This is a genomic window from Burkholderia sp. AU16741, assembly GCF_002223345.1.
Lineage (GTDB): Bacteria > Pseudomonadota > Gammaproteobacteria > Burkholderiales > Burkholderiaceae > Burkholderia > Burkholderia sola.
Map to the genome: position 1 here is coordinate 55084 of NZ_NKEZ01000001.1, position 205510 is coordinate 260593.

General features: G+C 67.3%; 177 protein-coding genes, 2 tRNA genes, 2 pseudogenes and 3 riboswitches (1 of these 184 cut by a window edge). Of the genes and pseudogenes, 105 read left to right on the forward strand and 76 right to left on the reverse strand.

Annotated elements, in window-relative coordinates; genetic code table 11:
* Together CFB89_RS00305 and phhA are read right to left on the reverse strand one after the other, a co-directional pair.
* On the reverse strand, positions 1 to 244 hold the 5' portion of the coding sequence (locus CFB89_RS00305; RefSeq protein WP_089466442.1) for a 4a-hydroxytetrahydrobiopterin dehydratase. It extends 65 nt beyond the left edge of the window; 244 of the gene's 309 nt are visible here — the first part of the coding sequence; it begins with the start codon at positions 242 to 244; the stop codon falls past the left edge of the window.
* Positions 245 to 381: 137 nt separating this feature from the next.
* A complete protein-coding gene (phhA, locus tag CFB89_RS00310; RefSeq protein WP_218828338.1) occupies positions 382 to 1275 on the reverse strand; it encodes a phenylalanine 4-monooxygenase in 894 nt (297 codons plus the stop codon).
* A 138-nt stretch (positions 1276 to 1413) separates the two neighbouring features.
* On the opposite strand from phhA, the gene CFB89_RS00315 reads away from it, so the two are divergent.
* Positions 1414 to 1899: an Lrp/AsnC family transcriptional regulator gene (locus CFB89_RS00315; protein ID WP_006408082.1), complete on the forward strand. Its 486-nt coding sequence runs from the start codon at positions 1414 to 1416 to the stop codon at positions 1897 to 1899.
* A gap of 63 nt (positions 1900 to 1962) precedes the next feature.
* Here CFB89_RS00315 and CFB89_RS00320 read toward each other — a convergent pair whose 3' ends face one another.
* The gene (locus CFB89_RS00320) at positions 1963 to 2496 is read right to left on the reverse strand and encodes a class IV adenylate cyclase (protein ID WP_089466301.1); all 534 of its coding nucleotides are present in this window, start codon (positions 2494 to 2496) and stop codon (positions 1963 to 1965) included.
* A 195-nt stretch (positions 2497 to 2691) separates the two neighbouring features.
* Positions 2692 to 3591, reverse strand: coding sequence for a LysR family transcriptional regulator (locus CFB89_RS00325; protein ID WP_089466302.1), 900 nt, complete (start codon positions 3589 to 3591; stop codon positions 2692 to 2694).
* 286 nt (positions 3592 to 3877) lie between these two features.
* Between CFB89_RS00325 and CFB89_RS00330 the strand changes: the two genes are divergently transcribed.
* The 25 genes from CFB89_RS00330 (at position 3878) to CFB89_RS00460 (ending at position 32909) form a co-directional block, all read left to right on the forward strand.
* Entirely contained in the window at positions 3878 to 5563 is a 1686-nt protein-coding gene (locus CFB89_RS00330) for a GMC family oxidoreductase (RefSeq protein WP_089466303.1), read from the forward strand.
* A gap of 431 nt (positions 5564 to 5994) precedes the next feature.
* A complete protein-coding gene (locus CFB89_RS00335) occupies positions 5995 to 6774 on the forward strand; it encodes an ABC transporter ATP-binding protein (RefSeq protein ID WP_089466304.1) in 780 nt (259 codons plus the stop codon).
* Positions 6771 to 7526: an ABC transporter ATP-binding protein gene (locus CFB89_RS00340; RefSeq protein ID WP_089466305.1), complete on the forward strand. Its 756-nt coding sequence runs from the start codon at positions 6771 to 6773 to the stop codon at positions 7524 to 7526. Before CFB89_RS00335 ends, CFB89_RS00340 begins: the two co-directional genes overlap by 4 nt.
* A 77-nt stretch (positions 7527 to 7603) precedes the next feature.
* The gene (locus CFB89_RS00345; protein ID WP_089466306.1) at positions 7604 to 8803 is read left to right on the forward strand and encodes an ABC transporter substrate-binding protein; all 1200 of its coding nucleotides are present in this window, start codon (positions 7604 to 7606) and stop codon (positions 8801 to 8803) included.
* Between the two features lie 128 nt (positions 8804 to 8931).
* Complete coding sequence (locus CFB89_RS00350; protein WP_034188182.1) at positions 8932 to 9816, forward strand: branched-chain amino acid ABC transporter permease; 885 nt, start codon at positions 8932 to 8934, stop codon at positions 9814 to 9816.
* Complete coding sequence (locus CFB89_RS00355; RefSeq protein WP_179233354.1) at positions 9816 to 10793, forward strand: branched-chain amino acid ABC transporter permease; 978 nt, start codon at positions 9816 to 9818, stop codon at positions 10791 to 10793. The genes CFB89_RS00350 and CFB89_RS00355 overlap by 1 nt, the downstream gene beginning before the upstream one ends.
* A 1025-nt stretch (positions 10794 to 11818) precedes the next feature.
* Positions 11819 to 12976: an ABC transporter substrate-binding protein gene (locus CFB89_RS00365; RefSeq protein WP_089466308.1), complete on the forward strand. Its 1158-nt coding sequence runs from the start codon at positions 11819 to 11821 to the stop codon at positions 12974 to 12976.
* A 169-nt stretch (positions 12977 to 13145) separates the two neighbouring features.
* Complete coding sequence (locus CFB89_RS00370; RefSeq protein ID WP_089466309.1) at positions 13146 to 14201, forward strand: branched-chain amino acid ABC transporter permease; 1056 nt, start codon at positions 13146 to 13148, stop codon at positions 14199 to 14201.
* A 4-nt stretch (positions 14202 to 14205) separates the two neighbouring features.
* A complete protein-coding gene (locus CFB89_RS00375) occupies positions 14206 to 15990 on the forward strand; it encodes an ATP-binding cassette domain-containing protein (protein WP_089466310.1) in 1785 nt (594 codons plus the stop codon).
* Complete coding sequence (locus CFB89_RS00380; RefSeq protein ID WP_089466311.1) at positions 15990 to 16745, forward strand: ABC transporter ATP-binding protein; 756 nt, start codon at positions 15990 to 15992, stop codon at positions 16743 to 16745. Before CFB89_RS00375 ends, CFB89_RS00380 begins: the two co-directional genes overlap by 1 nt.
* Before the next feature lie 497 nt (positions 16746 to 17242).
* Positions 17243 to 19213: a tRNA uridine-5-carboxymethylaminomethyl(34) synthesis enzyme MnmG gene (gene mnmG / locus CFB89_RS00385; RefSeq protein WP_089466312.1), complete on the forward strand. Its 1971-nt coding sequence runs from the start codon at positions 17243 to 17245 to the stop codon at positions 19211 to 19213.
* Positions 19210 to 19896 (forward strand): 16S rRNA (guanine(527)-N(7))-methyltransferase RsmG, encoded by a 687-nt coding sequence (rsmG, locus tag CFB89_RS00390; RefSeq protein WP_089466313.1) that lies wholly within the window; start codon positions 19210 to 19212, stop codon positions 19894 to 19896. Before mnmG ends, rsmG begins: the two co-directional genes overlap by 4 nt.
* 51 nt (positions 19897 to 19947) lie before the next feature.
* Positions 19948 to 20727, forward strand: a complete 780-nt coding sequence (locus CFB89_RS00395) for a ParA family protein (RefSeq protein WP_089466314.1) — start codon at positions 19948 to 19950, stop codon at positions 20725 to 20727.
* 31 nt (positions 20728 to 20758) lie between these two features.
* Positions 20759 to 21652 carry a ParB/RepB/Spo0J family partition protein gene (locus CFB89_RS00400; protein WP_011546803.1) on the forward strand — a complete coding sequence of 298 codons (894 nt, stop codon included), beginning with the start codon at positions 20759 to 20761 and terminating at the stop codon, positions 21650 to 21652.
* Positions 21653 to 21662: 10 nt separating this feature from the next.
* Positions 21663 to 22793 carry an SLC13 family permease gene (locus CFB89_RS00405; RefSeq protein ID WP_089466315.1) on the forward strand — a complete coding sequence of 377 codons (1131 nt, stop codon included), beginning with the start codon at positions 21663 to 21665 and terminating at the stop codon, positions 22791 to 22793.
* A 568-nt stretch (positions 22794 to 23361) separates the two neighbouring features.
* Positions 23362 to 23886: an ATP synthase subunit I gene (locus tag CFB89_RS00415; RefSeq protein WP_089466316.1), complete on the forward strand. Its 525-nt coding sequence runs from the start codon at positions 23362 to 23364 to the stop codon at positions 23884 to 23886.
* Between the two features lie 110 nt (positions 23887 to 23996).
* Positions 23997 to 24848: a F0F1 ATP synthase subunit A gene (gene atpB, locus CFB89_RS00420; RefSeq protein WP_089466317.1), complete on the forward strand. Its 852-nt coding sequence runs from the start codon at positions 23997 to 23999 to the stop codon at positions 24846 to 24848.
* Positions 24849 to 24923: 75 nt separating this feature from the next.
* A complete protein-coding gene (gene atpE, locus CFB89_RS00425) occupies positions 24924 to 25193 on the forward strand; it encodes a F0F1 ATP synthase subunit C (RefSeq protein ID WP_006482730.1) in 270 nt (89 codons plus the stop codon).
* 129 nt (positions 25194 to 25322) lie between these two features.
* The gene (locus CFB89_RS00430) at positions 25323 to 25793 is read left to right on the forward strand and encodes a F0F1 ATP synthase subunit B (RefSeq protein ID WP_006477283.1); all 471 of its coding nucleotides are present in this window, start codon (positions 25323 to 25325) and stop codon (positions 25791 to 25793) included.
* Positions 25794 to 25795: 2 nt separating this feature from the next.
* Positions 25796 to 26335, forward strand: coding sequence for a F0F1 ATP synthase subunit delta (locus CFB89_RS00435; RefSeq protein ID WP_006477284.1), 540 nt, complete (start codon positions 25796 to 25798; stop codon positions 26333 to 26335).
* 44 nt (positions 26336 to 26379) lie between these two features.
* Entirely contained in the window at positions 26380 to 27921 is a 1542-nt protein-coding gene (atpA, locus tag CFB89_RS00440) for a F0F1 ATP synthase subunit alpha (protein ID WP_014895499.1), read from the forward strand.
* A gap of 119 nt (positions 27922 to 28040) precedes the next feature.
* Positions 28041 to 28916: a F0F1 ATP synthase subunit gamma gene (atpG, locus tag CFB89_RS00445; protein WP_034209645.1), complete on the forward strand. Its 876-nt coding sequence runs from the start codon at positions 28041 to 28043 to the stop codon at positions 28914 to 28916.
* A 66-nt stretch (positions 28917 to 28982) separates the two neighbouring features.
* Entirely contained in the window at positions 28983 to 30377 is a 1395-nt protein-coding gene (atpD, locus tag CFB89_RS00450; RefSeq protein ID WP_031397079.1) for a F0F1 ATP synthase subunit beta, read from the forward strand.
* Between the two features lie 120 nt (positions 30378 to 30497).
* Complete coding sequence (locus CFB89_RS00455) at positions 30498 to 30923, forward strand: F0F1 ATP synthase subunit epsilon (RefSeq protein WP_006477288.1); 426 nt, start codon at positions 30498 to 30500, stop codon at positions 30921 to 30923.
* A gap of 258 nt (positions 30924 to 31181) precedes the next feature.
* A complete protein-coding gene (locus CFB89_RS00460; RefSeq protein ID WP_089466444.1) occupies positions 31182 to 32909 on the forward strand; it encodes an AMP-binding protein in 1728 nt (575 codons plus the stop codon).
* Between the two features lie 733 nt (positions 32910 to 33642).
* On the opposite strand, the gene CFB89_RS00475 is transcribed toward CFB89_RS00460, so the two are convergent.
* A complete protein-coding gene (locus tag CFB89_RS00475) occupies positions 33643 to 34464 on the reverse strand; it encodes a transporter substrate-binding domain-containing protein (RefSeq protein WP_089466319.1) in 822 nt (273 codons plus the stop codon).
* 149 nt (positions 34465 to 34613) lie between these two features.
* Here CFB89_RS00475 and hemE point away from each other — a divergent pair, with 149 nt between their 5' ends.
* The 4 genes from hemE (at position 34614) to CFB89_RS00495 (ending at position 44008) form a co-directional block, all read left to right on the forward strand.
* On the forward strand, positions 34614 to 35708 hold the full coding sequence (gene hemE, locus CFB89_RS00480) for a uroporphyrinogen decarboxylase (protein WP_306427114.1): 1095 nt from the start codon (positions 34614 to 34616) through the stop codon (positions 35706 to 35708).
* Positions 35709 to 36159: 451 nt separating this feature from the next.
* Entirely contained in the window at positions 36160 to 38421 is a 2262-nt protein-coding gene (locus tag CFB89_RS00485) for a primosomal protein N' (RefSeq protein ID WP_089466321.1), read from the forward strand.
* Positions 38422 to 38850: 429 nt separating this feature from the next.
* Positions 38851 to 42783: a trifunctional transcriptional regulator/proline dehydrogenase/L-glutamate gamma-semialdehyde dehydrogenase gene (gene putA, locus CFB89_RS00490; protein ID WP_089466322.1), complete on the forward strand. Its 3933-nt coding sequence runs from the start codon at positions 38851 to 38853 to the stop codon at positions 42781 to 42783.
* An 85-nt stretch (positions 42784 to 42868) separates the two neighbouring features.
* Complete coding sequence (locus CFB89_RS00495; RefSeq protein WP_050015844.1) at positions 42869 to 44008, forward strand: branched-chain amino acid ABC transporter substrate-binding protein; 1140 nt, start codon at positions 42869 to 42871, stop codon at positions 44006 to 44008.
* A 129-nt stretch (positions 44009 to 44137) separates the two neighbouring features.
* Here the strand turns inward: CFB89_RS00495 and CFB89_RS00500 are convergent, their stop codons facing one another.
* Positions 44138 to 45646 carry a class I adenylate-forming enzyme family protein gene (locus CFB89_RS00500; RefSeq protein WP_089466323.1) on the reverse strand — a complete coding sequence of 503 codons (1509 nt, stop codon included), beginning with the start codon at positions 45644 to 45646 and terminating at the stop codon, positions 44138 to 44140.
* Between the two features lie 52 nt (positions 45647 to 45698).
* The gene (locus CFB89_RS00505; RefSeq protein WP_089466324.1) at positions 45699 to 47351 is read right to left on the reverse strand and encodes an acyl-CoA dehydrogenase family protein; all 1653 of its coding nucleotides are present in this window, start codon (positions 47349 to 47351) and stop codon (positions 45699 to 45701) included.
* A gap of 121 nt (positions 47352 to 47472) precedes the next feature.
* On the opposite strand from CFB89_RS00505, the gene CFB89_RS00510 reads away from it, so the two are divergent.
* The 4 genes from CFB89_RS00510 (at position 47473) to CFB89_RS00525 (ending at position 51783) form a co-directional block, all read left to right on the forward strand.
* Entirely contained in the window at positions 47473 to 48141 is a 669-nt protein-coding gene (locus CFB89_RS00510) for a TetR/AcrR family transcriptional regulator (RefSeq protein ID WP_089466325.1), read from the forward strand.
* A 204-nt stretch (positions 48142 to 48345) separates the two neighbouring features.
* Positions 48346 to 49500 carry a pyridoxal phosphate-dependent aminotransferase gene (locus tag CFB89_RS00515; protein ID WP_089466326.1) on the forward strand — a complete coding sequence of 385 codons (1155 nt, stop codon included), beginning with the start codon at positions 48346 to 48348 and terminating at the stop codon, positions 49498 to 49500.
* Positions 49501 to 49548: 48 nt separating this feature from the next.
* On the forward strand, positions 49549 to 50337 hold the full coding sequence (locus tag CFB89_RS00520) for an ABC transporter substrate-binding protein (RefSeq protein WP_089466327.1): 789 nt from the start codon (positions 49549 to 49551) through the stop codon (positions 50335 to 50337).
* A 15-nt stretch (positions 50338 to 50352) separates the two neighbouring features.
* Positions 50353 to 51783, forward strand: a complete 1431-nt coding sequence (locus CFB89_RS00525; protein WP_089466328.1) for an FAD-binding oxidoreductase — start codon at positions 50353 to 50355, stop codon at positions 51781 to 51783.
* A 45-nt stretch (positions 51784 to 51828) separates the two neighbouring features.
* On the opposite strand, the gene CFB89_RS00530 is transcribed toward CFB89_RS00525, so the two are convergent.
* Both CFB89_RS00530 and cadR read right to left on the reverse strand, forming a co-directional pair.
* Positions 51829 to 52401, reverse strand: a complete 573-nt coding sequence (locus tag CFB89_RS00530) for a PadR family transcriptional regulator (RefSeq protein WP_089466329.1) — start codon at positions 52399 to 52401, stop codon at positions 51829 to 51831.
* Between the two features lie 68 nt (positions 52402 to 52469).
* On the reverse strand, positions 52470 to 52901 hold the full coding sequence (gene cadR, locus CFB89_RS00535; RefSeq protein WP_089466330.1) for a Cd(II)/Pb(II)-responsive transcriptional regulator: 432 nt from the start codon (positions 52899 to 52901) through the stop codon (positions 52470 to 52472).
* 82 nt (positions 52902 to 52983) lie between these two features.
* Here cadR and CFB89_RS00540 point away from each other — a divergent pair, with 82 nt between their 5' ends.
* Positions 52984 to 55512, forward strand: a complete 2529-nt coding sequence (locus tag CFB89_RS00540; RefSeq protein WP_089466331.1) for a heavy metal translocating P-type ATPase — start codon at positions 52984 to 52986, stop codon at positions 55510 to 55512.
* Positions 55513 to 55522: 10 nt separating this feature from the next.
* A complete protein-coding gene (locus CFB89_RS00545) occupies positions 55523 to 55915 on the forward strand; it encodes a zinc ribbon domain-containing protein (RefSeq protein ID WP_089466332.1) in 393 nt (130 codons plus the stop codon).
* A 158-nt stretch (positions 55916 to 56073) separates the two neighbouring features.
* Here CFB89_RS00545 and CFB89_RS00550 read toward each other — a convergent pair whose 3' ends face one another.
* A complete protein-coding gene (locus CFB89_RS00550) occupies positions 56074 to 56955 on the reverse strand; it encodes a GyrI-like domain-containing protein (protein WP_089466333.1) in 882 nt (293 codons plus the stop codon).
* A 276-nt stretch (positions 56956 to 57231) separates the two neighbouring features.
* Between CFB89_RS00550 and CFB89_RS00555 the strand changes: the two genes are divergently transcribed.
* The 4 genes from CFB89_RS00555 to eutC all read left to right on the forward strand — a co-directional run bounded on the left by CFB89_RS00555 (position 57232) and on the right by eutC (position 62632).
* Positions 57232 to 58695: a mechanosensitive ion channel gene (locus CFB89_RS00555; RefSeq protein ID WP_089466334.1), complete on the forward strand. Its 1464-nt coding sequence runs from the start codon at positions 57232 to 57234 to the stop codon at positions 58693 to 58695.
* A 232-nt stretch (positions 58696 to 58927) separates the two neighbouring features.
* Positions 58928 to 60340: an ethanolamine permease gene (gene eat / locus CFB89_RS00560; RefSeq protein ID WP_089466335.1), complete on the forward strand. Its 1413-nt coding sequence runs from the start codon at positions 58928 to 58930 to the stop codon at positions 60338 to 60340.
* A 100-nt stretch (positions 60341 to 60440) separates the two neighbouring features.
* On the forward strand, positions 60441 to 61838 hold the full coding sequence (locus tag CFB89_RS00565; RefSeq protein WP_089466336.1) for an ethanolamine ammonia-lyase subunit EutB: 1398 nt from the start codon (positions 60441 to 60443) through the stop codon (positions 61836 to 61838).
* Positions 61835 to 62632: an ethanolamine ammonia-lyase subunit EutC gene (eutC, locus tag CFB89_RS00570; RefSeq protein ID WP_089466337.1), complete on the forward strand. Its 798-nt coding sequence runs from the start codon at positions 61835 to 61837 to the stop codon at positions 62630 to 62632. The genes CFB89_RS00565 and eutC overlap by 4 nt, the downstream gene beginning before the upstream one ends.
* Here the strand turns inward: eutC and CFB89_RS00575 are convergent.
* Positions 62625 to 63509: a LysR family transcriptional regulator gene (locus CFB89_RS00575; RefSeq protein ID WP_089466338.1), complete on the reverse strand. Its 885-nt coding sequence runs from the start codon at positions 63507 to 63509 to the stop codon at positions 62625 to 62627. The genes eutC and CFB89_RS00575 overlap by 8 nt on opposite strands.
* A gap of 159 nt (positions 63510 to 63668) precedes the next feature.
* On the opposite strand from CFB89_RS00575, the gene CFB89_RS00580 reads away from it, so the two are divergent.
* Positions 63669 to 65282: an MFS transporter gene (locus CFB89_RS00580; RefSeq protein WP_089466339.1), complete on the forward strand. Its 1614-nt coding sequence runs from the start codon at positions 63669 to 63671 to the stop codon at positions 65280 to 65282.
* 137 nt (positions 65283 to 65419) lie between these two features.
* Here the strand turns inward: CFB89_RS00580 and CFB89_RS00585 are convergent, their stop codons facing one another.
* Entirely contained in the window at positions 65420 to 65848 is a 429-nt protein-coding gene (locus CFB89_RS00585) for a pyridoxamine 5'-phosphate oxidase family protein (protein ID WP_089466445.1), read from the reverse strand.
* Between the two features lie 331 nt (positions 65849 to 66179).
* Between CFB89_RS00585 and CFB89_RS00590 the strand changes: the two genes are divergently transcribed.
* The 3 genes from CFB89_RS00590 (at position 66180) to CFB89_RS00600 (ending at position 69660) form a co-directional block, all read left to right on the forward strand.
* Positions 66180 to 67706, forward strand: a complete 1527-nt coding sequence (locus CFB89_RS00590) for an aldehyde dehydrogenase family protein (protein ID WP_089466340.1) — start codon at positions 66180 to 66182, stop codon at positions 67704 to 67706.
* A 183-nt stretch (positions 67707 to 67889) separates the two neighbouring features.
* Positions 67890 to 68438, forward strand: coding sequence for a hypothetical protein (locus CFB89_RS00595; protein ID WP_089466341.1), 549 nt, complete (start codon positions 67890 to 67892; stop codon positions 68436 to 68438).
* Positions 68439 to 68643: 205 nt separating this feature from the next.
* Complete coding sequence (locus tag CFB89_RS00600; RefSeq protein WP_089466342.1) at positions 68644 to 69660, forward strand: helix-turn-helix domain-containing protein; 1017 nt, start codon at positions 68644 to 68646, stop codon at positions 69658 to 69660.
* A 185-nt stretch (positions 69661 to 69845) separates the two neighbouring features.
* On the opposite strand, the gene CFB89_RS00605 is transcribed toward CFB89_RS00600, so the two are convergent.
* Positions 69846 to 70943 carry an ADP-heptose--LPS heptosyltransferase gene (locus CFB89_RS00605; protein ID WP_089466343.1) on the reverse strand — a complete coding sequence of 366 codons (1098 nt, stop codon included), beginning with the start codon at positions 70941 to 70943 and terminating at the stop codon, positions 69846 to 69848.
* Positions 70940 to 72643 carry a thiamine pyrophosphate-binding protein gene (locus tag CFB89_RS00610; RefSeq protein WP_089466344.1) on the reverse strand — a complete coding sequence of 568 codons (1704 nt, stop codon included), beginning with the start codon at positions 72641 to 72643 and terminating at the stop codon, positions 70940 to 70942. Before CFB89_RS00610 ends, CFB89_RS00605 begins: the two co-directional genes overlap by 4 nt.
* A gap of 335 nt (positions 72644 to 72978) precedes the next feature.
* Between CFB89_RS00610 and vapB the strand changes: the two genes are divergently transcribed.
* Positions 72979 to 73215 (forward strand): type II toxin-antitoxin system VapB family antitoxin, encoded by a 237-nt coding sequence (gene vapB / locus CFB89_RS00615; RefSeq protein WP_012327630.1) that lies wholly within the window; start codon positions 72979 to 72981, stop codon positions 73213 to 73215.
* A complete protein-coding gene (locus CFB89_RS00620) occupies positions 73215 to 73616 on the forward strand; it encodes a type II toxin-antitoxin system VapC family toxin (protein ID WP_089466345.1) in 402 nt (133 codons plus the stop codon). Before vapB ends, CFB89_RS00620 begins: the two co-directional genes overlap by 1 nt.
* A gap of 67 nt (positions 73617 to 73683) precedes the next feature.
* On the opposite strand, the gene CFB89_RS00625 is transcribed toward CFB89_RS00620, so the two are convergent.
* The 8 genes from CFB89_RS00625 to CFB89_RS00660 all read right to left on the reverse strand — a co-directional run bounded on the left by CFB89_RS00625 (position 73684) and on the right by CFB89_RS00660 (position 84065).
* Positions 73684 to 75072, reverse strand: a complete 1389-nt coding sequence (locus tag CFB89_RS00625) for an L-serine ammonia-lyase (protein ID WP_089466346.1) — start codon at positions 75070 to 75072, stop codon at positions 73684 to 73686.
* Between the two features lie 30 nt (positions 75073 to 75102).
* Complete coding sequence (locus CFB89_RS00630; protein WP_089466446.1) at positions 75103 to 76245, reverse strand: alginate lyase family protein; 1143 nt, start codon at positions 76243 to 76245, stop codon at positions 75103 to 75105.
* A gap of 151 nt (positions 76246 to 76396) precedes the next feature.
* Positions 76397 to 79324 carry an aminomethyl-transferring glycine dehydrogenase gene (gcvP, locus tag CFB89_RS00635; protein WP_089466347.1) on the reverse strand — a complete coding sequence of 976 codons (2928 nt, stop codon included), beginning with the start codon at positions 79322 to 79324 and terminating at the stop codon, positions 76397 to 76399.
* 58 nt (positions 79325 to 79382) lie between these two features.
* Positions 79383 to 79763 carry a glycine cleavage system protein GcvH gene (gene gcvH, locus CFB89_RS00640; protein ID WP_089466348.1) on the reverse strand — a complete coding sequence of 127 codons (381 nt, stop codon included), beginning with the start codon at positions 79761 to 79763 and terminating at the stop codon, positions 79383 to 79385.
* Between the two features lie 124 nt (positions 79764 to 79887).
* On the reverse strand, positions 79888 to 81006 hold the full coding sequence (gene gcvT, locus CFB89_RS00645; RefSeq protein ID WP_089466349.1) for a glycine cleavage system aminomethyltransferase GcvT: 1119 nt from the start codon (positions 81004 to 81006) through the stop codon (positions 79888 to 79890).
* 83 nt (positions 81007 to 81089) lie between these two features.
* Positions 81090 to 81223: riboswitch (glycine riboswitch) on the reverse strand.
* A gap of 11 nt (positions 81224 to 81234) precedes the next feature.
* A riboswitch (glycine riboswitch) is annotated at positions 81235 to 81338 on the reverse strand.
* Between the two features lie 113 nt (positions 81339 to 81451).
* Positions 81452 to 81817, reverse strand: coding sequence for a hypothetical protein (locus CFB89_RS00650; RefSeq protein ID WP_089466350.1), 366 nt, complete (start codon positions 81815 to 81817; stop codon positions 81452 to 81454).
* A 201-nt stretch (positions 81818 to 82018) separates the two neighbouring features.
* A complete protein-coding gene (locus CFB89_RS00655) occupies positions 82019 to 83071 on the reverse strand; it encodes an oxidoreductase (RefSeq protein ID WP_089466351.1) in 1053 nt (350 codons plus the stop codon).
* A 286-nt stretch (positions 83072 to 83357) separates the two neighbouring features.
* Entirely contained in the window at positions 83358 to 84065 is a 708-nt protein-coding gene (locus CFB89_RS00660) for an SGNH/GDSL hydrolase family protein (RefSeq protein ID WP_089466352.1), read from the reverse strand.
* A gap of 311 nt (positions 84066 to 84376) precedes the next feature.
* Here CFB89_RS00660 and CFB89_RS00665 point away from each other — a divergent pair, with 311 nt between their 5' ends.
* Positions 84377 to 86464, forward strand: coding sequence for a UvrD-helicase domain-containing protein (locus CFB89_RS00665; RefSeq protein ID WP_089466353.1), 2088 nt, complete (start codon positions 84377 to 84379; stop codon positions 86462 to 86464).
* Positions 86465 to 86575: 111 nt separating this feature from the next.
* Here CFB89_RS00665 and CFB89_RS00670 read toward each other — a convergent pair whose 3' ends face one another.
* Positions 86576 to 87463 (reverse strand): cytochrome c5 family protein, encoded by an 888-nt coding sequence (locus CFB89_RS00670; protein ID WP_089466354.1) that lies wholly within the window; start codon positions 87461 to 87463, stop codon positions 86576 to 86578.
* Positions 87464 to 87714: 251 nt separating this feature from the next.
* Between CFB89_RS00670 and CFB89_RS00675 the strand changes: the two genes are divergently transcribed.
* Positions 87715 to 87790 (forward strand) — tRNA-Arg (locus CFB89_RS00675).
* Positions 87791 to 87963: 173 nt separating this feature from the next.
* Here the strand turns inward: CFB89_RS00675 and CFB89_RS00680 are convergent.
* A pseudogene (locus CFB89_RS00680) lies at positions 87964 to 89238 on the reverse strand (IS256-like element ISBcen18 family transposase).
* A gap of 632 nt (positions 89239 to 89870) precedes the next feature.
* Here CFB89_RS00680 and CFB89_RS35195 point away from each other — a divergent pair.
* Both CFB89_RS35195 and CFB89_RS00690 read left to right on the forward strand, forming a co-directional pair.
* A complete protein-coding gene (locus CFB89_RS35195; protein WP_254213985.1) occupies positions 89871 to 90017 on the forward strand; it encodes a hypothetical protein in 147 nt (48 codons plus the stop codon).
* 14 nt (positions 90018 to 90031) lie between these two features.
* Positions 90032 to 90397, forward strand: a complete 366-nt coding sequence (locus CFB89_RS00690) for a DUF1911 domain-containing protein (RefSeq protein WP_256979543.1) — start codon at positions 90032 to 90034, stop codon at positions 90395 to 90397.
* Positions 90398 to 90466: 69 nt separating this feature from the next.
* Here the strand turns inward: CFB89_RS00690 and CFB89_RS00695 are convergent, their stop codons facing one another.
* The 5 genes from CFB89_RS00695 to CFB89_RS33905 form a co-directional block, all read right to left on the reverse strand.
* Positions 90467 to 91408, reverse strand: a complete 942-nt coding sequence (locus CFB89_RS00695; protein WP_089466357.1) for a hypothetical protein — start codon at positions 91406 to 91408, stop codon at positions 90467 to 90469.
* A 1-nt stretch (position 91409) separates the two neighbouring features.
* A complete protein-coding gene (locus tag CFB89_RS00700; RefSeq protein WP_089466358.1) occupies positions 91410 to 93281 on the reverse strand; it encodes a hypothetical protein in 1872 nt (623 codons plus the stop codon).
* Complete coding sequence (locus CFB89_RS00705) at positions 93278 to 94465, reverse strand: metallophosphoesterase (RefSeq protein ID WP_089466359.1); 1188 nt, start codon at positions 94463 to 94465, stop codon at positions 93278 to 93280. Before CFB89_RS00705 ends, CFB89_RS00700 begins: the two co-directional genes overlap by 4 nt.
* 10 nt (positions 94466 to 94475) lie before the next feature.
* Positions 94476 to 95285 carry a Dam family site-specific DNA-(adenine-N6)-methyltransferase gene (locus tag CFB89_RS00710; RefSeq protein ID WP_179233356.1) on the reverse strand — a complete coding sequence of 270 codons (810 nt, stop codon included), beginning with the start codon at positions 95283 to 95285 and terminating at the stop codon, positions 94476 to 94478.
* Positions 95286 to 95603: 318 nt separating this feature from the next.
* Positions 95604 to 97694, reverse strand: coding sequence for a hypothetical protein (locus CFB89_RS33905; RefSeq protein ID WP_144030049.1), 2091 nt, complete (start codon positions 97692 to 97694; stop codon positions 95604 to 95606).
* A 605-nt stretch (positions 97695 to 98299) separates the two neighbouring features.
* Between CFB89_RS33905 and CFB89_RS00715 the strand changes: the two genes are divergently transcribed.
* Positions 98300 to 99850, forward strand: coding sequence for a TIGR04222 domain-containing membrane protein (locus CFB89_RS00715; RefSeq protein ID WP_089466361.1), 1551 nt, complete (start codon positions 98300 to 98302; stop codon positions 99848 to 99850).
* Between the two features lie 68 nt (positions 99851 to 99918).
* Here the strand turns inward: CFB89_RS00715 and CFB89_RS00720 are convergent, their stop codons facing one another.
* The 7 genes from CFB89_RS00720 to CFB89_RS33910 all read right to left on the reverse strand — a co-directional run bounded on the left by CFB89_RS00720 (position 99919) and on the right by CFB89_RS33910 (position 108456).
* Positions 99919 to 103287, reverse strand: a complete 3369-nt coding sequence (locus tag CFB89_RS00720; protein ID WP_089466362.1) for a glycosyltransferase — start codon at positions 103285 to 103287, stop codon at positions 99919 to 99921.
* Between the two features lie 2 nt (positions 103288 to 103289).
* On the reverse strand, positions 103290 to 104447 hold the full coding sequence (gene rffA / locus CFB89_RS00725) for a dTDP-4-amino-4,6-dideoxygalactose transaminase (protein WP_089466363.1): 1158 nt from the start codon (positions 104445 to 104447) through the stop codon (positions 103290 to 103292).
* Between the two features lie 56 nt (positions 104448 to 104503).
* Complete coding sequence (locus tag CFB89_RS00730; RefSeq protein ID WP_089466364.1) at positions 104504 to 105151, reverse strand: class I SAM-dependent methyltransferase; 648 nt, start codon at positions 105149 to 105151, stop codon at positions 104504 to 104506.
* A gap of 10 nt (positions 105152 to 105161) precedes the next feature.
* Entirely contained in the window at positions 105162 to 105884 is a 723-nt protein-coding gene (locus CFB89_RS00735; protein WP_089466365.1) for a WbqC family protein, read from the reverse strand.
* The gene (locus CFB89_RS00740) at positions 105881 to 107266 is read right to left on the reverse strand and encodes an FAD-binding oxidoreductase (RefSeq protein WP_089466366.1); all 1386 of its coding nucleotides are present in this window, start codon (positions 107264 to 107266) and stop codon (positions 105881 to 105883) included. The genes CFB89_RS00735 and CFB89_RS00740 overlap by 4 nt, the downstream gene beginning before the upstream one ends.
* Positions 107263 to 108048, reverse strand: coding sequence for a TylF/MycF/NovP-related O-methyltransferase (locus CFB89_RS00745; RefSeq protein WP_059561588.1), 786 nt, complete (start codon positions 108046 to 108048; stop codon positions 107263 to 107265). Before CFB89_RS00745 ends, CFB89_RS00740 begins: the two co-directional genes overlap by 4 nt.
* Before the next feature lie 144 nt (positions 108049 to 108192).
* Positions 108193 to 108456, reverse strand: coding sequence for a hypothetical protein (locus CFB89_RS33910; protein WP_144030050.1), 264 nt, complete (start codon positions 108454 to 108456; stop codon positions 108193 to 108195).
* On the opposite strand from CFB89_RS33910, the gene CFB89_RS00750 reads away from it, so the two are divergent.
* From CFB89_RS00750 to CFB89_RS00760, 4 genes are read left to right on the forward strand one after another with little or no spacing between them, the layout of a single operon-like run.
* Positions 108455 to 110242 carry a tetratricopeptide repeat protein gene (locus CFB89_RS00750; RefSeq protein ID WP_089466367.1) on the forward strand — a complete coding sequence of 596 codons (1788 nt, stop codon included), beginning with the start codon at positions 108455 to 108457 and terminating at the stop codon, positions 110240 to 110242. The two genes, CFB89_RS33910 and CFB89_RS00750, sit on opposite strands and share 2 nt — an antisense overlap.
* Before the next feature lie 22 nt (positions 110243 to 110264).
* Positions 110265 to 110468 (forward strand): hypothetical protein, encoded by a 204-nt coding sequence (locus tag CFB89_RS33915; protein WP_179233357.1) that lies wholly within the window; start codon positions 110265 to 110267, stop codon positions 110466 to 110468.
* 14 nt (positions 110469 to 110482) lie between these two features.
* Positions 110483 to 112681, forward strand: a complete 2199-nt coding sequence (locus CFB89_RS00755) for a tetratricopeptide repeat protein (RefSeq protein WP_089466368.1) — start codon at positions 110483 to 110485, stop codon at positions 112679 to 112681.
* On the forward strand, positions 112678 to 115164 hold the full coding sequence (locus CFB89_RS00760) for a tetratricopeptide repeat protein (protein WP_089466369.1): 2487 nt from the start codon (positions 112678 to 112680) through the stop codon (positions 115162 to 115164). Before CFB89_RS00755 ends, CFB89_RS00760 begins: the two co-directional genes overlap by 4 nt.
* A 240-nt stretch (positions 115165 to 115404) precedes the next feature.
* On the opposite strand, the gene CFB89_RS00765 is transcribed toward CFB89_RS00760, so the two are convergent.
* From CFB89_RS00765 to CFB89_RS00775, 3 genes are all read right to left on the reverse strand, one after another.
* The gene (locus CFB89_RS00765; protein WP_089466370.1) at positions 115405 to 115701 is read right to left on the reverse strand and encodes a flagellar protein FliT; all 297 of its coding nucleotides are present in this window, start codon (positions 115699 to 115701) and stop codon (positions 115405 to 115407) included.
* A 29-nt stretch (positions 115702 to 115730) separates the two neighbouring features.
* Positions 115731 to 117149: a flagellar filament capping protein FliD gene (gene fliD, locus CFB89_RS00770; RefSeq protein WP_089466371.1), complete on the reverse strand. Its 1419-nt coding sequence runs from the start codon at positions 117147 to 117149 to the stop codon at positions 115731 to 115733.
* A 193-nt stretch (positions 117150 to 117342) separates the two neighbouring features.
* The gene (locus CFB89_RS00775; protein WP_027783219.1) at positions 117343 to 118161 is read right to left on the reverse strand and encodes a flagellin domain-containing protein; all 819 of its coding nucleotides are present in this window, start codon (positions 118159 to 118161) and stop codon (positions 117343 to 117345) included.
* A 521-nt stretch (positions 118162 to 118682) separates the two neighbouring features.
* Here CFB89_RS00775 and rpsU point away from each other — a divergent pair.
* Entirely contained in the window at positions 118683 to 118895 is a 213-nt protein-coding gene (gene rpsU, locus CFB89_RS00780; RefSeq protein WP_006401410.1) for a 30S ribosomal protein S21, read from the forward strand.
* A 173-nt stretch (positions 118896 to 119068) separates the two neighbouring features.
* On the opposite strand, the gene CFB89_RS00785 is transcribed toward rpsU, so the two are convergent.
* Positions 119069 to 119671, reverse strand: a complete 603-nt coding sequence (locus tag CFB89_RS00785) for a DNA-3-methyladenine glycosylase I (protein WP_089466372.1) — start codon at positions 119669 to 119671, stop codon at positions 119069 to 119071.
* 142 nt (positions 119672 to 119813) lie between these two features.
* Here CFB89_RS00785 and CFB89_RS00790 point away from each other — a divergent pair, with 142 nt between their 5' ends.
* Positions 119814 to 120695 (forward strand): BadF/BadG/BcrA/BcrD ATPase family protein, encoded by an 882-nt coding sequence (locus tag CFB89_RS00790; RefSeq protein WP_089466373.1) that lies wholly within the window; start codon positions 119814 to 119816, stop codon positions 120693 to 120695.
* A 141-nt stretch (positions 120696 to 120836) separates the two neighbouring features.
* On the forward strand, positions 120837 to 121661 hold the full coding sequence (locus tag CFB89_RS00795; RefSeq protein ID WP_089466374.1) for a Cof-type HAD-IIB family hydrolase: 825 nt from the start codon (positions 120837 to 120839) through the stop codon (positions 121659 to 121661).
* A gap of 133 nt (positions 121662 to 121794) precedes the next feature.
* Here the strand turns inward: CFB89_RS00795 and aqpZ are convergent, their stop codons facing one another.
* The gene (aqpZ, locus tag CFB89_RS00800; protein WP_089466375.1) at positions 121795 to 122538 is read right to left on the reverse strand and encodes an aquaporin Z; all 744 of its coding nucleotides are present in this window, start codon (positions 122536 to 122538) and stop codon (positions 121795 to 121797) included.
* 298 nt (positions 122539 to 122836) lie between these two features.
* Here aqpZ and CFB89_RS00805 point away from each other — a divergent pair, with 298 nt between their 5' ends.
* A complete protein-coding gene (locus CFB89_RS00805) occupies positions 122837 to 123133 on the forward strand; it encodes an H-NS histone family protein (RefSeq protein WP_006489320.1) in 297 nt (98 codons plus the stop codon).
* A 102-nt stretch (positions 123134 to 123235) separates the two neighbouring features.
* Here the strand turns inward: CFB89_RS00805 and CFB89_RS00810 are convergent, their stop codons facing one another.
* Complete coding sequence (locus CFB89_RS00810; protein WP_089466376.1) at positions 123236 to 124300, reverse strand: glycosyltransferase family 4 protein; 1065 nt, start codon at positions 124298 to 124300, stop codon at positions 123236 to 123238.
* A gap of 664 nt (positions 124301 to 124964) precedes the next feature.
* On the opposite strand from CFB89_RS00810, the gene flhD reads away from it, so the two are divergent.
* The 25 genes from flhD to metF all read left to right on the forward strand — a co-directional run bounded on the left by flhD (position 124965) and on the right by metF (position 150851).
* Complete coding sequence (gene flhD, locus CFB89_RS00820) at positions 124965 to 125285, forward strand: flagellar transcriptional regulator FlhD (protein ID WP_011350590.1); 321 nt, start codon at positions 124965 to 124967, stop codon at positions 125283 to 125285.
* A 92-nt stretch (positions 125286 to 125377) separates the two neighbouring features.
* Positions 125378 to 125932, forward strand: coding sequence for a flagellar transcriptional regulator FlhC (gene flhC / locus CFB89_RS00825; protein WP_050015993.1), 555 nt, complete (start codon positions 125378 to 125380; stop codon positions 125930 to 125932).
* A gap of 191 nt (positions 125933 to 126123) precedes the next feature.
* Positions 126124 to 126984: a flagellar motor stator protein MotA gene (motA, locus tag CFB89_RS00830; RefSeq protein ID WP_089466379.1), complete on the forward strand. Its 861-nt coding sequence runs from the start codon at positions 126124 to 126126 to the stop codon at positions 126982 to 126984.
* 13 nt (positions 126985 to 126997) lie between these two features.
* Positions 126998 to 128017: a flagellar motor protein MotB gene (motB, locus tag CFB89_RS00835; protein ID WP_089466380.1), complete on the forward strand. Its 1020-nt coding sequence runs from the start codon at positions 126998 to 127000 to the stop codon at positions 128015 to 128017.
* 16 nt (positions 128018 to 128033) lie between these two features.
* Positions 128034 to 128411, forward strand: a complete 378-nt coding sequence (locus CFB89_RS00840; protein WP_089466381.1) for a response regulator — start codon at positions 128034 to 128036, stop codon at positions 128409 to 128411.
* Positions 128412 to 128444: 33 nt separating this feature from the next.
* Positions 128445 to 130766 carry a chemotaxis protein CheA gene (gene cheA / locus CFB89_RS00845; RefSeq protein ID WP_089466382.1) on the forward strand — a complete coding sequence of 774 codons (2322 nt, stop codon included), beginning with the start codon at positions 128445 to 128447 and terminating at the stop codon, positions 130764 to 130766.
* Between the two features lie 48 nt (positions 130767 to 130814).
* Positions 130815 to 131333: a chemotaxis protein CheW gene (gene cheW, locus CFB89_RS00850; RefSeq protein ID WP_050016005.1), complete on the forward strand. Its 519-nt coding sequence runs from the start codon at positions 130815 to 130817 to the stop codon at positions 131331 to 131333.
* A gap of 37 nt (positions 131334 to 131370) precedes the next feature.
* Positions 131371 to 133362, forward strand: coding sequence for a methyl-accepting chemotaxis protein (locus CFB89_RS00855; protein WP_089466383.1), 1992 nt, complete (start codon positions 131371 to 131373; stop codon positions 133360 to 133362).
* 3 nt (positions 133363 to 133365) lie between these two features.
* Complete coding sequence (locus tag CFB89_RS00860; protein ID WP_089466384.1) at positions 133366 to 134352, forward strand: CheR family methyltransferase; 987 nt, start codon at positions 133366 to 133368, stop codon at positions 134350 to 134352.
* Complete coding sequence (cheD, locus tag CFB89_RS00865; RefSeq protein WP_089466385.1) at positions 134349 to 135086, forward strand: chemoreceptor glutamine deamidase CheD; 738 nt, start codon at positions 134349 to 134351, stop codon at positions 135084 to 135086. Before CFB89_RS00860 ends, cheD begins: the two co-directional genes overlap by 4 nt.
* Positions 135083 to 136174: a chemotaxis response regulator protein-glutamate methylesterase gene (locus CFB89_RS00870; protein WP_089466386.1), complete on the forward strand. Its 1092-nt coding sequence runs from the start codon at positions 135083 to 135085 to the stop codon at positions 136172 to 136174. The genes cheD and CFB89_RS00870 overlap by 4 nt, the downstream gene beginning before the upstream one ends.
* Positions 136175 to 136241: 67 nt before the next feature.
* Positions 136242 to 136637 (forward strand): chemotaxis response regulator CheY, encoded by a 396-nt coding sequence (cheY, locus tag CFB89_RS00875; RefSeq protein WP_006754880.1) that lies wholly within the window; start codon positions 136242 to 136244, stop codon positions 136635 to 136637.
* A gap of 2 nt (positions 136638 to 136639) precedes the next feature.
* Positions 136640 to 137371 carry a protein phosphatase CheZ gene (gene cheZ / locus CFB89_RS00880; protein WP_069618698.1) on the forward strand — a complete coding sequence of 244 codons (732 nt, stop codon included), beginning with the start codon at positions 136640 to 136642 and terminating at the stop codon, positions 137369 to 137371.
* A gap of 269 nt (positions 137372 to 137640) precedes the next feature.
* On the forward strand, positions 137641 to 138144 hold the full coding sequence (locus CFB89_RS00885; RefSeq protein WP_089466447.1) for a DUF2844 domain-containing protein: 504 nt from the start codon (positions 137641 to 137643) through the stop codon (positions 138142 to 138144).
* 16 nt (positions 138145 to 138160) lie between these two features.
* Complete coding sequence (locus CFB89_RS00890; RefSeq protein ID WP_089466387.1) at positions 138161 to 139411, forward strand: DUF3443 family protein; 1251 nt, start codon at positions 138161 to 138163, stop codon at positions 139409 to 139411.
* Between the two features lie 163 nt (positions 139412 to 139574).
* The gene (locus CFB89_RS00895; protein WP_089466388.1) at positions 139575 to 140072 is read left to right on the forward strand and encodes a VOC family protein; all 498 of its coding nucleotides are present in this window, start codon (positions 139575 to 139577) and stop codon (positions 140070 to 140072) included.
* A gap of 420 nt (positions 140073 to 140492) precedes the next feature.
* The gene (locus CFB89_RS00900; RefSeq protein ID WP_089466389.1) at positions 140493 to 140873 is read left to right on the forward strand and encodes a DUF805 domain-containing protein; all 381 of its coding nucleotides are present in this window, start codon (positions 140493 to 140495) and stop codon (positions 140871 to 140873) included.
* Positions 140874 to 141214: 341 nt separating this feature from the next.
* Positions 141215 to 142414 carry a flagellar biosynthesis protein FlhB gene (gene flhB / locus CFB89_RS00905; RefSeq protein ID WP_089466390.1) on the forward strand — a complete coding sequence of 400 codons (1200 nt, stop codon included), beginning with the start codon at positions 141215 to 141217 and terminating at the stop codon, positions 142412 to 142414.
* On the forward strand, positions 142411 to 144513 hold the full coding sequence (gene flhA, locus CFB89_RS00910; RefSeq protein WP_089466391.1) for a flagellar biosynthesis protein FlhA: 2103 nt from the start codon (positions 142411 to 142413) through the stop codon (positions 144511 to 144513). The genes flhB and flhA overlap by 4 nt, the downstream gene beginning before the upstream one ends.
* Positions 144510 to 146282, forward strand: coding sequence for a flagellar biosynthesis protein FlhF (flhF, locus tag CFB89_RS00915; RefSeq protein WP_089466392.1), 1773 nt, complete (start codon positions 144510 to 144512; stop codon positions 146280 to 146282). Before flhA ends, flhF begins: the two co-directional genes overlap by 4 nt.
* Positions 146275 to 147093: a flagellar biosynthesis protein FlhG gene (locus tag CFB89_RS00920; protein ID WP_089466393.1), complete on the forward strand. Its 819-nt coding sequence runs from the start codon at positions 146275 to 146277 to the stop codon at positions 147091 to 147093. Before flhF ends, CFB89_RS00920 begins: the two co-directional genes overlap by 8 nt.
* Positions 147094 to 147115: 22 nt before the next feature.
* Positions 147116 to 147850: an RNA polymerase sigma factor FliA gene (locus tag CFB89_RS00925; protein ID WP_089466394.1), complete on the forward strand. Its 735-nt coding sequence runs from the start codon at positions 147116 to 147118 to the stop codon at positions 147848 to 147850.
* Between the two features lie 112 nt (positions 147851 to 147962).
* Positions 147963 to 148078, forward strand: a riboswitch (S-adenosyl-L-homocysteine riboswitch).
* Between the two features lie 32 nt (positions 148079 to 148110).
* Positions 148111 to 149529 carry an adenosylhomocysteinase gene (ahcY, locus tag CFB89_RS00930; protein WP_089466395.1) on the forward strand — a complete coding sequence of 473 codons (1419 nt, stop codon included), beginning with the start codon at positions 148111 to 148113 and terminating at the stop codon, positions 149527 to 149529.
* 103 nt (positions 149530 to 149632) lie between these two features.
* Positions 149633 to 149986, forward strand: coding sequence for a phage holin family protein (locus tag CFB89_RS00935; protein WP_089466396.1), 354 nt, complete (start codon positions 149633 to 149635; stop codon positions 149984 to 149986).
* 34 nt (positions 149987 to 150020) lie between these two features.
* A complete protein-coding gene (gene metF / locus CFB89_RS00940) occupies positions 150021 to 150851 on the forward strand; it encodes a methylenetetrahydrofolate reductase [NAD(P)H] (RefSeq protein WP_089466397.1) in 831 nt (276 codons plus the stop codon).
* A 105-nt stretch (positions 150852 to 150956) separates the two neighbouring features.
* On the opposite strand, the gene CFB89_RS00945 is transcribed toward metF, so the two are convergent.
* Together CFB89_RS00945 and CFB89_RS00950 are read right to left on the reverse strand one after the other, a co-directional pair.
* On the reverse strand, positions 150957 to 152435 hold the full coding sequence (locus CFB89_RS00945; RefSeq protein WP_089466448.1) for an amidase: 1479 nt from the start codon (positions 152433 to 152435) through the stop codon (positions 150957 to 150959).
* A gap of 81 nt (positions 152436 to 152516) precedes the next feature.
* Positions 152517 to 153209 (reverse strand): dienelactone hydrolase family protein, encoded by a 693-nt coding sequence (locus CFB89_RS00950; protein WP_089466398.1) that lies wholly within the window; start codon positions 153207 to 153209, stop codon positions 152517 to 152519.
* 223 nt (positions 153210 to 153432) lie between these two features.
* Between CFB89_RS00950 and CFB89_RS00955 the strand changes: the two genes are divergently transcribed.
* Complete coding sequence (locus CFB89_RS00955; RefSeq protein WP_089466399.1) at positions 153433 to 154515, forward strand: nitronate monooxygenase family protein; 1083 nt, start codon at positions 153433 to 153435, stop codon at positions 154513 to 154515.
* Between the two features lie 436 nt (positions 154516 to 154951).
* Positions 154952 to 156094: a branched-chain amino acid ABC transporter substrate-binding protein gene (locus tag CFB89_RS00960; protein ID WP_089466449.1), complete on the forward strand. Its 1143-nt coding sequence runs from the start codon at positions 154952 to 154954 to the stop codon at positions 156092 to 156094.
* A gap of 86 nt (positions 156095 to 156180) precedes the next feature.
* Here the strand turns inward: CFB89_RS00960 and CFB89_RS00965 are convergent, their stop codons facing one another.
* Entirely contained in the window at positions 156181 to 157293 is a 1113-nt protein-coding gene (locus tag CFB89_RS00965) for an MFS transporter (protein ID WP_373559850.1), read from the reverse strand.
* 346 nt (positions 157294 to 157639) lie between these two features.
* Between CFB89_RS00965 and CFB89_RS00970 the strand changes: the two genes are divergently transcribed.
* The 3 genes from CFB89_RS00970 (at position 157640) to CFB89_RS00980 (ending at position 160353) form a co-directional block, all read left to right on the forward strand.
* Positions 157640 to 158299 carry a HugZ family protein gene (locus CFB89_RS00970; protein WP_089466401.1) on the forward strand — a complete coding sequence of 220 codons (660 nt, stop codon included), beginning with the start codon at positions 157640 to 157642 and terminating at the stop codon, positions 158297 to 158299.
* 359 nt (positions 158300 to 158658) lie between these two features.
* Positions 158659 to 158952, forward strand: a complete 294-nt coding sequence (locus tag CFB89_RS00975) for an H-NS family nucleoid-associated regulatory protein (protein ID WP_006491875.1) — start codon at positions 158659 to 158661, stop codon at positions 158950 to 158952.
* Positions 158953 to 159195: 243 nt separating this feature from the next.
* Positions 159196 to 160353, forward strand: coding sequence for a cation diffusion facilitator family transporter (locus CFB89_RS00980; RefSeq protein ID WP_089466402.1), 1158 nt, complete (start codon positions 159196 to 159198; stop codon positions 160351 to 160353).
* Positions 160354 to 160402: 49 nt separating this feature from the next.
* On the opposite strand, the gene CFB89_RS00985 is transcribed toward CFB89_RS00980, so the two are convergent.
* The 4 genes from CFB89_RS00985 to CFB89_RS34730 all read right to left on the reverse strand — a co-directional run bounded on the left by CFB89_RS00985 (position 160403) and on the right by CFB89_RS34730 (position 163029).
* Positions 160403 to 160873, reverse strand: a complete 471-nt coding sequence (locus CFB89_RS00985; protein ID WP_006477376.1) for an Lrp/AsnC family transcriptional regulator — start codon at positions 160871 to 160873, stop codon at positions 160403 to 160405.
* 79 nt (positions 160874 to 160952) lie between these two features.
* Complete coding sequence (locus CFB89_RS00990) at positions 160953 to 161612, reverse strand: exonuclease (RefSeq protein ID WP_089466403.1); 660 nt, start codon at positions 161610 to 161612, stop codon at positions 160953 to 160955.
* Positions 161609 to 162253: an MBL fold metallo-hydrolase gene (locus CFB89_RS00995; RefSeq protein ID WP_089466404.1), complete on the reverse strand. Its 645-nt coding sequence runs from the start codon at positions 162251 to 162253 to the stop codon at positions 161609 to 161611. Before CFB89_RS00995 ends, CFB89_RS00990 begins: the two co-directional genes overlap by 4 nt.
* 518 nt (positions 162254 to 162771) lie before the next feature.
* On the reverse strand, positions 162772 to 163029 hold the full coding sequence (locus CFB89_RS34730; protein ID WP_179233352.1) for a hypothetical protein: 258 nt from the start codon (positions 163027 to 163029) through the stop codon (positions 162772 to 162774).
* Here CFB89_RS34730 and CFB89_RS01000 point away from each other — a divergent pair.
* Positions 162911 to 163522 (forward strand): septal ring lytic transglycosylase RlpA family protein, encoded by a 612-nt coding sequence (locus CFB89_RS01000; RefSeq protein WP_089466405.1) that lies wholly within the window; start codon positions 162911 to 162913, stop codon positions 163520 to 163522. The two genes, CFB89_RS34730 and CFB89_RS01000, sit on opposite strands and share 119 nt — an antisense overlap.
* Before the next feature lie 104 nt (positions 163523 to 163626).
* Here the strand turns inward: CFB89_RS01000 and rsmI are convergent, their stop codons facing one another.
* Entirely contained in the window at positions 163627 to 164514 is an 888-nt protein-coding gene (rsmI, locus tag CFB89_RS01005) for a 16S rRNA (cytidine(1402)-2'-O)-methyltransferase (RefSeq protein WP_089466406.1), read from the reverse strand.
* Positions 164515 to 164560: 46 nt separating this feature from the next.
* Between rsmI and CFB89_RS01010 the strand changes: the two genes are divergently transcribed.
* The 5 genes from CFB89_RS01010 (at position 164561) to CFB89_RS01030 (ending at position 167019) form a co-directional block, all read left to right on the forward strand.
* Entirely contained in the window at positions 164561 to 164989 is a 429-nt protein-coding gene (locus CFB89_RS01010; protein WP_179233358.1) for a YraN family protein, read from the forward strand.
* Between the two features lie 126 nt (positions 164990 to 165115).
* Positions 165116 to 165700: an SIS domain-containing protein gene (locus tag CFB89_RS01015; protein WP_089466408.1), complete on the forward strand. Its 585-nt coding sequence runs from the start codon at positions 165116 to 165118 to the stop codon at positions 165698 to 165700.
* A 17-nt stretch (positions 165701 to 165717) separates the two neighbouring features.
* Positions 165718 to 166518, forward strand: coding sequence for a BON domain-containing protein (locus CFB89_RS01020; protein ID WP_089466450.1), 801 nt, complete (start codon positions 165718 to 165720; stop codon positions 166516 to 166518).
* The gene (locus tag CFB89_RS01025) at positions 166515 to 166877 is read left to right on the forward strand and encodes a c-type cytochrome (RefSeq protein ID WP_089466409.1); all 363 of its coding nucleotides are present in this window, start codon (positions 166515 to 166517) and stop codon (positions 166875 to 166877) included. Before CFB89_RS01020 ends, CFB89_RS01025 begins: the two co-directional genes overlap by 4 nt.
* A 66-nt stretch (positions 166878 to 166943) precedes the next feature.
* Positions 166944 to 167019, forward strand: a tRNA-Ala gene (locus CFB89_RS01030).
* A 68-nt stretch (positions 167020 to 167087) separates the two neighbouring features.
* Here the strand turns inward: CFB89_RS01030 and CFB89_RS01035 are convergent.
* The 4 genes from CFB89_RS01035 to CFB89_RS33920 all read right to left on the reverse strand — a co-directional run bounded on the left by CFB89_RS01035 (position 167088) and on the right by CFB89_RS33920 (position 170785).
* A complete protein-coding gene (locus CFB89_RS01035; protein WP_089466410.1) occupies positions 167088 to 167399 on the reverse strand; it encodes a hypothetical protein in 312 nt (103 codons plus the stop codon).
* A 141-nt stretch (positions 167400 to 167540) separates the two neighbouring features.
* Positions 167541 to 168938, reverse strand: coding sequence for an enolase C-terminal domain-like protein (locus CFB89_RS01040; protein ID WP_089466451.1), 1398 nt, complete (start codon positions 168936 to 168938; stop codon positions 167541 to 167543).
* Between the two features lie 62 nt (positions 168939 to 169000).
* A complete protein-coding gene (locus CFB89_RS01045) occupies positions 169001 to 170341 on the reverse strand; it encodes an MFS transporter (RefSeq protein ID WP_089466411.1) in 1341 nt (446 codons plus the stop codon).
* Between the two features lie 132 nt (positions 170342 to 170473).
* Positions 170474 to 170785, reverse strand: a complete 312-nt coding sequence (locus tag CFB89_RS33920) for a hypothetical protein (protein ID WP_144030051.1) — start codon at positions 170783 to 170785, stop codon at positions 170474 to 170476.
* 54 nt (positions 170786 to 170839) lie between these two features.
* Here CFB89_RS33920 and CFB89_RS01050 point away from each other — a divergent pair, with 54 nt between their 5' ends.
* Complete coding sequence (locus CFB89_RS01050) at positions 170840 to 171484, forward strand: DUF2239 family protein (protein WP_089466412.1); 645 nt, start codon at positions 170840 to 170842, stop codon at positions 171482 to 171484.
* Positions 171485 to 171499: 15 nt separating this feature from the next.
* Positions 171500 to 172831, forward strand: coding sequence for a carotenoid oxygenase family protein (locus CFB89_RS01055; RefSeq protein WP_089466413.1), 1332 nt, complete (start codon positions 171500 to 171502; stop codon positions 172829 to 172831).
* Positions 172832 to 172853: 22 nt separating this feature from the next.
* On the opposite strand, the gene CFB89_RS01060 is transcribed toward CFB89_RS01055, so the two are convergent.
* Genes CFB89_RS01060 through CFB89_RS01075 form a run of 4 tightly spaced genes read right to left on the reverse strand, consistent with a single transcriptional unit; the run spans position 172854 to position 177111 of the window.
* Positions 172854 to 174020, reverse strand: a complete 1167-nt coding sequence (locus CFB89_RS01060; protein ID WP_089466414.1) for an ABC transporter permease — start codon at positions 174018 to 174020, stop codon at positions 172854 to 172856.
* Between the two features lie 8 nt (positions 174021 to 174028).
* Complete coding sequence (locus CFB89_RS01065; protein ID WP_089466415.1) at positions 174029 to 175183, reverse strand: ABC transporter permease; 1155 nt, start codon at positions 175181 to 175183, stop codon at positions 174029 to 174031.
* Positions 175184 to 175201: 18 nt separating this feature from the next.
* Positions 175202 to 175900: an ABC transporter ATP-binding protein gene (locus CFB89_RS01070; protein ID WP_089466416.1), complete on the reverse strand. Its 699-nt coding sequence runs from the start codon at positions 175898 to 175900 to the stop codon at positions 175202 to 175204.
* A 5-nt stretch (positions 175901 to 175905) separates the two neighbouring features.
* Entirely contained in the window at positions 175906 to 177111 is a 1206-nt protein-coding gene (locus tag CFB89_RS01075) for an efflux RND transporter periplasmic adaptor subunit (protein ID WP_089466417.1), read from the reverse strand.
* A gap of 348 nt (positions 177112 to 177459) precedes the next feature.
* Between CFB89_RS01075 and CFB89_RS01080 the strand changes: the two genes are divergently transcribed.
* From CFB89_RS01080 to CFB89_RS01090, 3 genes are all read left to right on the forward strand, one after another.
* Positions 177460 to 177696 carry a hypothetical protein gene (locus CFB89_RS01080; protein WP_089466418.1) on the forward strand — a complete coding sequence of 79 codons (237 nt, stop codon included), beginning with the start codon at positions 177460 to 177462 and terminating at the stop codon, positions 177694 to 177696.
* Positions 177697 to 177881: 185 nt separating this feature from the next.
* Positions 177882 to 178751 (forward strand): NAD(P)-dependent oxidoreductase, encoded by an 870-nt coding sequence (locus tag CFB89_RS01085; RefSeq protein WP_089466419.1) that lies wholly within the window; start codon positions 177882 to 177884, stop codon positions 178749 to 178751.
* A 69-nt stretch (positions 178752 to 178820) separates the two neighbouring features.
* Positions 178821 to 179456 (forward strand): LysE family translocator, encoded by a 636-nt coding sequence (locus CFB89_RS01090; protein ID WP_089466420.1) that lies wholly within the window; start codon positions 178821 to 178823, stop codon positions 179454 to 179456.
* Between the two features lie 88 nt (positions 179457 to 179544).
* Here the strand turns inward: CFB89_RS01090 and CFB89_RS01095 are convergent, their stop codons facing one another.
* The gene (locus tag CFB89_RS01095; protein ID WP_089466421.1) at positions 179545 to 180282 is read right to left on the reverse strand and encodes a hypothetical protein; all 738 of its coding nucleotides are present in this window, start codon (positions 180280 to 180282) and stop codon (positions 179545 to 179547) included.
* Positions 180283 to 180340: 58 nt separating this feature from the next.
* Here CFB89_RS01095 and CFB89_RS33925 point away from each other — a divergent pair.
* A pseudogene (locus tag CFB89_RS33925) lies at positions 180341 to 180460 on the forward strand (LysR family transcriptional regulator); the annotation flags it as partial.
* 193 nt (positions 180461 to 180653) lie between these two features.
* Here CFB89_RS33925 and CFB89_RS01100 read toward each other — a convergent pair.
* The 7 genes from CFB89_RS01100 to CFB89_RS01130 form a co-directional block, all read right to left on the reverse strand.
* Complete coding sequence (locus CFB89_RS01100) at positions 180654 to 181487, reverse strand: OmpW family protein (RefSeq protein WP_089466422.1); 834 nt, start codon at positions 181485 to 181487, stop codon at positions 180654 to 180656.
* A gap of 18 nt (positions 181488 to 181505) precedes the next feature.
* Entirely contained in the window at positions 181506 to 182747 is a 1242-nt protein-coding gene (locus tag CFB89_RS01105; protein ID WP_089466423.1) for a DUF2957 domain-containing protein, read from the reverse strand.
* 147 nt (positions 182748 to 182894) lie between these two features.
* Positions 182895 to 184316: a DUF2957 domain-containing protein gene (locus CFB89_RS01110; RefSeq protein ID WP_089466424.1), complete on the reverse strand. Its 1422-nt coding sequence runs from the start codon at positions 184314 to 184316 to the stop codon at positions 182895 to 182897.
* 434 nt (positions 184317 to 184750) lie between these two features.
* Positions 184751 to 185701 (reverse strand): N-acetyl-gamma-glutamyl-phosphate reductase, encoded by a 951-nt coding sequence (argC, locus tag CFB89_RS01115; RefSeq protein ID WP_089466425.1) that lies wholly within the window; start codon positions 185699 to 185701, stop codon positions 184751 to 184753.
* 178 nt (positions 185702 to 185879) lie between these two features.
* A complete protein-coding gene (locus tag CFB89_RS01120; protein WP_011546661.1) occupies positions 185880 to 186452 on the reverse strand; it encodes a flavodoxin family protein in 573 nt (190 codons plus the stop codon).
* Positions 186453 to 186650: 198 nt separating this feature from the next.
* Positions 186651 to 187247, reverse strand: a complete 597-nt coding sequence (locus CFB89_RS01125; protein ID WP_089466426.1) for a YbhB/YbcL family Raf kinase inhibitor-like protein — start codon at positions 187245 to 187247, stop codon at positions 186651 to 186653.
* 239 nt (positions 187248 to 187486) lie between these two features.
* Complete coding sequence (locus tag CFB89_RS01130; RefSeq protein ID WP_011546659.1) at positions 187487 to 188173, reverse strand: orotate phosphoribosyltransferase; 687 nt, start codon at positions 188171 to 188173, stop codon at positions 187487 to 187489.
* A 457-nt stretch (positions 188174 to 188630) separates the two neighbouring features.
* Between CFB89_RS01130 and CFB89_RS01135 the strand changes: the two genes are divergently transcribed.
* The gene (locus CFB89_RS01135; protein WP_089466427.1) at positions 188631 to 190901 is read left to right on the forward strand and encodes an NADP-dependent malic enzyme; all 2271 of its coding nucleotides are present in this window, start codon (positions 188631 to 188633) and stop codon (positions 190899 to 190901) included.
* Between the two features lie 148 nt (positions 190902 to 191049).
* On the opposite strand, the gene CFB89_RS01145 is transcribed toward CFB89_RS01135, so the two are convergent.
* On the reverse strand, positions 191050 to 194640 hold the full coding sequence (locus tag CFB89_RS01145) for an indolepyruvate ferredoxin oxidoreductase family protein (RefSeq protein ID WP_089466428.1): 3591 nt from the start codon (positions 194638 to 194640) through the stop codon (positions 191050 to 191052).
* A 330-nt stretch (positions 194641 to 194970) separates the two neighbouring features.
* On the opposite strand from CFB89_RS01145, the gene CFB89_RS01150 reads away from it, so the two are divergent.
* Complete coding sequence (locus CFB89_RS01150) at positions 194971 to 195165, forward strand: hypothetical protein (protein WP_089466429.1); 195 nt, start codon at positions 194971 to 194973, stop codon at positions 195163 to 195165.
* Positions 195166 to 195297: 132 nt separating this feature from the next.
* On the opposite strand, the gene hppD is transcribed toward CFB89_RS01150, so the two are convergent.
* Entirely contained in the window at positions 195298 to 196395 is a 1098-nt protein-coding gene (gene hppD, locus CFB89_RS01155; RefSeq protein WP_069619239.1) for a 4-hydroxyphenylpyruvate dioxygenase, read from the reverse strand.
* 214 nt (positions 196396 to 196609) lie between these two features.
* On the opposite strand from hppD, the gene CFB89_RS01160 reads away from it, so the two are divergent.
* Positions 196610 to 197134 carry an Lrp/AsnC family transcriptional regulator gene (locus CFB89_RS01160; protein ID WP_059790400.1) on the forward strand — a complete coding sequence of 175 codons (525 nt, stop codon included), beginning with the start codon at positions 196610 to 196612 and terminating at the stop codon, positions 197132 to 197134.
* A 71-nt stretch (positions 197135 to 197205) separates the two neighbouring features.
* Here CFB89_RS01160 and CFB89_RS01165 read toward each other — a convergent pair whose 3' ends face one another.
* The 8 genes from CFB89_RS01165 to paaA form a co-directional block, all read right to left on the reverse strand.
* Entirely contained in the window at positions 197206 to 197853 is a 648-nt protein-coding gene (locus tag CFB89_RS01165) for a GNAT family N-acetyltransferase (RefSeq protein ID WP_089466430.1), read from the reverse strand.
* Positions 197854 to 198085: 232 nt separating this feature from the next.
* On the reverse strand, positions 198086 to 198691 hold the full coding sequence (locus CFB89_RS01170; RefSeq protein WP_006482923.1) for a TetR/AcrR family transcriptional regulator: 606 nt from the start codon (positions 198689 to 198691) through the stop codon (positions 198086 to 198088).
* Between the two features lie 16 nt (positions 198692 to 198707).
* Entirely contained in the window at positions 198708 to 199520 is an 813-nt protein-coding gene (locus CFB89_RS01175) for a DUF1835 domain-containing protein (protein WP_089466431.1), read from the reverse strand.
* Positions 199521 to 199649: 129 nt separating this feature from the next.
* Positions 199650 to 200789, reverse strand: a complete 1140-nt coding sequence (paaE, locus tag CFB89_RS01180) for a 1,2-phenylacetyl-CoA epoxidase subunit PaaE (RefSeq protein WP_089466452.1) — start codon at positions 200787 to 200789, stop codon at positions 199650 to 199652.
* A 31-nt stretch (positions 200790 to 200820) separates the two neighbouring features.
* On the reverse strand, positions 200821 to 201384 hold the full coding sequence (gene paaD, locus CFB89_RS01185; protein ID WP_089466432.1) for a 1,2-phenylacetyl-CoA epoxidase subunit PaaD: 564 nt from the start codon (positions 201382 to 201384) through the stop codon (positions 200821 to 200823).
* 25 nt (positions 201385 to 201409) lie between these two features.
* Positions 201410 to 202213 carry a 1,2-phenylacetyl-CoA epoxidase subunit PaaC gene (gene paaC / locus CFB89_RS01190; protein WP_089466433.1) on the reverse strand — a complete coding sequence of 268 codons (804 nt, stop codon included), beginning with the start codon at positions 202211 to 202213 and terminating at the stop codon, positions 201410 to 201412.
* Between the two features lie 10 nt (positions 202214 to 202223).
* Positions 202224 to 202508 (reverse strand): 1,2-phenylacetyl-CoA epoxidase subunit PaaB, encoded by a 285-nt coding sequence (gene paaB / locus CFB89_RS01195; protein ID WP_006482881.1) that lies wholly within the window; start codon positions 202506 to 202508, stop codon positions 202224 to 202226.
* A gap of 34 nt (positions 202509 to 202542) precedes the next feature.
* On the reverse strand, positions 202543 to 203541 hold the full coding sequence (paaA, locus tag CFB89_RS01200; RefSeq protein ID WP_089466434.1) for a 1,2-phenylacetyl-CoA epoxidase subunit PaaA: 999 nt from the start codon (positions 203539 to 203541) through the stop codon (positions 202543 to 202545).
* 201 nt (positions 203542 to 203742) lie between these two features.
* Between paaA and CFB89_RS01205 the strand changes: the two genes are divergently transcribed.
* Positions 203743 to 205017 carry an SGNH/GDSL hydrolase family protein gene (locus CFB89_RS01205; RefSeq protein ID WP_089466435.1) on the forward strand — a complete coding sequence of 425 codons (1275 nt, stop codon included), beginning with the start codon at positions 203743 to 203745 and terminating at the stop codon, positions 205015 to 205017.
* Positions 205018 to 205510: the final 493 nt, after the last annotated feature.

Consider the following 205510-nt stretch of genomic DNA (forward strand, 5'->3'; position numbering starts at 1 on the left):
CGGTCAAGCCGTCGGCGTCGTGGGTCGACAGCGTGACGTCGACGCGGTTGTACACGTTGAACCATTCCGGATGATGGTTCATCTCCTGCGCCTTGATCGCGACACGCGTCATGAAGCCGAATGCCTCGTTGAAATCGGCGAAGCGCAGGCGGCGCTGGATCGCGTCGCGGCCCGGCACGGCGGTCCAGTGCGGCAGGTTTTCGAGCCGGGTCTTGCGTTCTTCGGATGTGAGCTTGTGGATCATCTTGCACCTCTCGTTCGGTAACGGCGCCCGCGCGCGGTTGCGCCGCGCGGCGAAGCCCGCATCGTTCATTGTTTCATAGTTGCGGAAAGGGCGACGGGCGACGGGCAGCCGGCAGCCGGCGGGGGGCGCCCGACGTGTCACGCGTCGGCGTCGTCGGGCCAGCCTTCGCCCGTGCCGCGATGCAGCACGCGGTCGGTGTCGAGCACCGCGCCGGCCGCGAATTCGGGCAACGCCGCGAGCCGGTCGGCCAGCGCGCGGCCATCGACGTCGGCGAGCGCGAACAGTTGCGCGAAATCGTCGATCACGAAGTAGGTCTTCTGGAACGTGTCGATCCGGTACTTCGTGCGCATCACGCGCTCGAGGTCGAACCCGAGCCGGTTCGGCGCCGCGCTTTCGAGGCTGTACAGGCTTTCGCCCTTGCTCGACACGATCCCGGCGCCGTAGATCGACAGCCCGTTCGTGCCGCGCGGGTCGCGGATCAGCCCGAATTCCACCGTATACCAATAGAGGCGCGCGAGCCGCGCCAGCGCCGCTTCGTCGTCGGCGACCGCGAGCGCGGTGCGGCCGTACGCCTGCATGTAGTCGGCGAACACCGGGTCGATCAGCAGCGGCACGTGGCCGAACAGGTCGTGGAAGCAGTCGGGTTCCTGCAGGTAGTCGAGCTGGTCGGGGCGGCGCATCCACCAGGTGACCGGGAAACGCCGGTTCGCGAGGTGCGCGAAGAACACGCGGTCGGGCACGAGGCCGGGCACCGCGACGATTTCCCAGCCGGTCGCGGGCTTCAACTGGCGGTTCACGTCGGCGAACGACGGCATGCGATCGGCCGGCAGCGCGATCTTGCCGAGCCCGGCCACGAACGCGTCGCACGCGCGGCCGCGCAGCAGCGCCGACTGGCGCGCATAGAGCTGCTTCCACACCGCGTGGTCGACCTGGCCGTAGCGATGCAGCGGCTGGTCGATGGTGAAATCGGCGCGGGTTTCGAGGCCCGCGTCGAACTGTTCCTGCAGTTTCGCGGTGACGACGGTGGACATGATCAGGCTCTGCACGCTGTAGTGGGGACCATGCAAGTGTAGAGCGGGCTGTGCGCGGATTGGGCGCATAGTTGGCGTTTATTCGTCGGAAGATGCGATAATCGCGCATCAAATTACGAATCAATGCGGAGAATGCTCATGCTGGAACTCGACCACTTCGATCTCGCGCTGCTGGACGTGCTGCAGCGCTTCGGTCGCGCGACGCATCAGCAGCTGGGCGAGGAAGTGCCGCTGTCGCCGTCGCAGATCGGCCGGCGGCTGCAGCGGCTGGAGGCGGCCGGCGTGATCGAAGGCTATCGCGTGATGCTGCGGCCCGAGAAACTCGGGCTCGGCGTGACCGCGTTCACGAGCCTGAAGCTCAAGCATCACGGCGATTCGATCATCGAGCAGTTCCAGCAGCAGATCGACGTGCTGCCCGAGGTGCTCGAATGCCATGCGGTGGTGGGCGATGCCGACTACCTGCTGCGAATCGTCGCGCCGGATCTCAACGCGCTGTCGCAGTTCGTGATGAAGAAGCTGATGCGGGTGCCGGGCGTCGACAGCGTGCGCTCGAACATCGTACTGACGACCTTCAAGCGAAACGGTGCGCTGCCGCTCGCGCATCTGGCGCCGGGTGCCGCGTGACGGGGAGGCAGCCGCGGCATCGGCGCTGAAGGCGGCGCGACGTACCGCCTTCGATGGGCTCGATCAGACCGTTTCGGGCTGCGCGTCGGCGTTCAACAGATCGACGTACGCAACCGCGACGAGATCGTCCTGCGCCACGCCGAGTTTCCCGAACACCTCGTGCGCTTCGGCTTCGCCGCCCGCTTCGTCGTCGTCGGGGCCGAGCACGACTTCGAGCTCGATGAAATCGCCGAGACCGTCGACGCGGTCGAGGTGGATGCGCGTGCGGCCGGCGAGGTACACGTGCCGCTCCTTCGTCACGATTCCGCGCGTGGTCAGCGCGGTCGCGAGCAGCGAATGCATCGCGTCGGGGTTCGTCACCGGGCTGCGCGTGTAGTACGACGCCTTCGGGCCGTCGCGATCGTCGCGCTGGTAGAAGATCAGCTCGGCCGGCGTGCCGTCCTCGAAGCGGCGCAGCTTGAGCCGGCCGCGCGGCACGTCATAGAAGAAATCCTGCTGGCGGTAGAAGAGCGGCGCTTCGGTCGCGAGCTGCGCCGCCCGTTCGCGCAGCCGGTCGAATTCGCGGGCGCGGGCTTTGATCTCGATGTTGCGGGCCATGCGGGTCTCCTTCAATCGGGGTCTCGCGGTGTGCGAACGCACAATCTAGCAAAAAGCCTGCGATGGTGGCGTGACGAGCGGACGGGGCGCGGCGACACGACGCGGGGCGCGCGATTCGGCTCGCGACGGCGAGCCGCGGCATGCGTCAGGTGCCGAAACCCGCTGCGTCACCGGCCGCATCGTCATCAGCAACCCTCATATCGCCCACTGCGCTTCGATCAGCCGGAGCGCGGCCGCGATCGCCGGCTCGTCGCGTCGCTCGGCGAGCGTCACGAACGTCAGCTCGGTCGGCACCGTCACGCGTTCGACGATCGTCAGCGCATGCGCGTGCGCCTCGGCCAGCGCGGTCGAATCGCGCGCGAGCGTCAACCCGATCCCCGATTTGACGAGATCGAGCATCGACTGCTCCTGGTCGACCTCGGCGACCTTCGCCGGCTGCGCGCCGGCCGCGGCGAACAGGCGCGACAGCAGCCGGTGGTGGGCGGACGCCGGCGGCGTCCAGATCCACGGCAGCGCGGCGAGCGCGCGCCAGTCGTGCGCGCGCTGCACGCGCTCCTTCCAGCCGGCCGGCGCGAGCACGCGGTATTCGAAACGCGTGAGCGTGACGGTGTGGAACAGCGCACCGTCGCGCGGCGAATCGTCCTCGGGCCGGCCGATGTAGTAGCCGACGTCGAGCGCCTGCGCGCGCACCTGTTCGAGCACCCAGCCCGACATCCCGTGGCGCAGCGCCGTTTCGATCTGCGGATGGGTCTCGACCAGCGCGCGCAGGAAGCCGCCGAGCCGCAGGAAACCGGGATCGAGGATCGTGCCGATCCGCAGCCGGCCGCGCACCTCGTGACGCAGCGCGGCAGCGGCGCGCTGTACGTCGGCGGCCGCGGCGAGCGCGCGCTCCGCGTGCGGCAGCAGCGTCTGCCCGTCGCGCGTGAGCGCGAGCCCGCGCGACGTGCGCGTGAACAGCACGACGCCGAGCGTTTCCTGCAGATGCTTGATCTGCAGGCTGACGGCCGGCTGCGTCAGATGCAGCTGCACGGCGGCGCGCGTGAGGTTGCCTTCGCGGGCGACCGTCGCGAACGCGCGAAGCAGGGTGAGATCCATCGTCGTGATATGAGCGCGGCTTATAACGCAGTTCAGCATAACTCATTGGATCGGTGGCCGCGCGCGGGAGTACGCTTCATCGGGTCGGGCGCGCGGGGCCGCAGGCGCGGCGCGCGATGCGACGCACTATGCTGGAAATGACGCGCGGCACCGCGCCGCGCGGTACACAACAACGAGCTTCGCACGGGGGGCCGGAGTCAGCGCTGAAGCGCTCATTCGGGCCGACCGCGAAGCATGCGGCTCAGGTAAGCGCGAAGCGTTGACCCGAGCCGACAGGAGACACGCCGTGAGTACTCAACGCACGCTCGAGGGCGAATTCGACTATGTGATCGTCGGCGCGGGCACCGCGGGCTGCGTGCTCGCGAACCGCCTGACCGAGGATCCCGACATCAGCGTGCTGCTGCTCGAAGCGGGCGGCAAGGACGACTATCACTGGATTCATATCCCGGTCGGCTATCTGTATTGCATCGGCAACCCGCGCACCGACTGGCTGTACAAGACGCAGCCGGAGGCGGCGCTCAACGGCCGCGCGCTGTCGTATCCGCGCGGCCGCGTGCTCGGCGGCTGCTCGTCGATCAACGGGATGATCTACATGCGCGGCCAGCGCGAGGACTACGACAACTGGGCGCAGGAAACCGGCGACGCCGGCTGGTCGTGGGACAGCGTGCTGCCGATCTTCAAGCGCAGCGAGGATCACCATGCGGGCGCGAGCGACGCGCACGGCACGGGCGGCTACTGGCGCGTCGAGAAGCAGCGGCTGCGCTGGGAGATCCTCGAATCGTTCGCGCAGGCCGCGCAGCAGACCGGCATTCCCGCCACCGACGATTTCAACCGCGGCGACAATGCCGGGGTCGGCTACTTCGAAGTGAACCAGAAGCGCGGCGTGCGCTGGAATACGTCGAAGGCGTTCCTGCGGCCCGCGATGGCGCGCCCGAACCTGACCGTGATCACCGGCGCGCATGCGCAGCGCGTGATCTTCGACGGGCGGCGCGCGGTCGGCGTCGAGTACCACGGCGGCGGCACCGACTACGTCGCGCGGGCGCGCTCGGAAGTGCTGCTGACGTCCGGCGCGGTGAATTCGCCGCAACTGCTCGAACTGTCGGGTGTCGGCGATGGCCGGCGGCTGCAGGCGCTCGGCATCGACATCGTGCAGGATCTGCCGGGCGTCGGCGAAAACCTGCAGGATCACCTGCAATTGCGGATGGCGTTTCGCGTCGATGGCGTGCGCACGCTCAACACGCTGTCCGCACGCTGGTGGGGCAAGCTGATGATCGGCGCCGAATATGCGCTGCTGCAGCGTGGGCCGATGTCGATGGCGCCGTCGCAACTGGGCGCGTTCGCGAAATCGGATCCGGACGATCCCGCGCTCACGCGCCCCGATCTCCAGTATCACGTGCAGCCGCTGTCGCTCGAACGCTTCGGCGAGCCGCTGCACGGCTTCAACGCGTTTACGGCGTCGGTCTGCCATTTGCGTCCGACCTCGCGCGGCAGCGTGCACGTCACGAGCGCCGATCCGGGCAGCGCACCGGCGATCGCGCCGAACTATCTGTCGACCGATCACGATCGTCATGTTGCCGCGAACGCGCTGCGCCTCACGCGCCGGATCGCATCCGCGCCGGCGCTCGCGCGCTATCGCCCCGAGGAAATCCTGCCGGGCATACGGTACCGGACCGAGGCCGAACTGATCGACGCGGCCGGCGTCGTCGGCACGACGATCTTCCATCCGGTAGGCACCTGCCGGATGGGGCGCGCCGACGACGCGCGCGCGGTGGTCGACGGCCGGCTGCGCGTGCGCGGCATCGCGGGGTTGCGGATCGTCGACGCATCGGTGATGCCGTTCATCACGTCGGGCAACACCAATTCGCCGACGCTGATGATCGCCGAGCGCGCGAGCGACATGATTCGTGCCGACCGCCGTGCGGCGCGCGAAACGACGTCGGTCCGAACCGAGGCCGCGGCGACGGCGGCATGACGGCTCGCTGATCCGCGCGCCAGCGGGCCGTCATGCGAACGCCCGCTGATTCGCTATGCGAAACAAGCCGCCGGCGCCTGCGCGCGAACGGCGAGATCCGTGCAAGCCGCGCCGTCGCGCGGTTTTTTTCGTCGCGTGCGTGCCGGGTCCTGCCGCAGTTCAACGCGTGATGATGCACGTATCAAAAAAGCACGGTGAATAACCGCGCGCCGTCGCGCCCGATATGGCGGCGACCCCTATAAGTGCAAATCCCGATGATTGCACTGCACCAACGGCGCGACAATGTCCCGCAATGTGCATACGCGTCGGCGCGGGAGACCACCCTCGAGGCGTACCACGGCGCCCGGGGCAGCCGGCTGATCCGCTGACCTGTTCGCGGCCGCTTGCGCCAGGCTTCCCGGTGCTTCGCCTGACTTCGTACGGAAGGGAACATGATTCTCGGCGACACGATTCTGGAAACACGCGGACTGACGAAGGAATTCAGGGGCTTCACCGCCGTGAACGGCGTCAACCTGCGTGTGCGGCGCGGTGCGATCCATGCATTGATCGGGCCGAACGGCGCGGGCAAGACCACCTGTTTCAACCTCCTCACCAAATTTCTGACGCCGACGGCCGGCCAGATCGTCTTCAACGGCATCGACATCACCGACGAGCGCCCCGCGCAGGTCGCGCGGCGCGGCATCATCCGCTCGTTCCAGATCTCGGCCGTGTTTCCGCACCTGACCGCGCTGCAGAACGTGCGCATCGGCCTGCAACGCGCGCTCGGCACCGAATTCCATTTCTGGCGCAGCGAACGCACGCTGAAGCGGCTCGACGATCGCGCGATGGACCTGCTCACGCAGGTCGGCCTCACCGATTTCGCGCACGTGCCGACCGTCGAGCTGGCCTATGGCCGCAAGCGCGCGCTCGAGATCGCGACGACGCTCGCGATGGAGCCCGAACTGATGCTGCTCGACGAGCCCACGCAGGGGATGGGCCACGAGGACGTCGACCGCGTGACCGCGCTGATCAAGAAGGTCGCGAACGGCCGCACGATCCTGATGGTCGAGCACAACATGAACGTGATCGCGGGAATCTCCGACACGATCACCGTCCTGCAACGCGGCGAGGTGCTGGCCGAAGGCTCGTATGCGGAAGTGTCGAAGAATCCGCTCGTCATCGAAGCCTACATGGGCAGCGCCGACGCGGCGCTCGCGGGGGCGCACGCATGAAGCACAGCGAACGGGAGGAACGCGAATTGAGCGGCGTCGAGAGCGGTACGCCTGCGCTGGAAATCACGGGCCTGGAGGCCTGGTACGGGGAATCCCACATATTGCACGGCGTCGACCTGACCGTGCATCGCGGCGAGGTCGTCACGCTGCTCGGCCGCAACGGCGCGGGCCGCACGACGACGCTGCGCGCGATCATGGGCCTCACGGGCCGCCGCAGCGGGTCGATCAAGGTTGCCGGCCACGAGACGATCGGCCTCGCGACGCATCGCATCCCGCATTACGGCATCGGCTATTGCCCGGAGGAGCGCGGGATCTTCTCGAGCCTGTCGTGCGAGGAGAACCTGATGCTGCCGCCGCTGATCGGGCCGCGCGAGCACGCGATGTCGCTCGACGAGATCTACGCGATGTTTCCGAACCTCGCGTCGCGCCGGCAGAGCCAGGGCACGCGGCTGTCCGGCGGCGAGCAGCAGATGCTCGCGGTCGCGCGGATTTTGCGCACCGGCGCGAACCTGCTGCTGCTCGACGAGATCTCCGAGGGCCTCGCGCCGGTGATCGTGCAGGCGCTCGCACGGATGATCGTCGCGCTGAAGGCGCGCGGCTACACGATCGTGATGGTCGAACAGAATTTCCGCTTCGCCGCGCCGCTCGCCGACCGCTTCTACGTGATGGAGCACGGCAGCATCGTCGAGCATTTCCGCGCATCCGAACTGGAAGGCAAGATGCCGACCCTGCACGACCTGCTCGGCGTGTGATGCCGCCTCGTTCCCCTTGCCGCTAGCCGTGGCGGCCCTCGAACAACCACAACGCATCAGAACAACAGGAGACGTCAATGAAAATGAAGACCCTCGCACAGGCCTGTCTCGCGCTCGCGGCCGCCGCGTTCACAGCCGGCGCCGCCCACGCGGCGGATACCGTGAAGATCGGCTTCATCACCGACATGTCGGGGCTTTACGCGGATATCGACGGGCAGGGCGGTCTCGAGGCGATCCGCATGGCGGTCGCGGACTTCGGCGGCAAGGTGCTCGGCAAGCCGATCGAGGTCGTCTATGCCGATCACCAGAACAAGGCCGACATCGCCGCATCGAAGGCGCGCGAATGGATGGACCGCGGCGGCCTCGACCTGCTGGTCGGCGGCACGAACTCGGCCACCGCGCTGTCGATGAACCAGGTCGCGGCCGAGAAGAAGAAGGTCTACATCAACATCGGCGCGGGCGCCGACACGCTGACCAACGAGCAGTGCACGCCGTACACGGTCCACTACGCATACGACACGATGGCGCTCGCGAAGGGCACCGGTTCGGCGGTGGTGAAGCAGGGCGGCAAGACGTGGTTCTTCCTGACGGCCGACTACGCGTTCGGCAAGGCGCTCGAGAAGAACACGTCGGACGTCGTGAAGGCGAACGGCGGGCAGGTGCTCGGCACGGTGCGCCACCCGCTGTCCGCGTCGGATTTCTCGTCGTTCCTGCTGCAGGCGCAAGCGTCGAAGGCGCAGATCCTCGGCCTCGCGAACGCGGGCGGCGACACGATCAACTCGATCAAGGCCGCGAAGGAATTCGGCATCACGAAGACGATGAAGCTCGCCGCGCTGCTGATGTTCATCGACGACGTGCACAGCCTCGGCCTCGAAACGACGCAGGGCCTCGTGCTGACCGACAGCTGGTACTGGAATCGCGATGCGGCGTCGCGCCAGTGGGCGCAGCGCTACTTCGGCAAGATGAAGAAGATGCCGTCGAGCCTGCAGGCGGCCGACTACTCGTCGGTGACGACGTACCTGAAGGCCGTGCAGGCCGCCGGCACGACCGACTCCGACAAGGTGATGGCCGAGCTGAAGAATATGAAGATCAACGACTTCTACGCGAAGGGCTACATCCGTCAGGACGGCAGCATGATCCACGACATGTACCTGATGGAAGTGAAGAAGCCGTCCGAATCGAAGGAGCCGTGGGACTACTACAAGGTGCTCGCGACGATTCCGGGCGAACAGGCGTTCGGCACCAAGCAGGAGACGCGCTGCGCGTTGTGGAAGTAGGCATCGCATGGCGGCGCGCACGGGCGCGCCGCACGGTGGCGGCCGCAGCGACGTGCCCGCTGCGCCGTCCGCATGCGCGTCGCAAGGAAGTTGCGCGCGCAACGAAACTCATTCTGACGGCTAAGTCGATGGAAATCTTTGGCATTCCGTTGCCGGCGATGCTGAGCCAGTTGCTGCTCGGGCTCGTCAACGGCTCGTTCTACGCGATCCTGAGCCTTGGGCTCGCGGTGATCTTCGGGCTGCTCAACGTGATCAACTTCGCGCACGGCGCGCTGTTCATGCTGGGCGCGATGCTCGCGTGGATGGGGCTGTCGTATTTCGGGCTGCCGTACTGGGCGATGCTCGTGCTGGCGCCGCTGGTGGTCGGCGCATTCGGGATCGCGATCGAGCGCTCGATGCTGCGCTGGCTGTACAAGCTCGATCACTTGTACGGGCTGCTGCTCACGTTCGGCCTCACGCTGGTCGTCGAAGGCGTGTTCCGCTCGATCTACGGATCGTCGGGGCAGCCGTACGACGTGCCGTCGCAGCTGTCCGGCGCGACCAACCTCGGCTTCATGTTCCTGCCGAACTATCGCGCGTGGGTGGTCGTCGCGTCGCTCGCGGTGTGCCTCGCGACGTGGTTCGTGATCGAGAAGACGCGCCTCGGCGCGTACCTGCGCGCGGGCACCGAAAACCCGAAGCTCGTCGAGGCGTTCGGCGTGAACGTGCCGATGATGATCACGCTCACCTACGGCTTCGGCGTCGCGCTCGCCGCGTTCGCGGGCGTGCTGGCCGCGCCGGTGATCCAGGTGTCGCCGCTGATGGGCCAGCCGATGATCATCACCGTGTTCGCGGTGGTCGTGATCGGCGGGATGGGCTCGATCCTCGGCTCGATCGTCACGGGCCTGCTGCTCGGCGTGATCGAAGGCTTCACGCGCGTGTTCTATCCCGAAGCGTCGGCCACCGTCGTGTTCGTGATCATGGCGATCGTGCTGCTGTTCCGCCCGGCGGGCCTCTTCGGCAAGGAAAAATGATGCAGAGAAAAGTGCTCTACGGCGTCCTGCTCGCCGCACTGCTCGCCGCGCCGTTCATCGGCGCGTATCCGGTGTTCGTGATGAAGGTGCTCGCGTTCGCGCTGTTCGCGGCCGCGTTCAACCTGCTGATCGGCTATACGGGGCTGCTGTCGTTCGGCCATGCGATGTTCCTCGCGACGGCAGGCTATGCGACCGGCTACTCGATGCAGACGCTCGGCTTCACGCCGGAGCTCGGCGTGCTGGCCGGCACCGTCGCCGCGACGCTGCTCGGGCTCGTCGTCGGGCTGTTCGCGATCCGCCGGCAGGGCATCTACTTCGCGATGATCACGCTCGCGTTCGCGCAGATGGTCTACTTCATCTATCTGCAGGCGCCGTTCACGCACGGCGAGGACGGCCTGCAGGGCGTGCCGCGCGGCCGGCTGTTCGGGCTGCTCGACCTGTCGAACGACGTCACGCTGTACTACGTCGTGCTGGCGGTGGTCGTGGCCGCGTGCGCGTTCATCGTGCGGGTCGTCCATTCGCCGTTCGGCCAGGTGCTCGTCGCGATCAAGGAGAACGAAGCGCGCGCGATCTCGCTCGGCTACGACACCGACCGCTTCAAGCTGCTCGCGTTCATCCTGTCGGCCGCGCTCGCGGGCCTGGCCGGCTCGCTGAAGGTGCTCGTGCTCGGCTTCGAGACGCTGTCGGACGCGTACTGGACGATGTCGGGCCTCGTCGTGCTGATGACGCTCGTCGGCGGAATGGGCACGCTGTTCGGGCCGCTGCTCGGCGCCGCGCTGATCGTCGCGCTGGAAGACCGGCTCGGCGACATCGGCGAATGGCTCGCGTCGACGACGGGCATCGGCTGGTTCCATTCGCTCGGTGAATCGGCGACGATCGTCACCGGACTGATCTTCATCGCGTGCGTGCTGGCTTTCCGGCGCGGGATCGTCGGCGAGATGGTCGCGCGGATCAAGCCGCTCAGGGCATCGTCGTGAGCATGCCGTGTGCGTCGCCCGCGTTGATGCGAAGCACCATCCCGCTCGCTCGGGGAAGGGCGCCGCCGCAGGCGCGGGCCGTCGCCGCGCGGCAGATTGGTGCCCCATTTTCGTGCGGCGATGCACCATAGGGGTAAATGCTAAGTTGTCGTGGTGCTTAAGCCTCTTTAAGATTCACCTCAGTTCTGATGCACCGCGAAACGAATTTGCAGGTGGAGAACGAGGAGACAATCGAGGCACAAAGTGCCCGGACCCCAAAGCGCTGTTGGACGGAATCCAACAGCGCTTTTTCATTTGCGTGCACGGATTTCATCGGTGGTGCATCGGGCCGCCTTCCGCGTTTGCGTTCGCACCGCGTCTTTTCCCGTTTTCCCTTTCTTGCGATCCGTTCACCGACGATGTGCGATCCTGCACAGGCGCTTCGGGCTTACCCGGTTGGCGTGCGCGAAAGGCGTCCGTTACACTCGGCTTTCGCCGACCGTGCGGTCGGGAAAATCGGTCGGCAGTTCTCCTACAAGCACAATGCAGAAGAGGGAGTACGGTTGGATGAGCAGCGCAGCACGGTGGATCGGGGCAGGAGGCGCGGCGGGCGCCGTTCGTTCGTCATGGGGTGCGCGATGGGTCGTCGCGGCATTTCCGAGCCGTTCCAGGGCCGGTATGCGCGTCCCGGCGCCAGCGCGGGTCGTTGCGCTCGCATCCGTCTTCTTATCCGTTTGCGCAATCGCATGAGCGGCCGGCTTTCCGATGTGTCGTCGCTTGCCGTGCGTGCCGACCCTCGATGCGCGCGCAACGCGCTTCCCCGCGCTTCCTCATTTCTTCGCTTGCTTCATCCTGACGACACCGCTGCTGCGCATCGTGACGGTCGAACGGCCGTTTCAATCGGCGCGCGGCGCGTTGCGGTGTGTCGCGGGAAAACGAGCGTAGGCGCGGTCAGGCGAGATAGTTAAATTATTAACTTGTTTGGGGAACCGGGAGCCGCCCGAGCGACCCGTGGCTTTTTCGAGCAGCGTTTGGAGACAACGTAAATGAAGATGAATCGATGGATGGAGGCCCTGCTTGCCGCGGGCCTCGTGTGTGCGGCGGCCACGGCGTCGGCGCAGGTGAAGATCGGCGTGACGCTGTCGGCCACCGGGCCGGCCGCGTCGCTCGGCATTCCGGAAAAGAACACGATCGCGCTGCTGCCGAAGGAAATCGCGGGCAAGAGCGTGCAGTACATCGTGCTGGACGACGCGTCCGACACGAGCCGTGCAGTGCAGAACGTGCGCAAGCTGATCGACGAGGACCACGTCGACGCGATCATCGGTTCGTCCGTCACGCCGAACTCGCTCGCGATGCTCGATCCCGTGTCGCAGGGCAAGACGCCGACGATCTCGCTCGCGGCGAGCGCGCAGATCATCGCGCCGATGGACGCGAAGCGCGCATGGATGTTCAAGGTGCCGCAGAACGACCAGCTGATGGCGGACGCGATCGCCGGCTACATGGCGAAGCACGGCGTGAAGACGGTCGGTTTCATCGGCTTCGCCGATGCGTACGGCGACAGCTGGTACAAGACGTTCGACGCGGCGGCCGCGAAGAACGGGCTGAAGCTCGTGTCGAACGAGCGCTACAACCGGACCGACGCGTCGGTGATGGGGCAGGTGCTGAAGCTGCTGGGCTCGAACCCGGATGCGGTGCTGATCGCCGGCTCCGGCACGCCGGCGGCACTGCCGGCCAAGACGCTGAAGGAGCGCGGCTACAAGGGCAAGGTCTACCAGACGCACGGCGTCGCGAACAACGATTTCCTGCGCGTGTGCGGCAAGGATTGCGAAGGCGAGATCCTGCCGGCCGGCCCCGTCCTCGTGACCGACCAGCTGCCCGATTCGAATCCGGTGAAGAAGGCGGCGCTCGGCTACAAGGCCGCGTACGAGAAGGCCTACGGCGCCGGTTCGCTGTCGACGTTCGGCGGCCATGCGTGGGATGCGGGCCTGCTGCTGCAGCGGGCGATCCCGGATGCGCTGAAGAAGGGCCAGCCGGGCACCGAGGCATTCCGCGAAGCGCTGCGCGCGTCGCTCGAAAGCGTGAAGGACCTGCCCGTCTCGCACGGCGTGATCAACATGACGGCGACCGATCACAACGGCTTCGACACGCGTGCGCGCGTGATGGTGCAGATCGTCGACGGCAAGTGGAAGTTGCAGGCCGAGTAAGCGTCACGTGAAACCGGCGTGCGCGGCGCGAACGGCGCCGCGCACGCCGTCGGCGGGGTGGCGCGCGTCACGGCCCGTCCTTGCCGCCTGGAACGGCCGGAGCCCGCCGCGCGCCCCGGCCGTTTCCGCCTTTCGTTTCTCCGCAGCATTCTCTCGATACACGAAACGTATGGATCTCTCGATTGCGGCGATCCTCGCGCAAGACGGCATCACGACCGGCGCCATTTATGCATTGTTGTCGCTGGCGCTCGTGCTGGTATTTTCCGTCACGCGGGTGATCTTCATTCCCCAGGGCGAATTCGTCGCCTATGGTGCGCTGACGCTGGCCGCGTTGCAGGCGCAGAAATTTCCCGCCACCTGCTGGCTGCTGTTCGTGATGGGCATCGCGTGCTTCCTGCTCGAAGCCGGTGGCCTGATCCGGCATCGCGAACGCCGCCATCAGCTCGGCCGCACACTCGCGACGCTCGGCAGCCGCTACATCCTGCTGCCGCTCGCGGTGTTCGCGATCACGCGCAGCTTTGCCGCGCAGCCGATGCCGATGCTCGCGCAGATCGCGCTGACGCTCGCGATCGTCGTGCCGATGGGGCCGTTCGTCTACCGGCTCGTGTATCAGCCGATCGCCGAAGGCACGACGCTGCTGCTGCTCATCGTGTCGGTCGCCGTCCATTTCGCGATGGTCGGCCTCGGCCTCGTGATGTTCGGTGCCGAAGGCTCGCGCACCAACGGGTTCTCGGACGCGTCGCTCGCGATCGGCAGCATGACGGTATCGGTGCAGAGCATCCTCGTCGTCGTCACGGCGCTCGTGCTGATCGGTGCGCTTTACGTGTACTTCGGCCGCACGATCGCCGGCAAGGCGCTGCGCGCGACGTCGGTGAACCGGCTCGGTGCGCGGCTCGTCGGCATCGGCACGACCGAAGCCGGGCGGCTCGCGTTCACGTTCGCGGCGGGGCTCGGCGTGCTGTCCGGGATCCTCGTCGGTCCGCTGACGACGATCTACTACGACTCGGGCTTCTTGATCGGGCTGAAGGGTTTCGTCGGCGCGATCATCGGCGGGCTCGTCAGCTATCCGCTCGCGGCCGCCGGCTCGTTGCTCGTCGGCGTGCTCGAATCGTATTCGTCGTTCTGGGCGAGCGCCTACAAGGAGGTGATCGTGTTCACGCTGATCATTCCGGTGCTGCTGTGGCGGAGCTTCGCGACGCCGCATGCGGAAGAGGAAGAGGAGTGACGCGATGAAGACGATGGTACGCAACAAGACCTTCTGGCTGTTTCTCGTGGTGCTGTTCGCGTTGCCGGTGCTGCCCGGCGCGCTGCAGGTGCCCGAGTACTGGATCACGCTGCTCAACTACATCGGCCTGTATGCGATCGTCGCGATCGGGCTCGTGCTGCTGACGGGCGTCGGCGGGATGACGAGCTTCGGGCAGGCCGCGTTCGTCGGCATCGGCGCGTATGCGACCGCGTTCCTGACGACGCGCTACGGCGTGTCGCCGTGGCTCGCGCTGATCGTCGGCGTCGTGCTGACGGCGCTCGTCGCGTTCGTGCTCGGCGCGGTGACGATGCGGCTGTCCGGGCACTTCCTGCCGCTCGGCACGATCGCGTGGGGTCTCGCGCTGTTCTACCTGTTCGGCAACCTAGAACTGCTCGGCAAGTACGACGGAATCAACGGGATTCCGGCGCTGAACCTGTTCGGCATCGTGCTTGAAAGCGGCCGCAGCCTGTACTTCCTGATCTGGGCCGTGGTGCTGGCCGCGATCGTGTCGGTGCAGAACCTGCTCAACAGCCGGCCCGGCCGCGCGATCCGCGCGCTGCGCGGCGGCGGCGTGATGGCCGAGGCGATGGGCGTGAACACCGCGTGGATGCGCGTCGTGATCTTCGTCTACGCGGCCGTGCTCGCGGCGGTATCGGGCTTCCTGTACGCGCATCTGCAGCGCGCGGTGAACCCGACGCCGTTCGGCCTCAACCACGGGATCGAATTCCTGTTCATGGCCGTGGTGGGCGGCGTGTCGCACGTATGGGGCGCGGTGCTCGGCGCGGCGATCCTGACCGTGCTGCAGGATTACCTGCAGACGCTGCTGCCGAAGCTGCTCGGCTCGGAAGGCAACTTCGAGATCATCGTGTTCGGCGTGCTGATGGTGCTGCTGCTGCAGTACGCGCGCCAGGGCGTATGGCCGTTCGTCGCGAGGCTGTTCCCGCGCGGGCCGCGCGCGCATGTGCCCGAGCAGGCCGACCCGCTGCCGCAGCGCGCGAAGCCGGTGGCCGGCGAGCCGCTGCTCGTCGTCGACCACGCACGCAAGCAGTTCGGCGGGCTCGTGGCCGTGAACGATGTCAGCTTCGACGTGAAAGCGGGGCAGATCATCGGGCTGATCGGCCCGAACGGCGCGGGCAAGTCGACCACGTTCAACCTCGTGACCGGCGTGCTGAAGCCGACCGGTGGCGCGATCACGTTCCGCGGCGAGCGCATCGACGGACTGACGTCGCGTCAGATCGTCCGACGCGGCATCGGCCGCACGTTCCAGCACGTGAAGCTGTTGCCGACGATGACGGTGCTCGAGAACGTCGCGATCGGCGCCCATCTGCGCGGTCATACGGGTGTGTGGCGCAGCATTGCGCGGCTCAATGCGCACGAGGAAGCGCAGTTGCTGGCCGAGGCCGCGCGCCAGATCCGCCGCGTCGGGCTCGAGACGCATATGTACGACGAAGCGGGCAGTCTCGCGCTGGGTCAGCAGCGGATTCTCGAAATCGCGCGGGCGCTGTGCTGCGATCCGACGCTGCTGCTGCTCGACGAGCCGGCCGCGGGGCTGCGTTACCAGGAGAAGCAGCAACTCGCCGACCTGCTGCGGCGGTTGAAAGCCGAAGGGATGAGCGTATTGCTCGTGGAACATGATATGGATTTCGTGATGAATCTCACCGACCGGCTGGTGGTGATGGAGTTCGGCACGCGGATCGCGGAAGGGTTGCCGCAAGAGGTGCAGCAGGACCCGGCCGTACTCGAGGCGTATCTGGGCGGGGTGGAGTGATGACGGACACGACGATGCCGATTCTCGAAGTGCGCGGGTTGGCGGTGCGGTACGGGAAGGTGGAGGCGCTGCACGGTGCCGCAATCAAGGTCGGGGCGGGGCAGATCGTCAGCGTGATCGGCCCGAACGGCGCCGGTAAATCGACGCTGCTGAACGCGATCATGGGGGCGCTGCCGGTAACGGGGCATGCGTCGGGCGCCGTCGTGTATCGCGGCAACGACATCGGCGCGTTGCCGGTCGAGCAGCGCGTCGCGCGCGGGATGTGCCTCGTACCGGAAAAGCGCGAGCTGTTCAGCACGATGACGGTCGAGGACAACCTCGTGCTGGGCGCGTATCGACGCAAGCAGGCAGGAGAATCGAACTTCCTCGATCAGCTCGATCACGTGTTCGCGCTGTTTCCGCGGCTGAGGGAGCGCCGCAAACAGGCGGCCGGCACGCTGTCCGGCGGCGAGCGGCAGATGCTGGCGGTCGGCCGTGCGCTAATGGGGAAGCCCGACCTGCTGATGCTCGACGAGCCGAGCCTCGGCCTGGCGCCGCTGATCGTGAAGGAGATCTTTCATATCATCAGCGCGTTGCGCGGCACGGGCGTGGCGACGCTGCTGATCGAGCAGAATGCGCGAGCGGCGCTTCAGATATCCGACTACGGCTATGTGCTGGAGACGGGCGAGTTTGCGCTGGAAGGGCCGGCGGCCGAGCTTGCGCAGAATCCGCGTGTGATCGAGACGTATCTTGGGCTGGCGAAGAAGACGGCTTGATTGTGTGGGGTGGGTGGGAAACGGGCGGCGTGTTTCACGTGAAACACGCCGTTTTTGTTTGTGTGGTTGGGGCGGCGGACGATGCATCGCCGGTTCGGAACTGGGGATAAGCCGTGCCGGAATAGTTGGAAGTGCTGTGCGGTACTGCGCTCGGCTGGTTCCACAGGTCGGCGGACAAGCGGCCGGGACAACCGGCTGAAATGCTGTGTGGAGGGCACAGCGTGTCCGGGCCGGCGTGCGGGGGGCGACCCCCAGACGTCGGGCAGTTCGAGGTGCCGCCCATGCTTTGCACAGGCCCGAAGATGTGCGTGGAATCACGCATCGTCCATGCTGGAGCAGCCCCGGGCGCGGCAAATTTGCGCGTTTCCGACTAAAAATCGCCGGACTGCACAGACCCTACCATTCGGACGGCCTTCGGGCGAAAAGCGAACCCGCTATAATTCGGCCCATACATTTCTCAGATAGGTTCGTGCGCTGCTCTGCGTACGGAATCCACCATGCTTTTTCCCACAGAATTTGACGTCATCGTCGTCGGTGGCGGCCATGCCGGCACGGAAGCCGCGCTGGCATCCGCCCGTATGGGCGCAAAGACACTGCTGCTGACCCACAACATCGAAACGCTTGGGCAGATGAGCTGCAATCCGTCGATCGGCGGCATTGGCAAAGGCCATCTGGTCAAGGAAGTCGATGCGCTGGGCGGCGCAATGGCCGCCGCAACGGATGAAAGCGGTATTCAGTTCCGGATCCTCAATTCGTCGAAGGGCCCGGCCGTGCGCGCGACGCGTGCGCAGGCCGATCGCATCCTGTACAAGGCCGCGATCCGCCACCGGCTCGAAAATCAGCCGAACCTGTGGCTGTTCCAGCAGGCCGTCGACGATCTGATGGTCGAAGGCGACCGCGTGGTCGGCGCTGTCACGCAGATCGGCATCCGCTTCCGCGCTCGTGCAGTCGTGCTGACGGCCGGTACGTTCCTCGACGGCAAGATCCACGTCGGCCTGAACAACTACACGGGCGGCCGCGCGGGCGATCCGGCGGCCGTGTCGCTGTCGTCGCGCCTGAAGGAGCTGAAGCTGCCGCAGGGCCGGCTGAAGACCGGTACGCCGCCGCGTATCGACGGCCGGACGATCGACTTTTCGAAGCTCGACGAGCAGCCGGGCGACCTCGATCCGATTCCCGTGTTCTCGTTCCTGGGCCGCGCGGAGCAGCATCCACAGCAGCTGCCGTGCTGGGTCACGCATACGAACGAGCGCACGCACGACATCATTCGCGGCGGTCTCGACCGTTCGCCTATGTATACAGGGGTGATCGAAGGCGTCGGGCCGCGCTATTGTCCATCGATCGAGGACAAGATCCACCGGTTCGCATCGAAGGAATCGCACCAGATCTTCCTCGAGCCGGAAGGCCTGACGACCAACGAGTTCTACCCGAACGGGATCTCGACGAGTTTGCCGTTCGACGTGCAGCTCGAACTCGTGCATTCGATGCGCGGCCTCGAGAATGCGCACATCCTGCGCCCCGGTTACGCGATCGAGTACGATTACTTCGACCCGCGTGCGCTGAAGGCGTCGTTGGAGACGAAGGCGATCAACGGGTTGTTCTTTGCGGGCCAGATCAACGGCACGACTGGCTATGAGGAAGCGGCTGCGCAGGGTCTGCTGGCCGGCGTCAATGCGGGCCGCTACGTGCAGGAAAAGGATGCGTGGTGCCCGCGTCGCGACCAGGCGTATCTGGGCGTGCTGGTCGACGATCTCGTCACGCGCGGCGTGGCGGAGCCGTACCGGATGTTCACAAGCCGCGCCGAGTATCGCCTGAGCTTGCGCGAAGACAACGCCGACATGCGCCTGACCGAGGTCGGTCGCGAGCTTGGGCTGGTCGACGATGCGCGTTGGGACGCCTTCAGCCGGAAGCGCGACGCTGTTTCACGTGAAACCGAACGCCTGAAGTCGACGTGGGTTACGCCGAAGACGCTTGCTGCGGAAGAGGCGACCGCGTTGCTCGGCAAGGCGATCGACCACGAATACAGCCTCGCCGAGCTGCTGCGCCGCCCCGGTGTAAGCTACGACGGCGTGTGCGGGCTGAAGGGTGGCGAGTGCGGCCCGGCGGAGCCGCTGACCGACGATCCGGTGCTGCTCGAGCAGATCAAGGAGCAGGTCGAGATCGGCGTCAAGTACCAGGGCTATATCGAGCGCCAGGCATCCGAGATCGAGCGCAACGATGCGAACGAGAACACGCGCCTGCCGGACGGTATCGATTACCGCGAAGTCCGCGGCCTGTCGTTCGAGGTGAGCCAGAAGCTCAACGAGTTCCGGCCGGAAACGATCGGGCAGGCGTCGCGCATTTCGGGCGTCACGCCGGCGGCAATCTCGCTGCTGATGGTGCACCTGAAGCGTCGCGGCCTGGGCCGCCGCAACGGCACGGACGCAGCCGCCGCGGAGCAGGGGGACGGCACCGTCCCGACGCAACAATGACGGCGCGTCGCGCACCGGCGGTTAATCGGGACGTACTGGAGGGGATGCTCGTCGAAGGCACGGCGGCGCTCGACCTCACGCTGACGGATACACAACGCAACCAGTTGCTCGACTACGTCGCGCTGCTCGGCAAGTGGAACGCGGTCTACAACCTGACCGCGATCCGCGATCCGAAGCAGATGCTGATCCAGCACATCCTCGATTCACTTTCCATTGTCCCGCATCTGCGCGGCCGTGCGTCGGCGCGCGTACTCGACGTCGGCTCGGGCGGTGGGCTGCCCGGTATCGTGCTGGCGATCGTCGAGCCGAGCTGGCAGGTCACGCTGAACGACATCGTGCAGAAGAAGTCTGCGTTCCAGACGCAGATGCGCACGGAGCTGAAGCTCGCGAACCTGTGGGTCGTCACCGGGCGGGTCGAATCGCTGCAGCCGGGTGTCGAAGTCCCGGAAAAATTCGACATGATCGTATCCCGCGCTTTCGCGGACCTGTCCGACTTCGTTAAACTTGCTCGACATCTGGTCGCGCCGGGCGGATCGATCTGGGCGATGAAGGGCGTTCATCCGGACGACGAGATTGCGCGGTTGCCGGAAGGCAGCCGCGTGAAGCAGACGATCCGGCTGGCTGTGCCGATGCTCGATGCGGAGCGGCATCTGTTCGAAGTAGCCGTCGACGACGCGAATTGAAGGCGCGCGGTAGCGCGCCGTTTGTTTGAAGGTAAAGGGAACACACCAACGATGGCAAAGATCTTCTGCGTTGCGAACCAGAAGGGGGGCGTCGGCAAGACGACGACATCGGTCAATCTCGCCGCAAGCCTTGCAGCGCAGGAGCAACGAGTCCTGTTGATCGATCTCGACCCGCAGGGCAACGCGACGATGGGCAGCGGGATCGACAAGGCCGCCTGCGAAGCGACCGTGTACGAAGTGCTGGTCGACGGCGTGTCGGTCAGCGACGCGCGCGTGCGTCCGGAAGGCGTCACTTACGACGTGCTTCCCGCGAACCGCGAGCTGTCCGGCGCCGAGATCGAACTGATCAGCATCGACAACCGCGAGCGCCGCCTGAAGGCCGCGCTCGAGCGCGTGGCCGACGACTACGATTTCGTGCTGATCGATTGCCCGCCGACGCTGTCGCTGCTGACGCTGAATGGCCTGTGCGCGGCGCACGGCGTCGTGATCCCGATGCAGTGCGAGTACTTCGCACTGGAAGGGTTGTCGGACCTCGTCAACACGATCAAGCAGGTTCACGCGAACATGAACCGCGACCTGAAGATCATCGGCCTGCTGCGCGTGATGTTCGATCCGCGCATCACGCTGCAGCAGCAAGTCTCCGATCAGCTGAAAGCGCACTTCGGCGACAAGGTGTTCGACGCGGTGATTCCGCGCAACGTGCGCCTGGCGGAAGCGCCGAGTTACGGGTTGCCGGGCGTCGTGTTCGACCGCAGTTCGCGCGGCGCGCAAGCGTATATCCAGTTCGGCGCCGAGATGATCGAGCGCGTGCGCGCGTTCGAGGTGTCGTGATCCGGACATGAGCGAAGCGAGGAAGAAAGACATGAACGCGGTACCAAAGAAGAAGGGCTTGGGACGTGGCCTCGAAGCGCTGCTCGGCGGCAGTGCCGACATCACCGAAGCGGTGAAGATCGAAGGCGCACCGAACACGCTCGCGCTCGGCAAGCTGCAAGCCGGCAAGTACCAGCCGCGTACGCGGATGGACGAAGGCAGCCTGCAGGAACTCGCGGCAAGCATTCGCGCGCAGGGCGTGATGCAGCCGATCCTGGTGCGGCCCATTTCATCAGACAAATACGAGATCATCGCGGGCGAGCGGCGTTTCCGCGCGGCGCGTCTGGCCGGCCTCGATGAAGTACCGGTGCTCGTGAAAGACGTATCCGATCAGGCTGCCGCCGCGATGGCGCTGATCGAGAACATCCAGCGCGAGGACCTGAATCCGCTCGAAGAGGCGCACGGTATCCAGCGCCTGCTCGACGAGTTCGGTTTCACGCACGAACAGGCGGCCGAATCGGTCGGCCGTTCGCGCAGCGCGGTGTCGAACCTGCTGCGCCTGCTGAACCTCGCGTCGCCGGTGCAGACGATGCTGCTGGCCGGCGATCTCGACATGGGGCACGCACGCGCGCTGCTCGCGGTCGACGCGGCCACGCAGATCACGCTCGCGCATCAGGTGGTCAACAAGCGCATGTCGGTGCGCGAGACCGAGAAGCTCGTCTCGCACACGACGAAGGAAGCGCCGGCCGTGAAGGCGCGTGCGAAGGACGACGGCGGCCGTGATACGCGTCGCCTCGAAGAGGAGTTGTCCGATCTGCTCGCGTCGACGGTGAAGATCAAGCTCGGCCGCCGCGGGCGAGGGCAGGTGCTGATCGACTTCGGCAACCTCGATGCGCTCGAGGGCATTCTCGCGCGACTGCGCGGCAACGTCGCAACAGAAGAATAACGGGGCAGGTATGGAGGAAACGGGCGTACCGGCGCCGCGCCGGTGGCTCGGCTGGCTTGCGCAGGAACCGGTTCTGTCGGTCCTGGCGCTGGGCCTGATCGTGCTGCAATGGGTGCGTCCGCAACCATTTTCGGTACTCGCCGATCGCGTCGACTGGCAGACGGTCGCGACGCTCGCGGGCCTGTTGATGCTGACGAAGGCGCTCGAGTTGTCCGGCTGCCTGATGTGGCTCGCGCATCGCATCGTGCATCACGTGCATTCCGAACGCGGGCTTGCGATGCTGCTCGTCGGCTTCGCCGCGGTGTTGTCGATGTGGCTCACCAACGACGTCGCGCTGTTCGTCGTCGTGCCGTTGATGGTGTCGCTGCGCGCACTGACTCCGCTACCTTTCCGGCGGCTCGTGATCGTCGTCGCGCTGGCCGTCAATGCGGGCTCCGTCGCGACACCGCTCGGCAATCCGCAGAATCTTTTCCTGTGGCAATTGAGCGGCGTGTCGTTCGGCCGCTTCGTGGTCACGCTCGGGCCGCTCGCCGTCGCGCTGATGGCGCTGCTGCTCGTGCTGACCGCGGTGATGTTCCGCGCGAAGCCGCTCGACCTGTCCGGCGACGTCGCGGCCGTTCCCGTCCAACGCATGCACGCGCTGATCGCGGCGGGGCTGTTCGCCGCGTTCGTGCTGCTCGCCGATGCGCATCATCCGCTGCCGGGCCTCGTCGGGGTCGCGATCGTGCTGCTCGCCGTCAAACGCGACGCAGTCCTGAAGATCGACTGGCTGCTGCTGCTGATCTTCGTGCTGATGTTCGTCGTGTTGCGCAGCGCGGCCGCGCTGCCTGTCGTGCACGATGCGATCGCGCACGCACAACTCGATTCGCCGCTACGCGTCTATGCCGCCGGCGCCGTCCTGTCGCAGGTGATCAGCAACGTGCCGGCCGCGATCCTGCTGTCGGAGTTCACGCACGACTGGCGCGCGCTTGCATTCGGCGTATCGATCGGCGGCTTCGGTTTCGCGATCGGTTCGCTCGCGAACCTGATCGCGGTGCGTCTCGCGAAGGAGCCGCGCATGTGGCTACCGTTTCACCTCGTTTCGATTCCGTTCGCACTGTTGAGCACGGCGCTCGGCGCGTGGCTGCTCATGCACGGTTGAGCGAGGCCAGTGCGGGCGGCACAGGTGAGCCGTTCGAGTGGTGGCAGGGCGCACGGCGTTCGTAGTGATCGAGCATTGTGGATAAGCGTTGCATTCCACAGTCGAACGTCTGTGGCGCCGCGACAACTGATTGGATGAATCGATGCCTGAACATCCGGTCGAATTTCGCGCGTCGCGCGCGGTGGTTCGGTCATCGCGCGTTGCGGGTTCCACGGCGTCGCGCCGAGTCGTTTCCGATGGCTGCATGGCGGCGCATTCCCGGCGGCGATCGCACCGCTTCCGCGTGGCCCGCCTCGGGCATCGTTTCCCCGCCCTTTACCCCGTCACCGGACTTTTTCGCGCAAGAAGTACCGGTGCAAAAAATCGACCTTACAACTGTCATCGTACGTCGTCGAATCGGGCGTTTTTCCACATCATGAGGCGTCGTTTTACACAGGTTTTTGTCGCGTCTAAAGCCTTGAATCACTTGCAACTATCGCTTACAATCGCCCGGATTTGTTAGCTAGGCACCCCTGAAAGCTTTCGGAAAGCTTGGGGCCGGGTTCAAGGATTTCAGCGGAAGATTGCGATGGCGGGTCAGGCGCCGGACGACAGGCACGATGATCAGCGCACGCAACGCACCGCTTCGGCGGCCGGCGAGCGGCGTGAATCCGACGATGACTGGGATGTCGAGCAGCAAGATAACAACATCGTTCCGCTGACGCGGGCCGAGGCCGAAAGGCTGTTTGGCCCGAACGTGAGCAAGCCCTCGCGCGTGACCCCCTACAAGGTGGTGTTCGCGCAAGTGGTCCTGTCCCTGGTTGCAACGCTGGCGTGGTGGCTGTTTTCGAAGTCGCCGGGCGCCGCTGCGCAATCCGCGTTTCTGGGCGGAGCGATCGGCTGGGTGCCCAGTGCGGTATTCGTGGCGCGACTGAAGGCAGGTGGCTCGGCCACCGTGATGAGCTGGGTGATGGGCGAAGCCCTGAAGCTCGTTCTGACGATCGGGATGTTCACCGCGGTGGCGTTCGGCTGGGCCGGCGTGCACTGGGTGCCGTTCCTCGTCACGTACCTCGTCGTGCTGAAGACGTACTGGATCGCGCTGGCCTGGCGGTAAGGAACAAGCAGCGTGCGGTTTCGACAACGAACCGCACCGGCCCGTTCCCGCAATAGCGTGTTGCGGAACGGGGCAAAACGATTTTCGACAATTTGGGTGGCATTAACGATATGGCAGCTAGCGAAGGCACGCGCGGTCCGGATCCGTCCGAGTACATTGCGCACCACTTGCAGAATTTCTCCACCTCGCATCAGACGTCGATTTTCGACATTCACGTCTGGAATATCGACACGCTGTTCTGGTCGATCGTTTGCGGCATCGTGACGATCGTCCTGCTGCGTCTGGCCGCCCGCAAGGCGACGTCGGGCGTGCCGGGCCGTTTCCAGTGCGCGATCGAGATGCTCGTCGAAATGGTCGAAGACCAGTCGAAGGCCATCGTCCACGGCAATCGCACCTTCATCGCGCCGCTCGCCCTCACGGTATTCGTGTGGGTCGCGCTGATGAACTCCCTCGACTTTCTCCCGGTCGACCTGCCGGGCCGCGTGATCGGCCTGCTCGGTCTGTCGGACGTGATTTCCCACCATCGCATCGTCCCGACGGCCGACCTGAACGGCACGCTCGGCATCGCGCTCGGCGTGTTCGTCCTGATGATCTACTACAGCATCAAGATCAAGGGCGCGGGCGGCTTTGCGCATGAGCTGCTGTCGGCCCCGTTCGGCGGCCACCCGCTGCTGTGGATCCCGAACCTCGCGCTCAACATCGTCGAATACGTTGCAAAGACCGTTTCGCTCGGCATGCGGCTGTTCGGCAACATGTACGCGGGTGAGCTGTTGTTCCTGTTGATCGCCCTGCTCGGCAGCATGTGGAGCTTCGGTGGCGACGCAACGTTCCTCGGCTTCGTTGGTCATGTGATCGCGGGTAGCGTCTGGGCAATCTTCCACATTCTGATTGTTCTGTTGCAGGCATTCATTTTCATGATGCTGACGCTGGTGTATCTCGGCCAGGCGCACGACACGCACTAAGCGCGGCGTGCAACAAAGAGTCTTCGTTTTAGTTTTTTAAATCTCAGTTCCAAGTCTTTTCACAAAGGAGTGATCATGCAAGCTTACATCGCCAACATCCAGGGTCTGACCGCCATCGGTATCGGCATCATCATCGGCCTGGGTGCAATCGGCGCCTGTATCGGTATCGCGCTGATGGGTGGCAAGTACATCGAAGCCTGCGCACGTCAGCCGGAACTCATCAACCCGCTGCAAACGAAGATGTTCCTGCTGGCTGGTCTGATCGACGCTGCATTCCTGATCGGCGTTGGTGTCGCAATGCTGTTCGCGTTCGCGAACCCGCTCCTGTCGAAGCTCGCAGGCTAAGGTTCCTCGGAAATATGCGTCCGGCGTGAGCCGGCGCAGGGCGGAACGGAGACTTGGGGCGCTGATCGAATGCAACTCGATGAGCGCCTTACCGTTTCATTTTTCCGGAATAGCAGATAAGGAAACACCGTGAATCTCAACGCAACTCTGTTTGCGCAAATGGTCGTGTTCCTGGTCCTCGCGTGGTTCACGATGAAATTCGTGTGGCCGCCGTTGATCAACGCCCTCGACGAACGTTCGAAGAAGATCGCCGACGGCCTCGCCGCCGCGGAGAAGGGCAAGGCGGAACTCGACGCAGCGCACAAGCGCGTGGACCAGGAACTCGCGCAGGCCCGCAACGACGGCCAGCAGCGCATCGCCGACGCTGAAAAGCGTGCGCAGGCGGTCGCCGAGGAAATCAAGGCCAACGCCCAGGCTGAAGCCGCCCGCATCGTCGCCCAGGCGAAGGCGGAAGCAGAACAGCAAATCGTGAAGGCGCGCGAAGCGCTGCGTGGCGAAGTCGCCGCGCTGGCCGTGAAGGGCGCCGAGCAGATCCTGAAGCGCGAAGTCGATCAAACGGCCCACGCCCAACTGCTGAATCAACTGAAAGCCGAGCTCTGATCATGGCCGAACTTGCAACCATCGCCCGCCCTTACGCAGAAGCGCTGTTCCGCGTGGCCGAGGGCGGTGACATCGCCGCCTGGTCCACGCTCGTGCAAGAGCTGGCCCAGGTTGCGCGTCTGCCGGAAGTACTGTCGGTCGCGTCGAGCCCGAAGGTGACGCGCACGCAAGTAGCCGAGTTGCTGCTTGCTGCGGTGAAGTCGCCCGTCGCGGCCGGCGCCGAAGCGAAGAACTTCGTGCAGATGCTGGTCGACAATCATCGCATCGCGCTGCTGCCGGAAATTGCCGAGCAGTTCGAGGCGCTCAAGAACGAACGTGAAGGTGCAGCCGACGCCGAGATCGTGAGCGCGTTCCCGCTGAACGGCGCGGATCTCGACAGTCTCGTCTCGGGCCTCGAACGCAAGTTCAAGCGCAAGCTGAAACCGACGGTCGAAGTCGATTCGTCGCTGATCGGCGGCGTGCGCGTGACGGTCGGCGACGAAGTGCTCGACACCTCGGTTCGCGCGCGCCTCGCATCGATGCAGGCTGCCTTGACCGCCTGAGCGCCACGCCGGCACGCAACAGAATTGACTATCAGGAGCGAATAATGCAACTCAATCCCTCTGAGATCAGCGAGCTGATCAAGAGCCGGATCCAGGGCCTTGAAGCGAGCGCAGACGTTCGCAACCAGGGCACCGTGATCTCCGTGACCGACGGTATCGTGCGTATCCACGGCCTGTCGGACGTGATGCAGGGCGAAATGCTCGAGTTTCCGGGCAACACGTTCGGTCTCGCGCTGAACCTCGAGCGCGACTCGGTCGGCGCGGTGATTCTCGGCGAATACGAACACATCTCGGAAGGCGACATCGTCAAGACGACGGGCCGCATTCTCGAAGTCCCGGTTGGCCCGGAACTCGTCGGCCGCGTGGTCGACGCGCTCGGCAACCCGATCGACGGCAAGGGCCCGGTCAACGCGAAGCTGACCGACGCGATCGAAAAGATCGCCCCGGGCGTGATCTGGCGCAAGTCGGTGTCGCAGCCGGTGCAGACGGGCATCAAGTCGATCGACGCGATGGTGCCGATCGGCCGTGGCCAGCGTGAGCTGATCATCGGCGACCGTCAGTGCGGCAAGACTGCGGTGGCGCTCGACGCGATCATCAACCAGAAGGGCAAGGACCTGATCTGTATCTACGTCGCGATCGGCCAGAAGGCTTCGTCGATCATGAACGTGGTTCGCAAGCTCGAAGAAACGGGCGCGATGGAATACACGATCGTCGTCGCCGCTTCGGCATCGGATTCGGCTGCCATGCAGTACCTGGCACCGTACGCCGGCTGCACGATGGGCGAATACTTCCGCGACCGCGGCCAAGATGCGCTGATCATCTATGACGACTTGACCAAGCAGGCTTGGGCATACCGTCAGATCTCGCTGCTGCTGCGCCGCCCGCCGGGCCGTGAAGCGTACCCGGGCGACGTGTTCTATCTGCACTCGCGTCTGCTCGAGCGTGCGGCGCGCGTGTCGGAAGAGTACGTCGAGAAGTTCACGAACGGCGAAGTGAAGGGCAAGAGCGGCTCGCTGACGGCACTGCCGGTCATCGAAACGCAGGCTGGCGACGTGACCGCATTCGTTCCGACGAACGTGATCTCGATTACCGACGGCCAGATCTTCCTCGAAACCGACCTGTTCAACGCAGGCATCCGCCCGGCAATCAACGCCGGCGTGTCGGTGTCGCGCGTCGGTGGCGCCGCGCAGACGAAGGTCGTGAAGAAGCTGTCGGGCGGTATCCGTACCGACCTCGCGCAGTACCGTGAATTGGCCGCATTCGCGCAGTTCGCATCGGACCTCGACGAAGCGACCCGCAAGCAGCTCGAGCGCGGCCGCCGCGTGACGGAACTGCTGAAGCAGCCGCAGTACCAGCCGCTGCAGGTCTGGGAACTGGCCGTGTCGCTGTACGCCGCGAACAACGGCTACCTCGACGATCTCGACGTCAAGCAAGTGCTGTCGTTCGAGAAGGGCCTGCGCGACAACCTGAAGACCAGCCACGCTGACCTCATCAAGCGCATCGAAGACACCAAGGATCTCTCGAAGGACGACGAAGGCGCGCTGCGCTCGGCGATCGAATCCTTCAAGAAGTCCGGTGCCTATTGATCCGCGAGTGACACACCGAGGCCGCGCGGGGGCTGATGCACCCGCGCCGCTTCGGTGAGCGATGCATGAGTCCCGAGTAAAGCGCCAAAGCGCTAACTCGGGGCGCAAAGGAGCAAGCTATGGCTGGAATGAAGGAAATTCGCGGCAAGATCAAGAGCGTGCAGAACACGCGCAAGATCACGAAGGCGATGGAGATGGTGGCTGCATCGAAGATGCGTCGCGCGCAGGAACGCATGCGCGCCGCTCGTCCGTATGCAGACAAGGTCCGTGCCATCGCCGCGCACATGAGCCGTGCGAACCCCGAGTACCGCCACCCGTTCATGGTGGCGAACGACGGCGCGCAGACGGCCGGCATCATCCTCGTCACGACGGACAAGGGTCTGTGCGGTGGTCTGAACACCAACGTGCTGCGTGCGACGGTGCAGAAGTTCAAGGAGCTGGAAGAGAAGGGCCAGAAGGTCGAAGCCACCGCGATCGGCGGCAAGGGCCTCGGGTTCCTGAACCGCTTCGGCGCGAAGGTGATGTCGCAGGTCGTGCACCTGGGCGACACCCCGCACCTGGACAAGCTGATCGGCGCCGTGAAGACGCAGCTCGATCTGTACTCGGAAGGCAAGCTGTCGGCGGTTTATATCGCTTACACGCGCTTCGTCAACACGATGAAGCAGGAAGCCGTGATCGAGCAGCTGCTGCCGCTGTCGTCGGAACACTTCGAAGCCGATGACGGTACGCCGGCGACGTCGTGGGACTACATCTACGAGCCGGACGCGCAGGCCGTCGTCGACGAACTGCTCGTGCGTTACGTCGAGGCGCTGGTGTACCAGGCCGTCGCGGAAAACATGGCGTCCGAGCAATCGGCGCGCATGGTCGCGATGAAGGCCGCGTCCGACAACGCGAAGACGGTGATCAGCGAACTGCAGCTCGTATACAACAAGAGCCGTCAGGCCGCGATCACGAAAGAACTGTCGGAGATCGTCGGCGGCGCAGCCGCTGTTTAAGCGCGCGCCCGGGACGACAACTGCGCCTTTGCGCGAGTAAAGAATCAGGTATTTAAAGGAAAAGCGATGAGTACTGCTGCTTTGGTAGAAGGCAAGATCGTACAGTGCATCGGCGCCGTTATCGACGTGGAATTCCCGCGCGACAGCATGCCGAAGATCTACGACGCGCTCATTCTCGATGGCTCGGAACTGACGCTCGAAGTCCAGCAACAGCTGGGCGACGGCGTGGTCCGTACCATTTGTCTGGGTGCATCCGACGGCCTGCGCCGCGGCCTGACCGTGAAGAACACGGCAAAGCCGATCTCGGTGCCGGTCGGCAAGCCGACCCTCGGCCGTATCATGGACGTGCTCGGCCGTCCGATCGACGAAGCCGGCCCGATCGAAAGCGAAACGACGCGTTCGATCCACCAGAAGGCTCCGGCGTTCGACGAACTGTCGCCGTCGACCGAACTGCTCGAAACGGGTATCAAGGTCATCGACCTGATCTGCCCGTTCGCGAAGGGCGGCAAGGTCGGCCTGTTCGGCGGTGCTGGCGTGGGCAAGACCGTCAACATGATGGAGCTCATCAACAACATCGCGAAGGAACACGGCGGTTACTCCGTGTTCGCGGGCGTGGGCGAGCGTACCCGTGAAGGGAACGACTTCTACCACGAAATGAAGGACTCGAACGTTCTCGACAAGGTCGCGCTGGTGTACGGCCAGATGAACGAGCCGCCGGGCAACCGTCTGCGCGTCGCGCTGACCGGCCTGACGATGGCCGAGCACTTCCGTGACGAAGGCCTCGACGTGCTGTTCTTCGTCGACAACATCTACCGTTTCACGCTGGCCGGTACCGAAGTGTCGGCACTGCTCGGCCGTATGCCGTCGGCAGTGGGCTATCAGCCGACGCTGGCTGAAGAAATGGGCAAGCTGCAAGAGCGCATCACGTCGACCAAGAAGGGCTCGATTACGTCGGTCCAGGCCGTGTACGTCCCTGCGGACGACTTGACCGACCCGTCGCCGGCGACCACCTTCGGCCACCTGGACGCAACCGTCGTTCTGTCGCGTGACATCGCTTCGCTGGGTATCTACCCGGCGGTCGACCCGCTCGACTCGACGTCGCGCCAGATCGACCCGAACGTGATCGGTGAAGAGCACTACTCGATCACCCGTCGCGTTCAGCAGACGCTGCAGCGCTACAAGGAACTGCGCGACATCATCGCGATTCTGGGCATGGACGAACTGTCGCCGGAAGACAAGCTGTCGGTCGCACGTGCGCGTAAGATCCAGCGTTTCCTGTCGCAGCCGTTCCACGTCGCTGAAGTGTTCACGGGCTCGCCGGGCAAGTACGTGCCGCTGAAGGAAACGATCCGTGGCTTCAAGATGATCGTCGACGGCGAGTGCGACCACCTGCCGGAACAGGCGTTCTACATGGTCGGCACGATCGACGAAGCCTTCGAAAAGGCCAAGAAGATCCAGTAAGGGCTGAGTGAGTCGCAAGCCGGCGAGCGCCGGCCGGAGCAACGAGTCAGCAATGACTTGTATGCCGGCCGCCTGCGCCGGCCGCAATACGCTCAACCCGTGGATGAGATTGGAGTCGATATGGCAACCATCAAAGTAGACGTCGTCAGCGCGGAAGAGCAGATCTTCTCGGGCGAGGCGAAATTCGTCGCGCTGCCGGGCGAAACGGGTGAGCTGGGCATTCTGCCGGGTCACACGCCGCTCATTACCCGGATTCGTCCGGGTGCGGTGCGCATCGAAGTCGAGGGCGGCAACGACGAATTCGTGTTCGTCGCGGGCGGCATTCTCGAAGTGCAGCCGGGCGCCGTGACGGTGCTCGCCGATACCGCGATCCGCGGCAAGGACCTCGACGCGGCGAAAGCCGAGGAAGCGCGCAAGCGTGCCGAGGAAACGCTGCAGAACGCGAAGTCGGACCTCGACCTCGCAAAGGCGCAATCCGAGCTCGCGACCGCGATGGCGCAGCTCGAAGCGATCCAGCGTCTGGCGAAGATCCGCAGCCGGCACTGAGCCGCGCCGCGTATCCCGCGAAAGAAAGCAGCCTTCGGGCTGCTTTTTTTTCGGCCGTCGTTTTCGTCTGTTTTTTGCGGGCCGGATCGTGTCGCCCGATCGTGCTATTTCAGCCGCCCGTCGCGATTTGATGTCAGAGTGTCGTCAGCAGAGCGCGGCATCATGCGCTCGGAGGTTCGCCGCCGCGAGCACGGCGGCGCAGGCACGCACGTCAGCCGCGTGTCGCAGCCGATCAGACAAAAACGGACGGAGACATCGATGGCAGCAGACCTTGGCAAGGGGGCGCTGATCGCGCCCGAAAACGGCTTGTCCTACGTGCGCGGCGCCACCGACGTGCCGCTATCCGAAGCGACGATCAGCCGGTTCCTGCTCGACACGGCCGGCCGCTTTCCCGACCGTCCGGCCGTCGTGTTCTGCGAGCAGCAGGTGCGCTGGACGTGGCGCGCGTTCGCGAACGAGGTCGACGTGCTGGCCGCGGGGCTCGCCGCGCTCGGGATCGTGAAGGGCGACTGCGTCGGCATCTGGTCGCCGAACCGCAGCGAATGGCTGCTCACGCAGTTCGCGACCGCGCGGATCGGCGCGGTGCTCGTCAACATCAATCCGGCCTACCGGCTGTCGGAACTCGAATACGCGCTGAACAAGGTCGGCTGCAAGGCCGTGATCGCGGCCGAGCGCTTCAAAAGCTCTGCGTACGTCGAGATGCTGCAGACCATCGCGCCGGAGCTCGCGACCGCGACGCCGGGCGAGCTGCACGCGGCGCGCGTGCCGAACCTGCGCACGATCGTGTCGATGGGCGAGACGGCGCCGGCCGGCATGTTCCGCTTCGCGGACGTGATGGCGCGCGGCCGCCGGGCCGTCGATCCGGCGCTGTTCGATGCGATCGGCGCGACGCTCGACGCCAACGATCCGATCAACATCCAGTTCACGAGCGGCACGACCGGCAGCCCGAAGGGCGCGACGCTCACGCACCGCAACGTCGTCAACAACGCGCGCTCGATCGCGATGGCGATGCGTTTCACCGAACAGGATTCGCTGTGCATCCCGGTGCCGCTCTATCACTGCTTCGGGATGGTGCTGGCCGTGCTCGCCTGCGTGTCGACGGGCGCCGCGATGGTGTTTCCCGGCGAAGCGTTCGACCCGGTCGCGACGCTCGCGGCGGTGGCCGAAGAACGCTGCACCGCGCTGCACGGCGTGCCGACGATGTTCATCGCGGAGCTCGATCATCCGGCATTCGCGACATTCGACCTGTCGACGCTGCGCACCGGCATCATGGCCGGCTCGCCGTGCCCGATCGAGACGATGAAGCGCGTGGTGGCGCAGATGCATCTGTCTGAAATCACGATCGCGTACGGGATGACGGAGACGAGCCCCGTGTCGTTCCAGAGCTCGACCGACGATCCGCTGGAAAAGCGCACGACGACGGTCGGCCGCATCCAGCCGCATCTCGAAGTGAAGATCGTCGATCCGAGCGGGAACATCGTGCCGGTTGGCGCCACGGGCGAGCTGTGCACGAAGGGCTATTCGGTGATGCTCGGCTACTGGGACGACGACGCGAAGACGCGCGAAGTGCTGGTCGACGGCTGGATGCATACGGGCGACCTCGCGACGCTCGATGCGGACGGCTACTGCAACATCGTCGGCCGCCTGAAGGACATGGTGATTCGCGGCGGCGAAAACGTCTATCCGCGCGAGATCGAGGAATTCCTGTTCCGCCATCCGAAGATCCAGAGCGCGCAGGTATTCGGCGTGCCCGATGCGAAGTACGGCGAGGAGCTGTGCGCGTGGATCGTGCTGCGCGCGGACGAGCAGATGACCGAGGACGACGTGCGCGCGTTTTGCAACGGGCAGATCGCGCACTACAAGATTCCGCGCTATATCCGCTTCGTCGACGAGCTGCCGATGACGGTGACGGGCAAGGTGCAGAAGTTCGTGATGCGCGAGCGGATGATCGAGGGGCTGAAGCTCGACGTGCAGAAGACCGCTTGAAGCGGGACGGCGCGGGAAAATGCGGGAAAAACGGGGCGGCTCGCGGGTCGCTACGTTTTCGATGGACGAAAAAAAGCGGGCTTATTAGCCCGCTAAAAACCACACGCTACGGGGTTAGCGCGAGGAGACCAAAGATGAAACCGGATCCGGCGGGGAGCCGGAAACGACTCCAACAGGGATGCCCCTCGGAAGGGCTTCGGTACGTGACCGACTGGCTCGCAGCGCTTCGCGTCCGCTCACACTTGGCACACGAGACCGCATCCGTGTTGAAACCGTTGAGGCCCATTGTGGGCGAATTAATGACCCATGGCGGTAACAAAGTGTTTCAGGTTGTAACGCCCGCCAGATAAGGCTTTCCGGGATTTTTTGCTGTTTTCGGAATGCTGAAAAAGGTCATATTTACCCATCTTTTCCGCTGTGTTTTCGAGGTATGCGCGCGATGCGTTTTTCACGCGTATCGGGCGCGATGAATTGCCGATTTTCACGCGCGAACGGGCACGGCCCGACCGATACCGCGCATGTCGATTCATTCGTCAGAAAGATTTTGAAACGTGATCGGTATGCGTGGAAGTCGGCCGTTCGGCCAATTCGGCGGGTTTCGGGCCGCTGGAAGGCCGCGGCTCGCGACGGCAAGGTGTAACGGCGGCATGCCGGCCGCCGCCCCGCGCGGGACGTCGGCGCCCGGCGGCCGCGGGATCGACGCCCGCGATCGACCGCCGTGACGCGGGCCTGCTTATTTCAGCCACTTGTCGGCAATTGCCTGGTATTCACCGGTGGATAGCGCGAGATGCAGCCACTGGTCGACGTATTGCTGGAACACGACGTCGCCGCGCGGCACCATGTACGCCTTCTCGCCGAACTGGAACGGCTTGTCCGGATGCACCGAGCAGAGGCCCGGATTCAGCTTTTGCTGCAGCAGCGTCTCGGAGGCGTCCGTCACCATCACGTCGGCCTTGCCGGCGAGGATCTGCTTGAAGATCGTCACGTTGTCCGGATAGACGGTCAGGTTCGCATGCGTGAAGAACTGCTTCGCGAAGCGCTCGTTGGTGCCGCCCGGATTCACGATCACGCGCGTGTCGGGCCGGTCGATCTGCGCGACGGTCTGGTACTTGTCCACATCCGCGCAGCGCACGATCGGCGTCTTGCCGTCGACCACGTACGGCTGCGTGAAGAACACGCGCTTCTGGCGCTCGAGCGTCGTCGACACGCCGCCCACCGCGATGTCGCACTTCGCGACGAAATCGTGGGTGAGGTTCGGCCAGCTCGTCTTCACGTAGTCGGTCTTCACGCCGAGCGATTTCGCGAGCGATTCGGCCATGTCGATGTCGATGCCCTCGAAGCGGCCATCCGTGCGGTAGTACGAATACGGCTTGTAGTCGCCCGTCGTGCACACGCGCAGCGTGCCGCGCGCGAGCACGTCGTCGAGCCGCGAACCGGCCGCCGCGGCACTTGCTGGCGCCGCCGGGGCCGCCGGGGCCGCGCCCTGCGCGTGCGCGGCAGTGCAGCAAAACGCGGCGGCCGCGGCGAGTGCGGCGAGCGTGGCGAATGTCTTCATCGGTCTCCTCCTTCGTTTCGTTCGATATGAGCGTCCGATCATAACGGAGCCATCGCGCGCGTCATATGGCCGCCATCGCATCGGCGTGCGCAGCCCGATCGCGGCTGTCCGGTAAAATGCCGCTTTGCCTTCGCTTCGTCGCTCCTACCGTGGCCCATAACCTGCTCAACGACACCTTCCTGCGTGCGCTTCTGCGCGAGCCGACCGACTACACGCCGATCTGGCTGATGCGCCAGGCCGGCCGCTACCTGCCCGAATACAACGCGACGCGCGCGCGCGCGGGAAGCTTCCTCGGTCTCGCGAAGAACCCCGACTACGCGACCGAAGTGACGTTGCAGCCGCTCGAGCGCTTCCCGCTCGACGCCGCGATCCTGTTCTCGGACATCCTGACGATTCCCGACGCGATGGGGCTCGGCCTCGACTTCCAGGTCGGCGAAGGGCCGAAGTTCGCGCATCCGGTGCGCACCGAGGCCGACGTCGCGAAGCTCGCGGTGCCGGACATCGAGGAGACGCTCGGCTACGTGACGGGCGCCGTGCGCGAGATCCGCCGCGCGCTCACCGACGGCCAGGGCCGTCAGCGCGTGCCGCTGATCGGCTTCTCGGGCAGCCCGTGGACGCTCGCGTGCTACATGGTCGAAGGCGGCGGCTCGGACGATTTCCGCACGGTGAAGTCGATGGCGTATTCGCGCCCGGACCTGATGCACCGGATCCTCGACGTGAACGCGCAGGCGGTGGCCGCGTACTTGAACGCGCAGATCGAAGCGGGCGCGCAGGCCGTGATGATCTTCGATACGTGGGGCGGCGCGCTGGCCGACGGCGCGTACCAGCGCTTCTCGCTGGACTACATTCGCCGCGTGGTGTCGCAGCTCAAGCGCGAGCACGACGGCGAGCGCGTGCCGGTGATCACGTTCACGAAGGGCGGCGGGCTGTGGCTCGAGGAAATCGCGGCGACGGGCGTCGACGCGGTCGGGCTCGACTGGACGGTCAACCTCGGCGCCGCGCGCGAGCGCGTCGCGGGGGGCGTCGCGCTGCAGGGCAACCTCGACCCGACGATCCTGTTCGCGCCGCCGGCCGCGGTGCGCGAACAGGCGCGCGCGGTGCTCGACAGCTACGGCAACCATCCGGGCCACGTGTTCAACCTCGGGCACGGCATCTCGCAATTCACGTCGCCCGATCACGTCGCCGAACTCGTCGACGAAGTCCATACCCACAGCCGTGCGATCCGTAGCGGAGCGGCGGGCTGAACGCAAGCGCCGGCATGCTGCGCCGCGGGATGAAAATGTTTCGTTTTTGAAACTAAACAGGACGCAATCCCGCTCCCGATGCCGATTCGGTGCTTGTCAAGACTTGACTTATACACATTTTCCACGTTGCAGCGCGGTAGAGCCCCGTGTCGGTCAATTTGTCTCGCTATGGTGAGGTAATTTGAATAGCAGCCTTATGGAATAAGGCTTCGCGGGGCACCGCCGGAAGCGGCGAAAAACAGCGGAAAGCACGGCCCGGCGCGCGTTGCGGCCGTTGAGCGGCGAGTTCTCAACAAAGTTATCCACAGGCTGGGCAGGGTATACGGCGATTCCTAATGCGAATCCAAAACTTAGCGCCGAATCTGACGTTTTACTTTAAGTTCGCTGTCGCGATGCGAGCGTGGATGCAGGCCGTCCGTATGCCGCGTACCGCCGTTGCCGGAGCGCGCGGATGAGCGGCACCTACCTGCGCGTGGCGCTCGACCATCCGCTCGCGACCCTGTTCGACTATCGCTGCGACGCGCAGCCGACGCCCGTGCCCGGCACGCTCGTGCAGGTGCCGTTCGGCAAACGGCAGGCCGTCGGACTCGTCTGCGAAGTCACCACTCACACCGATGTCCCGCCGTCGCGGCTGCGCGCGGTCGATGCGATCTGCACGGAGCTGCCGCCGCTGTCGGCCGACTGGCTCGCGCTCGTGTCGTTCGCCGCCGACTACTATCAGCGCGGGCGCGGCGAAGTCGCGTTGCCGGCGCTGCCGCAGGCGCTGCGCGACGCCGGGCGCTGGGGGCGGCTGCTCGCGCCCGAAGTGCGCTACCGGCCGACCGAAGCCGGCCGCGCGGCGCTGCCCGACGCGTTGCCCGCGCGCGGCGCCGCGCTGCGCCGGCTCGCGCAGGCGCTGGTCGATACCGGTTCGCTGACGCTGCCCGACGCGCGCGCGCTGCATCCGAAGGCGGCTGCGACGCTCGACGACTGGGCGGCGCGCGGCTGGGTCGACGTCGAGGAGATCGGCTGGACCGATACGCCTGTGGCCAACCCTGTGGATAACCTGTCGACAAGCAGTGGACGGGCTGTGCCGCCGGCGTTGACGGACCAGCAGGCCGAGGCGCTCGACGCGATCCGCGCGGCGCAGGGCTTCGCGCCGTTCCTGCTGCACGGCGTGACGGGCAGCGGCAAGACCGAAGTCTATCTGCATGCGCTCGCGTCGCTGCTCGACGCGCGGCCGGATGCACAGGCGCTCGTGCTCGTGCCCGAAATCAACCTGACGCCGCAGTTCGAGGCCGCGTTTCGCGCGCGCTTCGCCGGCGCGCTCGCCGACGATGCGATCGTCACGCTGCACAGCGGGCTCGCCGAAGGCGAGCGGGCGCGCAACTGGCTCGCCGCGCACACGGGCCGCGCGCGGATCGTGCTCGGCACGCGCCTCGCGGTGCTCGCGTCGATGCCGACGCTCGCGCTGATCGTCGTCGACGAGGAGCACGAGCCCGCGTACAAGCAGCAGGAAGGATTGCGCTATTCGGCGCGCGACCTGGCCGTGTGGCGCGCGAAGCAGCTCGGCATCACGGTCGTGCTCGGCTCGGCCACGCCGTCGCTCGAGAGCTGGTGGCAGGCCGAGCAGGGGCGCTACACGCGACTCACGCTGTCGCGCCGCGCGGTGGCCGACGCGACGCTGCCGACCGTGCGGCTGATCGATCTCGAAGAGGAACGGCGGCGCGGGCGCGCGTCGATGGGCGGGCTGTCGGGGCCGCTCGTCGCGGCGCTGAAGGCGCGGCTCGAACGCGGCGAACAGAGCCTCGTGTTCCTGAACCGGCGCGGCTACGCGCCGCAGCTCGCGTGCGACGCATGCGGCTGGGTGGCCGGTTGCCCGCGTTGCAGCGCGTACGTCGTGCTGCACAAGCCCGAGCATGCGCTGCGCTGCCATCACTGCGGCTGGGAAGCGCGGATTCCGCGGTCGTGCCCCGAGTGCGGGAACGTCGACATCGCGCCGCTCGGGCGCGGCACGCAGCGCATCGAGGAGGCGCTCGCCGAAGCGGTGCCGGGCGCGCGGATCCTGCGGATCGACGCGGACAGCACGCGCCGCAAGGGCAGCGCGCAGGCGCTTTTTTCCGACGTGCACGCGGGCGAGGTCGACATCCTTGTCGGCACGCAGATGATCGCGAAGGGGCACGACTTCCAGCGCGTGTCGCTCGTCGGGGTCCTCAATGCCGATACCGCGCTGTTCTCGCACGATTTCCGCGCGAGCGAGCGGCTGTTCGCGCAGCTGATGCAGGTGAGCGGCCGCGCGGGGCGCGCCGGCCTGCCGGGCGAGGTGATGGTGCAGACGCGCTATCCGCGTCACGCGCTGTACCACGCGCTCGGGCGGCAGGACTACGTGGGCTTCGCGAATTCGACGCTCGGCGAGCGCCGCGACGCGCACCTGCCGCCGTTCGTCTACCAGGCGCTGCTGCGCGCCGAAGGGCGCACGCTCGACGCCGCGCTCGCGTTCCTGCTCCAGGCCGCGGCCGCATTGCCGGGGCTGCCGGGCGCCGATCGCGTGACCGTGTACGACGCGGTGCCGATGACGATCGTGAAGGTCGCGAACGTCCACCGCGCGCAGTTGCTGCTCGAAAGCGCGTCGCGGGCGGCGCTGCAGCACGCGCTGCGCGCGTGGCAGCCGGAACTGCGCGCGCTGAAGGGCGTGCTGCGGTGGAGCGTCGAGGTCGATCCGCTCGATATCTGAGCGGCGCCCGCGCGGCCGTCGCGCGGAGTCGCCCGATAGCGGACGCCCGGGCTGCCGGGTACCCGAACCGTCGTCGGTCGCATGCCTGGCCGCGACCCCCCGTGGGCTGTTGGTGCCCAACCCCTCCCTCGCCTATCCGATGCCGGCACCGTGTCGCGTGTCACACCTCCCAGTGCAACCCGTTTTCGGCTGCTTCCGCGCATGCCAGAGGTTGCACGCGCGCGTCGAGCCGGCCCGATCAGGGAAAACACCGAGCCTCCGACCACGGGCAACCCCTAGGTTGCAACCGCATAAGTGACTGATTATATTGGCTAACTTATGGGTGCAACCTTTGTCTCAATTTGGTTGCACCTTTTTATTGCGTGCCGTAGGATTTCGCGCATCCTCTTACACCACATTGCCGGGCTCGCACCGGCGCACGAACCCACCATGGCAAGCACCACTCTCGGCGTCAAAGTCGACGACCTTCTCCGCTCGCGCCTGAAAGAGGCGGCAGCGCGTCTCGAGCGCACTCCCCACTGGCTGATCAAGCAGGCGATCTTCGCGTATCTCGAACGGATCGAGCACGGCCAGTTGCCGCCCGAGCTGTCGGGCCACAGCGGCGTGACGGAGCTCGCCGACGGTCATGCTGGGGACGGCGACGACGACAACTCGCCGCATCCGTTCCTCGAGTTCGCGCAGAACGTGCAGCCGCAATCGGTGCTGCGCGCGGCGATCACGGCCGCGTACCGCCGGCCGGAACCGGAGTGCGTGCCGTTCCTGCTCGGCCAGGCGCGTCTGCCCGCGAACCTGCAGGCGGACGTGCAGGCGCTCGCGACGAAGCTGGTCGAGGCGCTGCGCGAGAAGAGCTCGGGCGGCGGCGTCGAAGGGCTGATCCACGAGTTCTCGCTGTCGAGCCAGGAAGGCGTCGCGCTGATGTGCCTCGCCGAAGCGCTGCTGCGCATTCCCGATCGCGCGACGCGTGACGCGTTGATCCGCGACAAGATCAGCAAGGGCGACTGGCGCTCGCACGTCGGCCACGCGCCGTCGCTGTTCGTGAACGCGGCGACCTGGGGGCTGATGATCACCGGCAAGCTCGTGACGACCAACAGCGAAGCGGGCCTGTCGTCGGCGCTCACGCGCCTGATCGGCCGCGGCGGCGAGCCGCTGATCCGCAAGGGCGTCGACATGGCGATGCGCCTGATGGGCGAGCAGTTCGTCACCGGCGAGACGATTTCCGAAGCGCTCGCGAACAGCCGCAAGTACGAAGCGCGCGGCTTCCGCTACTCGTACGACATGCTCGGCGAAGCGGCGACGACCGAAGAGGACGCGCAGCGCTACTACGCGTCGTACGAACAGGCGATCCACGCGATCGGCAAGGCGGCCGGCGGCCGCGGCATCTACGAAGGCCCGGGCATCTCGATCAAGCTGTCGGCGCTGCATGCGCGCTACTCGCGCTCGCAGCAGGACCGCACGATGAGCGAGCTGCTGCCGCGCGTGCGCGCGCTCGCGCTGCTCGCGCGCCGCTACGACATCGGCCTGAACATCGACGCGGAGGAAGCCGACCGTCTCGAACTGTCGCTCGATCTGCTCGAGGCGCTGTGCTTCGATCCGGATCTCGCGGGCTGGAACGGCATCGGCTTCGTCGTGCAGGGTTACCAGAAGCGCTGCCCGTTCGTGATCGACTACCTGATCGATCTCGCGCGCCGCAGCCGTCACCGCCTGATGATCCGGCTGGTGAAGGGCGCGTACTGGGACAGCGAAATCAAGCGGGCGCAGGTCGACGGCCTCGAAGGCTATCCGGTCTATACGCGCAAGATCTACACCGACGTGTCGTACCTCGCCTGCGCGAAGAAGCTGCTTGCGGCGCCGGACGCCGTGTACCCGCAGTTCGCGACGCACAACGCGTACACGCTGGCCGCGATCTATCAGCTCGCGGGCCAGAACTACTACCCGGGCCAGTACGAATTCCAGTGCCTGCACGGGATGGGCGAGCCGCTGTACGAGGAAGTCACGGGCCGCGACAAGCTGAACCGTCCGTGCCGCGTGTACGCGCCGGTCGGCACGCACGAGACGCTGCTCGCGTACCTCGTGCGTCGTCTGCTGGAAAACGGCGCGAACACGTCGTTCGTGAACCGCATCGCCGATAAGACCGTGTCGGTGAAGGAACTGGTCGCCGATCCGGTCGACGAGGCGTCGAAGGTCGTCCCGCTCGGCGCGCCGCACGCGAAGATTCCGCTGCCGCGCAACCTGTACGGCGACGAGCGCCCCAACTCGATGGGCCTCGACCTGTCGAACGAACACCGTCTCGCGTCGCTGTCGTCCGCGCTGCTCGCGAGTGCGCACCATCCGTGGCGCGCGGCGCCGATGCTCGCCGACGACGCGCTCGCCGACGCCCCGGCGCGCGACGTGCGCAACCCGGCCGACCAGCGCGACGTGGTCGGCACGGTCAGCGAAGCGACGTCCGAACACGTGAGCGCGGCGCTCGCGCACGCGGTGGCCGCCGCGCCGATCTGGCAGGCGACGCCGGTCGATGCGCGCGCCGATTGCCTGGTGCGCGCCGCCGACCTGCTCGAAGCGCAGATGCACACGCTGATGGGCCTGATCGTGCGCGAAGCCGGCAAGTCGCTGCCGAACGCGATCGCCGAGATCCGCGAAGCGGTCGACTTCCTGCGTTACTACGCGGCGCAGATCCGCGGCGAATTCTCGAACGACACGCACCGTCCGCTGGGCCCCGTGGTCTGTATCAGCCCGTGGAACTTCCCGCTCGCGATCTTCATGGGCCAGGTGGCCGCGGCGCTCGCCGCCGGCAACACGGTGCTCGCGAAGCCGGCCGAACAGACGCCGCTGATCGCCGCGCAAGCCGTGCGCCTCTTGCGCGAGGCCGGCGTGCCGGCCGGCGCGGTGCAGCTGCTGCCGGGCACGGGCGAGACCGTCGGCGCGGCGCTGGTCGCCGATCCGCGCACGCGTGCGGTGATGTTCACCGGTTCGACCGAAGTCGCGCGCCTGATCAACAAGACGCTCGCCGCGCGCCTCGACCCGGACGGCAAACCGATTCCGCTGATCGCCGAAACGGGCGGCCAGAACGCGATGATCGTCGACTCGTCGGCGCTCGCCGAGCAGGTCGTCGCGGACGTGATGCAGTCGTCGTTCGACTCGGCCGGTCAACGGTGTTCGGCGCTGCGCGTTCTGTGTCTGCAGGACGACGTCGCGGACCGCACGCTGACGATGCTCAAGGGCGCGATGCACGAGCTGGCGCTCGGCAACCCGGACCGGCTGTCGACCGACGTCGGCCCGGTGATCGACGCGGAAGCGAAGCAGACGATCGATACGCACGTCGCGGCGATGAAGGACAAGGGCCATGCGGTCACGCAACTGCCGATGCCGGACGCGTGCGCGCACGGCACGTTCGTGCCGCCGACGCTGATCGAGATCGGCAGCATCGACGAGTTGAAGCGCGAAGTGTTCGGCCCCGTGCTGCACGTGGTGCGCTACCGCCGCAGCCAGCTCGACAAGCTGCTCGAGCAGATCCGCGCGACCGGCTACGGGCTGACGCTCGGCATCCACACGCGGATCGACGAGACGATCGCGCACGTGATCTCGAAAGCGCACGTGGGCAACATCTACGTGAACCGCAACGTGATCGGCGCGGTGGTCGGCGTGCAGCCGTTCGGCGGCGAAGGGCTGTCGGGCACGGGCCCGAAGGCCGGCGGCGCGCTGTACCTGCAGCGCCTGCTCGCGACGCGTCCGTCGGGCCTGCCGCGCGCGCTCGCGCAGTCGCTGGTCGCGGACGGCGCGACCGAAAGCGATGCGCGCGGCAACCCGGCCGCGGCGCTCACGACGCTGCGCGACTGGCTGATCGAGCAGCGCGAGCCGGCGCTCGCCGCACGTTGCGACGGGTATCTCGCGCAGGTGCCGGCCGGCGCGACCGCCGTGCTGAGCGGGCCGACGGGCGAGCGAAACACGTATACACTCGGCCCGCGCGGCACGGTGCTGTGTGTCGCGGCCACGCCGGGCGGTGCGCGCGCGCAGTTCGCGGCGGTGCTGGCGACGGGCAACCGCGCGTTGTTCGCCGGTGCGGCGGGCGAGGCGCTGGTGGCCGCGCTGCCGGCGCCGCTGAAGGCGCACGCGGCCGTGCGCAAGCAGGCCGACGCGCCGTTCGACGCGGTGCTGTTCGAAGGCGACAGCGACGAGCTGCAGACGCTCGTGAAGGACGTCGCGCAGCGCCCGGGCCCGATCGTGTCGGTGCAGGGCGTGTCGGCGGGCGCGTTCGAGAACGGCGACGCGGAAGACTACGCGCTCGAGCGGTTGCTGACGGAACGCTCGGTGAGCGTGAATACGGCCGCGGCGGGCGGCAATGCGAATTTGATGACGATCGGCTGATCATCCTTGCCGTTCGGATCAAACAAAGGAAGCGGCCAGGCGATCCCGAAGCCGCTCCCATTTACCCTGGTACCAAGGAGATGCTATGCAACACACGATGAAAAAAGTGGCAGGCGCGACGTTCGTCGCGGTCATGTCGCTGGCGGGGACGGCTCATGCGGATGACGTGAAGATTGGTTACGCAGGGCCGATGACGGGCGCGCAGGCGCACTACGGCAAGGATATGCAGAACGGGATCGTGCTCGCGCTGGAAGACTTCAACGCGACGAACCCGAAGATCGGCGGCAAGGCCGTGAAGTTCGTGCTCGACACGCAGGACGATCAGGCCGACCCGCGCACGGGTACGACGGTCGCCCAGAAGCTGGTCGACGACGGCATCAAGGGCATGCTCGGCCACTTCAACTCGGGCACGACGATTCCGGCTTCGCGCATCTACGCGAACGCGGGCATTCCGGAAATCGCGATGGCGACGGCGCCGGAATACACGCAGCAGGGCTACAAGACGACCTTCCGCATGATGACGTCCGACACGCAGCAGGGCTCGGTGGCCGGCACGTTCGCGTCGAAGGATCTCGGCATGAAGAAGATCGCGATCGTCGACGACCGCACGGCCTACGGCCAGGGTCTCGCCGACCAGTTCGAGAAGGCCGCGAAGGCCGGCGGCGCGACGATCGTCGACCGTGAATTCACGAACGACAAGGCTGTGGACTTCAAGGCGATCCTGACCAAGCTGAAGGCGGCGAAGCCGGACCTCGTCTACTACGGCGGCGCGGATTCGCAGGCAGCGCCGATGGTCAAGCAGATGAAGGCGCTCGGCATCACCGCTCCGCTGATGAGCGGCGAAATGGTGAAGACGCCGACGTTCCTGAAGATCGCGGGCAACGCGGCCGAAGGCACGATCGCATCGCTGGCCGGCCTCCCGCTGGAAGAAATGCCGGGCGGCAAGGCTTACGCCGACAAGTACAAGAAGCGCTTCGGCGAAGACGTGCAGACGTACTCGCCGTACGCGTACGACGGCGCGATGGCGATGCTGAACGCGATGAAGAAGGCCGATTCGACCGATCCGGCGAAGTACCTGCCGGTGCTCGCGAAGACCGACATGGCCGGCGTCACGTCGACGCACGTCGCGTACGACGCGAAGGGCGACCTGAAGAACGGCGGCATCACGATGTACAAGGTCGAGAAGGGCGACTGGAAGCCGCTGAAGAGCATCGGCGGGAAGTAAGCAGGTTGATGTGATGTGACGCGCGGGCGGCGGCGAAGGGCGTCGTCCGGCCGATCGTGCATGCAGAAAAAGCCATCGAGCCTTGACGGCCCGGTGGCTTTTTTATTGACGTTGACCCATGAGCGCGCGCTACCCCCCGCGCACGCGCAGCAAGAACTTCTGCAACTTGCCGGTCGGCGTGCGCGGCAGCGCCTGCACGAACGCGAACTCACGCGGGACCTTGTACGCCGCGAGCCGCTCGCCGCAGAACGCGCGCAGCGCGTTCGCATCGGGCGCCGCGTTCGCCCGCGTCACGACGTGCGCGACGACCGTCTCGCCCCAGTCCGGATGCGCGACGCCGACGACGGCCGCCTCGGCGATGTCCGGGTGCGCGCCGAGCACGTCCTCCACCTCCTTCGAATAGACGTTCTCGCCGCCGGTGACGATCATGTCCTTCAACCGGTCGACGATGAACAGATAGCCATCCCGATCGATCCGCGCGAGGTCGCCGGTGCGATACCAGCCGCCCGGCGCGAACGCGGCGCGCGTCGCCGCCGCGTCGTCGAGATAGCCGAGCATCATGCTGTCGGCCTTCAGCCAGATCTCGCCGGTCTCGCCCGGCCGTGCATCGACGCCGTCCATCCGCACGACCCGCAGGTCGACGCCCGGGCCGCCGTGGCGGCCGATCGAGCCGGCCTTCGCGATCTGCTCGTCCGGATACAGCGTCGTGCCGGCCGGCCCGGTTTCGGTCATCCCGTACACCTGGAAGAACGCGCGGCTGCGATACGCGTGCGCAAGCCGTTCGGCCTGCGCGGCGCCGATCGGGCCGCCGCCGTACAGCCACGCGCGCACGCTCGACAGGTCGAACGCCGCGAAGCCGTCGACCATGTCGAGCGGCAGCGTGTACGACACCGGCGCGCCGAAATACAGCGTCACGCGCTCGCGTTCGACCGTCTGCAGGAAGCGCAGCGGATGGTATTCGCGCAGCAGCACGACGGTGCCGCCCGCGACCAGCGTGCCGCCGAACCAGTTGTTCAGCGGCGACGAATGCCAGATCGGCATCGCCATCAGCGTGCGCTCGTCGCGGCCGATACCGATCGCGAGCGCCGCCTGCATCGCGGCGAGCGTCACCGTGCGATGACTGTGCACGCAACCTTTCGGGCGGCCGGTCGTGCCGGACGTATAGAGGATCTGCGCGACGTCGTCGTCGGCCGGCTCGATGCCCGCGAGGCCGTCCATCGTCGCGCACATCGTGTCGAAGTTCGGCACGCCGTCGAGTTCGCCCTCGGTCACGAGCCGCCGCGCCGGATGGGCGATACGCTCGACCACCGGCGCGAGCGCGACGTCGAACAGTAGCGTGGTGCTGCCGCTGTGTTCGAGCACGTAGTCGACTTCCGGCGCCTGCAGCTTGTGGTTGATCGGCACGAACGCCGCGCCGAGACGCCATGCGCCGAACATCAGGTCGACGAAGGCCGGCGTGTTAAAGCACATCGCGGCCACGCGGTCGCCGGCCGCGATGCCGAGCGCGCTCAGCACGGCCGCCGCGCGGTGCGAACGCTCGCGGGCGGCGGCATACGTGATCGTCGCGGATTCGCTGACGAGGAACGGTTTGTCGGGCGTCGCACGGGCGGCGCGGTCGAGGGCGGCGACGAGGTTCATCGGGGCTCCGGGGCGGGGGCGAACGAACGCGAATTCGGGGAGCGGGCCGGCGTCAGGCCGGGTACGCGCGCTGCAGCAGCGCGGCGACGTCGATCGCGTGCGGATCGAAGCCGCCCGCAATGCAGCCCCAGTCGGGCGCGGCGAGTCGCGTCGCGACAAACGCGTCGGCGACGGCCGTCGGCGCATCGCGGCGCAGCAGGCACGCCTGCGCGACGAGCGCGAGCCGCTGCGCGAACACGCGGCCCGACGCTTCGAGCGTGTCGGCCGGGGCGGCGAGCATCGCGCGCAATCCGTCGAGCGCGGCCCGGATGCGCGGTTCGCCCGCGCCGAGGTCGGCCAGTTCGTCGAACAGTGCGGCGGCCGCGTCGGGCTCGCGCGACACCGCGCGCAGCACGTCGAGGCACATCACGTTGCCCGAGCCTTCCCAGATCGAGTTGACGGGCGCCTCGCGGAACAGGCGCGCGATCGGTCCGTCGTCGACGTAGCCGTTGCCGCCGAATACTTCCATCACCTCGCCGGTCAGCTCGACCGCGCGCTTGCAGACCCAGAATTTCGCGGCGGGCGTGACGATCCGCTTCCATGCGCGTTCACGCGGCGAGTCGTCGCGCTCGAACGCGTCGGCGAGCCGCATCGCGAGCGACAGCGCCGCCTCGCTTTCGAGCGCGAGATCGGCTAGCACGGTGCGCATCAGCGGCTGCTCGGCGAGCGCGCGGCCGAACGCGTGGCGCTGGCGCGTGTAGGCGATCGCTTGCACGACGCCCTGGCGCAGCATCGCCGCGCTGCCGAGCACGCAGTTCAGCCGCGTGGTGGTGGCCATCTCGATGATGGTCGGGATGCCGCGGCCTTCGTCGCCGAGCATGATCCCCCACGCGTCGTTCAACTCGATCTCGCTGCTCGAGTTGCTGCGGTTGCCGACCTTGTGCTTCAGCCGCTGGATCTCGACCGCGTTCTTCGTGCCGTCGGGGCGCCAGCGCGGCACGTAGAAGCACGACGGGCCGCCGTCTTCGGTGCGCGCGACGACGAGGTGCGCGTCGCACATCGGCGCGGAGAAAAACCACTTGTGGCCGCGCAGCCGGTATTCGCCGCCGCGGCCGCCCGCGCCGACCGGCGTGGCGAGCGTCGTGTTCGCGCGCACGTCGGAGCCGCCCTGTTTCTCGGTCATGCCCATGCCGAACCAGATCGCGCGCTTGTCGGCGACCGGCACGTCGCGCGCGTCGTAGTCGTCGCTGTAGAGCTTGTCGCGCAGCAGGTCCCATAGCGCGGGCTCCTTCTGCAGCACGGGGATCGCGGCCTGCGTCATCGTCGCCGGGCACAGCGTGCCGGCCTCGATCTGGCCGTGCAGGTAGAAGCCGGCGGCCGTGGCGGCCCAGCGGCCGCGGCGCATGTCGCGGAACGCGAGCGACACGAAGCCTTCGTGGCGGTACTGGCCGAGCAGCGCGTGCCACGCGGGATGGAAGTCGACACGGTCGATGCGCCTGCCGCGCCGGTCGAACGCGTTCAGTTCCGGCGTGTGACGGTTCGCTTCGTCGGCGAGCCGCGCGGTGTCGGCGCTGCCGAGCCGCGCGCCATATGCGTCGAGCTGCGGCACGGCCCACTCGGCCCCGGCCCGGACGAGCGCGTCGCGCAGCGCGAGATCCGTCGCGAAGAGGTTATAGTCGACGAGTTCGTCGAACTGGTTCGTGACGGCGTGGGTCGAGTCGGTCATCGCGGTTGTCTCCGGTCTCATGCGTCGCGGTCAGCCGGCGCCATGCCGCACGGAAGGGCGCTTCGGCGCGGGTTCCGGCTTCCGGTAAAACGTATTCCCTGCTGAATTCAGAGTAGCAAATATGCCGCCGCGACATGTTCAGGTTCCGGCGCCGCCCGGCTCGCCGGCGGCGCAACCCGCGCCCGCATTGCGCCGCCGGCCGCGCCAGTCGCGCGCGCAGGCGAGCTCCGACGCGTTGCAACAGGCGTTCGTTCAGCTTTTGCTCGAACGCGGCTACGCGAAGGCGACGATCCGCGAGATCGCGGCCGTCGCGGGCGTCAGCATCGGCACCTTCTACGAGTATTTCGGCGACAAGCAGAGCCTCGCGGCGCTCTGCATTCACCGCCGCGTGCTGGCGCTGGCCGACCGGCTGCGCGACACGGTGCAGCAGTCGCGCGGTGCGCCGCGGGCCGAACTCGCCGTCGCGCTGGTCGATCTCCAGGTCGATACGATCGCCGCCGACGCGGCGCTGTGGGGCGCGCTGCTTGCGCTGGAGCGGCAGGTGTCGCCGCTGGCCGCCTATCGCCGGCATTACGACGCCTATGTCGCGCTGTGGCGCGACGCGCTGGCCCACGCGGCCGATCCGCCGCCGGCCGCGCGGCTCGACGGGCTCGCGCGGATGGCCCACACGATCTGCTACGGCGGCCTGTCGCAGGCGCTGCTGACGCTCGGGCCCGCGCTCGATTTCGCCGCGCAACGCCGCGAACTGCGGGCCGTGCTGCTCGCATACCTCGCGGCGGCGCACGCCTAGCCTTCCGTAGGGAAATGCCCGATTTGCATGCCGGCCCGTCGAGCCGGTCTTGCCGTTGCGCGCTTCTCCCGGATAGTCATGAGAAAAATGCATGGCCGCCATGACGAACTTTCGATTGTCCGCCGATATTGGCTCGGGCTAAATCATGCGGCAGATGCAGGGCCGCGCAGGGTGCGGCCCGCCCGAAGAACATCAGGAGGAGTCATGCGAAGCGCCACCGCGCCCCGTTCGAAACTGCCCGACGTCGGGACGACGATCTTCACGGTGATCGGCCAACTGGCGGCTCAACACGACGCGTTGAACCTGTCGCAGGGCGCACCCAATTTCGCGCCCGATCCGGCGCTCGTCGAAGGCGTCGCGCGCGCGATGCGCGACGGCCACAATCAGTACGCGCCGATGGCCGGCGTGATCGCGCTGCGCGAGCGGCTCGCCGAGAAGACCGAGGCGCTGTACGGCGCGCGCTACGACCCGGCGACCGAGATCACGGTGATCGCGAGCGCGAGCGAGGGGCTCTATGCGGCGATCAGCGCGCTCGTGCATCCGGGCGACGAGGTGATCTATTTCGAGCTGTCGTTCGACAGCTATGCGCCGATCGTGCGGCTGCAGGGCGCGACGCCGGTCGCGATCAAGCTGTCGCCCGAGCATTTCCGCGTGAACTGGGACGAGGTGGCCGCGGCCATCACGCCGCGCACGCGGATGATCATCGTCAACACGCCGCACAACCCGACCGCGACGGTATTCTCCGCCGACGATCTGGAGCGGCTCGCGCAGCTCACACGCGATACGGGGATCGTGGTGCTGTCCGACGAAGTCTACGAGCACGTCGTGTTCGACGGCGCGCAGCACCAGAGCGTCGCGCGCCACCGCGAGCTGGCCGAGCGCAGCGTGATCGTGTCGTCGTTCGGCAAGTCGTTCCACGTGACCGGCTGGCGGGTCGGCCATTGCCTCGCGCCGGCCGAGCTGATGGACGAGATCCGCAAGGTGCACCAGTTCATGGTGTTCTCGGCCGATACGCCGATGCAGGTCGCGTTCGCGGAGATCCTCGCGCGGCCGGACAGCTATCTCGGCCTGTCGGCGTTCTACCAGGCCAAGCGCGACCTGCTCGCGCGCGAGCTGGCCGATTCGCGTTTCGAGCTGCTGCCGAGCGAAGGCTCGTTCTTCATGCTCGCGCGCTTTCGCCACTTCTCGGACGAAAGCGACAGCGATTTCGTACTGCGCCTGATCCGCGACGCGCGTGTCGCGACGATTCCGCTGTCGGCGTTCTACACCGACGGCACCGACGCCGGCGTGATCCGGCTCAGTTTTTCGAAGGACGACGCGACGCTGGTGGAAGGCGCGCGGCGGCTGCGTTCGCTGTAAGACAACCGGCGGCGGAGACGTCGCATCGACCCGACACAGGAGATCACGATGAAACACACGGCCACCCTGAAACTCGCGTTCGCACTCGCGTGCGCCATCGGCTCCGGCGCGGCGCTCGCCGATGCGCCGACGCTGCGCTTCGGCCTCGAAGCGCAATACCCGCTGTTCGAATCGAAAGCGCCGAACGGCGACCTGCAGGGCTTCGACATCGACGTCGGCAATGCCGTCTGCCAGACGGCGAAGCTGTCGTGCAAATGGGTCGAGACCTCGTTCGACGGGCTGATTCCGGCGCTGAAGGGCCGCAAGTTCGACGCGATCAATTCGGCGATGAACGCGACCGAGCAGCGGCGCCAGGCGATCGACTTCACGACGATCATCTATCGCGTGCCGACCCAGCTGATCGCGCGCACCGGCAGCGGGCTGCTGCCGACGCCGGAATCGCTGAAGGGCAAGCGCGTGGGCGTGCTGCAGGCGTCGATCCAGGAGACCTTCGCGAAGGCGCACTGGGAGCCGGCCGGCGTCACGGTGGTCGCGTACCAGGACCAGAACCAGGCGTATGCGGATCTGGTCGCGGGCCGCCTCGACGCGACGCTCGTGCTCGCGCCGTCGGGCCAGCGCGGCTTCCTGTCGCGCCCGGACGGCAAGGGCTTCTCGTTCGTCGGCCAGCCGGTGCACGACGACAAGATCCTCGGCAGCGGCATCGCGTTCGGCCTGCGCAAGGGCGACGACGCGCTGAAGGCGAAGCTCGACGCGGCGATCGACAAGCTGAAGGCGGACGGCACGGTGAAGTCGCTCGGCCTGAAGTATTTCGGCGATATCGACATCTCGACGAAGTAAGCGGAGCCTCGCACGATGCCGACCTCGAACCCGGACGCCGCGGGCAGCGAACCGGACGGCAGGCCGCTGCCGGGCGGGGCCGTCGATGCCGTGCTCGCCGCCGAACTGGGCGACGCGCTCGTCACGCGCGCGGCCGATATCGATCCGCGTTACTTCACCGCGTACAACGAGCCGGCCGGCGTGCGGCCGCGTGCGCTGGTGCGCCCGCGCAGTGTCGACGACGTGTCGCGCACGCTCGCGCTGTGCACGCGGCTCGGCCAGCCGGTCGTGCCGCAAGGCGGGTTGACGGGGCTCGCGCGCGGCGCGATCGCGCTGGGCGGCGAGGTCGTGCTGTCGATGGAGCGCTTCGCGGGCGTCGAGGCGCTCGACGCGGCGGCCGGCACGATCACCGTGCGCGCGGGCACGCCGCTGCAGACGGTGCAGGAGGCCGCGCAAGCGGCGGGCTTCACGTTCGGCGTCGATCTCGGCGCGCGCGGCTCGTGCCAGATCGGCGGCATGCTCGCGACCAATGCGGGCGGCACGCGCGCGATCCGCTACGGGATGATGCGCGAGCAGGTGCTCGGGCTCGAGGCGGTGCTCGCGGACGGCACGGTCGTGTCGTCGATGAACCGGATGCTGAAGAACAACGCGGGCTACGACCTGAAGCAGCTGTTCATCGGCAGCGAAGGGACGCTCGGCGTCGTCACGCGTGCGGTGCTGCGCCTGCATCCGGTGCTCGCGGCGCCGGCCACCGCGCTCTGCCGCGTGCGCGACTACGACGCGGTGGTGGCGCTGTGGAACCGCGTGCGCACGCTGCCGGAAGTGGTCAGCTTCGAGGCGATGTGGCCGGCGTTCTACGACTACGTCGCACGCCATACGCCGGGCGTCACGGCGCCGTTCATCGGCGACGACGGTTTCGCGGTGCTGATCGAATGCGCGACGAGCGCGCCGGGCGGCGATGCGCACCAGGCGCTCGAAGCGGGGCTGGCCGCGGGGCTTGAAGCGGGGCTCGTCGACGACGCGGTGCTCGCGACCTCCGAGCGGCAGGCGCGCGATTGGTGGACGCTGCGCGAAGGGCTCGCGATCGATGCGCTGCCGCATCTCGTCAATTTCGACGTGAGTCTGCCGACCGGCGAACTGGGCGCGTTCGCCGAACGCTGCGAGGCGGCGTTGCGGGCGCGCTGGCCGGCGCTCACGTGCCTGTTCTTCGGCCATGTCGGCGACGGCAACGTGCATATCGGCGTGTCGCTCGCCGACATGACCGACGCGGACGCCGATGCGCTCGATCACTGCGTGTATGCGGTGGTACGCGACATGGGCGGCTCGGTGTCGGCCGAGCACGGGATCGGCGTGCTCAAGCGTCCTTATCTGGCGCACACGCGCAGCGACGCGGAAATCGGGTTGATGCGGCGTCTGAAGGCCGCGCTGGACCCGCGCGGCATCCTGAATCCCGGCAAGGTGCTTTGACCGCGCCGACGCGCGTTCCTCGCGGAAAACGGCTGGCGCCGCGCGTCAGCCGTCCACCCAGCGCAGCGCGCCGATCTTCAGGTGTTCGACGACGCTGCGTGCCCAGTCGAGCTCCGCATTGAGCAGCACGAGCGCATATTCGTTCTGGAGCAGGAACAAGCGCGGCACCTGGTCGGCCTGCGCGGTGGCGCGCAGCGCTTCGAGCCGCTCGCGCTCGGCGTCGAGCCGTGCGATGCGCAGCTCGAGCTGGTGACGCGCATCTTCCGCGTCGAGCAGCGGCAGGAATGCGAGGCCGGCGCCGAACGCTGGAAATTCTCGCGCGGGCTCCGCGAGCAACGCATGCAGCCACGCCTGCCCTGCGGTGTGTCCGGCTTCCGTCAGCGCATACACCGTGCGCTCCGGAAACGCGCCGTCGCGCTCGGTGTCGTGCACGACGATCAGCCCGTCGCGCAGCAGCCGGTCGATCGTCTGGTACAGGCTCGTGCGCTGCCGCACGTTGACGACTTCGTCGTAGCCGCGGGCCTTCAGTTGCTGCAGCATCCCGTACGGATGCATCGGCGTTTCGGTGAGCGTCGCGAGGACGGCCAGCGCGAGCGGGGACGGGCGACTCATGGACATGAATAGTTAAATTATATCTAGTAATAATATAACTATTCTCTATTGGACTATCTTATTTGACAAGGCTTTCAGCCGAGATGCGAGCGCTTCGCGGCCGGTGCGACGGTTTCCATCGTCGCGAGACCGTGCACGATGCCGCACTCCTCGACCGAATGCTCGCCGACGCACTGGCGGCGCAATTCGGTCAGCTGGTCGCGCAGATGCGTGAGTTCCGCGAGGCGGGCGTCGACGTGTCCGATGTGATCGTCGAGCAGCGAATTGATCGAATCGCAGCGGTCGGCCGGCGTGTCGGTGAGCCGCAGCAGCGCGCGGATTTCGTCGTGCGCCATGTCGAGCGCGCGGCAGTTGCGGATGAAGCGCAGCCGCTCGACGTGCACGTCGGTGTAGTTGCGGTAGTTCGAATCGGTGCGCTCCGCATCGGGCATCAGGCCCTCTTTCTCGTAGAAGCGGATCGTCTCGGGCGTGCAGCGGGCCGCTTTGGCCAGTTCGCCAATCTTCATGCCTTTCTCCCGTGTAAGGGTTGACCTTGTAGTGGCTTCAGGGTGTTAACTCTACACCGTCAAGCCATCAAAGGAGGTTGTCATGACCGACGCCCAGCGTCCCCACGACCCACGACACCGTCATGCCGGCGGCGCCGATGCGTGCTGCGCGGATACGCGCGACACGCAGACGGCGACCGTGGCCGATGCGGTGCCGGCGGCCGGCGAGCGCGCGCACGGCCATGAACACGATCACGATCATGGCCGCGGGCACGATCACGCTGCACATGGCGACAGGGGGCATGACCACGATCACCACGAGGCGCGTGACGATACGCATCAGCATGGCGCCACGTGTTCGCACGACCACGCCGCGCACGACCATGCCGGTCACGACCACGACCACGACCACGACCACGCGGCCGGCGATTGCTGCGCACCCGCCGCGCTGACGCTCGCGCCGCTGCCGGTCGCGCAGGCGACCGCGTCGGGTCACGTGCGCTCCGCGTTCCGGATCATGCAGATGGACTGCCCGACCGAGGAAACGCTGATCCGCAAGAAGCTCGGCGGGATGGAGCAGGTATCGGCGCTCGAATTCAACCTGATGCAGCGGATGCTGAGCGTCGAGCACGTGCCCGGCGCGCAACCCGCGATCGAAAGCGCGATCCGCTCGCTCGGGATGACGCCGGAAGCGGCGTCGGCCGACGCAACGGCCGCGCCCATCGCGCCGCCGCCCGCGAAACCGTGGTGGCCGCTGGCGCTCGCCGGCGTCGCCGCGATCGCGTCCGAAGGTGCGACCTGGGCCGGGCTGCCGGTGTGGCTGTCCGCGGCGCTCGCGCTCGCCGCAGTGCTCGCGTGCGGGCTCACCACATACAAGAAGGGCTGGATCGCGATCCGCAACGGCAACCTGAACATCAACGCGCTGATGAGCATCGCGGTGACGGGCGCGATGGCGATCGGCCAGTGGCCGGAAGCCGCGATGGTGATGGTGCTGTTCACGATCGCCGAGCTGATCGAGGCGAAGTCGCTCGATCGCGCGCGCAATGCGATCCAGGGGCTGATGCAGCTCGCGCCGGACACCGCGACCGTGCAGCAGGCCGACGGCGCGTGGCGCACGATCGAGGCCGCGCAGGTCGCGCTCGGCGCGGTCGTGCGCGTGAAGCCGGGCGAGCGGATCGGGCTGGACGGCGAAGTCGTCGCCGGCCGCTCGACGGTCAACCAGGCGCCGATCACCGGCGAGAGCCTGCCCGTCGACAAGACCGCCGGCGACGCCGTCTACGCGGGCACGATCAACGAGTCGGGTTCGTTCGACTACCGCGTGACGGCCGTCGCGGCCCACTCGACGCTCGCGCGAATCATCCACGCGGTCGAGGAAGCGCAGGGCGCGAAGGCGCCGACGCAGCGCTTCGTCGACCAGTTCGCGCGCGTCTATACGCCGATCGTGTTCGCGGTCGCGCTGCTGGTCGCGGTGGCGCCGCCGCTCGTGATGGGCGGCGCGTGGCACGACTGGATCTACCGCGCGCTCGTGCTGCTCGTGATCGCGTGCCCGTGCGCGCTGGTGATCTCGACGCCGGTGACGATCGTGTCGGGGCTCGCGGCCGCGGCGCGGCGCGGGATTCTCGTGAAGGGCGGCGTCTATCTGGAAGAAGGCCGCAAGCTCGCGTGGCTCGCACTCGACAAGACCGGCACGATCACGCACGGCAAGCCGGTGCAGACCGACTTCGACGTACATGCGGACGACGTCGACGCGGCGCGCGTGCGGCACCTCGGCGCGAGCCTCGCGGCGCGCTCCGATCACCCGGTGTCGCAGGCGATTGCCGCGGCGGCCCGCGACGCCGGCACGACCGCATTCGCCGACGTACAGGACTTCGAAGCGATCGTCGGGCGCGGCGTGCGCGGCACGATCGACGGCACGCGCTACTGGCTCGGCAATCACCGGCTCGTCGAGGAACTCGAGCGCTGCTCGACGGCGCTCGAGGCGAAGCTCGACGCGCTGGAGCGGCAGGGCAAGAGTGTCGTCGTGCTGGTCGACGCCACGCGCGTGCTCGGCATCTTCGCGGTGGCCGACACGATCAAGGACACGAGCCGTGACGCGATTGCCGATCTGCACGCGCTCGGTATCCGCACCGCGATGCTGACGGGCGACAACCCGCATACCGCGCTGGCGATCGCGCAGCAGGCCGGCATCGACGACGCGCGCGGCAACCAGTTGCCGGAAGACAAGCTCGCGGCGGTCGAGGAACTGTCGGCGGGCGGCGCGGGCGCGGTCGGGATGGTCGGCGACGGGATCAACGATGCGCCGGCGCTCGCGCGCGCCGACATCGGCTTCGCGATGGGCGCGATGGGCACCGACACCGCGATCGAGACGGCCGACGTCGCGCTGATGGACGACGACCTGCGCAAGATCCCCGCGTTCGTGCGGCTGTCGCGCGCGACGCACCGCGTGCTGGTGCAGAACATCGGCTTCGCGCTCGGCGTGAAGGTCGTCTTCCTCGGCCTCACGGTCGCGGGGCTCGGCACGATGTGGATGGCGGTCTTCGCCGACGCGGGCGCGAGCCTGATCGTCGTGGCGAACGGCTTGCGGCTGCTGTCGTCCTCCGGGGCGTTCGGCGACGCCCGGGCCACGCGTTGAGGCGCGGACGATGAATTTTCTGAAGCGGATTCTTGGCGGCCACGGCGGTGGTCATGGCAGCGGGCACGGCAACGGCAATAGCGGAAACGGGGGCCACGGCGGCGCGCATCACGGCGGCGCGCGCCAGGGCGGGCACGGCGGCCACGATGCGCGCGGCCGCGACCGCCACGGCTGGGGCTGGGGCTGGCAGGCGGCCGATGCCGGCAACGGGCAACGCGGCCACGACGGCAACATGCCGCTGAGCCAGCTCGCCTGCGCGGGCTGCGGCGCACTCAATGCAGCCGATGCTCGCTTCTGCACGCAGTGCGGCGCGGCGCAACGCGGCAGCGCCTGCAGCCGCTGTCACGCGGCGCTGGCGGCCGACGCGCGCTTCTGTCCCGGCTGCGGGACGCAGGCTGCCTGAAGCTATCCGCACGTTCGCGCCGGCCGAGCATACGCACAGGCCGGCGCGCTTCGTTCGACAGCCGGCGCACCGGCATGCCCGATGTCGTCCCGGGCATGCTCGCACCGCAATATCGTCGCGGTCCGTTCAGATACACGGCGCCACGACGTATCCGTCGCTCAGCGAAGCGGCAGGTGAATTTCGGTGCGCAGGTCGGCCGGCGCCGTATCCATCGGCGTATTGAGGTACAACTCGAACGGCGGCGCGTCGGCGGCTTCGCGGCCCGAGTGACGCAGCCAGTCGCCGTAGAGCCACTGGTAGGCCGTATTCAGGTCCGCATACGGCCCCGTATGCAACAGCACCGCGTATTCACCGCCCGCGATCGTCGCACGCTCGACCGGCGGCACGGGCGCGACGTCCGGCGCGCCGTCGGCCGGCATGACGCACGCTTTCGCGCGCAATTGCGCTTCAGGCGTCGTGTCCGGATCGTCGTAGAAGATCCCGATCATCTTCGCGCCCGGGCCGATCAGCCCGTGCTGCCCGACCCACGCGCCGATCTGCCCGAACGCATCGCCGACCTTCATGTACGCGCCAGTGTGCGCCACCGCGTAGCCACGCAGTTCCGGCAGGCGCCGGATCTCGACCTCGTGCTTGAACATGTCTGCCTCGCCTCTCTGTAGTGGATAAATCGGCCGGTGGGTGCCCGTGCGCCGATGCTGCGCGGGCAGCACGCCGTACGCGTCGCGAAACGCCCGTGCGAACGCGTGCGTCGAACCGTAGCCCGCGCGCCGCGCGATCTCGTCGAGCGGCCGCGTGGTGCAGACCAGATCCTCGGATGCCCGCACGATCCGCATGCGTCGCACCGTCAGCACGATCGATTCGCCGTACAGCGCGCGGTAGACGCGCTGCCAGTGATACGGCGACAGGCACGCGATTTCGGCGAGCCGGTTCAGGTCGAGCGGGCCGTCGAGATGCGCGCCGATGTATGCATGGACGCGCGCCACGCTTCCCGCATAGCGCACCCACGCGGGCGGATCGGTTTTGGTGTCGGCTGGGGTCATCGGCGTGTCCGGGCTGGAACCGACGCCACGGTAGCACGGGCCGAATGGACAAATCTTGCGGAAATGTCGGACACCCAACGATTCGCCCCTTTTTGATTCCCGACGAAATAGGGTCTTGCCCCTCCGGGATCACCGACTAAAGTTAAAGACGGTGAAATCGGGTGAACGCGTCATTTTTCTCGGGTAAGTTGCTCGGACGGGGCAGCATGCTTTTCGAATTACGCAGGTCGTTCGTCGATGTTCAATCGTCACACCACGTTTTCGGGAGAAGAAGAAATGGATGCTTCCAGCTTCATCACGTCGCTGCAGGCCACGCTAGGCGGATACCTGCCCAAGATCGCCGGCGCGATCGGCATCCTGGTGATCGGCTGGCTGATCGCCGTCGCGGTGCGGGCCGGCGCGCTCCGGCTGCTCAACGCGCTGAAGGTCGATCAGCGGATTACCGACAGCACGGGTCAGGGCGCGTGCGTCGAACGCATCATCGCCAGCGGCCTGTTCTGGCTCGTGCTGCTCGTCACCGCGGTGGGCATCTTCAACGTGCTCAACCTGTACGCGGTCTCCAATCCGTTCTCGCTGCTCGTCACGCACATCGTCAACTACCTGCCGAACCTGATCGGCGGCGCGGCGCTGACGCTGATCGCGTGGCTGATCGCGTCGCTGCTGCGCAGCCTCGCGAACCGCGCGCTGAAGGCGAGCAAGGTCGACGCCACGCTGTCCGAAAGCGCCGGCATGCAGCCGATGAGCGGCTATCTCGGCGACGTGCTGTTCTGGCTCGTGATCCTGATGTTCCTGCCGGCGATCCTCGCGTCGTTCGCGCTGTCGGGCCTGCTCTCGCCGGTGCAGGGGATGGTCGACAAGCTGCTCGCGATCGTGCCGAACATCTTTGCCGCCGCGGCGATCGGCTTCGTCGGCTGGATCGTCGCGCGCGTGCTGCGCGGCCTCGTGACGAACCTGCTGGTCGCCGCCGGCGCCGATCGCCTCACGCAAGGCATCGACAGCCCGACGCCGGTGCGCGTGTCGAGCCTGGTCGGCACGATCGTCTACGTGTTCGTGTTCGTGCCGACGCTGATCTCCGCGCTCGACGCGCTGAAGATCGACGCGATCTCGATCCCCGCGACCAACATGCTGAACCAGTTCCTCGGCGCGGTGCCGGACATCGTCGCGGCGATCGTGATCGTGCTCGTCACGTTCTACTTCGCGCGCTTCGTCGCGTCGCTCGCGCAGAAGCTGCTGGAAGCCGCCGGCGTCGACGGGCTGCCGGCCGTGCTCGGTGTCGAGCGCGTGTTCTCGGGCATCCTGCAGCCGTCGGTGCTGGTCGCGCGGCTGATCGTGTTCTTCGCGATGCTGTTCGCGTCGGTCGAGGCCGCGAACCGGCTCGGCTTCACGCAGGTGCGCGACGTCGTCACGCTGTTCATCGAATTCGGCGGCCACGTGCTGATGGGCGGCGTGATCCTCGTGATCGGCGTGTGGCTCGCGGGCCTCGCGCGCCGCGTGATCGAGCAGGCCGACCGCGAGCACAGCGTGCTGTTCGCGCGCATCGCGCAATTCGCGATCCTCGGTCTCGTGTTCGCGATGGGGCTGCGCGCGATGGGCATCGCGAACGAAATCGTCCAGCTCGCGTTCGGCCTCGTGCTCGGCGCGATCGCGGTGGCCGTCGCGCTGTCGTTCGGCCTCGGCGGCCGGGAAGCGGCCGGCAAGCTGCTCGACCGCTGGTTCAATCAGCGCGGCGGCGGCCAGTAACGCCGGCCGGCATGGCCGATCCGGCCCGCATCGCGCGGGCCGGATCGGCGTGGCAACGCGCGCGGCCGAGGTTGCCGCGAGCGGTACCGCCAGCGTGTCCGCAAGCATTTCCGCAAGCGAAATGTCAGCCGCGATCTTTGCCGAATTTCGATAACACGTCGTTTAATGACTCTCTAGCATCGATTCTCAGTCGCGCGGGCCCGCAGGCCGGCGCCTTTGAGGAGAGAGTCCGATGAAAGCAGAGTCGAATGGCCGGCCCGCCGCCGGCGCCAAGTCCGCCGGCCAGCCCGCGCTGCAGCAGACGCTCGGGACCTGGCAACTGTGGGGCATCGCGGTCGGCCTGGTGATTTCCGGCGAATACTTCGGCTGGAGCTACGGCTGGGCGAGCGCCGGCACGCTGGGTTTCGTGATCACCGCGCTGTTCGTCGCGGCGATGTACACCACCTTCATCTTCAGTTTCACCGAGCTGACGACGTCGATCCCGCATGCGGGCGGCCCGTTCGCGTATGCGCGCCGCGCGTTCGGCCCGACCGGCGGCTATCTGGCCGGCGCGGCGACGCTCGTCGAGTTCGTGTTCGCGCCGCCCGCGATCGCGCTCGCGATCGGCGCGTACCTGCACGTGCAGTTTCCGGGGCTCGAACCGAAACACGCGGCGATGGGCGCGTATCTCGTGTTCATGGCGCTGAACATCGTCGGCGTGCAGATCGCGGCGACCTTCGAGCTCGTCGTCACGCTGCTCGCGATCTTCGAGCTGCTGGTGTTCATGGGCGTCGTGTCGCCGGGCTTCTCGTGGAGCAACTTCACGAAGGGCGGCTGGTCGGGCGCCGATCACTTCAGCGTGGGCGCATTCCACGGGATGTTCGCGGCGATTCCGTTCGCGATCTGGTTCTTCCTCGCGATCGAGGGCGTCGCGATGGCCGCCGAGGAAGCGAAGAATCCGAAGCGCTCGATTCCGATCGCCTACGTGGCCGGGATCCTGACCCTCGTCGCGCTCGCGATCGGCGTGATGGTGTTCGCCGGCGGCGCGGGCGACTGGACCAAGCTCGCGAACATCAACGATCCGCTGCCGCAGGCGATGAAGTACATCGTCGGCGCGAACAGCGGCTGGATGCACATGCTCGTGTGGCTGGGGCTGTTCGGGCTCGTCGCGTCGTTCCACGGGATCATCCTCGGCTATTCGCGCCAGATCTTCGCGCTGGCCCGCGAAGGCTATCTGCCCGAATGGCTCGGGAAGGTGCATCCGCGCTTCAAGACCCCGCATCGCGCGATTCTCGCGGGCGGTGTGGTCGGGATTGCCGCGATCTACAGCGACGAGCTGATCCAGTTCGGCGGGCAGACGCTCACCGCGAATATCGTGACGATGTCGGTATTCGGTGCGATCGTGATGTATATCGTGAGCATGGCGGCGCTGTTCAAGCTGCGCCGCTCGCAGCCGAACCTGGAGCGGCCGTTCCGCGCGCCGCTGTATCCGATCTTCCCGGCCTTCGCGATCCTGGCCGCGCTCGTCTGCCTCGGTACGATGGTGGTTTTCAACGGGCTGGTCGCGCTGGTGTTCGTCGGCTTCCTCGCGGTCGGCTACGCGTACTTCCTCGCGACCCGTTCGCAGCGCGCGAGCGCGCCCGGCGACGCGCTGCTGGAGGAGTGAGCGCGGTGACGACGATGAACGTGAAAGGCCGTTCCTGACGGCATCCGGCGCGCCCCGTCGAACGGGCGCGCCGTCGGCTTTTGGCAAGGAGATTCGAACGATGTCCTATACGGAGACGATCGGTCCGCGCACGTACCGCTTCGCGGACCTGAAGACGCTGCTCGCGAAGGCGAGCCCGCTGCGTTCCGGCGATCAGCTCGCCGGCGTCGCGGCGGCGAGCGAGGAGGAGCGCGTCGCCGCGAAGATCGCGCTCGCGGGCGTGCCGCTGAAGGCGTTCCTGAACGACGCGGTGATCCCGTATGAAGACGACGAGGTCACGCGGCTCATCATCGACGATCACGACGCGCACGCGTTCGCCGAAATCTCGCACCTCACCGTCGGCGATTTCCGCAACTGGCTGCTGTCGCCCGCGGCCGACGGCGCGGCGCTCGAACGGATCGCGCCGGGGCTCACGCCCGAGATGGTCGCGGCCGTGTCGAAGCTGATGCGCAACCAGGACCTGATCGCGGCCGCGAGGAAGCGCCGCGTCGTCACCCGCTTTCGCAACACGGTCGGGCTGGCCGGCCGGATGTCGGTGCGGCTGCAGCCGAACCATCCGACCGACGACGTGAAGGGGATCGCCGCGTCGATGCTCGACGGGCTGATGTACGGCTGCGGCGACGCGATGATCGGCATCAACCCGGCCACCGACAGCCTCGCGGCGATCGTGAAGCTGCTCGCGATGATCGACGGCTTCCGCGAGCGCTACGGCGTGCCGACGCAGTCGTGCGTGCTCACCCACGTGACCAACACGATCGCGGCGATCGAGAAGGGCGCGCCGGTCGATCTCGTGTTCCAGTCGATCGCGGGCACCGAGAAGGCGAACGCGAGCTTCGGGATCTCGCTCGCGCTGCTCGCCGAGGCGCGCGAGGCCGCGTTGGCGCTCAAGCGCGGCACGGTGGGCGACAACCTGATGTATTTCGAGACGGGCCAGGGCAGCGCGCTGTCGGCGAACGCGCATTTCGGCGTCGACCAGCAGACCTGCGAAGTGCGCGCGTACGGGGTCGCGCGCAAGTTCGAGCCGTTCCTCGTGAACACGGTGGTCGGCTTCATCGGGCCCGAATACCTGTACGACGGCAAGCAGATCATCCGCGCGGGGCTCGAGGATCACTTCTGCGGCAAGCTGCTCGGCGTGCCGATGGGCTGCGACATCTGCTACACGAACCACGCGGAAGCCGACCAGGACGACATGGACACGCTGCTGACGCTGCTGGGGGCGGCCGGCATCAACTTCATCATGGGGATTCCGGGCGCGGACGACGTGATGCTGAACTACCAGAGCACGTCGTTCCACGATCAGCTGTACGTGCGCGAGGTGCTCGGCCTGCGCCGCGCGCCGGAATTCGAGGAATGGCTGGAGACGATGGAGATCGCCGACGCGCACGGCGCGCTGCGCGCGGCGTCGGCACGCGTGCCGCTGCTCGCGGGCGCGAACGACTGGATGGGGATTTCCGCATGAGCGACGCCGTCGAGAAGAATCCGTGGGCGCAGCTGAAGTCGTTCACGAACGCGCGGATCGCGCTCGGCCGCGCGGGCAACAGCCTGCCGACCGCGCCGCTGCTGGCCTTCAACCTGTCGCATGCGCAGGCGCGCGACGCGGTGCATCAGCCGCTCGACGCGGACGCGCTGCGGCGCGAGATCGAGGCGGCCGGCATGCTGCCGACGCTGCGCGTGCAGAGCGCCGCGCCCGACCGCGACCACTACCTGCGCCGGCCCGATCTCGGCCGCAAACTGTCGGACGACAGCCGCGGGCTGCTGGCCGGCTACGGGGCCGCGCTCGACGACGCGCCCGATGTCGTGTTCGTGGTCGGCGACGGGCTGTCGGCGTTCGCGGCCGCGAAGCAGGCGCTGCCGCTGTTGCAGGCCGTGCGGCCGAAGCTCGACGCGGACGGCTGGCGGATCGGCCCGGTGGTGGTCGCGACGCAGGCGCGCGTCGCGCTCGGCGACGAGATCGGCGAGCTGCTGCGCGCGAAGGTGGTCGCAATGCTGATCGGCGAACGGCCGGGGCTCAGCTCGCCGGACAGCCTCGGCGTGTACCTGACGTGGGCGCCGAAGGTCGGCTGTCACGACGCGCTGCGCAACTGCATCTCGAACGTGCGGCCCGAAGGGCTGCCGCATGCGGCCGCCGCGCACAAGCTGCATTACCTGATGACGCATGCGCGCCGCCTCGGGCTGACGGGCGTCGGGCTGAAGGACGACAGCGACGCGCTGCTGCCGCCGGCGCAAGCGGAGCGGATCGGCGCGACTACCTGAACAGCCGCTCGCACAGGAAATCGACGAACACGCGCAGCTTCGGCGACAACTGCCGGCTCGACGGCCACACGATCGAGAACTGCCCCGGCGCGATCCGGTAGTCGTCGAGCACGGTGACGAGCGCGCCGTGTTCGAGCGCGTCGCGCGCGAGGAAGTCGGGCATGTAGCCGATGCCGAGCCCCGCGAGCACGGCGCCGCGCAGCGCCTCCATGTTGTTGCAGGTCATCGCGGTGCGCAGCGTGAGCGGCGTGCCGTCGTCGGCCGCGAGCGCCCAGTCCTGCAGCTTGCCGGTGGTCGGGAAGCAGTAGCGCACGCAGTCGTGCGCTTCGAGCTCGCGCGGCGTGCGCGGCGTGCCGGCCCGCGCGAGATACGCGGGCGTCGCGCACAGCACGAACGCGAACGGGCCGAGCCGCCGCGACATCAGGCTCGAATCGGACAGCGGGCCGCTGCGGATCACCGCGTCGAAGCCGCCTTCGACGACGTCGACCATCCGGTCGTTGAAATCGAGATCGAGCTCGACGTCCGGATAGCGCTGCCGGAACTCGGGCAGCACCGGCAGCAGGAAGCGGTAGCCGATCACCGGCAGGCTCACGCGCAGCTTGCCGCGCGGGCGCTGCGCGGACGCCGTGACGGTTGCCTCCGCGTCGCGGAAATCCTCGAGGATCCGCTGGCAGCGCTCGTAGAAATGCCGCCCCTCGTCGGTGAGCGTCACGCGCCGCGTCGTGCGGTTGAACAGGCGCACGCCGAGCGACTGCTCGAGTTTCGCGATCGTCTTGCCGACGGCGGACGCCGAAATGCCGAGCGCACGGCCGGCCGCGACGAAGCTCAGCGCTTCGGCGGCACGGACGAACGCGACAATGCCGGTGAGGTTTTCCATCGAATCGAACGGTGTGCGGGGCAACGCACGGTAGTTGGCGCGATTGCGGAATTCTAGTCCGTTATATGCGGAGCTTCGCGTGGTTTTTCGCGAATTGAATCCGATTTATCTTCTGTCGCTCTGAGGGCGCATCCGCGCCGGCTTTTTCGAGGAGCGATGATGGATCACCCTGTTTCAGCCGTTTCGGCCCACGCGGCGCGCCGGCGCGCCTGGGTGCTGGCCGCCGTCTGCATGGCCGCGGTCGCGCTGCCGCTGTCGTTTTCGGGCGGCGCGGTCGCGACGCCGGCGATCGGCCGCGACCTGCACGGCAGCCCGGTCGCGATGAACTGGATCACCAACGCATTCATGCTCGCGTTCGGCAGCTTCCTGATGGCGTCGGGCGCGCTGGCCGACCAGTTCGGCCGCAAGCGCCTGTTCGCGATCGGCGTCGGCGGCTTCACGCTGATGTCGGTCGCGCTCGCGTTCGCGCCGTCGATCCTCGCGGTCGACCTGCTGCGCGCCGCGCAAGGGCTCGCGGCGGCCGCGGCGCTCGCCGGCGGCACGGCCGCGCTCGCGCAGGAATTCGACGGCGCGGCGCGCACGCGTGCATTCAGCCTGCTCGGCACGACGTTCGGGATCGGGCTCGCATTCGGGCCCGTGCTCGCCGGCGGGCTGATCGGGCATTACGGCTGGCGCGCGATCTTCGTGACGAGCGCGGTGGCCGGCGTGCTGTCGCTCGCGTTCGGGCTGCCGCGCATGCACGAATCGCGCGATCCGCACGCGACGGGGCTCGACTGGCCCGGCACGATCGCGTTCACGGCCGCGCTGACGCTGTTCACGTTCGGCGTGATCGAGGCGCCCGCGCGCGGCTGGTCGAGCCCGCTCGTGATCGCGCTGCTGGCCGGCGCGGCGCTCGGCGCGTGCGCGTTCGTGACGATCGAGACGCGCGTCGCGCGGCCGATGCTCGACCTGTCGCTGTTCCGCATCGCGCGCTTCGTCGGCGTGCAGGTGCTGCCGGTGTCGACCTGCTGCTGCTACATCGTGCTGCTCGTCGTGCTGCCGCTGCGCTTCATCGGTATCGACGGCTTCAGCGAGATCGACGCCGGCTGGCTGATGCTCGCGATCTCCGCGCCGATGCTGGTCGTGCCGCTCGTCGCCGCGACGCTCACGCGCCGGCTGTCGGCCGGCGTGATTTCCGGGCTCGGGCTGCTGGTCGCCGCGGCGGGGCTCGTGTGGCTCGGCATCGCGCTGCGCGGCGGCGCGGGGCCGGCGGCGATCGCGCCGATGCTCGCGATCGGCATCGGCGCCGGCATGCCGTGGGGGTTGATGGACGGGCTGTCGGTGAGCGTCGTGCCGAAGGAGCGCGCGGGGATGGCCACGGGCATTTTCAGCACGACGCGCGTGGCCGGCGAGGGGATCGCGCTGGCGATCGTCGGCGCGGTGCTGGCCGCGCTCGCGCAAGCGGGGCTCGCGCACGCGGCAGGGGCTGCCGGCACGCCGGACGCGACGCTGCGGGCCGCCGCGCGGCTCGCGACCGGCGATCTCGCGGGCGCGGCTGCCGCGTTGCCGGGTGTCGGCCGTGCGGCGTTGATCGCGAGCTACGCGCACGCGTTCGACCGGCTGCTGACCGCGCTGGCCGTCGTCACGGTGCTGTGCGCGGTGGTGGTGTTCGGGTTTCTCGGCGGGCGGCCGGTTGTCGGCGAAGCGGGCGACGAGGCGGACGGTCACGCACGGGCCGATGCGTCGACGCGCAGCAGGAGCGAACCGGCGTGTGTGGAGACGCACGGGCGTTGAGCGTTGCGCTGCGGCGGAGCATCGGCGCTTCGGCATCCCGGCATCCCGGCACATCGGCACATCGGCACATCGGCTTTCCGGACCACGCAGCCGCCGCGCCCGCGTCGTCCGTTCATTAAAGCCTCACCCGTCGCGCGTCACGCCAGCACGAGCGGCGGCAGCCCCGCATCCGCGCGCGCCTCTGCGCATTCCACCTCGATCACCAGATAGCGCAACGCATCCGGCCACAGGTGCGCGCGCGCTTGCGCATCCTCGTCGAGCGTCGCGCGGCCCTGCACGAGCCAGGTCGTCTGCCGCACGAAATCGACGAACAGCAGCGCGATGGCCGGATTCACGAGCAGGTTGCCGATCGTGTTGAGCAGGTTGTTGCCCGCGAAGTCGGGCAGCACCAGCGTGCGGCGGTCCGGGATATCGACGAGCGGCGTGAACGAGCCGTCGGCGCGCGGCTGGCGGCCGCGGTACGAACAGTCGGCGTTGCCGGCCGCATCGGCGGTCGCGACGATCAGGAAAACCTGCTCGCGGATGAAGGCGATGGCGTCGTCGGTCAGCGGGCCGCGATCGGTCATGGTGTCGGTCGGCGCGTGCGCCGTGGCGTGTGGATCCGCAACGGGCACGCAAGCGACATGCCACACGGCACGACGCGCGTGCGCGGGCAGCGCATCGCCGCGCACTGTGGAAATTCCGAACACCGGCCCCCTCGCTGCGCAATCGCGGTGTTCAGAATCGGTACACCGGCCGTGTTGCGGGCATGAACACCGCACGGTGCGAACCCGTGCCGGCCGCGATCGACGTGCGCCCGTTGCCGCCCGTTCCGTTTGGCACGCATGTTGCATGAGCGGGACCAGCGCATTCCAACCGGCGCTCTACTCACACAAGCACGATGAACAGGAGACATGTATGAACCCGTTTGACCTGAAACAACTGGGCCTCGACGTCGAATACCCGTACCGTCAGCAATACGACAACTACATCGGCGGCAAGTGGGTGGCGCCGGTGAAGGGCGAGTATTTCGAGAACGTGTCGCCGATCAACGGCCAGCCGTTCTGCCGCATCCCGCGCTCGGGCGCCGACGATATCGAGCTGGCGCTCGACGCCGCGCATGCCGCGCGCCGCAAGTGGGGCAAGACGTCGGTTGCCGAGCGCGCGAATCTGCTGCTCGCCGCCGCCGACCGGATGGAAAAGAACCTGAAGCTGCTGGCCGTGGCCGAGACGATCGACAACGGCAAGCCGCTGCGCGAGACGATGGCGGCCGACCTGCCGCTCGCGATCGACCACTTCCGCTACTTCGCGGGCTGCATCCGCGCGCAGGAAGGCGGCATCTCCGAGATCGACGACAACACCGTCGCGTACCACTTCCACGAGCCGCTCGGCGTGGTCGGCCAGATCATCCCGTGGAACTTCCCGCTGCTGATGGCCGCGTGGAAGCTCGCGCCGGCGCTCGCGGCCGGCTGCTGCGTGGTGATGAAGCCGGCCGAGCAGACGCCCGCGTCGGTGCTCGTGCTGATGGAGCTGATCGGCGACCTGTTCCCGGCCGGCACGATCAACATCGTGAACGGCTTCGGCAAGGAGGCGGGCGAAGCGCTCGCGACCAGCAAGCGGATCGCGAAGATCGCGTTCACGGGCTCGACGCCGGTCGGCAAGCACGTGCTGCGCGCCGCCGCCGAAAGCCTGATCCCGTCGACGGTCGAACTGGGCGGCAAGAGCCCGAACATCTTCTTCGCCGACGTGCTCGACCAGGACGACGCGTTCCTCGACAAGGCGCTCGAAGGGCTCGCGATGTTCGCGCTGAACCAGGGTGAAGTGTGCACGTGCCCGTCGCGGATCCTGATCCAGGAATCGATCTACGAACGCTTTATCGAGAAGGCCGTCGCGCGCGTCGAGCGCATCAAGTCCGGCCACCCGCTCGACCTGCAGACGATGATCGGCGCGCAGGCGTCGCAGCAGCAACTCGACAAGATCCTGTCGTACATCGACATCGGCCGCGGCGAAGGCGCGCAATGCCTGACGGGCGGCGAGCGTACGGCGCCGGCCGCCGATCTCGGCACGGGCTACTACGTGAAGCCGACGATGCTGCTCGGCAACAACAAGATGCGCGTGTTCCAGGAAGAGATCTTCGGGCCGGTCGCGTCGGTGATGACGTTCAAGGACGAGCAGGAAGCGATCGAACTCGCGAACGACACGTTCTACGGGCTCGGCGCGGGCGTGTGGACGCGCAACGGCACGCGCGCGTACCGGATGGGCCGCGAGGTCGAGGCCGGCCGCGTGTGGACCAACTGCTACCACCTGTACCCCGCGCATGCGGCGTTCGGCGGCTATAAGCAGTCGGGCATCGGCCGCGAGACGCACAAGATGGCGCTGTCGAACTATCAGCAGACGAAATGCCTGCTGGTCAGCTACCAGGCCGAGGCGCTCGGGTTCTTCTGATCGCCGAAGCCGTGGCGACGTGTCGGGGCCGGTCGGGCCCGGCACGTCGCGCGGTTCGATTTTCCTGTTCGACAGCCGGCGCCGGACGCGCTTTGTTGCGCAGCCGGCGCCGGCAACGCTGCCGGCCGCCGCGCACGCGTGGCGGCACGGCGCGCCAATGTGTGCGACGACCCCCGGCCCGGCATGGCAGACCTGCCCCGATCCTTTCCGCGTCACCCGGTCTTCCACCCGGGCGAACTCGACGCGCAACACCGCTTCGGCGTCGCCGACGAAGCCGAGCGGATGAGCGACGTCGTGACCACCCGATTGAGCGTCGGCGTGCGGCAGTTCGTCGAATCGCAACCGTTCATGTTCGTCGGCATGGCCTCCGGCGCCGGCGCATCGATGACCTGCGACATCGTGCGGAGCCGGCGCGACGCGAATGGCGATCTGCTGCCGGTGGTGCGCGTGATCGATACGAAGACGCTGCGGTTCGCGTTGCCGGCCGCGCATGACGGCGACGGCGGCCGGATCGACGCGGCCGCCTGCGACGGCCGGGGCGTCGGATTGCTGTTCGTCGATTTCGTGCGCGGCCTGCGCTATCGGATCAACGGTCGCGCCACGCTGCGCGCCGATCTGCCCGAAGCGGACGCGGCGCCGTGGGCGGCAGGCAGCGCGATCGTCGAACTGGCGATCGCGCAGGCCTACGGCAATTGCGGCACGCGGGTCGTGCGGCTGAAGCCGGGCCGGTAGCCGGCCTCGGGCACGCGCGGCGGCGCGCATGCGCGGTCGCCGCGCGGATCGCACCGGCCGCGTGCGCGGCATGCCGCCTTCGGGTGCGCCCGCATGGCGTGCATCGGCCGGACGGGCGTGCAATGGCGGGTTGCGCGCCCGGCCGTGCGGTTCGGCACGGGACTTGCGTGATACGCAGGGTTCCGCGCAGGTGAGGGAGGACACGATGAATCAACACGTGGCGTATACGGAAGAACCGACCGCCGAGGACACGCGGCGCAGCGCGCTGGGTGACGACGCGTTCGCCGGGCAGGCCGTCGTCAGCGTCGCGCACGATGCGGACGAGCAGGCGCGCAACCTGATCGGCTGGCGGCAGACCTACGACCAGCTCGCGGCCGGCCGCTTCGTCGGCACGCTGACCGAGCTGCCGCTCGACACGATGAAGCTGTTTCGCGAGTCGACCAGCCATCTGCTGCGCCAGGCGTGCGAAGTGCGCGGCGACGCTTACTGGTTCGGCATCCCGCTCGTGTGCGACGGCTCGGCGCGCGTCGATGCATGCCGGATCGGCCCCGGCGCACTCGCGTTCCGGCCCGGCAACGTCGAATTCGAACTCGTGACGCCCGCGCAGTTCTCGATCTACGGCGTCGTCGTGCGCGGCGACGTGCTGCGCCGCTACGCGGAGGAAGTCGAGCACCGCGCGCTCGACGAGCGGCTGTTCACGCAGCGCGTGATGCAGGTCGGCGACGCGCGGCTCGCACGCCTGTGCGCGCTGCTTGGCCGCCGGCTCGACGGCGCGGTGGCGATGGCCGGCCCGCTGCCCGATGCGCAGCGTGACGACCTGCAGGCCGAAGTGCTGGCCGCGCTGTTCGATGCGTGCGCGCAACCGGCGGACGATGGCAGCGGCGCCGCGCCGTCGACGCGCCGCTGGATCGTCGACCAGGCGCGCGATTACGTGCTCGCGCACCGCACGCGGCCGGTCGGCGTGCCCGAGCTGTGCGAACAGTTGCACGTGAGCCGGCGCACGCTGCAGTACTGCTTCCAGGACGTGCTCGGGATGGCGCCCGCGACCTACCTGCGCACGCTGCGGCTGAACGGCGCGCGGCGCGACCTGTGCGGGCGCGCGGCCGGCTCGGTTCAGGACGTCGCGGAGGCGTGGGGCTTCTGGCATCTGAGCCAGTTCGCGACCGATTACCGGCGCCTGTTCGGCAAGCGGCCGTCGGAGACGCTGCGCGATCGCGCGTGAGGGGCGCGGCGAGCCGGGCGGCCGGCGCGGCGCTGGCGGTTCGACCGTTCCGCTTGCCGCCGTGCCGGCTTCGCCCGAGTGGCCGGTGCGAATCCGACGGGATCAGGCGGGCAGCCGAAGCGGCGCCGGTGCGGTGCGCATGCTGCCGCCGGTTCGATCGTCGCGCTCGCCTCGCGCCGCTTCGCTCAGATGGCCGGCGCTGCCCCGTCGCGCGGTGCGGGCCACGCCAGCGCATCCCAGTCGACCACGCGGTACGCGGCTTCGACCGCCGCCAGATCCTCCGGCCGCTCGCTGCGATGCAGCCCGTGCAATTCGGCCGGCACGTCGAGCGTGACCGGCACGCAATGCGGATAGTCGCGCACGCGCAGCGCCGGCCCGATCGTCGTGAAGCACGCGAGCGTCGGCACGTCGAAACCGTCGGCGAGATGCACGGCGGCCGTGTCCGGCGCGAACAGCAGGCTCGCGCCCTTGACCCACGCGATGAAGCGCGCGGTGTCGGTCGCGTCGCCGCTCATATCCACGTAAGCGGGATGCGCGAGCGGGCCGAATCCCACCACCGGCAGCCCGTACCGCCGCGCGAGTTGTTCCACGAAGGCGACGCGCAGCGCGGGCGGCACGCTGCGCACCGCAGTGCTCGCAGTCGGGCAGAACAGCACGTACGGCCGCTGCCACTCGGCCGGCAGCGCGGGCAGCGATAGCCGCGCGAGCCAGCGGTTGCGCTTCGCGGCAGCCGGCACGGCGGCCGGATCGACGCCGAGCGCATCGAGGAAGAAATCGATCATCGGCAGCCGCGCGAACGCGGGCCAGTACAGGTGATTGCCGACGTCGATGCAGTGCGCGTCGGCGCGTAGCGCTTCGGCGGGGCACGGCAATGCGCGCGACGGCGCGACGACGTCGGCCGCGAGCGCATACAGCGCATCGACATAGCGCGGCGCGCGCGCCGGCCGGTACAGCGTGAAGCGCAGGTGCGCATGGGCCGCACGCAGCGCGGCGACGGCCGTCAGCCCGATCACCGAATCGCCGAGCGTGACGCCCATCCCGTTGATCACGTGCACGTGCCGCGCATCGCCGTAATCGAGCCGGAACGGCCGGTGCGCGGCGTGCAGCAGGCCAAGCGCTGGCGCGGCCGCCGCGTAGCCTTCGGCGCGCACGTCGCCGTATTCGAGGTCGTACGGCGCGACGAGCGTGCCGTCGGGCGCGAGCAGCGTGCCGGGGCAGGCCAGCGCGTCGTCGTGCGACAGTGCGGCGACGGGCAGCGCGGCGCGCATGTCCACCGTCGTCATGCGCCGCGCGCGCGGCGGCCCTGCTCGCGGATCTGTTCGAGCGTCGCGGCGGGCGTGCTGGCGTCCTGCGGGATGCGGATCTCGATCACCGCGGGCCGCCCGCAGGTCAGCGCGCGTTCGAGCGCGGGCGCGAAATCGGCGGTGCGCTCGACCGTCTCGCCATGCGCGCCGAACGCACGCGCATACGCGGCGAAATCCGGATTCGTGAGCCCCGTGCCATGCACGCGGCCCGGATAGTTGCGCTCCTGATGCATGCGGATCGTGCCGAAATGGCCGTTGTTGACGACGATCGCGACGATGTTCAGCCCGTATTGCATCGCGGTGGCGAGCTCGTTGCCGGCCATCATGAAGCAGCCGTCGCCGGCGAGCGCGACGACGGCGCGCTCCGGGTACAGCGACTTCGCGGCGAGCGCGGCCGGCAGCCCGTAGCCCATCGCGCCGCTCGTCGGCGCGAGCTGCGAACGGAAGTGCCGGTACGCGAAGTGGCGATGCAGCCAGATCGCATAGTTGCCCGCGCCGTTGGTCAGGATCGCGTCGTGCGGCAGGCGCTCGCGCAACTGCACCATCACGTCGCCGAGCTGCACGTCGCCGGGCATTGGCAGCGGCGCATGCCATTCGCGGTACGCGCGATGCGCGTCGGCGGCCGAGCCGGCCCATGCGGGCCGCTCGGGCGGGTCGAGCGCGGCCAGCGGCGCGGCGATCTCGGGCATGCCCGACACGATCGGCAGGTCGGCGGCATACACGCGGCCGAGCTCGTCCGCGCCCTGATGCACGTGGATCAGCGTCTGGCGCGTTTTCGGGATGTCGAGCAGCGTGTAGCCGCCGGTCGTCGCTTCGCCGAGGCGCGGCCCGATCACGAGCAGCAGGTCGGCGTCGCGGATGCGTTTCGCGAGCGCCGGGTTGATCCCGAGCCCGACGTCGCCCGCGTAGTTCGGGTGCGCGTTGTCGATAGTGTCCTGGAAGCGGAACGCGCACGCGATCGGCAATTGCCAGCGTTCGACGAAGGTGCGCAGGTTCGCGCAGGCATCCGGCGTCCAGCCGCTGCCGCCGACGATCGCGAACGGCCGCTCCGCGCGCGCGAGCCGCTCGCGCACTTCGTCGAGCTGCGCGGCCGACGGCGCGGCCGCGATGCGTTTCGCGGCCGGCACGACGGGCTGCGGCGCGCACGCGTCGGACAGCACGTCCTCCGGTAGCGCAAGCACGACCGGGCCGGGCCGGCCGGACGTCGCGACGTGGAACGCATGGCTCAGATATTCGGGGATGCGGCGCGGGTCGTCGATCTGCGTGACCCATTTGGCCATCTGGCCGAACATCCGGCGGTAGTCGATTTCCTGGAACGCTTCGCGGTCGAGGTGTTCGCGTGCGCACTGGCCGACGAACAGGATCATCGGCGTCGAATCCTGGAACGCGGTGTGCACGCCGATCGACGCATGGGTCGCGCCGGGCCCGCGCGTGACGAACGCGATGCCGGGGCGGCCGGTCAACTTGCCGACCGCTTCGGCCATGTTCGCGGCGGCCGCCTCGTGGCGGCAGACGACCGTCTGGATGCGGGCGGTGTCGTCCGCGAGCGCATCGAGCACGGCGAGGAAGCTCTCGCCCGGCACGCAGAACACGCGTTCGACGTGATTGGCGAGCAACGCATCGACGAGCAGTCGCGCACCGGTGGTGGCGCGCGGCTCGAGATCCTTGGAATGCGACATGGGCTGCCGTCTCCCTGGGTAGCGGGACGTACAGCTTACGCCGGTTGGCCGGCGCCGGTACGCCGGCCGCTGAAAAGTGTCGGAACGCTGAGGGGGCGGCGAGGGCGCGTCGGCTTCGATTGGCTGAACGGCCAGCTTGTGCACGCTAGTGCGACAGGGGAAAGTGAGCGCTACGGATGTTCAGCCGGACGCTGAATCGCATGTCGGCGTTCAGCAGTAGCGTTGATGCTGACGCGTCGAGCGGAATGCCATGGAGGCTTATGTACACACATGGATTTACATCTCGGCCCGCATCGGATAATGTACATACAATGTACATCCGGTCGGAGATCGACATGCATACCACGAGGGTATTTCGGAACGGCAACTCGCAGGCTGTGCGTATTCCTGCGGACCTTGCCTATGAGCGCAGCGATATCGAACTGGAAATCGAACGCGTCGGTGACGAAATCCGCATTCGGCCGATGCGGCGGCCTTTGACTCAGGTACTGGAGAAGTTCGCGAAATTCGGGCCCGACTTCATGACAGAAGGGCGTGGCGACCACGAGCAGGCCGAACGCGAGGGTTTGTGATGCCGCGCTTCATGCTCGACACCAACATGTGCATCTATCTGATGAAAAATCAGCCGGAGCAGGTCGCGAGACGGTTTGCGCAGTGTTACACGGGCGACGTCGTCATGTCGGCGATCACCTATGCTGAGCTCGAATACGGCGTGACCGCATGCGCGAGGCCTGCCCGGGAGCGCCGCCATCTCGCTGCGTTGATCGAGGATATCCCCGTCGCGCCTTTCGACGTCGCGGCAGCCCAAGCGTATGGTCCGGTCCGGGAGGCCACCCGCGAGCGGAAGAAGGATCACCTCGACAAACTGATCGCCGCGCATGCGGTGTCGCTCGATGTCGTCCTGGTGACCAACAACGAGCGGGATTTCGTCAGCTATCCGGGGGTGCGACTGGAGAACTGGCTGAACGACTAGCGTCGGGCGCCAGGTCCGGCGGCAAAGCAGGGTATCGGGCGGCCCCGCGCCGCCGCCGGCTTCCGCATCAGCACTCGACGATATTCACCGCCAGCCCGCCGCGCGACGTTTCCTTGTACTTGGTCTTCATGTCGGCGCCCGTCTCGCGCATCGTCTTGATCACGGAGTCGAGCGACACGTAGTGCGAGCCGTCGCCGCGCAGCGCCATGCGCGCCGCGTTGACGGCCTTCACCGACGCCATCGCGTTGCGTTCGATGCACGGGATCTGCACCATCCCGCCCACCGGGTCGCAGGTCAGGCCGAGGTTGTGTTCCATCCCGATCTCGGCCGCGTTCTCGACCTGCTGCGGCGTGCCGCCGAGCACGGCCGCGAGCGCGCCGGCCGCCATCGAGCAGGCCACCCCCACTTCGCCCTGGCAGCCCACTTCCGCGCCCGAGATCGACGCGTTGAGCTTGTACAGGATGCCGATCGCGGCGGCCGTCAGCAGGAAGTCGATCACGCCCTGTTCGTTCGCGCCCGGCGTGAAGCGCGTGTAGTAGTGCAGCACGGCCGGGATGATGCCGGCCGCGCCGTTGGTCGGCGCGGTGACGACGCGGCCGCCGGCCGCGTTTTCCTCGTTGACCGCGATCGCGTACAGGTTGATCCAGTCGATCATCGACAGCGGATCCTGCAGCGCGCGCTCAGGGCTGCCCGTCAGCGTGCGGTACAGCTGCGGCGCGCGGCGCTTGACCTGGAACGGGCCGGGCAGGTTGCCGTCGGCGTCGGGATTGCCGATCCCGCAGCCGCGCGACACGCACGACTGCATCACGGCCCAGATCTTCAGCAGGCCGTCGCGCGTTTCCTCGTCGGTATGCCACGCGCGCTCGTTTTCCCACATCAGCTGCGCGATCGACTTGCCGGTCGACGCGGTCAGCGCGAGCAGCTCCGCGCCGGTGCGAAACGGGTGCGTCATCTGCTCGGCCGCGCTCAGCACCTTGGTGTTCGGCGCGCCGGCCGTCACGACGAAGCCGCCGCCGACCGACAGATAGGTGCGCTCGACCAGCACCGCGCCGTTCGCGTCGCTCGCGCGCAGCTTCATCCCGTTCGGATGTTCGGGCAGCGCCTGGCGGTAGAACGCGATGTTCTCCTTCAGTACGAACGGCACCGGATGCGTGCCGAGCAGCGCGAGTTGCTTCGTCTTGCGGATGGCTTCCAGCCGCGCGTCGATCGTGTCGGGATCGACGGTGTCGGGCGCGTCGCCGAGCAGGCCGAGCATCACGCCGCGGTCGGTGCCGTGGCCCTTGCCGGTGGCGCCGAGCGACCCGTACAGCTCGACCTTCACGTGGGCCGTCGCGTCGAGCAGCCCGTCGCGCTCGAGGCCCTGGACGAACATCAGCGCCGCGCGCATCGGTCCGACCGTGTGCGAACTGGACGGACCGATGCCGATCTTGAAGAGGTCAAACACGCTGACTGCCATTTCGATACCTGCCTTGTTATAAGAATGGTGCTAGCGCGCCTGCAATGGCAGGCACGCGGCGAGCCAGGCGGGCGGCGTTGGGGAAAGCTGCTGCGCGACGCGGGCATAGCGCCCGTCGAGCCGCGCGGCCAGATGAAAGAGTTCGGTGGCGTTTTTCGGGTCCCACTGCCCCGTGTAGCCCGGCAAGCCGGCCTCGCGGCGCTTCGCGTCGAACGGCACCGGCGAATTCACGAATTCCTCGTGGGTTTTCTCGCCGAGGGCATACGGCACGAGCCAGTCGAGCGCGGCCTCGAGCGTCGCGCCGTTCGCGCCGCGCTCGCGCAGCCAGTTGCGGTTGAAACGGCGCGCGGCGAGCGCGGCCGTCACGAGCGGCTGCAGATCGTAGACCGCGTAATGCAGCGCGTCGCGTTCCTCGAAATCCCAGGTCTTGCCGTCCGGCCCGATGTTGTCGGCGAGATGCTCGACGAACAGCCGTTGCGCGGCGTTCATCATCTTGCGGTCGCCGAGCGTGAACGCGGACAGCACGATCAGCTTGATCCGGTGGCTCTGCCAGTTGTTGCGCCACGTGCCGGTGAGCGGGCGCTTCTGCGCGTCGACCCGTGCGACGTAGCCGGCGCCGAGCTTCGCGATGAACGCGGCCGTCGCGTTGCGCGTCTTCACCGGCAGCGCGCTCGCGGTCATGTCGTACGCGACGATCAGGCTCTCGAAGCGCGTCTCGTCGATCGGGTTGAAGCTCGGCTGGTAGGTGGAGACCCACGCGGACAGGAAGCGGTCGACGAGCTGCAGGTAGCGCGGCGCGTTCGTCACGCGCCACGCGAGCGCCGCATCGCGCATCAGCTCCATGTCCTTGAGCGCGGCTTCGCTCTGGTCGTAGATGCCTTCATGCGGCAGCGTGCCCTCGGTGTGCACGCGCGCCATTGCCTTCGGCTGCTCGCCGATGCGCGCGTCGACGCTGCGGATCAGCGCCTGCACACCCGGCTCGGCGTGCGTCGTCTCGCTCGACTGCAGCGCCGGCGCCGCGCAGAAATTCATCGCCGCGCGCGCACTGCCGGACAGGCCGAGGCCGGCGGCGGCCAGCGACAGCGATGCGACGAGCATCGGCACGTAGCGGCCTGCGCGCGGGCGCGGCCGCCGCGTCGTTGCACCATGGCCCGGAAACATCGGACGCACCATGCGGAACTCCTTCATTGGCTGGATCGCGTGTGATGTTAGCCGGATTGGCGGGCGAGCGTGAAACGGTTGGCCGGGAGGCGAACGTAAAAACCGCACGCAACCGGTGGCTGCGTGCGGTGGGGTCACGGCGGATGCTCCGGTGCGAGGCGCGTTATGCGTAGTCCGACATCGGCACGCACGAGCAGAACAGGTTGCGGTCGCCGTACGCGTTGTCCGCGCGGCCGACCGGCGGCCAGTACTTGTTCGTGCCGAGCGACGCGACCGGGTACGCGGCCTGCTCGCGCGAATACGCGTGCGGCCATTCGTTCGCGGTGACGACGGCCGCCGTGTGCGGCGCGTGACGCAGCGGGTTGTCCTCGCGATCGGCGCGGCCTTCCTCGACCGCGCGGATTTCCTCGCGGATCGCGATCATCGCGGCGATGAAGCGGTCGAGTTCTTCCTGCGATTCCGACTCGGTCGGCTCGACCATCAGCGTGCCCGGCACCGGGAAGCTCATCGTCGGCGCGTGGAAGCCGTAGTCCATCAGGCGCTTCGCGACGTCGTCGACGCTGATGCCGCTCGTTTCCTTGATCGGACGCAGGTCGAGAATGCACTCGTGCGCGACCAGTCCGCCCGGGCCCGAATACAGCACCGGGTAGTGCGGCGCGAGGCGCTTCGCGATGTAGTTCGCGTTGAGGATCGCGGTTTCGGTCGCGGCGGTCAGGTTCTTCGCGCCCATCATCGCGATGTACATCCACGAGATCGGCAGGATCGACGCCGAGCCGTACGGCGCGGCCGACACCGCGCCGATGCCGTCTTCCGCACGGGCGTAGCCGGTCGAACGCTGGTTCGGCAGGAATTTCGCGAGGTGCGCGCCGACCGCGACCGGGCCGACGCCCGGGCCGCCGCCGCCGTGCGGGATGCAGAAGGTCTTGTGCAGGTTCAGGTGCGACACGTCGCCGCCGAACTGGCCCGGCGCGGTCAGGCCGACCATCGCGTTCATGTTCGCGCCGTCGACGTACACCTGGCCGCCGTGCGCGTGGACGATCTCGCAGATCTCGCGGACGTTCTGCTCGAACACGCCGTGCGTCGACGGATACGTGATCATGATCGCCGCGAGGTTCGCCGAATGCTGCTCGGCCTTCGCCTTCAGGTCGGCGATGTCGACGTTGCCCTGCGCGTCGCACGCGACGACCACGACCTTCATGCCGGCCATGTGCGCGGACGCCGGGTTCGTGCCGTGCGCGGATGCCGGGATCAGGCACACGTCGCGATGGCCTTCGCCGCGCGATGCGTGGTACGCGTGGATGATCAGCAGCCCCGCGTACTCGCCCTGCGAGCCCGCGTTCGGCTGCAGCGACACGGCCGCGTAGCCGGTGGCCGCGACGAGCATCTGCTCGAGCTGGTCGATCATTTCACGGTAGCCGACGGTCTGCTCGGCCGGCGCGAACGGGTGGATGCCGCCGAATTCGGGCCACGTGACCGGCAGCATTTCCGACGTCGCGTTCAGCTTCATCGTGCACGAGCCGAGCGGGATCATCGAGCGGTCGAGCGCGAGATCCTTGTCCGACAGGCTGCGCAGGTAGCGCAGCATTTCGGTTTCGGAATGGTGGCGGTTGAACACGTGGTGCGTCAGGTACGCGCTCGTGCGCTCGAGGCCGGCCGGCAGCGCGGCGACGCCGCCGAGGCCCGAGTCCAGCGCGTCGACGGCCGGCGCGGTGCCGCCCGCGGCCTGCGCGAACACGTCGAGGAGATCGGCGAGGTCGTCGCGCGTCGTCGTTTCGTCGACCGATACGCCGACTTGCGTGTCGCTCACGCGGCGCAGGTTGATGCGCCTGGCCTTCGCGAATTCGTGGACCTGCGCGGTGCGCGCGCCGGTGTCGATCGTCACCGTGTCGAAGAACGTGTCGTTGACGGTCGCGAAGCCGAGCTGCTTCACGCCGGCGGCGAACAGCGCCGCGATGCGGTTCACGCGCAGCGCGATCGTCTTCAGGCCGTGCGGGCCGTGGTAGACCGCGTACATGCTGGCCATGATCGCGAGCAGCGCTTGCGCGGTACACACGTTCGACGTCGCCTTCTCGCGGCGGATGTGCTGTTCGCGCGTCTGCAGCGCGAGGCGCAGCGCGGGCTTGCCCTGCGCGTCGACCGTCACGCCGACGAGGCGGCCCGGCATCTGGCGCTTGAATTCGTCGCGCACGGCCATGTAGGCGGCGTGCGGGCCGCCGAAGCCCATCGGCACGCCGAAGCGCTGCGTGTTGCCGATCGCGACGTCCGCGCCCCATTCGCCGGGCGGCGTCAGCACGGTCAGCGCGAGCAGGTCGGCTGCGACGACCACGTGGCCGCCGGCCGCGTGGATCGCGTCGGTGAGCGCGCGGTAGTCGCGCACGTCGCCGTTCACGCCCGGGTACTGCAGCAGCACGCCGAACGCGTTCGCTTGAGCTGCTTCGGCGGCCGGGCCCGTCTTCACGTCGATGCCGATCGGCAGCGCGCGCGTGCGGATCACTTCGAGGGTTTGCGGCAGCACGTCGTCGGCGACGTAGAACACGTTCGACTTCGGCTTGCCGGTGCGCTGCAGCAGCGTCATCGCTTCGGCCGCGGCGGTGGCTTCGTCGAGCAGCGATGCGTTCGAGATCGCGAGGCCCGTGAGGTCGGCGACCATCTGCTGGAAGTTCAGGAGCGCCTCGAGGCGGCCCTGGGAAATTTCGGGCTGGTACGGCGTGTAGGCCGTGTACCACGCCGGGTTTTCGAGCACGTTGCGCAGGATCACGGCCGGTGTGTGCGTGTCGTGATACCCCTGGCCGATATACGAGCGGAACACCTGGTTCTTGTCCGCGAGCGCACGCAGCGCGGCGAGCGCTTCGGCCTCGCTCTTCGGCTGCGCGAACGGGCCGAGCGGCAGCGTTTCGGCGCGGCGGATCGAGGCCGGGATCACGGCGTCGATCAGCGCGGCGCGCGACGCGAAGCCGAGCGTGTCGAGCATGGCCTGCTGGCTGGCGGCGTCGGGGCCGATGTGGCGTTCGGCGAACGCGTCGTGCGTTTCGAGCGCGGCGAGCGAGAGGGGCGTGCGGTTCATCAGGCGGTCCGGGTGTTCGAGCTTCATGGCGTGACTCTGGTCCCGCGCGGGCCGAGGCCGGCGCCGCGCGGTTCGGGTAGGGAAATTAGTCGATCAGCTTGCTGTAGGCGTCGGCGTCGATCAGCTTGTCGGTCGATGCGCCGGCCGCGAGCTTGATCTTGAAGAGCCACACGCCGTATGCGTCGCCGTTCACGTCTTCCGGCGAGTCGGTGGCGGCTTCGTTGATGGCGACGATCTCGCCGGACACCGGCGAGTAGATGTCGGATGCGGCCTTCACCGATTCGACGACGCCGACGGCGTCGCCCGCGTTCACCGACTTGCCGACTTCGGGCAGCTCGAGGAAGACGATGTCGCCGAGCGTGCTCTGCGCGTGATCGGTGATGCCGACCGTCAGCGTGCCGTCCGCCTCGGTGCGGATCCACTCGTGTTCGTCGGTGTATTTCAGATCGGCCGGGACGTTGCTCATCGGATGCTCCTGGATAAAAGGGTGTGTTCGTTTTGCTGGCGCGCCGCCATGGTGCGCCGGATGGGGTTGCGCCGGGCGCCATCTCCCGGCAGGCCGGGAAGCGGCGCCGGCCGCCTCCCGGTCGTTACGCAGCGAGGACCTTGCCGTTGCGCACGAACGGCAGTTTTACCACGCGCGCGGGAAGATTCTTGTCACGAATTTGCACCTGGACGGTGTCGCCGATCTGGACGGCCGCCGGCACGCGCGCGAACGCGATCGATTCCTGCATCGACGGCGAGAACGTGCCGCTCGTGATCTCGCCTTCGCCGTGCGGCGTGACGACCTTCTGGTGCGCGCGCAGCACGCCGCCCGCCTTGCCGTTTTCCTTTTGCAGGATCAGGCCGACGAACGCGGCGCGTGTGCCATTGGCTTCCAGCGCGGCGCGGCCGACGAAGTCGCGCGGCGCGGTGAGGTCGACCGTCCACGCGAGGCCCGCGTCGAGCGGGGAGACGGTGTCGTCCATGTCCTGGCCGTACAGGTTCATGCCGGCCTCGAGGCGCAGCGTGTCGCGCGCGCCGAGCCCGCACGGCCGCACGCCGTTTTGCTGGAGGGCATGCCACAGCGCTTCGACGTGCACGGCCGGGACGATCACTTCGAAGCCGTCTTCGCCGGTGTAGCCGGTGCGTGCGACGGTGAGATCGCCGAACGGCGTGCCGGCGACCTGCGCGGCGTTGAACGGCTTGAGCTCGCTGGTGGCGGCGCGCGCGGCGGGCACCGTCGCCCAGACCTTTTCGCGGGCGTTCGGGCCCTGCACGGCGACGATCGCGAAATCGCGGCGCGGCGCGATCGTCAGGCCGTAACCGCCTTGCTCGTTCAGCTGGTTGAACCACGCGATGTCTTTCTCGGCGGTGCCGGCGTTGACGACCACGCGGAAGAATTCCTCGGTGAAGTAGTAGACGATCAGATCGTCGATGACGCCGCCCTGCGGGTTGAGCAGGCACGAGTAGAGCGCCTTGCCGGGCGTCTTGAGCTTGCCGACGTGGTTCGCGATCGCATGTTCGAAGAACGCGCGCACGCGGCTGCCGGTGAAATCGACGACGCACATGTGCGACACGTCGAACATGCCGGCGTCGGTACGCACGGCTGCGTGTTCTTCGATCTGCGAGCCGTAGTTGACGGGCATGTCCCAGCCGCCGAAGTCGACCATGCGGGCATTGAGCGCGCGGTGCGCGGCGTTGAGCGGGGTGTGATTCAGTGCAGTCATCGAGGCCTCAGGCAAGGCGCTTGCGCGCGGATCAGAACGGCCATGTGCCGACCGCCGCGGCCGATGGCCTCGAGCGATCCGGTACATGCCCCTCTGTCCTCGATACCTGAGAGATTGCGCTGCGGGCAAAGCCCGGCGAACGCGCGCCCCTTCGGTGGGCAGCTTGCCCGCGCAGCCAAGGCGCTGCGGGCTACTGCCGCTCTCCAGAGTGCGGGGAGCGTGGTGCTCCCCGACGCGGTCGGTCCTTTTGCCTGAGAGTTTGCGGGTGTGCCCCTTCGGCGGCGCAACCGGTGTCGCAACGACCCGGTCACACGCTCTCCCGACGCGTGCGGGCGACTGTACGCGAGCGGGTGGGCATTGTCAATTTGAGCAAAAGAATGTCGCTTCGCGACAAGCGGCGGCAGCCGGCGCCGCCGCTTCATCCGCGCCGGCAGGCGCCGGCGCGTTACTCGCCGATCGCGCGTGCGGCCGTGTCGAGCTCCTGGTTCAGCACCCGCTGCTCGTCGCCGGACAGGCCGCCGTTGTGCTGGGCCGACATGTCGTTCGCTTCCCGGCGGATCACGTCGAGGCGGTGGTGCAACTGGGCGCCATACGGCGGCGGGTAGTAGCCGCCGTTCACGCGCGCGTCGATCCGGCGATGCAGGTTGTCGATCCGGCCCTGGACCTCCTGCAGGCGGTCGTTCGCGACGACCTGCGGATTCGGTCGCGGCGGTGGAGGCGCCTGCCGGGCCGGCCGCTGCGGCTGCACGATACAGGCCGCGAGCGAGGAAACCAGGACGCAGCATGCCGCTGCGCGAATCAACCGTTGCATCACATTCTCCTGACGGATAAGTGTCGAATCGACTTTTTGAGAAACGCGTCAGACCGGGCGACCGCTGACTTTCGTTCCCGCACTATTTGTAACGGAATGTTGGGGGCCGGGCCGGCGGGGCGGCGGACGCGGTGCCGCCGCCCGGCGCGTGGCGCGTGGCGCGGGATGGCGGCCGGGTCGGCGCGGACCGGCCGGCTGCCGTCAGACGATACGGCGCACGAACGGCACCCGGCGGCCGTCGTGTTCGCTCTGCGCGGCGAGCTCGATGATCGTCATCACGTCGACCGCGTCCTGCGGGGTGACCGGGAACGGCGCGCCGTCGCGGATCGACGCGGCGAGCGCGCGGTAGAACTCCGCGTACTGGCCGTCGAGCGTCGGCACCGGACGCTCGACCTCGACGTCGCCGTCGAGCACGCGCAGCAGGCCGGGCGGATTGCCGCCGCCGAATTCGACGTCGTCCGCGGTGAGGCCGGCCTTGAGCTGGTCTTCCTGCGTGTCGAGCCCGAACTTCTGGTAGCTGCCGCGCGTGCCGTGCAGCGTGAAGCGCGCGGGCTCGATCGCCGACAGCGCGCTTGCATGCAGCGCGACGTCCTTGTCCGGATAGCCGAGCAGCAGGTGCACGAAATCGGGCGCCGTGCCGTTGTCGCGGCGCGTCTTGACGGTGGCGCTCACCGTTTCCGGCGTGCCGAACAGCGCGAGCGCCTGGTCGATCAGGTGCGGGCCGAGGTCGAGCAGCAGGCCGCCGCCGCGGGCCGGTTCCTCGCGCCAGCGCGTGCGCGGCGTCGGCCGGAAGCGGTCGAAGTGCGACGCGAAGTAGGTGAGGCGGCCCAACTCGCCCGATTCGACGACGCGGCGCACGGTGAGGAAATCGCCGTCCCAGCGACGGTTGTGGAACGGCGCGAACAGCCGGCTGCGCGCGTTCGCGAGCCGCGCGAGCGCGAGCGCCTCGTCGGCGGTGAGCGTGACCGGCTTGTCGACGACCACGTGGCGGCCCGCTTCGAGCACCTGGCGCGCGAGCGTGAAGTGCGTGTCGTTCGGCGTGGCGATCACCACGCATTCGATATCGTCGAGGCCGAGCAGCGTGTCGAGGTCGGGGACGATGCGCGCGCCCGGATACGCGGCGTGCGCGCGATCGGACTGACCCGTCGCGATCGCGGCGACTTCAGTGCGGCCGCTCGTGGCGATCACGGGCGCGTGGAACGTCGCGCCGGCGAAACCGAAACCCATCAAACCAATCCTGAGCAATGACGACATGGCAATTCCTGGCTGCGAAGGAAACTAAAGGATGGCGCGCCGGAGCGGCGCGAAGACGACCGGCTATTTTGGCATGGCGCCGCTGCCTGCACAGACGCGTCGGGCAAAATGCGCGAAGCGATGCGGCGGCTGCGCAAGGAGTGCCGGCATTTCGCGCGGGATCGGACGCTCGGCGCCCGACCGGCTGGCTTTCTGCTCGGGGCTCGCGGCTCTGTTCGCGGCTTTCGGCGCTGCGCGTCGTGCGACGAGCCGTGGCGGCCAACCTGCCGCCGGAGAGCGTGCCGCATCATGCGCCCACCCGCTGCCGCACGGCCGCCGCCACCTGCGCAGCCCATGCCGCGCACCCGGCTGCGCCGGGATGGAAGCCGTCGGCGGCCATCAGGTGACGTTCGAGCGGCAGGTCGACCCGCAGGAACGCGCAGTCCGGCTGCGTGCCGGCCCAGCCGGCGAGCGCCGCGTTGAGCCGCTTCGCGCGCAGGCCGAGATACCACGCGAGCGGCTGCGGCAGCGCCGGGAAGCGCTCCATCGGCGGCACTGCCGACAGGATCGCGTGCCCCACCTGGAAACGCGCGGCGAGCAGCCGCACCAGCTCGGCCTGCTGCGCGAGCCAGCGTGCGGGCGGCACGCCGCCCGTCACGTCGTTGACGCCGAGCGATGTGACGGCCACGTCGAACGGCTCGGCCGGCTCGGCGGCGAGCCAGTCGACCAACTCCCGCGTGGTCAGGCCGGTGCGTGCGAGCAGTTTCCAGCGCACGCGATGCGTGGCCGCCAGCGCGTTCGCCAGTTGTCCGCTGAGCGCGTCGTCTTGCGTCGCGACGCCGACGCCCGCGGCGGCCGAATCGCCAACCACCAGCACGCGCAACGGCGGGCCGTCGCCGGCCACGCCCTCACGCGGGCCGGCCGCCTCGGGCAGCCGCGGCGTGACGCGGCGCACGTAGCGCCCCTGCACGAGCAGCAGCGGGCCGAGGACGGCAGTGGCGAACGGGTATCCCATGAGGTCGATTCGGTGACGATTCAGGCGAGTTGAAGCGGGCCGGCGCGGGTGGTGCCGGAGGAGTGCGTATTGTGTCCGATCGCGGCGCCGACGGGGCCAGATTGGCCGAGCGGACAGGCGCGACCACGCCGAACGGACAGGGGGCGCCCGCCCGGCAAGCCTGCCCGCGCCCGTCAGGTGGCGCGCCCGAAATACGCGCCGCCGACGTGTTAACATGCGCGTCCTGCCCGCGTGTCCGCCTGCTTCGCCAGCCTGTCGCGCACGGCATCCTCCCGGCGTTCCGCCGTCAACCAGCAACACCATCCGCCATCATGTCCGCAGGCCTGAATCCCGCTCAGAATGAAGCGGTGCGCTATCTCGACGGTCCCTGTCTCGTGCTCGCCGGCGCGGGCAGCGGCAAGACTCGCGTGATCACGCAGAAGATCGCGCACCTGATCGAAGCGAAAGGCTTCGAGCCGCGCCATATCGCCGCCGTCACGTTCACGAACAAGGCGGCCGCCGAAATGCGCGAGCGCGTGTCGAAGCTGCTGGAAGGCAAGACGCTCACCACGCCCGGCAAGGAAGGCCGCAAGGTGCCCGTCAACCAGCTCACCGTCTGCACGTTCCACTCGCTCGGTGTGCAGATCCTGCGCCAGGAGGCCGAGCACGTCGGGCTGAAGCCGCAGTTCTCGATCATGGATTCGGACGACTGCTTCGGGATGATCCAGGAGCAGCTCGGCACGACCGACAAGGGGCTGATCCGCAAGATCCAGAGCATCATCTCGCTGTGGAAGAACGGCCTGATCATGCCCGACGAGGCGATGGCGATCGCGGCCAACGAGGACGAGCACCAGGCCGCGCTGGTCTACCGCAACTACGTGGCGACGCTGCACGCGTACCAGGCGGTCGACTTCGATGACCTGATCCGCCTGCCGGCCGAGCTGTTCGCGAAGAACGAGCCGGTGCGCGACCGCTGGCAGAACAAGCTGCGCTACCTGCTGATCGACGAATACCAGGACACCAACGCGTGCCAGTACGAGTTGCTGAAGCAGCTCGCGGGCCCACGCGCCGCGTTCACGGCGGTCGGCGACGACGACCAGGCGATCTACGGCTGGCGCGGCGCGACGCTCGAGAACCTCGCGCAGCTCGGCAAGGATTTCCCGAAGCTGCACGTGATCAAGCTCGAGCAGAACTACCGGTCGACGGTGCGGATCCTGACCGCCGCGAACAACGTGATCGCGAACAACCCGAAGCTGTTCGAGAAGAAGCTGTGGTCCGAGCACGGGATGGGCGACTCGATCACCGTCACGGCGTGCAACGACGAGGAGCACGAGGCCGAATCGGTCGTGTTCCGGCTGTCCGCGCACAAGTTCGAGCGGCGCGCGCAGTTTCGCGACTACGCGATCCTGTATCGCGGCAACTTCCAGGCGCGCATCTTCGAGCAGGTGCTGCGGCGCGAGCGGATCCCGTACGTGCTGTCGGGCGGCCAGTCGTTCTTCGACAAGGCCGAGATCAAGGATCTGTGCGCGTACCTGCGGCTGATCGCGAACGCCGACGACGATCCCGCGTTCATCCGCGCGGTCACCACGCCGCGCCGCGGCATCGGCAACACGACGCTCGAGGCGCTCGGCTCGTTCGCGGGGCAGGCGAAGGTGTCGCTGTTCGAGGCCGTGTACATGGGCGGGATCGAGGCGCGGCTGTCGGCGCGCCAGGTCGAGCCGCTGCGGATGTTCTGCGACTTCATCCAGCGCCTGACCGAGCGCGCGGACAAGGAGCCCGCGACCGTCGTGCTCGACGACATGATGGAGGCGATCCACTACGAGGCGTACCTGTACGACGCGTTCGACGAGCGGCAGGCGCAGTCGAAGTGGCAGAACGTGCTCGAATTCCTCGAATGGCTGAAGCGCAAGGGCACCAAGCCCGAGACGGAGGCCGTCGACGGCGAGGCCGAGGGTTTCCACAACGCGGACGGCCTCGCCGACACGGGCAAGAACCTGCTCGGCTTGATCCAGACCGTCGCGCTGATGTCGATGCTCGAGGGCAAGGACGAGGATCCGGACGCCGTGCGGCTGTCGACCGTCCATGCGTCGAAGGGGCTCGAGTATCCGCACGTGTTCCTGGTCGGCGTCGAGGAAGGCATCATGCCGCACCGCGGCGGCAGCGAGGACGACGGCCCGATCGACAACGAGCGGATCGAGGAGGAGCGCCGGCTGATGTACGTCGCGATCACCCGCGCGCAGCGCAGCCTGCACCTGAACTGGTGCAAGAAGCGCAAGCGGGCGCGCGAGACGGTCGTGTGCGAACCGTCGCGCTTCATCCCGGAGATGGGGCTCGACGAAGCGCCGCCGCCGACGCCGGAAGAAGCGCCGATGTCGCCAAAGGATCGGCTCGCGAGCCTGAAGGCGTTGTTGCAGAAGTGACGCGGCGGCGCCGCCGCGAGCACGATCGCGCGACGAACCGGCGACACCAAAACGAAACCCCCGCGATGCGCGTGCGCCGCGGGGGTTTTTTACGGATGGCCGGCTGGGGCGTTACTTGGCCGCGTTGACCATGTAGTCGACGGCCGCCTTCACGTCGGCATCCGACGCGTTCGACCCGCCCTTCGGCGGCATCGCGCCCTTGCCGTGCAGCGCGTAGTTGTAGACCGTATCCATCGAATCCTTCAGGCGCGGCGCCCAGTCTTCCTTGCTGCCGAACTTCGGTGCGCCGAGCACGCCGGCCGCGTGGCAGGCCTGGCAGGTCGACGCGTACAGCGCCTTGCCGGCCGTTGCCGCATCGGCGCTGGCCGGGGCGGCTGCGGGTTTTTCGCCGGCCTTCGGGATCGCGGCGATCGCGGCCATGGCCGCGGCGGCCTGCGCGTTCGACGCGTCGGCGCTCGACGCGGGTGCACCGCTGGCGGGCTGCGCCGCGTTGGCGGCCGGCGCGGCCGGTTCGGGGAAGTTCGCGCCGTCGTTGTTGGCCATGTAGACGATCGCGCGGGCGATTTCATAGTCGCTGACGTCGTCGGGGCTCGTGCCGCCGCGCGGCGGCATCGCGCCCTTGCCCGCGAGGGCCGTCTTCAGCAGCGTGTCGAAGCCTTGCGAGATGCGCGGCGCCCAGTCGTCCTTGTTGCCGAACTTCGGCGCGCCGGCGGCGCCGGTGCCGTGGCAGGTCACGCAGACGGCCTTGTAGACTTCCTCGCCGGTCTTGTACGTGCGGGGCGCGTTGGCGTCCTTCACGTCGACCTTCGCGATCGGCGCGATACGGGCGGCGACCTGCTCGTCGGACAGCGCGTCGGTGCCGGCGCCGGAACGGAACGCATGGTTCGCGTAATTGGCGAACAGGACAATCAGGACGATCGGGATCGCGAACGACGCGATGATGACGGCAATCAGCTGCCCGGGGGTTTTGACGGGAGATTCGTGGGGTGCTTCGCTCATGCTTGCCTCGTCTCCGTGAATAGGAATTGTGAGCGCGGTGCAACGGCAAAATGGCAGTCCAATGAAGCACGGACGATTATAGACGGAACGTTTACATCACGGCGAGCGGCGCGATGGCGCGTGTTTACCCGCACGCAGGGCCGTCCGGCGGCGATTCGGCGGGCAAGGTGGACGCGTCTTGGGAAACCGGGTATCCTTGCCGTCTTGCCAATCGTGGGCGGCCTGTATATGGGGTCGCTTCACTGTCTCACGCGCCCGTAGCTCAATGGATAGAGTACTGCCCTCCGAAGGCAGGGGTTGCTGGTTCGATCCCAGCCGGGCGCGCCAAGAATTCCCAGTAGAACAAAGACTTAGAGAGTGTGGAGTTAATCAATTAATGTCGTTTTCGACACGAATTGGTTGTTTTTCCATAGATATCAGTCCATAGCTGGACGATTTTCCTGTCGTCGTCTGCGACGAACCTGTCCGCATTTTTGTGGGCGAGGCGGTTGAACAACGCGTTATCCACGCGCCTGCATAAATCGCTCGCCGAACAGGATAGCAAACTGGTTCATCGCTGATTTCCAGTCGAATGCGGACCGCACGGTCTTGGCCAGTACATTGCGCAGCGCCAGCCAGAGCAGCTTGATGGCCGCCTCGTCATTCGGGAAGTGACCGCGGGTCTTGATGATCTTGCGTAGTTGCATGTTCAGGCTCTCGATGGCGTTTGTCGTATAAACGACCCGTCGAATCTCCGGCGGAAACACGTAGAACGGCACGACGTGTTCCCACGCGCGTTGCCAGGACTGCACGATCATCGGGTACTTCGTGCCCCGGGACCCGTCGGCGAAGTCTTACAGCGCCTGCCGTGCCGCCTCTTCGCTGGCAGCTGCGTAGATGGGGCGCACCGCTGCGGCGGGCACCTTGCGGTCCTTGTAGCTGGCGTATTCGAGGCTGTTGCGGATCAGGTGCACGATGCAGGTCTGAACGGTGGTCCGCGGATAGGCCGCGCTGATGGCCTCGGTGAGCCCCTTCAGGCCATCGACCACGGCGATCAGGATGTCCTGGCAGCCGCGCGTCTTCAGTTCGTTGAACACCTTGAGCCAGAACTTGGCTCCCTCGGTCTGCTCGATCCAGAGGCCCAGCACGTCGCGCTGGCCGTCGGCCTGAATGCCCAAGGCCAGATAGACGGCCTTGTTGCTGACCACGCCGTCGTCGCGGATCTTGACCCGCAGCGCATCGAAGAACACGACCGGATACATCGTCTCAAGCAGGCGGCTCTGCCAGCTCAGCGCTTCGGCCATCACCTCGTCGGTGACCGAACTGATGAAGTCGGGAGACACTTCGGTGCCGTAGCTCTCGGCCAGAAACGCCTGAATCTCGCGCACGCTCATGCCGCGGGCGTACATCGCGATGATGCGTTCGTCAAAGCCGGTGAAGCGGCGCTCATGCTTGGGAATCAGGATCGGCTCGAAGCTGCCGTCGCGATCGCGGGGGACTTCGACCCGAACCGGGCCCCGATCGGTGATGACCGTCTTGCCGCTGGCGCCGTTGCGCTCGTTGGCTTGCCCGGCCGGCTTGGACTGGCCCGACGGGTAGCCCAGATGCAGATTCATCTCGGCGCCCATTGCGCGTTCGATGACTGCTTTGTTGAACGCCAGCATCAAATCCTGGACCTCGGTCGGCGTCATCGGCCCCTTGACCAGTTGGTCCAGCAGTTCCTTGGGCAGTTCAGGCAGCGGCCCGCGAGCCGCCGCCTGACGCGCTACAGTTTGCCGTTTCTTCTTCATTGGCATATCCATGACTTTTACCTCTCATGATATGCCCCGCCCACAAAATGACGGATAGGTCCTCTGCGACCGCCTCCGCTCTTACGGCCGCCTGCTCCGCTGCTTGCATCGACGCCTGCAAGGCAACGCACTCGCTCAAGGAAGATGCCGGCTTGCTTGTACCGGAAGCTCAAACCGGTCCTGTCGAAAACGTCCTGCTGTATTCGCCGTCTTACGGGCTTTTCCCGTTTCGCGACAATAGCGTCGAACGATTTCCGAAACTCGTCGAACTTCAAATCTTCCAATTCCCTTGCGGTGCGGCGCACACGCTCCTGCCCGGCATCCACGAGTTGCTGGTTCAGCGTGGGCGAGAGCGAACGCAGAAATTTGGTCGAGACGTCCAATAGGTCTGCGGCCTCGCGCGCGGAAGACGCTCGCCCTGATTCGACTATCTGCTCAAACTCCTGCCGAAGTTCATTCCGCGGTCGGCGAGCCCCCTTCCGTTTGCGGACGCAAAGCTGAGTCGGCCGAGCCGGAGCCGGGCGTTTGAACAGCATCACCTTGTTCCCGAGAATCACGTCCGAGATAGCGGCGCCACAGCAGAAAGCAATGAGCGCCAGACGCGGGAGGCTCGGGCGCGTTTTTCCCGATGTCCACCCGTGAAGCGCTCCTTTGCTTACGCCGAGATGCCGGGCGAAATGGGAGAGGTTGCCAGCGAAGAGCACCTCGGTTGCATAACGGAGGAAGTTCGTCGGCGCACCGACGTCGTGAAATTCATGTGGGTGATGATGCAGGTCGTCGACTAAATCGGCGACGAGCCGTGCGAACTGAACGTCCTCCTCACGTCGGTTACTGGGCCGTCGAAGCAGCGGCCGTCGCATATCTTCTACAGCTAGACGACAGCTCCTTCCGTGAACATCTGTTGTATCCGAAAGACCTCGCTGACTTCGCCCGCAGCTTCGACGCATCATCAAAGGTAACCGCGCCGGCGTTTCAAGGTGGCGTCGCAACGACTGTGCGTACAGGCCAGACTTGCCCGGAAACCGGCATCTGGAAAGCGCAAGGGCATCACGTTCCAGGCGTTATGGTGCGACAAGGCGAGCGCATGCCGGAAGTGTTCGCTCCGGACCGGTCAGGCGCATATCGCTCCCAACCCGCGCTCTGGGAGCTTGAACGCAGAGCATGAGCTTCTTGTCGCCGGCGCGGTGAAGAGGCACGCCGGCCACTCAATCCACTGACGAATTGGTTATTGCTGTCAGTGTGCTGCGCGAAAAATTACAGAGACAGACACAATGTGTCCCGACGGCTTGCGATTAACCGGTGCCTCCAACGAACCGCTGCTTACCCTCCAGACCCCAACGTCATCATTCAAGCTGGCGACCAGGAGCGTGACCAAGGCAAAAAGCTTCGGGCCGAACGGAATCAGCACCGCATTGAAGTGTGGCTTCAACATATCGACGAGCGAGTTCATCTCGTGGAATAGTTGAGCAGGTTCGTTTAGGTCATACGGCTGACACCGCCCGTCAGCCTGAATGATGTCGAGCAAGGACTGGTTTGCCGCTAGGACTTGCTGGTAATACTCAGGAATTGGCCCGAGCGGATAGTAGGCCCACGTGGCGTTGTTGATTTCCAGATGGTCCACAATTCCAATAGCCTTGTTCGGCTCGTAGCCAAGGCCCACGATGGCAGCCGGCGGCCGGTCCGGCCGCGTTGTCCAGCCAGCAAACTGTGGAATGACGGGCTCCACTGTGACCGTAGGCGCAGTGTCTTCCACCGGCGGCGTAAATTCAGCGATGGAATACCGAAATGTGACGGTCACCTCGGTACTTGATAGGGCGCGCAGTGCATCAACTAGATGGGCCAGGCGGAAGCGATTGAAGCACGAGATATCGACTTCCACCTTTCGTATGCCGCCGTCCCGTGCTTGATGGCGTAGATACTGGTCGAGCGCTTCTCGAAATGCGTCGTCACCGACCTCAATCAAATCAAAGCCTGCGCTCTCGAACCATGCTCTGTTCGTCTCATATTCGAGTTCACGCTGCGACACGAAGCCAATGGCTAGTCTCTTCTTCGCAGTTTCGTGAAATTCCCGGGCGGCTGCCCGGGCACGACCTTCGTAGCCACATGCGGCGATAAATACGTCGATGTCGTCCGAAGGTTTGCTCTCAACATTTCGAATCGAAGTCAGTGTGAGCATTTCAATCCATATCAAATGAGAGTTGGGTTTGCCCGTTCCCCTGCCTCTCAGGCTGGCGCTCACGACGCGGTAGGAGGTTCGAGAGGCGGACAGTTTTTCCTTTGCGAAGGAGCAACCCATATTTTGCCGCGAGCAGGAAACTCAATCGCAAGTTCGCGTTGAGCATCTCGCCGACAATCGCTTTCGAAGATGACTCATCGACGAGCATGACCGCCCCGCGATTTACCGCAGAAGCCAATAGGGCCTGAGTTCGCTCGGAGACGTTTTCGTCCACCATGAAACTTTGTGCTGGGTCAATGCTGAAGTGCTGCTCGACAAGCTCGGCATGCAACCGGGAGCCGATTTCCTCTAAAAGCGCGTCCAGCGGCAATTCATCACCTTGAGCGCCAGTGTGCTCTACAGGAATCGTCTTTAGAAGCGCAATCATCCGGTCGGCCGCGGCGTCAATTTCCTTCGCCTGTTCGGACCCAGGAACTCTTCGCTCACCACTTTCGACAAGAAAGTTGATAAGTGGTGAAACAAGGCTGATGAACCACCGAGGATTGCCCTCCGTAATGGCGAAAATCGAGTCGGCCCCAGCATAAAGCTCGAGCGTCTTTCGTTGACGCGCAGCTACCTCGCCCTTTTTGGACTCGTGCAAGAAAAAGTCACGAACTGCCGCGACAGGTGCAGCCTTACGAAGAACGCTGTCTCTCTTGCTCGCCCAAAGGCTCTCCGCGGCGGATAGGTCGATGCTCTTCTGCTTCAGGAAACTGGAAAACGAACGGTCCTTCCTCTCAAGGGATGTAAAGACCTTATACCAAGGCTCACCTGGACTGTAAGGACTGCGGCGGCGCACTCCGCGATTGTCTTTCGGCTCGAACACCGAGCGTCCCAACGCCTCCTCGGCTGTGATTCTCAGTCCGTGCTTTTGCGTTAGGGAAGCCCACAGCGCACGACAGAAAGTCTTCGAGTCTGTACGGTCGGAGTACCACAGGCGGATTTGCTGATAGTCGTGACCGAGAGCAGCGCCGTCCTGCTTGAATAGCGCTCTATATGCAGTAGCAGATACCGGACTAATAGCGAGCTTGAGATAGAGCCGCGGGTCCGACATACGAAGCGCGGAGAACAACTGGTCGACAATCCAATCTGGCGCTGTCTCCAGCTCGTCAAACAGAAGGCTCCACCGCGCCCCAGTCTCGCCGACTGCCTCATTGAAACTCGCACAGATATTTGAGCAGATATCAAGGAAGTCGAGATGGAGATAGTCCAACAACGCAAGCTTCTCTGAGCATTGTGCGTGCGAGAGCAGGCTGCAGGAATTTGCCAGCAAACGAATGTCCGACAGGCGATTCCGCAGAGATTGACGGACGGCCAGAAGACTCGGAATCTCGGGCTTTACCCGTAGCGCCGTGGCAAGCTCTCGAGCCAGCAATGCCTCCTGGTCACTGTTGAGCACGACTGCACGGTACGTATAGCCTGAATTCGCGCGTGCAGCCATTGTCTCCAGCACCGCGTGAATCACGTGTGTAGTGAAGCAGGCGAGAACAAGCGTCCGATGGTTTTGCTCGTTTAGCTTTCCATATCCGAGAGAGTTAAGCTGCTTCGACCAGCTTATATCGGACGCAATAAACACGCCGCTGTACTTGACCGCAGACCGGAAGGCATCCGCCTTCGGCCCCGTCCAAGTTGCGAGCGCGCTTGGCTGCAGCATCTTCAGCAAAGTAGTCTTCCCGCTACCTCGCGGCCCTATGAGAACCGCGTGATAGTCTCCTGCTAACCTTTCGAAGTGTGAAGAATAGACGAAGCCGTTCGCGACCTCGGCTGGCCCAAGGTATTTCGCATTGAATGCCTCGGCATTGATTGACAGGCTCACGCGCTCGATTTTTGTCACGTTGACCTCACCCCGAATTCGTACGGAAGACCGGTACCGTCACACGTGATGACAATGTTATGCCTCGTATTGAGCGTGCCGCTCAGTGCAATAAATTTGCGCGGTGTGAGGTGAGCCAAGTCCGGCTGCAATTTCAGCATCTCGTCCCACTTCACCAATTGGTGCGCACCCATTGAATCAACCACGGCACGTGCAAGTTGCTGCACGCTACCTTCGAATCCAAATCCCAAGCGGCTTGGGAAAGTGACATTGGCATTGCCATAGTCTTTCCAGCCATAGCCTTGGACCCAATTCCAGGACTTGACGACGCCGCGCAATTCGTCGTCCACACCGAATCGCTCAACCTGAACCAAGTGAAAATAATTCCGCGACACGGACGCGTTTGCACCCTCGAGTCGTCCGGAGAAGCTTCCGCACGCGAGCACCACGGGTTGCTGAAACTCGCCTTGAGCGAGTTCAATTTTCGGGTGATGCTTGTGGCCGTGAATGACGAGCCACGCCCCATTGCTCGACAACGTATCGAGCAATTTCTGACCGTTGAGCATGATATCGCCACCAAGGTCAAGTTCGCTGTGCACGTGGGGATGGTGGTGACATACCGCAACATTGAACTCTGAGCCTTGCTGCCCATCGAGGTCTCGCCGCAGTTTCTCGAGGGTATAGCCGGTAACCGCACCGCGCTCCAGTTCGTCACGATGCTCATGCAACCAAGAGGAATTGAGCACCAAAAAGCGTACCCGTCCAATGGTCGTCAAAAAGTAGCCATGAGCCCAGAAGTGGTCGGCCAGCGCGTCATCGGCAATCGGAAATCGCGGCAGCAAGCGCATCAGCGCTTCACGGGGAATTGTTCCTTCGTTGTGGCCGCGAGAGTCGACATCGTGGTTGCCGACCGTCGCAATTACTTCTTGCGCCCCCAACTTTTGCTTCAATACATGCAACTGCTCCCAAACGAACTTCAGTGCGCCACCATCGGCTCGGTTCGTCATATCTCCGGGGCAGATAACGAAGTCGGCGGTTAAGCTCTCGCGGCCAACTAGTTCGTAGAGTGACGACAACGGATTATCGTGCTGGCCGAAGCCGTCGGCATCAGAATAAAGCTTGACTTCAGTTCCTTTCGGGTCGCTGCTTTTTGGGGCGGCGTGCAGGTCGCTCAAGACCGCAAACGTGATAGGTTGCTGGCTCATCCGTCCACACCTACTCGTAGTTGCGGAGTTGGTACTCGCGTACGGACTTCCGACCTTTCGAGAACCCCGCGATGCTCCGGCGTACCGGCGCGTATGTCAGGTGCCAGCCCGGGAGGGCCTTGCGTAGCGTGTGCGCCTGGTTGTAGGAAATCAAAATCCGGACGCCACGCTCGTCCGCCGAGCGGACCTCGTCAATCAGTCGCTCGACATCATCGTCTGAAAAGGCGTTCCAGCCGTATTCGCCACGGTTGCGAACGCTGCCATAGTAGTACGGAGGGTCGAGGTAGATGAAATCGTTCTCGGTCGTGCCCCGGACCGCCTGGGCGAAATCTCCACAGTACAGCTCCGCGTTCTGCAGGCGCGCGGAGAACTGGCGAAGCTCCTCTACACTGGGGAGCGGACCTGTGCGATACCCACCAAATGGAACATTGAATTGACCATTACGGTTCTCTCGGTATACGCCGTTGAAACAATAGCGGTTCAGGTAGAGAAATTTTGCAGCGTCGAATGCTGCATCTGTACCCATCGGCAACGCGCGCAAGTGGAGATACGTCTCTTTGTCGACGCTCCAGCGAGCCAGGAAGGATGCGACTGCATCCGGAGAGGCTCGTAGCGCTCCGTAGGCGGAGACAAGATGCGGATTCACGTCACCGAGCAGTGCTCGACCCGGATTCAGGGCCAAAAAGAGGCACGCGGAGCCACAGAACGGTTCGATGTAGCGTCCTTGAATCAGGGGTGTCAGGCTCGTTAACTTCGGAAGAATCTGCCGTTTGCTACCCGCCCATCTCAAGACGGGTTTCACCCTTGCATCACTTGTCATTTGGACCATTCCCCGGTAAGCGTTGTGCGATTCTAATGTACGAGACCGGCATCTGGTAAGCGTGCAGGGCGTATGGGGCAATCCCGTCTGGACTCTGCCCACCGCGCAGCATGGCAAGCGGGACTCTTTCGACTGACACACAAAGGGCAAGCAGAGGTTGTGCACGCGATATGGGCGCCAGCAAGACGTACAGCACGCCTATTTTCGACGCGACGATTGCGACACGAAAATCGTGCCGGGCGTGTGGATTGCCGTAAGTCTACCGCACGCAGCTTAAGGTCCCATCGAGCGTGCGGCGCCGGGTCAAGTGAGGGGGCACTACGCTTTCACAGGCTTAACTACTCGCCTGGTGTGCTGAGCGAAACTGCAGCGCTTGATGAGGGCTTCGATTTCTCGAGTGTTGCTAGGCATCTCGACGACCGGACTGCGTACTCGGCCTGCCGAATCAGTTTCGTCAAATGGAGGGATTTCCATATCCAACGGCTTGACGCAAGCTCCGTACGATTCTCGCTTGGGCGGTTTCTTCACTGCCATGATGATGGCATCCGCATCGGGTACCCCCTGGCTGCGAAAGTCCACATGAAATTCTATCTCCCTTCCCTCCGCGTCAAATCCCCCGCCAAAGATGCTGCTGCCAGATAGCAAAATATTGAACAGCGTATCCGCGTGCACGAAGTAAGGCTCTTCGGTACGTTCCCCCTCTAGAAGAAATGAATTTGACACCACAAGAGCCACGACTCTTTCAATCTTGGGGGGAGTGTCTGTCGCTTGTATTCGCCTAAGCCATGACGCGACAACGCTGGGATTCGAGGCAAGATGTTCTCTTTTTCTCATAACTTGATGTATCTTGTCCTGAAGTGCTTCGTGAGCAGACCAAAACTCATAGGGTTCGGCTGGATATCCGATTGCTAGACATTCGAGAATGAAAAGAGTTGTGCCAGAAATAATTGCGGCGTCGACATCACCAACCTCATTTCCGTCGGCCGCCTTCTCGGGAACGGGTAGCCGTGGTCCAAGCGGTATGTAGTGCATCGCCGGGCGCCCTATGGCTGGGTGTCCGAAACGGGCCAGTGCATCTAGCGCGAGGTGTACGACATCCTCGTATTTGTGCCCCTTGTCGGAAAACCTGACACCACTTTCCGTGTCAGACGTCCCCCAATCTGCCACAAGTCTCATGAGGTGGCCGTTTTGAAGCGGTTGCCAAAGCGGTATCAGGTCGGCACCGATTTCGAGAAGCGGTCGGGTCCAGATAGTCTGACGCCCGCCCTTGTATGTTAGGAAGTTGACAATCGCTTTTGCCTCTTGAGGTTGGACATCTATAACCCTAGACAAGGCTTGATAAAGTTGTTCGGCTGGTAGAATTGTAAGGGGGAGGCTATCATTCAACCGATTTTCCTCAGATGCTCTTCTGAAGTAAATAAAATCGTCAGTCGTCAAAAGTGCGATGCAATACCAAGCGTCAAGAACTTTTTTGTAAGTAAGTTCTTTCAATGACGGATGGGATTTTTCCAAAAAGAATTTGACGTGAAGGTTGATTTGTGCGGCCTGTAAAATTGCAAGCTCCAACGCAACTTGCCGTTGCTCCTCAGGCAATGCATCGATTGTGGTGGCTACTAGGCGCGATTCTTCTGAGCCTATTCGATTTAGTGCGAGAATTTGGCGTTTGCCCAGCTGACGATGAAGGTCAAAATCAGTGAATTCGTCTACGTCGCGTGCGATTACAACCTGTCTTCTTTGCAAATCGACGCATGCCATTAGTTCCAAAGCAGAAACTGTTTTATCAATGGCGTAGTTGTGTGGCGGGTTGGGCCCTACATAGGCGTGAGCGCTGCCCCACAGAACGGAATGCCATAGATTTCGGAGAGATTCGAACAAGTAACCAAGCCTGATAACTACCGGTAACACGGCATCAATGCTTGCGGATTCTGGGTTGTCACCAGTTCCGCCAAACCCTTTTCTGTCACGCGTGTGACGGAGAACATGTCGAACGCTGTCAATTGTGGCCTCTAATATTTCTGGCGGGGTATAGGAGTTTCCGCAGTGGTCAGTGGCGGTTCGCAGCGTGAATAAGGCATCGCGAGTAATTTCAGTGACATTGGATAGTGCGTCTGCATATTCCGTAGACAACGTAAGTTGCTGCCTATGCGTAAAGATTGCCACCGCTGTTGCTACCTCATCATAGCTAAAACGCCGACACCTTTTCTCTACGTCATCAAGTGTGTCAAAGAGACGTTTTGCCCGCCACGCAATGAGCTCTCCGAATCTACATGCTTGAAAGTCTTCCGGAGACCCATCATGATTTGCCTCAAAGGCTGCAAGAAATACGGAGAGGTCGAACCGCGGTTCCAATGGGTCAGGGACGAGTCGTGGTTGACCCTGCTGAACGCGTAACATTGAAACGAAGCGCATAGATAGTCTGCTCTGTAATTGAGTTGGATTTTATTTATATCTGAGCATATGTTCGGCGTGTAGGCAAGTGCCATATATCGAGCACTCTCGCTTTTTTCAATGCGTGAATCGTAAAGATGAATCATCGGTTGGTCGTCAGATTGTAGAGCGAGCCCCTGAAACGCCGGGCGTAGTCCCTGCATACGACTGCGCGCAACGGCTCGGGCTGCGTTCGGAGAAGAGGCTCGGTTCCCGGCCGGAGTGTCGTGTCGACACACTCCAGCGCCCTCGGCTGAATTTGGGTCTCGACCATGCAATGATTAAGTGCCCGCAGACACGCACGACACGAATAGCTGGGATGGCAGGCGCGGGCGTGGGCTGGACAGGGGATTTTCGGTCTTTCCGTGCCAAGAATTGCCTGTCTGCGAGCGACAGGAATTGATTAACTCCACACCCGATCCGTTTTCCTGAAATCGCCAAGCGTAGCGTCACCCCACGGTATCGCATCGCCATCTCCCGCACCGCTTCCCACGCTATTCCGCCGCCTTCCCATTGTGCGAGAATCGCCCGCAACGACAACTCCAAGCGTCGATCGCGGCGGCCGTCCGCGCATCGCGCCGACTCCGATGGCTGCCATTCCGTCCACCTCGACCGCAGTCGCTGCCTGCGCGCTGACCGATGTGCAGCAGGCGCTGCTCGCGCGTCTGCATGCATATTCCCCCGACGATCCGCACGCGCCGCTGCCGTACAGCCGCCGCCTCGCCGAAGCCGAAAGCTGGTCGCACGACCACGCGCTGGCCGTAATCGACGAATACAAGCGCTTCGCGTTCCTCGCGCAGGTAGCCGGCCATCCGGTCACGCCGTCGGTCGCGGTGGACGCCGCATGGCACCTGCACCTGCAATACACGCGCGAATACTGGGACGGGTTCTGTGCCGACGTGCTGCGCGCGCCGCTGCATCACGTGCCGGGCGCGGGCGCGCCCGACGAGGCCGCGCAGTACGCGCGGCACTACCGGCAGACGCTCGACAGCTACCGCCGGCTCTTGGGCTGCGAACCGCCCGAAGCGATATGGCCGCGCCCCGTGGCCGAGCCGGCCGTGCCCGCCGACGCCCCGGTGCAGCAGCGCGCAGAACGGCGCGACGGCCCTTCGAGCGCGCCCGCCGCGCGCCGGCGACGCTGGCGGCGCTTCGCGAAGTTCGCGTGGCCAACGGCGGCGATCAGCGTCGCGGCGACCTGCGCGAGCGCGAGCGATTTCAATGTGCTGGACTTCTCTGGGCCGGACTTTCTCGGATTGTTCTACGTGCCGCTCTGCATCGCCGCGCTGCTGCTGATCGCCGGCCTGCAGTGGATCGAATACCGCCACCGTGCGTGGGGAACGCGTGCCCCCGAATCGTCGCCCGACCTGAGCGCGGAGGAAGCGGCGTATCTCGCGGGCGGCGGCGCGCGGATGGCGCAGGTCGCGATACTGTCGCTCGCGCATGCCGGTGCGATCGAGCTGCGGATGAGCAAGGTCCACGGCGCGCGGGTGCGGATCGACGATCCGCGACATGCAGGCGCTTATGGTGCCGACTGGGAATGGCTGAGGAGGCAACCTGGCGGCGAGACGAGCTGCCACGCGTTCGGTCAGCGTCTCGCGTGGCGCGAAGCCGACTGCGCCGCAGCGTTGCAGCGCAAAGGCTGGCTCTGGGCGCCGGGCGAGATGCGGGCGACGCGGATGGCCGCGCGCGCGATCCTGCTGCTCGTGTTCGGCGCGGGCGCGGCGAAGCTCGCGGTCGGCCTGACCCGCGGCAGGCCCGTGCTGCTGCTGATGATTTTCATGACGGCGTTCATGGTCGCGTACCACTTCATGGTCGGACGCCTGCCCGGCTTCGGGCGCGGCGGCATGACGCGCGGCGGCGAGGCGGCGCTCGCCGCGCACCGCGACGAACGCCGGGGCGACCGCGCGACGCCGGACGGCCTCTTGTGGACGGCCGCGCTGTTCGGTGCCGGCGCGCTCGCCGGCACCGTGTGGGCCGCGCATTCGAAAGTGCTGATGGCGCCGCCGCCCGTCGCGGTGAACACCGGCGGGTCGAGCGGTTCGTCCGACTCCGGCGCCGGGGACGGCAGCAGTTCGAGTTCGTGCAGTTCGTCGAGCGCATGCAGTTCAAGCAGTTGCGGCGGCTGTTCGAGCAACTGAGCACCGGGCGCTGCCGGGATAGCGCGCCGGGCCGCCAGCGTCAGGCAAGCGGCACGGCGCGCGTCGAACTACGCGATCGCGGCATCGGCGGGCGTTCGTGCCTGCGCAGCACGCCCGTCGCCCGCCTCGACGATCAGCGTCCAGTCGAACGCCGGCAGTGCGCAGAGCTGTTCGACGGTGGCCGTGTATTCGTGCACGGGCGCGTGCAGGTAGCGCACCTTGTCGGTCCATTCGGGCAGTGTCGCCTGCGACGTGGTCAGCACGACCGCCAGCAGATCCTGTTCCGGCCGCCTTGCGATTTCCTGCAGGCTCAGCCGGACCTTGTCGAGGTCGCCCTCGGCGTCCAGGATCAGCGCGCCGGGGATCGGCGCATCCGGCCGGCCGGGCTGGTTGCCGACAGCGCCTTTGTCGATGCACTGCTGATACACATGGCGATAGCGCGGCAGCGCCTGCTGTAGCGCGTGATGCTTGCGGACCTTCGCCTGCGCCGTGCGCGCGAGCCCGCGGCGCAGCGCCGGGTTCGCGATCAGCCGGTCGAGCGCGTCGACCCACGCCTGCGGCTCGTCCGGGACCAGCAGGCCGTCGCAGCCGTCGTGCAGCGCGAGGCGATAGGCTGGCCGGTCGCTGACGATCGAGGCGATGCCGGCCGCCGCGTATTCCTGCCACTGGATCGTGCTCGTGCCGGCGTTGTAGTCGTGGTCGGCGAGCGGCAGCAGCGCGATGTCCCAGCACCGTTCCGGCAGGCGTTGTGCGTGCGCGTCGTAGCCGTGAAGCTCGGGCTCGCACCCGGCGTCCGGGCGGCCGGCCCAGCCTGGCGGGACGTCCGCGCCGACGAAACTCACCTTCACCTTGCCGGGATGGCGCGCGCAGATCGCCTGCAGCGCCGCGTCGACGAGCGCGAAGTTGTCGGCGCGCAGCGACGCGCCGGCGATGCCGATCGTCACGCAGTCGTCGCCGCGCGCCGTCACGGGGCGGTAGAACCGGTCGAAGTCCACGCTGTCGGGCAGCACGTGAACGCGCGGGTGCGACAGCCGGTAGCGGCTGGCGATGAACGGCGTGGATACGATCACGGCGTCCGCGTTGCGCAGCACGAGCTCGATCCCCGCGCGGGCCATCCCGCCTTGCGCGGCGAGCGGGTGCGCGGCCGGCAGGTCGGTCAGCAGGTCGTCGGTCTCGTAGATCACCGGCTTTTCATGCTTGAAGATCGTATACAGGTCGTCGCCCGTCAGGATGCCGGGCGTCAGCCGGTGCAGCAGGATGGCGTCGGCCGTGGCCAGCACGCTGCTGTCGATCTGGCCGTCCCGGATGCCCGGGACGAGTTCCCATTCGTCGTTCAGCAGATCGAACGGCAGCGTGAGGCGAATTCGCGATGACGCGCACGCGTCCGGATCGATCGAATACACGATCAGGCGCTTGCGGCGCGGTGCGGCGTCCGCAGTCGCGGCGACGGGCGCCCGCGTCCGGTTCTCCGCGAGCAGCCGCGCGTACAGCACGCCGTGGCGGGCGGCGTTGCGGCCGATGTCGTGCTGCGCACGGATCGCATCCTGCGCGGCCGCGGCGAGTTGCGCGCGGGTTTGCGGATGCTCGATCAGGTGCGCGATCGCGTCGACCCACGCGTCGGCGGTGTCGGCGACGAGCCAGCCCGTGCGGCCGTGGACCACCGGGCAACCGTCCGCCGGCGTGGCGACGAGCACCGTGGCCGCGCCGGCCGCCGAGCATTCGAGCCATGCGCGCGGCGGCGCATCGTCGCGCAACGTGACCGGCGCCGCGACCAGCGCGATGTCGAGGTCCGCGCGCTTGAGCGCGTCGGCGTAGCTGTCGTAAGGGGCAGGCTCGGCGATCAGCGTGACGTCCGGTTCACGTTCCCAGCCGGCCGGCAGCGCCGCGCCGACGAACGACACCCGGAGCTTCCCCGGAAACCGGCGGCGGAGCTCGGCCAGCGCCTGGCGGAGCTGCTCGAGACGCACGCCGTCGAGACCGGTGCCGGAAACGGCGAGGTTCACGTGGTCGCGCACGCCGGGCGCCGCGCGGTGCAGACGCTCGAGATCGACGCCGGTCGGCAGCACGTGGACCGATGCGTTGACATGACGGTACTGCCGCAACAGCGCTTCCGACGGCACGACGAGCGCATGCGCGCGCTGCACGGCGCTGCGGATGCCGGCCTTGCGGCGCGCGTTGTCGGCCGCGCCGGGGATGTCGGCGAGCAGCGTGTCGAGCGGCGCGTCGATCTCGAGGACGACCGGCTTGCCGAGCGAGAACAGGTGTTCCAGCGTGGCGGGGGACAGCAGGCCGGGCGTGTCGCCCTGCAGCACGATCAGGTCGGCGCGCTGCAGCGCGTCGGGATCGATGCCGGCTTGCGTGACAGGGAAAGTCAGTGCCCATTCGCGGTCCAGCCGCGCGAACGGCTGCACGAAGCGCAGGCTGGTGCGCGCGTGGTCGGCCGGTTCGGCGGTGACGACCGCGATGCACGAGCGCGGCGCGGACGCCGGCTGTCCCGGGGCGGCGGCGCCCGTCGCGACGGCCTGCGCATCCAGCTTGTCCGCGTGTGCCTGGGTCCGCTCGACGAAGTTCTGCAACTGCTGCCAGAACGCGTCCTCTTCCTTCAGGTAGACGCCGCGCGCTTCGTGAACGGTGGCCTTCGCGTGCGCGATCTCGTGTTCGTCGAGCCCCCACGCGATGCCCTTGCCGTCCATCACCCACCGGGTCGGCTCCGACAGCGACGCGTCATTCATGATGCACACGACCGGGCATCCGCACAGCAGCGCTTCGAACACGGCGGTGGACCATTCGTACATGTACACGCACTCGACCTGTCGGAACAGCGCCGCGAGTTCGTGCGCCGAACGTTCCGGCACGCGGGTCGAGATTTCGATCGACTCGGCGGTGACCGGATGCAGCGTGCCGCCGCGCCGCAGGTGGCGATTGATGAAGACGGCCGTGCCGTTGCGGCGGGCGTTGTCGACACCGTCGCTGTTGAAGATGCGCGTGTCGACCAGCGGTATGCGCAGCAGGTCCGCCTTCCATTCTTCGGGCACCAGCGACGGCCCGAACGTGAAGATGAGGTCGTTCGGCTGCAGGGCGATCGGTTCGCCGTTGATGCGACCGGGCTCGGCCAGCAGGTAGCGCACGACGCAGCGCGCGTTGAACGGATTGCCGGTGACGACATCCGGGTAGACGACGATCGGGCTGCGATTCGCGCGGGCATGCGCCTGCACGATGTCGTTGGTCAGCGGCGGCGTGCGCAGATCAGGATGCACGACCGGCGTGCAGACGTACGCTTCTTGGCCGAGCAGGTTCAGCACGTGGCACAGGTAGTGCATCGCGCGGATCCCGCCGGAGGTTTGCCGGAAATTCGGCGCGAGTATGTAGTACGGGTGGCCGAGTCGCGTAAAGATGCGCGAACCGCCGTGCGCCAAGCCAGATTTGGGAGTGGTCATCGTTATCGGGTGCGGTAGAAATCGAAGACCACGTCGAGGATGCGATCCTGTTCGGCTTCGGTCATGTCGTGGTACAGCGGCAGCCGGACGAGCCGGTCGGCGACGAGGTCCGTCACCGCCATGCCGGACCCGCAGCGCCCGTAGCGCTGGCCGGCCGGCGAACTGTGCAGCGGCACGTAGTGGAACACCGCGTTCACGCCCACCGCGCGGATCTGCTGCAGCAGCTCGGTGCGTTCGGCGAGGTTGCGTGCGAGGAAATAGAACATGTGGCCGTTGCCGCGCTCGGCGAGCGAAATCGCGGGCAGCTCGATCAGGCCGTCCGCGTGCAGCGGCTGCAGTGCGTCCTGGTAGCGCTGCACGGTCGCACGCCGCTGCGCGGTGATCACGTCCGCGTGCTCGAACTGCGCGTACAGGAACGCCGCGATCAGCTCGCCCGGCAGGAACGACGAGCCGACGTCGACCCATGTGTACTTGTCCACCTGCCCGCGGAAGAATTGACTGCGGTTGGTGCCCTTCTCGCGGATGATCTCCGCGCGCTCGACGAGGCGCGGGTCGTTGACCAGCAGTGCGCCGCCTTCGCCCGAGATCACGTTCTTGGTCTCGTGGAAGCTGAGGCACGCGAGGTGGCCGAGGCTGCCGAGCGGCTTGCCGTTCCACGACGACTGCAGCGCCTGAGCGGCGTCCTCGATCACCCACAGGTCGTGGTCCACCGCGAGCTGCCCGATCACGTCCATGTCGCATGCGACGCCCGCGTAGTGCACCGGCACGATCGCGCGCGTGCGCTTGGTGATCGCGGCGGCGATCTGCGTCTCGTCAAGGTTCAGCGTGTCGCGGCGGATATCGACGAACACCGGCGTCGCGCCGCGCAGCACGAACGCGTTGGCGGTCGACACGAACGTGTAGGACGGCATGATCACTTCGTCGCCGGGCTGCACGTCGGCGAGGATCGCGGCCATCTCGAGCGCGGCCGTGCACGAGTGCGTGAGCAGCGCGCGCTGGCAGCCGATGCGCGCTTCCAGCCAGCGGTGGCAGAGCTTCGTGAACGCCTGGTCGCCGGCGAGGCCGCCCTGCTCGACCGCTTTCGCGATGTAGTAGAGCTCCTTGCCGACCACGAACGGGCGGCCGAACGGAATGACGTCGAGATTGGGTGGGCCGAACATGGTCAGGCTCCGCAGTAAGGGGGACGTTCGGCCGCGCGGCTCGCGCGCGGCACCGCTCAGATGTCCTTGCGGACGAGAATCGTGAATTCGTACAGGCCGTAGTCGTGCAGCAGCGCGACGTGACGCGAATAGCGGCGCTTGCAGCGATCGAACAGCGCGCACGGGTCCGCGTAGTACAGGAGGTCCGGGCGCATGAACGGCGGATCGGAATACGACGTCAGGCAGTTGAACGCGAAGCCCAGTCGGCTCGTCGCGTGCAGCGTGTCGAGCGTCGCGTGGATGTAGTCGAGCCATGCGTCGTCGCCGTGACCGCGCCTGACGTTGAAGATGCCGGATGCGATCCCGTAGTCCGACGCGGCCTGCGGCACCGCGCCGACATGAAATGCGACGTTCGCGTCTTCGCGATAGCGCTGCCGCGCGGCGTCGACCATATCGGACGAGATGTCGTAGCCCGCATACGCGAAGCTGTCCGACAGCGCACGCGCCTTCAGGAAATCGACCAGCGCGCCGTAGCCGCAGCCGATGTCGTTTACCGAGTGGCCGCCGGACTCGGGCAGGATCTTCGTCAGTTGTTCGAAGCGCAGGAACTGGCTGGATTCGCCGTTCCAGTCGACGCCGCGCGCGGTCGCGCCGTGCTCCGCCAGCCGCGCGCTGTAGTACGCGGCCACTTCTTCCAGCAGGCTCGCATGCCGGGATTCGCTCATGGACATCGCCTCAGTCTTTCGAGGTCAGCGCGTACCGACGCGCGTCGGGACCGCAGTTGAACAGCACGTCGAGCACCGTCACGCCGTGGACGAAGTCGCCCCACTGCTGCGGATACTCGGGATAGGTCGGATAGTCGAACCAGCGCACCGCGACGCCGGCATCGGCGAACAGGTTTTCGTCGAGGTAGCTGCGCGCGGCCGGGCCGGACAGGTACTCGGACGCGCCCGCCTGCACGCACAGGTTCAGCAGCTTCTCGGTGCGGTCGCCGTGGAGCGCATAGTCCGACGTCGACGACACGCGCGTGCCGATCTCCAGTTGCCGCAGGACCCACGTCAGCATCGCGAAATTCAGCTCGCTCAGCATCCCGTAGGTGCGACCGGTGTAGAGCGCCTCGAGCTCGTCCGCATAGCGCGCGAAGTGCGGCGCGCGCGCGTAGTTCTGCTGCAGGGCCTTCCAGTGCAGCGGCGCCCAGTCGGCGCCGTCGATCTCGGTTTCGCGGATCGACTGGTGATACTTGCCCTTCACCTTCACCGGCACGCTCAGCCATTGCACGCCCTGCGGCGTCTTGATCTGGTTGCGGTTGCGCCAGTCGCGGCGCGTGTACTGCGCGTCATCGTAGAGGATGAACTCGTCGCTGGCGGCGATTAGGTCGAAGTAGCCCTTCCACGGAATGTAGTTGGACTGGACGATCGCTACCCGCTTCGCGTCGCGGTTCATGGTCGCACCGCTCATGCCGGAATGTGGCCGTACCGGTACATGTCGACGAGCTCGGGCGGAATGCCCCAGTCCGTTGCGCCCAGCTTGTCGTGCAGCGCCTCCAGGTCCGCGCGCATCGCGTTCCGGAGCTGTTCGACCATGCGGTTGCGCGCCGGCACGAAATCGTGCTGGTACGCGGCATTGATCTGATGGCGTACCGTCTTCGCGATCGCGGCCTCGCGCGTCATGTTGCGGATCAGCGGGCGTTCGGGCGCGAGTTCCGCGTAGCGCGGATCGATCGGCTCGCCGCGCATCGCCGCGACGAGATCGCGGCTCAGCACCGGCGACAGGTGGAAGCCGTCGCGCTTGGTGCCGCCGAGAATCCACAGGTCGCGCACGCTGGTTTCGCCGAACAGCGGATACAGGTCGGACGTCGTCGGTCGCCAGCCGACGTTGACGTTGACCAGGTTCGCGCGCGAGAAGCGGGTGTTGATCTGGTCCATCGCGGACTTGAGCAGCGTGTACGCGCTGCCGGCGTGGCCGTGCTCGTGCGGCACCGGGCTGATGTAGTTGCTGGCGCCGACGAGGGTCCGGTCGGGCCCGTACGGCGCCGAATACACCCCGCACGCGAGGCCGCGGTTGGTCGTGCGCACGCAGTGCGTGTGCACGTTCTCCGTGCTCTGCAGTTCGATCGACATGCCGATGCCGTAGAACATCCGCTGCACCGGCAGATCGGGCAGGCTCGCCTGCAGCACGCGCGTCACGTTGGCGCCGTTGCAGAGGATGAAGCGGTCCGCGCCGAGCACGCTGCCGTCGGACAGGCGCGCCCCGGTGACGCGTCCGGCCGCGGTGTCGAGCCGCTCGACCTCGGCGTCGATGAAGCGCACGTTGCCGGCTTGCGCGACCGACGCGGTCAGCGCGTCGAGAAACTGTTTCGGATTGACCCAGCCTTCGCGCTTCAGGAAGACCGCCTTCAGCGCGCGATAGCGCGGGTCCGGATGATAGTTCGGGATGCCTGACGGGTCGACCGCCTCGCAGGGCTCCTCGAATTCGCGGCAGAACCGCTGCATGGCCGCGAAGTTCTCGTCGTCGAGCGCGTCGGTCGCCGCGTTGTTCAGCACGAAGGTGCCGAAGCCGTGCGCGATCGCGCGCTCCGGCGTGCAGATTTCAGCGAATACGGCGGGCCAGGCTGCCGTCGCGCCGCGGCTCAGCTCGAACTTGAAGCGGTCGATCGGCGTGCCGAGCGAATCGCCTTCCAACTCGGTGAACGAATTGAGCATCGCCGCCGCAGCGCGCGTGGCCGAGCCGGGCCGATGCGCGTGGCCGACGATCACGAGCTCGACCCCCGCGTCGGCCTGCTGCCATGCGCGCGCCGTCATCAGGCCGAGAATGCCGTTGCCGAGGATTGCGATTTTCATTTGCGTGTGCCCCCACCTTCAGGGAATGACAGGTAGCAGAGCGACGGATAGGCCGCCGCCTTGTGGATCTGGTGCGGACGGTTGCCGAGCAGGTCGCGCAGGTAATGGACGCCTTCCGCGGGCAGCTGGCCGCCGCGGGTGAGCTGCCAGAACGCGACGACGCCGCCGGGCACCAGCCGCTCCATCACCGCGTCGAACGCGTGACGGGTCGGCTCGATCACGTTCAGGTCGAACCACGCGAGCGCGACCATCTCGCCGGGATGCGCTTCGCCGAACGCCGCCAGCGTGTCGCGGCAGTCGCCTTCCCACACGTGGTGCTTGTCATGCACGTGTCCCATCGCGTTGCTGCGCTCGTGCAGGTTCAGCAGCTTGCGCAGCAGGTCGGCGTACTCGCCGGACAGCGAGTACGTGCCGTCGGAGAACAGCTTGCGGTCGCGCGTGTCGTGCTCGGCGAAGCCCGTGTAGCCCGTGAACGTATCGAATGCGTGGATGCGGCGCTGGAAGTTCAGCGGCTCGAGAATCGCGCGGAAGTTCTCGCACAGCACGGCGGTCTGCCCGCGCCACGTGCCGAGATCGAGGATCGCGCCCGGCAGCGGCACGATTTTTTGATAAATCTCGAAGGTCGCGAGAATGCGTGCGAGGAGCGAGCCGCGCACGAACAGGCCGAGCGACCGTTCCAGTTCCTCGCGCGTCGCGGGGTAGGTCTGCATCAGGTCGAACAGTTCGCGGCGCGCCGCGAGCTGATCGCCATCTGCGTTGGTGATGATCGCTGATTCGTGCATACACAGGGCTCCAGGCACAAAGGGTGTGACCGGACGAGCGCGTGTCGGCGCGGCGGCATCGGAATGCGCAACCGTCCGAGCGTCGCAGGTCGGACATCTTTCTACGATCAAGTCTAGCGAGCGCCGCCAGGATCGAATGTCGGATTAGCGGGTGGTTTCACCCCGCATTTCGATGGATGCGCGCGTGTCCGGCGCGAATTCGGGGCGCCCGCGGGGGCGGCTTGCAGTCGCGGGAATAGCGACCAATTCCAGCACCTGCTCGCCAAATTGGAACGCGGCGTGCGCGTGGAGAATTCGGACACGTCGGAGACCGTCGGTGCGTGCGTCCGCGGGCGAAGGCGTGTGCCGACGCAGCGGCGCCGGCCGCGATTCGAATCCCGTATTGGCTACCAGGACGACATAGCTCATGATGCCCACCTCCCCCGCCGCCGCCACGATCGAACAGGCGCTGGCGCACCATCAGGCCGAACGGCTGGAAGAGGCCGAGACGCTGTACCGGCAGATTCTCGACACCGATCCCCGGCACGCGGACGCGCTTCACCTCCTCGGCCTGATCGGCCATCAGTACGGACGCTATCAGGAGGCATCCGACCTGATCATGGCGGCGATCGAGATCCGGCCCGACGCGATGTACTACTACAACCTCGGCAACGTGATGCAGGCGGACAACCGTCACGCCGCCGCCGCCGAGTGCTTCCGTCTCGCGATCGAGCTGCGACCCGACTACGTCGATGCGTACAACAACCTCGGCAACGCGCTGCGGCTCGCCGGCGACGTCCGCGCGGCCGTCGATGCGTTCTGCCAGGCCATTGCGCTGAAGCCGGACAACGGCCAGGCCTACAACAATCTTGCGAATGCGCTGTTCGACCTGAACGAGATTCCGGCCGCGCTCGAGGCCTACCGGCACGCGGTCGCGCTGCGCCCCGAACTGCCGGAGCCGCGCAGCAACCTGCTGTTCGCGAGCCACTGCAGCGAAGCGTTCGACCACGACGCCTATCTCGCCGAGGCCGCGCGCTACGACGAACTCGTCACGCGGTGCGCGAAGCCGTGGACGGATTGGCTCGTCGACCTGGCTCCCCGGCTCGGGCGGCCGCTGAAGGTCGGCATCGTGTCGGGCGACCTGAAGTCGCATCCGGTCGGCTATTTCATCGAGAGCATGCTGAAGCATCTCGACCCGAACCGGATCGAGATGCATGCGTACCCGACGCGCGACGTCGAGGACGACGTGACCGCCCGCATCAAGCCGGCCTTCTCGACGTGGACCAGCATCGCCGGCCTGAGCGACGAAGCGGCGGCTGCGCGTGTCCGCGCGGACCGCATCGACGTGCTGCTCGACGCGGCGGGCCACACGGTCTACAACCGCCTGCCGCTGTTCGCGTGGAAGCCGGCGCCGCTGCAGGCGAGCTGGCCCGGTTATTTCGCGAGCACCGGCGTGGGCGCGATCGACTACGTGATCGGCGACCGTCACGTGCTGCCGCCCGCCGAGGCCGCGCATTTCACCGAGCGGCCGTGGCATCTGCCGGACAGCTATCTGTGCTTTACGCCGCCGGCCGAGCCTGTCGACGTCGGCGCGCTGCCGATGCTCGCGAACGGCCATCCGACCTTCGGCTATTTCGGCAAGCTCGCGAAGATCACCGATCAGGTCGTCGCGGTCTGGTCGCGCGTGCTGCAATCGGTCACGGGCGCGAAGCTGTTCGTGAAGGCCGAGCATCTCGACGATCCGCGCGAGCAGCAGGCGCTTGCCGCGCGCTTCGCGGCGCACGGCATCGACGCGCAGCGCCTGATCTTCGAAGGCCGCTCGCCGCGCGCCGAATACCTGGCCGCGTACTGGCGTGTCGACCTGATGCTGAGCCCGTTCCCGTATCCGGGCGGCACGACGACCGCCGAAGCGCTGTGGATGGGCGTGCCCGTGGTGTGCCGGCGCGGCGAGCGCTTCCTGTCGCACATCGCCGAGAGCATGCTGCATTCGGCGCGGCTGCCCGAGTGGATCGCGGACGACGACGCCGCGTATGTCGCGAAGGCCGTCGCGCAGGTCGGCCAGCCCGCCGAGCTGGCGGCGCTGCGCACGACGCTGCGCGCGCAGGTGCTCGCGTCGCCGCTGTGCGACGCGCCCCGCTTCGCGCGCCACTTCGAGGACGCACTGCACGGCATGTGGGCGCGGCACGTCGAAGCCGCGCGGGTCGCATCCGTGTGAGGCCGCTCACGACTTGACGGGCGTGGGCATTTCCACGTTGGCGGCAAGCGGAACATGGCGCTCCCGCGCTGAACACCGCGCCGGCCGACGTGATCGTCATTCCGACCGGCGGCGCGTGCGCGACACCGTCGTCAGGATGGCGCGCGACGGGATTGCGGCGCCGGCGGTGATGATCGGGCACGGCGGCAGGCCGATCGACTTCCGACGCGAACTGCATCCCTATTGAGCAGGACAGACGAGATGGACGGAACAGGACAGGCATTGCAGGCCGCGCTCGCGCATCATCAGGCGGGGCGTCTCGCGGAAGCGAAGACGCTGTACGACGCGATCCTCGCCGCGCAGCCGGGCCAGCCGGATGCGCTGCATTTCCTCGGGCTGCTCGCGTGCCAGTTGAAGCAGTACGACGCGGGGCTCGCGCTGATGGAGCAATCGCTCGTCGAGCGGCCGGACGCGTCGTACTTCAACAACCTGGGCAACATGCTGCGCGAAAGCGGCCGGCTCGACGACGCGATCGCGCACTATCGGCGCGCGGTGGCGCTGCGGCCGGACTATCCGGAGGCGCACAACAACCTCGGCAACGCGTTGCGCGACGCGCACGAGCCGGCGGCCGCGATGCAGAGCTGCGCGCGCGCGATCGCGTTGCGCCCCGGTTACGCGGAGGCGTACAACAACCTCGGCAATGCGCTGCAGGATCTGGGCGACCTCGATGGCGCCGCCACGCATTACGGCCGCGCGATCGAGCTGGATGCGTCGATGGCGATGGCCCACGCGAACCTGAGCGCCGTGCGTCACAAGCAACTGCGCTGCGCGGAAGCGCTCGCGCATGCGCAGGACGCGATCCGGCTCGCGCCGAACCTCGGCGACGCACATAACCACGCGGGCAACGCGTATCACGGACTGAACCGGCTCGAGGATGCGCAAGCGTGCCATCGCACGGCCGTCACGCTCAATCCGGCGGACGCCGGCGCGTGTCACAACCTGTCCGTCGTGCTGCTGAAGCTGCAGCGGCTCGACGAGGCGCTCGTGTATTGCCGGCGGGCGTTGCAGGCCGGCCCGCCGGCCGTGTTGATGCACGTCAATCTCGGCGACATCCTGCGCGCGCAGGGCAACGTCGATGCCGCGGTCCACGCCTATCGCGACGCGCTCGCGCTGGTGCGCGACGATGCCGACGACGTCGCGGCGACCGTGCTGAACCGGCTGCTGTTCAGCGCGGCGGCGTCCGCTTGCGTGAACCCCGCCGACTATCTGGCCGACGCGCGGCGCTACGGCCGGCACCTGGCCGCGCGTTCGACGCGCCATGCGCACGATCCGCGCGAGCGGGGCGCGCGCGCGCAAGGGCGGCCGCTGCGTGTCGGCTTCGTGTCCGGCGACCTGCGCCTGCACCCGGTCGGGATCTTCCTGGAAAGCGTGCTCGCGCACCTCGAGCGCACGCGCATCGACCTGCGCGTGTACGTGACCACGGACGAGGAGGACGCGATCACCGCGAAATTGAAGCCGCACGCGAACGGCTGGCGCTCGATCGCCGCGCTGGGTCCGGACGTGGCCGCGCGGATGATTCACGACGACGAAATCGACGTTCTCGTCGACCTCGCGGGCCATACGCAATCGAGCGGGCTCCCCGTGTTCGGCTGGAAACCGGCGCCGGTGCAGGCGAGCTGGCTCGGCTTCTTCGCGTCGACCGGCTGCGACGCGATCGACTACTTCATCGGCGACCGCTACACGCTGCCGGACGCCGAAGCGCATCACTTCGTCGAGAAGCCGTGGCGGCTGCCGGACAGCTTCCTGTGCTTCACGCCGCCGGCCTGCGACGTCGAGGTCGGCCCGCTGCCGATGGCGGCGAGCGGCCATCCGACGTTAGGTTGCTTCGGCCAGCTCGTGAAGATCGGCGACGACGTCGTGCGCGCGTGGTCGCGCATCCTGCACGCGCTGCCGAACGCGCGGCTGCTGCTCAAGGCGCACGAACTCGGTCGCGAGGGCGTGCGCGACGCGACCGCCGCACGCTTCGCGCGGCATGGCATCGACGCGGACCGGCTGATCCTCGAGGGCGGTTCGCCGCGCGCGGAATACTTCGGCGCGTATAACCGCATCGACGTCGCGCTGAGCCCGTTCCCGTACCCGGGCGGCACGACCACGGCCGAAGCGCTGTGGATGGGTGTGCCGGTGCTCGGCATGAAGGGCGGGCGCTTTGTCACGCACATCTGCGAAAGCGTGCTGCATGCGGCGGGCATGGGCGAATGGGTTGCTGACGGCGAGGACGGCTATGTCGCGAAGGCGATCGCGGCGGGGCACGATCGCGAGCGCCTCGCGGCGCTGCGCGCGAGCCTGCGTGCGCAGCTGCTCGCGTCGCCGTTGTGCGACGCGCGCCGGTTCGCGGCGCATCTCGAAGCGGCGTTCCTCGCCATGTGGCAACGCTATACGAACTCGGAACAGGAAGCATGAACGATATCCACGACACGCTGCAGTCCGCGCTGGCGCATCATCAGGCGGGGCGTCTCGCGGAAGCGAAGACGCTGTACGACGCGATCCTCGCCGCGCAGCCGGGCCAGCCGGATGCACTGCATTTCCTCGGGCTGCTCGCATGCCAGCTGAAGCAGTACGACGCGGGGCTCGCGCTGATGGAGCAATCGCTCGTCGAGCGGCCGGATGCGTCGTACTTCAACAACCTGGGCAACATGCTGCGCGAAAGCGGCCGACTCGACGACGCGATCGCGCACTACCGGCGCGCGGTGGGGCTGCGACCGGACTATCCGGAGGCGCACAACAACCTCGGCAACGCGTTGCGCGATGCACGCGAGCCGGCGGCCGCGATGCAGAGCTGCGCGCGCGCGATCGAGCTGCGCCCCGGTTATGCGGAGGCGTACAACAATCTCGGCAACGCGCTGCAGGACCTGGGCGAGCACGAAGCGGCGGCCGCGAGCTACGCGAAGGCCGTCGCGCACCAGCCGCAGTACGCGGATGCGTACTGCAATCTCGGCAACGCGCTGCATGCGCAGGAGAAATTCGAGGATGCTGCGGATGCCTATCGTCGCGCCATCGCGCTGCAACCGGGCTTCCGTGTCGCGCACCGGGGGCTGAGCGCGACGCTGCGCGCGGCCGGCGATCTGCATGGCGCGATCGACCATGCGCGCGAGGGGCTCGATCCGGGCGACGCAGACGCGCACTGCGTGCTGGCAAGGTTGCTGCAGCGCATCGGCGATTTCGACAAGGCGCTCGAGCTGCTCGAGCAGGCGGTCGCGATCGACCCCGCGCATGCACAGGCATGGGCGTGGCTCGGCGATTTGCGCAACCAGCAGGGCGAATACGGGCAGGCGGTGCAGGTGTGCCGGCGTGCGATCGAGCTCGATCCCGAACTGGCCGACGCATACAACTTCCTTGGCTTCGCGTATCACAACCTCAATTTGCTGGCCGCCGCGGAGTTGAGCCACCGGCACGCGATCGACCTGAACCCGGACGATGCCGACGCGCATCACAACCTCGCCGCCGCGCTGTTTCGGCTCGAGAAGCTCGACGAGGCGATGAAGCACACCGAGATCGCGAGGGCGCTCGGCATCGATCCGCTGAAGGTCCAGATGACGCTCGGCGACATCCTGTGGGCGAAAGGGGACCTCGCCGGCGCGCTGGATGCGTTCCGCTCGGCGATCCGGCACGACGTGCATCGCGCGTACTCGCGGATGCTGTTCAACATGTCGAGCTCACCCGCGTTCGAGCCGCAGGAGTGGGTCGTCGAAGCGCGCCGCTACGGCGAGCATCTCGAGCGCGATGCGCACCCGTTCGAGCACGACCGCGCGCAGCGCGTCGCGCAGGCGCAGGGGCGGCCGCTGCGCGTCGGCTTCGTGTCGGGCGACCTGCGCCAGCACCCGGTCGGCATCTTCCTGGAAAGCGTGCTCGCGCGGATCGACCGGTCGCGCATCGAGCCGCATGCCTATGTGACCTTCGTCGGCGAGGACGACGTGACCGCGCGGCTCAGGCCGAACTTCGCGAGCTGGAAGAAGGTGGTCAGCCTGGGCCGCGAGGAGGCCGCGCAACTGATTCGCGGCGACGGTATCGACATCCTGATCGATATGGCAGGCCACACCAACTGGAGCGGCCTGCCGATCTTCGGGCACAAGCCCGCGCCGGTGCAGGCGAGCTGGCTCGGTTTCTTCGCGACGACCGGTTGCCGCGCGATCGACTATTTCATCGGCGATGCGCATACGCTACCGGCCGACGAGGCGCATCACTTCACCGAGCGGCCGTGGCGGCTGCCGGACAGCTACCTGTGCTTCACGCCGCCGCCGTACGATGTCGCGGTCGGCCCGCTGCCGATGGCGGCTCATGGCGGCGTCACGTTCGGCTGCTTCGGCAAGCTGATCAAGGTCAGCGACGAGGTCGTCGCGCTGTGGTCGCGCATCCTGCACGCACTGCCGGACGCACGCCTGCTGCTGAAGGCCCATGAGCTCGGCGCCGGCGACGTGAACCAGGCGACGCTCGACCGCTTCGCGCGGCACGGCGTCGGGGCGGATCGGCTGATTCTCGAAGGCGGTTCGCCGCGTGCGGAGTACTTCGCCGCGTATAACCGCATCGACATCGCGCTGAGCCCGTTCCCGTACCCGGGCGGCACGACCACGGCCGAAGCGCTGTGGATGGGCGTGCCGGTGCTCGGGATGAAGGGCAGCCGGTTCGTCACGCACATTTGCGAAAGCCTGCTGCACGCGGCGGGCATGGGCGACTGGATCGCGGAAGACGAGGATGCGTACCTCGCGAAGGCGGTCGCGTTCGCGCGCGACCGCGACGGGCTGGCGACGCTGCGTGCAACGCTGCGCGAGCGCGCGCTGGCGTCGCCGCTGTGCGATGCGTCGCGCTTCGCACGCAACCTCGAGGACGCGCTGCACGGCATGTGGACCCGCTACGCGGCCGGCGAGACGGCGCCCCGGGACGCGTGACGAGCGGGATCGCGCCCCGGTTGGAAGCCGCGCTCGCGCATCGTCGGGCCGGCCGCCCGAGATGATCGACGCGGCCGTCGAGCGGGCGACGCGGGCGTAGCCGGCGCGATCCGGCTCGCGCTCCCGCCCGCAGGCGAAAAAAAGCCGCATTGAAGCGGCTCGACGGTACGGCGACAACGGACCGCTCGACTGGCGGCGTCTTTTAATTCGAAATGCGCGGCGGGCGAGACGCCCGGCCGGTCACAGCATGCCGGCTTTCTGGTACTGGCTCGCGGCCTTGATCCGCTCCTGGGACTGCGCAAATTCCGCAGCCAGGCGGTCACGGTCCGTCTGCGCATGCTCGGTGATCGACGCGTCGATCGCCATGATCTGCCGCACCTGGTCCAGCACGTCCGGGGTCTGCTCGCCGGACAGGTTCATCAGCAGCGGCGAGCGTTCGTCGGCGAGGGCCGCGACGCGCACCCAGTCGCGCGCATCGGCCGCCGACTGCATGGCACGGGTCAGATCGAAGGCGCGGGACAGGGTGTCGTTCGTCATGGTTCTGCTCCGAAGGGGGCGGCCAACGTTTACTTGTTGTTGGCCAGCGTGCCGGCGCTGTTCTGGCCGCCGAACAGCTGGGTCAGGTAGCGGGTGTTGTTCGCCATCGTCGCCATCAGCGTGTTCAGCGCGGTGAACTGCGCATTGTATTGCTTGGTCAACTGGTCCGAGTAGCTCTGCAGTTGCGTCGCCTGACTCTGCACACTCTTCAGATCGGCGTTGATCGCGGTGGTGCGCTGGTCGATCAGGCCGGACGTCTGCGTGTACGAGTTGATGTTCGCATTGAGCGCCTGGGCGATGCCGTTCGTCTGGTTGAAGATCGCCGTCACCGCGGAGCTGTTCGACTTGAGCGCGGTGGTCAGCGCGGCGGTGTCGACCGACATCGCGCCGGTCGAATCCACGTTGATGCCGATGCTGCCGAGCGCATAGGTCGTGCCGCCCGTCGTGACGCCGCTGCTGAGCGTCGTCGCGAGTGTGCTCCTGATCGTGTTCAGCATCGCGTCGCCGAGCAGCGGGCCGGCGGTATTCGCTGTCGAGTCGTAGCTCGACAGCGATTTCGCGGTATTCACGAAGTTGGTATACGCGGTCGCGAAATTGTTGATCGCGGTCGTCGCCGCGGCCGTGTCCTGCGACAGCGTGATGGTTTGCGTCGTGCCGACCGCTGCCTGCGACAGCGCCAGCGTGACACCCGTCAGCGCGCCCGACACGTTGTTCGACGCGCTCGACACCGGCGTGCCGTCGATCGTCAGATTCGCGTCGGCGGCCGGCGTGACCGTCGTGTACCCCGACGTCAGTTTCGAGTTGACGCCGGTGCCCGTGATCGAGATCGTGTTGGCCGCACCGGTGGCGTTCGACTGCATCACGAGATGCTGGCCGTCCGAACCGGTGATGACCGACGCGGTGACGCCGGCATTGCCGGACGCGGAGTTGATCGACGACGCGATGTCGGACAGCGACGCGCCGGCCGCCACGTTGACGTTGAATGCGGGGTTGCTGCCGAAGGTGATGCTCAGCGAGCCGGCCGAGATCGTGTCCGCCGACGTCACGCCGGCCGACGACAGCTTGTTGGCGGTCGCGAGCTGCGTGACATTGACCGAATACGAACCGGCCACCGCGCCGCTGCCGCTCTTGATCGTCGTCGCGATGCCCGTGCCGCTCGCCGTCGCGGCCAGGCTGCCGAGCGCGGTGCCGTCCGAGAGGCCGGTGAGCGCGGTCTGCAGCGCGGACAGCGCGCCCTTCAGTTGGCCGATCGCGGACAGCTGCGTATTGTCGTTCGTCTGCCGGGTCTGCAGGGCCTGCAATTGCCCGGCCGTCTTCGCGTTCACCAGCGTCGTGACGAGCGTATTGACGTCGAGCGTCGAATTCGTCGCGCCGCTGATGATCGATTGACCTGCATTCGCCAGGATGGTGCTGATGTCCGTGCTGCTGACGGGGGTCGTGGTGGCCATGCCGTTGCTCCGGTCGTCCGCGCAATCAACGTGCGCGATGCGGCGGGGCGCCGCGGTTCAATGCAAAGAGGGAGGCGTGCCTCCCTGGAGAATTCCGGTCCGGGCGGTTTCGGCGGCGTCGCGATGCGTCGCATGGCGACGCCGCCGTGCCCGGAGGCGGGCGGGCACGTGGCCCGCCGCGGGTGCTGCTCGATTAGCCGAGGAGCTTCAGGACTTGCTGCGGCAGCGAGTTCGCTTGCGCCAGAACCGAGATACCAGCTTGTTGCAGCACTTGCGCCTTGCTCAGGTTCGCCGTTTCCGTCGCGAAGTCCGCGTCGGTGATCTGCGAGCGAGCGGCGGTCATGTTGGTTGCCTGGGTTTGCGTCGTCGAGATCGCAGCCTGGAACGTGTTCTGTGCTGCGCCCAGCGTTGCCTGGAACGTGTTGACTTGCTTCAGTGCCGCGTCGATCGCCGTGATCGCCGATTGCGCGCCCGACTGGGTGGCGACGCTCAGGCTGTTCACGCTCATGCCCGTGCTGTTCCAGTTCGCCGTGCCGAAGTCGACGGTAACGACCTGGTTCGCTGCTGCGCCGATCTGGAACGTGACGCTGCCGGCGCCGCCCAGGATGGTCTGGCTGTTGAACGTCGTTTGCGATGCGACACGGTCGATTTCGCTGAGACGCGTCGTCACTTCAGCTTGCAGGTTCGCGCGGGCGCTCGAATCCAGCGAGCCGTCGCCTGCTTGTTGCGCCAGCGTACGGATACGCTGCAGGTTGTCGACCGTCGATTGCAGCGCGCCGTTGGCGGTCTGGATCATCGAGATGCCGTTGTTCGCGTTTGCAACACCTTGCGTCAGCGCATTGATTGCCGCCGTTTGCGACGTCGAGATCGCCAGGCCTGCTGCATCGTCAGCAGCGGTGTTGATGCGCTTGCCCGAAGACAGGCGGTTGATTGCTTGCGACAGTGCGCTTTGCGAGCCCGACAGATTCGTCTGCGTCGTCAGCGAAAGGATGTTGGTGTTGATGTTCAGCATTTGCTTCCTCGTTTTGGAAAATGCCTGAGATACAGACAGGTTCTGATTTCGGCGTGGCGCTTTTTTGCGTCTGGCGCTGCCCGCCTTTCCTGGTTGACGGCGGCACCCGGCGAAAACTTTAGAGGGATGTTTGAGGAAATTCGGGACGGAAGGGCCGGTTTTGCCGCGAAGGCGCGCCGGGCATGGCGGGCGGCGTGGTGGCCGTGGCGCGAGAATCGCGAGATGGGGTGGAACGTTTGCCGGTGACCGACAAAAGGGTGGTTTTGTCTGTGATTCCCTGCTATGATGGCGGGCTGAATTGAGATTTTCTGTCACGCCTTTGCCGGTTTCGGCATGTCTGCTGGCAGTCAAACGCGGCGCTGCACGCGGTTGTGAAGCGTACTCGCGGTGCTTTCCGCCTCTCTTTTCCGGCCTCCGAGGCCGTATTTCCGCTCGTTTCGCCTGTTGTGGGGACGCTCGGATGGCCGGTGCGTGGCGCTTGGCCGCTACGTTTTTGACCGTTTAAGCAATTTAGGAACGACATGACGACGATTCTTCTGAAAGAAAACGAGCCGTTCGAAGTGGCGATTCGCCGCTTTCGTCGCGCTATCGAAAAAAATGGCCTGATCGCTGAACTGCGTGAGCGCCAGTCTTACGAAAAGCCGACCGCAGTCCGCAAGCGCAAGAAGGCAGCAGCCGTCAAGCGCCTGCACAAGCGTCTGCGCAGCCAGATGCTGCCGAAGAAGCTCCACTAAGAGCATCTGACGGTTCGCCGCGAAACGGCGGAGTGTGCCTCGAAAGAGGCCGCTCCGCCGTTTTGCTTTTGCGGGCCGGGAAAGCCCCCGGACCGTTGCGGCGCGACTGTTTCGGCCGATGGCCGGCGGTGCGGCGGCGTTCGGAAGTCGATCTTCGCGCTCAGGCCTGCGCGTCAGCCCGCCTTGCGCCGGCGTGCCGGCTGCTTGCCGCCGAGCGCCGCGCATTGCGCATGGCACGGGCAGCCGGCTTCGTGATCGTTGACCATGCCGGTCGCCTGCATCAGCGCATAGCAGATCGTCGAGCCGACGAACTTGCAGCCGTACGCCTTCAGCGCCTTGCTGAGCGCGTCGGACTGCTCGGTCGAGGCGGGCGCGTCGCGGTACGACTGCCACGCATTCTGGATCGACGTGCCGCCGACGAACGACCACAGGAACGCGGCGAGCGACCCATGTTCTTCGCGGATGCGCTGCACCGCGCGCGCGTTGGTCACCGCCGATTCAACCTTCGCGCGGTTGCGCACGATGCCCGGGTTCTCCAGCAATTTCTCGATGCGCTTGGGCGTGAAGCGCGCGACGGCATCGACGTCGAAATCGGCGAATGCCTCGCGATAGCCCGCGCGCTTGTTCAGGATCGTCGACCACGACAGCCCGGCCTGCGCGCCTTCCAGGATCAGCATTTCGAACAGGTGGCGATCGTCGTGCGACGGCACGCCCCACTCGGTATCGTGATAGTGAGCGTCCGCTTCCGTCTTCACCCAGTTGCACCGCTGCGACATCGTCTGCCTCGTTTTCAGTATCGATTCGATCGCGCCAGCATAGCGGAAGCCCTTTTGGCGGGATAGCCGGCCGAACGGCAGATGGGCGCGCGGCGCCGATCCGGTTAAGCTTGGCGCCTGTTCGAATCAGCGGGATGAAGGCATGGCGGCATTACTTTTTGCGATCGGCATCGACGGCGGCGGCACGGGCACCCGCGCGGTGCTGGCCGACCGGCACGGGCGCGAGCTCGCGCAGGGGCGCGGCGGCCCGTCGGGGCTCGGTCTCGGCATCGAGCGCGCATGGGCGTCGATCGGCGCGGCGTGCGCGGACGCGTTCACGCACGCCGGCCTCGCGTTCGACTGGGCGCAGTGCGCGCTCGGCTGCGGGCTCGCGGGCGTCAACAACGCGGCGTGGCTTGCTGCATTCCGCGCGCGGGCGCCGCTCGGCGCGCTCGCGATCGAGAGCGATGCGTATACGACCGTCGTCGGCGCGCATGGCGGCGCGCCGGGGCTCATCGTCGCGCTCGGCACCGGCAGCATCGCGGCGGCGCTCGATGCGGGCGGCGCGTGCCGGATCGCGGGCGGTTTCGGCTTTCCGTCCGGCGACGAGGCGAGCGGCGCGTGGCTCGGCGTGCGCGCGCTCGCCTATGCGCAACAGGCGCTCGACGGCCGCGTGCCGCGCGACGCGTTTGCCGCGGCCCTGCTCGCGGAAACGGGTGCGCGGGATCGCGACGCGCTCGTTCAGTGGTCGTGCGACGCGAACCAGACGATCTACGCGCGTCTCGCGCCGGTCGTGTTCGCGCACCGCACGCATCCGGTCGCGAGCGCGCTGATCGCGCAGGCCGGCGACGAGATCGGCAAGATGATCGACGCGCTCGATCCTCGGCAGGCGCTGCCGGTCGCGCTGTGCGGCGGGCTGGCCGACGCGCTCGCGCCGGCCGTGCCGGCGCGGCACGCCGCCCGGCTGCGCGCGCCGCTCGACGATTCGGCGCATGGCGCGCTGCGGCTCGCGCTGCAGGCATTGCGCGCGGCGCAGGGCGGCTGAGCCGGGCGGGGCGCGAGCGGGATGGATGCCGCGCCGCGGCAGCGCCCCGGGCGGCGCGTGGCCGGCAACCGTCCGGCGCGCTGCGGGGCACGACGTTAAAATGACGCTTCTTCCGTGCCGCGAGCGCCGCTCTCCCGCCCCATGTATAAAGTCATCGCCACCGATCTCGACGGTACGCTGCTGAACAGCGACCACCAGCTCGACCCGTATACGATCGACACCGTTCGCCGGCTCGACCGCGACGGCGTGCAGTTCGTGATCGCCACGGGGCGCCACTATGCGGACGTCGCCGGCATTCGCGACGTGCTCGGCATCCGGCCGTACCTGATCACGTCGAACGGCGCACGCGTGCATACGCCGGACGACACGACGATCCATGCGCAGAACGTCGACGCAGCGATCGTGCGCCGCCTTGTGCAGCCGGAAGTCGTCGGCGCGCACGGCCGCGTGATCGTCAACCTGTTCACCAACGACGGCTGGTTGATCGATCGCGAAGCGCCGCACCTGCTCGCATTCCACCAGGATTCGGGCTTCCGGTACGACGTGATCGACATGGCCGCGCACGACGGCGCGGATATCGCGAAGGTGCTGTATATCGGCGAACCGGCCGATCTGGCGGTCGTCGCCGAGCAGATGCGCATGCAGTTCGGCGATACGCTGTACGTCACGTACTCGCTGCCCGACTGCCTCGAAGTGATGACCGCGAACGTGTCGAAGGGGCGCGCGCTGCGCACCGTGCTCGCGCGGCTCGGCGTCGATACCGGCCACTGCATCGCGTTCGGCGACAACATGAACGACATCGACCTGCTCGAAACCGCCGGTCACGCGTTCATGATGAACAACGCGAACCCCGATCTGGTGGCGCGGTTGCCGCACATTCCCCGGATCGGCAACAACTTCGACGCGGGTGTCGCCCGTCACCTGCGCACGCTGTTCTCGCTCGAAGACGACGTCGTCGCGTCCTGAGCGCCCGCCCCGGCGCCGTTTCCCTGCGCGGAAATGAAAAACGGGCGCCGCAGGGGCGCCCGTCGAAATTGCCTGCCTCGTGTTCTTCGACAGCGTGAGGCTCGCTGCTCTGCTCGCTTGACCCCGTAGTGTTTTATTCGCTTGTGCGAGCTGATGCGGGCAGCAGGTCGACGGCGTCGTCACGCCCGGCGACCAGCGGGTAGACGATCCCGGCGAGTACCGCGCCGATCAGCGGCGCGACCCAGAACAGCCAGAGCTGGCCGATCGCGTCGCCGCCCACGAACAGCGCCGGGCCGGTCGAACGTGCCGGGTTCACCGACGTGTTGGTGACCGGAATCGAGATCAGGTGAATCAGCGTCAGGCACAGCCCGATCGCGATCGGCGCGAAGCCGGCCGGCACGCCGCGCTTGTCGGTCGCGCCGAGGATCACGAACAGGAAGAAGCCCGTCATCACGACCTCGCAGATGAACGATGCGGCGAGCGAGTAGTGGCCGGGCGAGCGATCGCCGAAGCCGTTCGTCGCGAAGCCGCTGCCGACCACGTCGAAACCCGGCTTGCCGGTCGCGATCAGGTACAGCACGAATGCGCCGAGCGTGGCGCCGACGACCTGCGCGACGATGTACGGCGCGAGATCGCGTGCCGGGAAGCGGCCGGCGACCGTCAGGCCGACGCTGACCGCCGGATTCAGGTGGCAACCCGAGATGTGGCCGATTGCGAATGCCATCGTCAGCACGGTCAGGCCGAAGGCGAGTGCGACGCCGGCAAAGCCGATGCCGAGCCCCGGAAAGGCGGCGGCCAGCACGGCGCTTCCGCACCCGCCGAGCACCAGCCAGAACGTGCCGAATACCTCTGCAGCGAGACGCTGAGAAAGATTCATGTAAGGATCTCGTCCAGGTGGGTTGAAGACCCGGCGCGACGCAACGCATTTATCGCGTTACCGGGAATTGGTCTGGATTATAGGAAATGAATCGGGCCCGGGAGGGTAAACGATTGTTAAATTTGAATGGTCGACGAATGCCTTTATTAGAATAAGTCCGCATTCTCGATATAGGCGATTCGGTTAAAGATGGCAGCATTAATTCGAAGGGCAGGGCGGCAGTGCGGATGACGTAACGGATGTTGGTGTTCCGGCCGGAGTCGCCGGGGCCGCATCATCGAAAAAGGGGAGTCGAAAAATGTCTCAATACGCGAAACTCAAGGCTCAGATCGCCGATCTGCAAGCCCAGGCGGACGACGTGCGGCGCCAGGAAGTGGCGGCGGTGATCGCCGATGTCCAGCGCATGATTGCCGAATATGGCCTGACGGCCCAGGATCTGGGCTTCGCGGAGCGAGCGCGGCGCGGGCGTCCGCCGAAGAAGGCGCCGCTGCCGCCGAAATACCGCGATCCGAAGTCGGGTGCAACCTGGAGCGGGCGCGGCAAGCCGCCGAATTGGATCGTCGGCAAAAACCGCGATCGTTTCCTGATCGAGTGAGGGAAAGCCAAATAGAAAGAGCCGCATCGACGATGCGGCTCTTTTGTTTTGCGTGTCGATTTTCGCGCGGATTTACGACGTATTTCCGCGCGGATTTCCGTGTCAGGCGCCCGCGACCCGGCGCAATGCCGGTTGCTTGGTGGCCGCGCAAAGCGATTCGTAGGTCTCGACGTAACGCTGCGCCATGGCCTTCGAGCTGAAGCGCGTGTCGAAACGCTCGCGGATCGCGGTGCGCGACAGGCTGTCGATCCGGTGCAGCGCGCCGACCGCGCCCTGCACGTCCTCGACGATGAAGCCGGTCACGCCGTCCTCGATCACTTCCGGCACCGAGCCGCGGTTGAACGCGACGACCGGCGTGCCGCACGCCATCGCCTCGATCATCACCAGGCCGAACGGCTCCGGCCAGTCGATCGGGAACAGCAGCGCCTTCGCGCCGGACAGGAACGCCGGCTTTTGCGCTTCGTTGATCTCGCCGATGAATTCGACATGCGCCTGGTCGAGCAGCGGCTCGATCACTTCCTTGAAGTAGTCGGCGTCGGCCTTGTCGACCTTCGCGGCGATCTTCAGCGGCAGCCCGCTTTGCGCGGCGATCCGGATCGCGGTGTCGACACGCTTTTCGGGACAGATCCGGCCGAGGAACGCGAGGTATTCGGGCTTCACGTCCGGCCGCGGCGTGAGCAGCGTGTCGGGCAGCCCGTGGTAGACGGTGCCGGCCCACGCGGCTTGCGGCAGCGGCTTGCGCTGGTTGTTCGAGATCGACACGACCGGCGAATTCGGGAACGCGTCGAACACCGGCTGCAGCTCCGGCAGGTCGAGGCGGCCGTGCAGCGTCGTCACGTACGGCGTGTCGAGGCGCGACATCAGCGGGAACGGCAGGTAGTCGAGGTGGAAGTGCAGCACGTCGAATTCGTGCGCGACCCGGGCGACCTGCTCGAGGAGCCGCATATGGGGCGCCATCGAATCGCGAATCGACGGGTCGAGCCGCAGCGCGCGCGGCCAGGCCGCCTCGAGACGGGCCGACGTAACCGAGTCGCCGCTGGCGAACAGCGTCACGTCATGGCCGAGTTCGACGAGCGCCTCGGTGAGGTAGGACACGACACGCTCGGTGCCGCCGTAGAGTTTCGGCGGGACGGCTTCGTAAAGCGGCGCGATCTGGGCAATTCGCATGGATGTTCTCCTGTGTCGATCCGAGCGCGCGGCGGCGCCGATGCGGATCCCGTACAAGGTTGCGGAACTTGCCGACGCACGCGGTTCGCGATACGTGGCCGGGCCCTGGGCGGGGTGCGCGGAGCGCCGGCGGCAAGCTGCGGGGCGGGCCGGCACGGCTCGCGCCGCCGCCCATTGGAGTCCATTATCGATATCGCCCTGAGGGGTTCGAGTGTTTTTTCAAACACTTAAGGCTTGTTACACGATGAAATACGCGAAAACCCCGAGAAAAAGGGCACGGAATCATGAAGCGCGACAGCCATAACTATTGTTGCGCTATCGTGAAAAAGCACTATAATTTTTACCGATCCGATTGCCGGCGCCTTGCCGGCAAGCCTTCCGCTCCCGGCGCGGCGGCCATCGGCGCCCCTCGCAACCGAATCCGCGTTGCAATCCGTTTTTCCGACCGTTCCTTTCAATTCGCCTTGTCGGAAAAATTCCTACACGGTTTACAGACAAATCCTGCACGGCATACGCCACTTCGCTGATACCGACATAAATCCCGTTTGGCCAAAATTCGCCCTGTAAGACTATAAACGAGCCGACTGAGCGCCCAGTGCGCGCTGATCGAGCAAACGTTTTCATAACATGATTGGCCAAAGCACAGTTTTTTAACGGGGGAATCATGAGCGCCACCAGTGAAATGCTCAGTGAGATCAAAGAGGTTAACCTGTCGTATCTCCTCCTCGCGCAGCGACTGCTGCGGGAAGACAAGGCGATGGGCATGTTTCGCATGGGCATTTCCCAGGAACTGGCCGACGTGCTCGCCAACCTCACGCTCGCGCAGACCGTGAAGCTGGCCGCGTCGAACCAGATGCTGTGCCGCTTCCGCTTCGATGATCACGCGCTGCTGTCGTCGCTCGCCGACAAGGGCCGCAGCGATGTCGTCGCGCACGCCCACTCGGCCATCCTGATGGCCGGGCAGCAGGTCGAAGGCGTCCGCTGATCCATCCCGCCTTGCGTTCGTCCCGGCGTGCCGCGCCGGCCGGCAGCGTATTGGCCATTCATTCGCACAACGTCAAGCGGACGGTTATCACCATGGCAAGCAAAAGCGTCGTGATCGAGGTGAAGGAAATCACCCTCGCCATCGAACTCATCGAACTGGGCGCCCGGCTGCAGCTGCTGGAGGCGGAGACGAGCCTGTCGCGGGACCGTCTGATCAAGCTGTACAAGGAACTGAAGGGCGTGTCGCCGCCGAAGGGGATGCTGCCGTTCTCGACCGACTGGTTCATGACGTGGCAGCCGAACATCCACTCGTCGCTGTTCTACAACATGTACCGGTTCATGCAGGACCACGGCCGCTGCGACCCGATCCAGTCGATCGTGAAGGCGTACCGGCTCTATCTGGAGCACGTGAACCTGTCCGGCGACGAGGCCGCGCTGAGCCTCACGCGGGCGTGGACGCTGGTGCGCTTCTTCGATTCGGGGATGCTGCAGATGACGCCCTGCACGCGCTGCGGCGGCCACTTCGTCGCGCATGCGCATGATCCGCATCAAGGTTTCGTGTGCGGCCTGTGCCAGCCGCCGTCGCGCGCCGGCAAGACCCGCAAGGCCGCCGCCGCGCGCGCCGAACTGGCCGCCGCCGTGGCCTGAGCGCCGGGCCGGGCAAGGCCGGACGGGCCGCGAGCGGCGCGCGAGCGACGTCCGCGGGCCGCGCGAATCGTCTGCGCATTGCTGGTAAACACCGTCGGGCTACCGCCGGGCGGCCGCGAAAGTTTTCCTGCCGACTGCCGTAAACCTGTTTAACGGCGGTCTTCCCGCCGGTCTTTCGTGAGGGACAGGCAGTGCTGATTATCGTGGGAACACTCGTGACGCTGTTGTCCGTCTTCGGCGGTTATGCGCTGGCAGGCGGGCATCTGGGCGCCTTGGTCCAGCCCATCGAGATCCTGATGATCGTGGGCGCCGGCGTCGGCGCGTTCATCCTCGGCAACGGCGTCAAGACCATCAAGGCGACGCTGCGCGTCCTGCCGACGCTCTTCAAGGGCTCGAAATACACGAAGGACGTCTACATGGAGCTGATGGCGCTGCTTTACGTGCTGCTCGCGAAGGCACGCAAGGAAGGCACGCTGACGCTCGAGGCCGACATCGACGATCCGGAAAAGAGCCCGATCTTCACGCAATACCCGAAGATCCTCGCCGATCACCACATCGTCGAATTCCTGACCGACTACCTGCGCCTGATGGTGGGCGGCAACATGAACGCGTTCGAGATCGAAAGCCTGATGGACGAGGAGATCGAGACGCATCACACGGAAGGCGAAGGCCCGGCGCACGCGCTGATGCGCGTCGGCGACGCGATGCCGGCGTTCGGGATCGTCGCGGCCGTGATGGGCGTCGTGCATACGATGGCCTCGGCCGACAAGCCGCCCGCGGTGCTCGGCGCGATGATCGCGCAGGCGCTGGTCGGCACGTTCCTCGGGATCCTGCTGTCGTACGGGCTGATCGGGCCGCTCGCGAGCCTCGCGGAGCAGCGCGTGGCCGAGTCGACCAAGATGTTCCAGTGCATCAAGGTGACGATCCTCGCGACGCTGAACGGCTATGCGCCGGCGATCGCGGTCGAGTTCGGCCGCAAGGTGCTGTTCTCGACCGAGCGTCCGTCGTTCTCCGAGCTCGAAGAACACGTGCGCCGCGTGAAGACCAAGTGAGGCGGAGCGACCGATGAGCAAGAGCAAGGATCGCGCAATCGTCGTCAAGCGGGTGGCCCCGGCGAAGAAGGGCCACCACGGCGGCGCATGGAAGCTCGCGTACGCGGACTTCATGACCGCGATGATGGCGTTCTTCCTGCTGATGTGGCTGCTGAGTTCCGTCACGCCGGTGCAGCTGAAGGGGATCGCCGAATACTTCAACATGCCGCTGAAGGCCGCGATTCTCGGCAGCGGCGACCGCAGCTCGCAGGATTCCAGCATCGTCAACGGCGGCGGCCGCGACCTGTCGAGCACGGATGCCGGCACGCTGCGCCGCACCGACGGCACGACGTCGCTCGCCGAGCGCCTCGCGAAGGCGGGCGACGAGCATTCCCGGTCGCAGGCGCAGGGCGCGCAGGACCGGCTCGAGCAGACGCGCCTGCACGACCTGCAGATCAAGCTGATGGCCGCGATCGAGGCCAATCCGACGCTGCGCCAGTTCAAGCAGCAGATCCGCATCGATTCGACGCTGATGGGGCTGCGCATCGAGATCGTCGATTCGCAGAAGCGGCCGATGTTCGCGATGTCGAGCGACCATGTCGAGCCGTACATGCGCGACATCCTGCGCGAGATCGGCAAGACGCTGAACGACGTGCCGAACCGGATCATCGTCCAGGGCCACACCGACGCCGTGCCGTACGCGGGCGGCGAGGGCGGCTACAGCAACTGGGAGTTGTCGGCCGATCGCGCGAACGCATCGCGCCGCGAGCTGATCTCCGGCGGCATGGACGAGGCGAAAGTGCTGCGCGTGCTGGGCCTCGCGTCGACGCAGAACCTGAACAAGGCCGATCCGCTCGATCCGGAAAACCGCCGGATCAGCGTGATCGTGCTGAATCGCAAATCCGAAGAAGCGCTGATGCGCGACGACGCGACGACGACGACGCTGTCCGCCGACGCGGCCGGCTCGAAGCTGCTCGCGCAGCAGCTCGGCGGCCCGACGCCGGCGGCGCGCCCGGTCGTGGCGAGCGCCGTCGCCGTGGCGCCGAAACCCTGACGTTTCCGAGACAGACATGATCCGAACCATTCTCGCCATCGACGACTCCGCGACCATGCGTGCGCTGCTGCAGGCCACGCTTGCGCAGGCGGGCTACGACGTGACGGTGGCGCCGGACGGCGAAGCCGGCTTCGACATGGCGGCGACGGCGCCGTACGACCTGGTCCTGACCGACCAGAACATGCCGCGCAAGAGCGGGCTCGAGGTGATCGCCGCGCTGCGCAAGCTGACCGCGTACGCGCACACGCCGATCCTCGTGCTGACGACCGAAGGCAGCGATGCGTTCAAGGACGCCGCACGCGAGGCGGGCGCGACCGGCTGGATCGAAAAGCCGATCGACCCGGGCGTGCTGGTCGACCTGGTCGCCACGCTGTCCGAGCCGGCTGCTTCCTGACATGAACGCGATGAATTCAACCGGTGACCGGGCATGACTCTCGACATCACTCAGTTCTACCAGACCTTTTTCGACGAAGCGGACGAGCTGCTCGCGCAGATGGAGCAGCTGCTGCTGAACCTCGACGTCGATTCGCCCGATCCCGAGGATCTGGCGGCGATCTTCCGCGCCGCGCATTCGATCAAGGGCGGCGCGGCGACGTTCGGCTTTTCCGCGCTGACCGAGACGACGCACATCCTCGAATCGCTGCTCGACCGCGCGCGCAACCATGAGCTGACGTTGACCAAGGAGATGGTCGACGCGTTCCTGGAAACCAAGGACGTGCTGTCCGACCAGCTCGTCGACTACCGCGCGAGCGCCGAGCCGGACGCGGCGGCCGCGGCGGCGATCTGCGCGAAGCTCGAACGGCTGAAGGCCGAAAGCGGCGGCGGCGCGCCTGCCGCAGCGGCGCCTGCGCCGGCCGCGCCTGAGCCGGCCGCGCCTGCGCCGGCCGCACCTACGCCGGCCGCACCGGTTGCCGCCGCCGTCGCGCCGGCCGCCGAACCCGCCGTCGGCGGCGACCGTGCGCCCGACCATGTGGTCGAGCAGGCCGTGGCGGCCGCGCATCCGGCGGCCGATGCCGATGCCGGCGCCGACGGCCCACACCTGAAGATCACGCTGGTCGGCGTCGACGCGAAGGATCAGGCGCTGCTCACCGAAGAACTCGGCAACCTCGGCCGGATCGTCGGCCGCGAGGAAGTCGGCGCGGACCTGACGCTGTGGGTCGAATCGGAGGTGCCGTCCGACGACATCGTCGCGGTGTGCTGCTTCGTGATCGACGAAAGCCAGATCCGCGTCGGGCGCGGCACGGCGCCGGCTGCCCAGGCGGCGCCGGCCGCCGCAGCCGTGGCTGCCGAAGCTGCCGAACCGCCCGCCGCCGCGCCGCCCGCGCGCGTCGAGGTGTTCGCGCCGCAGGCCGCCGCGCCGCAACCGGCTGCCGCGGCACCCGCTCCGGCGCCGGCCCCGGCCCCGGCCCCGGCCGCCGCAGCCGCCGCGCAGCCGCAGTCGCAACCGCCCGCTCAACCGCAGCCGGCCGAACATGCGGCGCCGGCCGCCGCCGCGCATCACGACGACAAGCGCGCGCGCCCGGCCGCCGCGGCGGCAGGCGGCGCCGAAGGCAGCTCGATCCGCGTCGGCGTCGAGAAGGTCGACCAGCTGATCAACCTCGTCGGCGAACTGGTGATCACGCAGGCGATGCTGGCGGAGACGGCCAGCGCGTTCGATCCGGCGCTGCACGACCGCCTGTTCAACGGGATGGCGCAGCTCGAGCGCAACGCGCGCGACCTGCAGGAAGCGGTGATGTCGATCCGCATGATGCCGATGGACTACGTGTTCAGCCGCTTCCCGCGGCTCGTGCGCGACCTCGCCGGCAAGCTCGGCAAGCAGGTCGAGCTCGTGACGTTCGGCCAGGCGACCGAGCTCGACAAGAGCCTGATCGAACGGATCATCGACCCGCTCACGCACCTGGTGCGCAACAGCCTCGACCACGGGATCGAAACCGTCGACAAGCGCGTCGCCGCCGGCAAGGACGCGGTCGGCCAGCTCGTGCTGTCGGCCGCGCATCACGGCGGCAACATCGTGATCGAGGTGAGCGACGACGGCGCGGGCCTGAACCGCGAGCGGATCCTCGCGAAGGCCGCGAAGCAGGGCATGCAGATCTCCGAGAACATCAGCGACGACGAAGTGTGGCAACTGATCTTCGCGCCGGGCTTCTCGACCGCCGAGACGGTGACCGACGTGTCGGGCCGCGGCGTCGGGATGGACGTCGTGAAGCGCAACATCCAGTCGATGGGCGGCCACGTCGAGATCTCGTCGCAGGCCGGCCGCGGCACGACCACGCGGATCGTGCTGCCGCTCACGCTCGCGATCCTCGACGGGATGTCGGTCAAGGTCGGCAGCGAGATCTTCATCCTGCCGCTGAACTTCGTGATGGAGTCGCTGCAGCCGTCGAACGACGACATCTACACGGTCGGCAACGGCGAGCGCGTGGTGCGCGTGCGCGGCGAATACCTGCCGCTCGTCGCGCTGCACGAGGTGTTCTCGGTCGACGACGCGCGCACCGACCCGACCCAGGGGATCGTCACGATCATGGAAACCGAGGGGCGCCGCTTCGCGATGCTGATCGACGAGCTGGTCGGCCAGCAGCAGGTGGTCGTGAAGAACCTCGAAACCAATTACCGCAAGGTGCACGGCATCTCGGCGGCGACCATCCTCGGCGACGGCAGCGTCGCGCTGATCGTCGACGTCGCGGCGCTGAACCGCGAAACCCGTGCGATGCACGGCGCCCGAGCGGGCGCCGAGCTCGCCGTCTTCTGACTCTCGCCATTCAACCGATTGGGGGCAAACGTGTCTGCTGAAGTCCAAATGATCAATACCGCCGCGGCGAACGCGGCAGCGACCAGCCGCCGCGACGCCGAACACGGCGACGCGACGGGCCAGGAATTTCTCGTCTTCACGCTCGGCGACGAGGAATACGGGATCGACATCCTGAAAGTGCAGGAAATCCGCGGCTACGACAGCGTCACGCGCATCGCGAATGCGCCCGAGTTCATCAAGGGCGTGATCAACCTGCGCGGGATCATCGTGCCGATCGTCGACATGCGGATCAAGTTCCACCTCGGCCGCGTCGAGTACGACCACCAGACCGTCGTGATCATCCTGAACGTGTCGAACCGCGTGGTCGGGATGGTGGTGGACGGCGTGTCGGACGTGCTGACGCTGCAGACCGACCAGATCATGCCGGCGCCGGAATTCGGCGCGACGCTGACGACCGAGTACCTGACGGGCCTCGGCACGGTCGACGGCCGGATGCTGATCCTGATGGACATCGAGAAGCTGATGTCGAGCCGTGAAATGGCGCTGATCGAGACACTCGGCGGGTAAGCGCGCCGCGCGCGCAGCAATTTCGGGAGAATCTGCAATGTTGCATAACTGGTCGATCCGCACGACGCTCACGGCGGTCGGACTCATCCTCGTGTGCCTGACCGCCGCGGTCGGCGGGCTCGGCCTCTACGCGCTCAATCACGCGAGCCGCTCGCTCGACGAGATCGCGCACGTCGACCTGCCGGCGATCCACACGCTCGACGACGCGGCCGCACAGCTGCTGCGCTCGCGCGTCGCGCTCGATCGCTTTCGTACGCTGACCGAAGGCGGCAATGCGGCCGAGGCGGCGAAGGTGCTCGACCGCGCGCAGGAGCTGTATGGGAAGTCGAACCAGAACTGGCAGGCGTTCCAGTCGACGCCGAAGCTCGGTGTCGATCAGGCGCTTCTCGACGAGCTCGCCGCCCGGCACACGACGATCGTGAAGGAAGGCGTCGAGCCGGAGTTCGCCGCGGCGCGCGCGGGCGACATGGCCGCGTACCACGCGATCGCCGACACGAAGATCAGCCCGATGTTCATTGCGTTCGACCAGACGGCGGCGGCCGTGATCGCCGCGCTGACGAAGCGCGCGGAAGACCGTCAGGCCGAGACGCAGTCGCAGATCTCGATGATGATCGTGTTGATCGCGGCCGGCATCGCGATCGCGTTCGTCGTCGTGATCGCGATCCGCTTCGTGCTGCGCGGGCTGATCGTCCAGCCGATCGAGGACGCGATCGCGCATTTCGAGCGCATTGCCGGCGGCGACCTCACGCAGCCGGTCAACGTTGCCAGCGCGAACGAGATCGGCCGCCTGTTCGGCGGCATCAAGCGGATGCAGGACGCCGTCACGACGATGGTGCAGGCCGTGCATCGCGGCACCGAATCGATCGACGTCGGCGCGCGCGAGATCGCGACCGGCAACATCGACCTGTCGCAGCGCACCGAGGAGCAGGCCGCGTCGCTGCAGGAAACCGCGTCGAGCATGGAGCAACTGACGGGCACCGTGCGGCAGAACGCGGAGAACGCGCGGCAGGCGAGCCAGCTCGCGGTGAACGCGTCGGACATCGCGACGCAGGGCGGCGACGTGGTCGGCCAGGTCGTGTCGACGATGCAGGACATCGCGGCGAGCTCGGGCAAGGTCGTCGACATCATCGGCACGATCGAAGGCATCGCGTTCCAGACCAACATCCTCGCGCTGAACGCGGCCGTCGAGGCGGCGCGGGCCGGCGAGCAGGGCCGCGGCTTCGCGGTGGTCGCGGGCGAGGTGCGTTCGCTCGCGCAGCGCAGCGCGAGCGCCGCGAAGGAAATCAAGCAACTGATCGGCGATTCGGCCGAGAAGGTCGACAGCGGGTCGGCGCTCGTCGCGCGCGCCGGCACGACGATGGACGAGATCGTGCAGGCCGTGCGCCGCGTGACCGACATCATGGGCGAGATCAGCGCCGCGTCCGACGAGCAGTCGACCGGCATCGAGCAGGTCAACCGCGCGGTCGGCCAGATGGATGCGGTCACGCAGCAGAACGCGGCGCTCGTCGAGCAGGCGGCGGCCGCGGCCGCGTCGCTCGAGGAGCAGACGCGCCAGATGAAGGCGATCGTGTCGGGCTGGCGCGTCGCGGGCGGCATCGCGCTCGCGCCGGCGCGCAGCGTCGCGCGGCCGGTGGCCCACGAACCGGCGGCGCTGCCGTCGGCGTCGCGCCACGATGCGCCGGTCGCCGCGCTGCCGGCGCCGCAGCCGGCGGCCCAACCGGCGGCCCAACCGGCGGCCCAACCGGCGGCACGGCGCGCCGCGCCGGCGTCGCGCACGGCTGCCACGGCTGCCGCGACCGCGGCGCCCGAATCGACGCGTGCGGCCGATGCCGCCGCGCGGACCCAGAAGGATGCACCGGCTTCGCGTGGCGGCACCGCCGCGGGCGGCTACGGCCCGCGTCTCGCGAAGACGGCCGCGCCGGCGGACAAGCCGGCCGCGAAGCCCGCGCTCGTGCGCCCGGCGCTGAACGGCGAGAAGCCGGCGCCCGCGACCGCCGGCGCGTCCGACGACGACTGGGAGACCTTCTAAGCCATGCAGCACGCGCGCGCGCCGTTTCGACCCGATGCACCGGATGCCTCGCCCCGCGCGGGCGAGCCGGGGCGCGACTTCGCGTTCACCGGCGCGGATTTCGCGCGCATCCGCGCGCTGATCCATCAACGCGCGGGCATCTCGCTGTCCGAGCACAAGCGCGACATGGCCTACAGCCGGCTCGCGCGACGGCTGCGGGCGCGCGGCCTCGACACGTTCCGCGACTACCTCGACCTGCTCGAGCAGGAAGACGATCCGCTCGAGTGGGAAGCGTTCACCAACGCGCTGACCACCAACCTGACCGCGTTTTTCCGCGAGGCGCACCATTTCCCGATCCTGGCGGAATTCGTGAAATCGCGGCCGGCGCCCGTGTCGGTCTGGTGCTCCGCGGCGTCGACCGGCGAGGAGCCGTACTCGATCGCGATCACGCTGATCGAGGCGCTCGGCGATTCGGCCGCGCGCAGCGCGACGATCCTCGCGACCGATCTCGACACGCAGGTGCTCGCGAAGGCCGAAGCCGGCATCTACACGTACGACCAGGTCAAGCACCTGTCGCCGGAGCGGCTCAAGCGCTTCTTCCTGAAGGGTACGGGCGCGCAGGCCGGCCGCGTGAAGGTGCGCCCCGAGCTGCGCGCGATGATCCGCTTCGAGCAGCTGAACCTGACCGATGCGGACTACGGGATCGCGAAGCCGTTCGACGCGATCTTCTGCCGCAACGTGATGATCTATTTCGACAAGCCGACGCAGGGGCAGGTGCTGTCGCGCTTCGATCCGCTCGTGAAACCGGGCGGGCTGCTGTTCGCCGGCCATTCGGAGAACTTCACGTACGTGACGCAGGCGTTCCGGCTGCGCGGGCAGACGGTGTACGAACTGACGCGCGACGTCGAGCAGGGCGCGCGCTCGCGCGGCGCGCAGGCGAGCGCGGCGGCCGCGATGCCGTCGCGCGCGCGGGCCGCGGGCGGCGCGCCCGCCTATGGAGAGCGCGGATGAGCGCACTGCCGATCGCGACCAATCGCTACTTCGACAACCACTTCGAGCGCCCCGGCGTGAAGCTGTTGCCGAACGAGTTCTACACGACCGCCGAGGACATGGTGCTGATGACCGTGCTCGGCTCGTGCGTCGCCGCGTGCCTGCACGACCCGTACGCGGGCATCGGCGGGATGAACCATTTCATGCTGCCGGACGACGGCGCCGATCCGGGCGCGGCCGCGTCGGAATCGATGCGCTACGGCGCATATGCGATGGAAGTGCTGATCAACGAGCTGATCAAGGCCGGCGGGCGCCGCGAGCGCTTCGAGGCGAAGGTGTTCGGCGGCGCGGCCGTGCTCGCCGGGATGACGACGATCAACATCGGCGATCGCAACGCGGATTTCGTGCGCCGCTACCTCGCGCTCGAGCGCATCCGCATCACCGCGGAAGACCTGCAGGGCGTGCATCCGCGCAAGGTCGCGTTCATGCCGCACAGCGGGCGCGCGATGGTGAAGAAGCTGCGGCTGCAGGTGCCGGGCGTGACCGAACGCGAAGCCGCGCTCGCGCGCGAGGCCGAGCGCGCCCGTCGCGCGCACGTCGAGCTGTTTGCCGCGAAGCGGCCTGCCGCGCCGCAGCCGGCGCGCCCGCGCATCGAGCTGTTCGGCGGACGCGGCGCCGCGCCGGCCGGCGGCGGTAGCGCGGCCGCGGCCGGCGCCGCGCGGACGGCGAACCTATCAAGAAAGCAGGAGGCATGACCGCAGTGCAGAAGATCAAAGTGTTGTGCGTCGACGATTCGGCGCTGATCCGCAGCCTGATGACCGAGATCATCAACAGCCAGCCCGACATGACGGTGGTCGCGACCGCGCCCGATCCGCTCGTCGCGCGCGAGCTCATCAAGCAGCACAACCCCGACGTGCTCACGCTCGACGTCGAAATGCCGCGCATGGACGGGCTCGACTTCCTCGAGAAGCTGATGCGCCTGCGGCCGATGCCGGTCGTGATGGTGTCGTCGCTGACCGAGCGCGGCTCGGAAATCACGCTGCGCGCGCTCGAACTCGGCGCGGTGGATTTCGTCACGAAGCCGCGCGTCGGGATTCGCGACGGGATGCTCGACTACGCGGAAAAGCTCGCCGACAAGATCCGCGCGGCGTCGCGCGCGCGCGTGCGCCAGGCGCCGCAGCCGCAGGCCGCCGCCCGCACGGCGGACAGCGCCGCGGCCGCGCCGATGATCAACAATCCGCTCGTCAGTACCGAGAAGCTGATCATCATCGGCGCGTCGACGGGCGGCACCGAGGCGATCCGCGAAGTGCTGACGCCGCTGCCGCCGGACGCGCCGGCCGTGCTGATCGCGCAGCACATGCCGCCCGGCTTCACGAAATCGTTCGCGCAGCGGCTGAACGGCCTGTGCCGGATCGCGGTAAAGGAAGCCGAGCACGGCGAGCGCGTGCTGCCGGGCCATGCGTACATCGCGCCGGGCCACGCGCACCTGTTGCTCGCGAGAAGCGGCGCGAACTATATTGCGCAACTGTCGGACGAGCCGCCGGTGAACCGGCACCGCCCGTCGGTCGACGTGCTGTTCCGCTCGGCGGCGACGCACGCGGGCAAGAACGCGATCGGCGTGATCCTCACCGGGATGGGCCGCGACGGCGCGGCCGGCCTGCTGGAAATGAAACGCGCGGGCGCTTACACGTTCGCGCAGGACGAGGCGAGCTGTATCGTGTTCGGGATGCCGCGCGAGGCGATCGCGCTCGGCGGTGCGGACGAGGTCGCGCCGCTCGCCGACATGAGCCGCCGCGTGATGGCGCGCCTGGCGACGATGGGCGACCGCGTGCAGCGCGTGTGAATGGACTGTCACGGGGCGCGTGCCACGATACGCGTCCCGACGGAAACGAATCTGGAAAGGAACGACGATGGACAAGAGCATGAAAATCCTGGTGGTGGACGATTTCCCGACGATGCGCCGGATCGTCCGCAACCTGCTCAAGGAACTGGGCTACACGAACGTCGACGAGGCCGAGGACGGCGCGGCCGGCCTCGCGCGGCTGCGCGGCGGCGGCTTCGACTTCGTGATCTCGGACTGGAACATGCCGAACCTCGACGGTCTCGCGATGCTCAAGGAGATCCGCGCGGACGCGACGCTCACGCACCTGCCGGTGCTGATGGTCACGGCCGAGTCGAAGAAGGAGAACATCATCGCGGCCGCGCAGGCCGGCGCGAGCGGCTACGTCGTGAAACCGTTCACGGCCGCGACGCTCGACGAGAAGCTGAACAAGATCATCGACAAGATGGCCAAGGCCGGGAGCTGAACGTGAACGAGCCGATCCATGCGGCGCTTGCCGGCGCGGCGGTCAATGCCGACGGCCATGCCGAAGGCGCCGATTACGCGAGCGACCGGATCCTCGCGCGCATCGGCCACGTCACGCGCACGCTGCGCGATTCGATGCGCGAACTCGGGCTCGACAAGCATGTCGAGCGCGCGGCGGAAGCCGTGCCCGATGCGCGCGACCGGCTGCGCTACGTCGCGACGATGACCGAGCAGGCCGCCGTGCGCGTGCTGAATGCGATCGAGATCGCGAAGCCGATGCAGGAGCGCGTGCAGAACGAAGCCGAGGCGCTCGATGCGCGCTGGGCGCAGTGGTACGCCGCGCCGATCGAGCATGCGGAAGTGCGCGAGCTGATGGACGATACGCGCGCGTTCCTGCGCACGCTGCCCGAATCGACGGCGGCGACTCGCGCGCAATTGCTCGAGATCATGCTTGCGCAGGATTTCCAGGATCTGACCGGGCAGGTGATCAAGAAGATCATGGACATGGTCTACCTGATCGAGCAGCAGCTCCTCACCGTGCTCGTCGAGAACATCGCGCCGGAGCGGCGCGAGCAGTTCGCGGCCACCGCGGCGGCATTCGCGGCCGAAGCGATGAGCGCGACCGGCAGCCCCGAATCGCTGCTGAACGGCCCGCAGATCGCGCCGGAAGGCAAATCCGATGTCGTTCAGGACCAGGGGCAGGTCGACGACCTGCTCGCGAGCCTCGGCTTCTGATCCTGCCGCCGCGCATCCGCGCGCCCCATTGCCGGGCGCCCCGTTCTGCGGGGCCGCCCCGATGCGCGCATGCCCCGTCGCGGTCTCGTTTCCCACGCCCGCCGCCGCTGCGCGGCGCGGCGTGATCCTGCGTCGAATTGACACGCTGACACACTCCGCAGGCATACTACGCGTCAGCAGCAACGTAGCGTCATTCGTACGATTCATAAGTGGGCAGGCGGCGCGGGCCGATGGCGGCGCCGTCGGCACCGAAGCCTTGGGGGGGGAACGTGAAGCTGAAACGCTTGGGCTGGACCGTCGCGCATGCGACGGCTGCAATGGGTGTGCTGTGGGCCGTCCACGCACACGCGGAACTGGGCGGCGCGCCGATGTCGCCGCCGGCGGACGATCAGGCCGCCACCGTGCGCGCGCTGCAGCGCGCGATGCGCTCGGCGGACGGCGTGCAGACGAGCACGGCCGCCTATACCGTGCGCGAGATCACGCTCGGATCGGGCACTGTCATCCACGAATACACGTCGGCCGCCGGCAGCGTGTTCGGCCTCGCGTGGCGCGGGCCGACGATGCCGGATCTCGCGTCGCTGCTCGGCAGCTATTTCCCGCAGTACACCGCCGGCGTCCAGGCGGCGCACCGGGCGCGCGGCTGGCGTGCGCCGGTGACCGTCGAGACGAGCGGCCTCGTGATCCGGACGGGCGGCCACATGGGCGCCTTCTCCGGCCAGGCATGGCTGCCGTCGGCGCTGCCGGCCGGCGTGGCCGGCACCGATATCCAGTGACAGCGGGAGAGCGATCTTGAGCATGACTCGTACATTCAAGCGCTGGTTCGGCGTGCTGGGCCTCCTGGCCGCGACGGCCGTGCTCGTGACGGCTTGCGGCGGCGGCGATGGCGGCGGCAGCAGCAGTTCGGGCAACAACGGCAATACCGGCAATACCGGCAATAACGGCTCGGGCGGATCCGACGGCAACAGCGGCAACACGGCCGTCATCACGGTCGCCGCCGGCGCCGCGAACGTGATCAACATCCCGACCATCAGCGTGAAGGTCTGCGTGCCGGGCACGTCGAACTGCCAGATCGTCAACAACGTGCTCGTCGATACCGCGTCCTACGGGCTGAGGCTCGTCGGCAGCGCGGTGTCGGGCGTGCACGACAGCCTGCCGCAAGTGACGAGCGGCGGCGCGCCGGTCGCCGAATGCGGCAAGTTCGTGTCGAGCTACACGTGGGGCTCGGTGCGCACCGTCGACCTGTCGATCGGCAGCGAGCAGGCCGCGTCGCTGCCCGTGCAGATCATCGGCGACCTCGGCACGACGAACGTGCCGAGCTCGTGCACGAACGGCGGCGCGTCGGCCAACTCGACGAGCGCGCTCGGCGCGAACGGGATCCTCGGCATCGGGCCGGCGCCGTACGACTGCGGCACGACCTGCGCGACGTCGACGTCGACGAACAACAACTACTACGCGTGCCCGAACGGCGACAACGCGAGCTGCACCGTCACGCTCGTGCCGCTGGCGCAGCAGGTGGCCAACCCGGTGCACCGGTTCGCGAACAACGACGGCGTGAGCGTGCAGATGCCGGCCATCTCGAGCAACGGGCAGGGGAGCGCGACCGGCACGCTGACGTTCGGCTTGCCGAACCTGAGCGGCAAGACGGTGCTGACGTCGACCACGACCGGCGACGTCAGCGCGACGTTCCAGGGGCGCAACGTGACCGCGTTCTTCGACACGGGCTCGAACGCGTATTTCTTCAACGATTCGGCGCAGACGGTCTGTTCGAGGAATACGGAGTTCTACTGCCCGTCGGCCACGACCACCTATTCGGCCACGCTGAGCGGCCAGAACGGCGCGTCGGGCACCGTGTCGATGCCGGTCGCGAACGCGGATTCGTTGTTCTCGAACGCGTCGACGTTCGCGTTCAACGACATCGCGGGGCCGTTCGGCTCGTCCAACTGGCTCGACATCGGCATGCCGCACTTCTACGGCAAGACGATCTACTTCGGGATGGACAAGACCGCGAGCGGCGGCGCGCAGCCGTTCGTCGCGTTCTGACGCGGCGTCGCCGGACGCAGGAACGAGGGGGCGAGCGATCGCCCCCTTTTTTATTCCGGCGCGCCGCGCGTGCGCTACGGACCGCATCGCCGCCACGCGCCGACATAGCGCCTACGATGTAAGACCGGCACCGGTGCCGGCAAGACATCGAAGGAGACAGCGCATGAACCCGCGTATCCAGCGCATCACGCCGTTCCTGTGGTTCGACCGCGACGCCGAGGCGGCGGCCGGTTTCTACGTATCGGTGTTCGACAACGCGCGCATCGTGCACGTCGCGCGCTACGGCAAGGCCGGCGCGCATGCGTCCGGCAACGCCGAGGGCGCGGTGATGACCGTGTCGTTCGAGCTCGACGGGCAGGCGTTCGTCGCGCTGAACGGCGGCCCCGTGTTCCAGATGACGCCGGCCGTGTCGTTCGTCGTCAACTGCCGCGACCAGGCCGAGATCGACCATTACTGGACGCGCTTGTCCGAGGGCGGCGACGAACGTGCGCAGCAATGCGGCTGGCTGCGGGACCGCTTCGGCGTGTCGTGGCAGGTCGTGCCCGTGCAGATGACCGAACTGATGACGGGCGACCCGGCCCGCGCCGAGCGCGTGATGGCGCAGGTGATGACGATGAAGAAGCTCGACCTCGGCGCGTTGCAGCGTGCGGCGGCCGGTTAGGTCGCTCAGGTCGGTCAGGCTGTTCGGGCCGGCGATGGCCGGCCGTGCCGTCCCGACGCCGTAGGGCGCGATTCGGACGGAACCGGCGATGCCGAAAGGCACCGCGACCGGCGCGCCTGCGTATCGCCGGCCGGCCGGTTAATCGAATAAGGGCACTCGAATCGATTATCGATTCGCGCGATTTCATTCGGATGTAATCAAAGCCGGATTATCCGGGACGGTCGCCTCTGTCAGATCTTCACGATTATTGAAATGACGCGGCATGCAAGCCCGGGACGCGAAATCCGCTCTTGCAGCCGTTCCCGCGTCATTTGAATGCGTATTGCCCCATATGCCAAAATAGATGGAAGCCACCGAAATTCGATCATATAATTCCGGCGTTGTTTCCGGGGTGCCAATATAAAACAGGAGGGTAATAAAATGAATTTTTCCGAAGCCGTTCGTGCCGCACTGAATAAATACGCGACATTCGAAGGCCGTGCGCGTCGTGCCGAATACTGGTATTTCGCGCTGCTGAGCTGCGTGCTGTCGATCGTCGGCCAGATCATCGGCGCGGCGGGCCGCGATGCGGGCCTGATCACGCTGCTGCTGCTCGGCGTCATCTCCCTCGTGTCGCTCGCGCTGATCATTCCGGGCATCGCGGTCAGCGTGCGCCGCCTGCACGATACGGGCCGCTCGGGCTGGTTCCTGCTGCTCGCGCTGATTCCGATCGTCGGCGGCATCCTGCTGCTCGTGTGGATGTGCTCGCGCGGCACCGAAGGCCCGAACCGCTTCGGCGCGGACCCGATTCCGGCGGCCTGACCGACGCCTGCCCCGACCGACGCGCGTCGCCGTTCGTCGGGGCCTGCTTTTCCCGCCTTTCCCGTTTTTCCCGTTTCTCGCGCCTTTCCCGCCCGTCGTTTCACCGTTCCCCGCGCATTCCGCCGCTGCCGCCTCGCTTGCGGCCGCCGCGTCGCCCATGCTCGGGCGGCTCCGTTTTTCCGCCGCGCCGCGCGCCGTTCCAGCCGCGTTCGCGGGCGCTCGCCCGATTCCCCGAAATACCCCCCTTTCCCGGCTTTGCTCGACCGATCGGCGTTTGACGCCTCCATGAATAATCGGTGTCACTGGAAAGCGGCATTCCGCCGTACCCGACTGGAGGCCCCGTGGCAGACGAGAGCGATCTCGACAAGACCGAAGCCGCCACTCCCAGGCGCCGCGAGAAGGCGCGCGAGGAGGGGCAGGTCGCGCGTTCGCGCGAACTGGCTTCGTTCGCTCTGCTCGCGGCGGGGTTCTACGGCGCATGGCTGCTCGCGGGCCCGTCGGGCGGGCATCTGCAGGCGATGCTGCGCGGCGCGTTCACGTTCGATCGCGCGACCGCGTTCGACACCCACCGGATGCTGTCGGCGGCCGGCAGCGCGAGCCTCGAAGGCTTCGCCGCGCTGCTGCCGCTGCTCGCGCTCACCGGCGTCGCCGCGCTGCTCGCGCCGATGGCGCTCGGCGGCTGGCTGATTTCGCAGAAAACCTTCGAGCTGAAGTTCGACCGCCTGAACCCGATCTCGGGCCTCGGCCGGATCTTCTCGATCCAGGGGCCGATCCAGCTCGGGATGTCGATCGCGAAGACGCTGGTCGTCGGCGGGATCGGCGGCATCGCGATCTGGCGCAGCAAGGACGAACTGCTCGGCCTCGCCACGCAGCCGCTCGGCGCCGCGCTGCCCGATGCGCTGCATCTGGTCGCCGTGTGCTGCGGCACGACGGTCGCCGGGATGCTGGTGGTCGCCGGGCTCGACGTGCCTTACCAACTCTGGCAGTACAACAAGAAGCTGCGCATGACGAAGGAAGAAGTGAAGCGCGAGCATCGCGAGAACGAAGGCGATCCGCACGTGAAGGGGCGGATTCGCCAGCAGCAGCGCGCGATCGCGCGGCGCCGGATGATGGCGGCCGTGCCGAAGGCCGACGTGGTGGTCACGAACCCGACGCACTTCGCGGTCGCGCTGCAATACACGGACGGCGAGATGCGCGCGCCGAAGGTCGTCGCGAAGGGCGTGAACCTCGTCGCCGCGCGCATCCGCGAACTCGCGGCCGAACACAACGTGCCGCTGCTCGAAGCGCCGCCGCTCGCGCGTGCGCTGTATCACAACGTCGAACTCGAACGCGAGATCCCGGGCTCGCTGTACTCGGCCGTGGCCGAAGTGCTCGCGTGGGTCTACCAGCTCAAGCGCTTCCGTTCGGAAGGCGGCGCGTTCCCGGCGATGCCGGTCGATCTGGACGTGCCGGCCGAACTCGACAAGGGCACGTCGGTCGCCGCCGACGACGAACGTGAAGAAGCCGAGGACGCCCTCGGCAAGCAAGGGAACGCAGCATGAGCACCCCGACCACCGGCCTGTTCGCGAAGCGCCCGAACCCATTCGCAGGCAAGAACCTGCGCGCGCTCGCGGGGCCGATCCTCATCTGCATGATCCTGGGGATGATGATCCTGCCGCTGCCGCCGATGCTGCTGGATCTGCTGTTCACGTTCAACATCGCGCTGTCCGTGATGGTGCTGCTCGTCAGCATGTACACGATGAAGCCGCTCGACTTCGCGGCGTTCCCGAGCGTGCTGCTGTTCTCGACGCTGCTGCGCCTGTCGCTGAACGTCGCGTCGACGCGCGTCGTGCTGCTCGAAGGCCACACCGGCCCCGACGCGGCCGGCCAGGTGATCGAGGCGTTCGGCCACTTCCTCGTCGGCGGCAACTTCGCGGTCGGCATCGTCGTGTTCGTGATCCTGATGATCATCAACTTCATGGTGATCACGAAGGGCGCGGGGCGGATCGCCGAAGTGTCCGCGCGCTTCACGCTCGATGCGATGCCCGGCAAGCAGATGGCGATCGACGCCGACCTGAACGCCGGCCTCATCAACGAGGAACAGGCGCGCAAGCGGCGCCTGGCCGTGTCGCAGGAAGCCGAGTTCTACGGGTCGATGGACGGCGCGTCGAAGTTCGTGCGCGGCGACGCGATCGCCGGCCTGATCATCATGGCGATCAACGTGATCGGCGGGCTGATCGTCGGGATGGTCCAGCACGACATGTCGTTCGCCGCGGCCGGCACCAACTACACGCTGCTGACGATCGGCGACGGCCTCGTCGCGCAGATCCCGTCGCTCGTGATCTCGACCGCGGCCGGCGTGATCGTGTCGCGCGTCGCGACCGACGAGGACATCGGCACGCAGATCACCGGCCAGCTGTTCACGAACCCGCGCGTGCTGAACATCACCGGCGCGATCATCGTGCTGATGGGGCTGATCCCGGGCATGCCGCACTTCGCGTTCCTCGCGCTCGGCGGCGGCGCGATCTGGCTGGCGCGCACGCAGACCAAGCGCGCGGCGGCCCGCAAGGCGGCCGGCGACGTGACCGACATCGCGCCGCCCGCCGTGCTGCCGGCCGACAGCCACGAAGCGACCTGGGACGACGTGCAGCTGATCGACCCGCTCGGCCTCGAAGTCGGCTACCGGCTGATCCCGCTCGTCGACAAGAACAGCGACGGCGAGCTGCTCAAGCGCATCAAGAGCATCCGCAAGAAATTCGCGCAGGAAATCGGCTTCCTGCCGCCGGTGATCCATATCCGCGACAACCTCGAACTGCGGCCGAACGCGTACCGGATCGCGCTGAAAGGCGTCGAGATCGGCTTCGGCGAAGTGTTTCCGGGCCAGTGGCTCGCGATCAACCCGGGCCAGGTGACGGCCGCGCTGCCGGGCGCCGTCACGCAGGATCCCGCGTTCGGGCTGCCGGCCGTGTGGATCGACGTTGCGCTGCGCGAGCAGGCGCAGGTGTACGGCTACACGGTGGTCGACGCGAGCACGGTGGTCGCGACGCACCTGAACCATCTCGTCGTCCAGCACGCGGCCGAGCTGCTCGGCCGCCAGGAAGTGCAGGCGCTCGTCGAGCGCACCGGCAAGGACGCGCCGTCGCTCGTCGAGGACCTGGTGCCGAAGACGATCTCGCTCACCACGCTGCAGAAGGTGCTGCAGAACCTGCTCGAGGAAGGCGTGCCGATCCGCGACATGCGCACGATCCTCGAGGCCGTGTCCGAGCATGCGGGCCGCGGCGACGCATTCGAGATCACGGCGGCGGTGCGGCTCTCGCTCGGCCGCGCGATCACGCAGCAGTGGTATCCGGGCAACGGCGAAATGCAGGTGATGGGCCTCGACGCGAATCTGGAGCGCGTGCTGTCGCAGGCGCTCGCCACCGGCGCGAATCCGGGCCTCGAACCCGGCCTCGCGCACAACCTTCTGACCGGCACGCAGCAAGCGATGCTGCGTCAACAGAATCTCGGGCTGCCGCCCGTGCTGCTGGTGCAGCACGCGCTGCGCGCGATGCTCGCGCGTTTCCTGCGCCGCAGCCTGCCGCAACTGAAAGTGCTGTCGTACGCCGAAGTGCCGGACACACGCACGATCAAAGTCGTTAACGTCATCGGGGGTTCCGCTTGAACATTCGCAAATTCACCGGCGCAACGAGCCGCGACGCACTTCGTCTCGTGCGCGAGGCGCTCGGCGCCGACGCGGTCGTGCTGTCGAATCGCACGCTCGATGACGGCAGCGTCGAAATCGTTGCACTCGCCGATTCGGATCTCGCCGCGGTGGCGCCGCCGGCCGCGCGTCCGCGCCTCGCCACGTCGCGCGCGCCGGAATCCGTGCCGGCCGCCGCCGTGCCGGGCATCGTGTCGCGCCCGGGCATCGCTCCGCGCCCGGCCGTCAATCCGTATGCGGCGGGCGAAGGCGGGCTGCCGGACGTGTTCTCGTCCGTGTTCGGCGCGAGCGCCGACATGCAAGACGCGGATGCGCACGCGGCGCCGATCGATGCGGACGCGCCCGCGGCGGCAGCGCCGTCGAGCGCCGCATCCGCCGCGGCAGGCATGCCGGCCGCCGGATCGTCCGCGCCTGCTTCCGAACCCGCACCGTGGCTCGTCGAGCACGCGAAGCGCCTGACGCAGCAGCGCGACGCGCTGATCGCCCGTGCGCAGGCGTCTGCCGAGCCGCAGGCGAGCGCGCCCGCGCCGCAAGCCGCCGCCCGCGCGACGCCGCCCGACTGGGCGCGCGACATCGTGCGCGACGCCGAACGCCGGTCGCCGGCCGCCGGAGCGCCGGCCTCTGCGAAGCGCGCAGCCGACACGGGCGCCGCATACGGCGCCAGGGCGACGGAACGCACGCACCTGTCCGCCGACACGGCCGCCGTGGTGGCCGATGCGGTGAAGTCGCGCATCGAGCGGATCGTCAACGACACGGTGATGCAGGAGCTGGGCGAGCTGCGCGGGATGATGGAAGAGCAGTTCGACAGCCTGATGTGGCACGACCGCCAGCGTCGCGGCCCCGTCCACGGCGCGCTGACGAAGCACCTGTTCGCGGCCGGCTTCTCCGCGCAGCTCGTGCGGATGCTGGTCGACAACCTGCCGTCCGGCGACGGCGCGCAGACCTTCGAGCAGGCCGCCGAATGGGCGCAGTCGGTGCTCGCATCGAACCTGCCGGTGCTGGACAGCGAGGACGCGCTGATGGAGCGCGGCGGCGTGTTCGCGCTGATGGGCCCGACGGGCGTCGGCAAGACGACCACCACCGCGAAGCTGGCCGCGCGCTGCGTGATGCGCTTCGGCGCGAGCAAGGTCGCGCTGCTGACCACCGACAGCTACCGGATCGGCGGCCACGAGCAACTGCGCATCTTCGGCAAGATCCTCGGCGTGCCGGTTCACGCGGTGAAGGATGCGGGCGACCTCGCGCTCGCGCTGTCCGAGCTGCGCAACAAGCACATCGTGCTGATCGACACGATCGGCATGAGCCAGCGCGACCGCGCGGTGTCCGACCAGATCGCGATGCTGCACGGCGCGAACGCGCCGGTGCAGCGCCTGCTGCTGCTCAACGCGACGAGCCACGGCGACACGCTGAACGAAGTCGTGCAGGCGTACCGCAGCGCGGGCGAGCATCCGGACCTGGCCGGCTGCATCCTCACGAAGCTCGACGAGGCGACTCACCTCGGCGGCGTGCTCGACACGGTGATCCGCTACAAGCTGCCGGTCCACTACGTGTCGACCGGCCAGAAGGTGCCGGAGAACCTGTACGTCGCATCGACCAAATTCCTGCTGAAGAGCGCGTTCTGTGTACCGCGCGACGGCTCGCCCTTCGTGCCGCAAGACGAGGACATGCCGACGCTGCTTTCCGCACTGACCGCACGTTCCACCGCCGAGCTGCACGAGGTGCGATTTGGATAAACGGATCATCGATCAGGCCGAAGGGCTGCGGCGCCTGCTGGCCGGGCGCGCGTCGCGCATCGTCGCGGTGACGGGCGGGCCCGCGGGCGTCGGCTGCACGTCCACCGTCGTGAACCTCGCGGCGGCGCTCGCGTCGCTCGGCAAGGACGTGCTCGTCGTCGACGAGCGCGCCGACGTGCATTCGGCCAGCGCGACGCTCGCCGGCGCGTGGCTGCGCGACGGCGAACGCACGCGGGTGGCGGCCGGCTTCGGCCTGTGCGGCGCCGCGCGGCTCGCGCGCGCCGGCTACGGCGACGCGCAACTGAGCGACTTCATCGACGGCCCGGCCGACATCGTCCTCGTCGACGCGCAGCTCGGCGCCGACGGATCGTTGTCGGCGCTCGCGCGCGAAGCGCACGACGTGCTGATCGTCACGCGGGTCGCCGCGCAGGCGATCACCGAGGCGTATGCGTGCATGAAGCGGCTGCATTTCGCGCACGCGTTCGCGCAGTTCCGCGTGCTGACCAATCAGGTCGCCAGCCACGCGGACGCGAAGACGGCCTTCGACAACCTCGCGGGCGTCGCGAGCCGCTACCTGACCGTGTCGATCGCCGACGCGGGCTGCGTGAGCGCCGATCCGCTCGTCGAGCACGCCCGCGAACTGATGCATGCGGTGGTCGACGCGTTCCCGTCGTCGGCTGCCGCGCGCGACTACCGGCAGATTGCCGCCGACCTGTTGTACTGGCCGATGCGCCCGGGTTCGGGCGCGGGCCGCGCGGTCCATGCCGGCGGCAAGCCGTCGTATGAGGCGGGCGCGGCACACGTCGCGTGAGCGCCACCCGAAGGAGGGAGCCATGATGTACAACGCTCAAGGAAAGATGTCCCAGGCCGACGTGCTCGCGCAATATGCGCCGCTCGTGCGCCGCCTTGGACTGCAGCTCGTCGCGAAGATGCCGGCGAGCGTCGATCTCGACGATCTGATCCAGGCCGGCATGATCGGCCTGATGGACGCGGCCGGCCGCTACAAGGAAGACCAGGGCGCGCAGTTCGAGACCTACGCGACGCAGCGGATCCGCGGCGCGATGCTCGACGAGCTGCGCAGCAACGACTGGCTGCCGCGCAGCCTGCGCAAGACGTCGCGCGAGGTCGAGCACGCGGTGCACCAGGTCGAGCAGCACCTCGGCCGCTCGGCGACCGAGACCGAAATCGCGCAGCACCTGAACATGCCGCTCGACGAATACCAGGGGATGCTGCAGGATCTGCACGGCAGCCAGCTCATCTACTACGAGGATTTCGATCGCGCGGCCGACGACGAGCCGTTTCTCGACCGTTATCGCGTCGATCATGCCGATCCGTTGTCGGCGCTGCTCGACGAGCACCTGCGCGAGGCGCTCGTGGAGGCGATCGAGCGGCTGCCGGAGCGCGAGAAGCTGCTGATGTCGCTGTACTACGAACGGGGTCTGAATCTGCGCGAAATCGGCGCGGTGCTCGAGGTGAGCGAATCGCGCGTGTGCCAGTTGCACAGCCAGGCCGTCGCGCGCCTGCGCGCGCGGCTGCGCGAACAGGCGTGGGTGGGCGCCGAGTCCTGACCCCGGCGTCCTGCCCCGTTGGCCACGGCCGCGCGCGCCCGCGCCGCGCGCGTCTCGTGCCTACGCATCGTCCTTGCGCATTTCGCGCGCCGATTTGCTACAATCCCCTCCGTTTTCCGAGGAGCGTTGCGACGGGCCATCAGTGTCCGCCAGGCTCGGAGAGCTTCACCAAGCAGCCGTGCGGCAATTTTCCCGCCGGCCCCGCTTCCTGAACGGCGCTCACGTCACCAATCTAGAAACTTTTTAGAAAGGAGGGCGTGATGAACGCCATTATCGATTCCAAGGCTTCCCACGATTACGTCGTCGCCGACATGGCGCTGGCCGGCTGGGGCCGCAAGGAACTCAACATCGCCGAGACCGAAATGCCGGGCCTCGTGCAGATCCGCGACGAATACAAGGCGCAGCAGCCGCTGAAGGGCGCGCGCATTGCCGGTTCGCTGCACATGACGATCCAGACGGGCGTGCTGATCGAGACGCTGAAGGCGCTCGGCGCGGACGTGCGCTGGGCATCGTGCAACATCTTCTCGACGCAGGATCACGCGGCGGCCGCGATCGTCGAAGCCGGCACGCCGGTGTTCGCGTTCAAGGGCGAGTCGCTCGACGAATACTGGGAGTTCTCGCACCGCATCTTCGAATGGCCGAACGGCGAATTCGCGAACATGATCCTGGACGACGGCGGCGACGCCACGCTGCTGCTGATCCTCGGCGCGAAGGCCGAGAAGGACCGTTCGGTGATCGCGAAGCCGACCAACGAGGAAGAAGTCGCGCTGTACAAGTCGATCGCGGCGCACCTCGACGTCGACGCGAACTGGTACTCGAAGCGCCTCGCGCACATCAAGGGCGTGACCGAGGAAACCACGACCGGCGTGCACCGCCTGTACCAGATGGAAAAGGACGGCCGCCTGCCGTTCCCGGCGTTCAACGTGAACGACTCCGTCACGAAGTCGAAGTTCGACAACCTGTACGGCTGTCGCGAATCGCTCGTCGACGGCATCAAGCGCGCGACCGACGTGATGATCGCGGGCAAGGTCGCGGTCGTCGCGGGCTACGGCGACGTGGGCAAGGGCTGCGCGCAGTCGCTGCGCGGGCTGGGCGCGACCGTGTGGGTCACCGAAATCGATCCGATCTGCGCGCTGCAGGCGGCGATGGAAGGCTACCGCGTCGTGACGATGGAATACGCGGCGGACAAGGCCGACATCTTCGTGACGGCGACCGGCAACTACCACGTGATCAACCACGATCACATGAAGGCGATGCGCCACAACGCGATCGTCTGCAACATCGGCCACTTCGACTCGGAAATCGACGTCGCGTCGACGCGCCAGTACCAGTGGGAAAACATCAAGCCGCAGGTCGACCACATCATCTTCCCGGACGGCAAGCGCGTGATCCTGCTGGCCGAAGGCCGCCTCGTGAACCTCGGCTGCGCGACCGGCCACCCGTCGTTCGTGATGTCGAACTCGTTCGCGAACCAGACGCTCGCGCAGATCGAGCTGTTCGTGCGCGGCAACGAGTACGAGAACAAGGTGTATGTGCTGCCGAAGCATCTCGATGAAAAGGTCGCGCGCCTGCACCTCGCGCGCATCGGCGCGAACCTGTCGGTGCTGTCGGACGAGCAGGCGTCGTACATCGGCGTGCAGAAGGACGGCCCGTTCAAGCCGAACCACTACCGCTATTGATCCTGATGCGCGGCCGCCGCCGCGCCGTGCGCCCCGCAACGGGCGTGCGCGGCGCGGCGGCGCTCCCCGATCGTACCGATCGACAACCGAACCGGAGCCCTCCATGAGCGTCATCCTCACCTGGGTCATCAACGCGCTCGCGCTGCTGATCATCACGTACCTCGTGCCGTCGATCCACATCAAGAGCTTCGGCACCGCGCTGATCGTCGCGGTCGTGCTCGGGCTGATCAACACGGTGATCCGGCCGGTGCTGATCCTGCTGACGCTGCCCGTCACGATCGTCACGCTCGGGGTGTTCATCCTCGTCGTGAACGCGCTGTGCTTCTGGTTCGCGTCGTCGCTGCTGAAGGGCTTCGAGGTGTCGGGGTTCTGGTCCGCGTTCTTCGGTTCGATCCTGTACAGCATCGTGTCGTGGCTGCTGTCCGCCCTGATCTTCGGCCAGCGCGACTTCGGCTGAGCGCGGGCGGGCGCAGGCCCAATCCCATCGAATCATGAAATCGATCGAACTCTCGTTTGAATTCTTCCCGCCGAAGTCGGCGGACGGCGTCGAAAAGCTGCGCGCCACGCGCGCGCAGCTGCTGCCGCTGAAGCCGAAATTCGTCTCCGTGACGTTCGGCGCCGGCGGCTCGACGCAGCAAGGCACGCTCGATACCGTGCTCGACATGCAGAAGGACGGCCTCGAGGCCGCGCCGCACCTGTCGTGCATCGGCTCGTCGCGCGACAACCTGCGCGCGATCCTCGACCAGTACCGCTCGCACGGCATCCGGCACATCGTCGCGCTGCGCGGCGATCTGCCGTCGGGGATGGGCGAGGTCGGCGAGCTGCGCTATGCGTCCGAGCTCGTCAGCTTCATCCGCGCCGAGCACGGCGACTGGTTCCACATCGAGGTCGCCGGCTATCCGGAGTACCACCCGCAATCGCGCTCGCCGAAGGCCGATCTCGAGAATTTCGCGCGCAAGGTGAAAGCCGGCGCGAATTCCGCGATCACGCAGTACTTCTTCAACGCGGATGCGTATTTCCGCTTCGTCGACGATACGCGCAAGCTCGGCGTGGACGTGCCGATCGTGCCGGGCATCATGCCGATCACGAACTTCTCGCAGCTGATGCGCTTCTCCGAGATGTGCGGCGCCGAAGTACCGCGCTGGGTCGCGCGCCGGCTCGAGAGCTTCGGCGACGATCGCGAGTCGATCCGCGCGTTCGGCGCGGACGTCGTCACGAGCCTGTGCCAGCGCCTGATCGACGCGGGCGTGCCGGGGCTGCACTTCTACACGCTGAACTTGGCGACCGCCACGCGGACGATCTGCGAACGGCTCGCGGTGTAACGAGCGCCGTCACGCGGTTGCCTGCGTGAAAGCCCCGCCGGTTTGCGCCGGCGGGGCTTTTTTATCGTGACGCGCCGCGCATGCCGCGCGGCGCAAGCCGCCGAATCAGCGCCGTGCCTGCATCAGCGGCGGGCGGCGGTCGAACCACGGCCGCGCCTGTTCGAGCTGCCGCGCGAGCCGGAGCAGCAGCGCGTCGTCCGCGTGGCGCGCGGCGAACTGCACGCCGATCGGCAGCCCGCGCGCGTTCCAGTACAGCGGCACCGACATCGCCGGCTGGCCGGTCAGGTTGAACAGCTCGGTGCAGCCGGCCCACGCGAACGCCTTCTCCGACGATTTCGCGAGCATTTCCTTCAGCAGCGGCTTCACCGGCAGCGCGGCGACGAGCTTCATCTGCGCGGATTCGAACGGCGTCGGCTGCAGCTCGCCGATCTTCACCGGCGGCCCCGCGAGCGATGCGCACAGGATCGCGTCGTAACGCGACACGAGACCGGCGACCTGCACGGTGAGCTGGCGCTGCCATTCGAGCACGTCCGGCAGGCGCGTGCGCGCGAGACGCCGGCCGACCACCGCCATCGCCCACGTCGCGGCCTCGAATTCGCCGCGCCGCGGTGTGCGGCCGGTCAGCGCGCGCGCGCCGAGCACCATGTCCTCGGCGATCGTCGCCCACAGCGTCAGAAAGGTTTCGGCCGCGCGCGCGTAGTCGATCGGCAGCGTCGCGGGCTCGACGTGATGGCCGAGCGATTCGAGCAGCGCGGCCGCATCGTCGAGCGCCGCGCGTGTGTCGTCGGCGAGCGCCGGCGCGAGCATCGGATCGACGACGAGGCCGATCCGCAGCGGGCCGGGCGGCGTATCGAGCGCGCCGAGGAAGGTGCCGGGCGCGCCGGGCGGCAGCGTCTGGCCGGTCGTCACGTCGAGCAGCAGCGCACTGTCGCGCACGCTGCGCGACACCGCGTGCTGGACGACGAGTTCGCCGTTCGACGGCAGGTCGACGAGCACCGGGTTGCGGCTCGGCTTCAGCCCGAACAGCCCGCAGCACGATGCCGGAATGCGGATCGAGCCGCCGCCGTCGGACGCATGCGCGAGCGGCACGATGCCGGCCGCGACGGCCGCCGCCGCGCCGCCGCTCGATCCGCCGGGCGTGTGGTCGAGATTCCACGGGTTGCGGCACGCGCCGAACAGTTCCGGTTCCGTGTACGGCATCTGGCCGATCTCGGGCGTGTTGGTCTTGCCGAATATGTTCAGCCCCGCCGCGCGGCTGCGCGCGATCACCGGCGAATCGTCGGCCGGCACGAAGTACCGGTAGTGCCGGCTGCCCATCGACAGCGGCAGCCCGGCGACCGCCGCGCCGAGATCCTTGACGAGATACGGCACGCCCGCGAACGGCGCGTCGGCGCCGGGTGGGCGCGCGGCCGCCGCACGCGCGCGCGCGGCTTCGTAGTCCTGCAGCACGATCGCGTTGATCGCGCCGTTCACCGCTTCGGCCTGACCGATCGCCGCGTCGAGCAGTTCGCGCGGGCTGGCGTGGCGGTCGCGCACGAGCGCGGCGAGGCCGATTGCGTCATGCGCGAGATAGTCGGAGTGCATCGCGGTCACCCCCGTTGTGACTCGTGGCGATGGTGCGAGCATAACGCGGGCCCGGCGTGGCGGGCTCGCGGCAGGGCCTGTTTAGAGATGCTCGGCGAGGAAGGTCAGCGTGCGGCCGTGCGCGAGCGCCGCGGCGCGCTGGTTGTACGACGCGCGGTCCGTGCAGTTGAAGCCGTGCTCCGCGCCAGGGTACACGTGGAACGACGCATCGCCGTGGCCGGCGAACGCGGCCTTCACCTGGTCGACGGCCGTGAGCGGAATGCCGTGGTCGTTTTCCGCGTAGTGGAACAGGATCGGCTGCGTGACCTGGCCGGCGAGGTCCAGCGCGTTCTGGATGCCGCCGCCGTAATAGGCCACCGCCGCGTCGAGCTTGCCGGTCGCGGCCGCGCGATACGCGAGCTGGCCGCCGAAGCAGTAGCCGATCGCGGCGAGCTTGCCGGCCACTTCGGGGCGTGCGCGCAACACGTCGGCCGTCGCGACGATGTCCGCGACCGCGAGACCCACGTCGGTCTTCTTCAGCAGCTCGATGCCCTTGTCGCGATCCGCGCCGTCGTAGGTCAGCTCGACGCGCGGCTGCGTGCGCCAGAACACGTCCGGCGCGAGCGCGACGAAGCCGTCGGCCGCGTACTGGTCGGCGACCGCGCGGATGTGCGCGTTCACGCCGAAGATCTCCTGGATGATGATGACGGCAGGGCCCTTGCCGCGCTTGGGCAGTGCGAGATAGCCGCCGAAGCTGTCGTTACCGGTCGGGATGTCGATCCATTGGGCAGTCACGTTCTGAACTCCTGCGTGCGGGGTGCGCGAGGCGCACCGGAGAGTGAAAAGAGGGCGGCCTAGTGTGCCACCAATCGACCGGTGCTGCAGCGCACGCGGGCACTTCTCGCGCAGCGATCGTTTCGATCTCGATTTTTCATTTTTCGACGCCGCGCCGCTTCGATAGAGTCGATGTGTCGGCCTTTACAAAGCGCTTTCGCGCATCGTCATCGAAGGATTCGCCATGTCCGTCCGCCCGTTTTCCACGCCCTTTTCCGAACGCTTCGGCCTGCGCCTGCCGCTCGTGCAGGCGCCGATGGTCGGCGCGACGACGACCGCGATGGTTGCCGCCGCGTCGAATGCCGGCGCGCTCGGCAGCCTCGGCGCCGGCGCGCTCGCGCCCGAACGTATCGAGGCCGAAGTCGCCGCGATCCGCGCGGCGACCGATCGCCCGTTCGCGATCAACCTGTTCGTGTTGCCCGATGAAGTCGCGCCCGACGCGGCGACCGTCGCGCGCGCACTCGCGGCGATCGACCCGCTGAATACCGCGCTCGGCCTGCCGCCGGGCACGGCGCCCGCGCGCTACGCGCCCGATTTCCGCGCGCAGCTCGATGCGCTCGTCGCGCTGCGCGTGCCGGTCGCGAGCTTCACGTTCGGCGTGCTCGACGCGGCCGACGTCGCGCGCCTGAAAGCCGCCGGCACTTATGTGATCGGCACCGCGACGCACGTGGCCGAAGGGCGCGCGTGGCAGGCGGCCGGCGCCGACGCGATCTCCGCGCAGGGCGCCGAGGCGGGCGGCCATCGCGGCACCTTCATCGGTGCCGCCGACGACGCGCTGATCGGCACGCTCGCGCTCGTCCCGCAGCTCGTCGACGCGACGGGCCTGCCGGTGCTGGCCGCGGGCGGCATCATGGACGGCCGCGGCATCGCGGCCGCGCTCGCGCTCGGCGCGCAGGCCGCGCAACTCGGCACCGCGTTCCTCACGTGCGCGGAAAGCGCGATTGCGGCGGACTGGAAGGCGCGCCTGCTCGCGAGCGCCGATACGTCGACGCAGGTCACGCGCGCGATCACCGGCCGTCACGCACGCGGGCTGCGCAACACGCTGATGGCGCGGCTCGGCGAGCACGCGGCCGACGTCGCGCCGTATCCGGTGCAGAACGCGCTGACCCAGCCGCTGCGCCAGGCGGCCGCGCGCGCGAACGACGGCGACTATCTGTCGCTGTGGGCCGGCCAGGGCGCGCCGCTCGCGCGGCGGCGCGGCGATGCGCTGACGACGTCGCAACTGGTCGCCGCGCTCGACGCGGAATGGCGCGCATCGGCGGCCTGAACACCGGTTCGGCCGCTTGAACGGTTCATGTCGGGCGACGAAACGCGCGGGGTGTCACGCGCGTTTCATTCAATGATCCAGGTCACAAAATACCGAATCGAAATGCCCGCGCGAATCGATTGAAACGACCTTTCGACAATATGTCGAAATTAGCGGAAACCCTTATCCACCGGGGCTTGCAGCGCTATTCGATCATCCTTCCAGAGCGCGTATATCGGTAGTGTTACCACTAGCCCAAAAAAATCCCACAAATTAATTTGATCACCTACACTTGCGCGCAAGTACGAGCGGGCGGCTGCTAAAAGCGGCGGTTTTCACGTGCTTGAGGCCAAGTGCATGAAGGATGCAACCGGCGAATCGTCCAGTGATGGCAAACACGGGGATGGCAGCGGGGCACCGGGCGATGGCGTTTTTTGGGACCGAACTGGAGACTTACATGAATATCAAGATGCAAAAGCTGTTGCCGATCACCGCAGCGGCAATGCTGTGCGCTGCAGCTGCAAGCAACGCGTCCGCCGATCAAGTCGTCAAGATCGGCCACGTCGCGCCGTTGACGGGCGGCATTGCACACCTGGGTAAGGACAATGAAAACGGCGCGCGTCTCGCAGTCGAGGAGATCAACGCGAAGGGCCTGACGATCGGCGGCCAGAAGATCACGCTGCAACTCGACGCACAGGATGACGCCGCCGACCCGCGGCAGGCGACGCAGGTTGCGCAGAAGCTCGTCGACGACAAGGTCGTCGCGGTGGTGGGCCACCTGAACTCGGGCACGACGATCCCGGCCTCGAAGATCTACAGCGATGCGGGCATCGTGCAGATCTCGCCGTCGGCAACCAACCCGGCCTACACGCAGCAAGGCTTCAAGACCACGTACCGCGTGGTGGCGACCGATGCGCAGCAGGGCCCGGCACTGGCGAACTACGCGCATTCGAAGGGCATCAAGAGCGTGGCGGTGGTCGACGATTCGACCGCGTACGGCCAGGGTCTCGCGAACGAATTCGAGAAGAAGGCGAAGGCGCTCGGCCTGAAGGTGCTGTCGCATGACGCGACCAACGACAAGGCGGTCGACTTCCGCGCGATTCTGACGAAGATCAAGGGCGAGAACCCGGACGCGATCATGTACGGCGGCATGGACGCCACCGGCGGCCCGTTCGCGAAACAGGCGAAGCAGCTCGGCCTGCGCGCGAAGATCTTCGCGGGCGACGGCGTGTGCACGGAAAAGCTGGCCGACCTGGCCGGCAACGCGACCGACAACATCGTGTGCTCGGAAGCCGGTGCCTCGCTCGAGAAGATGCCGGGCGGCGCCGCGTTCAAGGCGAAGTACGAGAAGCGCTTCGGCCAGCCGATCCAGATCTACGCACCGTTCACGTATGACGCCGTGTACATCATCGCCGACGCGATGAAGCGCGCGAACTCGACCGACCCGGCGAAGATCCTCGCGGCGATGCCGGCGACGAAGTACACGGGCGTGATCGGCACGACGACCTTCGATTCGAAGGGCGACCTGCAGCACGGCGTGATTTCGCTGTACAACTACAAGGACGGCAAGAAGACACTGCTCGACGAAGTGAAGATGTAACGCGAAGCGGTCGACAGGAGGGTGAAGACGCGCATGCGGCAACGCATGCGCGTTTTCTTTTTGGGCCGGCGTGCGCCGCCGCGCCGTCAGATCTTCAGGTGCGCGAGCACCTTGGGGGCGACGAGCGCGACGAGCGCCGCGCACAGCGCGACGACCGACAGGCCGATCGTCAGATTCGCGGCCTGCGCGACCGCGCCGATCACGACCGGCCCGAACAGCAGCCCGAAATACGCGAGCCCGGCCACGTGCGCGAGCCCTTCGGCCGCATGGATGCCCTTCACGCGCGCGGCGGCCGCGAACAGCACCGGCATCATGTTGGCCAGCCCGAGCCCCATCAGCGTGAAACCGGTCAGCACCGCGACCGGATTCGGCAGCAGCAGCGCGCCGATCATCCCCGCGCAGGCGAGCGACGCGCTCGCGAACACGAGCTGCGGCGCGCCGAAGCGGGCGCGCACGGCGTCGCCCGCGAAGCGCGCGACGGCCATCCCGCCGGAGAACGCCGCGTACGCGGCGCTCGCGAGCGCGGGGCTCGCCGCGACCACGTCGCGCATGTAGACGGTCGCCCAGTCGTACATCGCGCCTTCGGCGATCAGCGCGATCAGCGCGATGCCGCCGAGCATCCACAACGCGGGCGAGCGCCAGCGGTTGCCGCCGCCGTGCGCCTGTTCGTGGTGCGGCACGTGCGGCAGCACGGCCGGGCTCGCGGCCACGAGCACCGCGGCGCTCGCCGCCGCCGCGAGCGCGAGATGCGCGGCCGGCGCCATGCCGGCCGACAGCAGCGCGCCGCCGGCCGCCGCGCCGGCCATCCCGCCGATGCTGAACATCCCGTGCAGCGACGACATGATCGGCTTGCCGAGCGCGATCTCGACCGCGCTGGCCTCGGCGTTCATCGCGACGTCGAGCGTCGCCATCGAGAAGCCGAACAGCGCGAGCACCACGAGCAGCATCCAGTAATCGGGCACGACGAGGATCAGCGCCGCGCACGCCGACATCACGAGCCCGCCGGCCAGGCACGCGGTGCGCGAGCCGACGCGCGCGATCCAGCGCGCGATGGTCAGCATCGCGGCGATCGACCCGCCGGCGACCGCGAACAGCGCGATCGACAGCCGCCCGGGGCTCAGCGCGAACTTGTCGCGCACGGTCGGCACGTGCACGCCCCACGACGCGTACATCATGCCGGCGACGAAGAACAGCGCCATCGACGCCGTGCGCGCGCGCTGGCGGGCCGGCAGCGGCAGCACGCGATGCGTGTCGGGCGGCGCGGCGAACGGGGACGGCGATTCGGGGGAAGAGGATTCGGACACGGGGCGGCTCGTCGGGAAAAATGCGCGGGCGCACGCGGCGCCCGTCGGATGGATCCGATTCTATCGAACCGCTTACGATCCTGCCGGGCGATGGCCGTTCGGCCGATGCGCGGTCGATCGGGCCGACCCGCGGCAGCGGCCCGGTCGCGCATTGGCCGTTCGGTCGATGCGCGGCGGGCGGCGCCCGCGGGTAACATCGAAACCCTGGCCGACGCGCCGCCTTTCGACCGCAGGAGTCACCTTGAACATCGATCCCGCCCTCGCCCTGCACCTGCTGCACCGCTGCGCGTTCGGCACGCTCGCCACCCATGCGCGCGAACCGCAGGGCTTCCCGTATCCGACGGTCGTGCCGTTTGCACCCGATGCAAGCCATCGGCCGGTGATCCTGGTGAGCGGCCTGGCCGAGCACACGCGCAATCTCGCCGCCGATCCGCGTGCGGGCTTTCTCGTTGTCGACGCAAGCGCCGGCGATGTGCCGAACGCCGAGCGCGCGACGCTGCTGGGCCGGTTCGTGCCGCTCGGCGACGATCCGCACGTCACCGCGCGCTACCTGCGCTACGAGCCGGACGCCGCGCGCTATCTCGCGCTCGGCGATTTCGGGTTCTGGGCGCTCGAGATCGAGCGGCTGCGCCATATCGTCGGGTTCGGGCGGATGGGCTGGGTCGACGGCGCGCATCTCGATGCGCTGCCGCCGCTCGCGTTCGACGACGAACAGGCGCTGTGGGCGGCATACGACGCGGGCGATGCACGCCGCGACGGGCTCGATCTGCTCGGCGTCGATCGTCATGGCGCGGACTGGCGATGCGGCGGCCGCCGCGTGCGCACGCCGTTCGACGCGCCGTCGGCCGACCTCGGCGCGCTGCGGGAGCGGCTGATCGCCCGCGCAAAGGATGTGACGTGACGTCACGGGTCAGCGATTTGTTCGTTTAGCAAACGGCGTCATGTGGTTTTCGTCAAACTCTCGTCCGATGAAAGCTTTGATTTTTTGAGTGCAGGGTAATTGCGTATGTTGAAAGACCTAATGGTCAATCGCTAATGTCCTAATCTCTATGGAGGAGCGTAAAAATTTGAGAAAAGGCCGCGGCCGGTCAAAATGACATGTGCGAATTACAATTGATCTCGGGATTTTCATGAATCTCGCTTCTATCAAATCTTTTTTGTGCTAATCTCTGCCTTCGAAAATCCGAGGCACATATATTTCATGAATGGTGAGCTGGCTGCAGACCGGCGCCATTGGTCAGATAGATAGAAAGGGAAACTATGTCTTCTTACAAGGACCTGCTGGCCCAGCGGGAGAAGCTGGAGAAGCAAATCGAAGAAGCGAAGTCGCGTGAATACGCTGAAGTGCTGAATGACGTGAAGCAGAAAATTGCCGACTACGGCTTTTCGCTCGCCGAACTCGGTCTCAGCCGCGCGAAGGCCGGCAAGGTCGGTCGTCCGCGCGCAGGCGTGGCCGCCAAATACCGCGATCCGGAAACGGGCGCGACGTGGTCGGGTCGTGGCAAGCCGCCGCGCTGGATCGCCGGCAAGAACCGCGAACAGTTTGCGATTTAAACGTTCGTTTAGGTTGTTCGCTCTTCGAAAGAGCCGCGTGTCCGTCGAGGAGCGCGGCTTTTTTGTTTTCCGGGCATAGGCGCGCCCGTCCGCCTCGTCATGAAACTGCAAGCACGTCGTGTGAATGAAAATGCGACACGTTCGCATAAGCGATTGATTTAAATGAGAAATTTGTGGGTATTGGAAGGGCTTGCGGGGCGCCTTTGATAGAATTGCGTACCGCACACCGATATCTCATATTTCATGTCCACGTTTTCCGGCGACGCGCAGAGCGCAGATAAGCACGCAGTTGCGCGCAAGAGCACGCTCGTCAGTATTGTCCTCAATGTCGTTCTTGCGACATTTCAGATCGTCGTCGGCGTGATTGCGCATTCGCAGGCATTGATTGCGGACGGTGTGCATTCGATTTCCGATTTGATCTCGGATTTTGTCGTGCTGGTTGCGAATCGGCATAGCGGCGCATCGCCGGATGCCGACCACAATTACGGCCATAGCCGCTACGAGACGGTCGCGTCGCTGTTTCTCGGGGCGATCCTGATCGCGGTCGGTATCGGCATGCTCTGGCGTGCCGGCGACCGCCTCGTTAATCTCGAAAACATTCCGGCCGTGCATTTTTCCGCGCTGATCGTGGCGCTCACGGTGCTCGTGTCGAAGGAAGCGCTGTTTCGCTACATGCTGCGCGAAGCGCGGCGCGTGCGCTCGGCGATGCTCGTCGCCAACGCATGGCATGCGCGTTCGGACGCGGCGTCGTCGCTCGTCGTCGCGATCGGCATCGTCGGCAGCCTGGCCGGCGTGCGGCTGCTCGACCCGATCGCGGCGGCGATCGTCGGCTTCATGGTCGCGCGCATGGGCTGGACGTTCGGCTATGACGCGCTGCAGGATCTCTCAGACCGCGCGCTCGATACGGCCGACACGGCCGAGATCCGCGCGCTGCTCGTCGCGACGCCCGGCGTGCGCGACGTACACGACCTGCGCACGCGCAAGATGGGCGATGCCGCGCTCGTCGATGCGCACATCCTCGTCGATCCGAAGATCTCCGTCTCCGAAGGGCATTACATCGCCGAGACCGCGCGGGCGCGGGTGCTGTCCGACCCGCGCGTGCTCGATGCGCTGATCCATGTCGACCCGGAGAACGACGCGGCGCGCCGCCCGGCGCTCGCGCTGCCGCCGCGCGGCGAACTGGCGGCGCGGCTCGAGGCCGCGCTCGCGCAGCGTGGGCTCCATGTGGCGGCGATCAACCTGCATTACCTGAGTACGGGGCTCGAGGTCGACGTGACGCTCGACGGCGATCCGCGCGACACCGATGCGGCGCTGGCCGGCCGGCTCGACATCGACACGCTGAAGCGCGAATTCGGCGCGCGCCGGATCGGCTTCACGCGCACGTTGCCCGTGCGGACGTGACCGGCGGCCGGCAGCCGCGAACGCGGCCCCCGCGGGGCAGGGCCGCGCGTTACAGCGGCAGTTGCGTGTCGAACTTGATTTCGCGCAGCACGACGCTCGTGCGCACCTGCGACACGGCCGGGATCTTGAAGATGCGTTCGTGCAGGAACACGTCGTAGGCCTTGATGTCCGGTGCGACGATCTTGAGGATGTAGTCGGCTTCGCCGGTCGTGCTGTAGCACTCGGTGACTTCCGGGCAGGTCGCGATCTCGCGCTCGAACTGCTCGACGCCGCCTTCGTTGTGGCGCGTCAGGTGCACGTGCGCGAGCGCGCAGACGTGCAGGCCGAGCTTCTCGCGATCGAGCAGCGCCGTGTAGCGCTGGATCACGCCCGACTGTTCCATGTCCTTGATGCGGCGCCAGCACGGCGTGCTCGACAGCCCGACCTGGTCGGAAATTTCCTGAACCGAACGGCGCGCGTCGAGCTGCAACAGGCGAAGGATTTTTTGCGAAAAGGAATCGAGCGTCACCTGCGCCTCCATGCGGCAGCTACAACACGCTCAATGTTAGAGGGCCGGAAAAGGAAAGGCAATCTGGCGACGCGTGACTGAGCGGGATTCGCTAATTTGCGCGCGGATCCGTGGGATTTTGTCCCGCCCCCGCGCGGTCCGACCGATCGGTGTCCGACACGGCCAGGCCCGCGAGCGCCGCTTGCTGCCGGCGCAGGTCGGCGAGCATGTTGCAGAACAGCGCGCCTTGCTCGATCGCGTCGTCGAGCGCGACGTGCGTGTGCGGATGGTCGTCGAACCAGTGCTTCGGAAAGCGCGGCTTGATCGCCTTGCGGTACGGCAGGCCCGTCATCGCGAACGCGAGCGTCTTGATGTCGAGCGCCGACCACGAGAACGGGCAGCGCCCCGCGAACCGCATCATGTACCAGAACATGAACGTGAAATCGAAGCCGGCCGGCATCGCGACGAACACCGGCTTGCCGGGCAGCGCCTCGACCCATTCGACGTACGCGACCAGCGCCGCGTCGGGCGCCTGCAGGTCGCGCCGGCACGCGGCCCAGGCTTCCGGCTCGGTCTTCCACCAGGCTTCCTGCACCGGGTGCGCGTGCGCGCCGGGCAGCGTCTCGAGGTTCGCCGAGAACGTCGCGATCAGCTGCTTGTCCTCGGTATAGGCGGCCGACGCGAAGCTCAGCATCGAATGCGGGCCGGGAATCGGGCCGTCGGCCTCGACGTCGGTGCTGACGTAAATTTCCGGGATGGCGGTCTGGTTCATCCGAATACCTTGTCGGACACGAACGGGTTCGTGCGGCGCTCGTCGCCGAACGTCGACACCGGGCCGTGGCCGGGCACGAACGTGACGTCGTCGCCGAGCGGCCATAGCTTGTCCTTGATCGAACGGACGAGATCCTCGTGATTGCCGCGCGGGAAATCGGTGCGGCCGATCGAGCCCGCGAACAGCACGTCGCCGACGATCGCGATGCGATGCGCGCGGCTGAAGAACACGACGTGGCCGGGCGTGTGGCCCGGGCAGTGATAGACCTCGAGCGTCTCGTCGCCGAACCGCACGGTGTCACCGTCGTTCAGCCACCGGTCGGGCTCGAACACGTCGGCGGCCGGAAAGCCGAAGCGCTCGCTCTGCGTGGGCAGATTCTCGATCCAGAAGCGTTCTTCTTCCTGCGGCCCCTCGATCGGCACGCCGTAGCGCGTCGCGAGCGTCTTCGCGCCCGCGCAGTGATCGATGTGCCCATGCGTGAGCAGCACCTTCTCGACCTGCACGTTCTGCCGCGCGACTTCCTGTTCGATCCGGTCGAGATCGCCGCCCGGATCGACGACGGCGGCGCGGCCCGTCTTCTCGCAGACGAGCAGCGAGCAGTTCTGCTGGAACGGCGTGACCGGAATGAGCGTGACTTTCATGGAGGCACCGGCGGCTAAAAGGAGCGATTGTACCGGTCGCGCGCGCGGCCTGCCGGCCGTGCGACGCACGCTTCGCCGCGCGGATCAGGGCATTCCCCGAGCATGCCGATTGTTACAACCATAGCGAGAATCAATGGTCCGCCGGGGGCGCTTTTCGAGACAAGGTTTTGATTTATGTATAATGCGCCCCATTGCGCGTGAATTTCACGCCATTCGCTGGTGTATCGGCCCCGTTAAACGAGGCGTCGGATTCACCGTCAAGCATCGACCGCCGGGGAGTCCGGCGGTGTATCCAGCACCGAGCACTCGGTGCTCACGTCTTGTCCGGCCGGGTGCTGCGCGCCCGCCTGCGGCCCTGCTGCCGCGCCGCCGGATGAGGCCTGTGCCGCCGTTCCTGTGCGTTGCTCGTAGCAACGCGCGCGAACGTGGAGCCATGTTCGATGGCGGCATGTGGGGTCTGGTCAGGCTGTTGGGGACAGGTTGCGCCAGACGTGAAAGCTAATCAGGACGGTTGCGGCCTAGACGAACGCCGCGCCCATGCTAGCCGCCTGCTCGCATTCGAGCGGGGCGTGCACGCATTTGCCGTCCGGGCCGCATATGTCTGCGTTGTGAAGCAGCGTTGTATCGATGCGGCCCGAACCAGAAGGCGACACGTCGATGAATTTACGTTTTCCGAGCCGATTCGGAACCATTGCATTGTTTTTTGCGCTGACGGGCTGTGCGGTGCCATCCAGCCAGACCACCGGCAGCGTGAACCAGAAGAAGGCGGTCGACAAGACGGCCGCTGCCGCGAAGGCGGACGACGACAAGCAGCCGCTCAATTTCGATTCCGCGCTGGCATCGATGCCGGCTGCCGACAGCAAGGACGCGAAGCAGTCGTCGCTGGCGGACGCCGAGCCGATCGACGGCAAGGATGTGTCCGATTTCCGTCAGACCGGCCGCGCATCGTGGTACGGGCGGGATTTCCACGGCCGCCGCACCGCGAACGGCGAACGCTTCAACATGAACGCGCTCACCGCCGCGCACCGTACGCTGCCGCTGTCGTCGTACATCAAGGTGACGAACGCATCGACCGGCAAGTGGGTCGTCGTGAAGGTCAACGATCGCGGGCCGTTCAAGCGTGGCCGCGTGCTCGACCTGTCGTATGCGGCGGCCAAGATGATCGGCCTCGTTCACGCCGGCACCGGCCGCGTGAAGATCGAAGGGCTGTCGCCGCAGGAAGCGCGCGAGGCGCGCGACGAAATGTTCGCGTCGATCTCGGCGAAGTAACGCGGCGCGACAACCCGCCGCAACAACCCGGCGGATCGTCCGCTCATGCGCAAAGGGCTGCCTTCCGGCAGCCCTTTGTCGTTTCCGCGCGGCGGCTGCGCGCGTCAGCCCTCGTTGCCGTCCTTCAGCATGAGCGCACGCGCATACAGCGTGTTGCGCGATGCGCCGGTCAGCGCGGCCGCGAGCTTGGCGGCGCTCTTCACCGGCACTTCTTCCAGCAGCAGCCTGAGCAGCGCGTCGTGCGCGGTGTCGTCGGCTTCGCCGCTTGCCGCCGGCGCGCCTTCGACGATCAGCACGAACTCGCCGCGCTGCCGGTTCGCATCGCCGGCGAGCCAGCTCTGTCCTTCGGCCAGGGTGCCCTGGAACAGCTGCTCGTGTAGTTTGGTGAGCTCGCGCGCGATCAGCAGCCGGCGCGCGGGGCCGAACGCGTCGGCGAGCGCGTCGACGGTTTCGGCGATCCGGTGCGGCGCTTCGTAGAACACCAGCGCATAGGGGTGCGACGCCAGCGCCTGCAGCGCGGTCGCGCGCTGTTTCGCCTTCGGCGGCAGGAAGCCCGCGAACGTGAACGCGCCGGCCCAGTCGCCGGCCACGCTCAGCGCGGTCACGGCCGCGCTCGCGCCCGGCAGCGGAATCACCGTGAAGCCGGCCGCGCGCACGGCGTCGACGAGCCGCGCGCCGGGGTCCGAGATGCCCGGCGTGCCGGCGTCCGACACGTAGGCCACGCGTTCGCCGCCACGCAGCAGTTCGATCACGCGCTGCGCGGCTTCGCGTTCGTTGTGCTCGTGCACGGCCACGAGCGGTTTCGAGATCCCGTAGCGGGCGAGCAGCTGGCCCGTGTTGCGGGTGTCTTCGGCCGCGATGCGGTCGGCGAGGCCGAGCACGTGCAGCGCGCGCAGCGTGATGTCGGCCGTATTGCCGATCGGCGTGGCGACCACGTAGAGCGCGGCGTCCGGGTAGTGCTGCGTATGCGCGAGTTCGAGGAGGGCAGTCATGGCAGGCAATGCACGCAATCGCGGCACGAACGGAACAAGGACGGCATTGTGCCACGCGGCGCCGGCGCGGCCGGAGGGCGCGAGCGGTCGGCCGCGTTCGGGCGACAACTTTTCCGGCGCGGCGCGATCCAAACCGGTCGGCGCGGCGTTCGAGCAGCGCGCGCGGCAGTTTCTCGAGCGTCATGGCCTCGGGTTCGTCGCGGCGAACGTGACGATGCGCGGCGGCGAGCTCGATCTCGTGATGCGCGAGCCCGACGGCATGCTGGTGTTCGTCGAGGTGCGCGCGCGGCGCAGCACCCGGCATGGCGGCGCGGCCGCGAGCGTCGGCTGGCGCAAGCGGCGGCGTCTGGTCGCGGCGGCGCTGCAGTTCTGGTCGCGGCACGGGGCCGGCGCCGCGTGCCGTTTCGACGTCGTCGCGTTCGAGGCCGGACGGCTTGCGTGGCTGCGCGACGCATTTCGTACCGACGATGCGTAGCCGCGAGCTGTGACGAGATGTAAAGAGTTCTTGCCGGACCCCCGGAGAGGGCGCCGGAGTACGGTAAACTCGCCGCACCCACGATGTCGCGCGAGTTGTGCCGCGCGCCCAGTTCACCAGGAATCGATGTCAGTCGAACGTATTCAGCAACAATTCCGCGACAGCGCCGCGCTTCACGCCGAAGCGGCCGATGCGCTGTCGCTGCCGATCGCAGCCGCGGTCGATGCGATGTTCGCCGCACTGGCGAACGGCAACAAGATCGTCGCGTGCGGTGACGGCCCGTCGGCCGCCGCCGCGCAGTATCTCGCCGCGTCGCTCGTCGGCGGTTTCGAGCGCGAGCGTCCGGGCCTGCCCGCGATCGCGCTGGCCACCGACGCATCGCAGGCCGGCCTCGCGGGCGCGGCGGCGGCCGAGCAATTGTTCGCGCAGCAGGTGCGCGTGCTGGGCCAGACGGGCGACATCCTGCTGGTGCTCGATGCGGGCGGCGCGTCGCCGCGAGTGCTGGCGGCGATCGACGAGGCGCACGAGCGCGAGATGACCGTCGTCGCATTGACGGGCGGCAACGACCACACGGTCGCGGCCGCGCTGTCCGATACCGATATTCCGATCAGCGTGCCCGCCGTTCGCGCGGCGCGCATCCACGAAGTCCATCTGCTGACCATCCACTGCCTGTGCGACGGCATCGACGCGATGCTGCTGGGTGAGGATTGAACGAAGGAGAGCCGTCGATGAATCAAAGCCGCGTCAAAGGGACGCTCGTCAGAACTACGTTGCTCGTCGCGCTGACGGGGGGCCTTGCCGTGTCGCTGCAGGGCTGCGTGCTCGGCGTGCTGGGTGCCGCGGCAGGTGGCGGCGCGTTGATCGCGACCGATCGCCGTACGCTCGGCGCTCAGACGGAGGATCGCGAGATCCAGGTCAAGTCGCTCACGCAGATCAACAACGGGCTGCCGGACCAGTCGCACGTGAACGTGACGGTGTTCAACCGCCGCGTGCTGCTGACGGGCGAAGTGCCGAACGATGTGTCGAAGCAGCGTGCCGAGGAAATCGTGCGCGGCATCAACAACGTGAACGGCATCGTCAACGAGCTGTCGGTCGAGCCGGCGTCGTCGCTGTCGTCGCGCGCGAACGACTCGTACCTCGAAGGGCGCGTGAAGTCGGAGCTGATCGCGACGAAGGGGATCTCGGCGAACTACTACAAGGTCGTCAGCGAACGAGGCAATATTTACCTGATGGGCCTCGTGACGGTGGACGAAGGCAATCGCGGCGCGGAGGCCGCGAGCCAGGTGCCGGGCGTCGAGAAGGTCGTGAAGGTGTTCCAGTACGTGAAGCCGCAGGACGCGCAGGCGCTGCAGGACGCGTCGCCCGCGAGTGGCGCATCCGGCGCGCAGGCGGCCGCCGCACCGGCGGACAGCGCGACGGTGGGCGCGGTGCCCGACGCGCCGGTGCAGTCCGCGCCGCTGCAGCCGCCCGCGCCGATCTCGAATTCGTCGAGCGTGCATCCGGGCAATCCGAAGGCGAAGGCGCAATGACGGGCAGGCAGATGACGCAGATGAAACGATGGATGGTGCAGGGCGCCGCGGCCGCGGCGTTCGTGGCCGGTACGCTGGGCGCCGCGCACGCGGACGTCGGCGACGGCCTGAAGGTTGCGCGCAGCAACGCGTGCATGGGCTGCCACGCGGTCGACCGCAAGCTCGTCGGCCCGTCGTTCAAGGATATCGCCGCGCGCTACAAGGCCGATCCGCAAGCCGTCGCGAAGCTGTCGAAGAAGGTGAAGGACGGCGGCTCGGGCGTCTGGGGCGCGATTCCGATGCCCGCGCATCCGCGCATGAGCGACGCCGACGTCCGGTCGGTGGTCGAATGGGTGCTGGCCGGCGCGCCGTCAAAGTAAGTTTTCAGGGGCGATTCAACCCCTATTGCCAAGCGCGGAAATGCGTGTGTATGATGCTTGACTGTTGGGGCGGTAGCTCAGCTGGGAGAGCGTCGCGTTCGCAATGCGAAGGTCGGGAGTTCGATCCTCCTCCGCTCCACCAACGGAATTTGAAAGGCCCGATCGCGAGATCGGGCCTTTTTGTTTTTCCGCGGGACCGTGGCCGGCGCGCTAAGTCGTCAACTCATGGATCACCCTGACCGTCGGCACCGCCAACACGGCGAACCCCACCGTCATGACCGCGAGCACCGCGGTCCTCTTCCGCAGCAGTGCGCAGAGGGCGATCGACAGCCCATAGAACGCGCAGGTCAGAATGATGATCCACCACAGCGCCGCATAGCCCGCGCCCCCTTCGAAATTCGATACGTTCTGCGTGATCCGGGGCGCGAGATACCCGGCGACGGTCGTGCTCGCGGGCAGGCACAGCACTGCATACAGCACGAAGACGATGATCTGTCGCGGTGTCGGATCGGATGACGTCATGAAAAGCGTTCTTGTGCGGAGGGGCGAGGGTACCCGACCGTCCGCCGCGCGGGCCGAGCCAGGTAGCCGGCAGAATGCAGCCGTTTCCCACGTTTGGCAACCGCCCCCCCTCGGCCCACGCGCCGTCCCGCCACCCGCGCCCTAAACCCGCCCCAGACTCGGCCGCTTCGGATCATACGTCCATCCCGGCACCAGATAACGCATTGCCACCGCATCGTCGCGCGCCGTACCACCCACCGCGTTGTACAGCGCATGCGCGGCCTCGACCTGCGCCATGTCGATCTCGATCCCGAGCCCCGGCCGTTCCGGCACGGCCACCTTGCCGCCGACGATCGCGAGCGGTTCGCGCGTGAGCCGCGCGTCGCCTTCCTGCCAGATCCAGTGCGTGTCGATCGCGGTGATCGTGCCGGGCGCGGCCGCCGCCGCATGCGTGAACATCGCGAGCGACACGTCGAAGTGGTTGTTCGAGTGCGAGCCCCACGTGAGCCCCCAGTCGCGGCACAGCTGCGCGAGCCGCACCGAGCCCTGCATCGTCCAGAAATGCGGATCGGCGAGCGGAATGTCGACCGCCTGCAGCCGCACCGCGTGATCCATCTGCCGCCAGTCGGTCGCGATCATGTTCGTCGCGGTCGGAATCCCCGTCGCGCGGCGGAATTCGGCCATCACCTCGCGGCCCGAATAGCCGCCTTCCGGCCCGCACGGATCTTCCGCATACGCAAGCAGGTGGCCCTGCCCGCGGCACAGCGAGACGGCCTCGTCGAGCGACCACGCGCCGTTCGGGTCGAGCGTCGTGCGTGCGTCGGGAAAGCGCGCCTTGATCGCCGCGATCGCTTCCATCTCGTCGGCGCCGGCCATCACGCCGCCCTTCAGCTTGAAATCGGCGAAACCGTAGCGCTCGACCGCGGCTTCGGCCTGCTGCGCGATCGCGGCCGGCGTCAGCGCCGCCTCGTTGCGCAGCCGGAACCAGGCGTCCGATGCGTGCGCCTCGTCGCGATACGGCAGATCGGTGCGGCGCCGATCGCCGAGATAGAACAGGTACGCGAGCATCGGTACCGCGTCGCGCTGCTGGCCTTCGCCGAGCAGTGCCGCGACCGGCACGTCGAGGTGCTGGCCGAGCAGGTCGAGCAGCGCGGCTTCGATCGCGGTGATCACGTTGTCGAGCCGCAGGTTGATCTCGTGCGGCTGCCGCAGCACGGCCGCCTCGCCGGCCGACGTCACTTCGTGGCGGATCGTGCGGCCGGCACCGGCGCCCGCGCCGGACAGCGCCGCGCGCACCGCGTTGAGCGTCGCCTGGTAGCGCCCGATCGACTGCCCGACCACGAGATCCGTCATGCGCTCGAGCGCGTGGCGGATGCCTTCGCCGCCCGGCACTTCGCCGACGCCCGTATGTCCGCTGCTGTCGTCGAGGATCACGAGGTTGCGCGTGAAGTACGGCGCGTGCGCGCCGCACAGGTTGAGCAGCATGCTGTCGCGGCCGGCGACGGGAATCACCTGCATGCGCGTGACGCGCGGGGTGCCGGCACGGCTGGGTTCGGACATCGGTTCGCTCCTGGTTCCGGTGGCGCGCGGGCCGCCGGACGCGCCGGCGCGGCCCGCGCCGTTCATTGAAGCTCGACGCGGCGAATCTCGCCGACGACGAACAGGTAGCAGATCACGGCGACGAGCGCGTGCGCGACGACGTAGACGAGCGCGCCGTTGAACGAGCCGCTGCGGTCGACGATATAGCCGATCGCGATCGGCGTCGTGATGCTGGAAAGATTGCCGCACGTGTTGAGCAGCGCGCCGCTCAGCCCCGCGATCTGGCGCGGCGCGGTGTCGGCGTTGACGGCCCAGCCGAGCGCGCCGAGCCCCTTGCCGAAGAACGACAGCGCCATGAACAGCACGACGAGCACGTGCGAATCGGTGTAGTTGCAGACGATCATCGACATCGACAGCAGCATGCCGATCACGATCGGCACCTTGCGCGCGACTGACAGCGACCGGCCCTGCTTGAGCAGCGCATCGGACACGATGCCGCCGAGAATCCCGCCGAGGAACCCGCACACGGCCGGGATCGACGCGACGAGCCCCGCGTTGAGGATCGACATCCCGCGCGCCTGTACGAGATAGACGGGAAACCACGTGATGAAGAAGTAGGTGAGCGCGTTGATGCAGTACTGCGCGACGTACACGCCGACCAGCATCCGGTTTCTCAGCAGCGCCTTCACGTGACGCATCGACGGGCCGCCGTCGCGTCCGCCCGTCGTCTGGTCGATGTTGACGAGCGCGCCGCCTTCGGCGAGGTAGTCGAGTTCCGCGCGATTGATGGCCGGATGGTCCTTCGGGTCGTACATCGTGCGGTTCCACACCAGCACGAACGTGAAGCCGAGGACGCCCATCACCGCGAATACCGACTGCCAGCCGAACGCGTGCACGAGCCAGCCCATCAGCGGCGCGAACACGACGGTCGCCGCGTACTGCGCGGCGTTGAAGATCGCCGATGCGGTGCCGCGTTCGGCGGCCGGGAACCACGCGGACACGATCCGGCTGTTGGCCGGGAACGACGGCGCCTCGGCCGCGCCGACCAGGAAGCGCAGCCCGAACAGCAGCGCGAACGCGGCCGCGCCGCCGAAGAAGCCGATTCCGCCCTGCAGCAGCGTGAACAGCGACCAGAAGAAGATGCTGAATGCATAGACGACGCGCGATCCATAGCGGTCGAGCAGCCAGCCGCCCGGCAGTTGCGCGATCACGTACGACCAGCCGAACGCGGAAAAGATGAAGCCCATCTGCACGTGCGTCAGGTGCATCGAGCGGGCCAGCGCCGGGCCGGCGATCGCGATCGCCGCGCGATCCGCGTAGTTGATCGTCGTGACCGCGAACAGGACGGCCAGCACCAGCCAGCGCACGCGGGTGCGCCGGGCCGTTGCCGACGCGGACGCCGGCAGCGCGTGAAGCGGATTCATGACTTGTCTCCTCCGAAGGGCGGAAGGCGCCGTCGTGCGGCAGGCGCGTCGGGTGCGCGCGTAATGTATGGATGCCGCCGGCGGAGGCCGGGCACCGGACGCCGAGGCGGGCAGGGCGTCGGGGCCATTCTGTCATGTCGATATTTGCGCTTTCATGCCAATTGCTGACTTGATCGATTCAGCATTTGAATCGATCGGCGCGGTCACGTGCGCGCGTCGTCCGTGCCGCTGTCGTGAGGGTGCGTCGCCGCGCCGCGCACGCAGCTTGCCGACGATGCCGGCGTGCGGTTCGAGCCTGCCGCCGCGTCGTGGGCGTTCAAAAGGCATATGTCGCTCGACGACGCGCTGGCCTGCGCACGCGCCATTGTGGTGCCATCGCGGCCGCCCTCGCAGGATGGAATTCGACGGCGACGATTTTTTTACCCGGATAATATTGACATTCAATTAATACCCGGATAAAAATAGCGTCATTCCGATTCCAGCCCGCAGGCGACCACGATGACCTCTTCCACGCTTCTTCCTTCGTACACGGCCTTCGATGGCCACCGGCGGCTCGCATCGGGCCCGCTCGCGGCGGTCGCGCTTGCGGTCCGGCAGGCAGCCGGCGATGCGACGTCCGGCACGATCCTGATCTTCGACGATGCAACGGGCCGTTCCATCGACCTCGACCTGCGCGGCACGGCGGACGACATCCGCGCGCGCTATGCGGCGCTGTCTGGCGACACATCCGGCGGCGCCGGCGAGCCGGCAGGCGCGGGCCCAGGCCCAGGCGCTGCCGAACAGCGCGGCCGCGGCCGGCCGAAGCTCGGCGTCGTGTCGCGCGAGGTCACGCTGCTGCCGCGTCACTGGGAATGGCTCGGCGCGCAGCCGGGCGGCGCGTCGGTCGCGCTGCGCAAGCTCGTCGAGGACGCGCGGCGCACGCACGCGGCGGCCGACCGGCACCGCGACGCGCAGGCGCGCGCGTACCACTTCATGTCGGCGATGGCGGGCGACCTGCCCGGTTTCGAGGAAGCCGCGCGGGCGCTGTATGCGAACGATCCGGCACGGCTGGCCGAGCTGATCGCCGGCTGGCCGGACGACGTGCGCGACCATGCGCTCGCGCTGGCGCGCGGCGATCTGCCGCCCGCCGCCGAAGACTGCTGACGGAGCGCCGACGCGATGACCGTATTCGACCTGAACCGTGGCGCGATCGCGCCGGTCGCCGACGAAGTCGACATCGTCGACCTGCGCGTGACGGGCGCGATTCCGCGCGAACTCGACGGCACGTTGCTGCGCAACGGCCCGAATCCGCCGGGCGGCCGCTTCGAAGGCAACGACATGCTGTCGTGGTGGCCGGAAGCCGCGATGCTGCATGCGATCGCGTTCGACGGCGGCCGCGCGGCCGGCTACCGGAACCGCTGGGCGCGCACGCAGCGCTGGGCCGCGGTCCACGCACCGGGGCAAGTGCCGCATCTGCCCGATACCAATCCGAACGTGAACGTGCTGCAGCATGCGGGCGAATTGCTCGCGCTGGCCGAGGGCGGCGCGCCGCTCGCGACCACCGCCGCGCTCGATTCGTTCGGCATGCCGGCGCGGCACGCGGGCTTCGACGGCGGAATGACCGCGCATCCGAAGGTCGATCCGGCCACCGGCGAGCTGATCCTGTTCCGCGCGGACTGGCGCGCGCCGTGGCTGCGCTACGGCGTGATCGACGCGATGGGTGTGAAGCGTGTCGACGTCGAGATCGACGTCGGCGCGCCGTCGATGATGCACGACCTCGCGATCACCGAAACCCGCAGCCTGCTGCTCGACCTGAACGTCGGCTACGACTTCTCGCTGCTGAAGCTGGGCCACCGGATGCCGCTGCGCTGGCACGACGACCGGCCCGCGCGCATCGGCGTGCTGCCGCGCCACGGTGGCGACGTGCGCTGGTTCGGCGTCGAGCCGTGCTTCATCCAGCACGTCGTGAACGCGTACGACTGCGACGCGTCGTGCATCGTGCTCGATGCGGTGCGCTATCCGTCGTTCCTGCGGCTCGACCCGCGCACGGGCCGCTTCGCGGACAACCCGGTCGGCGAGCTGTGGCGCTACGTGATCGACACCGCGAACGGGCTGATCGACGAAGGGCCGCTCGCCGACGGCGGCATCGAGCTGCCGCGCATCAACGAAAGCCGGACCGGGCGCCGCTACCGCTATCTGTATGCGGCCGAGCAGCCGACCAACGTGGAAATGCGCGGCGTGATGCGCTTCGACCACGCGCGCGGCACGACGACGCACTACGCGGTGCCGGCCGGCGACCAGAACGGCGAGCCGGTGTTCGTGCCGCGCCCGGGCGGCGCGGACGAGGACGACGGCTGGCTGCTGGTGATGGTCTACCGCGCGGCGACGGACACGAGCGACGTCGTGATCCTCGATGCGCGCGCGATCGATGCGGGGCCGGTTGGGACGGTGCATCTGCCGCGGCGCGTGCCGGCCGGGTTCCACGGCGCGTGGGTGCCGCGCGAACGTTGAACGTGCGCGGCGGCGGCGCGCGTCACCGCGCGCGCAGCGCGTCGACGATCTTCAGCCGCGCGGCGCGCATCGCCGGCAGAAACCCGCCGACGAGCCCCATCGCGAGCGAGAACAGGAGCGTCTTCACGACGATCGCGGGCGTCAGCACGAAGCGGAACGACAGGTCCGAGAAGGTCTGGAAATTGGTCGTCGAGAACGACGCGAATTGCATCAGCGACGCGCACGCGAGCCCCGCGACGCCGCCGACGAAGCCGAGCAGCAGCGCCTCCAGCAGGAACGCGGCGAGCACGCTGGTGCGCTTGAAGCCGAGCGCGCGCAGCGTGCCGATCTCGGCCACGCGGTTCGCGACCGACGCGTACATCGTGATCATCGCGCCGATCATCGCGGCGATCGAGAAGATCGTCGACAGCGTGATGCCGAGGATGTTGATGAAGGTCGACAGCGCCTTCGACTGGTCGCCGTAGAAGGTTTGCTCGCGTTTCGCCTTGTCGGTCAGCCGCGGGTCGACGTCGATGTCGGCCTTGAAGCGCGCGAAGCCGTCCGCGCTCGGGATGCGCAGCACCATCGACGAATAGCTGGTGCGCCGGAACGACTGCATCAGCTGGTCGACGTCGCCCCAGATCTCCGAATCGAAGCCGCTGCCGCCCGCGTCGAAGATGCCGACGATGGTCCAGTCGCGCTGCGCGAAATGCAGGCTGTCGCCGAGCTGCGTGCCGCTGAAGCCTTTCGCGATCGCGCTGCCGACGACGATTTCCGACGAGCCCGGTGCGAACGGGCGGCCGGCCACGAGCTTCACATGCGGGCGCAGCGCGAGGCCGGCCGGCGATACGCCGCGGATCACGACGTTCGACGGCTTGCCGGTCGACGTCTTCACGAGCGAGATCAGCACGACGGCTTCCTTCGACACGAGCGGCCGTCCGTCGGGGCCGAGCGCGACGGCCGGGTGCATCTCGAGCGCGTTGGCCTGCTGATGGTCGATCGAACTCTGGATCTCGGTCTCGGCGCCCTTGCGGATTACCACCGCGTTGTCGGGTTCGCCGGTCGACACGAGCGTTTTCGTGAGGCCGGCGTCGAGCATCTGCACCGTCGCGAACACGAAGATCACGAGCGCCATCCCGCCGGCGGTGAGCGCGGTGGTGAGGCGCCGGGTCCACAGGTTGCGCGCGATGTAGGTGAGCGGAATCGCCATGCGAGCCACTATCCGATCGCCCGCAGGCCTTCGACGACGCGCACGCGCGCCGCCTGCCATGCCGGCACGATTGCCGCCGCGAGGCCGACCGCGACCGAACACGCGGCCTGCAGCACGACCGTCTCGGTCGACACCTTGAACACCGGGAAGATGCCGCCGGCCGCCTGCTTGAACAGGCTTGCGGCGGGCGGCGTCGCGAGAATCCCGAGCCCGCCGCCGGCCACCGCGATCACGACCGATTCGCCGAACACGATCAGCGCGAGGAACCCGGGGCCGAAGCCGAGCGCCTTCAGCGTCGCGTATTCGGCCGTGCGTTCGCGGGCGCTCATCGCCATCGCATTGGCCATCACGGCCATGATGATCAGGATCACCACGTACGACACGAGGCGGATCGCCGCGATGATCTGGTTCGACATCGCGACGAAGCCGAGCTGGAACGCCTGCTCGGTCTCGGTCAGCGTTTCGGCGAGCGAGTTCCTGAACACCGCGTCGACGCTGCGCGCGATCGACGCGCCGTCGTCGGGGTTCGCGACGCCGAGCACGAACACGCCGACCTGGTCGGCCTGCTTCGGCGTGCGCTTGCGCACCGTCTCGTTCAGGTAATCCCAGTGGAACACCAGCTGGCGCGTGATCGTCGAATCGTCGCGGCCGTCGAGAATCCCGCGCACGACGAAATCCCACGTGCCCGGATAGATGGTGCCCTTCAGCGGGATCACGTCGCCGACCTTGAAGCCGAACTGCGTCGCGAGCTGGCGGCCGACGAGGCAGCCGCGGCGGTCGCGGTCGTAGTCGGCGCGCTGCTGCGCCGGCAGGATGAATTCGGGATACAGGTCGAGATAGTTGTCCGATACCGCGAAGCTCGCGAAGAAGTTTTTCGGGTCGCGGTAGATGCCGCCGAACCAGTTCGAGCGGACCACGGCCGTCACGCCGTCCACGCCGCGGATCCGGTTCTCGTAGCTGACCGGCAGCGGAAACACCAGCGAGATCGCGTTGCGCGTGACGAGCCGGCCGCTGGACGCGGCCGCCGCGCCCGCGTACCACGCGTCGACGACGGTGTGCAGCAGCCCGAACGCGAGCACGGCGATCGTGAGCCCGAGCACGGTCAGCAGCGTGCGCAGCCGGTGCCGCAGCGCGTTGCGCGCGATCAGCTTCAGCACATACATGGCGCGCGCTCGCGTCGGTCAGGCCGCGTGCCCATCGATCAGCTCCCCTTTTTCCAGATGGACGAGCGAGCGCGCGGCGCCGGCCGCGTGCGCGTCGTGCGTCACCATGATGATCGTCTTGCCGAGTTCGGCGTTCATCCGCTGCAGCATCGCGAGCACGTCGGTGGCCGATGCGCGGTCGAGGTCGCCGGTCGGCTCGTCGGCGACGATCAGCACCGGATCGGTGATCAATGCGCGCGCGATCGCGACGCGCTGCTGCTGGCCGCCCGACAGCTCCGACGGGTAATGGCTCGTCCGGTCGCCGAGATTCACCATGTCGAGCACGAGTTCGACGCGTTCGCGCCGCTCGCGGCGCGACAGGTGCGTGAGCATCAGCGGCAGCTCGACGTTCTCGAACGCGGTGAGCACCGGCATCAGGTTGTAGAACTGGAAGATGAAGCCGACGTTCGCCGCGCGCCATTCGGCCAGTTGCGCCTCGGCGAGTTGCGAGATGTCGAGGCCGCCGACGCGCAGCTCGCCGCTGTCGGGCCGGTCGATGCCGGCCACGAGGTTCAGCAGCGTGCTCTTGCCGGAGCCCGACGGCCCCATCAGCGCGACGAAGTCGCCCTCGCCGATGTCGAGCGTGATGTCGGTCAGCACGGGCACGATCTGGTTGCCGCGCCGGTACGACTTCGCGACGTGGTTGAGCTCGACGAGGGGCGGCCGGGCGTCGTTCACGCGCGCTACTTCTTCGCGACGGTCACTTTCGCGCCGTCCTTCAGCTTCGCGCCCGGCGCGAGCACGACCGTGTCGCCGGGCGTCACGCCGCGCACCGCGACGAGCTCGCCGATCCGCACGCCCTTCGTCACGGCCACCGCATGCACGGCGTCGTCCTTCACGACGAACACGACCGGCCGGCCGTCGCGCTCCACGACCGCGCTGGCCTGCACGGCGGTCACCGGCTGCCGGTCCTGCGGCGACGCCGGCTTCGACTGGAACGCGATCTTCGCGCTCATGTCGGGCAGCACGCGCTCGTCGCGGTCGACGAAGCGCACCTTCACGAGCACGGTGGCCTTCGAGCGGTCGACCGTCGGCACGATGCGCGACACGCGGCCGGCGAAGCGCATGTCGGGCAGCGCGTCGAGCTGGATCTCGCACGGCTGCTCGGCGCGGATCTTCGCGATGTTCGATTCGGCGACGTCGGCCTCGACCTCGAGCGTCTCCATGTCGGCGATCGTCACGACCGCGCCCTTGCTGTCCGACGCGGACGAGAACGGCGTGATGTTGTCGCCGACGTTCGCATGCTTGGCGAGCACGACGCCGTCGAACGGCGCGCGGATCACCGTCTGGTCGACCGCCACCTGCGCGGCCTGCGCGTTCGCTTGCGCCGACGCGATCGCGGCCCGGTCGCTGTCGAGCGTCGCGCGCGCCTTGTTCACGCGTGCCGTGTCGGTGTCGAGCTGCGCGGCGGGCACCGCGCCCTTCGGCGCGAGTGCGGCGGTGCGGCGCAGCGCGATCTCGGCGTCCTTCAGCTCGGCCTGCGCGACGCCGAGGTTCGCGCGGGAGACCTGCACCTGCGCGCGCGCCTGGGCGAGCGACGCGCGCACGTCGCTGCTTTCGAGCCGCGCGATGATCTCGTCCTGCTTCACGCGCGTGCCTTCGAGCACGCCGAGCCACTCGACGCGCCCCTGGCCCTTCGAGGCCACCGCGGCCTTGCGCTGCGGCACGACGTAGCCGGTCGCATTGAGCTGCGTGTCGTTCTGGTACGGGTAGGCGGACGTGACGGACGTGGTGTCGACGGTCGGCCGGCCGGTGAGCGCGAGGCCGGCGGCGATCGCGGCGGCGACGAGCGCGGCGGCGACCGCGTAGCGCACCCAGCGGCGCCGGCGCGGCACCGGGGCGATCGGACGCCGGTCGATTTTCAGTTTGTCCAGATTGTGATCGGGCAATTTGAGCGCCTCGAGACGGCGGCGGTCGTGCGACCGGCCGCGATCCGGTTTCCGGGATGGACGCCAGTATAAGCGTCGCCCCGGCGCCGCGCGAGCCGGTTTGCGGCGCCGCGCGGCGGCGGCCCGTCCGGCCTGCCGGCGCCGGCTGACGCGCCCGCCCCCGGGGAAACCCGAGGATGCAAGCAACGTGTCAACTTGCCGCGAAGGCGGTGCGTTATGGAACCAGTGCGTCAGGTTTTGTCGCGACGGAACGGCGAAAGCCGGCCTCGCGGCCTGGGGCTCCGATGCGAATGCCTCGCATCTTTACTTACCGGTACGTTTGATTTTTTCTCCGCTAAAGGAAGAACAATGAAGAAGACGCTCGCTTCGATCATCGCCGCAGCATTCGCACTCGCATCGGTTTCGGCATTCGCCCAGGAGACGGCGTCGGCGCCGGCAGGCGCGATGGCGCCGGCTTCCGCGCCGATGAAGAAGGATCACAGCAAGCCGAAGCACCAGCTGAAGCATCACGGTTCGAAGAAGGGCCAGGCGAAGAGTGCAGCCGCATCGGCCGCCGGCACGAACGACGCAGGCGCGCAAAACTAAGCGGCTCGCCGCCACGGCCGGCGTTGCCGGCCATCGGTCGGCCAACCCCGCATGCTCCGGCATGCGGGGTTTTGTTTTTTCAGGCGCCCGGTGCGCACCGCGCCCGGCCGGCGGCCGGTGGCGGGCGCTGCAGAGCGCCGGCATCTGTGCTTAACTCGCGGCTTCACGATGCGAAGGAGCGGGACATGGATCTCGGGTTTATCGGGCTGGGCGAAATGGGGCAGGCGATCGCGACGAACCTGCTGAAGGCGGGCCACACGGTGCGGGTCTGGAACCGGTCGCGCGAGCGGGCCGAGCCGCTGGCGGCATTCGGCGCGCAGGTCGTCGACACGCCGGCCGACGCATTTCGCGGCGACGCGGTGTTCTCGATGCTCGGCGACGATGCGGCCGCGCGCGCGGTGTTCGACGACGCGCTGCTGGCGCAGGCGCCGCGCGGGCTGATCCACGTGAACATGGCGACGGTGTCGGTCGCGCTCGCCGAATCGCTCGCGCACGCGCATGCGTCGCGCGGCATCCACTATGTCGCCGCGCCGGTGATGGGGCGGCCCGACGTCGCGGCCGCCGCGCGCCTGACGATCATGGCGGGCGGCCCGGCCGAGGCGATCGACCGCGTGCAGCCGCTGTTCGATGCGATCGGCCAGAAGACCTGGCGGTTCGGCTCGCTGCCGCAGCACGCGAACGTCGCGAAGATCGCCGCGAACTTCACGCTCGCGTCGGCGATCGAGACGCTCGGCGAGGCGTCCGCGCTGCTCGGCGCGCACGGCGTCGCGATGCGCGATTTCCTCGACGTGATCACCAGCAGCGTGTTTCCGGGGCCCGTCTACGAAGGCTACGGCGCGATGATCGCCGAGCGGCGCTACGAGCCCGCGCGCTTCAAGGCGCGGCTCGGGCTGAAGGACGTCCGGCTCGCGCTGGAGGCGGGCGACGCGACGTCGGTGCCGCTGCCGGTGGCGAGCGTCGTGCGCGACAGCCTGCTCGACGCGCTCGCGCACGGCGGCGGCGACCAGGATTTCGCGGTGCTCGGCGAAGCCGCGCTGCGCCGCGCGGGCCGGTGACACGCGACAGAAGCGCGGTGCGCGCGGCATAATCGGCGGATCGTTCCCCTATTCCAGACAGAGGCAGTGATGAATTTGCATACGTGGTGGCTTTTCGTGGCGACGGTGTTCGTCGTGTCGGCGATTCCGGGCCCGAACATGCTGCTCGTGATGACGCACGGCGCGCGGCACGGGCTGCGCCGCTCGTCCGCGACGATGGCCGGCTGCCTGAGCGCGCTGGTGCTGATGCTCGCGGTCTCCGCGGCGGGGCTCGGCGCGGTGCTCGAGGCATGGCCGGCGACGTTCAATGCGTTGCGCTTCGCGGGCGCGGCCTACCTGATCTATCTCGGCGTGAAGGCGTGGCGCGCCCGCGTGGACGATGCGCCGGCAGCCGACGTCGATGCCGTGTCGCAAGGGGCATCGGCCTCGCGCGTCGCGCTGTTCCGCAATGGCTTCCTGGTCGCGGGCAGCAACCCGAAGGCGATCCTGTTCGCGGCCGCGCTGCTGCCGCAGTTCATCAACGCGGCCGAGCCGACGCTGCCGCAGTTCGGCATCCTCGTCGTCACGTTCGCGGTGATCGAGGTGAGCTGGTATCTCGTCTACGCGGCGTTCGGCACGCGCATCGGCGCCACGCTGAAGAGCCAGAGCGTCGCGAAGGTGTTCAACCGGCTGACGGGCGGCCTGTTCGTCGGCTTCGGCGCGATGATGGCGCTGGTTCGCCACTGATTTCCGGCGACCCCGGCGTACCGAACGCCTCGTCCCTTGCAAAAGGGCGGGGCGTTCGGCTGTTGGGCGGTGCTTTACCGCTGCGTGCTCACGCACGCGGCCGATCCAGCGCCGCCGCGCCGGCGCCGCGTCCGGCCGCCAGCCCGAACACGGCCGCCGCGCCGGCGAACGCGAACCCGACCCCGCACACCGCGCTCCAGCCGCCCCATGCCCATGCGCTGCCCGCGAGCGCCGCGCCGAGCGCGCCGCCGACGAAGAACAGCCCGAAGAACAGCCCGACGAACAGCCCGACGAACAGCCCGTTCAGGCGTCCGCGCGCGGCCGCGTTCAGCAGGTTGATCGCGCGGCGGCCGATCGTCTGGTCGACGATCACACCCGCATCGAGCAGCGCCGCGCCGCCGGCCAGCAGCGCGAGCGCGACACCGCGATGCGCGTGCGCATCGAAGCCGAACCAGCCTGCGCCGGCGACGCCGAGCACGACGAGCGCCATGAGCATCGTGCCGTGCGCGAGCCGCTGCGCGGCCGGGCAGACGGCGAGCGTCGCGACGATCAGGCGGCGGTTCTCGAGCAGGTCGACCAGCGGCACGAGCAACACGAGCCCGGCCGCGTAGCCGAGCTGCGGGAGCATCGCGACGAGACCGGCGAGGCCGGGCGGCAGATGCAGATCGGCGCTGATCGGCCCGGTCAACGGCTGCGCGGCGAACAGGTCCATCACGATCACGCCGACCGTCGCGGCGAAGAACAGCGTCATGCCGGTGCTCAGCGCAGCCGGCACGGCGACGGGCGGGGAAACGGGGGCGGCGCAACGAGGGGCAGGGCAGTTCATCGGAAACCTGGGGGCGAGCGAAGGAACTCCCATCGTAGGTGTCCGATGTCTATGCGACATCGTGCACGACACGTTGCCGGGCCGCCTGATGCGGCCGGTCGAGCTGCTGCGCGACGCGCTGGGCGAGGTGCTCAAGCGGGAGAACGAAAAGGGGTCAGGCGCCGTGACAACGAACTAGAGGCCGCATTCGAGGGAAAATCCTTATTTTCCCTACGGAAATGTTGCATTGCGGAAACCGATTCGCTATGATTGCACCTGTCTCCTCCATGTCTCCTCTGATATGGATTCAGCCCGCCGATCAGGCGGGCTTTTTTTTTGCCTGCGATTGTGTCGCAGCGCTCCATTTCCATTCGCCGGCTGCCGCCGCGCACTCAGAACTTGTACGTCATCCCGACGTAGCTGATGATCGGGTCCGCCTTCAGGTCCGATTTCGACTCGGCGAGCACCGAGCCGTCCGCCGCCTTGATCGTCACCGTCGACGTCGTCTTCAGCGGAATGTAGGTCACCGACGCGACCAGCCCGAAGTGTTCCGTCACGTTGTACTGCAGGCCCGCGTTGAACACCGGCTGCCAGGACGACGACGCCTTCGCCTCCACCGAGGTCGTCCCCGGCTTGCCCGCGCCCGCCGCGAGGATCGCGCCGAGGTTGTCCTGCGTCTGCTTGATGAAGTTCGTGTTGAGCTGCAGGTCGCTGAACCAGTTGTACGACACGCCGAGGCCGAGGAACGGCCGGAACTTCGCGGTGGCCTGCCCGAAGTAGTACTGCAGGATCACCGCCGGACTCCACTGCCGCACGCTCTTCACGATGGGGTTGACCGACCCCAGCCCGATGTTCTGCGTGCCGAGCGCGCCGGCCGGGCCCGGCGGCTTGATCGTGCCCTGGCCCGACACCTTGAACACCGGCGGCACGCCGGCCACCGACGTGACCGCGATGTGGTCGGTCAGGAAGTGGCTGATCGTCAGGCCGACGGTGTCGGCGCCGCTCGTATGCAGCCCGGTGCCGGCCGACGTGAACGACGGCGGCAGCCGCAGCGGCGTGTTGATCGGCGTCGGCGCGACGTTGGTCGTCATCGGCGTGCTGCTCTGCTGCGGCATGACGTGGAACCAGCCCAGCGTGACGACGTTGCTGCCGGCGCTCTGCGCGTGCGCGGCGAGCGGCGCCACGGCGGCGGCGCCGGCCGCCGCGCAGAGAAGGGTTTTCTTCATCACGGCTTTCCCCTCCGTTTACTGGACGAATGCGCCGATCGTGAAATACGGCGTCGATCCCGCGTTGTCGAGGAAACCGAACACGCCACCCGAGAAGATGAACTTGCCGGTCGGCGACGTGCTGCTCGAACCCGTATGGATCGTCGTGACCGTGCCCGGCACCTTCTGCGTGTAGTCGAGGTCGAGCACTCTCGTGAGCGACGCCTGCGACGGCTGGAACGGATCGAGCAGCGTGGCCTGCTTGTCGATCAGCGCGGTGGTCCGGTAATCGAACTGGCTGTCGACGCCGATGTACTCGCCGTTCTGCGAACCGGCCGCGACGGCCGTCTGCGGCGCGAGGATCGAGATGCTCGATTCGTCGTCGGCGGTCAGGCCCGGCACGCCGTTGCTGTCCGGCGTCGGGTTCGGGTTCGCGACCCCGGTGCGCACGAGGATCGGCACGAGCTGGTTGCGCAGCTTGCCGACGACCATGAAGCCCTTGCCCTGCGGCGTGGCCGACAGCGTCGGCTTCAACTGGCTCGCGTAGTTGTTCGACTGGAACGCGCCGCTGCCGTCGGCCGACTGCACGAAGTTCGTGCCCTGCTGCGTGCACGCGCCGCCGGCGAACTGGCCGGTCGTGTCGCACTTGGTCCACGTGCCGTCCGCGTTGATCGTCACCTTCGCGTCGATCGACGCCGGGCCGAATTTCTGCGACGGCACCTCGCCGAAGCCGATGTGGCTGTACGTGCCCGCGACCTTCGTGATGTCGGTTTCGATCGACGAGAAGCCGATGAACGGGTAGTACGGGAATGTCGTGTCGGGCACCGCCGCCTGGCCGAGCACGCCGTCGAACTGGATCTCCTTGCCGGGAATCGTGCCGCCCGCGACGCCGAATCCGACGAAGATGCGCGCCGGACGCGACGCATCGAGGCTCGCGCCGTTCAGCCGGAACGCGCACTGGTTCAGCTTGTTGGTCGGCAGCAGCGTTTCCTGCGTGAGCGTGCCGCTGTCGACGGTGCCCGCGCGGGTCGGCGTGACGGTGCCGGTCTTTTGCGGCACCGCCGATTCGACGTAGGTGACCTGCCAGGTCATCTTGGTCGTGTCGAGCTGGACCTTCGCGAGTTCGCCGCTGCCCGCGCCGCCCGTAAACACGGTGTTGTAGTCGAGCGTGGCGGGGCAAAGCCGGTCTTCGACGAGCGGCGGCGGGTTGTCGCTGCCGCCGCCGCAGGCGGAAAGAAGGGGGGCGGCAAAGGCCGCCGCCAGAATGAGGTTGCGCTTCATGTTGCTCCTCCAGATTTGTCTTGTGCGGCGGCCAGCTCCCTGTCGGCCGCTTCTGTTGGTCGTGCTCGTCTTGTTCGCGCCGTGCCGGACGCTTTCGTGCCTTCCCTGCGTCACGCGGCGGCAGGCCGGCCGCCGCGTCCTCGCCCGCTACTTGCTGATCTGCGCGCCCACGCCGAAATACGGGGTCGACGACGTCGTCGAATTCGCCGACGTCGACGTGACGCCGCCGTTCACCGTGCCCTGGATCAGCGCCGCGTACAGCCCGCCCGTCGCGATCACCACGCCCGATGCGGACGGGTAGCTCGCGCCGCTCGGCGGAGTGGTCTTCGCGTTCAGCAGGCCCGGCGTCGTCTGGCCGTAGTCGAGCGTGAAGCCGTCTTCCTCGGCCTGCGTGGACGGGTTGATGAACGACGCGTTGCCGCCGCGGATCAGCGCGGCCGTGTACTTGAAGTTCGAGTCCGCGCCCGCGTAGCCGCCGTCGATCGTGCCCGACGTGACGGCCGTCGCCGCGCCGAGCACCGCGATGCCCGATTCGTCGTCGACCTGCGCATCGAGGTGCAGCGGCGGCGTGCCGAGATTCACGTTGCCCGTGCGCACGATCACCGGCACGGTCGCGCCGTTGAGCTGGCCGATCACCATGTGCGCGGTCGCCGACTTGCCGGTCGCGCCGACGATCGGCAGTTGCGTCTGCGGCAGCGTCTGCGGCGCCTTGGCGCTATCGAAGTAGCCGCCGTTCGGGCTCGTCTTCCATGGATCGCCGGTCGTCTGGCAGCCGCCCGACCCGCTCGACGTGCACGCGCCGTTCGCGTCGAACGTCTCGCTCGAGGTGGAGCCCTTCGTCGCGTAGTTGCCCGACGGCACGAGGTGGTAGAGCAGCGCGTTGTACGTGCCCGGCAGCTTCGAGAGGTCCGTCGTCGTGTTCGCGAAGCCGAGGAACGGATAGAAATCGAAGTGCCGGTTCGGCACCTGGCCGACGTTCTGCACGACGCCCGGGATGATCGTCAGCCCGTCGTACTGGATCGTCGCGCCGGGAATGCCGCCGCCCGCGACGCCCATGCCGACCAGCAGCATCGGCGGGTTCGCCTGGTTGAAGTCGGCGGCCGTCGAATAGGTCGAGCCGTCCGGCGCGGGGCCGGTGCCCGGCGTGAGGACGAACGCGCAGCGGGTCTGCTCGGCGGTCGGCAGCGTGCCGGTCGGCGGATGGATGACCTTGCCGGTGATGGTCGTGCCGACGCGGCTCGGCGTGACGGTGCCCGTCTTCAGCGGAATCGGCGATTCGAGCCACTTGAGCGTGTACGTCATCGCGACCGCGTCGATGTTGACGCTGACGATCTCGCCGCTACCCGCGCCGCCGAGATACGTGCTCTTCACGATATCCGCGTCGGCCGGGCACAGTGCGCCGTTGATGGGCTGCGAAGGCGGCTGCCCTTGCGTGCCGCAGCTCGAGCCGGAACATTGGGGTGCATTGATCGGCGCGAGCGCGCCGCCCGAGTCCCCCCCACCACATGCAACCAGGAAAGGGGCAATGGCAAAGGCCGTTGCCACCCCCTTCGATAAGGTGTGCGACATGCCGCTGTCTCCAATCGTTTAATTGTGCGAGCTAATGTCGCTGCCTGTGTTTTTGCTGTCAATTGATGAACCCGTCTAAAAAAGGCGATTGAAACGGGATCGTCTAATTGAATGCTTGCCCAATAAGGCTATCGGTAAGAATTTAAACGCGAGACCGGCCGCCGAAAGCTGCCGCAGTGGGGGATGCGCGACGCCCGACACGCTCTCGCGGCGCCTTCTCGCGTATAACGGCAGCGTTTAAACAGACGGTATCCGGTTTATCCCTATTCGGGATTGACTGGATAAGGAGGGGGCTGGATTAATCCACTTGTAATCGCGCAATCGAAAGCTTGTAAATATTTGTAAATGCGCGGTGTAGTGGTTTTATATATTGCCTGACACGGGTAAATAAAAAGCCGGCCAATGGCCGGCTTTGCATGGCATGCGATGTTGAATCAGCGTTTGAGGCCCGCGTCCTCGGCCGCGCCGATGTTGAGGTTCATGCACTGGATCGCGGCGCCCGACGCGCCCTTGCCGAGGTTGTCGAGGCGCGCGACCGTGACGAAGCGCTCCGCGTTGCCGAACACGAACAGGTCGACACGGTTCGTGTCGTTGTTCGCCTGCACGTCGAAGAAGCCGCCGTCGAGGTTCGCGTCCGCATCGAACGGGGCGACGCGCACGAACGCTTCGTCCGCGTAGTATTCGGCGAACACGCGCTGCACGTCCTGCGGCGTCGCGCGCTTCGCGAGCTGCTCGGGCGTGAAGTAGGTCGTCACCGCGAGGCCCTTCAAGAACGGGCCGACGATCGGCGTGAAGATCGGCGCGTGCGCGAGGCCCGTGTGCGCGGCCATTTCCGGCAGATGCTTGTGCGCGAGGCCGAGCGCGTACGGGCGCGGGCTCGCGAGCTTGCCGCCCGGCGCGGCGCTTTCGTACTCGGCGATCATCGACTTGCCGCCGCCGCTGTAGCCGGTGATCGAGTAGCTGTGCGCGGCGAACGTCGGCGCGACGATGCCCGCATCGACGAGCGGACGCATCGCGAGCACGAACGCCGACGCGTGGCAGCCGGGCACCGCGATGCGCTTCGACGTACGAATCTTCTCGCGCTGCGCGCGGGTCAGCTCGGGCAGGCCGTAGGCCCAGTCGGCGCTGGTGCGGAACGCGGTGCTCGCGTCGATCAGCGTGGTGTTCGGGTTCTCGACGAGCGAGGCCGATTCGCGCGACGCGACGTCCGGCAGGCACAGGAACGTGACGTCCGACGCGTTGATCAGGCGGCGGCGCTCGTCGACGTCCTTGCGCTTCGCTTCCTCGATGCGCAGGATCTCGATGTCGCTGCGTGCCGACAGGTATTCGAAGATCTTGAGGCCGGTCGTGCCTTCCTGGCCGTCGACAAAAACTTTGGTGCTCATTTCGCTCTCACTGAATGAAACGGGAGCCGCGGCGCCCTGAAACCGCCATTTTAAGACGTCATCCGGCGGCACTGCACCGCGCGGGGCGAAAAAAGACGGCCCGCGGGCCGTCTTCGTGTCCGTCTTTGCGTCCCTTCGACGCCCGCCGGTACGCGCGCGGGCCGCAGGAGGGGCGCGTTCAGCGGGCGCCGGCGTCCCAGCGGGCGGTCGCTTCGGCGACACGCCGGCCGAATGCCTTGCCGGTCTCGAGGTCGCCCGGCAGCGGCCCCTCGTCGGGCGTCGCATCGGCCGGCGACTGCGCGAGCAGGCCCGTCGAGCCGCCGAGGTAGTTGATGTCGTTGCGCGTGGCCGCCTTCGAGTTCGCCGGCATCAGGCTCGTGCCGACCCACACCATCCCATGCTGCATCGCCAGCGTGACGAAATATTGAATCGTCGAGAACTTGTCGCCGTTCATCGTCGCGGAGTTCGTGAAGCCCGCGGCGATCTTGTCCTTCCATTTCTGCGTGAACCACGCTTTCGACGTGGCGTCGGCGAATTGCTTGAACTGCGCGGACGGGCCGCCCATGTAGGTCGGCGCGCCGAAGACGATCGCGTCCGCCGCGTCGAGCGCGGCCCAGCCTGCGTCGTCGAGGTCGCCGACGGCGATCAGGCGCACGTTCGCGCCGGCGTCCTGCGCGCCGGCGTGCACGGCTTCGGCCAGTTTCTGCGTGTGACCGTAGCCGCTGTGATAGACGATGACGATGTTCGACATGAAGCGTTCTCCGGAAAGGGACGGGAACGGCGGACCGCCACGGCTCGCCGCGTCACGCGTCGCCGGCGGGCGGCGCGACGGTCGCGCGGCAGGGGATGCCGCGACCGGTGACGACGAGTCTAGCAAGCCGAAATGACGAGACGACGTGCGCGTGCGGCGCCTGGAAAGGCGCGGCGGCCGGCAATTGCGGCGGCGCGACTACTGGCCGTAAGTGACCGTGAGCTGCGCGGTGCCGATCGCGAGCGTGCCGATCTCGTGCTCGAACATCGGCGCGGGGCGGCCCTGCGAGATGCGCAGGTCGGTGCCTTTCAGCGCGTAGACGGTGATCACGTAGCGGTGCGGCTTGCCGGGCGGCGGGCACGGGCCGCCGTAACCGTCGATCCCGAAATCGTTGCGCGCCTCGCTCGCGCCGATGCGGCGCAGGAAGCCGGAGGCGCTCGCGTCGGCCGGCAGGCTCGTGACGGTCGCCGGAATGCCCGCGACGGCCCAGTGCCACCAGCCGTGCCCGGGCGCGTCGGGATCGAAGATCGTGACCGCGTAGCCGCGGGTGCCGGGCGGCGGGTTGCGCCATGCGAGTTGCGGCGAGCGGTTCGCGCCCTTGCAGTCGCCGCGATCGAACACGTTCGCGGGCCGCACGCGGGCGCCGGGCGTCAGGTCGTCGCTCGTCACGGTGAACGGGCCTTCCGCATGCGCGGGCAGCGCCGCGAAAACGGCGGCGCACAGGAGGGCGGGGAGGAGCAACGGAGACGGGCGACCCGATGGCGCAGGCGGAGTGATCCGGCGATCCACACGCATATGGCGCTTCTCCCGTCACGTGGGCCGGGCCGCGGCGCCCGGCATTGTTGGCGTGGTGTGTTGCCCGCGCCGCTCGCGGCGGCAATGGATCAAGTCTAGCATTAGGGTTCGATGAGCGACGCACGCCGGCGCCCGCGATTGCGATCGGTCAGGGCGCCGGCCGACGGACGAAAAAAAGCCGCCTGCGATGAAGCAGGCGGCTCTTCAGCCAGCGCGCCGGCACGCATGCCGGCGTGGCGTCATTCCTTCGGGGCCGTCGCGCCGCCGTGCGCGGCCGACCATTCGGCCGGTGCGTGCAGGAATTTCTCGACTTCGTCGAGCGTCTTCGTCTCGAAGTAGCCCGACGCTTTCGCGACGCGCAGCACGTCCCACCACGTGGCGAGCGCGTGCAGGTCGACGTCGATGTCCTTCAGGACCGACACGCTTTCCTTGAAGATGTCGTAGTGGAACAGCACGAAGCAGTGGTTCACCGTCGCGCCCGCGGTGCGCAGCGCGTTGACGAAGTTGATCTTGCTGCGGCTGTCGGTCGTCAGGTCTTCCACCAGCAACACGCGCGAGCCTTCTTCCAGATGGCCTTCGATCTGCGCATTGCGGCCGAAACCCTTCGGCTTTTTGCGCACGTACTGCATCGGCACCATCATCCGGTCCGCGATCCATGCCGCGAACGGGATGCCGGCCGTCTCGCCGCCCGCCACCGCGTCGATCTGCTCGAAGCCGATGTCGCGCGTGATCGTCGTTTCCGCCATTTCCATCAGCGCACGGCGCACGCGCGGATACGAGATCAGCTTGCGGCAGTCGATATAGACGGGGCTTGCCCAGCCGGACGTGAAGATGAACGGTTTTTCGGCATTGAAGTGCACCGCCTGCACTTCGAGCAGGATTTTGGCGGTCGTATCCGAGATCGACTGACGATCGTAGCCTGTCATGGGCATTCCTTGGGTGATGAGCGAGGAGCGGGCGCGGGCCCGGTGGCGCAGCAAGAGAACCCGCCGGGGGGCCGGGGCGCGATCGGCAGGCCAATCGCATCGCTGCGCGCGTAGCCCGCTATTTTACCCGATTCAGGCCAGTTTTCGGCGGAATTCGCGCGTGCCGCCGCGCCGCTCATCACCGGCGAAACAAACGGGGCGCGACCGTCCCGATGCGGATGCCGGGGATGCGGCGGTGCACCAACGGAGGTCATTTAGGGGGTGTACACTAGGCGACCCTAAGAAATCGTTCAGTACTTTGTACTTTCCTCTTGCCACCCGCCAAGGTTCGATGGCGTGCCGATCCGGCGCGTCGCGGGCCGTCTCGCAGTCGACCATCCCCTCGATTCAAGCAGACGCGGCCGAAGGTGCTGTGTACTGAGTCGTCAATATTTCGCATGTCTCTCGCAGGTCAATCATGGACGAACAACTGAAGCAGGCCGCTCTCGCTTATCACCTGAACCCGAAACCCGGCAAGATTTCGGTCACCCCGACCAAGCCGCTGTCGAACCAGCTCGATCTGTCGCTCGCGTATTCGCCGGGCGTCGCCGCCGCGTGCGAGGCGATCCACGCCGATCCGCTCGACGCGCAGAAGTACACGTCGCGCGGCAACCTCGTCGGCGTCATCACGAACGGCACGGCCGTGCTCGGCCTCGGCAACATCGGCCCGCTCGCCGCGAAGCCGGTGATGGAGGGCAAGGGCTGCCTCTTCAAGAAATTCGCGGGCATCGACGTGTTCGACATCGAACTGTCGGAGTCCGACCCCGACAAGCTCGTCGAGGCGATCGCGATGCTCGAGCCGACGCTCGGCGGCATCAATCTCGAGGACATCAAGGCGCCGGAATGCTTCTACATCGAGCAGAAGCTGCGCGAGCGCATGAAGATCCCCGTCTTCCACGACGACCAGCACGGCACCGCGATCATCGCGTCGGCCGCGATCCTGAACGGCCTGAAGGTCGTCGGCAAGCAGCTCGCCGACGTGAAGCTCGTGTGTTCGGGCGCCGGCGCGGCCGCGATCGCGTGTCTGGACCTGCTGGTGAACCTCGGCCTCACGAAGACGAACATCCTCGTCGCCGATTCGAAGGGCGTGATCTACGAAGGGCGCGGCAACCTCGATCCGTCGAAGCAGCGCTACGCGGCGAACACCGACGCGCGCACGCTCGCCGACGCGATCGTCGGCGCGGACGTGTTCCTCGGCTGCTCGAGCGCGGGCGTGCTGAAGCAGGACATGGTCAAGACGATGGGCGACCAGCCGCTGATCCTGGCGCTCGCGAACCCGGAACCGGAAATCCGCCCGGAAGACGCGAAGGCCGTGCGCCCGGACGCGATCGTCGCGACCGGCCGTTCGGACTACCCGAACCAGGTCAACAACGTGCTGTGCTTCCCGTTCATCTTCCGCGGCGCGCTCGACGTCGGCGCGACGACGATCACGGAAGAAATGAAGCTCGCATGCGTGCGCGCGATCGCCGAGCTGGCCCAGGAGACCGACCAGAGCGAGGAAGTCGCGAAGGCGTATGAAGGCCATTCGCTCGAGTTCGGGCCGGACTACCTGATTCCGAAGCCGTTCGACCCGCGCTTGATCATCAAGATCGCGCCGGCCGTCGCTCAAGCCGCGATGGATTCGGGCGTCGCCACGCGCCCGATCCAGGACATGGACGCGTACCGCGAGCAGCTCGGCGCGACCGTCTACCGTACCGGCATGGTGATGCGTCCGGTGTTCGCGACCGCGAAGCAGAAGGAAGCCCGCATCGTGTTCGCCGAGGGCGAGGACGAGCGCGTGCTGCGCGCCGCGCAGTTCGTGCTGCTGGAAAAGATCGCGAAGCCGATCATCATCGGCCGCCCGTCGGTCGTCGACATGCGCCTCGCGAAGATCGGCTCGAAGCTGAAGGCCGGCACCGATTTCGAAATCGTCGATCCGGAAGACGATGCGCGCTACCACCGCTACTGGCAGGCGTATCAGGAGATCGGCGCGCGCGACGGCGTGACGCCGGAAGTCGCGAAGGCCGCGATGCGCAAGTTCAACACGCTGATCGGCGCGATGCTCGTGCACCTGGGCGATGCGGACGGGATGATCTGCGGGATGATCGACACGTTCCACAGCCACCTGAAGTTCATCGAGCAGGTGCTGGGCCGTGCGAAGGGCGCCGAGCATTTCGCCGCGATGAACCTGCTGATGCTGCCGGGCCGCAACCTGTTCGTGTGCGACACGTACGTGAACGAGCTGCCGAGCGCCGAGCAGCTCGCGGACATGACGATCCAGGCCGCGGCCGAGATCGAGCGCTTCGGCATCGCGCCGAAGGCCGCGCTGCTGTCGAACTCGAACTTCGGCAGCGCGCCGTCGGCGTCGTCGCGCCGGATGGCCGAGGCCCGCAAGCTGATCGTCGAACGTGCGCCGAACCTCGAAGTCGACGGCGAAATGCACGGCGACGCGGCGCTGTCGGAACTGATCCGCAAGCAGGCGTTCCCGGGCACGACGCTGTCGGGCGAAGCGAACCTGCTGATCATGCCGAACGTCGAAGCGGCGAACATCGCGTACAACCTGCTGAAGATGGTCGGCGGCGAAGGCGTGACGGTCGGCCCGTTCCTGCTCGGCGCGGCCAAGCCGGTCCACATCCTGACGCCGGCCGCGACCGTGCGCCGGATCATCAACATGACGGCCGTTGCCGCCGCGAACGTGAACACGAAGTAAGTCCACGCTTGCGGGTGCCGCGCGTCACGCGCGGCGCAATGAAAAACGCCACGGAACCAGCGTTCCGTGGCGTTTTTTTTGTGAACCGCAAGGGGCGACGGGGGCGCGGGGCGAGCGTCCGGCCCGCGAACGCCCGCGGCGCCCGCCGTTACGCGACCTGCTGATGCGACTGGCCGCCTGCCGGCGAACGCCACTTCGCGAGCAGCGTGTTCCACTTCTGCCGCACCGCGCGCAGGTTGTTCTCCTTCACGTGGCCGTAGCCGCGAATGCCGTCCGGCAGCGCCGCGAGCTCCAGCGCGAGCGGCCGGTTGGCCGCGTTCAGCCGGGCCAGCACCTCGCCGATCAGCGCTTCGTACTCGCCGATCAGCGCGCGCTCGGTGCGGCGCTCCTCGGTGCGGCCGAACGGGTCGAGCCCCGTGCCGCGCAGGAACTTCGCCTTCGCGAGCAGCCGGAACGCCGACATCATCCACGGGCCGTACGCCTTCTTCACGAGATGGCCGTGGGCGTCCGTCTTCGCGAACAGCGGCGGCGCGAGGTGGAATTTCAGCTTCCAGTCGCCTTCGAACTGCGCGGCCAGGCGCGCGACGAACGCGGGATCGGACTGCAGTCGCGCGACCTCGTATTCGTCCTTGTACGCCATCAGCTTGAACAGGTTGCGCGCGACCGCTTCGGTCAGCGGCTCCTGCACCGCGTCGCCGTCCGCCAGCGCGCGCTCGGCGGCGCGCACCTTGTCGACGAAGGCCGCATAACGCGACGCGTACGCGGCGTTCTGGTACGCGGTCAGGAATTCCACGCGTTTCGCGATCAGCGCGTCGACCGCCTTCTTCGTGTGCAGCGCGATCACCGTGGCGCCTTGCGCGGGCCGGGCGTCGCCGGCCGCGGCCTGCTTCACGCCGGCCAGGTCGTACGCGGCGCGGCGGCCCCAGTCGAACGCCGCGCGGTTCTTGTCGACCGACACCGCGTTCAGCTCGATCGCGCGTTCGAGCGACGCGAGCGTCAGCGGCAGCCAGCCCTTCTGCCACGCGTAGCCGAGCACGAACGGGTTCGTGTAGATCGCGTCGCCGAGCAGCGCGACCGCGAAGCGGTTCGCGTCGATGAAGTCGACCGATTCACCTGCCGCCGCGCGGATGTCGTTCTCGGCGGACAGGCCCGGGAATGCCCAGTTCGGGTTCTTGATGAACTCGGCGGTCGGCGTCTGCGCGCTGTTGACGACCACGCGCGTCGTGTCGTGCCGCATCCGCGACGTGCACTCGTCGCCGGCCGTGACGATCGCGTCGCAACCGATCACGAGATCGGCTTCGCCCATCGCGATCCGCGTGGCATGAATATCGGTCGGCGCGTGCGAGATCTGCACGTGGCTCATCACCGCGCCGCCTTTCTGCGCGAGGCCGGTGACGTCGAGCACGGTCACGCCCTTGTTCTCCAGGTGCGCGGCCATCCCGAGCAGCGCACCGATCGTCACGACGCCCGTACCGCCCACGCCGGTGACGAGCACGCCGTACGCACGGTCGATCGCCGGCAGCGTCGGTTCCGGAATCGGCGGCAGCGCACCGCCGTCGACCGCCACCGCCTTCGGCTTCTTCAACTGGCCGCCCTCGACCGTGACGAAGCTCGGGCAGAAGCCCTTCACGCACGAAAAGTCCTTGTTGCAGCTCGACTGGTTGATCTGGCGCTTCGTGCCGAATTCGGTTTCCAGCGGCTCGACCGACAGGCAGTTCGACTGCACCGAACAGTCGCCGCAGCCTTCGCATACCGCCTCGTTGATCACGACGCGCTTGGCCGGGTCCGGATACGTGCCGCGTTTGCGGCGGCGGCGCTTCTCGGTCGCGCAGGTCTGGTCGTAGATCAGGATCGTCGTGCCTTCGATCTCGCGCAGCTCGCGCTGCACGTCGTCGAGCTGGTCGCGGTGATGGACCGTCACGCCCGGCGCGAGCAGCGCCTTCTGGCTGTCGTACTTCTCCGGCTCGTCGGTGACGATCACGATCTTCTTCGCGCCTTCGGACGCGAGCTGATGCGTGATCTGCGGCACCGTCAGCACGCCGTCGACCGGCTGGCCGCCCGTCATCGCGACCGCGTCGTTGTAGAGGATCTTGTAGGTGATGTTCGCCTTCGACGAGATCGCCGCGCGCACCGCCAGCAGGCCCGAATGGAAATAGGTGCCGTCGCCGAGGTTCGCGAACACGTGCTTTTCGTCGGTGAACGGCGCCTGGCCGATCCACGGCACGCCTTCGCCGCCCATCTGGCTGAAGGTGCTCGTGCTGCGGTCCATCCACACGGTCATGTAGTGGCAGCCGATCCCGGCGATCGCGCGCGAGCCTTCCGGCACGTTGGTCGACGTGTTGTGCGGGCAGCCCGAGCAGAACCACGGCTTGCGCTCGGTCTGCACGTGCGGTTTCGCGAGCGCCATTTCCTTCGCGTTGATCACCGCGAGCCGCGCGGCGATGCGCGCGCGCACGTCGGACGGCAATTCGAACTTCTCGAGCCGCGTCGCGATCGCCTTCGCGATGATCGCGGGCGACAGCTCGTAGTGCGCGGGCAGCAGCCAGTTGCCCATCGGCACCGACCATTCGCCGCCGGCGCCGTCCTTCTCGTCGAACTTGCCGAACACGCGCGGGCGTTGCGCGTCGGGCCAGTTGTACAGCTCTTCCTTGATCGCGTATTCGAGGATCTGGCGCTTTTCCTCGACGACCAGGATTTCGTCGAGGCCGCGCGCGAACGCCTGCGCGCCCTGCGCTTCGAGCGGCCACACGCAGCCGACCTTGTAGAGCCGGATGCCGATCCGCGCGCAGGTGTCGTCGTCGAGGCCGAGGTCGGTCAGCGCCTGGCGCACGTCGAGATACGCCTTGCCGCCGGTCATGATCCCGAAGCGCGCATGCGGCGAGTCGATCTCGATCCGGTCGAGCTTGTTCGCACGCACGTAGGCGAGCGCCGCGTACCACTTGTAGTCGAGCAGCCGCGCTTCCTGCACGAGCGGCGGATCGGGCCAGCGGATGTTCAGCCCGCCTTCCGGCAGGATGAAATCGGTCGGCAGCACGATCTCGGTGCGGTGCGGGTCGATGTCGACCGACGCCGACGATTCGACGACGTCCGTCACGCACTTGAGCGCGACCCACAGGCCCGAATAACGGCTCATCGCCCAGCCGTGCAGGCCGAAGTCGAGATATTCCTGCACGTTGGACGGGAACAGCACCGGCAGCCCGCAGGCCTTGAAGATGTGTTCGGACTGGTGCGCGAGCGTCGACGATTTCGCCGCGTGGTCGTCGCCGGCCAGCACCAGCACGCCGCCGTGCTGCGACGACCCGGCCGAGTTCGCGTGCTTGAAGACGTCGCCGGTACGATCGACGCCCGGGCCCTTGCCGTACCACATGCCGAACACGCCGTCGTATTTCGCGCCGGGGTACAGGTTCACCTGTTGCGAGCCCCACACGGCGGTGGCGGCGAGATCTTCGTTGAGGCCGGGCTGGAACACGATCTGGTGGGCGGCCAGGTGCTGCCTGGCTTTCCAGAGCGACAGATCGAGGCCGCCGAGCGGCGAGCCGCGATAGCCGGAGATGAAGCCGGCCGTATTGAGACCGGCGGCGCGGTCGCGTTCCTGCTGGAGCATCGGCAGGCGCACGAGGGCCTGGATGCCGCTCATGTACGCGCGGCCGCGTTCCAGCGTGTATTTGTCGTCAAGCGTGACGGACTTCAGCGCGGCTTCTAGCGACGCGCGTTGGTCTGCGTCTAGCGGGGCATTCATTAACTGTCTCCTCCACCCGGTCTGGGATCACCAAAACTTCGGTTGCGTCGGCATCTTTTGGGCGCGTCTGCAGTGGCCGGCATGTTCGCCGGTTTTAAGGGATGGTAGCACTGGGGCAAACCCGCCGCCCATCGGTCGCAACGCGGGGGAAAGGGCGGCCGTGCACCATCAAACGGGGTGAGAGGATGCGTTACATCATGTAAAAGCATGTAAAGCGGCGTTGATCTGCGGGCAAATGCCGTTAATCTTGTCGACCTGCCGGAGGTGCCCGGCCGCGTAGGTTCGTTCCGACGCAGTCGGGGAGGCGCCGGCAGTTTTACAGGAGGTGCAATGAACACACGTCATATCCAGAGTTTCCTGATCGTGTCCGCCGCGTTTTTCTCGATGACGGGCCCGGTGCACGCGCGCGGCGCGAGCGCGCTGGCGGCAGCCGGCGCGCAGATGCGCCAGATCGTGCCGGCCCAGGACGCCGCGGCCCAGTTGTCGGCCGAGCGTGCCGCCGAGTCGACGGCGAACGTGCGTTGACGCGATCGCGCGGCCCGCGACCCGCGGGTTTGCGCCGGCATGCGAAAAGGGTGGGAATCGTCGGATTCCCGCCCTTTTTTCTTTGCGCGGCCGGCTCGCGCGGTCGCCCCGGGCCGCCGCGCGGCCGATGCGTCAGGCCTTGTCCTGCACGACGCCGCGGCGGATCTGGTCGAGCTCGATCGATTCGAACAGCGCCTTGAAGTTGCCTTCGCCGAAGCCCTGATTGCCCTTGCGCTGGATGATCTCGAAGAAGATCGGCCCGATCTGGTTCTCGGTGAAGATCTGCAGCAGCAGGTCGTCGCGCGCGCCGTCGATCAGGATCTTGCGCTTCTTCAGCTCGTCCAGCGATTCGCCGTGGTTCGGCACGCGGCGGTCGACCAGTTCGTAATACGTGTCGATCGTGTCGAGCAGCTTCACTTCCTTGCTGCGCAGCCCGTCGACCGCCTGGTAGATGTCGCTCGCGCCGAGCGCGATGTGCTGGATGCCTTCGCCGTGATACGCGTCGAGATATTCCTGGATCTGGCCGGCCGTATCCGAGCCTTCCTCGTTGATCGGGATGCGGATCTTGCCGCACGGCGACGTCATCGCCTTCGACTTCACGCCCGTCACCTTGCCTTCGATGTCGAAGTAGCGCACTTCGCGGAAGTTGAACAGGCGCTCGTAGAACTCGGCCCATTCCTGCATGCGGCCGCGATGCACGTTGTGCGTCAGGTGATCGATGTAGGTGAGGCCGTGGCCGACCGGGTTCGGATTCGCGCCGGGAATCGGCTCGAAGTCGACGTCGTAGATGCTGATGTCGCCGATCGCGCCCGGTTGCGCGCCGTTCTTGCCGCGCCAGCGGTCGACGAAGTAGATCAGCGAATCGCCGATGCCCTTGATCGCCGGGATGTTCAGCTCCATCGGGCCCGTCTTGTTGTCGAAGCCCCATGCGCCGAGTTCCAGCGCGTGCTTGTACGCCTTGGCGGCATCCTGCACGCGGAACGCGATCGCGCAGATCGACGGGCCGTGCAGCCGCGCGAAGCGTTGCGCGAACGAATCGGGTTCGGCGTTGATGATGAAGTTGATGTCGCCCTGCCGGTACACCGTCACGTCCTTGTGGCGGTGGCGCGCGATCGCGGTGAAACCCATCCGTTCGAACAGTTGTCCGAGTGCTTTCGGGTCCGGTGCCGTGTATTCGATGAATTCGAAGCCGTCGGTGCCGACGGGATTGTCCCAGGTGGGGATCTGCATGTCGTGTCTCCTGTGCGGGGCGATCGGCCGGGGCGGCGTGCGCGTGCCCGGCGTGGTTCGGTGTCGACGGCCGCGCCCGCGATGAGCGGGCGCGGCAAGCCGAGACATGCGACAGAGTGTAGCGGGCGCTCGCGAGCGGAAACTTGCGAACTTAATCGCCCGCGCCTACGATGGCGCAATTTCCAGTCTCAAAATAATCAGTGGAGGGCAGAAGATGGCGCAAGCCGAATTGGATGCCATCGACCGGCGCATTCTCGCGATTCTTCAGGAGAACGGGCGCCTGTCGAACCAGGAGATCGCCGAGCGCGTGAACCTGTCGCCGAGCCCGTGCCTGCGGCGAATCCGGCGGCTCGAGGAAATCGGCGTGATCACCGGCTACGTCGCGCTGCTGAATCCGCAGAAGCTCGGGCTCGACCTGCTCGCCTACGTGAGCGTGCGGCTCGAAAAGCGCGGCGGCCTCGCGCCGATGCGGGCTGACGAGACGTCGGCGCGCGCGGGCGCGACCCATGCGGAGCTGTTCCGCGCGGCCGTGCAGACCTGGCCGGAAGTGGTCGCGTGCCACGCGATGACGGGCGACATGGATTACCTGCTGCGCGTGCAGGTTGAGGACATGGCGCATTTCTCCCGCTTCGTGCAGGAGCATCTGCTGCATCACCCGTCGGTGATCGACGTGAAAACGAGCTTCTCGCTCGATTGCTTCAAGGAAACGACGGCGTTGCCGATCCGTTCGGTGCGCTAGCGCGGCGGGGAAGGGAGGAGGGGGCGCCGGGCGCGCCGCGGGCGCGGCCCGGCTGGCCGACGTCGTCGACGTCAGGCCGTCTGTGCGGCAGGCATCAGCGATTCGATGAACTTCGTCGTACGGCGCGCCTGGCGCTTCATCGCGTAGTCGAACACCGCGGCCTGTTCCTGCAGCATCTCGGTGATGATCGTCGAGTGGTCGGCCGGCGGCAGCGACAGATACGCATCGGCTTCGCCGTACGCGTACTCGATCCGCATCCCGGACTTCTTCGCGATGTGCATCATCGTCGCGTTGCGCGACAGGCAATGCATGTAAAGCATCGTCACGTGCGTGTTGCGGCTGCGGATCGCCGCGCGCTCGAACAGCTTCGAGCCGACGCCGCGGCCGCGCGCGCTTTCGAGCACCGACACGCCGAATTCGGCCGTGCGCGTGTCGCCTTCGGCCGGCAGATAGGCCAGGTGGCCGATGCCGATCAGTTCGAGTTCGTGGTCGAACACGCCGAACACGGTATCGCGACCGAAATCGATCGTGCGGACATAGTTCTCGATCACGTGGTCGGGCACCATCTGGCCGAAGCGCAGCAGGCGGTCCTCTTCGTCGAGCGAGAGAAAGTGGGTGAGCATCTGCTCACGGTCTTTGGAAGCCAGTTCCCTGACGAGAACCGGCGCAGTACCGACCTTGCCGACAGCATCGGCACGGCCGTTGAATTGCGTGTTCATCGTGGGTTCCTCAGTGTGGGCGCACAAACGGGTTGTGCAATGCAGCAGCATTTTACCCGAGCGGGGTTGGGGAAAACCCGTATTTGACGGTGTTTGTGCTGAGGAGGAATTCTAAATCCGCTTAGTTCATTCTGTAACGCATTGATTTTGAACGGATTTAAAATTCATCATATGAAATGCGCGACGGGCGGTCGGCTGTGCCCGTCGCGCAACGCATGCTGCCGCGCGGCAATCAGGCCGCCGTCGACAGTCCGCGTTCGATCAGGTCGATCACCTGTTCGGCGAAGTCGCGGTAACCAAGGCGGCCGCCCGGCTTCAGCCACGTGAAGGTCCAGTTGATCATCCCGAACACCATCATCGTCACCGAGGTCTGGTTTTCCTTCGAGATGCGGTCCGGATACGCGCGCGCGAGCTGCCGCGTGAACGCCGCGACGATGTCGCGCTGGCGGTCGAGCACGATTTCGCGCTGCGCGTCCTCCAGATACTTCACGTCGTTGAGCAGCGCGACGTGGCGGCTGTGCGACGTCTCGTATTCGGCGAGGAACGCGCGCACGAGCTCGGCGAACGCGTCGCGCTCGCTGAGCCCGCGCCGCTGGCTCGCGCCCTCGACCTCGGCGATGATCAGCATCAGCCGTTTCGTGTAGCGGTCGAGCAGGTCGAACAGGATCGCTTCCTTGCTCTCGTAATAGTGATAGAGCCGCGCCTTCGACGTGCCGCTCGCGGTCGCGAGATCGGACATCGACGTGCTCGGGTAGCTCGTCTGCGCGAATTTCTCGGCGGCCAGATCGAGGATCTGCTCGCGCTGGGATTCGTGGTCGGGCGCTCGGGTTCGGGCCATGGTCGAATGCGGAAGATTAGCGATGCGCGGCGGCGCGCACCTGCGTGGAAGAGAGGGCGTCGGGCGCGTCGTCCTGCAGCTCGAGCCGGCCGGCTGCCGCGAGTTCGCGGCAGCGCCACCACGCGATCGAGTCGCTGACGAACAGCCCGCCGCGGTCGGCGGCGGCCATGATGCTGCCGACGAGGCGCCGCGCGGGCTGCCAGTCGGGTTCCGCGCGCGCGACGATCAGTGCGTCGAGATCGGCGTAGTAGCCGCTCTTGATCGTGTTGCTGACCCAATAGCGCAGCTCGGCGTTCAGGTGCTTCGCCTCCTGCCATTCGAGCGCGAGGCGGCCGATGCGCAGGACCGAGACCGGCGCGGCCGCCGGGCGCTTGCGCGCCAGCTCCGCGGGCGAGAACATCCCGGTCGCGCACGCCTGGTCGGTACGCGACAGCGCTGCGCGCTGCGCGGCGTCGAGGTCGGCGGCCGACAGCCGCACCTCGTTCAGGCGCTGCGGCACGTTGCGCAGGTGATAGGCGACGCGGCGCAACAGCAGCTTGTCGCCGACGCTCGGCGCGTGCCACACGACGACCTGGCCGGTCTCCGTCGCGAGCTGGTCGAGGCGCGCGAATTCGGCCTCGATTTCCGCGTTCCAGTCGGGGATCTGGTCGCCGAGCACGTGCTGCCAGAAGGTGGCGCGCGTGTCGGGCGTCTCGTCGGCGCCCTTCAGCGGCCCGACGCCGAGATCGTCGAGCAAACCGACGACGCGCTCGTCGCGTCCGGCTTGCGCAAGGGCCTCGCGCAGCGACGCGGCGGCGGTGCCGCCCTGAATCACATGAATGGTACTCATCGGCCTGTCGTCAACAAAAGAAAACCGCCGGCCGGGCGGACGTTGCGGTTGTCCAGCCGGCCGGCGGCCCCTAGTGTAAGCGAGATGTGTGACGGCGAGAAACCGTCCGGCGCCGCGACGCGATGCCGCTCAACGCTCGTCGAAGCTCACGACGACCTTGTCGCTGATCGGGTGGCACTGGCACGTCAGCACGAAACCGTCCTTCACTTCGTGCTCCTCGAGCGTGTAGTTCTTTTCCATGCGCACTTCGCCTTCGACCACCTTCGCGCGGCACGTGCAGCACACGCCGCCCTTGCATGCGTACGGCAGCGCGAGGCCAGCGCGCAGGCCCACGTCGAGCAGGCTCACGCCTTCGTACGGCAGACGCAGCTTGCGCTTCTTGCCGTCGAGCACGATCTCGAGGTCGGCGGCCGGCGTCTGGTCGGTGATCTCGACCACCGGTGCGCCGGCCTGAGGCAGCGGCGTGCCGAAGCGCTCGACGTGCACCTTCGCCGGCGGCACGCCGGCCGCCTTCAGCGCGGCTTCGGCCGCGTCCATCATCGGCGCCGGGCCGCAGATGAACGCCTCGTCGATCGCGTCGGCCGGCGTCAGCGTCGCGAGGAATTCCGCGCATTTCGCCTGGTCGAGCACGCCGTTGAACAGCTCGACGTCCTGCAGGTCGTCCGACAGCACGTGATAGAGGACGAAGCGGTTCATGTAGCGGTTCTTCAGGTCCTCGAGCTCCTCGGCGAACATGATCGCGTCGACGCTGCGGTTGCCGTAAATCAGCGTGAACGTGCTGCGCGGCTCGAGTTCCAGCGTGGTCTTCACGATCGCGAGCACCGGCGTGATCCCCGAGCCGCCGGAAAACGCGACGTACTGCTTGCCGTGGTCGGCGTTCAGGTGCGTGAAGAAGCGGCCGTCCGGCGTCATCACGTCGATCGTGTGGCCGGGCTTCAGCGTGTCGAACGCGAAGTTCGAGAAGCGGCCGCCGCGCACGCGCTTGATGCCGATGCGCAGTTCGCCGTCGCGATCGTAGTCCGTCGTGCCGACGCAGATCGAATACGAGCGGCGCGTCTCCTCGCCGTCGATGTGGGTCTTCAACGTGACGAACTGGCCCTGCGTGAAACGGTATGCGTCGCGCAGCTCGGGCGGCACGTCGAACGAGACGGTCACGGCGTCGGCGGTCTCGGGCCGCACGTCGCGGATACGCAGCGGATGAAATTGCGGGGTCGACGACGACCCCCGCCGGGCCGCCCCAAGGGGGGCGTCAGCCCCCTCGGGAGGCAGCGAACGAAGAGAGCGTGGGGGCTGTTTCATCTCAGTAGGGTTTGAAGTAGTCGAAGGGTTCGCGGCAGTCGATGCAGCGATACAGCGCCTTGCAGGCCGTGGACGCGAATTGCGCGAGACGTTCGGTGCGCGCGGAGCCGCAGCGCGGGCACGCGGGCGCCGCGACCGGCCGCGGCACGAAGCGCACGACGTGCTCCCGCGGCGCGGCGCTGCCGCACTGGCCGACCGGCGGCGCGATGCCGTACGCGCGCAGCTTGTCGCGCGCTTCCTGCGTGATCCAGTCGGTCGTCCACGCGGGGGCGAGCACCGTCTCGATCCGGTGCGGCGGCAGGTCGGCTGCCTGCAGCGCGGCGGCGATGTCCTCGGCGATCTGCGACATCGCCGGGCAGCCCGAGTAGGTCGGCGTGATCACGACTTCGAGCCGGCCGTCGTCCGCGCGGCGGACGTCGCGCAGGATGCCGAGCTCGCGGATCGACACGACCGGAATCTCCGGATCGGGCACGGCCTCCAGCACGTCCCACGCGTGGGCGAGCAGCGGATCGTCGCGGTGCGCGGCGGGGGCGGCGTGGGCAGGGGCGGCGGTCTGGGCGGACATCGTCAGGCTCCGTGGCGTGGGCCGGTTACCAGCTCGCGCCGGGGTGCTGGCGCGCGAGGCTCTGCATTTCGGCGAGCAGGTAGCCCATGTGTTCCGAGTGCTCCCCCTGCTTGCCGGTCGTCACATGCTTCACCGGCGCCGGCAGCGCGAGCGTGGCTTCGGCGAGCGCGTCGTCCACGTCCGCGCGCCACGCGGCCTCGATCGCGGCCGGTGCCGGGCCGATGCCCGCGGCGACGATCGCGTCGTCGATCGCATCGGCGGCGAAGCATTCGCGCGTGTACGGCATCAGGTAGTCGAGCGCGGCCTGCGCGCGGCGGTGCGATTCGTCGGTGCCGTCGCCGAGGCGCACGAGCCATTCGCGCGCATGCTGCACGTGATAGCGTGTTTCCTTCACCGATTTCGCGGCGATCGCGGCCAGTTGCGTGTCGGTCGACGTTTCGAGCGCGCTCCACACGTGCAGCATCAGCGTCGCGTACAGGAAGTTGCGCACGATCGTCACCGCGTAGTCCTTGTCGGCGTGCGCGGTACCGGACACCGGGCCGTAGTGCGGCAGTTCGGCGAGCGTGAAGTTCGCGAATTCGCGCTCGGTGCGGAAGTACGCGTAATCGTCTTCCGTCTTCGTCGCGCCGGTCAGCTGGCGCTCGAGCTCGGCCGCGTGCGTGTACAGCATGCGCGCCTGGCCGATGAGGTCGAGGCTCATGTTGGTGAGCGCGATGTCTTCCTCGAGGATCGGGCCATGGCCGCACCATTCGGCGTTGCGCTGACCGAGGATCAGCGCGTTGTCCGCGAGGCGCAGCACGTAGGAGAGGTGTTCGGGCGTGATCGTCATGGCGCGGGCGTTACATGTGGTTGACTTCGTCGGGCAGCGTGTAGAACGTCGGGTGACGGTAGATCTTGTCGCCCGCCGGCTCGAACAGTTCGGCCTTCTCGCTCGGATCCGACGCGGTGATCGCCGACGACGGCACCACCCAGATGCTCACGCCTTCCTGGCGGCGCGTATAGACGTCGCGCGCCATGCGCAGCGCCATCGTCGCGTCGGCGGCGTGCAGGCTGCCGCAGTGCTTGTGGTCGAGGCCCTGCTTGCTGCGCACGAACACTTCCCAGATCGGCCATTCCTTGTTCATCGCTTTCTCCTGATTCCTGAATTCGGGGTGCCGCTCAGGCGGCGTGCTGTTCGGCGCGGGCGCGGCGCTTCGCTTCGTGCGCGAGCGCGGCTTCGCGCACCCAGGCGCCGTCCTCGTGCGCTTTCACGCGAGTCGCGAGGCGTTCCTTGTTGCACGGGCCGTCGCCGTTGACCACGCGCCAGAATTCGTCCCAGTCGATCGCGCCGTAGTCGTGGTGGCCGCGCGCTTCGTTCCATTTCAGGTCGGGGTCGGGCAGCGTCACGCCGAGCACCTTCGCCTGGTCGACCGTCGCATCGACGAATTTCTGGCGCAGATCGTCGTTCGAGATCCGCTTGATGCCCCATTTCGCGGACTGGCTGCTGTGGACCGAATCGGCGTCGCTCGGGCCGAACATCATCAGCACCGGCCACCACCAGCGGTCGACCGCCTGCTGGACCATCGCGCGCTGCGCGACGCTGCCCTTCATCATCGACAGCAGCGCGTCGAAACCCTGGCGCTGATGGAACGACTCTTCCTTGCACACGCGGATCATCGCGCGCGCATACGGGCCGTACGTGCAGCGGCACAGCGGGATCTGGTTCATGATCGCGGCGCCGTCGACCAGCCAGCCGATCACGCCGACGTCGGCCCAGGTCGGCGTCGGATAGTTGAAGATGCTCGAGTATTTCGCCTTGCCGGCGTGCAGCGCGTCGATCAGCGCGTCGCGCGATACGCCGAGCGTTTCGGCCGCGCTATACAGATAGAGGCCGTGGCCGGCTTCGTCCTGCACCTTCGCGAGCAGGATCGCCTTGCGCTTGAGGCTCGGCGCGCGCGAGATCCAGTTGCCTTCCGGCAGCATGCCGACGACTTCCGAATGCGCGTGCTGCGAGATCTGGCGCACCAGCGTCTTGCGGTACGCGTCGGGCATCCAGTCCTGCGGTTCGATCTTGCCGTCCGCGGCCATCACCGCATCGAACCGCGCCTGCTCGGGCGACTCGGCTGCGGCGTCGAGCGGCGCGACGTTGCCGGGGATGTCGAGGGATTGCGTGTACATGGCGAAAACTCTCGTCCGGTTGAATGTGTGCGCAGTATAAACCAACCGACCGGTCGGTTAATAAATTTGTTGCGTATTTTCGGCGGGACTCGGGTAAACGAGGGACGCGGGGGTGCAATCGGGTCGCGCAAGTGTGGCCTCGCACGCGGGTCTCGCGTCTTCTGCGGCACAATGCCCGCTTTCCGATGAGGATTTTTGCCGATGTCATTTCGAAGCAGTTTCGCCGCGGCCGTGCTGGGCGCGGCCGTTTTCGCGTCGCCGCTGGCGGCGTTGGCCGCGCCGACCGCGCAGGTCGGTTGGGTCGCCGCGTGGGCGACCGCGCTGCAGCCGATTCCCGATCTTGCCGCACCGCCGCCGCTCTACCGCGCACCCGACGTGGCCGGGCGAACCGTGCGGCAGATCGTCTACCCGACCGTGTCCGGGCGAGCCGCGCGGCTCCGCGTGAGCAATGTGTACGGTCGCACGCCGCTGGTCGTCGAGGCCGCGAGCCTCGCGCGGGCCGGCGAGGGGGCGGCGCTCGCCGGCGGCGTGGCGGTGCCGGTGCGGTTCGGCGGCAAGGCATCGGTGACGCTCGCGCCGGGCCAGGCCCTCGAAAGCGACCCTGTGTCGATCGACGTGACGGCCGCGCAGCCGTATGCGATCAGTCTCCAAATGGGACCGAAACAGCGGATGACGGTCTGGCATCGCGTGTCGAACCAGTTCAACTACGTATCGGCGCCGGGCGATCATGTGGGCGATCCGGATGCCGCCGCGTTCCGTACCCGGTTTACTCAATATGCATGGGTGACGGAGCTCGCCGTCGAAGCCGGCTCCGCACGCGGCAGCATCGCCGCGATCGGCGATTCGATCACCGACGGGTTGCGCTCCAGCCTGAACCGGAACCGTCGCTGGCCCGACGCGCTCGCACGCCGGCTGACGGCGTCGGGCGCCGATTCGATCGGCGTCGTGAATCTCGGCATCAGCGGCAATCGGCTGCTCAGCGATTCCCCGTGCTACGGCATGTCGCTGGCATCGCGGTTCGAGCGTGACGCGCTGTCGCGCGCGGGCGTGAAGGCGGCGATCGTGCTGATCGGTATCAACGACATCAACTTCGCGGCGATGCCGCCGCGCGCGGGGCTGGATTGCGATCACCCGCATACGCAGGTGACGGCCGCGTCGCTGATCGACGGCTATCGCCGGCTGATCGAGGCGGCGCATCGCCAGGGCGTGAAGGTCTTCGGCGCGACGCTGACGCCGGCGGCGTTGCCGGCCGGGCGGGAAGCGATCCGGCTCGAGGTGAACCGGTGGATCCGGAGTGGCGGCGGGTTCGACGGTGTAGTGGACTTCGACGCCGTGCTGCGCGATCCGGCGCGCCCGAGCATGCTGCAGCGCCGATACGATAGCGGTGACGGCATCCATCCGAGCGATGCGGGCTACACGGCGATGGCCGACGCGGTGCCCGTCGAGCAACTGCGGGCTGCGGTGGGCGGCAAGTGACGCGCCTCCATATATAGAGGGAAAGGTTGCCGATGGCCTGCGGGCCGGCAACGCGACATCGTTCCGCGAGCCCAAAGCCCCCGTGCGCGTGAGCGCACGGGGGCTTTTTCAAACTTTCTTCACAAAGGGCTTGCGCGGATGGGGGCGGGTGCTTAGAATCACGCCTCTTTCGCGCTAACGGAAACACGGCGCGGGAGGAAGGGAAGCGGTGCTGTCGGGGTTCGGAGGTACGAGCCTGGGCGGCGCAGGAAGTTGAGCCCCGCAGTCGCAACGAAGTCGTGTAGAAAGTTGTTGACGAGCTGCGAAACACGGTTCATAATCTCGTTTCTCTGCTGCTGAAAACGCAGCGCTGCCGGGAAACACGGAGTTCCTCGCAGAAATGCTCTTTAAAAATTAACAGCCGATAAGTGTGGGCGCTTGATGGCAGCGAGCTGATCCTCGGATCAGATAGCGAAAGTATCAAGAGTCTCACACTAAAGTAAGTCAGGTTTAT

What these genes read in the sequence shown, in the direction of transcription:
- CFB89_RS01090 (WP_089466420.1), top strand. Translation starts at nt 178,821, where the DNA reads ATGAATTTGCATACGTGGTGGCTTTTCGTGGCGACGGTGTTCGTCGTG.
- CFB89_RS00355 (WP_179233354.1), top strand. Translation starts at nt 9,816, where the DNA reads ATGCAGAGAAAAGTGCTCTACGGCGTCCTGCTCGCCGCACTGCTCGCC.
- CFB89_RS00405 (WP_089466315.1), top strand. Translation starts at nt 21,663, where the DNA reads ATGGAGGAAACGGGCGTACCGGCGCCGCGCCGGTGGCTCGGCTGGCTT.
- CFB89_RS00960 (WP_089466449.1), top strand. Translation starts at nt 154,952, where the DNA reads ATGAATATCAAGATGCAAAAGCTGTTGCCGATCACCGCAGCGGCAATG.
- CFB89_RS00620 (WP_089466345.1), top strand. Translation starts at nt 73,215, where the DNA reads ATGCCGCGCTTCATGCTCGACACCAACATGTGCATCTATCTGATGAAA.
- cadR (WP_089466330.1), bottom strand. Translation starts at nt 52,901, where the DNA reads ATGAAGATTGGCGAACTGGCCAAAGCGGCCCGCTGCACGCCCGAGACG.
- CFB89_RS00805 (WP_006489320.1), top strand. Translation starts at nt 122,837, where the DNA reads ATGTCTCAATACGCGAAACTCAAGGCTCAGATCGCCGATCTGCAAGCC.
- CFB89_RS00720 (WP_089466362.1), bottom strand. Translation starts at nt 103,287, where the DNA reads ATGACCACTCCCAAATCTGGCTTGGCGCACGGCGGTTCGCGCATCTTT.
- gcvH (WP_089466348.1), bottom strand. Translation starts at nt 79,763, where the DNA reads ATGAGCAACGTCCCGGCCGATCTGAAATACACCGACGAACACGAGTGG.
- CFB89_RS00565 (WP_089466336.1), top strand. Translation starts at nt 60,441, where the DNA reads ATGTCCTATACGGAGACGATCGGTCCGCGCACGTACCGCTTCGCGGAC.
- CFB89_RS00495 (WP_050015844.1), top strand. Translation starts at nt 42,869, where the DNA reads ATGCAACACACGATGAAAAAAGTGGCAGGCGCGACGTTCGTCGCGGTC.
- CFB89_RS00375 (WP_089466310.1), top strand. Translation starts at nt 14,206, where the DNA reads ATGAAGACGATGGTACGCAACAAGACCTTCTGGCTGTTTCTCGTGGTG.
- CFB89_RS00555 (WP_089466334.1), top strand. Translation starts at nt 57,232, where the DNA reads ATGGATGCTTCCAGCTTCATCACGTCGCTGCAGGCCACGCTAGGCGGA.
- CFB89_RS01060 (WP_089466414.1), bottom strand. Translation starts at nt 174,020, where the DNA reads ATGGCGATTCCGCTCACCTACATCGCGCGCAACCTGTGGACCCGGCGC.
- CFB89_RS00710 (WP_179233356.1), bottom strand. Translation starts at nt 95,285, where the DNA reads ATGACAAGTGATGCAAGGGTGAAACCCGTCTTGAGATGGGCGGGTAGC.
- CFB89_RS00670 (WP_089466354.1), bottom strand. Translation starts at nt 87,463, where the DNA reads ATGAGCGAAGCACCCCACGAATCTCCCGTCAAAACCCCCGGGCAGCTG.
- CFB89_RS00755 (WP_089466368.1), top strand. Translation starts at nt 110,483, where the DNA reads ATGGACGGAACAGGACAGGCATTGCAGGCCGCGCTCGCGCATCATCAG.
- hppD (WP_069619239.1), bottom strand. Translation starts at nt 196,395, where the DNA reads ATGCAGATCCCCACCTGGGACAATCCCGTCGGCACCGACGGCTTCGAA.
- CFB89_RS00400 (WP_011546803.1), top strand. Translation starts at nt 20,759, where the DNA reads ATGAACGCGGTACCAAAGAAGAAGGGCTTGGGACGTGGCCTCGAAGCG.
- CFB89_RS00540 (WP_089466331.1), top strand. Translation starts at nt 52,984, where the DNA reads ATGACCGACGCCCAGCGTCCCCACGACCCACGACACCGTCATGCCGGC.
- gcvP (WP_089466347.1), bottom strand. Translation starts at nt 79,324, where the DNA reads ATGAAGCTCGAACACCCGGACCGCCTGATGAACCGCACGCCCCTCTCG.
- CFB89_RS01020 (WP_089466450.1), top strand. Translation starts at nt 165,718, where the DNA reads ATGAATCAAAGCCGCGTCAAAGGGACGCTCGTCAGAACTACGTTGCTC.
- CFB89_RS01145 (WP_089466428.1), bottom strand. Translation starts at nt 194,640, where the DNA reads ATGAATGCCCCGCTAGACGCAGACCAACGCGCGTCGCTAGAAGCCGCG.
- CFB89_RS00575 (WP_089466338.1), bottom strand. Translation starts at nt 63,509, where the DNA reads ATGGAAAACCTCACCGGCATTGTCGCGTTCGTCCGTGCCGCCGAAGCG.
- paaC (WP_089466433.1), bottom strand. Translation starts at nt 202,213, where the DNA reads ATGACGATCACGCCCGAACACCTCTCCTACGTGCTGCGCCTCGCGGAC.
- CFB89_RS00965 (WP_373559850.1), bottom strand. Translation starts at nt 157,293, where the DNA reads ATGGCGCTGTTCTTCGTCGCCGGCATGATGTACGCGTCGTGGGGCGTG.
- CFB89_RS33910 (WP_144030050.1), bottom strand. Translation starts at nt 108,456, where the DNA reads ATGAGCTATGTCGTCCTGGTAGCCAATACGGGATTCGAATCGCGGCCG.
- CFB89_RS00785 (WP_089466372.1), bottom strand. Translation starts at nt 119,671, where the DNA reads ATGTCGCAGCGGTGCAACTGGGTGAAGACGGAAGCGGACGCTCACTAT.
- CFB89_RS00730 (WP_089466364.1), bottom strand. Translation starts at nt 105,151, where the DNA reads ATGAGCGAATCCCGGCATGCGAGCCTGCTGGAAGAAGTGGCCGCGTAC.
- CFB89_RS00580 (WP_089466339.1), top strand. Translation starts at nt 63,669, where the DNA reads ATGGATCACCCTGTTTCAGCCGTTTCGGCCCACGCGGCGCGCCGGCGC.
- CFB89_RS01095 (WP_089466421.1), bottom strand. Translation starts at nt 180,282, where the DNA reads ATGAACTGCCCTGCCCCTCGTTGCGCCGCCCCCGTTTCCCCGCCCGTC.
- CFB89_RS00765 (WP_089466370.1), bottom strand. Translation starts at nt 115,701, where the DNA reads ATGACGAACGACACCCTGTCCCGCGCCTTCGATCTGACCCGTGCCATG.
- cheY (WP_006754880.1), top strand. Translation starts at nt 136,242, where the DNA reads ATGGACAAGAGCATGAAAATCCTGGTGGTGGACGATTTCCCGACGATG.
- CFB89_RS01135 (WP_089466427.1), top strand. Translation starts at nt 188,631, where the DNA reads ATGGACGAACAACTGAAGCAGGCCGCTCTCGCTTATCACCTGAACCCG.
- paaD (WP_089466432.1), bottom strand. Translation starts at nt 201,384, where the DNA reads ATGTCCGCCCAGACCGCCGCCCCTGCCCACGCCGCCCCCGCCGCGCAC.
- CFB89_RS00625 (WP_089466346.1), bottom strand. Translation starts at nt 75,072, where the DNA reads ATGGCAGTCAGCGTGTTTGACCTCTTCAAGATCGGCATCGGTCCGTCC.
- CFB89_RS00550 (WP_089466333.1), bottom strand. Translation starts at nt 56,955, where the DNA reads ATGACCCCAGCCGACACCAAAACCGATCCGCCCGCGTGGGTGCGCTAT.
- atpB (WP_089466317.1), top strand. Translation starts at nt 23,997, where the DNA reads ATGGCAGCTAGCGAAGGCACGCGCGGTCCGGATCCGTCCGAGTACATT.
- CFB89_RS00510 (WP_089466325.1), top strand. Translation starts at nt 47,473, where the DNA reads ATGCCGCCGCGACATGTTCAGGTTCCGGCGCCGCCCGGCTCGCCGGCG.
- CFB89_RS00975 (WP_006491875.1), top strand. Translation starts at nt 158,659, where the DNA reads ATGTCTTCTTACAAGGACCTGCTGGCCCAGCGGGAGAAGCTGGAGAAG.
- CFB89_RS00350 (WP_034188182.1), top strand. Translation starts at nt 8,932, where the DNA reads ATGGAAATCTTTGGCATTCCGTTGCCGGCGATGCTGAGCCAGTTGCTG.
- atpD (WP_031397079.1), top strand. Translation starts at nt 28,983, where the DNA reads ATGAGTACTGCTGCTTTGGTAGAAGGCAAGATCGTACAGTGCATCGGC.
- CFB89_RS00475 (WP_089466319.1), bottom strand. Translation starts at nt 34,464, where the DNA reads ATGAAGACATTCGCCACGCTCGCCGCACTCGCCGCGGCCGCCGCGTTT.
- CFB89_RS00995 (WP_089466404.1), bottom strand. Translation starts at nt 162,253, where the DNA reads ATGAAAGTCACGCTCATTCCGGTCACGCCGTTCCAGCAGAACTGCTCG.
- CFB89_RS00925 (WP_089466394.1), top strand. Translation starts at nt 147,116, where the DNA reads ATGATGTACAACGCTCAAGGAAAGATGTCCCAGGCCGACGTGCTCGCG.
- CFB89_RS00520 (WP_089466327.1), top strand. Translation starts at nt 49,549, where the DNA reads ATGAAACACACGGCCACCCTGAAACTCGCGTTCGCACTCGCGTGCGCC.
- CFB89_RS00945 (WP_089466448.1), bottom strand. Translation starts at nt 152,435, where the DNA reads ATGCACTCCGACTATCTCGCGCATGACGCAATCGGCCTCGCCGCGCTC.
- CFB89_RS00740 (WP_089466366.1), bottom strand. Translation starts at nt 107,266, where the DNA reads ATGAAAATCGCAATCCTCGGCAACGGCATTCTCGGCCTGATGACGGCG.
- CFB89_RS00590 (WP_089466340.1), top strand. Translation starts at nt 66,180, where the DNA reads ATGAACCCGTTTGACCTGAAACAACTGGGCCTCGACGTCGAATACCCG.
- CFB89_RS00840 (WP_089466381.1), top strand. Translation starts at nt 128,034, where the DNA reads ATGATCCGAACCATTCTCGCCATCGACGACTCCGCGACCATGCGTGCG.
- cheA (WP_089466382.1), top strand. Translation starts at nt 128,445, where the DNA reads ATGACTCTCGACATCACTCAGTTCTACCAGACCTTTTTCGACGAAGCG.
- CFB89_RS00790 (WP_089466373.1), top strand. Translation starts at nt 119,814, where the DNA reads ATGGCGGCATTACTTTTTGCGATCGGCATCGACGGCGGCGGCACGGGC.
- CFB89_RS00665 (WP_089466353.1), top strand. Translation starts at nt 84,377, where the DNA reads ATGTCCGCAGGCCTGAATCCCGCTCAGAATGAAGCGGTGCGCTATCTC.
- fliD (WP_089466371.1), bottom strand. Translation starts at nt 117,149, where the DNA reads ATGGCCACCACGACCCCCGTCAGCAGCACGGACATCAGCACCATCCTG.
- CFB89_RS01035 (WP_089466410.1), bottom strand. Translation starts at nt 167,399, where the DNA reads ATGACGTCATCCGATCCGACACCGCGACAGATCATCGTCTTCGTGCTG.
- CFB89_RS01160 (WP_059790400.1), top strand. Translation starts at nt 196,610, where the DNA reads ATGGCGCAAGCCGAATTGGATGCCATCGACCGGCGCATTCTCGCGATT.
- CFB89_RS00715 (WP_089466361.1), top strand. Translation starts at nt 98,300, where the DNA reads ATGGCTGCCATTCCGTCCACCTCGACCGCAGTCGCTGCCTGCGCGCTG.
- CFB89_RS00380 (WP_089466311.1), top strand. Translation starts at nt 15,990, where the DNA reads ATGACGGACACGACGATGCCGATTCTCGAAGTGCGCGGGTTGGCGGTG.
- CFB89_RS00855 (WP_089466383.1), top strand. Translation starts at nt 131,371, where the DNA reads ATGTTGCATAACTGGTCGATCCGCACGACGCTCACGGCGGTCGGACTC.
- CFB89_RS01150 (WP_089466429.1), top strand. Translation starts at nt 194,971, where the DNA reads ATGAACACACGTCATATCCAGAGTTTCCTGATCGTGTCCGCCGCGTTT.
- aqpZ (WP_089466375.1), bottom strand. Translation starts at nt 122,538, where the DNA reads ATGAATCTTTCTCAGCGTCTCGCTGCAGAGGTATTCGGCACGTTCTGG.
- CFB89_RS01040 (WP_089466451.1), bottom strand. Translation starts at nt 168,938, where the DNA reads ATGTCCGAACCCAGCCGTGCCGGCACCCCGCGCGTCACGCGCATGCAG.
- rpsU (WP_006401410.1), top strand. Translation starts at nt 118,683, where the DNA reads ATGACGACGATTCTTCTGAAAGAAAACGAGCCGTTCGAAGTGGCGATT.
- CFB89_RS01080 (WP_089466418.1), top strand. Translation starts at nt 177,460, where the DNA reads ATGAAGAAGACGCTCGCTTCGATCATCGCCGCAGCATTCGCACTCGCA.
- CFB89_RS00370 (WP_089466309.1), top strand. Translation starts at nt 13,146, where the DNA reads ATGGATCTCTCGATTGCGGCGATCCTCGCGCAAGACGGCATCACGACC.
- CFB89_RS00980 (WP_089466402.1), top strand. Translation starts at nt 159,196, where the DNA reads ATGTCCACGTTTTCCGGCGACGCGCAGAGCGCAGATAAGCACGCAGTT.
- CFB89_RS00345 (WP_089466306.1), top strand. Translation starts at nt 7,604, where the DNA reads ATGAAAATGAAGACCCTCGCACAGGCCTGTCTCGCGCTCGCGGCCGCC.
- atpA (WP_014895499.1), top strand. Translation starts at nt 26,380, where the DNA reads ATGCAACTCAATCCCTCTGAGATCAGCGAGCTGATCAAGAGCCGGATC.
- CFB89_RS00810 (WP_089466376.1), bottom strand. Translation starts at nt 124,300, where the DNA reads ATGCGAATTGCCCAGATCGCGCCGCTTTACGAAGCCGTCCCGCCGAAA.
- metF (WP_089466397.1), top strand. Translation starts at nt 150,021, where the DNA reads ATGAAATCGATCGAACTCTCGTTTGAATTCTTCCCGCCGAAGTCGGCG.
- CFB89_RS00600 (WP_089466342.1), top strand. Translation starts at nt 68,644, where the DNA reads ATGAATCAACACGTGGCGTATACGGAAGAACCGACCGCCGAGGACACG.
- CFB89_RS01105 (WP_089466423.1), bottom strand. Translation starts at nt 182,747, where the DNA reads ATGAAGCGCAACCTCATTCTGGCGGCGGCCTTTGCCGCCCCCCTTCTT.
- CFB89_RS00335 (WP_089466304.1), top strand. Translation starts at nt 5,995, where the DNA reads ATGATTCTCGGCGACACGATTCTGGAAACACGCGGACTGACGAAGGAA.
- CFB89_RS01015 (WP_089466408.1), top strand. Translation starts at nt 165,116, where the DNA reads ATGTCAGTCGAACGTATTCAGCAACAATTCCGCGACAGCGCCGCGCTT.
- CFB89_RS01165 (WP_089466430.1), bottom strand. Translation starts at nt 197,853, where the DNA reads ATGAACACGCAATTCAACGGCCGTGCCGATGCTGTCGGCAAGGTCGGT.
- CFB89_RS00505 (WP_089466324.1), bottom strand. Translation starts at nt 47,351, where the DNA reads ATGACCGACTCGACCCACGCCGTCACGAACCAGTTCGACGAACTCGTC.
- CFB89_RS33905 (WP_144030049.1), bottom strand. Translation starts at nt 97,694, where the DNA reads ATGCGCTTCGTTTCAATGTTACGCGTTCAGCAGGGTCAACCACGACTC.
- CFB89_RS01055 (WP_089466413.1), top strand. Translation starts at nt 171,500, where the DNA reads ATGACCGTATTCGACCTGAACCGTGGCGCGATCGCGCCGGTCGCCGAC.
- CFB89_RS00365 (WP_089466308.1), top strand. Translation starts at nt 11,819, where the DNA reads ATGAAGATGAATCGATGGATGGAGGCCCTGCTTGCCGCGGGCCTCGTG.
- CFB89_RS00735 (WP_089466365.1), bottom strand. Translation starts at nt 105,884, where the DNA reads ATGAGCGGTGCGACCATGAACCGCGACGCGAAGCGGGTAGCGATCGTC.
- CFB89_RS01050 (WP_089466412.1), top strand. Translation starts at nt 170,840, where the DNA reads ATGACCTCTTCCACGCTTCTTCCTTCGTACACGGCCTTCGATGGCCAC.
- CFB89_RS00315 (WP_006408082.1), top strand. Translation starts at nt 1,414, where the DNA reads ATGCTGGAACTCGACCACTTCGATCTCGCGCTGCTGGACGTGCTGCAG.
- CFB89_RS00460 (WP_089466444.1), top strand. Translation starts at nt 31,182, where the DNA reads ATGGCAGCAGACCTTGGCAAGGGGGCGCTGATCGCGCCCGAAAACGGC.
- CFB89_RS00745 (WP_059561588.1), bottom strand. Translation starts at nt 108,048, where the DNA reads ATGCACGAATCAGCGATCATCACCAACGCAGATGGCGATCAGCTCGCG.
- CFB89_RS00340 (WP_089466305.1), top strand. Translation starts at nt 6,771, where the DNA reads ATGAAGCACAGCGAACGGGAGGAACGCGAATTGAGCGGCGTCGAGAGC.
- CFB89_RS00320 (WP_089466301.1), bottom strand. Translation starts at nt 2,496, where the DNA reads ATGGCCCGCAACATCGAGATCAAAGCCCGCGCCCGCGAATTCGACCGG.
- CFB89_RS00750 (WP_089466367.1), top strand. Translation starts at nt 108,455, where the DNA reads ATGATGCCCACCTCCCCCGCCGCCGCCACGATCGAACAGGCGCTGGCG.
- rffA (WP_089466363.1), bottom strand. Translation starts at nt 104,447, where the DNA reads ATGTTCGGCCCACCCAATCTCGACGTCATTCCGTTCGGCCGCCCGTTC.
- paaB (WP_006482881.1), bottom strand. Translation starts at nt 202,508, where the DNA reads ATGAACAAGGAATGGCCGATCTGGGAAGTGTTCGTGCGCAGCAAGCAG.
- CFB89_RS00500 (WP_089466323.1), bottom strand. Translation starts at nt 45,646, where the DNA reads ATGAACCTCGTCGCCGCCCTCGACCGCGCCGCCCGTGCGACGCCCGAC.
- CFB89_RS00395 (WP_089466314.1), top strand. Translation starts at nt 19,948, where the DNA reads ATGGCAAAGATCTTCTGCGTTGCGAACCAGAAGGGGGGCGTCGGCAAG.
- CFB89_RS00795 (WP_089466374.1), top strand. Translation starts at nt 120,837, where the DNA reads ATGTATAAAGTCATCGCCACCGATCTCGACGGTACGCTGCTGAACAGC.
- CFB89_RS01000 (WP_089466405.1), top strand. Translation starts at nt 162,911, where the DNA reads ATGAATTTACGTTTTCCGAGCCGATTCGGAACCATTGCATTGTTTTTT.
- phhA (WP_218828338.1), bottom strand. Translation starts at nt 1,275, where the DNA reads ATGTCCACCGTCGTCACCGCGAAACTGCAGGAACAGTTCGACGCGGGC.
- CFB89_RS00630 (WP_089466446.1), bottom strand. Translation starts at nt 76,245, where the DNA reads ATGGTGCGTCCGATGTTTCCGGGCCATGGTGCAACGACGCGGCGGCCG.
- CFB89_RS01045 (WP_089466411.1), bottom strand. Translation starts at nt 170,341, where the DNA reads ATGAATCCGCTTCACGCGCTGCCGGCGTCCGCGTCGGCAACGGCCCGG.
- CFB89_RS00695 (WP_089466357.1), bottom strand. Translation starts at nt 91,408, where the DNA reads ATGCTCACACTGACTTCGATTCGAAATGTTGAGAGCAAACCTTCGGAC.
- atpG (WP_034209645.1), top strand. Translation starts at nt 28,041, where the DNA reads ATGGCTGGAATGAAGGAAATTCGCGGCAAGATCAAGAGCGTGCAGAAC.
- atpE (WP_006482730.1), top strand. Translation starts at nt 24,924, where the DNA reads ATGCAAGCTTACATCGCCAACATCCAGGGTCTGACCGCCATCGGTATC.
- eat (WP_089466335.1), top strand. Translation starts at nt 58,928, where the DNA reads ATGAAAGCAGAGTCGAATGGCCGGCCCGCCGCCGGCGCCAAGTCCGCC.
- paaA (WP_089466434.1), bottom strand. Translation starts at nt 203,541, where the DNA reads ATGTACACGCAATCCCTCGACATCCCCGGCAACGTCGCGCCGCTCGAC.
- CFB89_RS00895 (WP_089466388.1), top strand. Translation starts at nt 139,575, where the DNA reads ATGAACCCGCGTATCCAGCGCATCACGCCGTTCCTGTGGTTCGACCGC.
- CFB89_RS00515 (WP_089466326.1), top strand. Translation starts at nt 48,346, where the DNA reads ATGCGAAGCGCCACCGCGCCCCGTTCGAAACTGCCCGACGTCGGGACG.
- CFB89_RS01130 (WP_011546659.1), bottom strand. Translation starts at nt 188,173, where the DNA reads ATGACAGGCTACGATCGTCAGTCGATCTCGGATACGACCGCCAAAATC.
- flhA (WP_089466391.1), top strand. Translation starts at nt 142,411, where the DNA reads ATGAGCACCCCGACCACCGGCCTGTTCGCGAAGCGCCCGAACCCATTC.
- CFB89_RS00595 (WP_089466341.1), top strand. Translation starts at nt 67,890, where the DNA reads ATGGCAGACCTGCCCCGATCCTTTCCGCGTCACCCGGTCTTCCACCCG.
- motB (WP_089466380.1), top strand. Translation starts at nt 126,998, where the DNA reads ATGAGCAAGAGCAAGGATCGCGCAATCGTCGTCAAGCGGGTGGCCCCG.
- CFB89_RS01065 (WP_089466415.1), bottom strand. Translation starts at nt 175,183, where the DNA reads ATGTATGTGCTGAAGCTGATCGCGCGCAACGCGCTGCGGCACCGGCTG.
- CFB89_RS01100 (WP_089466422.1), bottom strand. Translation starts at nt 181,487, where the DNA reads ATGAAGAAAACCCTTCTCTGCGCGGCGGCCGGCGCCGCCGCCGTGGCG.
- vapB (WP_012327630.1), top strand. Translation starts at nt 72,979, where the DNA reads ATGCATACCACGAGGGTATTTCGGAACGGCAACTCGCAGGCTGTGCGT.
- CFB89_RS00525 (WP_089466328.1), top strand. Translation starts at nt 50,353, where the DNA reads ATGCCGACCTCGAACCCGGACGCCGCGGGCAGCGAACCGGACGGCAGG.
- CFB89_RS00455 (WP_006477288.1), top strand. Translation starts at nt 30,498, where the DNA reads ATGGCAACCATCAAAGTAGACGTCGTCAGCGCGGAAGAGCAGATCTTC.
- CFB89_RS00705 (WP_089466359.1), bottom strand. Translation starts at nt 94,465, where the DNA reads ATGAGCCAGCAACCTATCACGTTTGCGGTCTTGAGCGACCTGCACGCC.
- CFB89_RS00900 (WP_089466389.1), top strand. Translation starts at nt 140,493, where the DNA reads ATGAATTTTTCCGAAGCCGTTCGTGCCGCACTGAATAAATACGCGACA.
- CFB89_RS01175 (WP_089466431.1), bottom strand. Translation starts at nt 199,520, where the DNA reads ATGAGTACCATTCATGTGATTCAGGGCGGCACCGCCGCCGCGTCGCTG.
- eutC (WP_089466337.1), top strand. Translation starts at nt 61,835, where the DNA reads ATGAGCGACGCCGTCGAGAAGAATCCGTGGGCGCAGCTGAAGTCGTTC.
- flhC (WP_050015993.1), top strand. Translation starts at nt 125,378, where the DNA reads ATGGCAAGCAAAAGCGTCGTGATCGAGGTGAAGGAAATCACCCTCGCC.
- CFB89_RS00485 (WP_089466321.1), top strand. Translation starts at nt 36,160, where the DNA reads ATGAGCGGCACCTACCTGCGCGTGGCGCTCGACCATCCGCTCGCGACC.
- putA (WP_089466322.1), top strand. Translation starts at nt 38,851, where the DNA reads ATGGCAAGCACCACTCTCGGCGTCAAAGTCGACGACCTTCTCCGCTCG.
- CFB89_RS01120 (WP_011546661.1), bottom strand. Translation starts at nt 186,452, where the DNA reads ATGTCGAACATCGTCATCGTCTATCACAGCGGCTACGGTCACACGCAG.
- rsmG (WP_089466313.1), top strand. Translation starts at nt 19,210, where the DNA reads ATGACGGCGCGTCGCGCACCGGCGGTTAATCGGGACGTACTGGAGGGG.
- CFB89_RS00760 (WP_089466369.1), top strand. Translation starts at nt 112,678, where the DNA reads ATGAACGATATCCACGACACGCTGCAGTCCGCGCTGGCGCATCATCAG.
- CFB89_RS01025 (WP_089466409.1), top strand. Translation starts at nt 166,515, where the DNA reads ATGACGGGCAGGCAGATGACGCAGATGAAACGATGGATGGTGCAGGGC.
- CFB89_RS00605 (WP_089466343.1), bottom strand. Translation starts at nt 70,943, where the DNA reads ATGACGACGGTGGACATGCGCGCCGCGCTGCCCGTCGCCGCACTGTCG.
- CFB89_RS00860 (WP_089466384.1), top strand. Translation starts at nt 133,366, where the DNA reads ATGCAGCACGCGCGCGCGCCGTTTCGACCCGATGCACCGGATGCCTCG.
- ahcY (WP_089466395.1), top strand. Translation starts at nt 148,111, where the DNA reads ATGAACGCCATTATCGATTCCAAGGCTTCCCACGATTACGTCGTCGCC.
- CFB89_RS00955 (WP_089466399.1), top strand. Translation starts at nt 153,433, where the DNA reads ATGTCCGTCCGCCCGTTTTCCACGCCCTTTTCCGAACGCTTCGGCCTG.
- CFB89_RS00650 (WP_089466350.1), bottom strand. Translation starts at nt 81,817, where the DNA reads ATGCAACGGTTGATTCGCGCAGCGGCATGCTGCGTCCTGGTTTCCTCG.
- CFB89_RS00325 (WP_089466302.1), bottom strand. Translation starts at nt 3,591, where the DNA reads ATGGATCTCACCCTGCTTCGCGCGTTCGCGACGGTCGCCCGCGAAGGC.
- CFB89_RS00435 (WP_006477284.1), top strand. Translation starts at nt 25,796, where the DNA reads ATGGCCGAACTTGCAACCATCGCCCGCCCTTACGCAGAAGCGCTGTTC.
- CFB89_RS00415 (WP_089466316.1), top strand. Translation starts at nt 23,362, where the DNA reads ATGGCGGGTCAGGCGCCGGACGACAGGCACGATGATCAGCGCACGCAA.
- cheD (WP_089466385.1), top strand. Translation starts at nt 134,349, where the DNA reads ATGAGCGCACTGCCGATCGCGACCAATCGCTACTTCGACAACCACTTC.
- CFB89_RS00775 (WP_027783219.1), bottom strand. Translation starts at nt 118,161, where the DNA reads ATGCTGAACATCAACACCAACATCCTTTCGCTGACGACGCAGACGAAT.
- CFB89_RS00585 (WP_089466445.1), bottom strand. Translation starts at nt 65,848, where the DNA reads ATGACCGATCGCGGCCCGCTGACCGACGACGCCATCGCCTTCATCCGC.
- CFB89_RS00545 (WP_089466332.1), top strand. Translation starts at nt 55,523, where the DNA reads ATGAATTTTCTGAAGCGGATTCTTGGCGGCCACGGCGGTGGTCATGGC.
- CFB89_RS01205 (WP_089466435.1), top strand. Translation starts at nt 203,743, where the DNA reads ATGTCATTTCGAAGCAGTTTCGCCGCGGCCGTGCTGGGCGCGGCCGTT.
- CFB89_RS00655 (WP_089466351.1), bottom strand. Translation starts at nt 83,071, where the DNA reads ATGTCGTCATTGCTCAGGATTGGTTTGATGGGTTTCGGTTTCGCCGGC.
- CFB89_RS00935 (WP_089466396.1), top strand. Translation starts at nt 149,633, where the DNA reads ATGAGCGTCATCCTCACCTGGGTCATCAACGCGCTCGCGCTGCTGATC.
- CFB89_RS01170 (WP_006482923.1), bottom strand. Translation starts at nt 198,691, where the DNA reads ATGGCCCGAACCCGAGCGCCCGACCACGAATCCCAGCGCGAGCAGATC.
- CFB89_RS01110 (WP_089466424.1), bottom strand. Translation starts at nt 184,316, where the DNA reads ATGTCGCACACCTTATCGAAGGGGGTGGCAACGGCCTTTGCCATTGCC.
- rsmI (WP_089466406.1), bottom strand. Translation starts at nt 164,514, where the DNA reads ATGACTGCCCTCCTCGAACTCGCGCATACGCAGCACTACCCGGACGCC.
- CFB89_RS00610 (WP_089466344.1), bottom strand. Translation starts at nt 72,643, where the DNA reads ATGTCGCATTCCAAGGATCTCGAGCCGCGCGCCACCACCGGTGCGCGA.
- mnmG (WP_089466312.1), top strand. Translation starts at nt 17,243, where the DNA reads ATGCTTTTTCCCACAGAATTTGACGTCATCGTCGTCGGTGGCGGCCAT.
- CFB89_RS01085 (WP_089466419.1), top strand. Translation starts at nt 177,882, where the DNA reads ATGGATCTCGGGTTTATCGGGCTGGGCGAAATGGGGCAGGCGATCGCG.
- CFB89_RS01125 (WP_089466426.1), bottom strand. Translation starts at nt 187,247, where the DNA reads ATGCGTGTGGATCGCCGGATCACTCCGCCTGCGCCATCGGGTCGCCCG.
- flhD (WP_011350590.1), top strand. Translation starts at nt 124,965, where the DNA reads ATGAGCGCCACCAGTGAAATGCTCAGTGAGATCAAAGAGGTTAACCTG.
- cheW (WP_050016005.1), top strand. Translation starts at nt 130,815, where the DNA reads ATGATCAATACCGCCGCGGCGAACGCGGCAGCGACCAGCCGCCGCGAC.
- CFB89_RS00530 (WP_089466329.1), bottom strand. Translation starts at nt 52,401, where the DNA reads ATGTCCATGAGTCGCCCGTCCCCGCTCGCGCTGGCCGTCCTCGCGACG.
- gcvT (WP_089466349.1), bottom strand. Translation starts at nt 81,006, where the DNA reads ATGACTGCACTGAATCACACCCCGCTCAACGCCGCGCACCGCGCGCTC.
- CFB89_RS00990 (WP_089466403.1), bottom strand. Translation starts at nt 161,612, where the DNA reads ATGAACCAGACCGCCATCCCGGAAATTTACGTCAGCACCGACGTCGAG.
- argC (WP_089466425.1), bottom strand. Translation starts at nt 185,701, where the DNA reads ATGAGCACCAAAGTTTTTGTCGACGGCCAGGAAGGCACGACCGGCCTC.
- CFB89_RS00985 (WP_006477376.1), bottom strand. Translation starts at nt 160,873, where the DNA reads ATGGAGGCGCAGGTGACGCTCGATTCCTTTTCGCAAAAAATCCTTCGC.
- CFB89_RS00660 (WP_089466352.1), bottom strand. Translation starts at nt 84,065, where the DNA reads ATGGGATACCCGTTCGCCACTGCCGTCCTCGGCCCGCTGCTGCTCGTG.
- CFB89_RS00870 (WP_089466386.1), top strand. Translation starts at nt 135,083, where the DNA reads ATGACCGCAGTGCAGAAGATCAAAGTGTTGTGCGTCGACGATTCGGCG.